This is a genomic window from Sphingomonas sp. DG1-23 (genome assembly GCF_030730875.1).
Taxonomy (GTDB): Bacteria; Pseudomonadota; Alphaproteobacteria; order Sphingomonadales; family Sphingomonadaceae; genus Sphingomonas.
This window is the reverse complement of record NZ_JAVAMA010000013.1, coordinates 1-188,748: the sequence shown is the minus strand read 5'-3', so window position 1 is coordinate 188,748 and position 188,748 is coordinate 1. Positions and strand designations below refer to the sequence as shown.

Genomic DNA, 188,748 nt, shown 5'->3' with positions numbered 1-188,748 from the left:
TCTCGCCGGCCTCGCCCTCGCAGTGATCGGCGTGCTCACATGGGGCGAGACCGGCGCGACGGCGATGCTCGCCGGCGGCGCGATCTACGTGATCGGCATGTTCGGCGTGACCATGGCGTGCAACGTGCCGCTCAACAATGCACTGACCCAGGGCGTCGAGGCTCTATGGCCGCATTATCTCCAGCGCTGGAGCTTGTGGAATCATGTGCGCACTCTCGCCTCGGCAGCCGCGAGCGCATTGTTCATTCTGGCGATCGCGGCGCGCTAGCTTTGCCGATGATCAACGCGATCGGAATGCCGACCAGCAGGATGTGGATCGCGAGCGGGATCAGGATCCCCGCGAGCCCGGAAGCGCCTCCCGCGCCCGGAAAGCGCAGCGGCAGCACGACCCAGTACATGATCAGGTAGAGCAGCGCGCCATAGCCGATGCCATAGACCGGCCACCGCTCGCGCAGCCGCGGCAGCCGGCGCGCCGCCACGGCGAAAGCCGCGGCCATTACCGTCATGATCGCGAAATGCACCGCGAGTCCGGCCGCGGCACCGAACCAGCCGTTCGCGTGCGGCCATGCTCCGAACGGCCCCGAGGCGACGCCCTGCAACATCCCCGTCACCGATTTGCCGTGGAGCAAGGTGAGGACGATCGCAGACGCGATATCGAGTGTGCCCGCGACCAAGGTCGCTATGGCGATCGGCTTTCCCCGCATGCCCCCTCCTGCTGTTCGCGGCATCGTGCCCCTTCGGGATGCGGCGCACCAGACATTTTGTCCAGGCGCGGCGGGATTGAAGATCGGCTATCGGCGACCATCTTGGGCGCGCGCCGGCAGGGGGTGCGCCCCGAAGACACGAGACCGCCCACCATGACTCCGCCCGCGCTCACCGAAGAAGATCTCAACCGGGTGGTAGACGCCTTTTACGCCCGCGTCCGCATGGACGATGTGCTGGGGCCGATCTTCAATAATGCGATCCACGACTGGCCCGGCCATCTCGTGACGCTGCGGGCCTTCTGGTCTTCGGTGATGCTCACCACCGGAAGGTACAAGGGGCAGCCGATGGTGGCCCATGCGCGGCATGCGACCGACATGACCCCCGCCGCGTTCGAACGCTGGCTGATGCTGTGGCGCGAGACGACCGACGCGCTCCTGCCCGTCGATGCCGCCGCTGCGATGCAGGAAAAGGCCGCGAGGATCGCCGAAAGCCTGATGCTGGGCGTGGATTTCTATCGAAACCGCGCGCTGGGCCTCAGCGGCTAGAGTGACACGGCGCCGGGATCACCCGGCGCCGTGCCTTGCGGCTCAGAAGCGGAACCGCGCGTCGACGACCGCACGATCGTCGCGATAGAGCGCACGGCCGATCCGGCGCTCGACTCCGGCGCCGAACTCGACCGGACCGTTGACGAGGCGGAAGCCGCCGCGGACTTCGCCATAGCCGGCATCGCCGTTCATCAGCGGGAGCAGCATCGCCGCATCGGGCGCCGCCGCGAAGCGCACCAGCATCGATCCGCGATCGCCGGCCAAGGTCTGGACATAATCCGCGGTCATTTGCGGAACCAGGGTCCAGCTGCCCATCTTCGCCGATCCGGCAAACTGCACGCCCGCCCGACCGTCGAAGGTCGAAGCGCTCATCCGATCGACCTGCAGCGCCAGCTCGCCGCCGCCTTCGCGGAACGGCGTATAGGCGAAGGACGAATAGCCGAACGACACGCGCGGTGTGACGGTGAGCGACTGCGCGACCGGCAGATTGACACCCGCTTCGGCGCGCGCGGCATAGCGGCTGATGTTTGCGCTGCCGGCAAGCCGATACGCCAGATCGCCCGTGCTCGCCTCGCGACGCAGCCCGGTGCGGGTCTGCTCGGCCATGCCGAGCCCGGCGAGATAGGCGCCGCCGCCGAGCCGATGCGACCCGTAGACGGTGATCTGCGAGACGCGGGTATCCGCCTCGTCGCCACCACCCGGACGGCTATTGCCCTCCGAGAAGCCCACCGCAGTGCCGAACGTGGTATAGTCCGCCACTTCCATCTCGAGGCCCATGCCGACATACCAGCTCTGCTGGCCGTTCATTTGGCCACGCGCGCCATAGCCCGCGCCGCCATTGGCGAAGCCGCCCGAAATGAACCCCGAGACCTTCTCCGGCAGATTGCCGATGCTCGTCGTGCTCGGCAGCAATGCGCGCACCGTGCTCGACCGCGCCGCGGTTTCGCCGCGATCCATGCTGGTCAGCCCGCCCAGCGCGTCGGGCGTGCCGACGATGCTCAGCTGACCGGCCGTCCGTCCGGTGCCGAGCATCGACAGGCGATCGGTCACCGCATTGAGCATCACCGTCGACTGACGTTGCTGGAGCGCGCGCGACTCGCCCATGATCGCCGGATTGAGCCCGCGCAGCGTCGATGCCATCTGCTCGGGCGCCATCAGATCGACTGCACCATAGAGGTTGTAGAGGTTGGTGTAGTTCTTGGCACGGAGCGAATCGAGGGCGCTGGCGAACACGCCTGCGGTGCCGCTTTTCTTGCCGAGGAAAGCGGCCATCGAGCCGGCCTGCAGCTTCACCGTCACCGAATTGGCGGCATAGGTCAGCTGCGGCTGGAGCAGGCCGAGGCTGCTCGCCGTCACATTGGCGAAGGTGCCGTTGACCCCGCCGGTCGCGGTCAGGAAGACGAAGCTCTGGCCGTCGCGCGGCGCGCTCGACATCAGTCCGCGGGTGAACGCCACGGTGCCGCCGAGCGCGGCGATGCCGGTGTTGAGCGTGTCGCCCTGGACGATGAGCTGGTCCCATTGCGACTGGCCGAGATCGATCGCCAGCGTCGCCGCCGAGGACAGGACCAGATCGCCCTTCACCGTCAGCGCGCCCGCGATCATCGCGCCGGGCGACACCGTGGCGTTGCCCACGGTCAGATAGGTCGGGTCGATCGTCCCATTGCCGCTGAGCGTGCCGGTGGCGATCAGCGCCTCGCGCGAGCGCAGCAAGCCGTCGACATTGGTCCAGCCCGACCATTGGGTGAAGTCGGTCAGCACGTTGAGCTGGCCGGTGCCGCGCACGTCGAGCAGATGCGCGCCATTTACCGTCAGCCGGTCGATCGTACGATTGCTGCCGAGGCTGGTGATGCCGTTGGAAGCCAGCGTCACGTCGTAATAGCGCGCCTTTACGCCCAGAGTCGGGTTGGCGACGACGTTGTTGGGAACGAAGTTGGTCGAACCCGGGCCGCCGACGATGTAGATCGGCGTGCCGTTGCCGGTCGGGAACGGCGTCGCCTCGGGATCGTCGGCAAGATCGGTGCAATCGTCGAGGAAGCAGACCGAACCGAACTTGACCGTGCTGCCGCTCACGCCGAGCGCCGGCGTGTCGGGCAGACCGTTGACCAGCTGGCCGTTGACCGTGATCGCGTAGTTCGGATCCATGTCCTGCACCCAGTGGCTGGCATCGTCCCAATCGGCGACGCCCGCTTTGGCGCTGGCATAGACATAGCTGTTGTTGGCGACGATCGCGTCCCAGAACAGGAACAGCGGCTGATAGAAGCTATGGGTGCCGTAGGTCGAGAATTTCTGGTTGGCGAAGAAACGCGAGCCGCCCGAAAGCACTCCGATCACCACCGGCTTGTTGAAGGCCTGATCGGCGATCAGCGGTCCGCCCGAATCGCCGCCGCCCGTGGTGCCTTCGCGGGGCAGCGCGCCGCCATCGAAGAGATCGAAATCATAGTTGCCGGCGGCAGGATTGTATGCCGCCTGTCCCGCCGGGCTGTCGAAATCGAGCATGTAGAGGCTCTGCGGATTGCTTGCCGGCGCCGGGCCGAACAGCCAGTCGTCGCGGTCGTCGAGCGAGCCGAGCACCGAGACCATGTTCTCGGCGACGCGGCGGCGGAAATCGATCCCGGCCTCACCGGTCGCACTCGTGCCGCGATTGCCATAGCCGGTGATCACCGCATGGGTCTCTTCGGTCAGCGGCGAGAACAGCATCGTCCAGGTCGGGATACCGGTGGCCGGCGCGTCGAGTGTCGCCAGTGCGATATCGCCTTCGAGGAACTGGTCGGCGCTCGGCGCCAGCGAGCGCTGGTCGTACCAGACCTGCTCGACATTGTAGAGCGCATTGGCAGTGTTGGTCGCGTAATTGCCCGCGCCGAGCCATTGCTGGATCGCAGGCAAATTGTTCATCTTGAAGCCGACGCTGATCGCGGTGCCGCCGGTCGCCTTGCCATAGCTGTCGGCCGCCGCGTCGTTGACGCAGTGCGCCGCGAAGATCACGGTCCGCGGGTTGATCAGCGTACCGGTGCACAGGCCGACAAAGCCGCCGCCCTGATCCACCGTCACTTGCCCGACGCCGGTGATGTCGACCGGATCGAGGACCCCGGTCGGCGGCAGTGTGTTCGGATTGAGATCGTTGCGGATGATGATGTCGGGGGAGTTTATGACCCCGCTGGGCCGTTCCTGCGCATATGCTTGCGCAGCCAATGTAATCGCGCCGAGCGCGGCAGTTCCGTGGAGCACGCGCCGAAGCGCCGTGCGAGCCGGTGTCGAAGCCATAGTCATTAACTCCCCTGTTGGGAGCGACTGCCCTCGGCGCGAGCCACCGTCGCCCCCAAATCGGGACCGACGAACCCCAAACGGGATTCGACAATCCCGGCGACTCGCAACCGACACGTTAACAGCGATATTTTACCTTGAAAGCGCTTTTGTAATTTTCGTTCGTTGCGGATGTTTCATTCCGATATCCTGCAGATACGTGCAGTAATCTGCTCGTGTTGTTCCGCCACGGCGGCTTCATCTTGCCGCGCGTGCCGGCACATCGCCCGGTCTCGCCGATGGTCTTTATGTGACGCGGAAATGAAGCTAGAGAGCGCACCCGGTCGCCGGTTGATCCCGGCCGCCACATGTCAGCCAGGAGCCGATGGCCAGCCCCCAGCCCAAGCCGAAGCCGGAAAAGCCCAAGCGCGTGCGACGTCGCCCGCCGCGGCCGCGTTCGCTGCGGCTGCACGGCACGGTGGCGCGCGAACTGGGCATCCGCATCGTCTCGGGCGTGCTCAAACCCGGCGAGATTCTCGAGGGCGAAATCGCCGCGAGCGGCCAGTTCAACGTTTCGCGAACGGCCTATCGCGAGGCGATCCGCATCCTCGCCGCCAAAGGCCTCGTCAATTCGCGGCCCAAGATCGGCACGCAGGTTTCGCCCCGCAAGGAATGGCATCTGCTCGATCCCGACGTGCTCGGCTGGATCTTCGTCGGCGAGCCCGACGAAGGGCTGATCGCCAATCTGTTCGAACTGCGCCGGATCGTCGAGCCCGATGCCGCCCGGCTCGCGGCGATCCGCCGCACCCCCGAGCAACTCGCCCGGATGAAGGCGGGGCTCGACGGCGTGGCGCAGCACGGCTTCGCCACCGAGATCGGCCGGCGCTGCGACGAGGAATTCCACTCGGCTCTGCTCGAAGCCTCGGCGAACGACTTCATCGTCTCGCTGACCAGCGGAGTCGCCGCGGCGATCGCGATCACCACCGCGTTCAAGCAGCACCGCCTGCCCGCGCCGCACGATGCGCTTCCGGTCCACCTCGCCGTGTTCGAGGCGATCGAGGCGCAGGATGCCGAGGGTGCGCACGATGCGATGGCCCGGCTGGTCCAGCGCGGTCTCACCGACACGATGGAGGCGCGCGATCCGGGCGCCGCGCATGCGCCGATCGCGATTTGCTGCTGAGGCGCGGGTTGCACCGGAGCGCCGCGATGCTTAAATCCTTCGGTATACATTGTTACCGCTAACTTCATTTTGTCGCATCGGAGAGTTTGCATGGCGCTGACCGGGGAATTGTTTGTCGCATCGAAGCGCGTGGCGCGCGACGGCCCGGGCTTCAAGGCAGTCGCCGCGGCGACCGGTGCCGAGATCGAGCCGAGCTTCAGCGTCGCCACCACCGACGATGTCGAAGCCGCCGCCGCCGCCGCCGAGGCCGCCTTTCCGGTCTATGCCAATCTGCCCCGCGAGGACCGCGCCAAATTCCTCGAGGCGATCGCCGACGAGATCGAGGCGCTGGGTGACGAGCTGGTCGAGCGCGCGATGCAGGAAAGCGGCCTGCCCCAGGCGCGGCTGACCGGCGAGCGCGGCCGCACCGCCGGCCAGCTCCGCCTGTTCGCCAGGGAATTGCGGCTCGGCGACTATCTCCGCGCGCGCATCGACCATGCCATTCCGGATCGCGCCCCCGCCCCCAAGCCCGACCTGCGGCTGCGCATGGTCCCGCTCGGCCCCGTCACCGTGTTCGGCGCGAGCAACTTCCCGCTCGCTTTCTCGGTCGCCGGCGGCGACACCGCCGCGGCGCTCGCCGCCGGCTGTCCCGTGATCGTCAAGGGCCATTCGGCGCATCCCGGCACTTCCGAGCTCGTCGCCGGCGCGATCACCCGCGCTGCCGCCAAGACCGGCATGCCCGAAGGCGTGTTCTCGCTGATCAACGGTGCGGGCAATTCGGTCGGCTCGGCGCTCGTCACCGATCCCCGCATCAAGGCCGTCGGCTTCACCGGCTCGCGCGGCGGCGGCACTGCGCTGATGAAGCTCGCCCAGAACCGCCCGGTGCCGATCCCGGTCTATGCCGAGATGAGCAGCATCAACCCGGTCTTCCTGCTCCCCGGCGCGCTCGCCGCACGGGCCGAGGCTCTGGGCAAGGGCTTCGTCGCGTCGCTGACGATGGGCGCGGGCCAGTTCTGCACCAATCCCGGCCTGGTCCTCGCGCTCGAAGGCCCCGACCTCGACCGCTTCCTGACCTCGGCTTCGGAGGCGATGTGCGGCGCGCCGTCGCAGGTCATGCTGACTCCGGGCATCCACAAGGCCTATACCAGCGGCGTCGCCCGCTGGGCCTCGGCGCCCGCGCTCAAGCTGGTCGCCGAGGGCCAGGAGCCGGCCGGCCCGACCTCGGGCCGTGGCGCGCTCTTCACGATGACCGGCGCCGACTTCCTTGCCGATCCGAGCCATGCCGAGGAAGTGTTCGGCGCCGCCTCGCTGCTGGTGCGCTGCGCCGACATGGACGAGCTCAAGCAGGTCGTCACTTTGCTCGAGGGCCAGCTCACCGCAACGCTGCACCTCGAGGAATCGGACACCGATACCGCGCGCGCGCTGCTGCCGGTGCTCGAGCGGCTCGCGGGCCGCATCCTCGCCAATGGCTGGCCGACCGGCGTCGAAGTGACCGACGCGCAGGTCCATGGCGGGCCGTTCCCGTCGACCTCGGACGGGCGCAGCACCTCGGTGGGCACCCTCGCGATCGAGCGCTTCCTGCGCCCGGTCGCGTATCAGGACCTGCCCGCGGCTTTGCTCCCTGCCGAACTGCGCGACGGCGAGGCCGGCATACCGCGCCGCGTCGACGGCAAGCCGACGCTCTGACTGAAACAATGCCGGGCCGGACTCCTCGATCGGGGGAGTCCGGCCTCAGCGCCGATGCTGCGCGAAGAAGCGCCACATCGCGTCATTGTCCGCGGTCCAGACGTGCCCTGCGTCCGGAGTGATGCGCGCGACGATCCCGGCGCCGGAGCGGCAATCGGCATAGCCGCGCTCGATCACCCCGCCTTCCAGCACGCGCCCGGCAAGCGGGCGGCGACAGGCGTTGAGATCGGCCCAGCGCGCCTCGGCGGCGCGCATCGGATATTGCCAATAGCCGGCGCCGCCACCTTCGATCGGATTGGTCCGGTCCTTGCCGCCGGCGAAGGCGATCACCGGCATCGGCCTTGACGGCGTGCAGGTCGCCGGATCGGGGAAGCGCGGGTCGGCCGCCGAGGGATTGCCCGCGCGCAGCCCCACCACGGGGGCGATCGCGGCGAAGCGATCGGCGGCGACGCAGCCCAGCCACGACGACATCCGGCCGCCGCCCGACAGGCCGGTGGCATAGACCCGGCGGCGATCGACGCAACCCTGCGCCGCGAGCCAGTCGATCGCTTTGCCGAGATATGCGACGTCGTCGGCATCGTCCGGCCCCGGCACCTTGCCGGTGACGGTGGGAACACCGGGGATGTTCCAGACATAGCCCTTGTCCGCGGCAATGCCGGCATCGGGCGCGGCGAGGACGAAGCCGTGGCGGTCGCTGGTCGCTTCGAGCCCCGACTGGGCGAGGATCCCCGCGCCGTCGCCGGTACTGCCATGGAGCACGAAGACCAAAGGTGCCCTGCCCCGCACTTTCGCCGGCACATGGAGCAGCATCGAACGGCCGGTGTCGCCGATCGTCACACGCCGGGTGGCGCCCGGCGCGCCGGGCGTGCAGGCCCCGGCGGCGGGCACCCAGCCGGCTGCGAACATGAGTGCGGCGAAACCCAGGCTTTGGCGGCGCATATCTCTCTCCATTTGCCAGCGCTGCCGCTTAGCGCCTAGTCGGAGGCCGAACCAGCGGAAGAGGCTCCTGCAGAACATCATGGCCGGCGATCCTCATACCAGCGACATCCTCGTCATCGGCTCGGGCGCGGCGGGGCTGACCGCGGCGCTCAATCTCGCGGCGCGATTCAAGGTCACCGTGCTCGCCAAGGGCGCGCTCAACGAAGGCTCGACCGCATGGGCGCAGGGCGGGATCGCGGCGGTGCTCGAGCCCGGCGATACGTTCGAGAACCATGTCGAGGACACGATGGTCGCCGGCGCGGGGCTCAACGACCGCGCCACCGTGGAGATGGTGGTCGAGAACGCACCCGCCGCGATCGAGCGGCTCGCCAGGCTCGGCGTGCCGTTCAACACCGACAAGGGTTCGCTGCACCTCACCCGCGAGGGCGGGCACAGCCATCGCCGCATCGTCCATGTCGACGACGCCACCGGCTGGGCGGTGCAGGAGGCCCTGCTCAAGGCGGCGCGCGAAAACCCCAACATCACGCTGGTGCCCGACATGGTGGTGATCGATCTCGCCACCAGCCGCCACGAGCAACGCTATTCGGGCGCGGGCAATGTCTGGGGCGTCTATGCCTTCAACCGCGCGACCAACCGCGTCGAATTGTTCACCGCCAATGCGACGGTGCTGGCGACCGGCGGCGCGGGGCGAACCTATCTGTTCTCGACCGCGCCGAAGGGCGCGACCGGAGACGGCATCGCGATGGCGTGGCGCGCGGGGTGCCGGATCTCCAACATGGAGTTCATGCAGTTCCACCCGACCTGCCTGTACAATCTCGAGGTCAAGAACTTCCTGATCACCGAGGCGGTGCGCGGCGAGGGCGGGCAATTGATCAACCCGCAGACCGGCAAGCGCTTCATGCCGTATTACGACAAGAGGCTCGAACTGGCGCCGCGCGACATCGTCGCCCGCGCGATCGATGCCGAGATCAAGCGCTTCGGGCTCGATTATGTCCATCTCGACATCAGCCATATGGGCGCGGCGTTCGTGAAGCAGCACTTCCCGACCATCTATGCCCGGCTGATCGATCTCGACATCGACATGACCACCGGGCCGATTCCGGTGGTGCCCGCGCAGCATTATACCTGCGGCGGCGTGGTGGTCGATCGCGACGGGCGCACCGACCTCCCCAACCTCTATGCCGCGGGCGAAGTCAGCCAATCGGGGCTGCACGGCGCCAATCGCCTCGCCTCGAACTCGCTGCTCGAATGCTTCGTGTTCGGCGAGGCGGTGGCCAGTCACATCGCCGCCCATTGGGGCGACCTCGCCCCGCCCCCGCCGATCCGGCCATGGGACGAGAGCCGGGTCACCGATTCGGACGAGGAAGTGGTGATCAAGCAGAATTGGACCGAGATCCGCCGGTTCATGTGGAATTATGTCGGCATCGTCCGATCGACCAAGCGGCTCGAACGCGCCCAGCACCGCATCCAGATGCTGCGCGGCGAAGTGAACGACTATTACGGCCATTTCCGCGTCACCGCCGATCTGATCGAATTGCGCAACCTGCTCGAGAGCGCCGATCTGATCGTCCGCTCGGCGCTCCACCGCAAGGAGAGCCGCGGCCTGCACTACACGATCGATTTCCCCGAGACGCTCGACGTGGCGGTGGATACGATCCTCGTGCCTTAGGCGGGGGTCTCGATCGGTCATTCCGTCATCCCGGCGAAAGCCGGGATGACGGTTGGCTGATCCGGGCAGTCGAAGTTGCGAAAATTGCGGGTCTGGCGGCGTTTTCGCCGGCTTCCCCTCGTGGGTTAGCCGCGGCCGAGGCTCGATGCCGCCGCGGCTGTTTTGACGAGCCGTACGAAAGTCTTTTTAGGCGCGCAGACGCGCGCACCCACCCCAACCCCCTCCCTGCAAGCAGGGAGGGGGGAATTGACGGCCTTAAGGGTTTGACCGGAGCGCGAAACCTTGGCCGAGCCCCCACGTTGGAAGCGAATGGCGGCGCAGGTTTCCTCTCCTTTCACCATTCGTCGCTATCGTTACCGGATTCGTCGCATCCAGATGCGGTCGGGCTTTGATGCGAGTCGCGACCGCCGCATGTTGGAAGAGGCGCAAGGGGCTGCATTTGTGAGTAAATTTAAGAGTTTCTCGAAAGTGGAGCGGGCATTGACCCTCGCAGGGCTCGGCCCCGCGATATTGCTCGGCTGCGCAGTCCATGAGGACACCCAGCTCGCCGCCTATCTGCCGGCACCCAGCTACAGCGTGCTGATGCCCTTCCCCGCCGCGGTCGCCGCGCCGGCAAAGCCGCGACCGCCGGCGCCGCTCGGCCTCGTCACCTCGATCGACAATATCACCCGCAACTTCCACGGGCTGGTCGGGGTCGCGGTGACCAGCATCGACGATGGCTGGGTCGCCAGCAACCTCACCGCCAGCCGTCCGCTGCCGCAGCAGAGCGTGAGCAAATTGTGGGTGGCGATGACCGTGCTCGACGCAGTCGACCGCGGCACCGTTCGGCTCGACGATCCGCTGACCATCACCCGCGCCGATTTCACTTTGTTCCACCAGCCGGTCGCCTATCTGGTCAAGGGCGATGCCGGCTATACCTCCACCGTGGGCGAGATCATGCGCCGCGCGATGCAGATGAGCGACAATACCTGCAACGACAAGTTGCTGCGTCTCGTCGGCGGCCCGCAGGCAGTGCGCGACTTCATCGCACGCAAGCAGCTGGGCACGATCCGCTTCGGTCCGGGCGAGAAACTGCTCCAGGCGGGCACGGCGGGGCTCGAATGGAAGCCCCAATATTCCATGGGCAACGCCTTTGCCGTGGCGCGTTCGAAGCTTTCGCCCGAAGTGCGGCGTGCGGCCTTTCAGGCCTATGTCAACGATCCGCCCGACGGCGCGGCGGCGGCGTCGATCGCCGACGCGCTCGCCCGGCTGCATCGCGGCGAATTGCTCTCGGCCGGCTCGACCGACTGGCTGCTCGCGACGATGGGCGGCGCCAAGACCGGCAAGGCCCGGGTGCGCGGCGCGGTTCCTTCCGGCTGGCTCTATGGTCACAAAACGGGGACGGGACAGGATCTCGGCGGCCGCACCGCGGGCTTCAACGATGTCGGCATCCTGACCGCACCCGATGGGCGTTCCTATGCCGTCGCGGTGATGATCGGCGACACGTCGCGCCCGATCCGCGAGCGCCAGCTGCTGATGCAGGCGGTGGCGAGCGCGATCGTCGCGCATCACCAGCCTTCTTCGTTCATGGCCGGCGGTCGCCCTTCGCGCTGAGCGGCATCGCCTGAAGGCCGATCCATTCCTCCCTCGCAAAGCGGGGGAGGTGGCATGCGCAGCATGACGGAGGGGGCTTCTCCCCAAATCAATTGCTTGCGGCCTGGCCCCCTCCACCACTTCGTGGTCCCCCGTCCCCCGCTTCGCGAGGGAGGATTTAGCGCAGCGAGCGGGAATTCGAGCGCAAGCAGCGGGGCGTGTGGCGCGCGGCCCGCGGCTAGACGCCCGTCATGACAACCATCGACTGGACCGCCGCCGCCGAGGCGCTCGACGCCAATGGCTGGGCCGTGTTGCCCAACCTGCTCGACGCAGACGCCTGCCTGCATCTCGCCGCACTCTACGACGAACCCGGGCATTTCCGCAGCCATGTGATCATGGCGCGGCATGGCTTCGGGCGCGGCGAATATCGCTATTTCGCCTATCCACTGCCCGACCCGGTGCAGGATCTGCGCACCCGGCTCTATCCGCCGCTCGCCGGGATCGCCAATCGCTGGCATGCGCGGATGGGACTCGCGCGGCGCTTCCCTGCGACGCATGCCGAATGGCGCGCCGAATGCCATGCCGCGGGGCAGACCCGCCCGACGCCTTTGCTGCTCCGCTACGGGCCGGGCGATTATAACTGCCTCCATCAGGACCTGTATGGCGACCATGTCTTCCCGCTGCAGGCGGCAGTTCTGCTGTCCGAACCGGCGCGCGACTTTGCCGGCGGCGAATTCGTGCTGACCGAACAGCGCCCGCGAATGCAGTCGCGCGCCGCGGTGGTGCCGCTCGGGCAAGGCGATGCCGTGGTCTTCGCCGTCAACCAGCGGCCGGTGCGCGGCAGCAAGGGCGATTATCGGGTGACGATGCGTCACGGGGTGAGCGCGGTGCATATCGGGCGGCGGCATACGCTGGGGATCATCTTCCACGACGCCGCCTGAGGCGAGGCTGGACCGACCCGCGAATAGATGCGGCAATTATCCTCCCCCGCAAAGGGGGAGGTGTCGCCGCAGGCGACGGAGGGGGAGGAGCCACTGCATTCAGTGATTCCTCCCCCTCCGTCATGCTGCGCATGCCACCTCCCCCTGGCGGGGGAGGACTTCTCCTGTCGATGCGCTCCTCGCTTGCAGCGCCGGGAATTCGACGGGCGATACAGCCAAGGCTTTGCCCCGCCCCGCGGCTCGGCTATCCCCGCACCGATGCCTCATCTCTATCTCGTCGACGGCTCCGGCTATATCTTCCGCGCCTATCACCGGCTGCCGCCGCTCACCAACAAACATGGCGAGCCGGTCGGCGCGGTCTATGGCTATACGACGATGCTGTGGAAGCTCGTCGACGAGCTGAACAAGGCCGACGGCCCGACCCATATGGCGGTGATCCTCGACAAGAGCGAGCACACCTTCCGCAACGAGATGTACGACCAGTACAAGGCGCATCGCCCGCCCGCGCCCGAGGATCTGGTTCCCCAATTCCCGATGATCCGCGATGCCACCCGCGCTTTCTCGCTGCCGTGCATCGAGGAAGCGGGCTGGGAAGCCGACGATCTGATCGCGAGCTATACCAAGGCGGCGCTGGCGCAGGGCTGGTCGGTCACCATCGTCAGCTCGGACAAGGATCTGATGCAGCTGATGACCGATCCGTCGGTCGACATGCTCGATACGATGAACAATCGCCGGCTGGGGCCGAAGGACACCGAGGAGAAGTTCGGCGTCGGACCGGAGAAGCTCGGCGAAGTGCTCGCTTTGATGGGCGACAGCGTCGACAATGTGCCCGGCGTCAAGGGGATCGGCCCCAAGACCGCGGCCAAATTGATCCTCGAATTCGGCACCGTCGAGGGCGTGCTGGCCGCCGCGCCGGACATGAAGCCGAGCAAGATGCGCGACAATCTGATCGAGCATGCCGAGATGGCGCGGCTATCGCGCAAACTGGTCGAACTGAGCTGCGACGTGCCGCTTCCCGATCCGCTCGACGAGCTGGAGCTGAAGGGCATTCCCGACGCGCCGCTGCGCGCGTTCCTCGAGCATCACGGCTTCCGCACCTTGCTCAACCGGCTGTCGGCGGTGGCCGATGCGCCGGTCGAGACGCACGAGGTGCCGGGGCTCGAGGAAGATCCGCCGTGCAACCACGACGGCTACGAGACCGTGGTCAGCGAGGCCGATCTCGACCGCTGGATCGCCGAGGCCACGCATCAGGGCTGGATCGCGGTCGACACCGAGACCACCGAGCTCGACGCGACGCGGGCGGGCATCTGCGGGATCAGCCTCGCGCTCGCGCCGAACAAGGCGTGCTATATTCCGATCGCGCATGGCGGCAGCGACATGTTCGCCGAGAAGCCGGTCCAGCTCGACGCGGAACTGGTGCTCGCGAAATTGAAGCCGCTGCTCGAGGACCCGGCGGTGCTCAAGATCGGGCACAATCTGAAGTACGACATGATCGTGTTCGCGCGGCGCGGGATCGCGGTGGCGCCGTACGACGACACGATCGTGATGAGCTTCGATCTCGATGCGGGGCTGCACGGGCACGGCATGGACGAGCTCGCCGCGACTCACCTGTCGCACAGCTGCATCGCGTTCAAGGACGTGGTCGGCACCGGCAAGAAGCAGCTCGGCTTCCACGAAGTCGATCTGCGCGCGGCGACGCGCTACGCCGCCGAGGATGCCGACGTCACGCTGCGGCTGTGGCGACGGTTCAAGCCGCGGCTGGCCTATGAAAGCGTGACCGGCGTCTACGAGATGGTCGACCGGCCGCTGGTTTCGGTGATCGCGGGGATGGAGCGTGCGGGCGTCAAGGTCGATGCCGGAGTGCTGTCGCGGCTGTCCGAGGATTTCTCGAAGCAGATCACCGCGCTGGAGACCGAGATCCATGCGATCGCCGGCTTCCCCTTCACCATCGGCAGCCCCAAGCAATTGGGCGACGTGCTGTTCGACAAGATGGGGATCAAGGGCGGGCGCAAGGGCAAATCGGGCGTCTATTCGACCGACGTCAACGAGCTCGAGCGGATCGCCGCGGACAAGGATTCGCCGGGGCGCGAGATGGTGGTCAAGGTGCTCGACTGGCGCCAGCTGTCCAAGCTCAAATCGACCTATACCGATGCGCTGCAGGCGCAGATCAACCCCGAGACCGGGCGCGTCCATACCAGCTACAGCCTCACCGGCGCGCAGACCGGGCGGCTTTCCTCGACCGACCCCAATCTCCAGAACATCCCGATCCGCACCGAAGTGGGCAGACAAATCCGGGACGCATTCGTCGCCGAACCGGGCAACGTGATCCTCGCCGCCGACTATTCGCAGATCGAATTGCGCCTCGCCGCGCACATCGCCGACGTGCCGGCGCTGCGCGCCGCGTTCGAGAATAATGACGACATCCACAACATGACCGCGATGGAGCTGTTCGGCGAAGTCAATCGCGACACCCGCGGGCGGGCGAAGACGATCAACTTCGCGATCCTCTACGGCATCTCGCGCTGGGGGCTGGCCGGCCGGCTCGACGTCACGCCCGACGAGGCGCAGGCGATGATCAGCCGCTATTTCGAGCGCTTCCCGGGGATCAACCGCTACATCGCCGACACGCTCAACGAGGCCAAGGCGCGCGGCTACACCACCACCTTGTTCGGCCGGAAGACGCATTTCCCGCGGCTCAAGGCGTCCAATCCCAACGAACGCGCCGGCAGCGAGCGCGCGGCGATCAACGCGCCGATCCAGGGCACCAGCGCCGACATCATCAAGCGCGCCATGGCGCGGATGGGCCCGGCCTTGCGCGAGGCAGGGCTGCCGAACGTGCGCATGCTGATGCAGGTCCATGACGAACTGGTGTTCGAGCTGCCCGAAGGCGATGTGGAGAAGGCGAAGCCGGTGATCGAACGGGTGATGGCGACCGCGGCCGAGCCGGCGATCAAGCTGACCGTGCCGCTGGGCGTCGAGATCGGGGTGGGCCCGAGCTGGGGCGCGGCGCATTGACCCCGCATCTCGTTCGCCCTGAGCTTGTCGAAGGGCGCCTTGCCAAAGGCGGCGCATTTGCGGATGGCCGTGCTTCGACAAGCTCAGCACGCACGGATTGGTTGGCCCGCGCCTTTCGACAAGGTCAGGGCGAGCGGAATGGCTGAAGCCGCCTCCACCGACGACATCAACGCTCTCGCCAAGGGCGGGCGGACCAATATTCTCGGCTTCCTCCTCCGCCTCGCCGCGCGGCTGCCTTTCCTGTTCATCGCCGGCCGCGCTTATGGCCCCGACATCGTCGGGCGCTATGCGATCGCGGTGCTGGTGATCGAGGTCGCGGCATTGCTCGCCACGCTCGGGCTCAAGCGCGGGCTGGCGCAGGCACTGGCATCCACCGAGCGGCCGCATGCGCATGTCGTATGGGACGGGGTGCTGGTCGCGTGCGGCGCTTCGGCGATCGCCAGCGCGGTGCTCATCGCCTTTCCGCAGGTCATGTATCCGAACAGCGCGGTAATGGGGCTCGAGCGGCTGCTGCCGCTGGTCGTGTTCGCCGTGGCGGTGTCCGACGTCACGCTCGCCGCGCTCGCCTATCGCCACAATATCCGTGCCTCGGTGACCGCGCGCGCGATCGTCGAGCCATGGACGATCAGCATTGCGGCGTGGATCTTCTCCTATGTCTCGTCGCGCGACGGGCTGATGTATGCCTATGTGTTGTCGATGCTCGCCGCGCTCGCCGCTTCCGTGGTGCCGTTCGTCCGCGAATACGGCATGCCGCGCGGCTGGCATCCGCGGCTGACCGACATCCTCGCGCTCGCCCGGCGCAACGCGCCGCTGGCCGGCGCCGACGCGCTCGAATGGGGGACCCGCAACGTCGATCGCTTCATCCTCGCTTTGCTGTTCAGCCCGGCGGTGGTCGGAATCTATTACATGGCGCAGCAGGTCGCCTCGATCCCGCAGCGGCTGAAATCGAGCTTCGATCCGATCCTCGCCCCCGTCGTCACCAACAGCCTCGCCGAGAACGACCGCGTCTCGGTCGCGAAGCAGGTCCGCCAGGTCGGCTTCTGGATCGTCAGCGCGCAGGCCGCCTGCCTCGTCGTGTTCGGCATCCCGGCCGAGGGGGTGATGGGGCTGATCGGCCCCGAATTCGTCGTCGGCGCCGGCGCGATGTGCATCCTGCTCGTCGCCGAGGTGCTCGCCTCGACCGGGGCGGTGTGCGAGACCGGGCTGATCTATATCGCGCGCCACCGCAATTTGATGATCTCGCTCGCGGTGCTGCTGCTCCAGATCGCCCTGAGCTTCGCCTTCGTGTTCGTCGCGCGGGCGCAGGGCTGGTCCGAGCCGGTGCAGGCGGCCGGGCCGGCGGCGGCGCTCGCCGTGTCGCTGACCATCGGTTCGGCGGCCAAGGCGATCATGCTGCGGCGCATGCTCGGCGCACCGGTGGTCAGCATCCGGCCGAGCTTCTTCGTCGCGATCGGCGCCGCGGCGCTGGTCGGCTCGGCCTTCACCTCGCTGCCCCGGCATTACGAATGGGCCGAGCTCAGCATCGGCATGCCGGCGATCCTCGTCACTTTCCTGTTCGTGATGATCAAGTTCGGGTTCGGGCCCGAGGATCGTTCGCTGTTCCGCAAGCTGCCCAAGGAGGAAGCGGGGCTGCCGGCGGAGGAGAGGCTTTAGCCTTACCACGCGTCACCCCGGACTTGTTCCGGGGTCCACTTAGCGGCTTGATGAGACGCGGGAGCCTCCAGCCCTGCCTTGCGCGGCACGGTGGACCCCGGAACAAGTCCGGGGTGACGGCGAGCGGGGCGCATAGTCCCGCCCGCCAAACGGATTACTCCACCGGAAACCCGCGGCGCCTGAACAAGGCCTTCACGTCGGGATCGCGGCCGCGGAACGCCTTGTAGGCCGCCTTGCGGTCGGTCTCGTTGCCGGTCATCAGCAGGATCGTCCGGAACCTGTCGGCGGTCGCCTTGTCCCAGACATTGCCGGTCTCCTCGAACGCCGCCCAGGTGTCGGCGTCCATCGTCTCCGACCAGAGATACGAATAATAGCCCGCCGAATAGGCGTCGCTCGAGAACAGGTGATTGAACTGCGGCAGCCGGTGCCGCATCGCCATCTCCTTCGGCATGTCCAATGCGGCCAGGGTCTCGCGCTCGAACGCGTCCGGATCGGTCACCGGCGTCTCGCGGTCGTGCAACTTCATGTCGACGATCGCCGACGACAGATATTCGACCGTGCTGAAGCCCTGGTTGAAGGTCTGCGCCTTCTCGATCTTCGCGACCAGCTCGGCGGGGATCGTCGCGCCGGTCTGATAATGTTTGGCGTAGCGATTGAGCACGTCGGGCGTCAGCAGCCAATTCTCGTTCACCTGGCTGGGATATTCGACGAAGTCGCGCGGCGTGCCCCCGAGCCCGGGATAATAGACATTGCCGAGCAGGCTGTGCAGCGCATGGCCGAATTCGTGGAACAAGGTCGTCGCGTCGTCGACGCTGATCAGGGTCGGCGCGCCCGCCGCGCCCTTGGTGAAATTATTGTTGTTCGAGGCGAGCACGATCTTCGATCCGCGCAGGCCCGAACGGCCGCGATAGCTGGTCGCCCACGCGCCCGAACGCTTTCCGGCGCGCGCGAAATTATCGAGATAGAAAATGCCGACTTCCGCACCGCTGGTGCGATTGGTCACGCGGAAGGTGCGCACGTCGGGATGGAAGACCGGAATGCTCCCGGTATTTTCCTTGAAGTCGAGATCGTAGAGCCGCCCCGCGGCATAAAAGGCGGCCTGCACCATCTGGTCGAGCTGGAGGTACGGCTTCACTTCATTCTCGTCGAGATCGTACTTCGCCTTGCGGACCTTCTCGGCGTAGAAGCGATAATCCCACGGCGCGATCACGATCTTCGCGCCTTCTTTATCGGCGAGCGCCTGCATGTCGGCGACTTCCTCGCGCACCCGTGCCCGCGCCGCCGGCCACACCGCCATCATCAGCTTCGTCGCATTTTCGGGCGTCTCGGCCATGGTGTCGTCCATCCGATACCAGGCGTGGTTCTTAAAGCCGAGCAGCCTGGCGCGTTCCTGCCGCAACTTGAGGATCTCGGCGATCGTCGCGTTGGTGTCGTTGGCGTCTCCATTGTCGCCGCGGTCGACGAACGCCTTGTAGACCTTTTCGCGCAAGGCCCGGTCGGTCGAATAGGTCAGGAAGGGCTGGACCGACGAGCGGGTGTTCTTGATCGCCCATTTGCCGGCCGCGCCGCGTGCCTTTGCTTCTTCGGCAAGGCTCGCCTTGAAGCTGTCGGCAAGCCCGGCGAGATCGATCTCCTTGTCGAGCAGGATCGCGGTTTCCTCGTCGGCGAGCACCTTGCGGCTGAACTCGGTATAAGCGGTGGCGAGCGCCTGGTTGATCCTTTTGACCTCGGCCTTGCCGGCTTCGTCGAGCAAGGCCCCCGAAGTCACGTAGTCGCGATAGGAACGCTCGAGCAGCCGCGTCTGCTGGGCGTTGAGCCCGGCATGCGCGCGATGCTCGTAGACCGCCTTGACCCGCGCGAACATCTTGGGATCGAGGTTCATCTCGGTGAAGAAGGCCGAGAGCTTCGGGCTCCATTCCTTCGCGATCGCCTGCACCTCGGGAGTGGCGAGGTTGCTCTGATAGACGCCCCAGACGGCGAACAGCCGGCCCAGCTCCTCGCCCGAGCGCTCGCTGGCCTCGATCGTGTTCTGGAAAGTCGGCGCGGCGGGATTGTCGCGGATCCTGGCCATGTCCGCGCGCGCATTGGCCATCGCGCGTTCGAACGCAGGCGGGAACATCGCCGGCACCACCTTGTCCCACTGCGGCACCCCTTCGTGCGGCCCGGGCCATTTGGCGAGCAAAGGCGTGGGATCGGGCGTGGTGGCAGGGGCAGGCGATGTCTGGGTCTGGGTCTGGGACATGAAGGATCCGAAGGCAGGCGTGGCGGCGATGAGCGCAGTGGACGCGATCAACGCGAGCCGAAGCGAATGGGTCATGAAGCGGGTTCCCGAGTGCTCTGGAATGACAGGACACTGGGGCGAGGCGCGGCGTAACGCAAGCGCCGGACAAACAAAGGATTGACTCACGGGCTCCGCGGAACAGAATAGGAACATTCTCGTTCCCGAGTCGTGAGTGTCCGCTGCCGCCTTATGGCCGATCCTGCCGTTCTTGACCAGCTTCGCGCGCAATTGCGCGCGATGGAAACCAAGGATTTCCGTCGCCGGCCGGCGCTGCCGTTCGGGATCGCAGCGCTCGACTCGCGGCTTGCCGACAATGGCCTCCGGCTCGACGCGCTGCACGAAGTGGCCGCCGCTTCGGGCGACATGGCCGAGGATTGCGCCGCGACTCTGTTCCTCGCCGGGATCGCCGCGCGCGCCTGGGGCCCGATATTGTGGGTGGTGCGGCGGCGCGACCTGTTCGCGCCGGGGCTCGCCCAGGTGGGGCTCGACCATAAGCGGCTGATCTATGCCGAAGCGCGCGACGATCAGGAATTGCTCGCGGTGATGGAGGAAGGGCTGCGGCATCGCGGCCTGGGTGCGGTGATCGGCGAAGTGAAGCGTGCCGACATGACCGCGAGCCGCCGGCTCCAGCTCGCCGCCGAGGGCGGACGCACGATCGCTTTGCTGATGCGCCGGCATGCGCGCGAGGGCAGCGATCCGCTGGCTGCGCCTTCGGCGGCGGTGACGCGCTGGCGAGTCGGCTGCGCGCCGTCGACGCCGCTGCCGGTGGAAGGCGTGGGGCGCGCGCGCTGGCAACTGGCGCTGGTGCGCCAGAAGGGCGGCGACTCTTTCGAAATGCAAGTGGAGGCATGCGATGCAACGGGTCGCTGCGCTCTTCCTGCCAATGTGGCCGATCGAAAGGCTGTGGCAGGCGGAGCGGCGCGCCGCGCCGCCTGAGCCGCGCGCGCCAGAACCGGCCTCGCTCGATCCGTTGCGCGCGGCTGCCGCCCGGGAGCAGGAGCATGCCTGTTCGGTGCCGCGTGGCGGCGGCTGGCGGCCGGGCGCGCGCTGGGCGCGCGAGGACCAGCTCGGCAAGGTCGCGCTGCCGCCGGTGACGCGGCAGCCGGCGAGGCACGAGGTGGGGCGACGCGACGAAGCCGCGATGAACCCGTTCCGCGCGATGCCGCCGGATGAAGGGGCTAATTCCTCCCCGAGCTTGTCTCGGGGAGGGGGACCATCGCGCAGCGATGGTGGAGGGGCCGCCGCGGCACGCGGCGGTAAACCGCCGCGCCCCTCCACCGCCTTCGGCGGTCCCCCTCCCCGTTCCGGGGAGGAATTGGAGCCCCTCGTCACCAGCATCCGCAACGGCAACCGCGTCGAGATCGCCGCCGCCTGCCCTGCCGCGCGCGCGCTGGGGCTGGCGCCCGGCATGGCGCTCGCCCAGGCCCGCGCGCAGATCGCCGGGCTCGATATCCGGCCGGCCGATCCCGAAGGCGACCGCGCGCATCTCGCCGGCCTCGCGATCGCGCTGGCGCGGCGCTGGACTCCGACGGTGGCGATCCACGGCGAGGATACCCTGTTCCTCGATTTGACCGGGGTCGCGCATCTGCACGGCGGCGAAGCGGCGATGGCGATGCGGCTGCGGCGGATGCTGGCCCGGCTGGGCTATTCCGCGCGGATCGCGATCGCCGACACGCCGGGCGCGGCCTGGGCATTGGCGCATTATCCGCCCCCTCGTCATTCCCGCTCAGGCGGGAATCCAGAGTCGGAAAGGGCATCGCTCGGGGCTCTGGATCCCCGCCTGCGCGGGGATGACGGCTTGCTTTGTCGCAAGGGCCGGCAAGCCGAAGCCGTCGCCCCCCTGCCGATCGAGGCGCTGCGCATCGATGCCGCCGCGGTGGAATTGCTCCACCGGTTCGGCGTCAGGCGGATCGCGCAGCTCGCCGCGATGCCGCGCGCGCCCCTGGTCCGGCGGTTCGGCGCGGCGATCGCCACCCGGCTCGAACAGGCATTGGGCCGGCTGCCCGAGCCGCTGCATCCGGTGACGCCGCCCGAGCCGATCGCGATCGTCCAGCGCTTCGCCGAGCCGATCGCCACTGCCGAGGCGATTGCGCATTGGCTGGGAACGCTCGTCCCGCGCCTCACCGCCGCGCTGGCAGAAAAAGGGCTGGGCGCGAGCCGGATCGAATTGGTCGCCGACCGGGTCGACGGCGTGCCGCAGCGCATCCGCATCGGCCTTGCCCGCCCCAGCCGCGACGGCGCGCATCTGCTGCGCCTGCTCGCCCGCCGCATCGAGCAGATCGAGCCGGGCTACGGCGTGGACGCGCTGACGTTGCACGTCCGCCGCGCGATGCCGCTGGGGCCCGAGCCTTTCGCCGAACGGCTCGACGAAGAAGCGGCACCCGATCTCGCGACTCTGGTCGACACGCTGGCCACGCGGATCGGCTTGGGTGCGATGTGGCGCAATCGCCCGGTAGAGAGCGACGTGCCCGAACGATCGGTGGCGAGCATGGCGGTGCTCGATCCGCCCGAACGCGCCGGCATGCGCGGCAAGATCGACGCTGTCGGCCAGCTCGACCGCAATCCCGCGCTCCATCCCTGGCATCCCGAATGGCCCAAGCCGGCGCGGCTGCTGCGCCGGCCCGAACGGCTCGACCATGTCGTCGCCGAACTGCCCGATCATGCCCCGCGCCGCTTCACCTGGCGTGGGCAATCGCATCGCGTGGTGCGCGCCGACGGACCCGAGCGCGTGCATGGCGAATGGTGGAAGCGCGCCGCGGAGATGCATCACATCCGCGACTATTTCCGCGTCGAGGACGATGCCGGGCGGCGCTATTGGCTGTTCCGCAAGGGCGATGGCGAGCGCCCGGCGACCGGGGATCTCAGCTGGTACCTGCACGGGGTGTTCGGATGAGTTATGCCGAACTCCAGGTGACGACGCATTTCTCGTTCCTGCGCGGGGCTTCCGCGCCCGAGGAATTGTTTCGTCAGGCGGCATTGCTCGGCCTCCCTGCTCTCGGCATCGTCGACCGCAATTCGGTGGGCGGAGTGGTCCGCGCGCTGGTCGCCGCCGAGCAATTCTCGGCGCTCGGCGTCGACATAAGGATGATCGCCGGGTGCCGGCTCGATCTGGTCGACGGCAGCGCGGTGCTGGTGTGGCCCGAGGATAAAGCGGCATGGTCGCGGCTCACCCGGCTGCTCACGCTCGGCAAGTCGCGCGCCGATCCGCAGCACGGCGAAAAGGGCAAATGCTTCCTGCATTGGGAGGATGTCGCGGCGCACGCCGAGGGACTGGTCGGCGCGCTGGTGCCCGGGCTCGCCGATCCGGGCGATCCGCTGTCGCTGCGCTGGATGGCGGATGTGTTCGGGGATCGCGGGCATGTCTGCCTGACCCAGCATCGCCGGCCGGGCGACGCGATGCGGCTGCACCAGCTGAACCAGAACGCCCGGCGCTTCGGGCTGACATCGCTCGCGACCGGCGACGTGCTCTACGACACGCCCGATCGGCGGATGCTGCAGGACGTGGTCACGGCGATCCGCGAGAAATGCACGATCGACCAACTCGGCTTCCGCCGCGAGCGCAATGCCGACCGGCATTTGAAGTCGCCCGAGGACATGGCGCGGCGCTTCCGCGACTATCCCGAGGCGCTGCGCGCGACCGAAGCGATCGTCGAGCGCTGCACCTTCTCGCTGCGCCAGCTCGAGCACCAATATCCCGAGGAGACCGTCATCCACGGACGCACCGCGCAGGAAGCGCTGCGCGCGCTGGCGTGGAACGGGCTCAAGCATCGGTTCGCCGGCAAGCCTTCCAAGGCGCATCAGGACCTGCTCACGCACGAGCTCGGGCTGGTCGAGCAGATGGGCTATGCGCCCTATTTCCTCACGGTCAATTCGATCGTCCAGTTCGCGCTCAGCCAGCAGATCCTCTGCCAGGGGCGCGGCAGCGCGGCCAATTCGGTGATCTGCTTCGCGCTGGGGATCACTTCGATCGATCCGATCAAGCACCAATTGCTGTTCGAGCGATTCATCTCGACCGAGCGCAAGGAGCCGCCCGACATCGACGTGGATTTCGAGCATGAGCGTCGCGAGGAAGTGATCCAGTGGATCTACGAAACCTATGGCCATGACCATGCCGCGCTGACCGCCGTGGTCAGCCGTTTCCGCTCGCGCGGCGCATTGCGCGAAGTCGGCAAGGCGCTCGGCCTGCCCGAGGATCTGACCGCGGCGCTGTCGAGTCAGGTCTGGGGCTGGTCGAACGAAGTCGACGACCGCCACGCCGACGCGCTCAACCTCGACCGCAAGGACCCGCGGCTCGCGCTGACGCTCGAGCTGGCGCGGCAACTGATCGGCACGCCGCGCCATCTGTCGCAGCACCCGGGCGGCTTCGTGCTGACCCGCGACAAGTTGCACGACCTGATCCCGATCGAGCCCGCCGCGATGATCGATCGCCGCGTGGTCGAATGGGAGAAACTCGATATCGAGGAGCTCGGCTTCATGAAGGTCGACATTCTCGGCCTCGGCATGCTCGGCTGCATGCGGCGTGCCTTCGACCTGCTCGCCGATCACAAGGCCACGCACCTCACCCTCGCCTCGCCGCTGATGCAGGAGGATGACGACCTAACGTTCGAGATGATCCGTCAGGCCGACACGCTGGGCGTGTTCCAGATCGAGAGCCGCGCGCAGATGTCGATGCTGCCGCGGATGAAGCCGGTCAATTTCTACGACATCGCGATTCAGGTCGCGATCGTCCGGCCCGGGCCGATCCAGGGCAATATGGTCCACCCCTATCTCAAGCGCCGGCAGAATCCGGAGCTGGTCGACTATCCCTCCCTTGCGCTCAAGAAAGTACTCAGGAAGACGCTGGGCGTTCCGCTGTTTCAGGAACAGGCGATGCAGGTCGCGATCATCGGCGCCGGCTTCGCGCCCAGCGAAGCCGACCGGCTGCGGCGCGCGATGGCGACCTTCAAATCGACCGGCGGCATCGGCGAGTTCGGACCCAAGCTGCTCGCCGGCATGCGCGCCAACCATATCAGCGACGATTTCGCCGAACGGCTGGTCGCGCAGATCGAGGGGTTCAGCAATTACGGCTTCCCCGAGAGCCACGCCGCCAGCTTCGCCAAGATCGCCTATGCCTCGTCATGGATGAAATGCCATCATCCGGACGTGTTCTGCACGGCGTTGCTCAACGCGCAGCCGATGGGATTCTACGCGCCGGCGCAACTGGTCCGCGATGCGCGAGCGCACGGCGTCGAGGCGCGACCGGTGTGCATCAACCAAAGCGACTGGGACACGCGGATGGTGCCCGACGGACCCAATACGCGTCCCCGGCATGCGGCATTCTGCGGGACCGACAAAGGCTGGGCGGGCATGCAGCCGATCCGGCTTGGGATGCGGATCGTGCAGGGGCTCGCTGAGACAGATGCCAACAAAATCCTCGAGGCCCGCGCGCGGGCGCCGTTCGTCTCGATCGAGGATGTCTGGCGGCGCTCGGGGGTGAAGCCGGCGGCGCTCGAACGGCTGGCGCGCGCCGATGCCTTCCATGCGCTGGGATTCAACCGGCGCCAGGCCTTGTGGGCGATCAAAGGGCTCGGCCAGAAGCCGCTCGATCTGTTCAGCGCCGCCGATGCGCGCGAAGGCGTCACCGTGCCCGAGAGCGTCGAGACACCGGTTGGGCTGGTGCCGCTCACCGAGGGCCGCGAAGTGGTCGAGGATTATCGCGCGACCCAATTGTCGCTGCGCGCGCATCCGGTGACCTTCCTGCGCGATCAGCTGGCGGCGCGGCGGATCGCGAAATGCGCGGATCTGATGAAAATGAAAGACGGCGCGCGAGTCGAGGTGGCCGGGCTGATTCTCGTTCGCCAGCGGCCGGGCAGCGCCAACGGCGTGGTGTTCGTGACGCTCGAGGACGAGACCGGCATCGCCAATGCCGTGTTCTGGGCCGACCGGTTCGAGGCCAATCGGCGCACGGTGATGACCGCGACGATGCTGGCGATCCGCGGCAAGGTGCAGAAGGAAGGCATCGTGATCCACCTCGTCGCCGAGACGATCATCGATCTGACCCCGTGGCTGCGCGAAGTCGGCGAACTCGAATTGCCGCGCTTCACCGCCCCCGGCGACGGCGCGACGCATGGCGGCACGATCGATCCGCGCGATCGGCTCAAGCTGCCGCCGCAACGCGCGCTGGAGAGCTGGCCGCCGCGGCGCAGCCTCAAGGCGCCGGACCTGATCCCGGTCAAATCGCGCGACTTTCACTGAGGAGAATGACGATGATGTTTCCGACCACCGGGGAAAACGTGTCCGGCCGGCAGCTGCGCCGCGACGACCAGATGCTCTATCTGATGATCAAGCCCGATCCGGACGCCGCCGCGGCGATGGACGGTCTGCGGCGCCAATATGAACTGGCGCGCAAATATGCCTTGGAGCGCTTCCACTTCACGCTCGTCCCGTTCGGCGACATCCGGCTGCTCTCGCCGGAAAACCTCGAACGGATTCGCCGGGCCGCGGCATCGCTGCAAGCCGAACCTTTCGAGGTGAGTCTCAATCGGATCAGCGGCAATGCGCTGGTCGGCAGCCGAATGCGGGCGCTACGCGATTTCCAGCGCGCGCTCGTCGCCCGGCTCGACGCGTTCGAAATCGACCGCCCGGACCATGCTTTCGATCCCCACGTATCGCTGACTTACGAGGAATGGCAGCAACGCAACATCGAAGTGTCGCCGATACGCTGGCATGTCCGGCAGCTCCTGTTGGTCAAGAGCGTCCACGGCAAGGGTCATGAGCTGCTCGACAGCTGGACGCTCGAAGCGCGCCAGGGATTGCTTCCGTTCTAGTGCCAAGGTCGCACTTCCACCGGCGCGCAGGGATGCTAGGCTCGGCAAAAAGGAAGAGGATTCGAATGCTTCTGCGCACTTCACTGTACGCTGCCCTGCTTTTCCCGCTCGCCACACCGGCGCTCGCACAGGACAAGCCCGCGCCGGTCGCCCGGCTCGACCATGTCGCGATCTGGGTCGTCGACCAGCAGAAGAGCATCGACTTCTATCGCGAGATGTTCGGCCTCGGCGAGATCCCCGCGCCTTTCCCGGCGGGCGGGCCGCGCTGGATGCGCTTTGCCAATGGGATCGAGTTGCACATCCAGCCCGGCCGCACCGCGCCGGTCGAGCAACCGCGGCGCGTGCACATGGCGATCGGCGTGGCCAGCCTCGATCCGATCCTCGCCAAGCTCAAGGCCCGTGGCCAAGGCTGGAGCGACGTCGCCGGCAAGCCCGGCGCGATCCAGAACATGCGCACCGACGGCATTCGCCAGATCTTCCTCCAGGACCCCGACGGCTATTGGATCGAAGTCAACGACGCGGGCAAGCTTTAGGGGACTCCTGCTCCTCTCCCTGTGGGAGAGGTAGCGAAGCTTGGCAGCTTGCTGCCTAGCGTAGCTAGGTGAGGGTGTCCTGCTATCGACAGGGCGATCCCCTCACCCAGCTCCGACTAGGCCCCGCTGAAGAAGCGGGACCAAGTCTGCGCAACCCTCTCCCGACGGGAGAGGGAGATCAGCCCCCGACGACCTGCTCGATCACCCCGAAGATCGGGTGGTGCCGGTCGTCCTCGGCCCAGATCCGGACGGTGTCGCCGGCCTTGAGGAACGGCGTCTCGGGCTTGCCGCTTTTGATCGTCTCGATCGTGCGGAGTTCGGCGAGGCACGAATAGCCGACGCCGCCTTCGCCGATCGGCTTGCCCGGGCCGCCATCGCTGTCGCGGTTCGAGACGGTGCCCGAGCCGATGATCGTGCCGGCGCCGAGCGCGCGGGTCTTCGCGGCATGCGCGATCAACGTGCCGAAATCGAAGGTCATGTCCTCGCCCGCTTCGGCGCGGCCGAACGGCTTGCCGTTGAGGTCGACCATCAGCCTGCGATGCAGCTTGCCGTCCTTCCACCAGTCGCCGAGCGCCTCGGGGGTGACGAACACCGGCGAGAAGGCGCTGGCCGGCTTGGACTGGAAGAAGCCGAAGCCCTTGGCGAGCTCGCCCGGAATGAGATTGCGCAAGCTCACGTCGTTGGTGAGCCCGACCAGCCGGACCGCCGCCAGCGCGTCCTCACGCGAGGCGCCGAGCGGCACGTCGCCGGTGACCACCACCACTTCGGCCTCGAGATCGCAGCCCCACGCCTCGTCGGCGAGCGGGATCGGATCGCGCGGGCCGAGAAAGGCGTCCGAGCCGCCCTGATACATCAACGGATCCTGCCAGAAGCTCTCGGGCATCTCGGCGCCACGCGCCTGGCGGACCAGGGCGACATGGTTCACATAGGCCGAGCCGTCGGCCCATTGATAGGCGCGCGGCAGCGGCGATGCCGCCTGCCGCTCGTGGAAGCGCAGCATCGGAATCGTCTCGTGCTCGAGGTCGGTCGCGAGATTGCGCAGGTCGGTTTCGACCTGTTCCCAATTGTCGAGCGCCGCCTGCAAGGTGGGTGCGATCGCACTGGCATCGGCGCACCATGCCAGATCGTTCGACACCACGACGAGCTTGCCGTCACGACCCTGCTTCAGGCTGGCGAGTTTCATGCAATTCTCTCCTGTTTCGTTCAGCATAGGGCCGCGCGCGCCCAAGTCGAGCGGTTGACACCAAGCACCTGTATCTTCATCGCTTTCCCCGATGTCCTCGTCGCTTCGATTTCTGGATCACGGCGGCGAGATGGCTGACCGGATTCGCGCGCATCCCTGGGCTGCCACGCCACTCGGCGAAATCGCAAGCTGGCCGCAGGCACTGCGCTTCGCGATCAACATCGCGCTCGGATCGAGCTTCCCCACTGCGATCTATTGGGGCCGCGAGCTTCGCCTGCTCTACAACGACGCATGGGCGCCGATCCCCGCCGATCGCCACCCTTGGGCGCTGGGAAGGCCGGGTGCCGAGGTCTGGGCCGATATCTGGCATCTGGTGGGGCCCGAGATGGAGCGGGTGCTCGCTACCGGCGAGGGCTTCTCGACCTATGACCAGATGCTGCCGATGGAGCGGAACGGCGCGCGCCAGGAAACGTGGTGGAACTATAGCTTCACTCCGATCCGCGACGAGCACAACGCAGTGGTCGGCATCCTCAATCAGGGCAGCGAGACCACCCGCACCGTACTCGCCGAGCGCGCCCGCCTCGCCGAGGTCGAGCGGCTGCGCGATCTGTTCGCCCAAGCCCCCGGCGCGGTCGCCCTGCTGCATGGACCCGGCCATGTCTTCGAGCTCGCCAATCCCGCCTATCGCAACCTGATCGGCGGGCGCGACGTGCTCGGCATGCCCGTTGCCGAAGCGCTTCCGGAAGTCGTCGAGCAAGGCTTTGTCGGGCTGCTCGATCAGGTGTTTCGCAGCGGCGTCACCTATCGCGCCGACGCAGTTCCGGTGCGTCTGCAGCGCACTCCAGGCGAGGATGCCGAGGAGCGCATGCTCGACTTCGTCTACCAGCCGATCAAGGACGCGAACGGCGAGACCACGGACATCTTCGTGCTGGCCAACGACGTCACCGAACGCGCGACTGCCGAGGCGGCGCTGCGCGCCAGCGAGGAAAGGCTGCAGCTCGCGCTCGATTCGTCGGTAGGCGTCGGCACCTGGTTCTGGGACATTCCCAGCGGCCGCGTGACCGCGGATCTGCGCTTCCTGCGGCTCTACGGAGTCGAGGAGGCGCTCGAAGGCGTCGGCGCGCCGCTCGCGGCCTTCTTCGTCAACGTGCATCCCGACGATCGTCCGGCGCTCGAGGAAGCGATTGCGACCTCGCTCGCCACCGGCGCGCCTTTCTCGCAGGAATATCGCCTGGTCCAGCCCGACGGCGCGATCCGCTGGGTCGCGGCGCAGGGCAAGCCGTTCCTCGATTCCGAAGGCAAGCCGCTCCGCTTCCCCGGCGTCAGCTTCGACATCACCGTGCGCCGGGAGGCCGAAGAGGCCGCGCGCGCCGCCGCCGAGGAATTGCGCGAGGCGAACGCCGCGCAATCCTTCGTCTATGCGCTGGCCGAGACCCAACGGATGCTCGACACGCCCGACGCGATCATGGCTGCCACTTCGGAGGCCCTGGTCGACCAGCTCGCCGCGAGCCGCGTCGGCTTCTATCGGGTGACCGACGAGACGATCGCCTTCGGCGCCTCGGCCACGCGCGGACGATTGCCGCTGCTCGATGGTGGCGTCATCCCGCTCCACGGCATCGGCGCGGCCGCGATCGAGAGCTATCGTGCGGGGCGGACATTGGTGCTGCACGACGCGATCCGCGAGCTCCCGGTCGACAGCGACATTTCGCAGCGCGCCGCGGCGGCGATCGGCGTGCCGCTGCTGCGCGGCGGCGACTGGGTCGCGACGATGTTCGTCAATCAGGCCGAGCCCCGCCGATGGATGCCCGACGAAGTCGCGTTCATCGAGGCGATCGCCGAGATGTCGTGGGACGCAGTCGAGCGCGCCGGCGCGCTGGTGGCGCTGCGCACGAGCGAGGAGAAGTTCCGGGCGATCGCCAATTCGATCGATCCGATGGTGTGGTCGACGCTGCCCGACGGCTATCACGATTATTACAATGATCGCTGGTACGAATTCACCGGTGTGCCCCACGGCTCGACCGACGGCGAGGGCTGGGCGAATGTCTTCCACCCCGAGGATCAGGACCGGACCTGGGCGCTGTGGCGACACTGCCTCGCCACCGGCGAGCCCTATCACATCGAATATCGGCTGCGGCATCATTCGGGCCGGTATCGCTGGGTGCTCGGCCGCGCCCAGCCGGTGCGCGACGATCTCGGGAGCATAATCCGCTGGTTCGGCACCTGCACCGACATTCAGGAGATCGTCGACGCCCGCGAAGTGCTGGCGCGCTCGCGCGAGGAACTCGAGGCGGCAGTGCTCGAACGCACCGAGCAATTGATGCAGGCCGAGCAGCAATTGCGCCAGGCCCAGAAGATGGAGGCGGTGGGCCAGCTCACCGGCGGCATCGCGCACGATTTCAACAATATGCTCGCGGTGGTGATCGGCGCGCTCGACTTGCTCGAGCGGCGGATCGCGCAGGGACGCACCGATGTCGACCGCTATCTCGTCGCCGCGCGCGACGGCGCCACCCGCGCCGCGGCGCTCACCCAGCGGCTGCTCGCTTTCTCGCGCCAGCAGCCGCTCGCCCCGACCCCGGTCGACGCCAACGCGATGATCGAGGGGATGATCGAATTGCTCGCGCGCACGCTGGGCGAGGCAGTGATGGTCGAGACGCGGCTGGCGGACGGGTTGCGGCCGGCGCTGGCGGATCCGAACCAGCTCGAAAATGCGATCCTCAATTTGTGCGTCAACGGGCGCGACGCGATGCCGGGCGGCGGCAGGCTGACGATCGAGACCGACAATGTCGCAGCCGGGGCGAGCGAGGCGCAGGCGCTCGGCGTCGAGCCCGGCAATTATGTCGCGATCACCGTCGACGACACCGGCGCGGGCATGCCCCCTGAAGTCGCCGCGCGCGCCTTCGATCCGTTCTTCACCACCAAGGGCGTCGGCAAGGGCACCGGGCTCGGCCTCAGCCAGGTGTTCGGCTTCGCCCGGCAATCGGGCGGGACCGTGCGAATCCATACCGAGCAGGGCCACGGCACGCGCGTCAGCCTGTATCTCCCGGTCTATGACGGCGAGATCGACACCGCGGCGCAGGCGGCCGAGATCGACGAGGCAGGGCGCGCGCGGCCGGGCGAAGTGGTGATGGTCGTCGAGGATGAGGAGCGCGTGCGCAGCTATTCGGTCGAGGCGCTGCGCGAACTCGGCTATGTCGTGGTGTCCGCGGCCGACGGCGCCGAGGCGCTGCGGATGATCGCGCGCGGCCAGCGCGTCTCCTTGCTGTTCACCGACGTGGTGATGCCCGAGATGAGCGGCCGCGACCTCGCCCGTCGCGCGCGCAGCGCGTTGCCCGAACTCAAGGTGCTGCTGACCAGCGGCTATACTCCCGACATTGCCGGGCTCGGCGATTCGATCCTGACCAAGCCCTTCGACATCGACCGGCTGGCGCGGCGGGTGCGCGCGGCGCTCGACGATTGAACCCATAGGCACTTGACGCGGCCCGCCCCGGGCGCCATTGGCCCCGCGGCTTCGGGCGCTGCCCTGCCCCCGCACCGCCCGGCCGCCGAGTCCTGTCGAAGGGTGGCCAGGGTCCGCCCGGCAGGCGGAGACGTGTATTCATGGCAAATGTTGCAGTGATCGGCGCCCAATGGGGCGACGAAGGCAAGGGAAAGATCGTCGACTGGCTCGCCGAGCGCGCCGATGTCGTCGTGCGCTTCCAGGGCGGGCACAATGCCGGACACACCCTCGTCGTCGGCGACAAGGTCTACAAGCTCTCGCTGCTCCCCTCGGGAATCGTTCGCGGCACGCCGAGCGTGATCGGCAACGGCGTGGTGCTCGATCCGTGGCACCTCAAGGCCGAAGTCGAGAAGCTCCGCGAGCAGGGAATCGAGATCACCCCCGACACGCTCAAGATCGCCGACACCTGCCCTCTGATCCTGCCCTTCCACCGCGATCTCGACGCGCTGCGCGAGGATGCCAGCGGCGCCGGCAAGATCGGCACCACCCGCCGCGGCATCGGCCCGGCTTATGAGGACAAGGTCGGCCGCCGCGCGATCCGGGTGTGCGACCTCGCCCATCTCGACGAGCTCGGCCCGCAGCTCGACCGCCTGCTTGCGCATCACGACGCGCTGCGCGCCGGCTTCAGCGAGCCCGCGATCGATCGCGATGCGCTGATCGCCGAGCTGCGCGACATCGCCGGCTTCGTGCTCCCCTTCGCCCAGCCGGTGTGGCGGATGCTCAACGAGGCGCGTGGGCGCGGTCGCCGCATCCTGTTCGAAGGCGCGCAGGGCGTGCTGCTCGACATCGATCACGGCACCTATCCGTTCGTCACGTCGTCGAATACCGTCGCCGGAACCGCGGCGGCCGGTTCGGGGCTCGGGCCGGGCGCAGTCGGGTTCGTGCTGGGGATCGCCAAGGCCTATACCACGCGCGTCGGCTCGGGGCCGTTCCCGAGCGAGCAGGACAATGACGTGGGCGAGCGGCTCGGCACCCGCGGCCACGAGTTCGGCACCGTGACCGGGCGCAAGCGCCGCTGCGGCTGGCTCGACGCGGTGCTGCTCCGCCAGTCCGCGGCAGTATCGGGGATCACCGGCATCGCGCTGACCAAGATCGACGTGCTCGACGGCTTCGACGAGGTCTCGATCTGCACCGGCTACACCTTGCGCGGCGAGACGCTGGATTACTATCCGGCGAATGCGCAGGATCAGGCGGCGATCGAGCCGGTCTACGAGACGATGCCCGGCTGGTCCGAATCGACCGCAGGCGCGCGCAGCTGGGCAGAGCTGCCCGCCGCGGCGATCAAATATATCCGCCGGATCGAGGAATTGATCCAGTGCCCGGTGGCGTTGGTGTCGACCAGCCCCGAGCGCGAGGACACCATTCTCGTCCGCGATCCGTTCGCGGATTAAGGTCGAGCCCCGGCGGCGCTGCCGCCGGGGCGTCACTGTCGTTTAGCGCTGCGGCGTCGGAGCAGGGGCTTCCGGCGGCGTGGTCGGGGCCGTGGTGTCGGCGCTCGGATCGGTCGTCGGAGCCGAGGCGTCGGGCGCCGGCGCGGTCGTGCCGCTGCCGGTGGTGCCGCTGTCGGGCGTCGGCGCGGTCGTGTCCGCGCTCGCATCGTCCTTCTTGTCCTTCTTGTGCTTCTGATGCTCCTGGCTGGTGCTGTCGCTCGACTGCGGCGTCGACTGCGCGATCGCGACGGTCGGAATCAGCATGGCACCGGCAAGGAACAAGGTGAGCTTACGCATGTTTAATACTCCTGCATTTGACCGAAATGGCAGGAAACGAACGGCCTCACCGCGTGCATAGTTGCGTGCGGCGGGGTCGCTTCGCCGCTGCAACGAAACCGATCGACCGCGAGCCGACGCTATCGCGGGATCAGCCGCACTGCGCCCGATGCAATAATTTCTGATCGGCGAGCACCAGCGCCATCATCGCCTCGACCACCGGTGCGCCGCGAATGCCGACGCACGGATCGTGGCGGCCTTTGGTGCGGATATCGGTGGCTTCGCCGTCGCGGGTGATCGTCTCGACCGGGGTGAGGATCGAGCTGGTCGGCTTGAACGCGACGCGGACCAGCACCGGCTGACCGGTCGAGATTCCCCCGGCGATCCCGCCGGCATGGTTGGCGAGGAAGTGGACGCCGTCGCTGCCCGGGCGCATCGCGTCGGCATTCTGCTCGCCGGTGAGCGTCGCCGCGGCGAAACCGTCGCCGATCTCGACGCCCTTGACCGCATTGATCGACATGCAGGCGGCGGCGAGCTCGCTGTCGAGCTTGGCATAGAGCGGCGCGCCCCAGCCCGGCGGAACCCCGGTCGCCTCGCAGGCGATCACCGCGCCGAGCGACGAACCCGCCTTGCGCGCGTCATCGACCAATTTCTCCCAGCGCACCGCCGCGGCGGCGTCGGGACAGAAGAACGGATTGTTGTCGATCTCGGCAGCGTCGAAATTGGCCGGATCGATCGCGTCGCCGCCGATCGCCTCGACCCAGGCGCGAATCTTCACCTCGGGGATGGCCAGCCGCGCCACCGCGCCGGCCGCGACCCGCGCGGCGGTCTCGCGCGCCGAGGAGCGTCCGCCGCCGCGATAGTCGCGAAAGCCGTATTTCTGGTCGTAGGCGTAATCGGCATGGCCGGGACGATAGGCGACCGCGACTTCGGAATAATCCTTCGAGCGCTGGTCGACATTCTCGATCATCAGGCTGATCGGCGTGCCGGTGGTGCGGCCTTCGAACACGCCCGAGAGAATGCGGACCTGATCGGGTTCCTGGCGCTGGGTGGTGAAGCGCGACTGGCCCGGGCGGCGCTTGTCGAGGAACGGCTGGAGATCGGCCTCGGACAGTTCGAGCCCCGGCGGACAGCCGTCGACCACCGCGCCGAGCGCGGGCCCATGGCTCTCGCCCCAGGTGGTGAAGCGGAACACGCGTCCGAAGGTGTTGAAGCTCAAATGTCCCCGCCCAATTGTGCGAACGCCTTTGCGTGCGTCGCCGCGCCGCGCTCGCCGCACGGCATGGCACCGCCCTGAAGCGGCAGCGCCATCAGATAGTCACCCGCATAAGGCGAGGCAAATCCGCGCGCCCAATCGGCCGAAAAGCCGAAGCGCGCATAATAAGCGGGGTCGCCGAGCACGAAGACCAGCATCGCCCCGGCATCGGTCAGTTGCGCGAGGCCGGCGCGGACCAAAGCCTCGGCGACGCCCTGTCCGCGCTGCCCGGCGTCGACCGCGAGCGGGGCGAGCGCCACCGCCGCGATCGGCTTTCCTGCGATCTCCACGGCCATCCGGCTATAGACGATCACCCCGGCGAGGCTGCCGGTCTCCGCGTCGTCGGCGAGCAGGGTCAGCACCATGTCGCCGTCGACGCACAACCGCGGGACCAGCATCGCCTCCCCCGCATTGGGGAAGGCCCTGCGAAGCAAGGCATCGATCGCGGCCACGTCCCCGCCGGTCGCGGGGCGGATCGCGATGGTCACGCGGCGCGGGGCCGCGCCCGAGTCATATCACCCCGTCCGGCGATCAGGCCTTCGATGGAAATATCTTCGTCGAGCGCATCCCAATGCAGACCGCTCGGACTAAGCTCCACGGCGCGACGATCGTCGGGCGAACCATGCAGCAGCCGGGGGAACCATGCGAGCGGCACCCCGAGCGTGCGACCGTCCTCCAGCCGCACCCACATCTGGTCGTCATCGAAATCGACGCCGATGGGCCTAGGCGAAGTGGTCATTCCAAACTTCCTCGATCTCATCCCGCCGGGCTTCAACGACGGACAAGATCCACCGCTGCGTCCGCGCATCGAAGCCGCGATTGTAGGCGAACTCGATCAACGGATAAAGCCAGACCTTCGCGTCGGCGCCATCCTTGGTCACGTGCACGTGCGCCGGCTCACGCGGATCGCCTTCATTCGAAAAGAAGTGAAAGCGGTACCCTGCTTCGCGAAATACGACCGGCATCACGCTTTCCTCAGCGCGTCGGCGGCTACCAATCGGCCTTCTGAATCCCGCAGGAACCAGAATAGCCAGCCATTTATCTGATGCTTGGTAATGGCGGCCCCCGCCGGCGACAGACCGGAGTATACGGCACCGTTGGCCTCCACACCGCGCTCAGTGATGAGAGCCTCGACGACGCGGCCGTCTCGGAAACGATGTTCGAGACGGGTACCCACAGGGAATTTGACGCCTTCGCTTTCCCAGTATCTGGTCTCGTCGCGACCGACGGTCGTCGCCCCTCCGATTAGCCCGAGAGCTTCCTTTACGACATCCCCCTCAGAGACTTTCTCGCTGGGTCGCCGACGCGTAATCTCCTTGAACGTTTCGAAGTCCACTTCGATCATAGGCATAAATCGCCTCCATTAGATTAGAGGCGACACCCTATCAGAGAGAAACTCTCTCTACCACAGAGAGATTTCCTCTCTGCGTTCCGTCACACCAACGCGATGTCGGGGGCGTCCTCGGCCTTCATGCCGATGACGTTGTAGCCGGCGTCGACATGATGGGTCTCGCCGGTGACGCCGCTCGCGAGATCGCTGAGCAGGTACAGCCCGGCGCCGCCGACATCCTCGATCGTGACGTTGCGCTTGAGCGGCGAATTGAGCTCGTTCCATTTGAGGATCAGGCGGAAGTCGCCGATCCCCGAAGCGGCGAGCGTCTTGATCGGGCCGGCCGAGATCGCATTGACCCGGATATTGTCGCGGCCGAGATCGACCGCGAGATACTGAACGCTGGTCTCGAGCGCGGCCTTGGCGACGCCCATCACATTGTAATGCGGGATCACCTTCTCGGCGCCATAATAGCTGAGCGTGAGCAGCGAGCCGCCGTTCGGCATCATCGCCGCGGCGCGCTTGCACACTGCGACGAACGAATAGACGCTGATGTTCATCGTCATCAGGAAATTATCGAGGCTGGTATCGACATAGCCGCCGCGCAGTTCGTTCTTGTCGGAAAAGCCGATCGCATGGACGACGAAGTCGATCGTCGGCCAGCGCTCGGCCAAGGTCGCGAAGGTCTTGTCGAGATCGGCCATGTCCGAGACGTCGCAATCGATCAGGAAGTCGCTGCCGAGCTGCTCGGCGAGCGGGCGCACTCGCTTTTCGAGCGCATCGCCCTGATAGCTGAACGCCAGTTCGGCGCCCTGCTCGCGCAATTTCTGGGCGATCCCCCATGCCAGCGAACGATCGTTCGCCAGGCCCATGATCAGCCCGCGCTTGCCCTGCATCAATCCCGTCACGACGCACTTTCCTCCCTTTGCGGCGCCCCCTCTACTCCGTTCGGAGGCGTTTCGGCTAGCGCGGCGTTGAGCTCGGCGCCCGCAACCATGCCGAGCCCGATCAGGTAGAAGAAGATAAGCGCGATCATCACGCCGGCAAGACTGCCATAAGTGAGGTCGTAGCTGCCCAGCGTGCTCAGCATCTTCGGCAGCATCGCAGTGACGAACAGCCACCACAAGGTGGTGAAGGCGGCGCCGGGCCATTTCGGGCATTTCGAGTGGCGGAAGCGGCTCGGCGTCAGCGAATAGAACAGGATGTAGAGCGCCCCGAACAGCGCCAGTGCCGGCGCGAATTTGGTGAAGGACACGATCGTCTGGGCGTTCGAAGCCCAGGGAAGCAATTTATAGAGGAACTGCTCGATTCCGGTGAGGATCACCTGGAAGCTGAATGCCGCCATCGCGAGGATCACCGAGGCGACGATCATCCCGATCGCGCCGAGGCGATAGCGCCAGAACGGCGTGCTCGACTGGACGCCATAGGCCTGGCGCAGGATGCCGCGCAGCGTCTCGATGAAGCCGGCAGTGGTCCACAGCCCGACGATCGCGCCGAACCAGAGCAGATTGCCGGTGCGTGCCTGAAGCACGTCGGACGCCGGCTTGCGCAGGACTTCGGCGACGTCGGGCGGCACCGTCTGGAGGAAGGCCTCGAGCGTGCGGATGCCTTCGCTGCTCCGCCCGACCAATTGCGCGATCGCCGCGGCGACGATCACGAACGGAAAGAGCGTGACCAGCGACAGATAGGCAAGGTTGCCGGCATAGGTGAACCCTTCGTTGAAGGTGTCCACCGCGACGCGTTTGACGACATAGAAGAAGCGGGGGCCGGCACCGATTTTGCCCATCGCGGCGCGGATGCGGACGCCGAGCCCGGGTGCCGCCTCGTCGGCGTCTGAACTTTCCCCTTTTTTCACAAGGGCTCAGACGCCCATGCGGCCACGCGGGTTCCCCTTGTTCTGCCAGCCCTGTACGAACTCGACGAGCGCGTCGTCGTCGACCGGCAGATCGACCATCAAGGTGACGAGCAGATCGCCCCGCCCCCCGGACTTCTTGTGGAAGCCCCGACCCTTCAGCCGCAGGACCTTGCCCGAGGTCGAGCCCTTGGGAACCTTGAGCATCACCGCACCGTCGGGAGTCGGCACGCGGACTTCGGCACCGAGCACCGCTTCCGAAAGGCTCACCGGCAAATCGAGCCGGATATCGTCGCCGACGCGTTCGTAGAAACGGTGCGGCTGGACGTCGATCGTCACGATCGCGTCGCCGAAGCCGCCCGGGCCTTCCTCGCCCTTGCCGGCGAGCCGCATCTGGGTGCCGGTCTCGACGCCGGCGGGGAGCTTGAGGTCGATCGACTTGCCGTCGCGCAAGATGATCCGCTGCGGCGCCAGCCTCGCCGCGTCCTCGAACGCCACTGCGAGCCGATAGGCGACATTGGCGCCCTTCGCCGCGGATTTGCGGCCGAACCCGCCGAAGCCGCCGCTGAACCCGCCGCCGCCGCGCTTGGCGCCGCCGCCGAACAGCCCTTCGAAGATATCGCCGATATCGCTGGATTCGCCGCCGAAATCGAAGCCGCCGCTGCCGCCGGGGCGAAAGCCGGCTTGCTGCCCGCCGCCGCCGAACCCGAACGGCGCGGTCGGATTGCCGTCGCCGTCGATCTCGCCGCGATCGAAACGCGCGCGCTTGTCCTTGTCGCTCAGCAGGTCATAGGCCGAAGTCACCTGGCTGAACTTCTCGGACGCTTTGGGATTGTCCTTGTTGCGGTCGGGGTGCAGCTCCTTGGCGAGCTTGCGATAGGCCTTTTTGATATCGGCCTCGCTCGCGCCCCGCGCCACGCCCAGAGTTGCATACGGATCGGCCACTAAATTCCCCGTTCGAAATCACCAATGTCGAGCGCCCCTTACAGGAGCTTTTCGCCCGCGAACATCGGCGCGACATGCGCTTTTCGCAAGCCCGGCTCAGGCGGGGGCATGTTCCAGCGGTTCGACATCGACCGAAACGTGCATCTCCTGCGCCCCCCAGCCGAGCACGATGCCGTCGATCGGCGCGACATCGGCATAGTCGCGGCCGATCGCGACGACGATGTGATCGCCCGCCATCCAGATGCCGTTGGTCGGATCGACGCCGACCCAGCCGAGCGCCGGCCCCGCCCAGACCAGGACCCAGGCATGCGTCGCATCGGCCCCGACCAGCCGCGGCTTTCCAGGCGGCGGCAAGGTGCGGATATAGCCCGATACATAGGCCGCCGGCAGTCCGGCGGCGCGCAGCCCCGAGATCATGATCTGCGCGAAATCCTGGCAGACCCCGCCACGCTTGCGAAAGGCCTCGCCGGGCGCGGTATCGACGAGGGTGGCGGTGGGATCGAAGGCGAATTCGCGCTGGATGCGTAGCGCCAGCGCGAGCGCGGCGTCGAGCACGCCGCGGCGCGGATCGAGAGCGGCGGCGCACCATTCGGCAATCGCACGGTCGAGCGGGATTCGCGGCGACGGAAAGAGATAGGCGGCAGGGCCGGCGGGCGAGGCATCGCGGCTGGCGCGCGCCCATGAGGCGATCTCGGCGAGGTTCGGGTCAGTGGCGGCGGGGACCGGGATCGGGCGATCGACGCGGACGCGGGCGCGACTCTCGATGGTCAGGTTGCGGGCCGGTTGCTCGACCACGAGGCGAACGACATTGGCGAGCCCTGCTTCGGCGCGCGTCGGGAAGACGCGGCCTTGCGGCTCGATCACCAGAGCATGATCCTCGAGCTGCTGGCCCGACCAATGGATCGGCTTGAGACGGAGATTGTTGCGCGCGAAGGCGACCGGCTCGGCATAAGCGAAGCGGGTGACGTGACGGATCTGGTAGAGCATCCGGTTCAGGCCAGCACCAGTCCGGCGGCGCGCAGCGGCTCGGCACCCTGGAGGAAATACCGCCGCGCGATCGCCTGCGAAAGCCGCGTCAGCCGGGCCTCCAGATCGGCGAGCAATGCGTCATCGACGCGCGTCGCATTGGTGGTGACCAGCAGCGCGGCGATTCCACGCGCCTGTTCCTGTTGCGGCTCGGCGAGGCCGTCGTCGGAAAGCACCGGCAATTTGTTGAGGTGCGCCGAGATCGCCGCGACCTGGAAGGCCAGCGCGCGGGGGTTGTTGGCATCGAGCGTGACGAGGTCGAGGACCGGAATCCGCGCCATTCCGGTCAGATAGCGCTGGCGATAGCTGATCTGGCTGTCCATCAGATCGAGCAGGGTCGACAGATCGTCGCTGGTCGCCTCGGGCCCGCAAAAGCACCGGATGAAACGGATCGCGCCCAATGCGCGCTCGATCCGGCGTCCGATATCGTGGAAACGCCACGCGTCGGTGCGGGTCATATGCTCGCTCGCCAGCCCGTTGAGCGCCGAATAGCGGCGCTGGAGCGAGCCGGCGCGATCGAGCAGCCCGCCGCGCTGCGGGAAAGGCGCGTCGAGCAGGCGGATCATGTCGGCGGAGAGCCGTTCGCGGGATACGCCGCCGATCCGCCGGGCCTGGCGGTTGATGGCGAGGACGCTGTTCCACCCTTCGTCTTCGAGCGCGGTGCGGGTGAGCTGGGTCAGGTCGGCGCGCTTGAGGCCGCGCGGCTCGGGCGCAGCCCCCGCGGCGACCACCAGCCGAATCAGCCGCGCGACGGTATCGGCGGCAAGCGCCGCGCCGGTGTCGGCGCTGATCGAATGGCCGAGCAGCACGCGGAGCAGCCCGAGCAACGCCTCGCCACGCTCGAGATAGCGACCCAGCCAGAACAGATTGTCGGCGACGCGGCTGGGCAAGGTGCCCGGATTGCGGCGGAGCTGGGTGGTGTCGTCCGAAGGCAATAACGAGACCGGCGCGACCGGATCGGCGCCGTGGATGCAGACATCGGCGGACCATATCCCCTCGCCCATCACCGCGGCGCGCGGATCGGGATGCTCGCCGATCCGCGCAAAGCCGCCGGGGAGCACGGTCCAGCCCCCGTCGGCGCCGCGCGCCGCGAAGACACGCAGCGTGAAGGGACGCGCGGCGAGCGCATCGTCGGCGACGGCGGGCATGGTCGACAGGCGGACCACTTCCTGCCCGACATAATCCTGCGGCCGGCGCGCCATGTCGTCGCGCAACGCCGCACGTGCGTCGGGATCCAGCGCCGCGCCGATGGTGGCCTTGCCCCGGGGGAGCCCGAGCGGGGCGGCGCCGAAGGCCGGCGTGATCAACAGCGAATCCATATTGGCGATGACGTGGTCGCGCTCGGCATCCTGCCCGCACCACCAGCTGGCGATGTTGGGAAGCGCGAGCGGCGCCCCGGTCAGCACTTCGGAGAGCCGCGGCAGGAAGGCCGCAAAGGCCGGCGATTCGAGCAACCCCGCACCCGGCGCATTGGCAATGACGACATTGCCCGCGGCCATCGCATCGACGACCCCGGCCACGCCGATGGTAGAATGCGAATCGAGCGCGAGCGGATCGAGCAGCCGCGGATCGAGCCGGTGCCACAACGCATCGATGCGCTTTAGCCCGGCGATGGTGCGGACATAGAGCTTGTCGTCGAGCGCCGCGAGATCGGCGCCCTCGACGAGCAGGAAGCCAAGATAGCGCGCGAGATGCGCCTGCTCGGCATAGCTCGGATTGAGCCGCCCCGGGGTGAGCAAGGCGATGCGCGGCTCGGCACGCCGACAGGCCGCGGCAAGGCCTTCGCGAAACGCGGCGAAGAAGGGCGCGTGGCGTTCGATGTTGAGCCGCGCCGGAAGCTCGCCGAGCGTCCGCGCCATCGCCAGCCGGTTTTCGAGCGCATAGCCGGCACCGGCCGGCGCGCGCAGATGATCGGCGAGCACCCGCCATTCGCCGGAGGGTCCGCGGCACAGATCGGCCGCGACGAACTGGAGATGATGCCCGCCGGGCGGCGCGAGGCGCGCGAGCGGGCGGAGGAAGAAGGGGCTGCCGGTGATGAGCGCGGCAGGGACATGGCCGTCGGCGACGAGCCGCGCTTCGCCATAGAGATCGTCGAGCACGGCTTCGAGGAGCCCGGCGCGCTGGACGATCCCGGCGGCTATATGGTCCCATTCGCCCTTCTCGATCAGCAGCGGGACGGGCGAGAGCGGCCAGGGACGCTCCTCGCCTTCGTCGACGATGCGGAAGCCGGTGCCGATATCCTCGGCGTGGCGCTGCGCGCGTTCACGGGCGATCGCGAGGCCATCGCCGGAAAGCGCGGCGAGTTCCTCGAACAAGGCCGTCCACGCCGGATCGCGTCCGCGCGCGCAAAGGACGTCGCTCTCCGGAACATGCCCGCAATAGTCGGCGATCCACCGGTCGGCGATGGTGGCGGCGTCGAACAACGATGTCGCGGCGCGGCTGGCCAAAATGGGCTTCCTCCGATCGCGGGCCGTGATGGGGGAAAGCATGTTGCGTGGCAACAAGGGAGATGTGCGGAATGGTCCGCCAACACGCGGTATCCGGGCAAAGTGGGACCCAGAGTGGCAATGAACAGAAAAGTGCAGTTCTGGATTCTCCGCCTTCGAGGGACGACAAAGTGGAGCGGCTTTATTCCTCCAGCGGATCAAAACCGAAATCCTCCGCAAGGTCACGCCATGTGGGATTAGCCTCCTCGATCAGGCGAAGTTTCCAGCTACGATTCCATTTCTTGATTCGCTTCTCGCGGAGGATGGCGGGTTCCATCTCGGCGTGAACCTCGAACCAGACGAGGCGATTGCATCCATAGTCTGCGGTAAAGCCGGGGACGGCCTTGGCCCGATGTTCGTAAATGCGCTTCGGAAGGTCCGAGGTGACGCCGGTGTAGAGCGTGCCATTGCGGCCGCTGCCCATGATGTAAACGACCGGAATGCGTTCCATTGTCTTCATCGTAACGCAACCCGTCATCCCCGCGAAGGCGGGGATCCAGAGTGAAGAGGGACGGCCCGCAGCTCTGGATCCCCGCCTTCGCGGGGATGACAGTGGAGGTGCGAGATGCCCGGGGCTTACAGATCCGGCAGCGTCTGACCGGCCTCGCCCCAGCCCTGCAGCGCGCGGCTGGTGGCACGGTCGAGCAAGGTCGCGGCGTCGCGGATGGTGTACCGCTTGGCGGAATCGAGATCGCGCAGCTCGGTCCAGGTGATCGGCGCGGCGACCGGCGCATTCTCACGGGCACGCGCCACATAAGGGAGCACCGCGGTCGCGCCGCGCTGGTTGCGCAGATAATCGATGAAGATCTTGCCCTTGCGCGTCACCTTTTTGAGGTTCGCGGTGAACCGGTCGGGTTCTGCCTGCGCCAGCGCGCGCGCGAAGCGTTCGGCGAAGGAGCGGACCGCCGGCCAATCGACCTGCGGGATCAGCGGCACGACGACATGGACCCCCTTGCCGCCCGACAGCAAGGGCCAGCTGGTGAGGCCGATATCGGCGAGATGGCCCTTGAGATCCTCGGCCGCCTTCTTGACCTCGCCGAAATCGAGCCCTTCGTCGGGATCGAGATCGAACACCATCCGATCGGGTTTCTCGATATCGGCGACGAGGCTGCCCCAGCCGTGAAATTCGATCGTGCCCATCTGGACGCAGGCCATGATCCCGTCGAGGTCGCCCACATAGAGATAGGGCTGCACGCTGCCGTCCTTCTCGCGGACGTCGACGTGATGGACATTGTCGCCGAAGCTGCCGGCGTCGTGCTTCTGGAAGAAGCAATGCTTGGCGCGCCCCTGCGGACAGCGGACGAGGCTGATCGGGCGATCGGCGAGCCAGCGCAAAGCGATCGGCGCGACTGCGGCGTAATAATCGGCAAGCTCGCCCTTGGTGAGCCCGGATTCGGGATAGATCACCCGATCCCGGCTGCTGATCTTGATGCTCGACTGCGTGGCCGCGGGGGTCTCGGGAAGCGGCGCGGGCTTCTCGGCGACGATTTCGCCGGGCTTCTTGTCCTCGCGCAACGCGATGAAGCTGCCATGGCGCACGACATTCTCGGCGGTGAATTCGCTGAAGGCGATCTCGGCGACGAGCTTCGGCTTGATCCAGCGGGCGCCGCGGGCCTCGGGGCGCGGGACCTTCACCGGCGCCTTGTCGACTGCGATCTTGTCGAACCGCTCGCGCAGATCCAGCAGTGTCGCCTGGTTGAACCCCGTCCCCACCTTTCCGGCATAAACCAGCCCGTCGGGGCCGTTGACCGCGAGCAGCAGCGAACGGAAGCCGCGGCCCTTGGCCGCGCTCGGCGTCCAGCCGACGATCACGAACTCCTGCCGCCGGATGCATTTGACCTTGAGCCAGGATTTGGTGCGCGCGCCGCGATAGGGCGCGTCGGCGCGCTTGGAGATAATCCCTTCAAAGCCCTCGCGGCACATCGTCTCGAACAGTTTCTCGCCGGCGCCGACGATATGCTCGGAGAACAGGATGCGCTCATCCATCTTGGCGGCGGCGCCCCCGAGCAGCGCGCGCAGCCGCTCCTTCCGTGCGAGCTGGGGGAGCTTCGTGATGTCCTCGCCGCGATCGGAGAGCAGGTCGAACGCGAAAAAAATCAGCCCCTCGCCGCCGGCCGAGATCGCTTCCTGCAATGTCGAGAAATCGGGCTTGCCGTTCTTGTAGGCGATGATCTCGCCGTCGAGCAGCGCGGGGGCGGGGAGCGTCTTCGCGGCTTCGGCGATGCCGGGGAATTTGTCGGTCCAGTCGAGCCCCGAACGGGTATAGATCTTGGGACCCTTGGCGCCGGTGGCGATCAGCGCGCGATAGCCGTCATATTTGACTTCGTGGAGCCATTGATTGCCGGCGGGAACGCTGTCGACGAGCGTGGCGAGCTGGGGTTGCTGGAAGTCGGGGAGCTTCCCGTCCGCCCTCTTTCCGTCATTCCGGCGAACGCCGGGATCTCGGGCCACGGGCGAGCGGCTTGCTGCCTGAGGTCCCGGCTTCCGCCGGGATGACGCGGCTTTCCCTTCGGCGATCTCCAGCATGGTGCGGCCGGTCTTGATGCTGGTGAGGCCGGTCTCGACGAGGAAATCGGTGGCGCCGGCATATGCGTCGTCGATCTTGCGGAGCAGCCAGTTCTCGTTCTTCTCCTTGCCGCGCGGCTTCAATCGGATCAGCAGCCATTCGCCCTTCATCCGCTCGCCTTCGAGACGGAAATGGAGATGGCCTTTCTCGAGATCCTTGGCGCTCTTGCCTTCGACCGGTTCCCAGACGCCGTCGTCCCACAGCATCACCGTGCCGCCGCCATATTGGCCCTTGGGAATCGTGCCTTCGAAATCGGCATAGGAAAGCGGATGATCCTCGGTGCGGACGGCGAGGCGCTTGGCGTCGGGGTCGAGGCTCGGTCCGCGGGTGACCGCCCAGCTCTTGAGCACGCCATCGACCTCGATGCGGAAATCCCAGTGAAGCCGGGTCGCGTCGTGCTTCTGGACCATGAAGCGATTGCCGCCGGTACGCGCGATCTTGCCCGAGGGCTCGGCGGTCTGGGTGAAATCGCGCTTGGCATTGTATCTGGCGAGGGGATCGGATTTGGCCATCATCTTCTCCGCGAAATCATGCACGCTTCCTCGCAGGGGCCTTCTTCGCCGGTGCCTTTGCCGGAGCCTTGGCGGGCCTGGTCTTCACCGCCGCGCTCGATTTGGCCTCGGGCTTCTCCAGCGATTTCTTGAGCGCCGCCATCAGATCGACGACGTTCGAGCCGCGGCTGGGAGCACCGTCGTCCTTCTCCTCGAGGATTTTCTTGCCCTTGGCCTTCTTCTTGCGCTCGATCAGCTCCTTGAGCGCGTCGACATAGCGGTCGTGGAATTCCTTGGGATCGAACTTCGCGACCTTCTTGTCGATCAGCGTTTCGGCGAGGCCGAGCAGTTCGGGATCGGGCTCGCTGTCGGGGATGTCGCGGAAATAGCCCTGCGCCTTGTTGACCTCGTCGGCGTAACGCAAAGTCTCGAGCACCATGCCGCGGCCGCAGGGCTTGAGGCTGACGACATATTCGCGGCCGCGCATCGCGAGCTGGCCGAGCCCGACTTTCCGGGAGCGGCGGAGCGCCTCGCGCAGCACGATGAACGCCTCTTCGGCGAGATCGTCGGCGGGAACGACGAAATAGGGCTTCTCGTAATAGAGCACGTCGATCTCGTCGGCATCGACGAACTGGGTGAGCTCGAGCGTCTTCTTGGACTCGAGCTTGACCGCATCGATCTCGTCCTGTTCGAGCAGGACGTACGAGCCCTTCTCATATTCGAAGCCCTTGACGATCTCGTCGACGTCGACCGGACCGACGCCGGGGGCGACCTTTTCATATTTGATCCGTTTGCCGCTGGGCTCGTGGATCTGATGGAAGCTGATCTGCGCACCCGATTTGGTCGCGGAATAGATCTCGACGGGAATCGAAACCAGCGCCAGCCGGATCTGTCCCTGCCAATAGGCGCGCGCGGCCATCGTCTTGCTCCTCGTTGCGAGGCCGATTCAATTCGCCAGACGGGAGTCCGTTCCTCGACATGATTTTGACACCGGCGTAGGAGGCGGGACATCATGACCGCCGACCCCTTCGCCCTGTTCGACACCTGGTTCGCCGAAGCGCGGGCGCACGAGCCCAACGACTCCAACGCAATGGCGCTGGCGACGGTGGATGAGGACGGACAGCCTTCGGTGCGGATGGTGCTGCTCAAGGGGCATGGCCGCGACGGCTTCGTGTTCTACACCAATCGCGAGAGCCGCAAGGCGGGCGAGCTGGCGGCGGTCCCGAAAGCGGCATTGCTGTTTCACTGGAAATCGCTGCGCCGGCAGATCCGGATCGAAGGCTCGGTCAGCCATGTCACCGACGCCGAGAGCGATGCCTATTTCGCCAGCCGCAGCCGCGATTCGCAGCTCGGCGCCTGGGCGTCCGAGCAATCACGGCCGCTCGATGTGCGCGCGACCTTCGAGACGCGCTACGAGGAAGTGCGCGCGCGCTTCGAGGGGGGCGACGTGCCGCGGCCGCCGCATTGGGGCGGGTATCGGGTGACGCCTGAGCGAATAGAATTCTGGCAGGACCGCGAACATCGGCTCCACGAGCGCCGGCGCTTCGTGCGCGCGGGCAAAGGCTGGGCCGAAGGCCTGCTCTACCCGTGAGCAATCTCGCGCGACGGGCAGCGCTGGCGAGCGTCGCCTGCGCCTTGTTGCTCGGCGGTCTCAAGGCGTGGGCAGCGTGGCGGACCGGATCGGTCGCGGTGCTGGCGAGCCTCGCCGACAGCCTGCTCGATCTGGTCGCATCGCTGGTGACCTTGGGCGGAGTCCATTGGGCGGCGCAACCCGCCGACGATGATCACCGCTTCGGGCATGGCAAGGCCGAGGCGTTGGCGGCATTGTTCCAGGTCGCGGTGATCGCCTTCTCGGCTTTCGCGATCCTGCTGCGCGCCGGCGAGCGGCTGATGGCGCAGCAGCCGAGCACCGACGCGGAATACGGCATCGGCGTGTCGCTGGTCGCGATCGTCGTGACGCTCGCGCTGACCCGGTATCAGCAATCGGTGGTTCGCCGGACCGCATCGATCGCGATCGGCACCGACCGGATTCATTATCAGTCGGACCTGTTCCTCAACGCCGCGGTGATCGCCGCGCTGGCGCTGGAAAGCTATGCCGGCCTCGCCGGCGCCGATGCAGTGTTCGGCATCGCGATCGGGCTGTGGCTGCTGTTCGGCGCGTGGCGCGCCTCGGTCGACGCGATCGACCAGCTGATGGACAAGGAATGGCCCGAAGCGAAGCGCCAGCGCTTCGTCGAAGTGGCGGCGCGGCATCCCGAATTGATCGGGCTCCACGATCTGCGCACCCGGACCAGCGGCGCAAAGGACTTCGTCCAGTTCCACATCTGGATGGACCCGCACATGACCATCCTCGAATCGCACGACGTGGTCGAGCGGCTCGAGATCGAGCTGGCGCAGGAATTTCCCGGCACCGAAGTGCTGATCCATGTCGATCCCGAGGGTCAGGTAGACGAGCCGGGCAATCCGCTCGCCGAGACCGATTTGCTCAAGGACACGAGATGAAACTGCCCTTCGCCCAGATCGATGCGTTCGCCGACCGGCCGTTCACCGGCAATCCGGCGGCAGTGATCCCGCTCGATGCGTGGCTCGACGATGCGGTGCTGCAGGCGATCGCCGAAGAGAATAACCTGTCCGAAACCGCATTCATCGTCCCCGATGCGAGCGGCGCGGCGGATTACGAGTTGCGCTGGTTCACGCCCGCGGTCGAAGTCGCATTGTGCGGACATGCGACGCTGGCGAGCGGGCATCGCGTGCTGACCGCCGAGCAGGACCGTGATCTGGTCCGCTTCCGGACCCGCCGGTCAGGCGTGCTCGAAGTGGCGCGGCACGGCGACGGCTATCTGATGGCGCTCCCCGCTTATGCGCCGGCGCCGGCCGCCGTACCGCGGCTGCTGGAAGCGCTCGGCGTACAAGGCGAGACGCTGCGCCACCCGCGCGGCTACGACCTGACCGTGCTCGACAGCGCCGAAGCGGTGCTGGCTGTCGCTCCCGACTTCCGCGCGCTGGCGGCGATCGGCGACACGCTCAACATCGTGACGGCGCCCGGACGCGACACCGACGTGATCAGCCGGGTGTTCGCGCCGGCGGCCGGCATCGACGAGGACCCGGTGACCGGATCGGCGCATTCGGTGCTCGCGCCCTATTGGGCGAAAAGGCTCGGGCGGGATCGCTTCACTGCGTTTCAGGCGAGCCGGCGCGGCGGGCATGTCGGCTGCGAGCTGGCGGGGGAACGCGTGATATTGAGCGGCAAATGCGCGACGGTGGTGGAGGGGAGCTTCGCGCTCTAATCCCTCTCCCGACGGGAGAGGAAGTCCTCAGGCAATCGCCAGTTCGGCCCGCTCGGTTTCCTTGATCCAGCCGCCGCCCAGCACCCGATCACCGGCGTAGAGCACTGCAGCCTGCCCCGGCGCGACGCCGTATTCGGGCGTCTCGAACACCAGGCGCGCGCCGTCGAAGCGCGCCGGTACCGGCCTGGCCATCGAGCGGACCTTGACCATCATCGGCCCTTCATGGTCGCCGCCGAGCCAGTTCACATTCTCGATCCGCGCAGTGCGAACCGCGAGCGCGCGTTTGGGGCCGACCACCACCTCGCGCGTCGCCGCATCGAGCCGCAGCACATAATAAGGTTCGGGCGCGCCGCCGATCTCGAGCCCGCGGCGCTGGCCGACGGTGAAATGGATCAGCCCCTTGTGCTCGCCGAGCTTGCGGCCGGCCTCGTCGACGATGGCGCCATGCGTCTCGGCATGGGGGCGCAGCTTCTTGACGAGGCTGGCATAGTCGCCGTCGGGGACGAAGCAGATATCCTGGCTGTCGGGCTTGCCGGCGACGCCGAGGCCCAGTTCAGCCGCGAGTTCGCGCACCCGCGGCTTGGGCAGCCCGCCCAGCGGGAAGCGCAGGAAATCGAGCTGGGCCTGCGTCGTCGCGAACAGGAAATAGCTCTGGTCGCGCGCCGGATCCATGGCGCGGTGGAGCTCGGCGCCGCCGGCGCCTTCGACGCGGCGGACATAATGGCCGGTGGCGAGGCAATCGGCGCCGAGATCGCGCGCGAGCGCGAACAGATCGGTGAACTTGGGCCCCATATTGCACTTCACGCACGGGATCGGGGTGCGGCCGGCGAGATATTCGTCGGCAAAATCGTCGATCACCGTCTCGCGGAAGCTCGAGGCATGATCGAAGACATAATGCGCGATGCCGAGCTTGTCGCAGACGGCGCGGGCGTCGCGGATGTCGCGGCCGGCGCAGCAGCTGCCCGCACGTCCCACCGCTTCGCCATGATCATAGAGCTGGAGCGTGACGCCGATCGTCTCGGCACCGCTTTGCGCCGCGAGCGCCGCCACGACCGAGGAATCGACCCCGCCCGACATCGCGACGACGATCCGCCGCATGCCGGGCGGCGCAGCCAGTTGAAAATCTGCAGAATTCACGAGCGCGCACATAAGCGCTTGTCGTCGTCCGATCCAGCCCGGCGCCGGAAACCTCTCGGAAACGCAGGTTAAGCGAGCGTTCCCATCGGCTTTACGGCCCCTTCATCCTGATTGGCTAAAGCTGGCCGACCAAGAGAGTCGAGACTGGATTCGTATCCGTGGATTTGAGCTTTGCCAGACTGGATCGCGACGTGGCGGTCACCGCCATGCCGACCGAGCTGGCGGTTCTGCTCGTCGGCATCGCCGCGCGGCAGGCGGCGAGCCCCACGGCGTGCGCCCAGACCAGGCTCGCGATGACGGCGCCGGTCGACGCGCTGCTCGCACCCGCTCACGGCGCGTTCCACCGCGCCGCGGCGGCGAAGCTAAGGCGATGGAAAGAGGAATGAAGCCGGCGTTTACCGTGGCGTTTTAGCCGTTGTTCAAGCGCCGGGAATAAAGGTGGTTGTGTTGAGTAACGGGGGCCCCCGCCCCGATGAGGCATGTAGATGATTGAAAACCAGAAGATCCGTCCTGCGAAAGTGATCGGGCCGCTCGGCGAGCCGCTGACGCTCGACACGCTGCCGCCGCCGAGCACGACCCGCTGGGTCGTGCGCCGCAAGGCCGAAGTGGTCGCCGCGGTGAATGGCGGGCTGCTGAGCGTGGACGAGGTCTGCGAACGCTATGGCCTCACCGTCGAGGAATTCGCCGGCTGGCAGCGCGCGATCGACCGCTCGGGCATGCCCGGGCTGCGGGTGACCCGCATCCAGCATTATCGCTCGCTCTACGAGCGCCAGCAGAAATACTGAGCCAGCCCCTCCCATCGGGCCAGAGCGGCGCGCTTCCGTAACCGGAGGCGCGCCGTTTTCGTCTCGGCCACGGCCGAAGAGCTGGAAAGTTCCACGAGCGCATCGAAAAATCGATACGGAACCAACATAAGTGTTTGCGGATTTTTCCCTACGTCGCCCGGCTCGCCGGGCTAGCAACGGAGGGACTTGTCATGGGTCTTATTGTTTGGCTCGTCATTGGCGGCGTCGTCGGCTGGCTGGCGAGCATTGTCATGCGTACCGATGCCCAGCAGGGCATCTTCCTGAACGTCGTGGTCGGCATTGTCGGCGCGTTCATCGGCGGCCTGCTCTTCGGCGGCTCGATCAACAACGGCGCGATCACCCCGATGACCTTCATGGTCTCGCTGCTGGGTGCGATCATCCTGCTGGCGATCGTCAATCTGGTGCGTCGCGGCGCAGTCCGCTAAACACCAGGCATCGACAAAAAGGGGCTGCCCGAAAGGGCGGCCCCTTTTTCATGCGCGTCACTTGAGCAGGAAGCGCACCGAGAGCGAAACCCGCAATTCCTGCTCGCCCGCGACCACCGGAGTGGCGGCCGCATCGGCGCTGAAGCGTTCGGCGCGTGCCGCCATCATCGGCATCGGCGGCGGCATCGCCCCGCCTTCGGAGATCGACAGGATGCGATCGACGCGCAGTCCCGCGGCCTTGGCATAGAGATCCGCCCGCGCCCGGGCGGCCGCCACCGCCGCCGCGCGCGCTTCGTCGAGCGCCCCCTCGGGCTTGTCGATCGTCAGGTTGGGCCCCGAAATATTGTTGGCGCCCTCGCGCACCAGCGCATCGAGGATCGTGCCGCTTTTCGCAATGTCGCGAAAGCGCACCGTCACCTGATTGCTCGCCTGATAGCCGGTGATCACCGGCGGCTCGTTCTGCGCGTAGCGATATTGCGGGCTGAGCGCGATGTTCGACGTCTGCACGTCGCGTTCGGCCACGCCTGCCTTGCGCAGCGCCGCGAGCACCGCCGCCATCCGCGTGCCGTTCTGCCGCATCGCCTCGCCGGCGGTGGCATGCTGGGTGACCACGCCGGCCTGAATGACGGCGAGATCGGGGGTCCGCGCGCTGACGCCGTCGGCCGACACTTCGAGCAGCGTGCCGTCCGCCGGCAGCAGCATCGGCCGGACCTCCTGCGCGGAAGCCGACAGGGTGGCGAGCGTCAATCCCGCAGCAGTGGCGGACAATAGCAGGCGAATCATCGATACTCTCCCGAAACAAGGTTGTGGCGCTGCCTTGCTGCACGCAGCCCGCATCGAAGCTGAACGACGCCGAAGGCTCTCGTTCAGATTCGGCGGACCATGACCATGCGATAGAATAGCAACAGCACCACTGCGCCTGCCGTCGCCGCGGCATAGGCCTGCCACGTGCTGTCATGGACCTCGAGTCCGAGCAGCGGGGTCAAATAAAATGCCAGCAGCGCGCCGACGATCCCGAACAGGATCGTGACGATGATCCCTCCAGGGTCGCGCCCGGGCATGATCAACTTGCCGAGCGCACCGGCGACAAGACCGATCAAAAGCCATCCAAGGATACCGTTGGGCATGCGATCCCTCCCGTTGCGGCCGGCCCTCGGGCCGAAAATGAACGTCGCGCCATGGCTGTGCCATTGCAACCGTTTCTTGCCGGCAACGATGCCGATCTTGCGAAAAAGGTCCAGAACGGGCATTGCGCGCCGCACAAAGCGAAACGGCTCTTGTGGTCGGTGCTTTATTCATCTAATACAGTGCGATCAAGGGGGCATCGGCCGCGTCGGCCGAATTCGAAAGCTCGCACATGAACTATGAGGCAGGGATGTTCGGACGGCAGGAGCGGCTGGAGTTCACCGGCGAGGAAACGACGCGCAAGAGCCGTCGCTGGCTGTGGATTTCCGCCGTAGCGATCCTCGTGGTAGGCGCGCTCGCCTTCTTCATGATGAGCGGCTCGAAGCCCGCGGAGCCCAAGGGCGCCGCGGCGGGCAAGGCTGCGCCGGGCGGCGCGGGCCAGACGCAGATGCCGACGGTCACCGTCGCCGTTCCCGGACGCCAGACCGTGCAGACGATCATCAGCGGCACCGGCACCCTCGCGGCACGCCGCGAGATGCCGGTCGGCGTGGCAGGCGAAGGCGGCGTGGTCACCCGCGTGCTCGTCGAGCCAGGCAGCTGGGTGGGCAAGGGCCAGGTGCTCGCGGTCGTCGATCGCAGCGTGCAGGCGCAGACCGCCGAATCGCTCGCCGCATCGGTCCGCGTCGCGCAGGCCGAGGCGCGCCTCGCCCAGGCCGAGCTCGATCGTGCCCACAAGCTCGTCGCCAATGGCTTCATCTCCAAGGCCGATATCGACCGCAGGACCGCGACGCGCGATCAGGCGCAGGCCCGCGTCCGCGTCGCGCAGGCGCAACTTTCCGAGACCCAGGCGCGCAACCGCCGGCTCGACATCCGCGCACCCGAGGCCGGGCTGGTGCTGACGCGCCAGGTCGAGCCGGGCCAGATCGTCAGCGCAGGTTCGGGCGTGCTGTTCCGCATGGCGATGGGGGGCCAGATGGAGCTCCGCGCGCAGCTCGCCGAGGCCGATCTCCAGAAGCTGCGGCCCGGCGCGCGCGCCGAAGTGATCCCCACGGGCACCACCCGCGTCTTCACCGGCGAGGTGTGGCAGGTCTCGCCGGTGATCGATCCGCAGACGCGCCAGGGCATCGCCCGCGTCGCGCTCGCCTACGATCCGGCGCTGCGTCCGGGCGGCTTCGCCAGCGCGCGCGTCGTCGCCGGCGGGGTGACCGCGGTGATGCTGCCCCAGTCCGCGGTGCAGAGCGACAATGACGGCAATTTCGTCTATATCCTCGACGACAAGAACCAGGCGGCGCGCCGCGGCGTGACCACCGGCGACGTCACCGAGGCGGGCGTGGCGATCACCAGCGGGCTCAGCGGCAGCGAGCGCGTCGTGCTCACCGCGGGTGCCTTCCTCAACCCCGGTCAGAAGGTCATCCCGAACCTTCAAAAGTCGAAGTAAAGGCGAACAAAGATGGGCTTCCGGAACATCTCGGCCTGGGCGATCCGCAATCCGGTTCCGCCGATCGTCCTCTTCCTGTTCCTGACGATCGCCGGGTTCGTCAGCTTCGGCAGGATGGACGTCAACAACGATCCGGACATCGACTTCCCGATCGTGTGGATCGCGATCAGCCAGCCCGGCGCCGCGCCGAGCGAGCTCGAGAACCAGATCACCCAGAAGGTCGAATCGGCGGTCCGCAGCCTCCAGGGCATCGACGAGATCACCTCGACCGTTTCCGAAGGCAGCAGCCAGACCGTCGTCCAGCTCACGCTCGGCATGCCGATCGATCGCGCGGTCGAGGACGTGCGCAGCGCGATCCAGCAGATTCGCGGCGACCTGCCCGACGGCATCCTCGAGCCGCAGATCGGCCGGGTCGACACGTCGAGCGACAACGAGATCGCCAGCTTCACCGCAGTCGCCACCGACATGACCGTGTCGGACCTGAGCTGGTACATCGACAACAGCGTCGCCAAGGAATTGCTGGCGATTTCGGGCATGTCCGCGGTCGAGCGCAACGGCGGCGTCGATCGCGAGATCCGCGTGATCCTCGATCCCGCGCGGCTCCAGTCGGTCGGGCTCACCGCGAGCCAGGTCAACCAGCAGCTCCGCCAGGTCAATCTGAACGCCGCGGGCGGCCGTGCCGAGATTTCAGGCTTCGAGCAGTCGGTGCGCGTGATCGGCAATGCCGACAGCGCCTATCGTCTCGGCCAGACCCAGATCTCCACCGGCAGCGGACGGACGGTGCGGCTCGCCGACATCGCCAACGTCAAGGACGCCTATGCCGAACAGCGCAGCATGGCCAAGTATAACGGCCATCAGGTAATCTCGTTCGACATCAAGCGCGCCAAGGGCGCTTCGGACGTGATGGTGTTCCATGACGCCGAAAAGGCGCTGAAGAAGCTCGAGGAACGCAACCCCAAGGTCAAGTTCGAGCTGCTCAACAACAATTCGAAATATGCCGAGCAGCAATATCACACTGCGATGGAGGCGATGATCGAGGGCGCGGTGCTCGCCGTCATCGTCGTGTTCATCTTCCTGCGCGACTGGCGCGCCACCGCGATCTCGGCGCTGGCCATCCCGCTCTCGGCGATTCCCAGCTTCTGGTTCATGGACATGCTGGGCTTCACGCTCAACCAGATGACCCTGCTCGGGCTGAGCCTCGTGGCGGGCGTGCTGGTCGACGACGCGATCGTCGAGATCGAGAATATCGTGCGGCACATGCGGATGGGCAAATCGGCCTATCAGGCATCGATCGACGCTGCCGACGAGATCGGCGTCGCGGTGCTCGCCACCACCATGTCGATCGTCGCGGTTTTCCTCCCGGTCAGCCTGATGCCGGGCATCTCGGGCGAATATTTCAAGAATTTCGGAATGACCGTGGTCGCCTCCGTGCTGATGTCGCTGGCGGTCGCGCGAATGCTGACTCCGATGATCGCGGCCTATTTCCTCAAGGCCAAGGGCCATGCCAATCACGGCGAGGGCCGGATCATGGACGCCTATACCGGCATGCTGCGCTGGACGCTGCGGCATCGCTGGTCGGCAGTGGCCGGCTATGTGCTCTCGCTGGCGGCGACGCTGGTCATGTTCGCGACGATGCCGTCGACCTTCCAGCCCGCGCAGGACCAGGACAGCGTCACCGCGACGATCGAGATGGTCCCCGGCACGCCGCTCGCGGATACCGAACGCGTCGTCGCCCATGTCGCCGAGATCCTTCGCCAGGAGCCTTTGGTCACCGACATCTACAGCCGCAGCTTCGTCGGCAACGGCCGGGTGACTGCCCAGTTGCGCGAAGACCATGAAGAGCCGAGCACGGCGTTCGAGAAGCGCGTCGCGCCGAAATTGCTCGCGATCGCCGATGCGCGGGTCAATTTCCGCTCGCAATTCGGCTGGGGCTCGAGCGGGCGCGACCTGACGATCACGCTCGGCGGCGAGGATCCGGCGCTGCTCAACCAGACCGCCAACACGCTGGTCAAGCAGATGGAGGGGATGAAGGAAGTCGTCGCGCCGCGCGTCGCCGGCGACCTCAACCGTCCGGAGATCGTAATCAAGCCGCGGCTCGATCTCGCCGCCAATCTGGGGGTGACCACCGCCGCGCTGTCCAGCGCGATCCGCATCGCGACGCTTGGCGACATCGATCAGAACAGTGCGAAATTCTCGCTCTCCGACCGTCAGATCCCGATCCGGGTGGCGCTCGACGAGGATGCCCGCGCCAAGCTGTCGACGATCCAGAACATGCCGGTGCAGACCCAGAATGGCGGATCGGTGCCGCTGTCGGTGGTCGCCGATATCGGCTTCGGCGCCGGCCCGACCCGCATCCAGCGGCTCAATCTGCAGCGCCGCCTCGTCGTCGGTGCCGACCTCGCAATGGATCCGGCCACGGGCAAGCCCTTCGTCAACAACGAAGTGATGAAGAAGATCAATGCGCTTCCGATCATGAAGAACCTCCCGCAGGGCGTGGGCCAGATGACCGTCGGCCAGGCCAAGTGGCAGGCCGAGATGCTCAGCAACTTCTTCGTCGCGCTGGCATCGGGCGTCTTCCTCGTCTTCGCGGTGCTGGTGCTGCTCTATCGCCGCTTCATGTCGCCGTTGGTGAACATGGGATCGCTGCTCAACGCGCCGCTGGGCGGGCTGATCGCGCTGATGCTGTTCGGCATGCCGCTGTCGCTGCCGGTGTTCATCGGCATCCTGATGCTGTTCGGCATCGTCGCGAAGAACTCGATCCTGCTGGTCGATTTCGCGCTCGAGGAAATGGCGAAAGGGGTCGACAAGTTCACGGCGATCGTCGACGCCGGGCACAAGCGCGCCCAGCCGATCGTCATGACCACCATTGCGATGGTCGCGGGCATGATACCGACCGCCTTGTCGTTGCAGGGCGACTCGTCGTGGCGCGCGCCGATGGGCGTGGTCGTCATCGGCGGCCTGATCCTCTCGACCATCCTCACCCTGGTGATCGTGCCGGCATTGTTCAGCCTCGCGGTCGGCCTCGAAACCTGGCTCGGGCCGCGGCTGTCGCGGCGCCTGCTCACCTTCAAGCCCGGCGACGACGGCAGCCGCGTGCTGGGCAAGGCCGATGGCGGCGGGATGATCGACCACAAGCCCGACGACGGGCCGCAACCCGCCGAGTGAACTTCCGCGCGGTTCGAGTATTGGGGAGCGTGTGACGAGGTCGCGCGCTCCCCTTTCGGTTGAGGCCGTCCCCGCGGGCCTCCGGCGCATGCGGCTGGTCGCGACCGGGCTGCTCGTGCTGATGGCCGCGATCTTCCTCGCGGCGCGTCACTTCGACTCCGTCCATCCCGCGATCGGCTATATCCGCGCCTTTTCGGAGGCGGCGATGGTCGGCGGGCTGGCCGACTGGTTCGCAGTGACGGCTTTGTTCCGCCACCCGCTTCATCTGCCGATCCCGCACACCGCGATCATTCCGCGCAACAAGGACCGGATCGCCGGCACGCTGGCAGCCTTTCTGCGCGACAATTTCCTGATCCCCCGCGTCGTCGCGCGGCGGATGCAGCGAGTCGACGTCGCGCGCGCCGCCGGCCGCTGGCTAGCCGATCCGGGCGCGGGCCGCGGGCGGCTGCGCGCGGGCATTGGCCGGCTGGCGGCCGACATACTCGAAGCGCTCGACCAGGAGCGGCTCGGCGGGATGGCGCGGCGCGCGCTGGCCGAGCGACTGCGCGGTCTCGAGATCGCGCCCTTGCTGGGACGGGCGCTCGCCACCGCGATGCAGGAGGACCGGCACCGGCCCTTGCTCGACGGCATCGTCCATTGGGCGGCCAAGGTGCTCGACGCGAACGAGCATATGATCCGCCAGATGGTCCACGAGCGTTCGGGTTCGGTGATGCGCTGGACCGGGCTCGACGAGACGCTCGCCAACAAGATCATCGCCGGGCTCGCTAGGCTGATCGGCGACATGGCCGAGGATCCCGGCCATCCGCTGCGCGCCAAGGCCGAAGAGGGCTTGGCCAAGCTCGCCCACGATCTCGAGCACGATGCCGACCGGCGCGCGCAGGTCGAGGCGTTCAAGAACGAATTGCTCGACAATCCCGCGCTCGGCGATTGGTGGATGGGCGTATGGGAATCGGGCCGCGCGGCGCTGCTGCGGCTCGCGCGCAATCCCGATCGCGTGCTGGCCGGCGATCTCGGCGGCGCGCTTCGCCAGCTCGGCGAGACGCTGCAGGGCGACGCCCGGCTGGCCGACACGATCAACCGCTTCGTCCGCCGCGCCGCGGTGGGCGCCGCATCGGATTATGGCGACGGGATCGTCCGATTGGTCTCGGACACGATCCGCGGCTGGGACGCGCAGACGATCACCGGGCGGCTGGAAAATGCCGTGGGACGCGACCTGCAATATATCCGCATCAACGGGACCCTGGTCGGCGGATTGGTCGGCGTGGCGATCCACGCCGCGGACGCAGCGCTCTAGCCCATCGCTCCGGCCGCATCGCTCGCAATCCGAAACCGGAACGCCATGTCGTGGCGATATTCCTGCCCCGGATCGAGCCGCGCCGTCGGAAAGTTCGGCTTGTTGGGGCTGTCGGGGAATTTCTGCGGCTCGAGGCAAAGCCCGCCACGCGCCGGATAGCTCCCGCCGCCGGTCCCGGGCGCGCCGCCTGCGAGGTGGTTGCCGGTGTAGAGCTGCACTCCCGGCTCGGTCGAATGCACCTCCATCACCCGGCCCGATCCCGGATCGAACAGAGTCGCGATCCGCCGGATCGTCCCCGCGGCGCCGACCAATACGAAATTATGGTCATAGCCATGGCCGAGCCCGAGCTGGGGATCGGCCGCATCCATGTCACGGCCGATCGTCTTGGGCGTGCGGAAATCGAACGGCGTGCCGTCGACCGATCTGAGCTCGCCGGTCGGGATCAGCGCCGCATCGACCGGCGTGATCTGGCTCGCCGGAATCTGCAGCACATGGTCGAGCACCGTCGCGCCGCTGCTTTCGCCCGCAAGGTTGAAATATGCGTGGTTGGTCAGGTTGACGACCGTCGCGCGGTCGGTCGTCGCCCGCAGGCTGATCGACAGGCCGTCGGCCTCGATCGCATAGCGCGCCCGCACGTGAAGATTGCCGGGAAAGCCATTGTCACCATCCGGGCTCATCAGCGCGAAGGTCACCGAATGCGCATCGCGCGCCGCGACCGTCCAGTTCTGCACGTCGAAGCCGCCGGGTCCCGAATGCAGGCTGTTGGCGCCGTTGTTGGCCGGCAGCCGATATTCCATGCCGTCGAGGCTGAACCGCGCGCCGCCGATGCGATTGGCATAGCGGCCGGCGATCACTCCGTAGAAGCGCGGATGCGCGCGATATTCGTCGAGCTCGCGATAGCCGAGCACGACATTGGCGCTTTTGCCGTCGCGCCCCGGCACTTCCAGCTTGCGCAGCGCCGCGCCGAGCGTGAGCAGCTCGGCGCGATAGCCGCCGCGGGCAATCTCGATCGTCCCGATCGCCGCGGCTCCGCTCAAGGCTTCGCTCCGGGGCAGATCGACGCGTTCGGGTCGGAGACGATCCGCACATCGGCGATGCTGAGCCCGAACGGTCCCGATGCCTGCAGCACCAGGGGCGCGCTGACCCTGGTCAGGTCCACGCCGTTCTGCTGATAGCATTTGAGGAAGATCTTGGCGGTGCGCCATGTGCCCGTCTGGCCGGTGAACAGGCTGGTCGCGTCGATCGCGCCCTTGTTGGCGCCGCCTTCCATCGACAGCCGCACCTTGCCCGCGGGCGCGCGATCGACCCGGTAGCTGATCTGCAGCGACAGATCGCCATTGGCCTCGCGGCTGAGATCGAGGTCGCCGCCGCCGATCCGCAAGGTCGCCGGGCCAGCGGGCCAGACGAGCTGCTGCGCGCCTTCCTGCGTCTGCGGACCGTCGACGGTCTTCCGCGTGATCCGGCTGTCGGTCGCGAAGGAGAAGGGAGCCGGAGTCACGCCCTTGGCGAAATAGGTGCTGGTGTTGCCGAGCGACGGGTCGATCCCCGCTTCCTCGCTCAGCGCCGCGACGTCGGCACCCTTGGCATAGCTCAGGCCATAGCCGAGCGCGAACAGCGGATCGTAGCCCGGCTTGCCCTTGTTGAGCGCGAACTGGCCCGCGGTCTTGGGCCAGCTGAACGACAGCCGGCCCTTGAAGTCGCTGCGCGGCTTGCCCTGGGCGTCGCCGACCAGGACATCGGCGACCGCGCCGCCCTCGCTGCCCGGCAGCCATGCCGCGACGAAGGCATCCGATGCGTTGATCTCGGGATTGGTCCAGAGCGGGCGCCCCGAGAGGAACACCGAAACCACCGGCACGCCGGCATTCTTGAGCCGCTTGAGCAGCCCCAGCGCCTGCTTGTCGCCGGGCTGGAATTCGAGCGTGCGCACGTCGCCGCGCATCTCGGCATAAGGCTGCTCGCCGAACACCACGATCGCGACGTCGGGCTGCGACGTGAAGGTGCCGTCGGGCGAGAGCGTCGCGGTGCCGCCGGCAGTCTCGACGGCCTTTTTCACCCCTGCGAAGATCGTCTCGCCATTGGGGAACAGCTCGTTGCCGTTGCCGTCGCCCTGCCAGCTCAACGTCCAGCCGCCGGTCTGCATTCCCATCGAGTCCGCGCCCGGCCCCGCGACCAGCACCCTGGCGCCGGCCCTCACCGGCAGCACGCCATTGTTCTTGAGCAGGACGAGCGATTTGGCGGCGGCCTCGCGCGCAATGGCGCGGTGCTCGGGGCTGCCCAGCACATCGGTCTTGCCCTCGATCGGCCGCGCCGGCTCGAACAGGCCCAGCCTGGCCTTGACGCGCAGGATGCGGCGTACCGCATCGTCGACCCGTGCCATCGGGATCGTGCCGTCCTTGACGTGCCGCACGGTCGATTCGAACAGCCCTTTCCAGCTGTCGGGCGCCATCGCCATGTCGAGCCCGGCGTTGAAGGTCGCGGCGCAATCGGTGGGCGTGCAGCCGGGGATCTGGCCATGGCCGTTCCAGTCGCCGACGACGAAGCCATCGAACCCCATCCGGCCCTTGAGCACGTCGGTGAGCAGAGACTTGTTGCCGTGCATCTTGGCGCCGTTCCAGCTGTTGTACGATGCCATCACGGTCAAAGCGCCGGCCTCGATCGCCTTGGGATAGCCGGCACCGTGGATCGCGATCAGCTCGTCCTCGCTGACCCGCGTATCGCCCTGGTCCACGCCGTTGAAGGTGCCGCCGTCGCCGAGGAAATGCTTGGCCGATGCGGCGACCTTGCCCTTCTGGATCCGGCCGGTGGTGCCGGGTTCGCCCTGCAGCCCGCGGACCATCTCGCCGGCAAAGGCGCGGACGATCGCCGGATCCTCCGAATAGCCTTCATAGCTGCGGCCCCAGCGATCGTCCTGCGGCACCGCGAGCGTCGGGCCGAACGCCCAATCGGGGCCGGCGGCGGCGGTCTCGGCGGCGGTGGCCTCGCCGATGCGGCGAATCAGCGAAGGGTCGTTGGCGGCGCCGAGCCCGATATTGTGCGGGAAGATCACCGCGCCGACGACATTGTTGTTGCCGTGGACCGCGTCCACGCCGAAGATCAGCGGGATGGTGACGCCGCCGGGATGCGGCTCCATCGCGACCGCGCGGAAGGCGCGTGCGGTGGCGACCCAATCGGCCTGGCCCGAGCGGTCATTGCCCGAAAGCGGCGGCGAATTGCCCCCGGCGAGGATCGAGCCGAGCGGATATCGGCGCAATTCCTCGGGCTTGATGCTGGCGATATCGCCCTGGATCATCTGCCCGACCTTCTGCTCCAGCGTCATCTTCGCCAGCAAGCCGGAGACGAATTTCTCGGTCTCGGGATCGACCAGTCCTTCGCTTGCGGTCCTCGGCCATTTGGCGGGATCGGCGACGGTCGGCCCGCCCGACAGCGCTGTCGGCGCCTGCTGCGCCAAAGCCGGCGCGGCCCATAGAATCGTGCTCGCAAGCAACAGCTTGGTTCCAGACCGCATCTCAGCTCCTCCCTCTGTTCTTTGTGTTAGCGATAACGCGAATTCAGCGCCCGAGTCCATCTGCGAGCCACCGGGCTGCCTGATCGGGGCTTTGCTTGTCCATATCGCGGTCGACCAGATAGTTCGCCTCGCGCATCTTCTCCACTCGAATCGCGCCGATCAGCGGGCGCAACGCCGCCTGAAACCGGCTGTCCTCCGCACGCCGCGGGGCGAGCAGCAGTACCGCGTCATAGCCGGGGATCGCCCCCTCGGGGTCTTGCAGGATGGCGAGCCGATCGGCCGCAATCCGCCCGTCGGACGAGAATGCGGGAATCACATCGGCCTCTCCGCTGGCGAGGGCGCGGTACATGAAGGTCGGCTGATAGGGGTGCGCCGATTTGAAGCGCAGGCCATAGGCACGGCGCACCGCCGCCCATTCGGGGCGTTCGAGGAACTCGACATCGGTGGCGAAGTCGAGTTCGCCCGCCTGGCGCGCGAGGTCGCTCAGACTGGCGATGCCCCGCCGCTTCGCGTCTTCGCCGCGCATCGCAAAGGCATAGGCGTTCTCGAACCCCAGCGACCCGAGCAGCGTCACGCCGTGCGTCGCCTTGGCCCATTGGGCGACGCCGGCGACGATCGCCGCGCGCGGCGGAACGTCGCTGCGCTGCATCTGGTTGGTCCAGATCGTCCCCGAATAATCGACATAGACGTCGACATCCCCCGCCGCGAGCGCGCCGAACGCGACTGCCGAACCGAGCCCTTCACGGTAGCGCACCTCATAGCCTGCCGCCTCGAGCCGATGCCCGATCAGCCGGGCGAGGATATATTGCTCGGAGAAACCCTTGGCGCCGATCGTCACAATGCCCCGCGCCGCCGGCCATGCCGGCGCCAGTGCGACCACCGCGATCGTCAGCAACGCGGCGAGGCTGCCCCAGACCAGCCCACGCCGCCGTCGCGCGATGCCGAACTCGGCCAGCCCGAGCAGCGCATCGACTCCGAGCGCCAGCCCCGCAGCGGCGGCGCAGCCGGCGAGCACCAGCGCCCAGTTCTGCGTCTGCAGCCCGGCGAAGATCAGGTCGCCGAGGCTCGGCTGGCCCACCGTGGTCGACAAGGTCGCCGCGCCGATCGTCCAGACCGCGGCGGTGCGGATCCCCGCCATCAGCACCGGCGCGACCAAAGGTGCCTCGACCAGCCGCAATCTTTGATTGCGCGTCATTCCCATGCCGTCGGCGGCCTCGATCACCGCGGGATCCAGATTGGCGAGGCCCGTCACGGCGTTTCTGAGGATCGGCAGCAGGGCGTAGAGCGACAGCGCGAGCAGCGACGGCAGGAAGCCGAGCGCCGGAATGCCGCCGCCGACCAGCGCCGAGAGCCACAGCAGGATCGGATAGAAGAGCGCGAGCAAGGCGAGGCTCGGAATGGTCTGGACGAGGCCGGCAAAGCCGAGCGCGATGCGGCCGACGGTCTTGTTACGCGACGACAGCACCGCCAGCGGCAGGCTCACCACCAGCCCGAGCAGCAGCGCCGAGAGCGCCAGCAGCAGATGCTCGGCGAGCAATTCGGGCACCCGGGAGAAGGCGGCGCTCACAATTCCTCCCCCAGCTCGCTGGGGGAGGGGGACCAGCCGCAGGCTGGTGGAGGGGCGGCGGCGTAGCCGCCGTCTTCGACGGCGCCCCTCCACCACCGCTGCGCGGCAGTCCCCCTCCCCGAGACAAGCTCGGGGAGGAACTGGATTGTCCCCCTCACTTCTCCAGCTCCGCCAGCCGCCGCGCCTGTTCGCGCGGCACTCCGATCAGCGCTTCGGCCGCGGTCCCGGCCTTTCCCGACAGCAACGCGCGCGGGCTGCCGTCGGCGACGATCCGCCCGGCTTCCATCACCAGCACACGATCGGCGAGGAGCAGCGCCTCGGCCATGTCGTGGGTGACGAGGATGGTGGTGAGTGCCATTCTGTCGTGCAGCGCGCGGATCGCCTTGCCGAGTCCGTCGCGGGTCACCGGGTCGAGCGCGCCGAACGGTTCGTCCATCAGCAACAGCCGGGGCCGACAGGCAAGCGCACGCGCCACGCCGACGCGCTGGCGCTGGCCGCCTGACAGCGCATCGGGCAGGCGCCGCGCGAGTTCGGCGGGGAGTTCGACGAGATCGAGCAATTCGGCGACGCGCGCGGCGCTATCGCGTTCCCCGGCGAGCCGCAGCCCGATCGCGACATTCTCGCCGACGGTCATATGCGGGAACAGCCCGATATTCTGGAACACATAGCCGATCCGCCGGCGCAGCAGATGCGGCGCTTCGGCGTGTACCGGTTCGCCGCCGATCAGCACTTCGCCCGCGCTCGGCTCGATCAGCCGGTTGACCATCTTGAGCAGGGTCGATTTGCCCGATCCCGAGGCGCCGACCAAGGCGACGAAGCTGCCGCCGGCAATCTCGAGCGACACATGGTCCACCGCCGTCACGCCGCCCGCATAGACATTACTGACATTTTTGTAGGTAACGCTGCGGCTTTGCTCTGGCATCGCCGGCTTTTGTGCGGGATGAAGCGCAAAAGGTCAAAAACAGGGGGGCGGAATGGCAGGCGAGAAAGCGATATTCATCACCGGCGGCGCGTCGGGCATCGGCCAGGCGGTCGCGAAGCTGTTCGCCGCACGCGGCTGGCGGGTCGGGCTCGCCGACGTCAACGCCGCCGGGCTCGCGGCGACGCAGGCGATGCTCCCCGCCGGCATGGCGACCATTCATGTCATGGATGTCCGCGATCGCGACCAGTGGCGCGATGCCCTCGCCGCTTTCGCCGCGGCGAGCGGCGGACGGCTCGACGTGCTGTTCAACAATGCCGGCATCGCCGTGGGCGGACAGCTCGCCGGCGCGACCGACGACGAGATCGACCGCATCGTCGGGATCAATCTGGTCGGCGTCATCAACGGCGCCCGCGCGGCATATCCCCTGCTCAAGGCGACGCCGGGCGCGACCCTGGTCAACACCGCCTCCGCCGCGGCGATCTATGGGTCGAGCGGGCTGGCGCTCTATGCCGCGGTCAAGTTCGGGGTGCGCGGACTGTCCGAAGCGCTCGACGCCGAATGGGCCGCCGAGGGGATCAAGGTCCGCGTGGTGATGCCGAGCTTCATCGACACGCCTCTGCTCGACTCGAACGTCTCGGGCACCAATCGCACCGCACGCGATTCGGTGCGCGCCGCGGGCCTCGAATTCACGCCGGTCGATCAGGCGGCCGAGGAGATCTGGAACGGCATCCAGCGCGACAAGGTCCATATCCTGATCGGCAAGACCGCGCGCCGCCTCGCCTTTGCGGCGCGCTGGATGCCGGGCGCGCTGCGCAAGCAGATGCGGCGCGGCGCGATCGCCTAGAGCAATCCGTCGATCGCGTGCGCCATCGCAATGTCGCGTTGCGACAGCCCACCGGCATCGTGCGTGGTGAGCAATATGTCGACCCGGTTCCAGACATTGGACCATTCGGGATGATGGTCGGATTTCTCGGCGAGCAACGCCACCCGCGTCATGAACGCGAAAGCCTCGCTGAAATCCCGGAAGGTCAGCCGCCGCGTGATCGCGTCGCGGGCTTCGTCCCAGCTCCAGTCGGGAATAGCGGCAAGCGACTCGCGCCTGTGTCCCTCGGTCAACCGCGCCACCATGATCGCCCTCCTTGCCCAGCCTTCACCCCTCCGCCTATGGGTTCGCGGATGAGCGGGCAAGCGGCTTCCCACGCGCCGGACGCGGCAATGATCGAGGGCCTCGCCCGCGAGGCGCTTGCCCGCATCCCCTCGCCTTTTGCCGAGCATCTCGCCGACGTGGTGCTGCTCGTCGAGGAATTCGCCGACGACGAGACGCTCGACGCGATGGGGATCGAGGATCCGTTCGAGCTCACCGGCCTCTATCACGGCCGCCCGCTCGGCGAGAAATCCGCCTTCGATTCGGGGGGGCTGCCCGATCGCATCCACCTTTATCGCCGCGCGATCCTCGACGAATGGGCCGATACCGGCGTGTCGCTGCAGGCACTGGTCGCGCATATCGTGGTGCACGAGGTCGGGCATCATTTCGGCCTGTCCGACAAGGATATGCATGCGCTGGAAGACATGGCCGGGTGAGCGCCGGCCTGTCCTTCGCCGATGTGACGTGCGCGCGCGGTGGACGATTGTTGTTCGAACGGCTGAGCTTTGCGCTCGCCCCCGGCGGCGCGGCGCTGATCAGCGGGCCCAACGGCACCGGAAAATCGAGTCTGATCCGGATCGCCGCCGGGCTGCTGCCGGCAGCGGCGGGGCGCGTGACCGGCGAAGGCGCGCGGGCATTGCTCGCCGAGACCGCCGCGCTCGATCCCGAGCTCGGCCTCGCCGCGGCTCTGCGTTTCTGGGCGCGGATCGACGGGCATGCGAACGCGGTCGAAGGCGCACTGGCCGCGGTCGGGCTCGCCCGACTGGCGCAGGTGCCGGTGCGATTGCTGTCGACCGGCCAGCGGCGCCGCGCCGCATTCGCGCGGGTGCTGGCGAGCGGCGCGCCGGTGTGGCTGCTCGACGAACCCGCCAACGGGCTCGATTCGCATGCGGTGGAGATCCTCGAACAGCGGATTGCCGATCACCGCGACGATGGCGGGATCGCCTTGGTAGCGACGCACTTGCCGATCGCACTGCCCGATGCGCTGGAAGTACGGCTGTGAGCCCGTTCGTCGCAATCGCCCGGCGCGAGTTGCGCCGCGCGTGGAGCACCGGCGGGCTGCTGATGCCGATCGCCTTCTTCCTGCTCGTCGCGATCCTGTTTCCCTTCGCGATCGGCCCCGATGGCAGGCTGCTGGCGCGGGTCGGCGGTGGCGTGATCTGGGCAGCGGCACTGCTCGCGGCATTGCTCCCGGTCGAGCGGCTGGTGACGCCCGATGCCGAGAGCGGAATGCTCGACCAGTTCGCCGCACGCGGGCTTTCCGACACCGGCGTGGCGGCCGCGAAGATGGTCGGCCATTGGCTCGGCTTCGCGCCGGCCCTGCTCGCGGCGACGATGGTGGCCGCGGCGCTGCTGCATTTGCCGGGCAGCGCAGTGCTGCCGCTGCTGACAGGCCTTGCGATCGGCACGCCGGGCCTGGCCGCGCTCGGCGTGGCCACCGCCGCTCTGGTCGCCGGACTGCGCGGCGCGGGTGCGCTGGCGGGGCTGGTGATGCTGCCCTTCGCCGTGCCGCTGCTGATCTTCGGCGCCGGCGCCACGGCCGACCAGCCGGGCGCGTTCAAGCTGCTCGCGGCGGTGAGCCTGTTGCTGGTCGCAGGCTGCCCGTTCGTCGCGGGGGCGGCAATCCGGATGGGACGGAGCTAGCGGCTCCAGCGTGCGAAGATCGCGGTGGGCAGTTCGAGCCCGCGGGCTTCCTCGCGCACGGTCAATTCGCCGGCCTCGACCTTGCCGCCCAGATCGCCGAACGACTGGCGGACCAGCTCGCCGATCGCCAGCGCCGACATCCGCACCGCATAGACGGTGAGGAACAGGAAGCGCGATTCCATATCGAGCAGTTTGCGCGTGTCGGCGATCAGCCCGGGCAGCCCTTCCTCGAGCTTCCACACCTCGCCATTGGGCCCGCGTCCCCATTTGGGCGGATCGAGGATGATTCCGTCATAGCGCCGGCCGCGGCGGACCTCACGCGCGACGAACTTGCCGGCATCGTCGATCATCCAGCGGATCGGCAGATCCTCCATGCCGGACAGCGCGGCATTTGCCTTGCCCTCGGCGACCGACTTTTTCGACGCGTCGACATGGGTCATCCGCGCGCCCGTGGCCGCCATCGCCAGCGTGCCGACCCCGGTATAGCCGAACAGGTTCATCACCTCGGGCGCGGGCAGATCGGCGGTCTGCGCGCGCATCCAGCTCCACACCGGCGCCATGTCGGGGAAGAAGCCGAGATGGCGGAACGGCGTGGTCTGCGCGGTAAAGGTCACTTCGTTCCACTCGAGCGGCCAGCCTTCGCGCGGGGTCGGCGTGGAGAAATGCCAGCGGCCGCCGCCTTCGTCATCGGGGGCGGGCAGGAACTCGCCATGCGCATCCCAATCCTCCGACGCGGGTGCCCACATCGCCTGCGGTTCGGGGCGGATGAAGCGGTATTTGCCGTAGCGCTCGAGCTTGCGGCCATGGCCGGAATCGATCAGCCCGTAATCGGCCCAGGGCTCGCCGGTGAGAGTGATGAGGTTCATGCGCCTCCCTTATCCAGCCTTGTGCTCCTGCGAAAGCAGGAGCCCAGAGCCACAGGCCCGATTCGCGCGTGACCTTGGGCTCCTGCTTTCGCAGGAGCACCGCTCGTCAGGCCTTCGGCGTCGCGCGTTCGGCGATATAGGCGGTCACGGCCTCGAAGGTGGCGGGGAGCACGTCGTAGCGCTCCTGGCGCTCGTGCAGATCGCCCACCCGCGCCGGCACCGGCGGACGCAGCCCGGTGGCGCGTTCGACCGCTTCGGCGAACTTCGCCGGATGCGCGGTGGCGAGCGTCACCACGGGAACCTCCGCCGGCAGATCGGCGCGGCGCGCCGCGGCGAGGCCGATCGCGCTGTGCGGGTCGAGCACTTCGCCCGCCTCGGCATGCGCCCAGCGGATCGCCTCGTTCATCGCGTCCGAATCGATCCGGTCGCTGGCGAACAGCGCCGCCGCGCCGTCACGCTGGGCATTGGTGAGCTGCATCGCACGGCTCGCCTCGAAGCTGCGCATCTGATCGGCGACCGGGCCTCCGGCGAGATCGGCGAGCAGCCGCTCGAAGTTCGAGCTGACCTGGATGTCCATCGACGGCGCCGCAGTGGGCGTCACCGTGCCGGTCGAGTAATCGCCCGAAGACAGGGCGCGATGGAGGATGTCGTTGACGTTGGTGGCGACCACCAGCTTCGCGATCGGCAGCCCCATCTTCGCCGCGACATAGCCCGCGAACACATCGCCGAAATTGCCGGTGGGCACCGCGAACGCAACTTCGCGCTCCGGAGCGCCGAGCCGGACCGCGGCGTAGAAATAATAGACCACCTGCGCCATCAGCCGCGCCCAGTTGATCGAATTGACCGCGGTCACCTGGAAGCGCCCGGCGAACGCGGCATCGTTGAACATCGCCTTCACCAGCGCCTGCGCATCGTCGAAGCTGCCTTCGATCGCGATATTGTGGACGTTGGGCGCGAGCACCGTGGTCATCTGGCGGCGCTGGACTTCCGAGACGCGACCCTTGGGGTGAAGCATGAAGATGTCGATGCCGACGCGGCCGGCGACTGCGTCGATTGCGGCGCTGCCGGTGTCGCCCGAAGTCGCGCCGACGATGGTCAGATGCTTGTCGGTGCCGGTCAGGAACTTCTCGAACAGCAGTCCGAGCAGCTGGAGCGCGACGTCCTTGAAAGCGAGCGTCGGGCCGTGGAACAGCTCGAGCAGCCAATGCTGGTGGTCGAGCTGGACGAGCGGCGTCACCGCGGCGTGCGCAAAGCGGCCATAGGCCTGGCTGCAGAGCGCGCGCAATTCGTCTTCGGACAGATCCGGACCAACGAACGGCAGCATCACCCGGACGGCGGTCTCGACATAAGACAGCCCGGCAAGTCCGGCGATCTCCGCACGCGTGAGGCTCGGCCATGTCTCGGGGACATACAGCCCGCCATCGCTGGCCAGGCCGGCCAGCGTGACGTCTCGAAAGCCGAGCAAGGGTGCGGTGCCGCGGGTGCTTTGGTAGCGCATGGCGGCGGAGTTAGCGGCCGACACGGCACGGAGCAAGGAAGCCAAACTTTAGCCGGCTTCGTCATCCCGGCCGAAGTGCCGGGGTCGACCGGAAGGATGGACAAGAACCTCGAAACTGAGGGTCTCGCATTCGGGCACAGTGGACCCCGGCACTTCGGCCGGGGTGACCGACATTATCTGGCGCGCCCACGCCAGCGCAGGGCGAGAACGTAGATCACGCTCGCCACCAGCGCGAACAGGAACCACTGGACGCCATACGCCAGATGGTTGTTGGGCACCGAGGAAAGATCGGGGGTGCCGTTGGGCGCCAGCCCCGCCGCAGGCGTGTCCGCGACCAGCAGCAGCCGCTTCGGCGTGCGATCGAACAGCGAGGCGAGCATCGAGCGGCCGTCGGGGGCATGGCTGATCGTGCCGCGGACCGCGCCGCCCTTCCACACCGGTTTCGCCATCGGATCGCGGGTGGTTCCGAGCTGGACCAGCATCCCCGGCCCTTCGGCGCCGCCGGTCCGGCATTCGACGATGTAGCGGAAGCCGGCATTGCCCGCGCCGGTGAGCCTGCCCGATACCGGCTCGACGCACATGCCGTGCGCCCGGCGGAACAGCAGCGCGTCGTCGGGCAGCCGCGGAAACGCGATCTCGGGCCGCGACGGGTTGGCCGCCAGCTGCGCCAGCGCCGCTTCCTTCTGCGGCTTGCGGATCACCAGCTGCCACAGCCCCAGCCCGATCATCGTCGCGACCGCGAGCGCGACGATCAGGGTGGGAATGAGGGGGATGCGCCGGGTCATTCGCCCGCGATCCGGCCTTCGCGCGCGCGGTTGCGATATTCCAGCGCGAGCAGCCAGCCCTTGGCGACGCGGAGCGCCAGCACGGTGAGCGTCAAAGTGAAGGGGATCCACAGCACGGCATGGACGAGCAGGCCGGGCGCGAAAGTGAATTCCACCCACAAGGCCAGCGCGGTGACCAGCGCGCCGATGCCGAGTGTCAGAAAGACGACCGGGCCGTCGCCGACGTTGAACGTGTCGTAATCGAGGCCGCAGCCGCTGCAGCGATCGGCGAAGGCGACGAAGCTGCGGAACAGGGTCGTGGCGCCGCAGCGCGGGCAGCAGCCGCGGAGCCCCGAATCAACAGGGGGAGGCAGCGTGGCGCTGCCTCCCCCCGATGGGTTCGACGGTTCGGGCATTTCAGCCGTGCACCGGTGCACCCCAGCCGCCCCAGACATAGATCGAGGCGAAGAGGAACAGCCACACCACGTCGACGAAGTGCCAGTACCAGGCCGCCGCCTCGAAGCCGAAATGCTGGCGCGGCGTGAAGTGGCCCTTATAGACGCGCACCAGGTTGACGATCAGGAAGATCGTGCCGACCAGCACGTGGAAGCCGTGGAAGCCGGTCGCCATGAAGAAGGCGCCGCCATAGCTGCTGCCATGCTCGCTCGCCGCCTTGAACGGGAACGGCGCCTCGCTGTATTCGAGCGCCTGCAGCGCAGTGAAGCTGATGCCGAGCAGCACGGTGAGCCACAGGCCCTTCTTCACCGAATCATTCTCGCCGACGCCGATCAGGCCCCACAGGCCCTTCATCGCGCCGCCGCGCTGATTGTGGAGCAGGCCGTGATGCGCCCAGGTGACGGTGCAGCCCGAGCAGAGCAGGATCAGCGTGTTGAGCAAAGGCAGCTGGAACGCGTCGAACACGTGCATGCCCTTGGGCGGCCACGTCCCGCCGACCGCGTCGACCGTCGAGGGGAACAGGGCGAAATCGAACCACGCCCAGAACCAGCCGACGAAGAACATCACTTCGGAAGCGATGAACAGGATCATGCCGTAGCGCAGATGAAGCTGGACGATCGGGGTGTGATCGCCGGCATGCGCTTCGCGGATCACGTCCGACCACCAGCCGAAAAAGGTGATCAGGATCGCCGCCACCCCGGCGAAGAACACGAGGTTCGCGCTCGGCATGCTGTGCATCCACATGATGCCGCCCGCGGCGAGCACCAACGCCGCCATCGCGCCGAACAACGGCCAGATGCTCGGCGGAAGGATATGATATTGATGGTTCTTGGCACCCGCCATCGGCTCGTCCCTGTCTCTTCGGTTTGGCGCTGCTTTAGGGCTCGAATCCGCTTCCCGCAACGGTCGTGATCGTCCGTCGCAGGTCATCGGCAAGGCAGGCGGCGCCGACCGGGCTGGAATGCCCGGGCAAGCCGACTGACGCCGTCCGGTGGCCTGCGACGGACGACCGCGAAGCGGCGGGGCGAATTTGCCCGCTGAAGCGCGTCGCTCGTCGATCACGATGCTCTGGCATCGCGCACTCGTCGCTCCGTCCCAGCGGGCAAACTCGCCTCCGTCCCGACCATTGCGGGAAGCGGATTCGAGCCCTCAGCTTGCAGTCTTGCCGGAATCTACCGGGTAAAATGTGTAGGAAAGCGTGATTTCCTGAATGTCGCGCGCGTCGGGATCCTTCTCGATCGCCGGGTCGACATAGAAGATCACCGGCATGCGGACCTCCTCGCCCGGCTGAAGCGTCTGCTGGGTGAAGCAGAAGCACTGGATCTTGGTGAAATATTTGCCCGCCGCGGCAGGGGTGACGTTGAACGTCGCGGTGCCGGTGACCGGCTTGTCCGAAAGATTCTTCGCCTTGAAGAACGCCATGTCGCGCCCGCCCACGTCGATCGTGTCGGCACGGCGCTCGGGGGTGAAGGTCCAGGGCAGCTTCGGGCTGACATTGCTGTCGAACGCCACCGTGATCTTGTCGCCGGTGGTGCCCGGCGCGCGCAGCCCGCGCTGGGTGGTGCCGTTCAGCCCGGTCACTTCGCAGAACATCCGGTAGAGCGGCACGCTGGCGAAGCCCACGCCGGTCATCGTGCAGACGCCGAGCCCGGCGAGCAGCGCAGTGCGCAGGTTGCGGGTCATCCCGAATGGCCGATCTGCATCTTCACGATCGAGATCGCGAAGACGAGGATGACGAAGGCCGCGAGCAGCAGCCCCATGATCCGCGCGCGCGAACGCTGGCGGGCGCGGATCAGATCGGTCGAATCGGAATCGGTCATGCAAGCCACCTATCGACGACGAGCGCGCCGAACATCAGGAACAGATAGAAGATCGAATATTTGAACAGCCGCTTCTCGGGCACCATCGCATCGCCTTCGGTCGAACGGCGCAGCGCGACCTGCACGACCAAAGCGAGGAAGATCGCGTTGAGCAGCACCGCCGACCAGCCATAGATCGCCCCGGTCAGCCCGAGCGGCCATGGCGCGATCGCCGCGGCGACCATCGGCAAGGTGTAGAGCCCGATCTGGCTGCGGGTGGTCTTCTCGCCCGCCACCACCGGCAGCATTGGCACCCCGGCATTGGCGTAATCGGTCTTCACGAACAGCGCCAGCGCCCAGAAATGCGGCGGGGTCCACAGGAAGATCAGCGCGAACAGCAGCGCCGGCAGCAACGCGACGTCGCCGGTCGCCGCCGCCCAGCCGATCAGCGGCGGAAACGCCCCCGCCGCCCCGCCGATGACGATGTTCTGCGGCGTCCGACGCTTGAGCCAGATCGTGTAGACGAAGACGTAGAACAGGATCGAAACCGCGAGGATCAGGGTCGCCGCCAGATTGATCGCGAAATACATCAAGGCGAGGCTGAAACAGGCGAGCCCCACCCCGAAATGCAGCGCCGACTGGCGGTCCATCCGCCCCGCCGGCAGCGGCCGCCCCTGCGTCCGCTTCATCTTGGCGTCGAGATCGGCCTCATACCATTGGTTGAGCGCCCCCGCCGCGCCCGCGCCCAAGGCGATGCACAGGATCGCGGTGAAGCCGAGGATCGGATGTATCGGCACCGGCGCCGCGAGCATCCCGCACAATCCGGTGAACACGACGAGCGTCATCACCCGCGGCTTGGTGAGCGCAAGGAAATCGCGCCATTCGGCGGGAAGGGTGACAGTGGCGGCGGACGTGCTCATGACTCGTCGGGCGCTATAGGCTGGCAGGCGAGGTCGGGAAAGGTCCCTTTCAGCCCAGCCGCTTGCGATTGGCCTTCACCTTGCGGCGATAGTGCCGCAGCACCTTGCGGGTGCCGACCAACGGATCTCCGCCGAGTCCGCCGCTGACCATCGCCGCCTGGAGTTCGAATGCGGCGAGCATCTTCTCCGAGACCATCAGCTGCGCTTCTTCCGCAGCGTCGATTCCCCCGGCAGCCATCTTCGCCGCGCGCAGGCCGATCACTTCCGAAGCTTCCATCCCCAGCGTCCAGGCATCGATCCCCGCGCTGGCCCAGCCGCCATATGCCCATTTGTACATTGTCGACCTTTCACGCGCGCCGGCCGAATCCGCCGTTTCGCCTCAACGAACCAATGTCGCGCCCGGGCCCGTTCTGGCAAACGAAAACGCCCCGAAGTTTCCTCCGGGGCGCTTGCGTGCGTCTTTCGGCCGAGGGCTTAGTGGTGGCTGCCCTCGTCGATCACCGGCAGCGTCTCGAACTGGTGGAACGGCGGCGGGCTCGACAGCGTCCATTCGAGCGTCGTCGCGCCTTCGCCCCACGGGTTGGCGCCCGCCTTCCTGCCCGCGAACAGCGACCAGAAGACATTGACGAAGAAGATCGCCACGCCGGCCGCCATGATCATGTAGCCGACGGTCGCGACCTGGTTCCAGTGCGCATAGGCATCGGGATAGTCCGGGTAACGGCGCGGCATGCCCTGCAGACCGAGGAAGTGCATCGGGAAGAACATCACGTTCACGCCGATGAAGAATACCCAGAAGTGCAGCTGGCCGAGCAGTTCGCTGTACATCCGGCCCGAGATTTTGGGGAACCAGTAATAGAAGCCGGCGAACAGCGAGAATACCGCGCCGAGCGACAGCACATAGTGGAAATGCGCCACCACGTAATAGGTGTCCTGCATGTAGTCGTCGACGCCGCCATTGGCGAGCACGACGCCGGTCACGCCGCCGACGGTGAACATGAAGATGAAGCCGAGCGACCAGACCATCGGAGTCTTGAAGGTCAGCGAGCCGCCCCACATCGTCGCGATCCACGAGAAGATCTTCACGCCGGTGGGCACCGCGATCACCATCGTCGCTGCGGTGAAGTACATCTTCACCGTGACGCTGAGGCCGGTGGTGAACATATGGTGCGCCCAGACGACGAAGCCGACCAGCCCGATCGCGACCATGGCATAGGCCATGCCGAGATAGCCGAACACCGGCTTGCGGCTGAAGGTCGCGACGATCTGGCTGACGATGCCGAAGCCCGGCAGGATCATGATGTAGACTTCGGGATGGCCGAAGAACCAGAACAGATGCTGATAGAGGATCGGATCGCCGCCATAAGCGGGATCGTAGAACGCCGTGCCGAAATTGCGGTCGGTCAGCAGCATGGTGATTGCGGCAGCCAGCACCGGCAGCGCCAGCAGCAGCAGGAAGGCAGTGATCAGCACCGACCAGACGAACAGCGGCATCTTGTGCAGGGTCATGCCCGGCGCGCGCATGTTGAAGATGGTGGTGATGAAGTTGATCGCGCCGAGGATCGAACTGGCGCCGGCGAGATGGAGCGACAGGATCGCCATGTCGACCGAGGGCCCGGGCTCGCCATAGGTCGACAGCGGCGCATAGACCGTCCAGCCGGTGCCTGCGCCGTTGCCGACGAAAGGCGAGGCGAGCAGCAGCGCGAAGGCCGGGATCAGCAGCCAGAACGAGATGTTGTTCATCCGCGGGAACGCCATGTCGGGCGCCCCGATCATGATCGGCACGAACCAGTTGCCGAAGCCGCCGATCATCGCCGGCATGACCATGAAGAACACCATGATCAGGCCGTGCGCGGTGATCAGCACGTTCCAGAAGTGGAGCGATTCGTCGAACGTCGCCGAGCCGTGGAGATATTCGAGCCAGGTCGGCAGATACTGGATGCCCGGATGCATCAGTTCGGCGCGCATCAGGCCCGAGATCCCGCCGCCGATGATGCCGGCGACGATCGCGAAGATCAGATAGAGCGTGCCGATGTCCTTGTGATTGGTGGACATGAACCAGCGCTGGAAGAAGCCCGGCTTGTGATCGGCATCGTGATGGTCGTGCGCATGGGCATGGGCGTCATGCGCGTGGAGAGCGGTGTCGGTCATGATCTCAGTTGCCCGTCTGTCCGAGGCCCGCCGGGTTCTGCGTCGCGGGCTGATTGGTAACCGTGGGAGCGGCGGTCGCGTTGACGACCGGCCCGGCCTCGGCGGCGTTGTCCGGCTCGGCGGAAGCGTCGTTGCCCGCCGCGGTCGCCGCTTGCGGCGCGTCCTTCGCGCCCGGCATCTTGCCGCCCTTCGAGGCGACCCATTGCGCAAACACTTCGGGGCTCACCGCCTCGACCGCGATCGGCATATATGCGTGGCGCGCGCCGCACAGTTCGGAGCATTGGCCGAAATAAAGGCCGGGCTTCTCGATGATGAAGCTGGTCTCGTTGAGGCGGCCGGGAACGGCGTCGAGCTTGATCCAGAACGCCGGGACCGCCCAGCTGTGAATCACGTCCTGCGCGGTGGTGACGAGGCGGATCGGCACGCCCACCGGGAGCACCACGCGGGTGTCGGTGGCGAGCAGGCGCGGGCCGTCGGCATCGGTGCGGAAGCGCTGGCCGGGAGCGACCTCGGTCTGCTCCTTGAGCATGTTCGCGGTCAGCTTGATGTCGCCGTGATCGGGATATTCGTAAGACCAGAACCACTGGTTGCCGATCGCCTTCAAGGTCACGGCATTGTCGGGCGCGGGCTTGAACTGCGCGGCGAGCAGCCGGATCGAGGGGACCGCGATCGCGATCAGGATCAGCACCGGCAGCAGCGTCCAGACGATCTCGATCGCCGTGTTGTGGCTGGTGCGCGACGGCGTCGGGTTGGCGGCGCGGCGATAGCGGATGATGACCCAGATCAGCAGGATCAGCACGAAGATCGAGATGACCGTGATCAGCGGCATCAGCACATAATTGTGGAACCAGTGCGCCTCGCGGCCATTGGGCGTGACCTGCTCCTGCAGGCCGTAGACCGCGTTCTGCGGCTGGCCCATGCCGGGCGCCGCCTTGAGCAGCGGCTTGCCCGCGGCGTCGAGCGTCGGATCGGCGACGGCGGGAGTCGGCGCGGCGGCGGGAGCCGGCGCTGCTACGGGCGTCGCGGCCGGCGCCGCGGCGGCGGCCTCCGGCGTGGCGGCGGCGGGCGCCGCACTATTCTGGGCGTGGACGGGCGCCCCCAGCGCCAGCCCCGCAGCCAGGACAATCGAAGTCAATCCAAGCATGCGCATCGTCTATTTTCACCCTGTTGGCGTGGCTGCGCCGTCGGCAAGAAAGGAAAAGGAACCGAGTCAGCGGCCTATACGCGGCTCATGCCCATTCTCAACCCTTTTTGCATGGCCGTTGCGGCGGCGGGGTGCCCCGCCTAAGAGTTGCGCCGCCCGGAGCAGAAGGAGTGCGTGCGTTGACCCGAGACGAGATTCTGGCGGAGTTCCGCGCCGCGGACGCACTGCTCGAGGGTCATTTCATCCTTTCCTCGGGGCTCCGGAGTTCGCGTTATCTCCAATGCGCGCGCGTGCTGATGGACCCGGCGCGGGGCGCGCGGCTCGCCGAAGCGCTCGTGGCGCAGATTCCGGCCGGTCTGCGCACACAGATCTCGGCAGTGGTGTCGCCGGCGATGGGCGGAGTGATCGCCGGGCACGAAATGGCGCGCGCGCTGGGCGTCGCGGCGATGTTCGTGGAGCGCCCGACCGGGACCTTCGAGCTCCGCCGCGGCTTCCGCCTCGAATCGGGCCAAAAGGTGCTGATGATGGAGGACGTCGTCACTACCGGACTCTCGTCACGCGAGGCGATCAAGGCGATCGAGGAAGCCGGCGGCGAAGTGATCGCGATGGCGGCTTTGGTCGATCGCTCGGGCGGCAAGGCGACGTTCGACATTCCCTTCTTCGCGCTGCTCGAGCTCGATGTCCCCGTTTACGCCCCCGACGCGCTGCCGCCCGAGCTCGCGGCGATCCCGGCGATCAAGCCCGGAAGCAGGGCGGCGGCATGAGCTGTAGCCGCCCCTTCCCCGTTCGTTTCGAGCGAAGTCGAGAAACGGGATCTCGGGATGCGTTTCTCGACTTCGCTCGAAACGAACGGATGGGCGGATGACCGGCAAGCTGCGCCTCGGCCTCAACATCGATCATGTCGCGACGGTGCGGAACGCGCGCGGGTCGGGCTATCCCGATCCGGTGCGCGCGGCCCTGCTCGCCGCCGAGGCGGGCGCCGACGGAATCACCGCGCATCTGCGCGAGGATCGCCGCCATATCACCGACGACGACATTGCCCGGCTCTCCGCCGAGCTGACGATCCCGCTCAACCTCGAAATGGCGGCGACCGAGGAAATGCTCGCGATCGCGCTCCGCCATCGCCCGCACGCCGTGTGCATCGTTCCCGAAAAGCGTGAGGAGCGCACCACCGAGGGCGGGCTAGATGCGGCGGGCCAGCATAACCATCTCGCGCCGATGGTGGCCAAATTGCGCGATGCCGGCTGCCGGGTGTCGCTATTCGTCGAGCCCGACGAGCGCCAGATCGACGCCGCGCTGCGCCTCGGCGCGCCGGTGATCGAGCTGCACACCGGCCGCTATTGCGAGCTGGCCGAGGCCGAACGCGCCGAAGAATTGCGCCGCATCGCCGATGCCGCGGCGCTCGCGGTCAAGGCCGGGCTCGAGCCGCATGCCGGGCACGGCCTGACCTTCGACAATGTCGTCCCCATCGCCGCGATCCCGCAGGTGGCCGAACTCAACATCGGCCATTTCCTGATCGGCGAGGCGATCTTCGACGGCCTCGCCCCGGTGGTCCGGCGGATGCGCGCGCTGATGGATTCGGCGCGTTGACCGCGGCGCCCGGATTTGCGGTCGCGGCGACCTACACGATCCTCCGCTGGGCCAACATTCTCTGGCTGGCATATGCCGGATTGCTCACATTTTACGCGATCGTGGCAAGCCGGTTCGACCTTTTGCTATGGCCGGCGCTGCAAATCGTAGGCCTGGCGGGCACTGCGCTTTTGCGGGGCGAGGGGAAAATGATGCCTGCGATCCTGCTTCTGATGCTGCTTTTCGCATTCAATCTCGCCGTCCTGAACTCTAATCTTCTCCTGCTCGCATGATCCTCGGCCTCGGCTCCGACCTGTGCAACATCGAGCGGATCCAGTCCTCGCTCGACCGTTTCGGCGCGCGCTTCGAGCAGCGCGCCTTCACCGAGATCGAGCTCAAAAAGGCGGCCCGGCGTCCGCACAATTACGCCGCGACACTCGCCAAGCGCTTCGCCGCCAAGGAAGCCTTTTCGAAGGCGGTCGGAACCGGGTTCAAGCAGGGAGTGTTCCTCAAGGACATCGGTGTCGTCAACGCGCCTTCGGGAGCGCCGACGCTGGCGCTGACCGGGGGAGCGAAAGCGAGGCTTGACGCCCTCACTCCCGACGGCCACGTCGCGAAGGTGCATCTCACCCTGACCGACGATCATCCCTGGGCGTTCGCCATGGTGATGATCGAGGCGATCGCGGTCGGGAAGGACGATTGATGGCCATGGCCGCGGACGAGTTGGCGTTGACGCACGAAGACGATTTCAAGGAACAGGGTAAGGACGCGCGGCGCGGCACCGACTGGTGGGCCGAATTGCGCGGAATCTTCTGGCTGATCCTCGCGGTGCTCGGCTTCCACAGCCTCGTCGCCAAGCCCTTCTACATCCCGTCCGAATCGATGATGCCGGGGCTGCTGGTCGGCGACCGGCTGGTCGTCACCAAATATCCCTATGGCTACAGCTTCGTCACACCGACCTTCCATCTGCTGCCGTTCATGCCGGGCCGGCTGTTCGGCAGCCTGCCGAAGCGCGGCGACGTGGTGATCGTCACCCCGCCGGGCACCGAGACCGATTACATCAAGCGCGTCATCGGGCTTCCGGGCGACCGCATCGCAGTGCGCGAAGGCGTGGTCTGGCTCAACGGCAAGCCGATCCCGCGCCGCGCCGCGGGCACCCGCGACATTCCGGTCGACGCCAACACCCGCTGCGACCCCGACCATTATCGCGACCGCCTCGTCCGCACGGCCGAGGGCAAGGCGGTCTGCCGGCTGCCGATCTTCCGCGAGACCCTGCCCGAAGGCCGATCCTACGACACCGTCGATCTCGGCTGGAGCCCCGGCGACAATTATCCCGAGATCAAGGTGCCGCAGGGCCGGGTGTTCCTGATGGGCGACAATCGCGACAACAGCGCCGACAGCCGCTTCACCATCGCGCAGAACGGGCTCGGCGGGCCGGTGCCGTGGGAGAATATCGGCGGCCGCGCCGAATTCCTCACTTTCTCACTGGACGGCAGCGCGAGCTGGAACCCGCTGAGCTGGCCCGCTTCGTTCCGCGGCGGCCGCGCCGGCACGTCGCTCCACCCGACGCAGGAGGCCCGATGAGCGCCGATTCTCCGCAAAGCGAAGGCGTCCAGGTCGTCCACCAGCCCGGCCCCAACGAATTGCGCGATCCGCTCGTGCGCGCCGAGCTCAAGCGCGCCTCGGTATGGTTCGGGCTGGCGATCGCCACCGCGTTGGTGGTGCTGCTGATCCAGCCTTTGCTGATCATCTTCGGCGGACTGGTCTTCGCTTCGATGCTCGACGGCGGCGCGCGATTGCTCGGCCGGGTCGCGCCGATCCCGCGCGGCCTGCGCATCCTGATCGTGGTTTTGTTCGCGCTCGGCTTCATCGGCGGGGTCTTCTATCTCACCGGCGTCCAGATCGCCCAGCAGGCCGAGCAGCTCCGCACCACGCTCGAGGTGCAGGGCAATCGGGTGGTCGAATGGATCTCGGGCCTCGGGCTGATGCCCGGCCGCGCCGATCTCAGCGGCATGGCGCAACAGGCGCTGGGTTCGATCGGCCGGCTGACCTCGGCGGTGGGCACCGTTCTCGGCGCCGGCGCCAGCCTGTTGATGGTGATGTCGATCGGGCTGTTCGTCGCTTTGGAGCCGCGGATCTACGAGCGCGGGCTGCAATGGATGGTGCCGGTCGGCGCGCGCGACGATTTCTCGGTGACGATCGCGCGGATGGCGCGGATGCTGCGCGTGCTGCTCGCCGGGCGTCTGCTCGGCATGCTGTTCGAAGGCGTGCTGACCTGGATCCTGCTGTCGATCGCCGGCGTGCCGATGGCGCTTTTGCTCGGCATCATCACCGGCATCCTCGCCTTCATCCCCAATATCGGCGCGTTCATCAGCGGCGTGCTGATGGTCTCGGTCGGGTTCAGCGCCGGCGTCGACCAGGGGCTATGGGCGATCGCGATCTATTTCGGGGTGCAGACCTTCGACGGCTATGTGCTGATCCCGATCGTCGCCAAGCGCACCGTCGACTTGCCGCCGGCGCTGACCCTGTCGGCGCAGATCCTCGCCAGCACCCTGTTCGGGGTGATGGGGCTGGCGCTCGCCGACCCGATCGTCGCGATGATCAAGGTCGCGCTCGAAAGCGAGGCCGAACGCGCCGCCAAGGCTGTGGAAAATGCGCCGCGCGGCTTCCACTGGCGCATCCGCCACCGCGATACCGTCGCCGGCACGGCGACGATCGCGGAACCGCCGGGGCAGCCCCCCGTTACCTGAGCCAAGGGGAGGCACCATGCTGCTTCACGATTATTTCCGCTCGTCCGCAGCCTTTCGCGTCCGCATAGCGCTCAATCTGAAGGGCCTCGCCTATGAACGCCGCGACGTGATGCTGCTCGAGAACCAGCAGCGCTCGCCCGAGCATCTCGCGCTGAACCCGCAGGGCTTCGTTCCCGCGCTCGAAATCGACGGCAAGGTGCTGACCCAGAGCCTCGCGATCATCGACTGGCTCGACGCGCGATACCCCGAACCGCGGCTGATCCCCGCCGATCCCGACGAACGCGCCGCAGCCCTCGCCCGTGCCCTGGTGATCGCCGCCGACACCCATCCGCTCAACAATCTGCGCGTGATGCGCCGGCTCAAGGCGATGGGGGTCGACGACGAGGCGCGCGACGAATGGACCCGCCACTGGATCGCCGAAGGCTTTGCCGCGCTCGAGGCGATGGCCGGCGACGGGCCCTTCCTCGGCGGCGATGCGCCGGGCGTGGCCGACATCTTCCTCGTCCCCCAGATGTTCAACGCCCGCCGCTTCGGCACCCCGCTCGACGCCTTCCCGAGGCTGGTCGCCGCCGATTCCGCGGCGATGGCGCTCGAAGCCTTCGCCGCCGCGCACCCCGATCGCGTCGCGCCTCGGTGACCGACATTATCGTCACCCCGGCCGAAGTGCCGGGGTCCGCCAGGCGGCCAGGGATGCGCTTCCGGCATGCAGCGTCTTGCTATCTGCGCAGTGGGCCCCGGCACTTCGGCCGGGGTGACGGACTGTGGATGGCGATCGGCTCGCTCCTTGTCGCCGCCCCCGCTTTTGCCCAGACCGACCCCAACGAAATCATCGTCACCGGCCGCGGGCTCGACGCGCCGCCGGGGGAGGCTGCGTACGACGTGGTCGTGATTCCCCGCGAGCGCCTGACCGCCACTGCGAGCAACCGGCTCGAAGACGCGCTGCGCGACGCCGCCGGCGTCGCGCAGTTTCGCCGCTCCGATTCGCGCTCGGCGCATCCGACCAGCCAGGGGGTGACTCTGCGCGGCCTCGGCGGCAACGCATCGAGCCGCGCTCTGGTCATGCTCGACGGCGTACCGCAGACCGACCCGTTCGGCGGCTGGGTGGCGTTTCCGGCCTATCTGCCCGAACGCCTCGCCGCGGTCCGCATCACCCGTGGCGGCGGCAGCGGCTATGCCGGGCCCGGCGCGCTCGCCGGCACGATCGACCTGACCAGCGGGTCGCCCGAAAATCTCGGTCCGCTCCAGTTGCGCGCCGCCTATGGCAGCCGCGACAGCATGGACGCCACTGCCCTCGCCTCGGCCAAACTCGGCGGCGGCTTCGTCACGGTCGCCGGCCAATATGCCCGCGGCGACGGTTTCATTCCCGTGGTCGCAGAGGATCGCGGTCCCGCCGATCGTGCCGCGCCCTATGAGCAAGCTAGCCTTGCGTTGCGTGGCGTCGTGGATCTTGGCGGCGGCGCCGAGCTCCAGACCAATGTTTCCGGCTTCACCGACCTGCGCGATCGCGGCGTGGATTTCACCCGCGTCGCCAGCGACGGCGCCGATGCCAGTATCCGGATCGTCAAGAACGGTGGCTGGGGCTGGTCGGCGCTGGCCTATCTGCAGACCCGCCAGTTCGCGAGCGGCTTCGCCAGCGTCAATGATACGCGGACCGCCGCATCGCCGACGCTCGACCAATATAATGTTCCCGCCACCGGCATGGGCGGCCGCGTCGAGATCGCTCCCCCGATCGGCGGCGGCATCACGCTTCGGCTGGGCAGCGATGTGCGACACGTCTCGGGACGAACCCGGGAACTGTACACCTTCGTCGCCGGCACCCCGACACGCCGCCGCGTCGCCGGCGGCGAGAGCGCCACCTTGGGCGGTTTCTTCGATGCGAGCTACGAAGCCGGCGCGCTGACCCTCAACGCCGGCGGGCGGCTCGATCGCTGGACGATCACCGATGGCTCGCTGGTCGAGCGGCCGCTTGCCGGCGGTGCCGCGCTCACCGACCTTGCTTTCGCCGACCGCAGCGGCACCGAGGCGACCGGTCGGGTCGGCCTTGCCTTCGCCGCAGGCCAAGTCACCTTGCGGACGGCGGCCTATCGCGGCTGGCGGCTGCCGACGCTCAACGAACTCTACCGACCGTTCCGCGTCGGCGCCGATGCCACCGCCGCCAACGCCGCGCTCGATCCCGAGCGGCTGACCGGCGCCGAGATCGGGCTCGACTGGCGCCTCGCCCCGGCGCTGACCCTGCGCGCCACTGGCTATTGGAACCGGCTCGACGATGCGATCGCCAATGTGACGCTCGCCAACGGCCCCGGGGCCTTCCCCGGCGTCGGCTTCGTCTCGGCGGCGGGAGTCTATCGCCAGCGTCAAAATCTCGATGCAGTCGAGGCGCGCGGAGTCGAGCTCGACGGCAGGTTCGAGGCGGGACCGGTCAGCCTGTCGGCGTCTTATGCCTTTGCCGATTCGCGGGTGCACGCATCGGGCGTGGCGGCAGCGCTCGACGGGCTTCGCCCCGCACAGACCGCACAGCACCAGGCCTCGGCGACGCTGGCATGGCATCGCGGCGATCGCGGCGCATCGCTCACCGCGCGCTACGCCTCGCCGCAGTTCGAGGACGACCAGAACAGCCGCGAACTCGCCGACGCGCTTACCTTCGACGCCGTGGCGGCCCTGCCGCTGACCCGCAGCCTCGTCGCCGAAGCGCGGGCCGAGAACCTCACCGATGCGCGCGTCGAAGCGGGGATCAGCGGGCCCGGCGTGGTGGAGCGCGCCACCCCGCGCACGCTCTGGCTGGGATTGCGGTATCGATTGCGCTGAGGCGGGAGAGCCGCAGTGCTCCTGCGAAAGCAGGAGCCCCAGGCGCGCAAGCGCACCGCCCGTGACTCGGGGCTCCTGCTTCCGCAGGAGCACAACGCCTTCAAGGTTGGCGCTCGGCAAGCAGCCGGTCGAACAACGCCAGATACTCCGCGATCGGATCGCCCGTCGCCCCCACCGGCGCCGGCCGGGCGCGTCCGGGCGCGAGCCAATGGTCGAGTGCCGCGACCAGCGCATCCGCATCCTCGCGCGCGATCACCGTGCCCAGCGCAGGCCCCGTCACGATCTCGCGCACCGCGACGCTCGATTCGGTCGAAACCACCGGCGTCCCCACCGACAACGCCTCGCGCAGCACCCCCGGCACCCCTTCATAGTCCGAAGTCAGCACCGCCAGCGCCGCCCCCGCCAGCGCCGGCAGCGGGTCGCCGGCATGGCCCGGCATCGACACGCGCGCGCCGAGCCCCCGCGCTGCCACCTGCGCCTCCAGCGCACCGCGCACGCTGCCCTCGCCAAGGATCAGCAGCTTGATCTCCTGGTCGGCCAGCCGCGGCAGCGCGGCGATCAGTCGATCCCAGCGCTTCTGCGGCTCGAGCCGGCCCACCCCGACGATATAGCGCCCCTCGGGTAGCGGCACCGGCGCCGCGTCGAGGCGCGGCAAGGCGGGCGGGTTGGCGATCACGCTCACCCGCTCGGCCGGCACGTGCATCTCGGCGATCGCTTCGGCCGCCATCGCGGGGGTCATCGCGACGACATGATCGAGAAAGTGCGGGTGGAGCCGCAGCCAGCGGCGATAGGCCCAGGCTTCCAGGCCGCCCTGCTCGGGACGGACCAAAGCGTTCGACACCTTGGCGACGATCGGCGGAGCGGCGCGCCCCAGCCGCAGCCGGGTCAGCGCCGCGATCGCGCTATAATGATTGCCCGGGCAGAAGATCAGGTCGGGCGCCGCCTGCCGAACTTGTCCGGCGAGCCCGAACAGCGCCGAATAGCGCGCATCGCCGAGATGGATCAGCTCCGCGCCTTGCGGGATTTCCGCGGCCAGCGGGCCCGCGTCACTGCCGAGCACCAGCGTCACCCGCCGGCCGGCGCGCAGCCAGCCCTCGGTCATGCGCAGCAACGCACGTTCCACCCCGCCGCCCTGCATCGTCTGGGCGTAGCTGAGGATGTGTCGTGCGGTTTCGGAATAGGTGCGGTGCAACATCTGCCCTTGCGGTTTGCCATCCTTAGGCCCAAATCGCCCCCGCAATAAACCGCATTCTGCTGTCAATCCGCCATCTCCGCACGGGCGCGCATTTCGGGGAGGCGATGCAAGACGCGGAAACAAAGTGATATTTGTTTTACGTGTCTGCAGCGGAACATGACCCAGTGAATGAACCAGCAGTGGAGGCTTCGGTGAACACCAGCGCTGTCGAAGCCCCGTTGTCGGGCGCGCCCGACCTTGCCGGGCTCGAACCCGTCGAAAAGATCCGCCGCCGCTGGCCGATGCTGCTCGGCGGCGCGCTCACCTTGCTGATGATCGGCGCGCTCGCGCACGAATTGTTCGATTCGGGGCTCGCCGGGCTGTCGCGGCGGCTGCCGACCAGCCCGTTCTTTTATCTCGCCTTCGCGCTTTATTATCTCGGCCCGCCGACTTTCGACTACATCATCTTCAAGCGGCTGTGGAACATCCCGCTGGCGGGAATGGCCGCGCTGCATAAGAAGCGCATCTCGAACGAAGTCCTGATCGGCTATTCGGGCGAGGCCTATTTCTACGCCTGGGCGCGCCAGCGCACCCAGATGGTCGCGGCCCCGTTCGGCGCGGTCAAGGACGTGACGATCTTGTCGGCGATCGCCGGCAACATGGTCACCCTGGCGATGATCCTGCTCGCCGCGCCGTTCGGCATGGGCCTGCTCACCCATGTCCAGCAGAATTGGGTGTGGGGCTCGATCGCGATCATCGTCGCCACCTCCTTGCCGTTCATGATCTTCTCGCGGCGGGTGTTCTCGCTGCCGCGCGGCACCTTGTGGTGGATCTTCGGCGTCCATTGCGCGCGCATCCTGACCGGCTCGTTCCTGATCGCGGTCGCGTGGCATTTCGCGCTTCCGCAGGTCTCGGTCGGCTTCTGGCTGTTGATGGCCGCCGGCCGCCTGCTCGTCTGGCGCCTGCCTCTGGTCCCCAACAAGGAAGTCGCCTTCGCGACGATCGCCGGCGTGGTGATCGGGCAAGGCGAAGCCCTTTCCGAATTGATGGCGCTGATCGCGGCGCTGACCCTGCTCGCCCATGTCGCACTGATCGCGGGCTTCAGCGCGCACGCATTGATCACGAGGAACAAGCAATGATCCGCCCCGCTCTTCTCTCCCTCGCGCTCGCCGCGCTGGCGCTGCCCGGCGCCGCCCGCGCGCAGGACCCGCTCGACGGCTCGTGCGCGCACGGCGTCGGCCCCAAGCTCTACGTCAACGTCACCGGGCTCAAGGATCGCGGCGGCCGGCTCAAGCTTGAAATCTATCCGGGCAACGAAGCCGATTTCCTCAAGGACGATCGCACGATCAAGGCCGAGGGCAAGCAGATGCGCCGCATCTGGGCGCCCACCCCCGCCTCGGGCCCGGTCACCTTGTGCATCCGCGCGCCGAGCGCCGGGCAATGGGCGTTGCTGTTCACCCATGACCGCGACGGCAAGAACAAGTTCAATTTCTGGCAGGACGGCGCCGGCTTTCCGAGCAACCAGCGGCTCGGCCGCAGCCGCCCCAAGGTGCGTCAGGCTCTGGTCAACGTTCCCGCCAATGGCGGCCAGATCACCGTGCGCGCGCAGTATCTGAAGGGTCTCGGCGGCTTCGGCCCATTGGACTGAGGAGGCGGAGCATGCGCATCGTCGACGTCAACGAATTCTATTCGCCCACCGGCGGCGGGGTGCGCACCTATATCGATCGCAAGATCGGCATCATGGCCGATATGGGCCATGAGCTGACCGTCATCGCTCCCGCGCTCGAGGACGGTGTCGAGGATCGCCCGGGCGGCGGCCGTATCCTCTGGGTCAAGTCGCCGGCCCTGGTGCTCGACCGCAATTACTGCATCTTCGTCAAGGACGAGCCGGTGTGGAAGCTGCTCGACCAGCTCCAGCCCGACATCCTCGAATGCAGCTCGCCCTGGCTCCCCGCCTGGACCGTGGCGAGGTGGAAGGGCCCATCGCTCAAGGTGTTCTTCGCGCATGGCGACCAGATCGGCGCCTATCCGCAGCGCTGGCTCGACAGCGTCGCCTCGCCCATCCAGGTCGAGAACGCCTTCGCCTGGTACACGCGCTACATGAACCGCTTCCTCGGCCATTACGACGCGCTCGTCACCAACGGCCCCGCGCTCGCCAAGCGCTTCCGCCGTCGCGGCATGACCGTCGATGCGTCGATGCCGCTCGGGATCGAGCGCAGCTGGTTCTCGCCCGATCTGCGCGACGAGAAATTGCGCGTCGCCCTGCTCGAGCAATGCGGCCTGCCGCCCGAGGGGCATCTGCTGCTCGGGCTCGGCCGCCACCACAAGGAAAAGCGCTGGCCTTTGGTGATCGACGCGGTCGAGGCGGCGGCGACCGATCTGCCGGTCGGGCTGATCCTGATCGGCGACGGCCCCGAGCGCCGCAAGCTCGAGGACCGCATCGCCGGCAGCCCGCACATCCGCATCTTCCGCCCGGTCTATGACCGCGTCCGCCTGTCGCGGATCATGGCGAGCTGCGACGCCCTGATCCACGGCTCGGATGCCGAGCCGTTCGGGCTGGTCGCGTCGGAGGCATTGGCCTCGGGGCTGCCGCTGGTCGGCCCCGACGAAGGCGGTTTCGCCGAGATCGCCGATCCCCTGTTCGCCGAGACCTATACCGCGCGCGATGCGCTGTCGGCCGCCGATGCGATCCGCCGGATGTTCGCGCGCGAGCCGGCGATCCTGCGCGCCGCCGCCAGGGTCGCCGCAGGCAAGGTGCGCAGCGACCGCGACCACACGGTCGAGCTGATGCGCTATTATGAAGGGCTTCTCGCGGCGCGGCGCGGCGACGCGACGCCGGCCGTGCTGCCCGGCGCGGCGTAGACCTCCAGCAGCGTCTTGCCGAGCGGGTAGCGTCCGCGCGAGGCATAGCCGCCCGCGGTCAGCCGATCCGCCACCAGCCGCCGCGATTCCATGCGCTCGCCGGAAAATGCAGGCCCCATCACGACGATCTCCGGCCGCTGGTCGAAGATCCGGCCGATCTCGGTCAACTGATCGACTCCGACCGCACCATTCTCGCGCTCGCGCGTCAGATGGCTGGGATAGACCCACGGGCTCAGCGCGCAGCGCCCGGTGTGCGAATAGAGGCTCGAATTGCCCGAATAGACGTACAGGCATCCCGGACCGCGGCCGATCGCCTCGGCCAGGGTCTCGAGCTGCTCCGCGTCGCCGCGATGCCACTTCGCGCTCCATACGGTGATCTCGCCGCCCACGCCGGCGACCAGCAATAGCAGCGGCGCGACGATCCTCCGGCCCGCTGCCACGCTGCCGAGATACCCGGCGCAGCACAGGCAGGCCGGCAGCATCACCGGCAGCGCATAATGGTTGAACCACGTCCCGAACACGATCAGCCCGAACACCGATGCGATCAGCCAGCCGAAATAGAGCGCACGGATCGGCCGCTCGCCTTCGTCGCTGGTCGGAACGTGCCGCGAAAGCCCGCTGACGACCAGCAGCGGGGCGAGGATCAGCGCCACCTTGAGGAAGTTGCCGAGCAGCTCCAGCGCCGGATCGCTGTTGCGGTCGAGGATCGAGCCGAGATTGGCGTAGAACCACGCATAGCCGTGCCCGATCGCGGCATAGACTCCCCAGGCGAGGAAGGTCGGCACCATCGCCACCGCGATCAGCTCGACTCCGAACCACCCGATCCGCACCTTCGCGCGCCCGAGCCGATGCTCGCGCCAGAGCAGCCACAGCCCGAGGAACATGCCCTCGAACAGCACCGAATATTTGACCTGCAGCGCCACGCCGATCAGCGCCATCGCGCCGATCGCGCGCGCCCTGCGCAGCCGGGTGTTCGCTGCCGAGGCGCCGCACGGCACCGCGAGAATCATCGCCGCGGCGGTAAGCAGATTGTAGAATACCGGCGCCTGCCCGCTCTGGCCGTCGCCGAAGCCGAGCATGAACAGATAGAGCAGCCCCGCGACCAGCCCGCCTTTGCCCCAGCCGCCGCGCTCGGCCAGCCGCGCGATCAGCAGCGCCGTGACCACCACGCTGGCCAGCGCCATCGTCTGATAGGCCCAGAGCCCGATTACCGGCCCGAACGCCGCCGCCGGCAGATAGATCAGGAACAGCCCGATCGGCTTGCGGTCCCAGATGTCGACATAAGGCAGCGCGCCCTCGAGCATCCGTTGCGCGGTCAGGAAATAGAATTCCTCGTCGACATGCACCACCGGATTGCCGAACGCGACCGCGCGCACGGCGATCGCGGCGACCAGCAGGATCGACCAATGCGGCAGCGCCTCGAGGGCAGCGGCAAGTGAAGGCAGCCGCGGTTCGCGTGCCATCGCCACGGCGCGCTCCTCTGCCATCAGCTAAGAATGACCCGCCCGGCTGCGGTTGCACACACGTGCATGCGAAATTCCAGTTATTTGCGAACGACCTCGCCGCTGCTTAGCCGCGCACCGGCGCGCTGTCACGAACCCGCCAAGTTTCGCGTACAGGCTTTGCGACGAAGGGGACCCTCCACGCCATGAACATCGATCGCCGCCACCTGCTGCTGACCGGCACCTTCGGGCTCGCCGCACTGTCGATCCCCGGCTTCGCGCTGGGCCAGCCGAGCAGCGGCTTCACCCATTCGGTCGCCAGCGGCGAGCCCGGCCCCGACACGATGTTGCTGTGGACGCGCTACGTGCCAAAGGAAGGCGGCCCCGCGAAACTGCGCGCCGAAGTCTCGTCCACCGAGGATTTCGCGCGCATCCTGAGCGGCGGCGAGCTGACCACCGGCCCCTGGCGCGACCATACCGCCAAGATCACCGTGCAGGGTCTCGCCCCCGGAACGCGCTATTTCTACCGCTTCGTCGCCCCCGACGGCAGTTTTTCGCCCGTCGGCCGGACGCAAACCCTGCCCGAAGGCGATGTCCGCCGCTTCGGCATCGCGATCTTCTCCTGCTCGAACCTGCCCTTCGGCTATTTCAACGCCTATGCCCATGCCGCCGCGCGCAGCGACATCGACCTGTGGGTCCATCTCGGCGACTATCTCTACGAATATGCCAAAGGCGGCTACGCGCCCGAAAGCGGTGCGGTCGACGGGCGCTGGCCTGAGCCGGTGAGCGAAATGGTCCATCTCGCCGATTATCGCCTGCGCTATGCCAGCTATCGCGCCGATCTCGATCTGCAGGCGCTCCACCGCCTCAAGCCGATGCTCGTCCAGATGGACGATCACGAATCGACCAACAATTCGCGCGAGGCCGGCGCGCAGAACCATCAGCCCGAATTCGAAGGCCTGTGGAGCACCCGCAAGGCCGCGGCGCTGCAGGCGTTCAAGGAATGGATGCCGGTTTCGGAAACGCCTTGGGGCAGCTACGACATCGGCGGACTGGCGACCTTGTTCCGCACCGAGACCCGGCTGATCGCGCGCAGCGAGGAGCTCGGGGTCGGGGCGCTCTTCCGCACGGCGAACCCCGCCGCCGCGCTCGCCGAATTCCGCGACGGGGCATTGCAGGATCCGACCCGGACGATGCTCGGCAGCGAGCAGGAAGTGTGGCTCGCCCATGCGATGGCGCGTTCGGTGCGCAGCGGCCGCAAATGGCAGGTCGCGCAATTCGGCACGATCATGGGCAAATTGCGCCGGCCCGAACAATCTCTGGAATGGCTCAAACCCGATGCGTCCGACAGCGCACGTCAATCGGCGCGCAACAGCGTGCTCGCCAGCAAGATCGGCATCCCCGCCGATCTCGACGGCTGGGGCGGCTTCCCCGCCAGCCGCACGCGCTTCCTCGGCGCGGCGCAGGCGGCCGGCGCCAATCTGCTCGTCCTGTGCGGCGACAGCCACAATGCCTGGGCATTCGATCTCGCCCGGGACGGCAAGCCCGCCGGAGTCGAGTTTGCCGGGCACAGCGTCACTTCGCCGGGTCAGGAAGGCGGCAACGCGACCGATCCCAAAGTGATCGCCGCCGCGTTGATCGCGACCAACCCCGAGCTCAAATGGTGCGACACCAGCCGCCGCGGCTATATGGCGCTGACCCTGACTCCCGAGCGCGCCTCGAACGACTGGGTGTTCATGGACACGATCCTGACGCGGAATCCCGCAGCGCGGGTGGGCCATACCGCGGTGGTGCAGCGCGGTCGGAATGTGATGGCCTAGCCGTCATCCCGGCGAAAGCCGGGATCTCAAGCGAAGGCGCAATCCGAAACCAATCAATCCGTCACCCCGGACTTGTTCCGGGGTCCACCGGGCCAAGCCGGGCTGTCGGAGAGGTCAGGGTAAGAGTCGAGTCGAATGGACCCGTGGAGGAGTGGACCCCGGAACAAGTCCGGGGTGACGACGGGTGCAGTGCGCCCTTCTTACTTCTTGTGGGGATGCGCCTTCCAACCAAACGCTCAATCCAGCGACTTCGACGCCTGTTCGAACATGTCCTTGCTCAACCCCGGCGTCGCCACGATCCGCTCGAGTTCGGCGCGCATCTTCGCGGCGCGACCCTCGTCGAAGCGCTTCCAGCGGCCGAGCGGCGGGACCAGCTTGGCGGCGGTCTGCGGGTTCAACTTGTCGAGCGCGATCAACTGGTCCGCGACGAAGCGATAGCCGCGCCCCGACACATGGTGAAAGGCGCGCTGGTTGACGCTGAACGCGCCGATCAGCGAACGCGCGCGATTGGGGTTGGAGAGCGTGAAGTCCGGATGCGCGGCCAGCCGCTCGACGGCCTCGGCGGTATCCTCGCGGGTCGACAGCGCCTGCGCCTGGAACCATTTGTCGAGCACGAGGCCATTGCCCTGATAGCGCCGGTAGAATGCCTCGAGCGCCGCCTCGCGCAGCGGCGAGGCGCCGTTGACCAAGGTGGTCATCCCACCCTGCCGGTCGGTCATATTGTCGGCATTGCTGAACTGGTCGAACGCCAGCTGATCGGCGTCCGCGGCCCCGCTCGCGGCGATATAGCCGAGCGAAACCGTCTTGAGCCGCCGCGCACCCTTGGCGGCGGGCGAATATTCGAAACGGTTGGCGAGGCTGCCTTCATAGGCCGCGCGCCATTCGGTCGCGAGCGCCTTGCCCAGATCCTGCCGCAGCGCCTCGCGGGCGCGGAAGATCGCCTCGGGCTCGACCACCGCCATCTGGTCGCCGATGAAGCTGTCCGACGGCAGCAGCACCGCCTCGGCGACGAACGCCCGGTCGAGCGCCGCGTCGCGCAGCGTGTTGCGTACCGCCTCGATCGCCGCCGCGTGATCGGCGGTGCCGTTGGTGACCGATGCCACCAACGTGTCGAGCATCAATTGCTGCATCGCCTCGTAGCGCGCGAACGGATCGTCGTCGTGCGCCGACAGGAAAGCGAGGTCCTTCGCGGTGCGATTGGTCTCGACCACGATCGGCGCGGAAAAGCCGCGATTGATCGACAGAACCGGCGTCTCGGACAAATTCTCGAACAGCAGCTCCTGCGTCTCGTCCTTGAGCAGGATGAGTTGCTCTTCGCACATCGCCCGTCCGGTGAACCCGCCGAACAGCTTGAGCTTCAACGGCAGGACCATCGGCTCCTTGACCGGCTGGCCCGGAGTCGGCGGAACCAGCTGGCGCATCGTCAGCCGGGCGCGGCCGCCTTCCTGCGCGAGCGTCGCCGAGACCCGCGGGGTGCCGGCCTGGCTGTACCAGCGGCGGAACTGGGTCAGATCGACTCCGCCGGCCTGCTCCATGCACTGGACGAAATCTTCGCAGGTCGCGGCGGTGCCGTCGAAGCGATCGAAATAGAGGTCGGTCGCGGCGCGGAATTTCTGCGGCCCGAGGATCGTCGCCATCATCCTTATGACTTCGGCGCCCTTGTTGTAGATCGTCGCGGTATAGAAGTTCGAGATCTCGATATATTCGTCGGGGCGCACCGGATGCGCGAGCGGGCCGGCATCCTCGGGGAATTGCGACGCGCGCAGCCCGCGCACGTCCTCGATCCGCTTCACCGCGGCGCTGCCCTGGTCGGCCGAGAAGCTCTGATCGCGAAAGACGGTGAAGCCCTCTTTCAGCGAGAGCTGGAACCAGTCGCGGCAAGTGACGCGGTTGCCCGACCAATTATGGAAATATTCGTGCGCGACCACCGCGGCGATCGCGTCGTAATCATAATCGGTCGCGGTATCGGGGTCCGCCAGGATGTAGCGGCTGTTGAAGACGTTGAGGCCCTTATTCTCCATCGCCCCGAAATTGAAATCGTCGACCGCGACGATGTTGAAAACGTCGAGATCATATTCGCGGCCATAGACCTTCTCGTCCCACGCCATGCTCAGCCTGAGCGCGTGGAGCGCGTGATCGGTCTTGGCCAGATCGGGGGCGCGGACCCAGATGCCGAGCTGCACGTCGCGCCCCGACATGGTCGTGAAATTGCCCCGGTTGGCGACGAGGTCGCCCGCGACGAGCGCGAACAGATAGCTCGGCTTGGGGAAGGGATCGTGCCATTCGGCCCAGTGCCGCCCGCCTTCGAGATCGCCCTTGGCGATCGGGTCGCCGTTCGCCAGCAGCACCGGGAAGCGAACCTTGTCGGCGGTCAGCTTGACCTTGTAGCGGCTGAGCACGTCGGGCCGATCGGGGAAGAAGGTGATCCGGCGGAAGCCCTCGGCCTCGCACTGGGTGCACAGCATGCCGCCCGACGCATAGAGCCCCTGCAACTGGGTGTTGCGCTCGGGCGCGATCTCGACCTCGGTCTCGATCGTGTGCGCCGCACCGCTCAGCGGCACGACGAGGTTGGGGCCGTCCATCGTCCAGCCCGCCACCTCGACACCGTCGACCTTGACGCTGAGCGCAGTCAGCCCGTCGCCGTCCAGCCGCAGCGGACGATCGTGCGTCCCGTTGCGCTCGACCCACAAGGTCGTGCGCACCCGCGTCGCGGCGGGATCGAGATCGAAGTCGAGCGCAATCTCGGGAACGCGCCAATCGGGTTCGCGGTAATCGTCGCGGCGCGTCACATGGGGCGCCTGGGTTGCGGTCTGAGCGTCTGCCATCATGCTCCGCGATATAGGATCGGCCCCCATGGCCGCCACAACAAACTGTCCGCTTGCCTATCGGTTGCGCGCTGCTACCGATAAGCCATTCCAGACTTTCAGGGATTTTGCATGTTTCGACTGATTGCGCCGCTCGGCCTGATCGCGCTGACCGCCGCTCCGGCGCCGGCGCAGCAGGCTCCGGCCCCCACGCCCGCGCCGACTCCCGCCCAGACCAACGCCCTGCTCAACGCCGAGCTCCCCGCCGATCAGGCGGCGCTCAAGAGCCATATCCTGTTCCTCGCCTCGGATCAGCTGCGCGGGCGCGAGGCGGGCAGCCCCGAATATGACATCGCCGCGCAATATGTCGCGTCGCAATTCTATGCGCAGGGTCTGCGCCCCGCCGGGGATGACGGTTCGTATCTCCAGAAGGTGCCGCTGATCAGCTACAAGCCTGCCGACAAGGGCAGCATGACGCTCACCCGCAAGGGCGGTCAGCCGGTCAGCCTCGTCTTCGGCACCGACTATGTTCCCGCCGGCAACCCCGACAAGACCGCCTTTCAGCTCAGTGCGCCGCTGGTGTTCGTCGGCTATGGCATCGCCGGGCTCGGCCGCGACGATTACAAGGGCGTCGACGTCAGGGGCAAGATCGTCGCCTTTTTCGGCGGCGCACCGTCCAAATTCCCCGCCGAGGAACGCGCGCATTTCAGCAGCGCCGCCACCAAGGCCGAGATCGCGATGCGGAAGGGCGCAATCGGCTACATCACCCTCGAATCGCCGCGCACCGGGCGGGGCAATTATCCCTTCGGTTCGTTCGCGGCCAATTGGGACCGTCCGCGCGTCACCTGGGCCGAGGCCGATGGCAGCGGCCATCTCCCGACGCCGACCGCCCCCGGGCTCGGCATGCTGAGCACCGCCACCGCGGCGAAACTGTTCGACGGCGCCAGGGTCAGATGGGCGACCGTCGCCAGGCTCGCCGAGGACGACAACGCGACCTTCAAGGCGATCCAGCTGCCGGTCACGCTGTCGGTGACGCTCAACACCGCCAACACCGCGATCACCAGCTACAATGTCGCCGGCATGCTGCCCGGCAGCGACCCGGCGATCGGCAAGGAAGTCGTCGTGCTCTCGGCGCATCTCGACCATGTCGGCGTCGGCAAGGCCGATGCGAAGGGCGACACGATCTATAACGGCGCGATGGACAATGCCGTCGGGATCGCCTCGCTGATCGAGGAGGCGAAGCGCTTCAAGACCTCGGGCAAGCCGCCGCGCCGCTCGATCCTTTTCCTCGCGGTCACTGCCGAGGAGAAGGGCCTGGTCGGCGCCGACTATTTCGCGCACAACCCGACCGTGCCGAAGGAAAACCTCGTCGCCGACGTCAATCTCGACATGCCGATCCTCACCTACAAGTTCGAGGACGTCACCCCGTTCGGCGCGGCGCATTCTACTCTCGGCGAGATCGTCCAGCGCGCCGCGGCGCAGATCGGCGTCGGCATGGGCGGCGATCCGCGCCCCGACGAGGCGTTCTTCGTCCGCTCGGACCATTATCGCTTCGTCCAGCAGGGCATCCCCTCGGTGTTCCTGTGGCCGGGCGAGAAGGGCCCCGGCAAGGCGGCGACCGAGGCGTTCCTCCGCACCCATTATCACCAGCCGTCGGACGATCTGGTCCAGCAGCCCATGATCGACTGGGAATCGGGTGCGCGCTTCGTCGACGTCAATTATCGCATCGCCCGCGAGATCGCCGATGCCGATCAGCAGCCGATGTGGAAGAAAGGCGATTTCTTCGGCACCCTGTTCGGCGGACCGATGGAGAAGTGACCTGAAATAAGCCCCTCCTTGCAAGGGAGGGGTTCGGGGTGGGTGCGCGGCGCAGCCGCGCTCCTTGCTCCGCAATCGGGCGGCAGCCGGGGCATCGAGCCCCGGCTGCCGCGACCCCACCCCAGCCCCTCCCTTGCAGGGAGGGGAGCTCGGAGCCACCGCGTTGCGCAAGTCCTCGATCCTCCTCCCTCTCCTCTTCGCCACCCCCGCGATCGCGCAGGAGCTGACGCCGCCGGAAGCCGCGCTAAAGGCGCATGTCGCCTTCCTCGCCTCGGACGCGATGCGCGGCCGCGATACCGGCTCGCCCGAGCTGGCGATCGCCGAGCAATATGTCGCCGCGCAGATGCTCGCCGCGGGGCTCGCGCCCGGCGCGCCCAATGGCGCGTGGCTCCAGCCGGTGCCTTTGGTCTCGTTCAAGGGCGCCGATCACGGTACGTTGACGCTCGCTCGCGGCGCGACGGCGACTCCGCTCGAATGGGGCAAGGACTTCGTCGCCCGCTCGAACGCCCGCGAGGCGAAGCTCGCGCTGTCGGCACCGGTGGTGTTCGCCGGCTATGGCGTCACCGATCGCGCCACCGGCCATGACGATTACAAGGGCCTCGACGTGAAGGGGAAGATCGTCGCGATCCTGCGCGACGCCCCGCATGCGCTCCAGAGCGAAGTCCGTGCGCATCTCGGCCAGCCCGAGGAGCAGGCGAAGAATGCCGCCGAACATGGCGCGATCGGGGTGATCCTGATCGAAGGGACCACCCGCCACGCGATCTTCCCGTTCGAGGCGAGCATCGGCTATTGGAACAGTTCGGCAATGACCTGGGCCGATCCCGATGGGCGCGCGCATCTGGAGGGGCCGAGCGCCCCCGCTTTCGCGTATCTGAGCATGGCCGGCGCCGAGAAGCTGTTCGCTGGCGCGAAGCTCAAATGGTCCGAAATCCTCGCCGCCGACAAGGCCGGCAAGAAGCTCCCCACCGGCCCGCTCGGCGTCACCGCGCAAGGCACCGCCAACACCGAGATCAAGACGCTCGGCGCCAACAATGTCGTCGGCCTGCTCGAAGGCTCGAATCCCGCGCTCAAGAACGAATATGTCGTGATCTCCGCCCATCTCGACCATGTCGGCGTGGGCAAGCCCGACGCGAGGGGCGACACGATCTACAACGGCGCGATGGACAATGCCGTCGGCACCGCGGCGATGCTCGAAGTCGCCAGGGCGTTCGTCGCATCCGGCAAGCGCCCGCGCCGTTCGATCCTGTTCGTCGCGGTCACCGCCGAGGAAAAGGGGCTCGTCGGCTCGGACTATTTCGCCGCCAACCCGACCGTGCCCAAGGGCAGCATCGTCGCCGACGTCAATCTCGACATGCCGGTGCTGACCTACAGGTTCGAGGATCTGGTGGTCTACGGCGCCGATCGCACCAGCATCGGGCCGACGGTCGCGGCGGTCGCCAGGGCCGAAGGGCTCGCGCTCACTCCCGATCCCGCGCCCGAGCAGGCCAGCTTCGTGCGTTCGGACCATTACAGCTTCGTCCGCGCCGGCATTCCCGCGGTGTCGCTCGAGCCCGGCCCCGCCGGCCCGGGCAAGGCGGCGATCGACGCCTTCGGCGAGAAGCATTACCACCAGCCTTCGGACGAAATCGGCTTGATCGATTTCGGCCAGGGCGTTCGCTTCGTGAAGCTCAATTATGCCATCGCCCGCGCGCTGGCGGATGCCGATCAGCGTCCGTTATGGAACAAGGGCGATTTCTTCGGAACGCTGTACGGCGGTCCGGGCGCGAAATGACCCGCGGACGCGCCTCCTCCTTCGTCTCCCCCTCCCTGAAAGGGAGGGGGATCATGCTTGCCGCCCTGCTGTGCGCCTCCCCCGCAGGTGCGCAGCAACTCCCGCCCGAACAGGCGGCGCTCAAGGCGCATGTCCAGTTCCTTGCCGACGATTCGCTGCGCGGACGCGAGGCGGGAACGCATGCCTATGACGTGGCCGCAGAATATGTCGCGGCGCAGATGCTCGCGACGGGGCTGAAGCCCGGCGCCCAGGGCAATTGGTTCCAGCCGGTCGGGCTCGCCACCTACAAGCCCGCCGAAAAGGCGAAATGGACGCTCATTCGCGGCGGTGCGATCCCGCTCCAGTTCGGGATCGATTTCGTCAATCTGGGCGTGCCGGCGACGCCGGAATTCCGGGCCTCGGGCGGGGTGGTTTTCGCCGGCTACGGCCTCGTCTATCCCGAGGGCAAGCGCGACGATTATCGCGGGCTCGACGTGCGCGGCAAGATCGTCGCACTCTATGCCGGGGTCCCCGCCGGGCTTCCCGACGAAGTCGCCGCGCATCTCGGCGACGACGACCAAAAGGCCCGGCTTGCCGAGGCGCGCGGCGCCAAGGCCGTGATCATCCTCGAATCGCTCGAGCGCCGCGGCGAATTCCCGCTCGAGGCGATGGCGCCCTATTACGATTATGAGCGCACCACATGGATCGGCCACGACGGCAAGGCGCACATGATCGCCCCGGGCGCGCCGGTGGTCGGCTATGTCGGGCAGGCCGGCGCCGAGAAATTGTTCGCCGGATCGCGGATCAAGTGGCGTGACGTGCTCGCCGCCGAACGCCGCGGCACCCGTCTCCCCACCGGCCCCCTGGTCGGCACGCTCGCGCTCGCGGCGAAGACCGAGGTCCGCGCCAGCCGCAGCAGCAACGTCGTCGGGCTGCTCGAGGGGTCCGATCCGGCGCTGCGCGGCGAGTATCTCGTGCTCACTGCGCATCTCGATCATGTCGGCATCGGCGAACCCGAGAAAGGCGACGCCATCTATAACGGCGCGATGGACAATGCCGTCGGCGTCGGAACCATGCTCGAGGTCGCGCGCGCTTTTCGGGCATCGGGCAAGCCGCCGCGCCGGTCGATCCTGTTCGTCGCGGTCACCGCCGAGGAAAAGGGGCTGGTCGGATCGAGCTATTTCGCCGCGCATCCCGGGGTACCGCGGGGCAGCCTGATCGCCGACATCAATCTCGACATGCCGATCCTCACTTTCGCGATGCAGGATATCGTCGTGCTCGGCGGCGAGCGCTCGAGCCTCGGCGCGGTCTATGCCACTGCGGCGGCCGCCGAGGGATTGAAGGTCGTGCCCGATCCCGCGCCCGAGGAGATGTTCTTCGTCCGCTCGGATCATTACAGCTTCGTCCAGGCGGGGATCCCCGCGGTATCGATCGACACCGGCCCAGGCGGCCCGGGCGCGGCGGCGCAGCAGGCCTTCCTCGCCAATCACTACCACAAGCCCTCGGACGATCTGGCGTTGCCGATCGACTGGGCCGCCGCCGTGAAGTTCACCCGCGTGAACTATGCCGCCGCGCGCGCGATCGCCGACGCCGATGCGCGGCCGGGCTGGATGAAGGGCGATTTCTTCGGGACGCGCTTCGGTGGCACCGGCGCGCGCTAGGCTTCAGCAAGCGAGCGAGCAGTGCGCCTGCGAAAGCAGGAGCCCAGGGCCCAAAGGGATTTGCTCGCGATCCTGGGCTCCTGCTCTCGCAGGAGCACGAGCACGAGCAGCCATATGCACCTGCTGATCTTCGGCCTCGGCTATACCGGCAGCGCGCTGGCCCGGCACCTCGCCCCCGGCGGCTGGCGGATCGCCGCAGTGACTCGCGACGGCCGCGGCGACAGCATCGCCTTCGCCGACAGGGAGCGGGTCGGCTTCGAGATCGCCCACGCCAGCCATATCGTCTCGACGGTCGCGCCCGACGGAGTGGATCCGGTCCTCGCCGCCTTCGGTGGGCAGCTCGCCGCGGCGCGCGGCTGGCTCGGCTATCTCTCCTCGACCGGCGTCTATGGCGACGCAAACGGCGCGTGGGTCGACGAAGCCGCGCCGACCGGCACCGGCCGCCGCACCGCGCGCGCCGAAGCCGATGCGGCGTGGCTGGCGCTCGGCGCCCGCGTCTTCCGGCTGCCGGGCATCTACGGCCCCGGCCGCTCGCCGCTCGACAGGGCGTTGCACGGCGCGGCGCGGCGGATCCACGTCCCCGGGCAGGTGTTCAGTCGCATCCATCTCGACGACATCGTTGCCGGCGTGACCGCAGGGTTCGATGCCCCCAGGGGCGCGTACAACCTCGCCGACGATCTGCCCGCGCCGCAGAGCGACGTGGTCGCTTATGCCTGCGCATTGCTCGGCATCGCCCCGCCGCCGCTGGTACCGCTGGAGCAGGCCGATCTCGGCCCGCAGGCACGGGCTTTCTATTCGGAGAATCGCCGTGTCGCGAATTTGAAGGCAAAGCGCGTGCTGCGCTGGCGCCCGCTTTTCCCCGATTACCGGTTGGGCCTGCGCGCCTTGAGTGCCAGCACCAGCCCGATCAGCACCAGCACCGCCCCCGCCACCGCCAGCAGCGACCAGCGATAGCCCTCGTAGAGCGTCGAGAGCAGCATCGCGATCACCGGGATCAGCACGCTGGTATAGGCCGCCTTGGCCGGGCCGATCGTGCGGATCAGCTGGAAATAGATGGTGAAGGCCAGCGCCGATCCGAGCGCCCCGAGATACAGCGTCCCCAACACATAGCCCCAGCGCATCTCGATCACCGGCGGGCCGACGGTCGTCCAGGCGAAAACGGCGTCGATCGCCGCGCCGCTCAGCATCGCCCAGCCGAGGATCGTCGCCATCGGATATGCCTTGGCGGTCTTCGTCGCCTGCATGACATTGGCGACCGAGGCCGAGAGCACGCCGAGCAAGGCGATCCCGATCCCGATCAATGCCGCTTCGGGCCCGGCGTCGCTCAGCCGCGCCTCGTGGAGGAACAGCAACGCCACGCCGGCCATCGCCACCGCCGATCCGATCAGCAGCTGGCGTCCCATCAATTGCCCGAGAAACACCCGCGCGAGGATCGCGTTGGGCACCAGCAGCAGCGCATAGACGATTGCCACCACGCCCGACGTGATGTGCTGCTCGGCGCGGTAGACGAAGTTGAAGTTGAGCACGAACTGCGCGAATCCGAGCGCGACGGCAAAGCCCCAGCCGCGCGCATCGAGCTTGAGCGAATCGCCCCGGACCAGCCCCCAGCCGAGGATCACGATTCCTGCAACGACGAAGCGGTAGCTCACCGACCAGCTCGGCGGCACCACCGAGAGCTGGTCGCGGATCACGATCCACGTCGATCCCCAGATCAGCGTGACGACGAGGAAGGGGATCAGGATCGAGAGGCGGGCGGATTGCGGCGGTGGCTGGTCCGACATCAATTCCTCCCCGAGCTGGTCTCGGGAAGGAATTGGGTGACACCCATCCTCACAACCGTCCGATCGCATCGGCAAGCGGCCGGATCGCTTCCGCGCTCTGGTCCCACGACGTCACCAGCCGCACTTCGCCCGGCGCCCAGTCGTAGAAATCGAAGCCGAGCGCGCGCAGCGAAGCGGCCTCTTCCGGGCTGACCTTGAGGAACACCTCGTTCGCCTCGACCGGATGGACCAGCCGATCGCCCGCCGCCTCCGCCAACAGCGCTGCGCCCGCATTCGCCGCATGCGCATTGGCCAGCCACAAATCGCCCTCCAGCATCGCGAGCAGCTGCGCCGCGAGGTATCGGCCCTTCGACAGCAGCAGCCCCGCACGCTTGCGCCGATACGATGTCGCCTCGGCGAGCTCGGGCCTGAAGAAGACCAATGCCTCGGCGCTCATCCCGCCATTCTTGACGAAGCCGAAGCTCAGTACATCGACTCCGGCGCGCCACGTCACTTCGCCAGGCGTGCAGCCGAGATGCGCGACCGCATTTGCAAAGCGCGCGCCGTCCATATGCAGAGCCAGTCCGCGCGCCTTGGCCGCGTCGCCGATCGCGGCGACCTGATCGGGGGTATAGACCAGCCCATATTCGGTGGCGTTGGTGATCGAGATCGCGTGCGGCTGGACCCAGTGGACGCCCGTCTGGACGCGATCGAGCACCGCCGTCACGCTCTCGGGAGTCAGCTTCGCGCCCGGCCCCTCGGCGAGGGCGAGCTTGGCGCCATGGGTGTAGAATTCGGGCGCGCCGCATTCGTCGTTCTGGATGTGCGCGTCGCGGTGGCAGACCACGCTGCCGTGCGGGGGGCACAAGGCCGCCAGCGCCAATGCGTTCGCCGCCGTCCCCGAAGGCACCCACAATGCCCGCACCGGGGTTTCGAAGAGGTCCGAGAAGGCGCCGTCGAGCTGCTGCGACCAGCGATCGCCGTCATAAGCGGTGTCGAGCACGTTCACGCGCGCCAGCGCCTCGAGCACCTGGCTGCAGACCGGGGCGGCATTGTCCGAGAAGAAGCGCATGCCCCGACCCTTGCGAGGCCGCGCCGCCAAGGTCAACCGGCCGCAGCGCTAGCGCAGATACAGGCCCACCAGATCGTGTTGGCCGGAAGCGGTGCAGGCCACGCCGTTCGCGGCATAGCGCACGGTGATCGGGCGCGACGCGAGCAGCGCCGACATCGCGAAGGATGTCGTCGTCTCGAAGTCCGGATCGGCCCTGGTGATCACGCCGGAACCGCCATTGGTGTAGATGATCCATAGCGAGCCGTCGTCGCCGGTGAACAGGGACTGGACGTTCACCGGGCATTCGGTGACCGCCAGCGCGTGCTGCGGATACAGCAATGCGCTCAACGTCGTTGCCATCAAAGCTTTGGTCGCCTGCTTCATATGCCCCCCTTTGTTTCAGCCGCTACGCCTTACTCCAGTCGCCCGCGGCGCGGCGGCGGTGGCGGCGCGTCGCCGGGGAACTCCTCGTCCCCTTCCGGTGGAGCTTCCTCGTCGCGCATGCGGCGGCCCTCGTCGACTTCGGTCTCGATCGGCATGCCCTCGACGAACTCGCCGACGCTGTTGAACACGTCGTCGAGGGTCATTTCGTTGTCGGCCTCCGCCTCGACCACCGGCGCCGGCGGCAGCGACACGCCGAGCGCGCGGACCATGAAGTCGCGCCACACCCGTGCCGGGATGCCGCCGCCCGACAGGCCCGGAATCGGCGAATTGTCGTCGTTGCCGATCCACACAGCGGCGACCAGATCGCCGGCATAGCCGATGAACCACGCGTCGCGCGCGTCCTGCGTCGTCCCGGTCTTGCCGAAAGCGGGGATCGACAGCGCCGCGCTGCGTCCGGTGCCCGCGCTCACCACGCTGCCGAGCATCGAGCGCAGATCCTCGAGTTCGCCCCCCGGGATCCGCGTCGCCGAGCCCAGCCGCGCCGCCAGCCAGTCGTCGGCGGACTCGGCATCGTCGAGCCCGCGCGGGCGCACCGGATAGCTTCCGTTCGCCACCGCGACATAGGCTGCGGTCAGTTCGAGCAGCGACACCGTCGAGGTGCCCAGCGCGATCGACGCCTCGTTGGCGATCGGAGTCGAGATGCCGAGATCGCGCGCGGCGCGGATCACCTTGCCGACGCCGATCTCGTTGGTCAGCCGCGCCGCGACGACGTTGCTCGATTTGGCGAAGGCCTGGCGCAGGGTGATCTTGCCGGCATAGCGTCCGTCGTTGTTGGCCGGCGACCATTCGCCAATCGTCACCGGCGAATCGTCGACGATGCTGTCGGGAGTCATCCCCGCGCGCAGGGCCGCGAGATAGACGAACAGCTTGAAGGTCGATCCCGGCTGCCGCCGCGCCTGCGTCGCGCGGTTGAACGGGCTGTCCCGATAGCTCTTGCCGCCGACCATCGCGACCACCCGCCCGTCGGGGCGCATCGCGACCAGCGCGATCTGGGTCTTCTTCAGCCCCGCCCCGCGCACCGCGCGCTCGGCCGCCGCCTGGATGTTCGCCTCCAGCGTAGTCTTCACGGTCTGCTCGGTCGCCACCCCGCCGGCGCGGTCGCGCGCCTCGGGCAGCACCCAATCGGCGAAATAGGTGCCGTTGGGCAATTCCTTGTCCTTGCTCACCCTGAGCACTGCCGGGCGCACCCGCGCCGCCTCCGCCTCGCTCAGCGCGCCGCTGGCGACCATCGCGCCGATCACCAGTTTCTGCCGGTCGCGCGCGCCCTTGAGATTGCCGGTCGGCGCCAGCCGGCTCGGCGCCTTGACCAGACCGGCGAGCAGGCTCGCCTGACTGACCGTCAGCTTCTCGGGCGCCACGCTGAAATAATGCTGCGCGGCGGCGCGCAGGCCATAGACATTGTCGCCGAAATAGACGTTCGAGAGATAGCGCGAGAGGATCTCCTCCTTCGACAGCCACGCCTCGAGCCAGAAGGCGATCATCACTTCGCGCATCTTCCGGGTGACCGTCCGGTCGGAGGTCAGGAAGGCGTTCTTGGCGAGCTGCTGGGTGATCGTGCTGCCGCCCTGCGAGCGGCCGTCGCTCGTCGAATTGTGCAGGAAAGCGCGGAGGATGCCGCGCGGATCGATACCCATATGCCCGAAGAAGCGCCGGTCCTCGATCGCGACGAATGCCGCGGCGACATGTTTGGGCAATTTGGTCACGTCGACCGGTGCCGCGATCACCGCGCCGCGCCGCGCGATCGGCTTGCCCTCGGCCGAGAGCAAGGTGATCGAAGGCGGCGCCGGCGGCTGGAGCGACTTGGAGAGCGGCGCGGTCAGCGCCAGCCACGCCACCGCGAGCACGAACAACAGGATGAATCCGGCAATGCCCCAGCTCAGCCAACGCCAGCGAAAGCGGAACCGCCTGGGTATCGCCGGCAGGTTGGCGCCGCCCTCGCCCGAAGGCGGCAGTCCCTCGGGGGGCACGGGCGGCGGCGGGGCCGGGGGCGGCGCGGGGCGCCAGAACGGATCGGTGAGGCTGGGGCGCAATGCTTCGGGCGCCGGCTTGCCGACCGCCACCAGCGGCGCGGGATCGGCGTTCTTCGGGCGCCAGGCGCGCACCGGCGCCCCCGACGAATCCTCGCCCGAATCGCTCTGCCGCCGGAGCGGGAAGCGGATGTCGCCGGAGCCGGGTTCACGGGCCATCAGCGCCTCTTATCCACCTCTGGCCCTTGGGAAAAGCGATACGCCATAGTGTGTTGTTATTATAAGACAGCTCGCGCGGCAAGCTGCCCGGCGCCGCAGCTCTACTTCGTGCACCGCAGCAGGTCGGGCGCCGGGCTGTTCGGACCGTCGGCATAGCCCGCCGCGATCAGGCGCTTGCCGTCGGCCGACAGCCGCAAGGTCGCCGACACGGGCTCCTCGCCGTCATAGTTCGACAGGATGCCTTCGTAGCGGACGCTGTCGCGGCCGAGCAAAGTGACGCGTTTGATCGCCACGCTCTCCTCATACCAGCCGATCGTTTTGGCGCTGATCGTCATGCCGCCGGTATTGTCGCCGCTCTTCGAGCCGCACGCGCTCGGCCGGACCGCCCATTCGCCGTGGAAACGCGCCGGCATATCGTTCTCGGAAGCCGCAACCGGGCCGGCAACGCCGGCGAGAATCAGAACAGGGAACAGGATACGCATCTTCACTCCTCGTCGGCCGCACGCCCTATAGGCGCCACGCCGCGATTGCCCAGTCGGAACGGGGATCAGGCTTCGAGCTCGACGTCCCAATAGAGCCAGTCGCGCCAGGTCTGGTGGAGATAGTGCGGCGGGAAGCGCCGGCCATGCTCCTGCAGCTGCCAGCTGGTCGGGCGGATCGGCTCGATATGGAGCGGCATCGCCGCCTCTCTGGGTGTGCGTCCGCCCTTTTTGAGGTTGCACGGCGCGCAGGCAGTCGCGACATTTTCCCAGGTGGTGCGCCCGCCCTGGGCGCGGGGAACGACGTGATCGAAGGTGAGGTCGCGCTGGGTCCCGCAATATTGGCAGGAGAATTTGTCGCGGAGAAACAGGTTGAAGCGCGTGAAGGCAGGAAATTGGGAAGGTCTGACATATTGTTTGAGCGCGATGACCGAAGGAAGCTTCAGCCTCGCGCTGGGACTTCGGACCTCGCGTTCGTAATAGGAGACCACGTCGACCCGATCGAGGAACAGGGCTTTTATCGCGGTCTGCCATGGCCAGACGCTGAGCGGATAATAGCTGAGCGGCGTGTAATCGGCATTGAGGACGAGCGCGGGGCAACCATCGGGATGGCGGATCAGATCGGGATGATACATGCGCTCCCTCACCTGTTGCGGCCCCCGCTCCCTGGCCGGGAATGGTGACGGGCGCATGACAGCATATGCCGCGACTCGCGGTCAAGGGCCGGTTTGATGGTTGTGCACACCCGATTCGCGCCGAGCCCGACCGGGCGGCTCCATCTCGGCCACGCCTTTTCGGCGATCCGGGCGCATGATTTCGCGCGCGCCACCAGCGGCCGCTTCAGCCTGCGCATCGAGGATATCGACGGCACACGCAGCCGCCCCGAACATGTCGCGGCGATCCAGCGCGATCTGGAATGGCTCGGGCTCGGCTGGGACGGCCCGGTGACCTTCCAGTCGCAGCGGCTCGACCGCTATCAGGCGGCGCTCGATCGGCTGCGCGGCATGGGCCTGCTCTATCCCTGCTTCTGCACCCGCGCCGACATCGCCGCCAGCCTCTCCGCCCCGCACGGGCCGGAGGGGACGCTCTATCCGGGCACTTGCCGGGGGCTCGACGCGCCGGACCTGTCCCGCCCTCACAGCTGGCGGCTGGATGTGGAGGCCGCTCTGCAATTCCTCCCCGAGCTCGCTCGGGGAGGGGGACCAGCCGCAGGCTGGTGGAGGGGCGGCGGGCGAAGCTCGCCGGCTACGCCGGCAGCCCCTCCACCATCACTTCGCGATGGTCCCCCTCCCCGAGACAAGCTCGGGGAGGAGCTAATCTGGAACGACGCCCTCGCCGGCAAGATCCGCGCCGATCCCCTCTCGCACGGCGACGTCGTCCTCGCCCGCAAGGACGCCCCCGCCTCCTACCATCTCGCCGTCACCGTCGACGACGCCGCGCAGGGCATCACCCATGTCGTCCGCGGCAAGGATCTGTTCGCGGCGACCCATGTCCACCGCCTGCTCCAGGCGCTGCTCGATCTGCCGATCCCCGAATATCGCCACCATGACCTGCTGCTCGGCCCCGACGGCCGGCGCCTCGCCAAGCGCCACGGCGCACCGACGCTCGAGGCGATGCGGCTTGCCGGCGAAGACGGCCCCGCGCTCGCCGACCGGCTCCGCCAGGGTCTGCTTCCGGTTGGCTTCGCGTCGGCAAAGGCGTAGAGAGTCGCGATGACCTTCTTCCTCGCCGCCTTGCTCCTCGCCGCGATGCTCGCGGTGGTCTTCGTGCTCATCAAGGGTCTGGTCAACATGGCCCAGACCACCACCAGCGATCTCGAAGGCGAAGGCCCGAGCGAACGCGCGCTGCGCTCGAACAAATTGATGCAGCAGCGCATCCTGCTCCAGGCCGTGGCGATCGGGATCATCGCGCTGCTCTTGCTGATCCTCTCCGCCAAGGGCTGACCAGGGCCCAACGCTGAACCAAATTATCGTCATCCCGGAAGCCGATTTTCTTCAAATCTATGATTTGATCAGAAAAACGAGCTTTCCGGGATCCACCGGGAGGCATGTACCAGCGGCGGACTGAAGGCTTTCCAGCGTAAGACCTGCGGTTTTCCGGGAAAGCCTAAACATCCGGGATGACAAAGGGCTTGGGCGCGAACCCGCCCCCCTCAGCGGATCAGCATGACCACGCACCAGATCAGCGCGATCACCATCACGCCGATCAGCACCGCCAGTTCGAGATCGAGCAGGGGCGGACGGCGCATCGTCTCACCCCTTCAGGCTCACAAAAAGCCGAGATGCGTCACCAGCGACTGGTGGAGCGTGCCCTTGAACTTGAGCCCGACCACGCCCTCGCCCGCCCAGGCGACCCGCGCCGGCATCGGCGCGAGATGCGCGATCGCGATCCACACTTCGTCGCCTTCGTGCAGACCCCAGGTGTAGATCTTGCACCCCTCCACCGAGACGTCGGCGACCTCGCCCTTGATCCGGCGCACCTCGCCGCTGGCGCGGATCGTCGCGGTCAGCGCAGTGGGCGTGCGTGGATTGGTGCGGCGATCGGCCTCGGCCAATCGGCTTATCAGCGCGTCGTTTCGGTTGTCGTCGGTCGGGTTCATGGCGGACTCCCCTGCCTTCCCGATAGCAAGGCAGCGTTTACGCTCCGTCGCGCGACAAGCTTAGCGCGGGATAAACCGTGTTTCGCGCAGGCCATGGCGCGCGAGCAGCATCGCGCCGGCGATGCAGCCGCCGAACAGCGCGCCTTCGAGCCCCGCGGTCACGCTCTGGCTGACCGGTCCGAACCCGGTTTCGCCGAGCAGGCGCCCGATCGCGTCGAGCCGCAGCCGCGAGCCCGGCAGGGCCCGGGCGAGCAGATCGAGGCTCCCCGCCATCAGCCGCCCGCCCAGCAAGACCGTGGTCACGCCCCCTGCCCCGCCGGCCAATGCCGCGATCGCCACGCCGCGCCGCGTGGAGCGCGCGCGTACCGCCAGCCAGTTCGCGAGGCCGACGGCGCCGCCGAGCAGCGCCCCCTCGCCCGCGCCGGTGATGTCGCCGGGCGACTGGCCGAGCAACAGGCTGAACGCGTCGAGCCCGAGCAGCTTGACGATCGCGCCGACGAGCAATCCCCCGCCCGCGCCTCCGGCAATGCGCCATAGCCAGCTCCGCGGCGCGGCGGCTTCCGCAGCCGCGATCCCGAACGCGACCCCCGCGCCGCCGAGCAAAGCGACGAGCGTCGTCGCGCACAGCAACACCAGCAGCACCGAAATCGTCCCTATGCCCGGCTGAAGCGGCTGCGACGCGGCGATGAAGCCATAGATCAGCCCGCCGATCACGCCGGCGCCGCCCGCTCCGAGCGTGCCCGCACCGCCGACCAGCAGCAGCGCGCGCCCGAATCCCGGCGCCGCGGCCGCCTGCGGTGTCGCGGCACCCGGTCCCTCGACAGGCTCGACCGGGGCGATGAAGCGATAGCCGTGCTTGGGGACGGTCTCGATGAAGCGCGGGCTGACCGCGCTGTCGCCGAGCTGACGGCGCAAGGTGCGGATGCATTGGGTCAGCGCCTCGTCGGTCACCGGCACGCCGCGCCAGACCTCGCCGAAGAAGCGGTCCTTCGAGACCAGAGTGCCGGCCTCGCGCACCAGCAGCACCAGTGCGTCGAAATAGCGGCCGTTGAGCTCGACCGGCGCGTCGTCGCAGCGGAGCTGGCGGTCGCCGGTGTCGAGCCGGAAGCGATCGAAGCGGAAGCTGGCTGCGGTCATTGCCTCGGCATAGCCGCCACCGCCCCGATGGCCAATCGCGCGCGGGCGGCGTAGGACGGCGCCGATGGTCAAGCTCAACAAGATCTACACGCGTACCGGCGACGATGGCAGCACCGGGCTGGTCGACGGATCGCGCGTGTCCAAGGCAGATCCGCGCATGGCGGCGATCGGCGACGTCGACGAGGCGAACAGCGCGATCGGCGTGGCGCGCGCCGCGATCGGCCCGGGCGTCTTCAGCGAGATGCTCGCGCGCATCCAGAACGACCTGTTCGATCTCGGCGCCGATCTCGCCACCCCGCTCGCGATCGAGGGCGCGCTGCGCATCATGCCGGGCCAGGTCGAATGGCTCGAGGCGCGGATCGATCATCTCAATGCCGCGCTCGATCCGCTGACCAGCTTCATCCTGCCCGCCGGCGATCCCGCCGCCGCCGCGCTCCACCTCGCGCGCGCCGTAGTCCGCCGTGCCGAGCGGACCACCGTCGCCGCCGCCGCGCAGGTCCCGCTCGGCGCCGAGGCACTTGCATATCTCAACCGCCTTTCCGATCTCCTGTTCGTCGCGGCGCGCGCGATGAACCGGAACGGTGCCGGCGACGTTCTGTGGGTGCCCGGCGCTTCGCGTTAATCTGGGTTGATTTTCCTTGACGCTACGGCGGCCGCGCCGTAAAGGAACATAATGAGAACGGAGCGCGACGTACCCCCGGCTTCCTCCGCCCTCGCGTCGCGTTTCGCCGCGGTGCGCGCGCTCAGCGTGGATCTCATTGGATCGCTCTCGGATGCCGATGCGACGATTCAGTCGATGGACGATGCCTCGCCGGCCAAATGGCATCTCGCGCATACCACCTGGTTTTTCGAGACGTTCGTGCTGCGCGATCACGTTGTCGGCTACCGGCTATATGACGAACGCTGGCCGTTCCTGTTCAACAGCTATTACGAAGCCGAAGGACAGCGCCACGCTCGTCCGCGCCGCGGCATGCTGTCGCGTCCGTCGCTCGACGAAATCCTGCAGTATCGTGAAGCGGTCGACGCGGCGCTGATCGCCGCGCTCCCGCGACTTGCCGAGCCCGTTCAGGCGCTGATCCTGCTCGGCTGTAATCATGAGGAGCAGCATCAGGAGCTGCTGCTCACCGACGTGCTCCATCATTTTTCGGTCAATCCGCTCGCGCCTGCCTTGTGGCCGGGAGACCCCAAGGTCCCGGTCGCGATGCCCGGCCCGCTCGACTGGATCGCGTGCGTCGGCGGGCTCGTCGATATAGGCGACGCCGGCGTGTCAACCGCGCCGGACGAACCGCGTATCGTGTCAAGCGTGTCAACCGGCACCGGCCTGCATTTCGCGTTCGATTGCGAAGGCCCGCGGCATCAGGCGCTGTTGACGCCGCATGCGATTGCCAACCGGACGGTTACCAATGGCGAATGGGCGGCATTCATCGCGGATGGCGGCTATCGCGACGCGCGCCACTGGTTGTCCGACGGCTGGGCCTGGGTAAAAGCCGAGGCGATCGAAGCGCCGCTTTATTGGGAGCGGCGCGACGGCGGCTGGACTCGCTTCGGGCTCGACGGCCGCCGCCCGGTCGATCCTGCCGCGCCGGTCACCCATGTCAGCTTCTTCGAGGCCGATGCCTATGCCAGCTGGGCCGGCGCGCGGCTGCCGACCGAGTTCGAATGGGAAGCCGCGGCATCCGGCCATGATCCGAACCTCGGCAACCAGCTCGACCGCGCCGGTGCCGTCGAACCCCGCCCCTCGCCCGGCGGCCCCGCTTTCTTCGGCGATGTCTGGGAATGGACCGGCAGCGCCTATCGTCCCTATCCCGGCTTCCGCACTGCAGAGGGCGCGGTCGGCGAGTATAACGGCAAGTTCATGAGCGGGCAGTTCGTGCTGCGCGGCGGCAGCTGCGCGACGCCGCGCGGTCATGTCCGGGCGAGCTACCGCAACTTCTTCTATCCGCACCAGCGCTGGCAGTTCACCGGCGTGCGTCTGGCCAAGGATCTGTAACGATGCTCAAGCAGGAACTGGAGGATGGCGAGCGCGGGCTCGCCGATCCCAATTTCCGCGCCGATGTGCTGACCGGCCTCGCCGCGCAGCCGCGCGCGATCCCGGCGCGCTGGTTCTACGATCGCCGCGGTTCGGAATTGTTCGAGGCGATCACCGATCTGCCCGAATATTATCCGACCCGCACCGAGACGGCGCTGCTGATGCAGATCGGCCCGCAGCTCGGCGCGCTCGCGGCGAGCAACGCCGCGGTGGTCGAGTTCGGCTCGGGCTCGTCGGCCAAGACGCCGATCCTGCTGCGCGCCATCCACCCCGCGGCCTATGTGCCGATCGATATTTCGGGCGAGTTCCTCCGCCATTCGGCGCGCGAGCTGGCCAAGGGCTTCCCGGGGCTTCCGGTGCTCCCGGTCGAGGCCGATTTCCTGCGCCCGGTGCCGCTTCCGCACGAAGTCGCGGGGCTGCCCAAGCTCGGCTTCTTCCCCGGCTCGACGATCGGCAACATGCAGGCTTTTCACGCGGTCAATCTGCTCCGCGCGATGCGCGAATGGCTGGGCGAGGGTGCGCGGCTGCTGATCGGGATGGACCGGGTCAAGTCGCCCGACGTGCTGATCCCCGCTTATGACGATGCGCAGGGCGTCACCGCCGCGTTCAACCGCAATCTGCTCGAGCGGATCAACCGCGAGCTCGACGGGACGATCCCGGTCGAGGCCTTTCGTCACCGTGCGATCTGGAATGCCGACGCCGCCAGGATCGAGATGCATCTCGAGGCGCAGCGCGACGTGGCCTTCTCGGTCGATGGCCGGCCGTTCGAGATCGCGGCGGGCGAGACGATCCACACCGAGAACAGCCACAAATATGGGCCCAATGGCGGCCGGATGCTGCTGCGCGCCGGCGGCTGGACCCCGATCCGCGAATGGACTGATCCGCAGGACTGGTTCGGCCTGATCTTGTGCGAGGCGCAGCCGCTGCGGATGGCGCCCTAGCGCGCCGGCACCGCCTCGGCCTTCCAGGTCCGCAGCCAATTGGCCGAGCCGCGGCATTCGCCCATCGCCCGCGCCTCGACCAGCCGGAACATCGCCCCGTCCCAGACATAGGTTTCGGAAGCGCCGCAATCGCCGATCCCCCGCGCCTTGAGATGGCTCGAAAGCTCGGCCTTGGCCGGATCCCAGCCGGCATTGACCAAAGTCGCGATGCCCTCGGCCTCGGTCCAGCCCGGCACCTGATCGAAACGTGCGACCACTGCCTTGCCGCCGTCGATCACGAAGGGGACGCTCGAGAAATTATACGCGCCGCTGCCGCACGGGACCAACGCGAGTGTCTTGCCGCCGCCAAGCGCATAGGTCTCGGTCTGCGGGGGATCGCCCTCGCCGCCGGCATAGACGCTGTCGCAATCGGATTGCTTGCCCATCGCCGCACGCAGCGCCGCCGAGATCGCCGCCGGCTTGCCCACGGGGCGCACGAAAGCCACGCGCGGCGCCGCGGGCACGCCGGGCACCGTGCCCGCGGACGCCGTGCCTTTGGCGACGAGCGCGGTCGTGGTGCCGACCCGGCCCTGCTGCGCGTCGAAATAGCGCAAGGCCGCCGAAATGCCCTTCAGCGACGCCTGGCTCAGCGCCTTGTCGTCGCCGCGCAAAACGATTGCCTGCCCCTTGAGCATCGCCTCGGCCAGTTGCGTCGCCTGCGTGCCGGTGACGACGAGGCTCTTGCCGGCAAGCGTCCCGACCAGCATGGTCCGGCCGTCGATCTCGAGCCGATAGCCGCCGCGATATTCGGCGTCGGGCCAGATATCGATCGCCAGCGCCCCCGCCGCGCCGCCCTCCCGCGTGATCGCGATCTGCGGCACGGTGTCGAGAGTCTCGTCGGCCATCAGCGACGCCGCCTCGCAATATCGCAGATTGTCGCAGGCCACGGCCCAATCGCCGAACGATTTGACTTCGGTGGGGCCGGTCGCGGCCTGTGCCGCGGCGAGGAGCGCGAGGATCAGCATCGTCCAACTCTAGCCGAACCCGTCTCGCGGCGGTAGGTGGCGCGAAAGCGACGGAGACGGACGATGCAGACGATAGGCGTGATCGGTGCGGGACAGATGGGTGCGGGAATCGCGCAGGTCGCGGCGCAGGCGGGCTATACCGTATTGCTGTCCGATGTGGACCTCGCCCGCGCCGAAGCGGGCAAGGCCGGGATCGGCAAGCAGCTCGCCCGGCAGGTCGAGAAGGAAAAGATCGGCGTTGCCGAGGCCGAGGCCGCGCTCGCCCGCATCCAGCCGCTCGACAATGTATCGCGCATGGCCTCCTGCGAACTGGTGATCGAGGCGGCGACCGAGCGCGAGGCGATCAAGCGGACGATCTTCGAGACCGTCGGCAAGGCGTTGGGGCCCGACGCCATCCTCGCCAGCAACACGTCGTCGATCCCGATCACGCGCCTCGCCCAGGCCGCGCCCGATGCCAGCCGGTTCATGGGCGTGCACTTCTTCAATCCGGTGCCGGTGATGGGGCTGATCGAACTGATCCGCGGCCTCGCCACATCGGATGCGACCGTTGCCGCGGTCGAGAAGTTCGGCCAGTCGCTCGGCAAAAGGATCGTCCATGCCAACGACGCCCCCGGCTTCATCGTCAATCGCGTGCTGATGCCGATGCTCAACGAAGCCTGTTTCGCGTTGGGCGAGGGCGTCGCGACGATCCCCGATGTCGACGCCGCCTGCCAGCTCGGGCTCAATCATCCGATGGGACCGTTCACCCTCGCCGACTTTATCGGACTCGACACCTGTCTCGAGATCACCCGGGTGCTGTTCGAAGGCACCGGCGACCCGAAGTTCCGCCCTGCGCCGTTGCTGGTCAAATATGTCGAGGCCGGCTGGTACGGCCGCAAGACCAAGCGCGGCTTCTACGATTATTCGGGCGCCGAGCCCGTGCCGACGCGCTGAGGCCGGCGGTCGCGCGGGCCCGGCGCGATCCATTTGTCGGCGATCATCCGGTCGACCAGCGCGGCCGGAACGAAGTCGATCTGCGGCTCGGTGGTGAAGGCGAGCACGCCATGTCCGCCCTTGCGCGGCGGCGGCGGAGTCGGCGCTCCGCAGGGCATCGGGGCATGGTATCGGACATCGAGGACCGCACCGCGCCGAAGCGTGCCCTTATAGACGTGCCGGATCTCGAACCGGGCGCTCGCGTCGGCGCGGACCGCGATCACCACGCCCTCGACGATCTCGCGCGCCCCGCGGAAGGTCAGTTCGGCAAGCTGCGGCTCGCCGGGCGGCGGCGGTGTCGGCGTGCCGGGCGGCGGCGGCAGACAGGCCAGGGCCGGCGCCGCGGCGAACGCAGTCAGCCCCGCGCCGATCACGCGCATCATCTTCACGGAAGCAGCAATCCCGCCAGCGCCGCCGACATCAGATTCGCGAGGCTCCCCGCGATCAGCGCGCGGACCCCCAGCCTGGCGATCATCGGCCGCTGGTTGGGCGCGAGGCTGCCGGTCGCGGCCATCTGGATCGCGATCGAGCTGAAATTTGCGAAACCGCATAGCGCAAAGGTGACGATCGCCACGGTGCGCGGGGCGAGATCCTTCATGGTGCCGAGATCGATGAACGCGACGAACTCGTTGAGCACGACCTTGGTGCCGAAGAGCCCGCCCGCCTCGACCGCATCGTGCCACGAGATGCCGAGCAGATACATCACCGGCGCAAACACAGTGCCGATGATGCGCTGGAAGCTGAGATCCTTGAACCATTGCGCCCATTCGGCATTACCGCTGGCATAGACGATCCAGTTGCCCGCGCCGCCGAGCAACCCGTTGGCGAGCGCGACCAGTGCGACGAAAGCCAGCACCATCGCGCCCACCGCGACGGCGATCTTGACGCCGGTCGACGCGCCGGTCGCCGCGGCCATGATCAGATTGGCGGCGCGCTCCTCCTCCAGATCGTGCTCGGCGACCTTGATCGCTTCGTCCTCGGGATCGTCGCCGAGCGGCAGTTCGCCGTTCGCCGACGCGAGGTCGTCGGGCATGATGATCTTGGCCATCAGCAGGCCGCCAGGCGCCGCCATGAACGAAGCGGCGAGCAGATAGGGGAGCGCCTGCGGACCGAGCAGGCTGGCATAGGCCGCGAGGATGGTGCCGGCCACGCCGGCCATGCCGACGGTCATCACCGCGAACAGCTGCGAGGGCGTCAGCCGTGCCAGATAGGGACGGATGACCAAAGGCGATTCGCTCTGCCCGACGAAGATGTTGGCGGCGGCGCACAAGGATTCGACCTTGGTCGTCCCCACCACTTTCTCGATTCCCCCGCCGATCCAGCGGATGACGAACTGCATCACGCCGAGATGGTAGAGGATCGACACCAGGGCCGCGAAGAAGATGATCACCGGCAGCGCGGCGATCGCGAAGCTCTGACCGCCCAATTCGGGTTTGGCGAGCGGGCCGAACAGGAAGCTGGTGCCGGCGCCGGCATAGCCGAGCAATGCGGAGACGCCGTTCGACAGGCTGTGCAGCGCCGCCTGGCCCCAGCTGGTACGCAGCACGAGCACGGCGACTCCGGCCTGCAGCGCGAATGCCGCCCCGACCACGCGCAGGCGGATCGCGCGCCGGTTGCTCGAAAGCAGCCAGGCGATGGCGAGAATCGCCATGATGCCGAAAATCCCGATCGGAAACTGAGTCATCCGCTGGTCCGCGCCCCCGAGCCGGCTCCCCGATTTGGCCAGCAAAACCGCGAGCATACACGCTGCGTGCGATCAGACCAGAGGGACCGCGGCATCTTTCCCGCCGCCCGGTTTGCCGCTAGCGTCCGCCGATGGAAATCCGGCCCAACATCACGCGCTCGCTGTTCTTTCTCTCGATTTTCTACGGCGGCATGGTCTGCATCGCCGGCGTGCTCGGCAACAAGCAGGTGTCGCTCGGGCCGATTTCGCAGATCGGCAATTGGGTCGGAATCGGCCCGCTCGCAGTCGAGGCCGGGATATTCGCCTTCCTCTTGCTGGTCGCGGTGTCGAGTGCGGTTGCCGAGCTCAACGGACCGGAAACCGCACGAAGGCTGGTGCTGTGGGGTTTCGTCCCGCTGGTCACGTCGGTTTTGCTCTCGCTGCTGGTGCTCGCTCTGCCGGCTTCGCCGAGCATGGAACCCGATCGGCTGCATGCCTTCGAGCTGATGATGTCGGGCACGCCGCGGATCTGGCTGGGCGGAATCGTCGCCTATGGCATCTCGCAGATCCTCAACGTCACGATCTTCAGCGCGCTCAAGAGCGGCGGCGGACGGATGCTGTGGCTGCGCGCGGCGATCGCGAGCATGCTCAGCCAGATCGCCGACACATTGATCTTCATCACCATCGCTTTTTACGGCGTGTTTCCGATCTCCGAATTGCTCGTCGGCCAGATGCTCACCAAGGTGGTGCTCAGCCTCGTGCTGGTACCGCCGTTGATCTATTTCTTCGTCGGCCTCGGCCGCTCGCTCGATCGCCGGCGTTCGCTCTGAAGGACCGGGCGCTCCGACGGGCTTGGGGCAACGGCAACTTTGCCCTAAGGGCGCGCGATGACCGATAACGCACCCGATCCCGCGCTGCTCGCCAAGGCCGAAACGCTCACCGAGGCCTTGCCCTATCTGCAGCGCTACGCCGGCGCGACCTTCGTCGTGAAATATGGCGGCCACGCGATGGGCGATCCCGAACTCGCGCGCGATTTTGCCGAGGATGTCGTTTTGCTCCAGGCCGTCGGGATCAATCCGATCGTCGTCCATGGCGGCGGGCCGCAGATCGGCGCAATGCTCAAGCGGCTCGGCGTCGAATCGCAGTTCGTCGGCGGCCTGCGCGTCACCGATGCCGAAACCGCGCGGATCGCCGAGATGGTCCTCGCCGGATCGATCAACAAGGAAATCGTCGGCTGGATCGGCCAGGCCGGCGGCAAGGCGGTCGGCATTTCGGGCAAGGACGCCGCGCTCGTCACTGCCGAGAAGGTGCGGGGCCGCGATCCCAATCCGCTCAGCGGAATCGAGCGTCATGTCGATCTCGGCTTTGTCGGCGAGCCGGTCGCGGTCGATGCCTCGATCCTGAAGTCGCTCGCGGCGCAGGGCTTCATCCCGGTCGTCGCGCCGATCGCGCTCGGCACCGACGGCCACACCTACAACATCAACGCCGACACCATGGCCGGAGCGATCGCCGGGGCATGCGGCGCCAAACGCTTCTTCCTGCTCACCGACGTGGCGGGCGTGCTCGACAAATCGGGCGAGCTGATGACCGACCTCGATCCCGCGGGCATCGCCGCGCTCAAGGCCGACGGCACCATCTCGGGGGGCATGATCCCCAAGGTCGAGACCTGCGTCGCCGCGGTCGAGGCGGGAGTCGATGCGGCGGTGATCCTCGATGGACGCGTGCCGCATGCGATGCTGCTCGAAATCTTCACGCGGCGCGGCGCCGGCACGCTGGTCCACGCCTGATCCACGCGCTATCTAGGCACCAATCACTTCTTTCGGAGCACCGGGTTTGATCCTGATCCTCGACATCCTCCAGATCATCCTGACGGTCATCTGGTGGATCATCATCGTCCAGGCTATCCTGTCCTGGCTGATCGCCTTCAACGTGATCAACACCCACAACGAATATGTCGGTGCGATCTGGCGCGCGCTGAAAACGATGACCGATCCGATCTACCGTCCGATCCGGCGGGTGTTGCCCGACTTCGGCGGGCTCGATCTCTCGCCGATGGTGGTGCTGGTGATCCTGCTGATCCTGCAGCAGGCAGTGATGCCCGCGCTCTACCGCATCGCGATCGGCGCGCCGCTCTGAGCCGCGCGGGCGCGGCCTGGACGCTGCGCCCCGACGGGATCGAAATCGCCGTGCGGGTGACGCCGCGCGCGTCCCGCGACAATTTCGCCGCTGGCACCGCGGAGCATTTCGCCGCGCGGCTGGCGGCGGCGCCCGTCGAAGGCGCGGCGAACGCGGCGCTGGCGCCTTTGGTGGCCAAGGCTTTCGGCGTTCCGAAGCGCGCAGTGACCTTGATCGCCGGCGACACTGCCCGGCTCAAGCGGCTCGCGATCGCCGGCGACGCGCATGCGCTGGCGAAGATCGCCGCCAGCCTCTATGGACGCGAGCCATGAGCGCAGCATTGATCGACGGCAAGGCATTCGCGGCGGGGCTTCGCGCCCGGCTTGCCGAACGGGTTCCCGCATTCCGGCAGACGACGGGCCGCGCGCCCGGGCTGGCGGTGGTGCTGGTCGGCGAGGATCCCGCATCGGCGGTCTATGTCCGCTCCAAGGGCAAGCAGACCCGCGAAGCGGGAATGGAGAGCTTCGAGCACAGGCTCCCCGCCGACACCGATCAGGCGACGTTGCTGGCCTTGGTCGACCAGCTCAATGCCGATCCCGTCGTCGACGGCATCCTCGTCCAATTGCCGTTGCCCGCGCATCTCGATGCCGACGAAGTGCTGCTGCGCATCGACCCCGACAAGGATGTCGACGGCTTCCACCCGGTCAATGCCGGCCGCCTCGCCACCGGACTGCCCGGCTTCGTCCCCTGCACCCCGCTCGGCTGCCTGATGCTGCTCGAAGACCGGCTGGGCGATCTTTCGGGGCTCGACGCCGTGGTGGTCGGTCGTTCGAACATCGTCGGCAAGCCGATGGCGGCGCTGCTGACTGCGAAGAGCTGCACCGTCACCGTCGCCCATTCGCGCACGAAGAACCTGCCGCACTATCTCAAGCACGCCGACATCGTCGTCGCCGCGGTCGGGCGCGCCCACTTCGTCAAGGGCGAGTGGCTCAAGCCCGGCGCCGCCGTGATCGACGTCGGCATCAATCGAACCGAGAACGGCCTCACCGGCGACGTCGATTTCGACAGCGCCGCGAGCGTGGCGGGGGCGATCACCCCGGTGCCCGGCGGGGTCGGCCCGATGACCATCGCGGTGCTGCTGCGCAATACCCTGGTGGCCGCGCACCGCCGCGAGGGAGTCGCGCTCGACGAGAAGGAGATCTGATGCTGGCCCTGCTCCTCCTGCAAGCCGCCGCGCCGCAGACCGCGATGGACGCCGAACGCGCCTTCAACGCCATGGCGCAGGAAAAGGGGCAATGGACCGCGTTTCGCGCATTCGCAGCCGACACCGCCACGATGTTCGTGCCCGAGCCGGTCAAGGCGCAGGAGTGGTTGAAGGACCGCAAGGATCCGCCGCGGTCGGTGGAATGGTGGCCGACGGAGATCTACGAATCGTGCGACGGCAAGGCAGCGGTCAGCACCGGCGGCTGGAACCGGCCCGACGGGTCGGTCGGCTATTTCACCACCGTCTGGCAAAAGCAGACCGATGGCGGCTGGAAATGGTTGGTTGACGCGGGCGACACGCTCGACAAGCCGCGGCCCCGGCCGTCCGAGCCGCGGCGCACCAGGGCGTCGTGCGAGCAGATGCTGATGTCCTCCACCCCGGCCTTCCCGGAGCCTGGCGTCAAAACCGGAGGCGATCAATCGCCCGACGGCTCGCTCAGCTGGGGCTGGAAAGTCACCTCTGCCGGCGCGCGAACCTTCAGCGCATCGACCTGGGATGGCCGCGATTTCGTCCGGGTCGTCTCCGACGAAGTCGCGGCCCCCAAATGATCGAGCTCTACATCTCCGCCTTCATCACCTTTTTCGTGGTGATCGATCCGCCGGGCTGCGCGCCGATCTTTGCCGGGCTCACTACCGGCGCGAGCGCGGCGCACCGCCGTGCCATGGCGGTGCGCGCGGTGCTCGTCGCCTCGGCGATCCTGTTCGGCTTCGCTCTGTTCGGCGAGGCGTTGCTGCGCGCGCTCGGCATCAGCCTCAATGCCTTCCGCATCGCCGGCGGGATCATGCTGTTCCTGATCGCGCTCGAAATGGTGTTCGAGAAGCGCACCGAACGTCGCGAGGACCGCGCCGAGAAGATCAAGGCCGACGAGATCGCCGACATCTCGATCTTCCCGATGGCGATGCCGATGATCGCCGGGCCGGGGTCGATCGCCTCGGTGATGCTGTTGATGTCGCAGTCGAACGGGCTCGCCAGCTCGGCGGTGGTGCTCGCGGCGATGGCGTCGATCCTCGCGCTGACCTTGCTCGCCTTGCTGATCGCCGGCCCGATCATGCGCGTCGTCGGCGCCAAGATCGAGGCGGTGGTGTCGCGGCTGCTCGGCGTCCTCCTCGCCGCGCTCGCCGCGCAATTCGTCATCGACGGGATCCGCGCGAGTTTCAGCGCCGGGGCGGCGCTTTCGGGGCACTGACCGGTACGTCGGGCAGGTCGTAGCGGATCCGCCACAGCCGGAACGGCGACTTTGCCGGCAGCGCGACCGGCTCGAGCCAGTTGGGCACCTCGCCGCGATGCAGCTGCCCATAGAAGCCGTTCGGGCTGCGCGAGCGATAGACCGTCGTCTCGGCCATGTTCGGGCAGATCAGCAGATAGCGCGCCTTGTGCCGCGCCGCGATCGGCCGAAAGCCGCTCGCCGGGCCGGTAAAGGCATGGTGCACCGCGAGGATCGCGTCGCCGTTGCGATGATAGGGGCCGGCAATTCCGTCGTGATGGGTGATCGTGATCAGCCGCGGCCCCATGTCGACATGGCTGAACAGGATCGCCCTGGGGATCGCGTCGAGCGGCCGCAGCGACGTTACCCGCGCGCAGGCGGCATTGGCTTGCGCGACCTTGTCGGGGCCGGTCTTGCCCGGCTTGCCCTTGTCCGCCGGCAGCCAGGGCAAGACGAGACCCGCGAACAGCCCCGAGACGATCAGGAACGCGATCGCCGATCCGAACACGCGGACCAGCATCGACGAGCGGCTCAGGAACCACGGCACCACCAGCCATGCCAGCGCGGTCGCGCCCGGCACGCTGAGCATCTGCGCGGCGGGTCCGGCGCGGATCTGCCAGAGCAGCATCGCCGCGGCGAACGCAGTGAACAGGGCGATCGCCGCCCACGCCACCGCCGCTTCGCTGCGCCGCGCCCGCCATGTCGCGACCAAGGCGCCGAGGATGCCGATCACCGGCAGAGCGGCGATCGGGAAGCCGGTCTTGAACGGGTGGCGGTAGATCGGCCGCGCCTCGCGGACATTGTTGAGCCAGGTCCGCGCCAGTTCGTCCGAGACCATTTCGGGGCGGCCGAGACATTGCGGGAAGAGCAAAACGAACCCCGCGACGATCGCGCCGCCTGCCGCCGCGGCCAGCGCAAGACGGATCCAGCGGTTTCCGAGGCTCGGCAGCGACAATGCGAACAGCAAGGTCCCCGCCGCGACCATCACGGTCAGCCACACCGGCGTCAGCGCGTCGCAGCGCAGCGCCTGATTGGCGTTCGACGCGAACAGCGCGAAGCCGAGCGCCGAACCGCCCGCGAGGCTGAGGCCATAGACCTGCATCCGCCGGGCATCGCCCGCATCCCATACCCAGCGCAGCGCGATGATCGCCCCCGCCATCGCGCAATAAGGCAGCATCTCGAGCCCGATGGTGAGCGACAGCGCGCTCGACAGCCCGACGGTCGCGCCGCCGCGCGCGCGCCGCGTGTCGGCGAGGCCCGCGACGGTCAGCGCGAGACAGGCGAGCTGCCAGCCATGATGATCGACGCGCAGCGGCGCATACATCAGCATGGTCGAGGTGCAGCCCATCAGGATGATCAGCGCCAGCGCCCAGGCCTGCGGCGCGACCAGCCGGCGGACAGTGAGGCTGAGCCCGGTCATCGTCACCGCCAGCGGCAGCAACGGCGCCAGTCCGCACGCCCATTTCTCTGCAGCCGCGGTGCCGAGGAACGGCTTGAGCGCCAGGATCAGCCCGGCGATCGGCAAATCGATGATGCGCGACCAGTGGATGTCGAACCCGCCCATCGCCGGATCGAGCCGATATTGGCGCAGATCGTACCAGCCCTGCCCGGCGAGCAAGGCGCGGACCTGCATCAGCCGCATATTGTCGTCGGTGTCGCCGAGCGCGAGCCAGTGGATATTGCCCTGGCGCTGCCACAGATACCAGGCGACCACGCCCAGCCAGAAGATCAGCATCCCCGCCAGCCAACGCCGGTCGAGCTCTTCCTTCGGGCGTAACCCGCTTAATCCGCTCAGCTTCAAAATGACTTCCCTCGCTCCGCGCTCCGCATTAGGGCGGCGCCCTGCGCGAGGGCAAGCTAGACTAGTGACCGCATTCCTGCATCGAATGGAATCTCTGATGGCCAGCGGCGTGCTCGGCCAGCTGATCCGTTTCGGCATCGCCGGCGGAATCACCACCGCGCTCTACACGCTCGTCTATTCGCCGCTCGCCGCGTTCAAGATCACCTCGGAGCAGGTCGCCAATATCTGCGGCTATCTGGTCGCGATGCTGTCGGGCTATCTGCTCCACAGCAAATGGAGCTTCCGCGGCCATAATGCCGAGGCGGCGCAGACGAGCTGGCGCTTCTTCCTCGTCTCGCTGGTGAGCTATGGACTCAACACCTTCTTCGTCTGGCTGCTGACCGACGATGCGGTGCTCGCCGGACCGTGGTGGTGGCCGCTGATCCCGATCCTGTTCGTCACGCCGCTGATCACTTTCGCGCTCAATCGCATCTGGGTATTCGGGTAACATGGACCGCATCGTCTACGAACGCATGGCCGCGCACGACACCACCCATTGGTGGTACCGCGCGCGCCGCGACATCCTCGCCGATTATCTGACGCGCTGGGGCGATCTGCCGAAAGATGCGCGGATCCTCGAGATCGGCTGCGGCACCGGGCACAATCTGCCGATGCTCGCGCGGTTCGGCGAGATCGATGCGATCGAGATCGACGAGACCGCCGGCGCCAAGGCCAGCGAGCGTCTCGGCAAGCCGGTCGGCACCGCGCCGCTTCCCGAGCTCCACGGCGTCGCTCCGGGCAGCTATGATCTGGTCGCGGTGCTCGACGTGATCGAGCATGTCGAAGACGATGTCGCGGCATTGAAGGCGATCGCTGCGGCGCTCAAGCCGGGCGGCAAGATCCTTATCACGGTTCCGGCACACCAATGGATGTGGAGCGCGCACGACGTGGTGAATCACCACAAGCGCCGCTATTCGAAATCGGGGTTCGCCGCCTTGCTCGCGAAATCGGGACTGCAGGGTCGCAAGCTCGGCTATTTCAACTCGCTGCTCTTCCCGGTCGCGGTCGCGGCGCGCTTCGCCGGCAAATTGATGGGCAAGGACGACAGCGACGATTCGCCGCCGCCCAGGCCGCTCAACACCTTGTTCGAAGGCATTTTCCGGCTCGAGCGGCATATGGTCGGGCGGATGCCGCTGCCGCCCGGACTGTCGCTGATCGCGCTGGCTTCGAAGAAGTAACGCGAAACGTGCCCCACGCGCTCCCCTTCCGCTTGCGGGAGGGGTCGGGGAAGGACGTGCCAATATTACGAAGTATCGTGAAGAGGCCAGCCCCTCCCTTAACCCCTCCCGCAAGCGGAAGGGGAATTACTCCGCCTCGCTCCGCACGGTCTGCGGCGAAACACTGACTTCGCCCGAATCCTCGAAGCGATACCCCAGCGACGCATGCCCGCGCACCGGTCCGGCGACGTCGGCAACCAGATAGAGCGGCCGCCGCTTCGACTCGACATAGAGCCGGCCGAGATATTCGCCGATCATCCCGAGCACGAACATCTGCACCGCGCCGAGCACGACGACGACGAGCATCAGCGAGGTCCAGCCGGGGATCGCCGCGCCGAACAGCCAGCCGACCAGAATGTAGAGCACGAGCAAGGCCGAGGCGCCGGTGAGCAGCAGCCCGACATGGCTGGCGAAGCGCAGCGGCGCGGTCGAGAAGCCGGTGATCGCGTCCAGCGCGAAGCGGATCATCTTGGCGAGCGGATATTTGCTCTCGCCGGCGTGGCGCTCGTGCCGGTCATAGGGGAAGGGCACCTGCTTGAATCCGATCCATGCGACCATCCCGCGGATGAAGCGCGCCTGTTCGGGAAGCGAGAGGAACGCATCGAGCGCGCGCCGGGTCATCAGCCGGAAATCGCCGGTGTCGAGCGGGATCGGCGTGTCGGTGATCCGATCGAGCATCCGATAGAAGAAGGCCGCGGTGATCTTCTTGAAGATCGTCTCGCCGTCGCGTTTGCGGCGCACCGCATAGACGACGTCGGCACCTTGGCTCTTCATCGCCGCGCGCATGTCGGTCAGCAATTCGGGCGGGTCCTGCAGATCGGCGTCGATGATCAATATCTCCTCGCCGGCGCACAGATCGAGCCCCGCAGTGAGCGCGAGCTGATGACCATGGTTGCGCGAGAGATTGATCGCCACGAGGTGCGGATCGCCTTCCGACAGCCGCTGCATCACTTTCCAGCTCGCGTCGCGCGAGCCGTCATTGATCAGGACGATCTCGTAATCCTGCCCGACACTGGCCTGCGCCGCTGCCGAAATGCGGCCGTGCAGCATCTCGAGGCACGCCTCTTCATTGTAGCAGGGGACGACGATGGAAAGCTTGGGCCTCTTCATGATCGGCCGCTGTAACGCGCTGTTGCTCTGGCGTCACATGAAAATCGGCTGCGCCCCGGACCGCGATCTACGCTCGTTACGGGGTTGACCCCGAACGGCAACCTTCCTACCCCGCAGATAATGCGAGTCAGTCGCAGTAGCGAAAGGGCGGAAATGAAGCGGTGGGCAACGGGGATCAGCGTTCTGGCGTGCGCCATGGCGGCGCCGGCGTTCGCCCAAGACGGGACGCAAGGCGGGTCGGCGCAGGGCGAGGAAGTGGTCGATCCGCGCCCGATCACCGTCACCGCGACGCGCCAGCCGCTCGCCACCGTCGACGCGCCGGCGACCGTCACCGTGATCGACGAACGCCGCATCGCCGACGAGCTGGCGACCGACATCAAGGATCTGGTTCGCTTCGAACCCGGCATCACCGTGCCGCGCGGCCCGGCGCGCTTCGGCGCCGCGCTCGGCGCCACCGGGCGCGCCGGCAATGAAGGCTTCGTCATCCGTGGTATTGGCGGCAATCGCGTGCTGATGCAGGTCGACGGCGTGCGCATGCCCGACGGCTTCGCCTTCGGCGCGCAGGCGGCGGGGCGCGGCGACTATGTCGATCTCGGGCTGGTCAAATCGGTCGAGATCCTGCGCGGCCCCGCCTCGGCGCTGTATGGCAGCGATGGTCTGGCGGGCGCAGTGAGCTTCGTCACCAGCGATCCGATCGACTTCCTGCCGGGCGGCAAGGCGATCGGCGGGCTGGCGCGCGCCGCGTGGAGTTCGGCCGACAACGAGTTCAGCGAGACCGCGATCCTCGCCGGCCGCAGCGGCGACCTGTCGGCGATGCTCGCGTACACCCGTCGCGACTGGTCCGAACTCGACAACAAGGGAACCGTCGGCGGCACCGGCGGACTGCGCACCGAGCCCAATCCGCAGGACGGCCGCTCGAACGCCCTGCTCGGCCGGATCGTCTATGCGCTCGGCAGTCATAAATTCCGCCTGACCGGCGAATATCTCGACACGCTCCTGACCAGCGACGTGCTGAGCGGGCTGACCCCCTCGGTCGAATTGCTCCGCGGCCGCGACACCGGCAAGCGCAAGCGGTTCTCGGGCGACTGGACGTGGCAGGGCGATGGCGCGATCGATTATGCCCATGTCGCCGCCTATTGGCAGGATTCCGAGGATCGCCAGTTCACCGACGAGGACCGCACCCCCGCGGCCGACCGCGAACGGCTCAACACCTTCGAGAATCGCGTCTACGGCGCGGCCGCCGAAATCCGCGGCGGCGTGGGCGGGGTGCGGCTGGTCGCCGGCGGCGACATCAGCTTCACCCGTCAAAAGGGGCTGCGCGACGGCGTGGTTCCGCCCGCAGGCGAGACCTTTCCCACCCGCGCCTTTCCCGAGACCGATTTCATGTTGGCGGGCCTGTTCGTGTCGGGCGAAGTCGCGCTCGGGCCGCTCACGCTCTACCCGGCGCTGCGCTTCGACGCCTATGATCTCGAGCCCGAGAACGACCCGCTGCTGCCGACCTTCCATGGCGCCGCGCAGGACGGATCGCGTGTCTCGCCCAAGCTCGGCGCGGTGCTGCGGCTCGGCGAGGCGTTCCGGCTGTTCGCCAATTATGCCGAGGGCTTCAAGGCGCCCTCGCCCTCCCAGGTGAACAATTTCTTCGAGAATCCGCCGGTCGGCTATATCAGCATCCCCAACCCCGATCTGCGCCCCGAGACCAGCCGCAGCATCGAAGGCGGGCTGCGCTTCGCCGGCAAATGGGCCTCGCTCGACCTGACCGGTTTCCATTCGGAATATCAGGATTTCATCGAGCAGGTCGAAACCACCGGCCTTCCCTTCCCGACACCCGGCAATCCGTGGATCTATCAATGGGTGAATTTGACCGGCGCCGAAGTGAGCGGGTTCGAGGCGCGCGGCGAAGTGCGCCCGACACCCGGCGTCAGCGCGACGCTGGCGCTCGCTTATGCCGATGGCTCGGCGGTGTCGGGAACCGGCGCCAGGTCTCCGCTCCAGTCGATCGATTCGTTCCGCGCCGTGCTGGGGCTCGGCTATGACGCTCCGGGCCGCGCCTTTGGCGGGCGGCTGGCCGCCACTTATGGCGGGCAAAAGAAGAATAAGGAGACGCAGGGATCGTCCTGCTATCCGCTGCCGACCGCCACGATTCCGGCGCCGCTGCCCAATTGCTTCCGCGGCGGCGACTATCTGGTCTTCGACGTCACGGCATATTGGCGGGTGCTGCCCGACGTGACGCTGCGCGCGGGCGTCTTCAACCTGACCGACCGCAAATATTGGCAATGGGCCGATATCCGCGGCCTCGCCAACAGTTCGCCGATCAAGGATGCCTATAGCCAGCCGGGCCGCAATGGCAGCGTCTCGCTGAGCGTCCGTTTCTGAGGGGAATGACGATGAAACGCCTTTGCTTCGCCGCCGCGCTGGCAGTGCTCGCGCCGCTTCCGGCCTTCGCGCAAGCCGTGCCCCTGGCCGCCCCGGCCGGATCGTTCGAGGCCGATCGCGCCGACATCCTCGGCATGGCGGGCAATTACAAGGTCAAGTTCGACATGCAGGAGGCGACCCCGTGGCGCGCCGACTACACCCCGATTCCGTCCAAGGTCTCGGGCGGGTTCGAGGCGGTGCGGGTGATCGAGGACAATGGCCGGGTGATCCGGCTCCAGCATCTGCTCGTCGTCGATGCCGGCGGCAAGCCGATGGTGATCAAGCATTGGCGGCAGGATTGGGAATATGAGCCCGCTCGCGTGTTGACCTATGCCGGGCCGGATGCGTGGCGCTGGACCGCGCTCTCGCCCGAGGCGCGCAAGGGCGTCTGGTCGCAGACCGTCTATCAGGTCGACGACAGCCCGCGCTACGGCGGCTGGGGCAAATGGGAAAGCGTCGGCGGGGTGCGCCGCTGGCAGTCGGGGCAGAGCTGGCGCCCGCTCGCCCGTCGCGACGCGATCCGCGGGCCGGTCTATGACCGCTATCTCGGGATCAACCGCCATGCCTTGTCCCCCGCCGGCTGGATCCACTGGCAGGACAATCTCAAGATGGGCGAAGTGAGCGGCGCGCTGACGCCGATCGTCCAGGAATATGTCCTCAACAGCTACACCAGGAATGACGGGTTCGAGGTGAAGGCGGCCGAGGACTATTGGGCCGCGACCAAGGGCTATTGGGCCGCGATCCGCGCCGAATGGGACCGCATCGCCGCGGCCAAGGGCGGCGTGCGCATCACCGAGGAGGCCGATCACGGCACGGTGATCAGCGGCCGGGTGCTCGAGATCGCCGACGAGATCCAGGCGGGCAAGACCAGCGAAGCCGATGCGATCCGCACCGCCAAAGCGCTGATGGATCAGGCGACCAGGGCGGCCGGGGGCTGAGCGATGCTTATCCCCTCCCTGCAAGGCTGGGGCGGGGGTGGGTCGAGCGTCGGACGGGGCTCGATGTCCCGGCCGCCGCTTGATGCCGGGCGATCGACTCTTTAGGCGCGCAGACGCGCGCACCCACTCCCAACCCCTCCCTGCGAGCCGGGTGGGGAGTCTCCAGCCCTAAACCCGCTCGACCGAATTCACCACGTCGGCGGCGCGCAGCGCGGCGAGCAGGCGCATCAGATGGGTGGCGTTGCGGACCTCGAGGTCGATCGCGTTGGTGTGGAAGGTGGTGTCGCGATTGTCCATGCGCAGGCCGAGGATATTGGCCTTCTGCCCACCGATCAGCGTCGCTACCGCGCCGAGCGCGCCGGGCTCGTTCTTGAGCGTGACCGCGATCCGCGCGATCCCGCCCTCGGCCTTGTCGCCCCAGGTGAGATCGACCCAATCCTCGTCGTCGGTGTCGGCCAGCCCGGCGCAATCGATGCGATGGACCTCGATCGGCTCGCCCGCGCGGCGCACCCCGACGATGCGGTCGCCGGGGACGGGGCGGCAATCCTCGGCGAAGTTGAACGCCACTCCGGCAGTGAGCCCCTTGATGTCGATCGCCCGCGCCTGGCTCGGCATTTCATGTTCGACCCCGTCGGTCGAGCCGGGCATCACCGCTTCCATCACCTGCGCGTCGGTGAGCTGGCGGCGGGCGATCGCCTCCATCAACGCGGTCTCGTCGGCCAGCTTGAGCCGCTTGAGCGCGTCCTTGAGCGCGCCTTCGCCGGCCGGGGTGGGCAGTCGCGCGACGATCTCGTCATAGAGCTTGTGGCCGAGCGCCACGGTCTCGTCGCGCTCCTTGTGACGGATGTGACGGCGGATCGCCGCGCGCGCCTTGCCGGTGATCGCGAAGTTGAGCCAATTGGCCTGGGGCTGCTGCGCCTTCGACCGGAGGATCGCGACCTGATCGCCTTGCTCGATCTCGGTACGCAGCGGCACCACCTTGCCGTTGACCTTGGCGCCGACCGCCTGATCGCCGAGATCGGTATGGACGGCATAAGCGAAGTCGATCGGCGTCGCGCCCTTGGGCAGCTGGATCAGTTCGCCCTTGGGAGTGAAGGCGAAGATCCGGTCCTGGTACATCGCCATCCGGGTATGCTCGAGCAGTTCCTCGGGGCTTTCGGCATGTTCGAGGATCTCGATCAGGTCGCGGATCCAGCTGACCTGGGTGTCGGGGCGCACCGCATCCTGCTTGTACGCCCAATGCGCGGCGAGTCCGAACTCGGCGCGGGCGTGCATGTCGCGGGTGCGGATCTGGATCTCGACCCGCGTGTCGCCGGCATGCATGATCGTGGTGTGGAGCGAGCGATAGCCGTTGCGCTTGGGCGTCGAGATGTAATCCTTGAACCGCCCCGGCACCATCGGCCAGCGGCGGTGGATCACTCCGAGCGCACGGTAGCATTCCTCCTCGGACTCGACGATCGCGCGAAAGGCCATCACGTCGCTAAGCTGCTCGAGCGACACGTGCCGCTCGGACATCTTCTTCCAGATCGAATAGGGATGCTTCTCGCGCCCCGACAACTCGGCGTCCACTCCGCCGCGCGCGAGCAGCAGCTTCAGTCCCGACGCGATCTTGGCGATGCGGTCCTCGCCTTCCACCGACAGGCTTTCGAGCCGCTTGGTGATGCTCTCATATGCCTCGGGCTCGAGCTCCTTGAAAGCGAGCGTCTGCATCTCCTTCATGAACTCGTACATGCCGATCCGCTCGGCGAGCGGGGCATAGATGTCCATCGTCTCGCGGGCGATGCGCTTGCGCTTGTCCGGATTCTTGATGTGATGGAGCGTGCGCATATTGTGAAGCCGGTCGGCCAGCTTGACCAGCAGCACGCGGATGTCGTCGGACATCGCCAGCAGGAATTTCCGCAGATTCTCCGCAGCGCGCTCGCTCTCGGTCTGCGCCTCGATCTTGGAGAGCTTGGTCACTCCGTCGACCATCCGCGCGACATTGTCGCCGAACAGTCGCTGGATCTCCTCGGGCGTCGCGACGGTATCCTCGATCGTGTCGTGAAGGATCGCCGTCGCGATCGTCTCGTCGTCGAGGTGCAGGTCGGTCAGGATGCCGGCGACTTCGATCGGGTGGCTGAAATAGGGATCGCCGCTCGCGCGCTTCTGGCTGCCATGGGCATTGACCGAGAACACATAAGCGCGGTTGAGCAGCGCCTCATCGGCCTGGGGATCGTAGGAAAGGACCCGATCTACGAGTTCATATTGACGCAGCACGGGGCCTAGATGGCGCCCCGTGCTGCTGCATTGCAATGTTTTTCGCGGCCTAGCGCGCCTTTGCGTTGCACTTGGCGAGCGCGTCCGCATCGAAATCGGCGCCGTTGGCGCGGAACGACTGGAGCTGGCCCACTTCGCGGGCGACGAGTTCGCAGACGATGTTGTCGCGGGCATTGGCCTTGGACGCGACGCACACGCCCTCGCCGCACTTCCAGATCGTCGAACGCGTGACGAGGCTGTTCTTTTCGGGCGAAGTCACCGGCGTGGCGGCATAATAACCGCGCGCGGTCTGGGCGAAGCCGGTCGCGGGGGTGAGCGCCAGCGTGGCCGCGGCAGCTGCCGCGACGGCAAGATAACGGGTCATGTCGTCCTCCTGGGGAACTTCTGCTTGCAACATCAGTTGCGAATCAATACCTAATTGACAAGAAGGTAAGTTGCAACAAGAAACTATTGCTGCGTTGCAATGTGTTATGCTGTTTCTTGCACCGGCGAATTGGAGTAAGGTTTTCAGTCATGGGTGGTGCGGTCCGAGAGACGCTGCGCGAGCTGGCGAAAGAGTGCAGCCTTCCGGCCGCGCTGGAAGCGATGGGCGAGCGCTGGTCTTTCCTGATCCTGCGGGGCTCGTTCAACGGCCTCCATCATTTCGAGGAATTCCAGTCCGAGCTCGGCATCGCGCGGAACATCCTCGCCAATCGGCTCGCGCGGCTGGTCGACAAGGACATTCTCGAGCGGCGCCCCTGCCCCGAGGACCGGCGCAAGATCGAATATCGCCTCACCGACAAAGGCCATGCATTGCTCCCGACGATGATCGCGCTGCGGCAATGGGGCGAGCGCTGGGCCACCTGCGTCCCCGCCTTTCCAGTGCTGGTCGACGCGCGGGACCGTCGCCCGATCGCACCGGTGACCGTGCAGGCGCATGACGGCCGCATACTCCAGAAGGGCGACCTGGTCTGGGCGCTGCCCGAGGACATCGCCGAAGACGAGCCCGAGGCGCGCGCCGCCGAATAAGCTTTTCGCGCCGTCGCCTGCTCGAAAAGCGCGGAGAGCGATCGCATCCCCATTTCTTGCTGCAGCGCAATATGGTACGTGCCGTTTACGGTTCGTTAACGTATCGCGTTCATCTTTCGGCAAGAGTTTTCGACAATTCGGATGTTGATCGGAGGGTGGCCAATGTACCGGCGCATCGCCACGCTTATCATGTGTGCAACACTCGGCGCCTGCGCGGCCAAGACCCCGCCGCAGGTGGTACTGGTCAGCACCGTCACGATCGAAGAGACTCCCGCATGGCGGGCCTCCATCACCCCTGAGGACGAGGCGCGGCTCGACGGCCTGCGCGCGAGCTGGAACGGCCTGCACGCGAAGCTGCCGCCCCGCGTCCGGACCGCGCAGGGCAAATTGGTCGATCCCGACGCCGGCCTCGACCTGCCCAGCCTCACCCCCGGCTCGTATCGCTGCCGCGTCGTGCGGCTGCGCACGCCGCCGCGCGGCTCCGCGACCGCGCGCAGCTCGACGAGCGACTATTGCTTCATCTCGGGGACGGCCGACGGGATCGCCTTCGTCAAGCAGACCGGCAGCGATCCGGCTGCCGGCTATTTCTACCCGGACGGCAAGCGCTATGTGTTTCTGGGCGCCCGCCAGCGCCGGGCCGGCGACAATTCGCTCGGCTATGGCAACGAGCCTGCGCGCGACATGGTCGGCGTGGTCGAGCGCGTCGGCGGCTTCCGCTGGCGGCTGGCCGTCGCCGGAACCAATGACCGGCAGATGGACATTTACGAGCTCACGCCGGTTCCCGCCGATCAGCAGCCGCGCGGCTGATCTTCAGCACCAGGGCAGGCGGCGTCCGGTCCAGCGCCGCGCCAGGCCTTCGTCGACCAGCTGCGCGCCTAGCGACCGGCCGTCTCGGGAGATGATGCGCAGCTTGCGGCCGTAACGGTCGGTATCGCGGTCGGCGATCTCCAGCGTCACCGGGCCCTGATTGAGCAGCGCCTGCAGCCGTTCGGTCGCCGCGCTGCCGAGCTTCGCCTCCTCGGCGCAGCGTGGGGGATGGGTCTCGGGCGCGTCGATATCGGCGATGCGGATGCGCTCGCCCTGCATCCAGACGGTGTCGCCGTCGACCACGCAATTGGTGCCCCCGCCGCTGTGGCAGAAGCCGAACCGCGCCGAGACGCGCCCGGATGCGGAAGCCCCGCCCCGCCCTTCGGTAATTTCGATCCGCGGCGGCGGACCTTCCTGGCCCTTGAGCAATTCGGCTGATCTGCGCGATTCGGCCCAGGGGTCGACCGATTCGGGAAGCGCCGGCGCCGCATCGGTCGGCCGGCGCCATTCGCCGCCCAGCCGCAGCCCGGCCACGCCGCCGACGAAGATCACCGCCACCAGGGCCATCCGGAAGTCGAAACGGGCGCGGCGGCGCCAGCGCGTGCGGCGTATCTGCCGGTGGAAATCGGGAGAGTGCCGCATTCCGCTAGGCTAGGCGCGGCACGGTAACCAAAAGGTATCCGCGGTCGGCCGGACAGACACCTCCATTACGGATACAGTTCGCTCCGAAGCGGACGCGAACCGTGCCACGATGCGCCCGTGGCAGAAGGCGGCACTCCTCGGGTAGAATATGCGTGCGAACGCTGCGGCAGCGTGGCGGTGACGCGCGACGCCTGGGCGGAATGGAACCTGGAAAGCCAGGCCTGGGCGCTCAGCGAGATATTCGACTTCGCTTTCTGTCACACCTGCCACCGCGAAACCCGGCTGGCCGAGCGCGCGCGGCGTTAGGGGCATCGATATGCAGCCCAACCTTCCCTCGCCCCCTGCAAGGGGTAGAGGGTCGCGCAGACTTGGGTCCGGCCTAGCTGGGCCTTAGTCGGAGTTGGGTGAGGGGGTGCGGCCGCAAAGCGGCCGCGCGGAGCGGAGCTCCGCTCTACCCATCTCTAGGCGAAGCTGGCCAACAAGAGCCCACAAGCTGGCAAGTTTCCCTCTCCTCCCCGGATCAAGAGGAAAGGGAGATTCCAGAACAAGTCTCGGCCCAATCCGAGATGGTCCGCGCCCCAACCAAAGCACCACCCCGCCCTTGTAAACCAGGATTTCATCTGCTTGCCTCCGGGCCGCCCTTGCCGTTCGTTCTTTGAAATCGTCGGATCCTCTCTGCGCAGCCGGGGAAAGCGCGCACCGTGACCTTGGCGACGCATGACGGCCGCACCACTGTGCCCCTGGTGTCGCGCGGCCGTCGCGTGCGTGTGCCCCGATGTCGCACGACCGTCGCCCCAGTGTGACCCTGGTGTCGCCAGACCGGCGCGTCGGTGGCGCGTCATGGACGCCAGCGCGTCGCATCGCTCCCGAAAGGCGCGCGCGCAGCCGGTGCTTTTCCCAATGAATCAGCATGTTGCGAAGTTGCGACGCGGGCCCATTGCGCGCAGACCCGATACTTTGACAACTTCGGCGCAACTTCCGGTGCGGCACTACCTCTCCACGCCCAGCTGCCACAGCACGAACGCCATCTCGTCGGCAGATTCCTTCAGGCTCTCCCAGCGGCCCGATTTGCCGCCATGCCCGGCGCCCATATTGGTCTTGAGCACCAGCACATTCTGGTCGGTCTTGGTGGCGCGCAGCTTCGCCGCCCATTTGGCCGGCTCCCAATAGGTCACCCGCGGATCGTTGAGCCCGCCCGAGATGAACAGAGGCGGGTAATCCTGCGCCCGGACATTGTCGTAGGGCGAATAGGAACGGATCAGTTCGAAGGCCCTGGGATCCTCGATCGGATTGCCCCATTCGGGCCATTCGCCCGGCGTCAGCGGCAGGCTCTCGTCGAGCATCGTGTTGAGCACGTCGACGAACGGCACGTCGGCGACCACCGCCCCCCATAGGTCGGGGTCGGAATTGATCACTGCGCCCATCAGCTCGCCACCGGCCGAACGCCCGGCGATCGCGATGCCGCCCCGGTGCGTGAAGCCGCGTGCGACGAGCCCCTTCGCGACATCGACGAAATCGTTGAAGGTGTTGGTCCGCTTTTCGAGCTTGCCGTCGTGATACCAGGTCTGGCCGAGATCGTCGCCGCCGCGGATATGCGCGATGGCGAAGGCCATGCCGCGATCGAGGAACGACATCCGGCTGGTCGAGAAACCCGGCGGGATCGCATAGCCATAGGCGCCATAGGCATAGAGATAGAGCTTGCCGCTGCCGTCGCGCGGAAAGTCCTTCGGATAGACGATCGACACCGGAACCTCGGTCCCGTCGCGCGCCGCGATCTTCAGCCGTTCGGTGCGATATTTCGCCCCGTCATAGCCGCTCGGGATCTCCTGCACCTTGAGCGTCGTGATCGCGCCGGTGGCGACGTCATATTCCTGCACCGTGCCCGGCGTGACCATCGATTCGTAGCTCAGCCGCAGTTTGTCGACGGCATATTCGGGATTGTCGCCGAGCCCCGCGACGTAGCTCGCCTCGGGGAATTTCAGCCGCACCGGCGCGACCGCGGGATCGTAGCGGTGCAATTCGACCTGATCGAGCCCGTCCTCGCGCCCCTCGACGATGAAGAAATCGGCGAAGCATGCCACGCCGGTCATGTAGAAATGCGGCGAAGCGCCGATCCGCTCGGCCCATTCGCCGGGATTGTCCAGGCGCGCAGTCGCCAGCCGGAACTGCGGATCGGTGTCGTTGGTGTGGATGAACAGCGTGTCGCCGTGCAGATCGACGTCATATTCGCGGCCCTGCTTGCGCGGGCTGACCATGATCGGTTCGGCCAAGGGGTTATCGGCCGGATACAGCCGGATCTCGCTGGTCTCGTGATCGCTGGTGGTGAGCAGGATCCATTTTCGGTCGCTGCTCAATTCGACCCCGACCGAGAAGCCGAGCTCCTCCTCGAAATAGACCGTGACGTCGTCCGCCGGGCTGGTACCCAGCCGGTGCAGCTTGATCGTCCGGGTCCGCCAATTCTCGTCGGTCACGCCGTAGAGGATGGCGTCGCCCTTGGCGGTGAACACGATGTTGCCGATCGTGCCTTCGATCGAGACGTCGCCCCATTTGCCGGCGGCGCCCTCGATCTTCTCGCCGATCGTCTCGCCGCCGCCGAGATCCTTGAAGCGGATCGTGTAGCGTTCCGAACCGTCATCGTCGCTCGACCACGCCATCAGCGTGCCGTCCTCGCTGGTGGTGACCGCGCCGACCCGGAAATATTCCTTGCCCGCGGCGAGTGCCGGCTCGTCGAGGATCAACTGGTCGTCCCCGCCGGCGACGGGCTTGCGCCACAGCCGCGGATATTCGCCGCCGGTCTCGTAGTCGGTCCAGTAGAGCCAGTCGCCGTCCTTTTGCGGAACGGTCGATTCGTCCTCCTTGATCCGCCCGCGCATCTCCTCGAACAGCCGTTCGCTGAGCGGCTTGATCGGCGCGATCACCGCCTCGAAATAGGCGTTCTCCTCCTCGAGATAGGCGAGCACGTCCTTGTCGGTGACGTCGGGATAGCCGGGGTCGCGCAGCCATGCCCAGGGATCGTCGAGCGTGACGCCATGTGCGGAGAAACTGTGCGGACGCGTGGCGGCTTTGGGGGGCTTGGGAAGATCGGTCATCCCTTGCCCTTATCCCAGCTTGGCCCCGTGTCGAAGCCCCGTGTCGACGCTTTGCTCAGCCGAGCGGCAGCGCCGGCTGGCCGCTCCGATTGGCGCGGACGATGCGGTTGCGGCCGGTTTCCTTGGCTTCGTAGAGCGCCTTGTCGGCGCAGAGGAGCACGTCGTCGAGCGCCTCGCCGCCGAAGCGGCAGATGCCGGCCGAGAAAGTCAGCGCCTGCCCGTCGCGCACGATGACCGGCGTCGCGATCAGGCGCTGGCCGACGCGCGCGAGCACCCGTCCTGCTTCCTCCTCGGTCGCGCCGCGGAACAGCACCGCGAATTCCTCGCCGCCCCAGCGGGCGACGAGATCGCCGCGGCGCAGCTCGGACGAGAGCCGCGCGGCGAAATCGCGGAGCACCCGATCGCCCTCGTCATGGCCGAAGCGATCGTTGACCGCCTTGAACTGGTCGAGGTCGATCAGCGCGATCGTGCCGCGCCGTTCCTCGGGGAGGAAATCGGCAATGTCGGCGATGAAGCCGCGCCGGTTGCGGACGCCGGTGAGCATATCCTCCTTCGACGCCAGATCGAGCGCGCGCATCCGCGCCTCGGCGGCGCTCGCCGCGCGGTTGACGCTGCCGAGCAGGCTGCCGATCACATCCTCGCCGCCCTCGGGGAGCGGCGCGACGGCGTTGCCCTGCTCGAGCGTGGCGAGCGCGCCTTGCGCGACATGGAGCGGACCCAGCATCGCGCCGATCCCGAACAAGGCCACCGTCATCCCGATCACGGTCGCGACCAGCAGAAGCAGGAATTCGGCGAGGGTCAACCGCCCGGTCGCCGCACCCCAGCCGACATAAGCGAGCAAAGGCACATGCGTGGCCACGAAGCAGATCGCGAAAAGGCGCAGCCGGAAGCTGCGCGGAAACAGAAAAGAGCTGGCGAGATAGAAGCGCATGATCCCTCGCAGGTTTGCGGCGCCCCGATGTGCCCCGACGATCGCCTCGATAAATCCGAAAGGGTAAAGATACCGCAGCGATGCGATCGTTCAGGTCGATCGGCCGCGCGCGGTCACCGGCCAGGTACCGGAGATCGTGTCGCCGTCGAGCAGGTGATAGCGATCGTAGAGGTTGACCGTCGGGTCGCAATGCGGCGGCATCAGCGTGACGCGCGCGCCCAATCCGGGCAGGTTCTCGCCGAGCAAGGCGCCATGCTCGTCGCCGGTAAAGGCGTAGCGGCTCGCAACCGGGGCGCCGGCATGCACCGCCGGCACGCCGGCATCGGTGGCGAAGGCCTTGAGCCCCGAATCGATCGTCACCATGCCGGGCGTGTTGGCGCTGACCACCGTCGCGTCGACGAACAGGGCCGGCTCGAAGCGCGGACCGGCGAGCTCGCAATCCATATATTCGCGGTCGAGGAAGACGTACGAGCCGACCTGCAGCTCGGTGAACACGCCCAGCGCAGCGTCGATCGCGAAGGTGCCGGTGCCGCCGCCGGTCACGGTCGGCGCGTCGAACCCCGCGTCGCGCAGCGCCGCCAGCACGGTGCCGAGATAGTCGGTGCGTTCGACGATCGCCGCGCGCCGCTCGGCGAGGCTCGGGATATGCTGGTGCGAGCCGCAATAATATTGGACTCCGCCCAGCCGCAGCGTGCCGGTCGCGGCGATGGCCTTGGCGAGCGCGACCGCCGCCGCCGGCGAGGTCACCCCGGTGCGGTGGCTGCCCGGGTCGACATCGATGAACACCGTCAGCCCGTTCGTGCTGGCGCCCAGCGCCCGCGCATTGTCGGGGTGGTCAACCACCACCGACAGCGCGATTCGCGCATGGAGCGCCGCCAGCCGTGCGATCGCCCCGGGCGCCACCACGGGCGAGGTCAGATGGATGCTTGCGACCCCCGCTTCGGCCAGCGCCTCGGCTTCGGCGAGTTTGGCGCAACAGATGCCCGCGGCGCCCGCAGCGATCTGCCGCAGCGCGATGTCCGCGCTCTTGTGAGTCTTGGCGTGCGGCCGCAGCGCGACGCCCTGCGCCGCGGCGAAGGCAGCCATCGCGGCGATGTTGCGCTCCAGCGCGGGGCGATCGAGGATCAGCGCCGGCGTCGGCACTTCGGAACGGGGGAGCGGGCCAGTCATCGCCACGGCATAGCGCTTCCCAATTCCAATTCCATCGGCCAAACGGTCGGCAATCCAGCCGCCGACTCGCGCGTCGATCCCGCGGTCCGCGGCATCCCGATGTCCGAGGAACCGCCATGTCCAGCTACGCCGATCGCCTCCACGCTCTTCGCGAACAATTGAAGCGCGACCGGCTCGACGGCTTCGTCGTGCCGCTCACCGACGAGCACATGTCCGAATATGTCGGCGCCTATGCCCAGCGGCTCGCCTGGCTGACCGGCTTTCAGGGCAGCGCCGGCAGCGCCGTGGTGCTGTCGAGCGAGGCGGCGATCTTTACCGACGGGCGTTACACGCTGCAGGTCCGCCAGCAGGTCTCGGCCGACGACTGGCAATATGTCCCGGTGCCGCAGGTGAGCATCGCGGGCTGGCTCGGCGAGCACGCGCCCGAGGGCGGCCGAATCGGCTATGATCCGTGGCTGCACACCCGCGCGTGGGTCGAGGAAGCGCGCAAGGCGCTGGCCGAGAAGGGCGCCGAACTGGTCGCGGTCGACACCAATCCGGTCGACTCGGTGTGGCCCGACCGCCCTGCTCCTTCCGACTCGACCTTGCGCGTGCAGGATGATGCCGCCGCCGGCCGCACCTCCGCGGCAAAGCGCGCCGAGATCGCCGAGTGGCTCAGTGCGCGCAAGGCCGACGCAGTGGTGCTGTCGGCGCTCGACTCGATCGCCTGGGCATTCAACGTCCGCGGCGACGACGTCAGCCATACCCCGGTCGCGCTGGCTTATGCGATCGTCAACGCCGACGGCACCGCCGACCTGTTCGTCGCGCCCGAGAAAATCACCGACGCCATCCGCCAGCATCTCGGCAATGCGATTCGCGTCCATGATCGCGCCGCCTTCGCGCCCGCGCTCAAGGGCTTTGCCGGCAAGCGCGTCGCAGCCGATCCCGAGCGTGCGGTCGCCGCGATCTTCGATTCGCTCGATGCCGGCGGCGCGAAGATCCTCGGCCTGCGCGACCCGGTGGTGCTCGCCAAGGCGCTCAAGAACCCCGCCGAGATCGCCGGACACAAGGCCGCGCAGGCTCGCGACGGCGCGGCTCTGGTCCGCTTCCTCAAATGGTTCGAGGAAACCGCACCTGCCGGCGGGCTCACCGAGATGTCGGCGGCGGACAAGCTCCGCGAATTCCGCGACCAGACCGGCGTGCTCAAGGATCTGAGCTTCGACACCATCTCCGCGACCGGACCGAACGGCGCGATCCCGCACTACAAGGTCACCGACGAATCGAGCCTGCCGATCGAGCTCGGCCAGCTCTACCTCGTCGATTCGGGCGGCCAATATGCCGATGGCACCACCGACGTGACCCGGGTGATGCCGGTGGGCGAGCCCAGCCCCGAGATGAAGGATCGCTTCACCCGCGTGCTCAAGGGTCATATCGGCATCGCCACCACGATCTTCCCCGACGGCACCACCGGCGCGCAACTCGATAGCTTCGCCCGCGCCCCGCTCTGGGAAGTCGGGCTCGATTTCGGCCATGGCACCGGCCACGGCGTCGGCGCCTATCTTTCGGTGCACGAGGGGCCGCAGCGAATCGCCCAGCCTTTCTATCCTGGCGGCCAGAGCCTCGAGCCGTTGCGCGCCGGCATGTTCCTGTCGAACGAGCCCGGCTATTACAAAGCCGGGGAATACGGCATCCGCATCGAGAATCTGGTGCTGATCGTCGAGGCGGAGATCGCAGGCGCCGAGCAGCCGATGCTGACCTTCGAGACGCTCACCTTCGCACCGATCGAGCGCCGGCTGATCGATCCGGCGCTGTTAACCCCAAAGGAACTTCAGTGGGTTAATGCGTATCACGCGCGGGTGCTCGAAGTGGTCGGCCCGCAACTGGGCGAGGAAGAACGGCAATGGTTGGAAGCGAAGGTCGCGCCAATCGGGTGATGTGGTTTCTGGCGGGTGCCGTCACCATGGCGATGTATCTGATGGGGCCGCACGTCATCATCGACAAAGGCTACGCCTTGGGGTCGTCCGCCGCGGGCTGGGTGCAGTCGCGCTGAGGCTCGGCCTCGCTCGCCTGCGCGCGCGCCTGCGCTTTTCGTTTTCTCAGATTCGCCCGCAGCGCTTCGGCGCGCCGGGCGTGTTTTTCCGCATCGTTCATGCGGAGCGTGGATAAACCGGCCGGCTTCGGGTTGACAATCGGTCACCCCCAAGCACATAGGCCCCTCCCGCCCGGTCCCTGACCGGCGAGTGCTGCCGTAGCTCAGTGGTAGAGCGCATCCTTGGTAAGGCTGAGGTCGTGAGTTCAATCCTCACCGGCAGCACCATTTTCCCTCCTTGCAAGCCGCCCTCGGTTCCCCGATCAGGCGGCTGAGCAAGGAGACGTTCCATGAAGACCAGAGCCGCCGTCGCATTCGAGGCGAAGCAACCGCTCGAGATCGTCGAACTCGATCTCGAAGGGCCCAGGGCCGGCGAAGTGCTGGTCGAGATCATGGCGACCGGCATCTGCCATACCGATGCCTATACGCTCGACGGCCTCGATTCGGAGGGGCTGTTCCCCTCGGTGCTCGGGCATGAAGGCGCCGGAATCGTCCGCGAGGTGGGCGCCGGAGTGACCAGCGTGGCGCCGGGCGATCATGTCATCCCGCTCTACACCCCCGAATGCCGCCAGTGTAAGTCGTGCCTATCGGGCAAGACCAACCTGTGCACCGCGATCCGGGCGACGCAGGGCAAGGGGCTGATGCCCGACGGCACGTCGCGGTTCAGTCACAAGGGCCAGGCCATCTTCCATTATATGGGCTGCTCGACCTTCTCGAACTTCACCGTGCTGCCCGAGATCGCGGTGGCGAAGATTCGCGCGGACGCGCCATTCCAGACCAGCTGCTATATCGGCTGCGGGGTAACCACCGGAGTCGGCGCGGTGGTCAACACCGCCAAGGTCCAGGTCGGCGACAATGTGGTGGTGTTCGGGCTGGGCGGGATCGGGCTCAACGTGCTCCAGGGCGCGAAGATGGCAGGGGCCGACAAGATCATCGGCGTCGACATCAACCCCGACCGCGAGGAATGGGGCCGCCGCTTCGGCATGACCGACTTCGTCGACGGCCGCGGCAAATCGCGCGAGCAGGTGATCGCGGAGATCCTGACGCTCACCGACGGCGGCGCCGACTTCACCTTCGATTGCACCGGCAACACCGAAGTGATGCGCACCGCGCTGGAGGCGTGCCATCGCGGCTGGGGCACGTCGATCATCATCGGTGTCGCCGAGGCGGGCAAGGAGATCGCGACGCGGCCGTTCCAGCTGGTCACCGGGCGCAACTGGCGCGGCACCGCGTTCGGCGGGGCCAAGGGCCGAACCGACGTTCCCAAGATCGTCGACTGGTACATGAACGGCAAGATCCAGATCGACCCGATGATCACCCATGTCCTGACGCTGGAAGAGATCAACAAGGGCTTCGACCTGATGCATGCCGGCGAGAGCATCCGCAGCGTCGTGGTCTATTGAGGAAGGCACATGTTCAATCACATCGTGATCGGATCGAACGACATCGAGCGATCGAAGCAATTCTATGACGCGGTGCTCGGCACACTCGGCTTTTCGGGCGAACCGCTCCGCCACGTCGCGGCGAGCGGGCACAAGCGCCTGTTCTACCGGCACGACGGCGGGACGCTGGGCATCTCCGAGCCGATCAACGACGAGCCGGCGCATTGCGCCAATGGCGGCACGATCGCGTTCAAATGCACATCGGCCGAGCAGGTGAAGGAATTCCATGACGTCGCCGTCGCCCATGGCGGCAAGTCGATCGAGGATCCGCCCGGCGAACGCGATGGCGGCCTTCTGGGCAAGATGCATCTGAGCTATGTCCGCGATCCCGACGGCAACAAGCTCTGTGCGGTCTGGCGCGTGGCGGCGTGAACGACGCCGTCAATCTCGCGGAGAAGTTCGCCAGCTTCACCGAGCATTGGGCGCCGCGCCGCGTCGCCTCCTACAACGGCAACGACGTGCGCATCGTGAAGGTGGAAGGCGAGTTCGTCTGGCATGTCCATGACGACACCGACGACTTCTTCCTCGTTGTGGACGGCGTGCTCGACATCGAGCTGCGCGACCGCATCGTCACGCTCGGCCCGGGCGAGCTTTTCGTCGTCCCGCGCGGCGTCGAGCATCGCCCGGTCGCGCGCCATGGCGAAGTCCGGCTGATCAATATCGAGCCGGGCGGCACGCACAATCTGGGCGAAGGCTCGCCGCAGCGTCCGATCGTCGAGGCCTGATGCCGCCCTCGTGGATCCTGACGCTCGATTGCGAGGATCGCCCCGGCATCGTCGCCGCAGTCAGCGGCTTCCTGGCGGAGCGCGGCGGATTCATCCTCGACAGCCAGCAATATGCCGATCTCGACGCCGGGCGCTTCTTCATGCGAGTCGAGTTCAAGGCGGTGGACGCGCCGCTGGAGACCGAAGCGCTGCGCGATGCCTTCGCCCCGGTTGCCGAAAACCTCGCGCTGAACTGGGAGCTTTCGGACGCCGGCGAGCGCCCGCGCGTGCTGATCGCGGTGTCGCAGGGATCGCATTGCCTCAACGACCTGCTCCATCGCTGGCAGACGCGGTCGCTGGGGGTCGAGATCGTCGGCGTGGTCTCGAATCACGACACGCTGCGCGCGCTCACCGAATGGCACGGGCTGCCCTTCACGTTGCTTCCCGCCGGGAAGCAGGCACAGGAAGCGGCGATCATCGACCGGTACGAGGGGCTGAACGCCGAGTATCTGATCCTCGCGCGCTACATGCAGATCCTGTCGCCGGCGCTGGTCGAACGGCTGGCCGGGCGCTGCATCAACATCCATCACAGCTTCCTGCCGAGCTTCAAGGGCGCGCGGCCCTATCACCGCGCGCACGAGCGCGGGGTCAAGCTGATCGGTGCGACCGCGCACTTCGTCACCAGCGAACTCGACGAGGGGCCGATCATCGAACAGGCGGTCGAGCGGATCGACCACCGCGCCTCGGTCGACGACATGATCCGCATCGGCCGCGACATCGAGGCGCAGGTGCTCGCCCGTGCAGTGCAATGGGCCGGCGCGCGGCGGGTGTTCCTCAACGGCATCCGCACGATCGTCTTCCGGTAAGGAGTCGCATGGAAACCCTCTCGACCAACAAATCCCATGGCGGCGTGCAGGGCGTGTATCGCCACGCCTCGACGGCGACCGGCACCGACATGACCTTCTCGGTCTATGTCCCGCCGCACGCGGACGGCGCGAAGCTGCCGGTGCTCTGGTATCTCTCGGGACTGACCTGCACCCACGCCAACGTCACCGACAAAGGCGAATATCGCCGGGCCTGCGCCGAGCACGGGGTGATCTTCGTCGCACCCGACACCTCGCCGCGCGGCGAGGGAGTGGCGGATGACGACGCCTATGATTTCGGCCAGGGCGCGGGCTTCTATGTCGATGCGACCGAGGCGCCCTGGGCGCCGCACTTTCGCATGCGCACCTATGTCGAGCAGGAGCTGCCCGCACTGATCGCCGCCGAGTTCCCGGCCGACATGGGCGCCCAGGGGATTACCGGCCATTCGATGGGCGGGCACGGCGCGCTGACCGTCGCGCTGCGCAATCCCGCGCGCTTCCGCAGCGTCTCGGCCTTCGCGCCGATCGTCGCGCCGAGCGTGGTGCCATGGGGCGAGAAGGCGTTGGCCGGCTATCTCGGCACGGATCGCGCTGCATGGCGCGCCTATGACACCTGCGCACTGATCCTCGACGGCGCGCGCGTCGGCGAGTTGCTGATCGACGTCGGCGATGCCGACCAATTCCTCCACGAGCAATTGCGCCCCGAGCTGCTGCGCGCCGCGTGCGATGCCGCGGGCATCGCGCTGACTCTGCGGCTGCAACCGGGCTACGATCACAGCTATTATTTCGTCTCGAGCTTCCTCGCCGAGCATGTCGCCTGGCATGCCGAACGGCTGCGGGCATGATGCGTTGCGACGTCCTGATCGTCGGTGCGGGCCATGCCGGCGCGCAGGCGGCGATCGCGCTGCGCCAGCACAAGTTCGAAGGTTCGATCGGTCTGCTCGGCGACGAGCCCGACCTGCCCTATGAGCGGCCGCCGCTCTCCAAGGAATATCTCGCCGGCGACAAGCCGTTCGAACGGCTGCTGATCCGCAATGCGGCATTCTGGGACGAACGCGCGGTGACGCTGCTGCCCGGCCGCACCGCGCTGCGCGTCGATCCGGCCGGCCATGCGATCGTCACCGCGGTGGGCGAGACGATCGGCTACGGCACGCTGATCTGGGCGACCGGGGGCAAACCGCGCCGGCTCGCCTGCGCCGGGGGCGATCTCGCCGGCATCCACACCGTCCGCACACGCGCCGATGTCGACCGGATGATCGCCGAGCTGCCCGAGGTGCGCCGCGTGGCGGTGATCGGCGGCGGCTATATCGGGCTCGAGGCGGCGGCGGTACTCGCCAAGCTCGGGCGGCAGGTCACCGTGCTCGAAGCGCAGGACCGGGTGCTCGCGCGCGTCGCAGGCGAACCGCTGTCGCGCTTCTTCGAGGAGGAGCATCGCGCGCACGGCGTCGAAGTGCGGCTCGGCGTGACGGTCGAAGCGATTCTCGGCGAAGATCGCGTCACCGGCGTTCGGCTGGCCGATGGCGAGACGCTGTCCGCCGAAATGGCGATCGTCGGGATCGGAATCGATCCCGCAGTGGCGCCCTTGCTCGATGCCGGCGCGAACGGCGGCAATGGCGTGCTGGTCGACGCGCAATGCCGCACCTCGCTCCCCGACATATTCGCGGTCGGCGATTGCGCGCTCCACGCCAATCGCTTCGCCGAGGATCGCTGCGTCCGCCTCGAATCGGTGCAGAACGCCAACGACCAGGCCACCGTCGCCGCGAAGACCATCCTCGGGATCGACGCCGCCTATGATGCAGTGCCGTGGTTCTGGTCGAACCAGTACGATCTCAAGCTGCAGACCGTCGGCATCTCGGCCGGGCATGACGAAATGGTGCTGCGCGGCGATCCGGCGGGCCGCAGCTTCTCGCTGCTCTATTTGCGGGCAGGCCGGGTGATCGCGCTCGACTGCGTCAATGCGATCAAGGACTATGTCCAGGGTCGCAAGCTCGTGGTCGAGGCCGCAGCGGTCGATCCCGCACGGCTGGCCGACGCCGCCACGCCGCTCAAGGACCTCGCCTGAGCCCGTACGGGCTGCTACGAATCGAAGATATTTTCCGCCCCGGAGTGCATTCCAGATGCTCAAGTTCCTGCCGCGCGTCCTGACCGCTTTCGTACTGCTCGCCGCTCCACCGGCGCTTGCGCAGGAGACGAAGGACGCGGATCCGGCGCTCTGGGTCGTCAAGGATGCGGACACGACGATCTATCTGTTCGGCACGGTCCATGTCCTGAAGCCGGGCCTCAGCTGGTTCGACGAAGGCGTCAAGGCGGCCTTCGACAAGAGCGACGAGCTGGTTCTCGAAATGATCGAGCCCGACGCGGCGACGATGCAGGGCCTGATCCTGAAGACCGCGGTCAACCCGACCGGCCCGACGCTCACCGAAAAGCTGCCGGCGGACAAGCGCGACGCCTTCGGCAAGGCGCTGGCGGATGTCGGGGTTCCGGCCGCGGCGCTCGATCGCGTCGATCCGTGGTTCGCGGCGGTCACGCTCACCATGGCCGGCCTGCCCAAGCTCGGCTACGATCCCGCGAGCGGCGCCGAACGCGCGCTCGCGACTGCCGCCAAGACGGCCAACAAGCAGCTGATCGGTCTCGAGACGGTCGAGGAGCAGCTCGGCTTTTTCGACACGCTGCCCGAACCCCTCCAGGTCAAGTTCCTCATCTCGACGATCGATGATTATGCGAAGATGGGCGATCAGCTCGACAAGATGGTCGCGAGCTGGTCGGCAGGCGATCCCGAGGCGCTGGGCCGGGTGATGAACGAGGAGCTTGCCGACACGCCGGAGATCGCCAAGGTGCTGCTCGCCGATCGCAATGCGCGCTGGGCCGAGTGGATCGGCAAGCGTCTCGCACAGCCGGGAACGGTCTTCGTCGCCGTGGGTGCCGGGCATCTCGCCGGCGCAGGCAGCGTCCAGGAGCAGCTCGCGAAGCACAAGCTCGCGGTAACCCGCGTCGCCTATTGACCGGCGCGCGCCGCGCCGCCGCTGGCCCAGCTGAACCAGACGGCCGCGCGGGCGTTCGGGACAGTCCAGCATCGGAGCAGCGCATGGCACAGCAACCGCGTCCCTTTCTCGGGCTTCTCGTCGGCGTCACGGCGGGGCTCGTCGCATCGGCGGCAATGGCCGCCTTCCAGGCGCAGACGCAAAAGCTGCTTCCCGATAGCGACGAGGATCCCGCGACCGTCAAGGCGGCCGACGCGGCGAGCGAGGCAGTGATCGGCGATCCCGTGCCCGAGCCTTATCGCGCGCCGGCAGGGCAGGCGGTCCATTATATCGCCGGGGCCGTGATTGGCGGCATCTATGGGGTGCTCACCGAATACAGGCCCGAGGCGAGCGCGGGCTTCGGCAGCGCCTATGGCGTGGCCACTGCGGCGTTGCTCGACGAAGCAGTGGTCCCTGCCGCCGGATTCGCCCCCGCGCCCGACGAGACGCCGCTCGCCGGCCACGCTTATGGCGCGGCCTCGCATCTGGTGTACGGCTGGGTGCTCGAAGGGGTACGCGCGCTGATCGCCGGGCGGCGCTAGAGCAGCAGATCCTGGGTTGCCGAATTGCGGCCCACCGTCCCGCCGCCGGTGCGCCGGATATGTTCCTGCTGCGCAGTGTGGCGAACATCCACATCGCGATCGTTCAGGAAGCCGGCGAGCGACTCGTCGTCGATCTCGCTCCATTCCTTGCCGCGATCGGGGCCGTAGCGGACCCGCGGCAGCAGACCCGGCTCGTTCGACCATTGGATCAATTGCTCGACGCTGGCTTCGTTGAGCATGTCGCGCAGATGGAAGGCGGTCACATAGGCGTCGGGGAAGGCGCGATGCGCGGGAAGCCCGCGTTCATGCACCAGTCCCTCCGGCTTGCGCCAATAGCGCAGCATCTGGTTCGAGAAGCCCGGCGAGCTCGGCCATAGTCGCATCGCGCACTTCCACGTGCAGATCCAGTCGGCGCCGCGGGTCAGCGAGGCAGTACAGAATTGCTGCTCGAAATCGGCACGGTGCGCAGCCAGCGCGACCCGGCGCGGCCATGGATCGAGCACCGGGCGCGCGACATCGTGCCACCAGGGCGCGTCGGCCACGTCCTCGTCGCGGATATGGTGGATCGCCATGGTCAGCGGCGGGATCTGGCGCCCCGGATTGACCATCCGATTGCCACCTTCGCCGTAAATCTCCCAGCGCCCGTCGGGCTGGAGCGCGACGTCCTGCCAGCCGATCTCGCAGACGCCATGCGTCGGCGGGGCCTGGCCGGTGGTTTCGAGATCGACGACGCGGATGAGAGAGGGGGCGCGGGAGGCCATGCCGGCTAGGTGGGGCGTGACGTCATGAAATACCAGCCGAAACTTGCGGGCGCCGGCTCGACAGCCTCAACAATCGCCGGCGAGATTCTCGCGCCCGGCGCGCGCTTTGCACTTCTGCAGCAAATCCTCGGCGCGCTCGGCCAGTTCCTTGGTCGCCTCGATGCATTCGCGAAGCCCGGCCTGCGCGTCCTCGATCTCGGCGATGTCGCTTGGTGTCTTGTCGTTCACGGTCATTTCCCACTCGAACGGAAGAACCCTTGATGCAGATCAAGGTTCCTGCCGTCCGAGCGGTTCGTCGGGTTTAGTGACCGGCTTGCGGACCACGCTCCAGCCCGCTCGCGGCGAGCTGGGCGTCGATCTGCGCCATCAGCCGATCGAGTCCTTCCTGGCTCTTCGCCTCGGCACGCGCAACGAGTACGTCCTGCGTGTTCGAAGCACGCAGCAGCCACCAGCCGTCGGGCGTGTTGACGCGTGCGCCATCGGTGCGATTGACGTCGGCGCCCTCGGCTTCGAGCCGTTCGAGCACCTCGTCGATCACCGCGAACTTGCGGCTCTCATCGACCTGGAAGCGCATTTCGGGCGTGTTGATCATCGGCGGCATCGCATCCTTGAGCGCAGTCAGCGACTTGCCCGTCGAATGCACCGCGCGGATGAGCTGGACCGCGGCGAACTGCGCGTCGTCATAACCGTAATAATCGTAGAAGGTGTCGGCGAAGAAGATGTGGCCGCTCATCTCGCCGGCGAGCGGCGCATGGGTTTCCTTCATCTTGGTCTTGATCAGGCTGTGGCCGGTCTTCCACATCACCGGATTGCCGCCGAGTTCGGCGACGCGGTCATAGAGCGCCTGGCTGGCCTTGACGTCGGCGATCACCGTCGCGCCCGGTACGGCCTTGAGCAGAGGCTCGGCCAGAATGGACAGAATCTGGTCGCCCCAGACCACCCTGCCCTGCCCGTCGATCGCGCCGAGCCGATCGCCGTCGCCGTCAAAGGCCAGTCCGAAATCGAGCTGCTTCTCCGCGACAAGCCGCTTCAGGTCGGCGAGGTTCTTTTCCTCGGTGGGATCGGGATGATGATTGGGGAAATTGCCGTCCACTTCGGTGAAGAGCGTATGATGCTCACCCGGCAGCTGCTTGACCAGTTTCTCGACCACCGGGCCGGCGGCGCCGTTGCCCGTATCCCATCCGACGCGATAGGCGCCGCCGGCATAGCCCGCCACCAGCCGCCCGACATAGGCGTCGACAATGTCGTAGTCGGTGACGGTGCCGACGGTGTCAGCTTCCTCCCAATCGCCTTCGGCGGCCATCCGGCCCAAAGTCTGGATGTCTTCGCCGAAGAACGGACGGTGCTGGAGCACCATCTTGAAGCCGTTATAGTTTCCGGGATTATGACTGCCGGTTATCTGGATGCCGCCATCCACTTCAAGCGTGGCTTCGGCATAATATAGCATCGGCGTGGGGCCGAGCCCGACGCGCACCACGTCGCAGCCGGACGCGGTGAGCCCCTCGACCAGTGCCGCTTCGAGTTCGAGCGAGGAGACGCGGCCGTCGCGGCCGACCGCGACGCGGGTCCCGCCCGCGCGGCGAAGCAGGGTTGCGAAGCCGCGGCCGATCGCGCGCGCGTCATCGGGTCCAAGCGCTTCCCCCACGATTCCGCGAATGTCGTATTCGCGCAGGGATGTGGGGTCGAAACGGTGCGTCATGATGCCTCCGGAGAAGGGGTTTGCCGGCGTAAATCGCGAGCGCCGCGAAAGTTCAATTACGCAGGTGCAACAAGACCGAAGCGGCGGCCCGTGGCGCCTATGGGTTACGGCGAAGCAACGTGTCGCGCGCGGCATTGATCCGCCGGGTCAATTCCTCGGATCCGCCCTTGTCGGGATGCACCGCGCTGACCAATCGGCGGTGGGCGTTGCGAATCGTCTCCTCGTCGGCGTCGGCAGTGATTCCAAGTATCGCGCGGGCTTCGTCCTGCGGCATCCGCGGCGCCCTGGGCCTCGGCTTTGGCCGCGGCTTGAGGAACAGATAATAGAGCGCGGCGAGGATCAGTGCCGCGAGGACCGCCTTGGCCATCAGGCGAACAGCGGCATGGCGACTTCGGGGAGCGCGAGGCCGGCCATCATCTCGCGCAGTTCCTGCCGCGCGGCGACATGGCTGAGGCCCATCTCGCCGAATTCGCGGCTGTCGAGCATCGTCAGCCCCTGCGGGAACAATTCGCGATAGATCACGCGCTCCGACAGGCCCGAGATCACCCGGAAGCCGACGCGCTTGGAGAGCTGGTCGATCGCTTCGGAGACGCGGCGCATGTTGCGCGCCTCGATATGCTGCATGCGGTTGCGCAGGACGACCCAGTCGATCGTTTCGCCGTCCGCCTTGGCGCGGCGCTTGCGCGACTCCCAGATCAGCTCCGAATAGAAGCTCGGGCGCGTGACCTTGTAGGTGTCCGGGTCGACATGGCCGATCAGGTCGAAATCGACGAAGCTGTCGTTCATCGGCGTGACGAGGGTGTCGGCATTGGTCACCGCGATCCGGGCGAACTTGTCGTCGCGGCCGGGCGTGTCGATCACGAGAAAATCCGCGCTCGCCCCGAGCCGCTCGAGCGTCTCGCCAAAGAAATCCATGCTCTCGCCGTCATGCGTTTCATATTCGGGCGTCGGCAGGTCGCGCCCCATGCGCTTGATCGTGGCGCGGCGATTGTCGAGATAGCGGCCCATCGTGCGCTGGCGATGATCGAGATCGAAGCACGCCACCCGCGCGCCCTTGGCGGAGAGCGCGATCGCCGCGTGAATCGCGGTCGTCGACTTGCCGGTGCCGCCCTTCTCATTGGCAAAAACGAGCACGTGCAAGCGCTTAGCTCCGTCGGTCAAGCCCACAACATCCTTTATTGATCCCGCCGCCCGCGCCCCATAGAAGGCCGCGCTCCTGTCTTATCGAAAGTGGTCAAGCGTGCAAACCGTCCGTCAGCTCGATGCCCTTCGCGGTGCCGTCGCCACATGGCGCGCGGCAGGCGAGCGTGTCGCTCTGGTGCCGACGATGGGCGCGCTGCATGACGGGCACATGGCGCTGGTCGAGGCGGCACGGCGCGCGGCGCAGCGCGTGGTGGTGTCGATCTTCGTCAATCCGAAGCAGTTCGGCCCGAACGAGGACCTCGCCAAATATCCACGCAAGGAGCTTGCCGACACGCGAATGCTCACCGCAGCCGGTGTCGATCTATTGTGGCTGCCGCCGGTCGAGGTGATCTATCCCGAGGGCTTCGCCACCAACATCTCGATCAGCGGGATCAGCGAAGTGCTCGATGGCGCGCATCGCCCGGGCCATTTCGACGGCGTCGCGACGGTGGTCGCCAAATTGTTCAACCAGGTCCGGCCGGATATCGCCTTGTTCGGCGAAAAGGATTGGCAGCAGCTCGCCGTGATCCGCCGGCTGACGACGGATCTCGACCTGGATATCGAGATCCAGGGCGTGCCCACCCAGCGCGAGGATGACGGCCTCGCGCTGTCGTCGCGCAACGCCTATCTGATCCCCGAGGAACGCGCCCAGGCCGTGGCGCTGCCGCGCGCGTTGGGGCTCGCCGAGCGGACGATCGCCAAGGGCGGCGATCCCGAAGCCGCGCTGGCACAGGCGCGCGAGACGTTGATCGCCGCGGGTTTCGAGGTGGATTATGTCGTGCTCGCCGATGCCGAGACGCTGTCCGAGCCGATCGAAGGCCGGGCGATGCGGCTTCTCGCCGCGGCGCGGCTCGGCGGCACCCGGCTGATCGACAATATCCCGGTGGCGATGGCGGAGTAATCCGCTACGAACGAATACGGTTAACTGCATTAACCTTTTGTTTCCCGCTTACCTGCCAATCCTTGCAACATTGAGGATAAGCAATCGGGTGAGCGGTGATGGGCAACAGTCTCAAGAGCGCACGTTTTCTGGTCGAGAGCCGGCTCCGCGACGCAGCGCGCGGCGACGCCAAGGCCTGTTTCGATCTGGGCATCGTCTATTCGAGCGGCGCCGAGGGCGTCGACGTCGATCTCGTCGAAGCGCATAAATGGTTCAACATCGCCGCCGTCTCGGGCAGCGAGCGCGCCGCGGAATGCCGCGCCGAGATTTCCGAGGACATGACCGCGCGCGAGATCATCGACGCGCAGAAGTCGGCCCGCGCCTGGTTGCGCGGGCTCGAGATGCGCGCGGCCTGATATCCGGCGCCCCTGCGAAAGCAGGAGCCCAGAGTTCGGATCGAACCGCTTGTGACCTTGGGCTCCTGCTTTCGCAGGAGCACAAGTCACTTCTTCGCTGCGGCTTTCTTGGCCGGCGCCTTCTTCGCGGCCCCCTTTTTCGGGGCGGCTTTTTTCTTGCCTTTGCCCTTTGCCGGCCCGGCCGCAGCGCGCGCGTCGATCAGCTGGGCGGCCTCCTCGAGCGTCAGCTGGTCCTTGTCGATCGACTTGGGCAAGGTCGCATTGGTCTCGCCATCGGTGACATAGGCGCCATAGCGGCCCTCCATCAGCTTGATCTCGGCTTCGGTCCGGGGGTGCTTGCCGAGCATCTTCAAAGGCTCGCGCGCGGCGCCGCGCGCCGGACGGCCGCCACTCGCCGCCGCCTCGGCGAGCTTGACCACCGCAGCGTTCATGCCGGTCTCGAACACCTCCGCGGTCGACTGGAGCCGGGCATATTTGCCGTCATGGGCCAGATAGGGCCCGTAGCGGCCGATCGACGCCGTGATCGGATTTCCGGTCTCGGGATGATTGCCCACCGTCCGCGGCAGCTTGAGCAGCTTCAATGCCCATTCGAGATCGAGATCGACATCCTTGGGAATCGAGGCGCGCGCGGCATCCTTGCCCTCGCCGAGCTGGATATACGGCCCGAAGCGCCCCGATTTGCGCTCGACGTTGAGCCCGGAGTCGGGATCGACCCCCAGCACTTCGGGACCGGTCGATTCGCTACCCGAACCGCCCGGCTCGCCGAACCGGCGGGTGAATTTGCACTCGGGATAGTTGGAGCATGCCACGAACGCACCGAACTTGCCGCCACGCAGCGCGAGCCGGCCGTTGCCGCAATTCGGGCATAGCCGCGGATCGCTGCCGTCCGCCTTGGCCGGAAACAGATAGGGCTCGAGGAACAGATCGAGCGCGGCGGTGACCTCGCTCGGCTTCTGCTCCATCACTTCGGTCGTACGCGGCTTGAAGTCCTTCCAGAAGGATTCGAGCACCGCCTGCCATTCGGCGCGCCCGCCCGAGACGTCGTCGAGCTCTTCCTCGAGCTCGGCAGTGAAATCATAGCCGACATATTTTTCGAAGAAGCGTTCGAGGAACGCCGTCACCAGCCGCCCGCTCTCCTCGGCGAAGAAGCGGTTCTTCTCGATCCGCACATAGGAACGGTCCTTGAGCGTCTGGATGATCGAGGCATAGGTCGAGGGCCGGCCGATGCCGAGCTCCTCGAGCCGCTTGACCAGCGAGGCCTCGGAGAAGCGCGGCGGCGGCTGAGTGAAATGCTGCTCGGCATTGACCGCCTTCTTGGCCGGCGCGTCGCCCGCGGACAGGCGCGGCAGGCGCCGGCTGTCCTCGTCGCCCTCGTCGTCGCGGCCTTCCTCGTAGAGCGCGAGATAGCCGGGGAAGAGCACGACCTGGCCGGTGGCGCGCAGCCCGTGCTGGCCGGTGCCGTCCTCGAGATCGATCGTGGTGCGCTCCATTCGTGCCGAGGCCATCTGGCTGGCGAGCGCGCGCTTCCAGATCAGCTCGTAGAGCCGGCCATGATCGCCGCTGCCGGCCCTGTCCTTCGAGAAGTCGGTCGGGCGGATCGCCTCGTGCGCTTCCTGCGCATTCTTGGCCTTGGTCTGATATTGGCGCGGCTTGTCCGGCACATAGCCGCCGTCATAGCGCGTCGCGATCGCCTTGCGCGCTTCCTGGATCGCGCTGCCGTCCATCTGGACGCCGTCGGTCCGCATATAGGTGATCGCGCCGTCCTCGTAGAGCCCCTGCGCGATCCGCATCGTGTGGCTTGCCGAGAAGCCGAGCTTGCGCGCCGCTTCCTGCTGGAGGGTCGAGGTGGTGAAAGGCGGCGGCGGATTGCGCATCGCCGGCTTGGTCTCGACCGCGGCGACCGAGAAACGCCCTTCCTCGACGGCCTTTTTCGCGGCGAGCGCCGTGCCCTCGTCGCCGATCGAGAGGCGGTCGAGCTTGTCGCCCTTATATTTGACCAGCCGCGTGACGAACGGGGTGCCGTCCTGCTCCATCTCGGCAGTGACCGACCAATATTCCTGGGGCTTGAAACCCTCGATCTCGCGCTCGCGCTCGACGATCAGCCGCAGCGCGACCGACTGGACGCGCCCCGCCGATTTGGCGCCGGGCAGCTTGCGCCACAACACCGGGGAGAGCGTGAAGCCGACGAGGTAGTCGAGCGCACGGCGGGCGCGATAGGCGTCGATCAGGTCGGTATCGAGCTCGCGAGGCGCCTTCATCGCCTCGAGGATCGCGGGCTTGGTGATCGCGTTGAAGGTGACGCGCTCGACCTCCTTCGGCAGCGCCTTCTTGTTGCGGAGCACTTCCCGGACGTGCCAGCTGATCGCCTCGCCTTCGCGATCGGGGTCGGTCGCGAGGATCAGGCGGTCGGCCTTCTTGGCCTCGTCGGCGATCGCCTTGAGCTGCTTCGACTTGTCGGCATAGGTCTCCCATTCCATCGCGAAGGCGTCGTCGGGATTCACCGATCCGTCGCGTGCGGGCAGGTCGCGGACATGGCCGTAGGAAGCGAGGACGCGATAATCCTTGCCGAGATATTTTTCGATGGTCTTCGCCTTGGCGGGCGATTCGACGATGACGAGCTGCATGGAGTGTTCTGATCCTTACGCGTACGCGTACGAGGGTGATGAGTCGCTGCGGCCCGTCAAGTAGGATGCCCGGCGCCCGCGCCAAGTCCGGAGACCCGATTCATCGTCGCTCGGGCCACCTGCCGGTATCATGCGAATATCTCTTCGAATGGCTCCACCGCTGGCGTGACCGCCGCATAGATCGCGATCGACAGAAACCATGTCATGGCGAGAAACGCATTGCCGGAGAGATTGCCGATGATCGAGGTCATAAGCGGAATCTGCGCCGATTCCGGATCGCCCAGCGCATAGGCCGCGAACGATCCCAGAAGCGGTCCCAGCGGCACGAGGTAGGCGATCAGGATGGGAAACGCGTGCCCTTTGGTGCGCGCCCAGCTTTCGCTCAGGCTTTCCGCGGCGCCCCGCTCCTCGGCGAGCAAGATCGGCGCTGCGATCGACCAGCGGATCGCCAGCACTATCCCCGGGATCACCAGCAGGAGCGTACCGAGGATGATGCCGATATTGGTCAATATCGATACGCCGATATAGGCCCCGACGGCACCCGCCGGCCGCTGCACCAGCCCCAGCCGCTCCAGCGCCTTCAGGGTGACGACGAACTGCGCCGCTACGCATGCGAGGCTGATCGGCAGCGAAGTGAGCGCTTCCGGATTATACAGGTCGTTGGCGATTCCCAGCGCGGACAGGGCGAGGATCGACACGCCGACCGTGACCGCATTGTCGTGCATCAGCGCGAACATCGCTGCTATCAGCCGGCCCGCGCTGACCTCGGTTTCCTGCATCCCGCCTCCTATGCCCAGCTGACGCGACCGCCCGCGTGCCGCTCGAGCCGCCCCGCCAGCTCGAGCTCGAGCAATATCGTCTGCACCACCGCAGCACCCACGCCCGACTGGCGGATCAGCTCGTCGATCGCAACAGGAACCGGCCCGAGCAATGCCGCGATCTGCCGCCGTTCGGCGTCGCTGGCGTCTTCGGGAGGCGGGCCTTCGAAGCTGCATACCGGCGCGCGCACCGCGCGTGCGTCGATCGGGCGAATCGCCTCGAGGATGTCGTCCACCGACTGCACGAGAGTCGCGCCTTCGCGGATCAGCAGGTTGCAACCCTGCGCACGCGGATCGAGCGGCGAGCCGGGTACCGCCATGACCTCGCGGCCCGCTTCCGCCGCGATGCGCGCGGTGATCAGCGAGCCAGAGCGCGGCGCCGCCTCGACCACCACCGTGCCGATCGCGAGCCCGGCGATGATGCGGTTGCGCGAAGGGAAGAAACGGGCGAGCGGCTCGGTGCCTGGCGGTTGCTCGGCGAGCAATAGACCTTCGCGGGCGACGCGTTCCTGGAGTTCGGCATTCTCCGGGGGGAATGCGATGTCGATCCCGCTGGCGATGACCCCGATCGTGCCGCCCGCCAGCGCGCCGTTATGCGCCGCGGTGTCGATGCCGCGCGCGAGCCCCGACACCACCGTGGCGCCTGCGTCGACCAGTCCCAGCGCGAGCTGACGCGCGAAGCGGCACGCGGCCGCGGAAGCGTTGCGCGCACCGACCATCGCGACGCAATTGCGCCGGGCGAGCGCAACGCTGCCGCGCACGATCAGCGCGGGCGGCGCACTCTCCAGCTCGGCGAGGAGCGGCGGATAATCGGGATCGTCGAGGAACAGATAGCGCGCACCGAGCTTCTCGACCTGCGCGATCTCGCGCCGGACGACGCCGGCATCGGCGATCCGCGGCGCATTGCCGCCGCCGCGCGCAGCCAGCATCGGAAGCGCATCGAGCGCCGCCTCGGCCGTGCCGAAGCGCCCGATCAGCTGGCGCCAGCTGATCGGACCGATATTCGCCGAGCGCAACAGCCGCAGCCGCGACTCGCGCCGATCGCTCACGCTATCGGCCCGCGCGCGTCATTCGCGCTTCTTGCCGATGCGCGGCTCGGTGCCGCTCAGCAGCCGATCGATATTCTCGCGATGCTTCCACAGCACGATCAGCGCCAGCGCGAGCAGCAACAGGACGAGATCGATCCGCCCCCAGAAAGCGGCGCTCACCGGCGCGCTGATCGCGGCGGTGATCCCGGCGAGCGACGAGATGCGCAACGCCGCGAGCAGGCCGAGCCACACCGCGGCATAAACCAGACCCGAGGGCCAATGCAGCGCGACGACGATGCCCATCAAGGTCGCCACCCCCTTGCCGCCGCGAAAGCGCAGCCAGACCGGGTAGCAATGGCCGAGAAAGGCACCCATGCCGGCGAGCACCGCGGTGCCCGGGAACAGCCAGTCGGCGAGCAGCACCGCCGCCGCGCCCTTGGCCAGATCGAGCAGCAATGTCGCCGCGGCAAGCCCTTTGCGGCCGGTGCGCAGCACATTGGTGGCGCCGATATTGCCCGAGCCGATCTGACGCAGATCGCCGGCACCGCCGAGACGCGTGAGCAGCACGCCGAACGGGATCGAGCCCAGCAGATAGCCGAGCAGGATCGCTGCGGCGGGAGGCATCCAGACGATTTCGGTTGGCAATTCTACCCCCTGTCGCCCATCAGCATAAGCCATGTCGGGCCGGGCGCAACCGCGGCTTGCCGCACCGGTTGACGGCGTGCCGGCGGCGAGCCATGCGCCCGCCATGACCGACCGCCGCCCGATCCTGTTCTTCGATTCCGGAATGGGCGGACTATCGGTGCTCGCGCCGACGGCAAAGCTGCTGCCCCGGGCGCCGCTCGTCTATGTCGCCGATTCGGCCGGCTTTCCTTATGGCACGCGCAGCGAGGCCGAGATCGCGGCGCGCGTCCCCGCTTTGCTTGGCCGGCTGGCCGAGCGCTACGACCCGCGGCTGATCGTGATCGCCTGCAACACTGCGTCGACCATCGCCCTGCAGCATGTCCGCGCGGCGCTCGACGTCCCGATCGTCGGCACGGTTCCCGCGATCAAGCCGGCGGCCGAATTGAGCCGGACCCGGGTGATCGGCGTGCTCGGCACCGAAGCGACCGTCCGCCAGCCTTATGTCGCCGATCTGGCCGCGCGCTTCGCGGGCGACTGCACGGTGATTCGGCACGGATCGGCGGAATTGGTCGAACTGGCCGAAGCGGCGTTGGGCGGCGCGCGCCCTTCGATCGCGTCGGTTCGGGATGCGTTGGCGGGTCTCATGGCACAGGATCGCGCCGGCGAGATCGACGTGATCGTCAATGCCTGCACTCATTTCCCGCTGCTCGAGGACGAACTCGTTTCGGCCACCGACGGCAAGATCCGCTTCATCGACGGAGGCGCAGGCATCGCCCGGCGCGTCGCTTATCTGACCGAAGGCCAGGAATGGCCTGCGGCCCTGCCCGGCCGCGCCGTGTTCACGGAGCGGAATGCACGCACCGAAAGTCTCGCCGCCGCACTGGCCCGATTCGGCCTGAACGAGATCGAAACGCTCTAGGCTCCCGCCCCCGCGCTTGTCGCCGGATGCTGCAGCATCGCCGAATAGCGCTCAGCCAGTTCGAGATGGACGCGCCGCGCGATCGAATCGTCGGTCCGCGCGGCATATTCGCGTTCCTGCCGCTCGCGCCGCTGATAATATTCGAGGTCCCGACTATCGAGTTTGCCGCTCATCGTGCCGCTCCGCCAGCCAAGCGGGAGCACAAAGCGTCTCCCGGCCGCAGACTCGCTTGGGCGCCGAGTCGTCCGCGATATGGGCACCATAGCATTTCGCACGATTGCGCATCATGATCAGGATCAGGATTTCGCCTCTACCGCATGGTCTCGAAGCTTTTCTGTCGCTCGAGCCTCGAATGCGCCATTCCGGCTGCGCATATTCCATGCGATATTCGCTCGGGCCGAACGGCTGGAATTCCACGGATTTTGGGGGTAGGGAGCGGGCCCATGTATACGAAGGACAGCCCCGCGCCCGCCGTCGATTATTCGCGGGTCTTCAGTCAGGCGATCGACCGCCTCCACGCCGAGGGCCGGTACCGCGTATTCATCGATATCCTGCGCAACAAGGGCGCCTATCCCAACGCGCGCTGCTTCGCGGGGCATAACGGTCCAAAGCCGATCACGGTGTGGTGCTCGAACGATTATCTCGCGATGGGCCAGCATCCCAAAGTTATCGCGGCGATGGAGGAAGCACTCCACGACGTCGGCGCCGGCTCGGGCGGCACCCGCAACATCGGCGGCAACACCCATTATCATATCGAACTCGAGCACGAACTCGCCGACCTGCACGGCAAGGAAGGCGCCTTGCTGTTCACCTCGGGCTATGTCTCGAACGAGGCGACGCTGTCGACGCTCGCCAAATTGATGCCGGGCTGCATCGTCTATTCGGACGAGCTCAATCACGCCTCGATGATCGCCGGCATCCGCAATTCCGGCTGCGAAAAGCGCGTGTTCCGCCACAATGATCTCGCCCATCTCGAGGAGCTGCTCGCCGCCGATGATCCCTCGGCGCCCAAGCTGATCGCGTTCGAAAGCGTCTATTCGATGGACGCCGATGTGGCGCCGATCGCCGAGATCTGCGACCTTGCCGACAAATATAACGCGCTGACCTATCTCGACGAAGTCCATGCCGTCGGCATGTACGGCGCGCGCGGCGGCGGCATCTCCGAACGCGACGCGGTCGCGGATCGCATCACGATCATCGAAGGGACGCTGGGCAAGGCGTTCGGGGTGATGGGGGGCTATATCGCCGCCGATCAAGTGATCATCGACGTGATCCGCAGCTATGCGCCGGGCTTCATCTTCACCACTTCGCTGTCGCCGGTGCTGGTCGCGGGAGCGCTCGCCAGCGTGAAGCATCTCAAGGCCTCGACCGTCGAGCGCGACGGCCAGCATGCCGCCGCGACGCAGCTCAAGGCGCTGATGGCCGAGGCGGGGCTGCCGGTGCTGCCCTCGACCACCCATATCGTGCCGCTGATGGTCGGCGATCCGGTCAAGGCCAAGAAGATCAGCGACGTGCTGCTCGCCGAATATGGCGTCTACGTCCAGCCGATCAATTATCCGACGGTGCCGCGCGGCACCGAACGGCTGCGCTTCACCCCCGGCCCGGCGCACGACGAAGCGATGATGCGCGAACTGGTGAGCGCGCTCGTCGAAATCTGGGGCAGGCTCGAGCTTAGACTGGCCGCCTGACTTCAGCCGACGCTTCTGGCAAGCACTACATCGTCATATTCGCGCGCGCCGACGCGGAAGCGCCGATCGCCTATCGGTTCGAAACCGTGCTTGCGATAAAATGCCAACGCGCGGGCGTTGCCGGCATAGACGCCCAGCAGCAGCCGCTCCGCACGCCCCGCGACCGCGGCGACCACGGTCTGCATCAACGCCGGGCCAAGACCCGTGCCGTGAAAACGCGACAGGCTGTATATGCGTTTGAGTTCGAGATCGGCCGCAGGATCGCCGCCCGGAATATCCGCTTTGGCGAGCAAGGCGAAACCGATCGGCGCAGCACCTTCAGCCTCGGCGAGCCAAGCCTCGGCGCCGGCCGCGAGATAGCGTCGATAGGCGCCGGCGCTGTGTTCTTTCATGCAATGCGCGACGATTGCCGGACCATCGAGAATGCCGGCGAAGGTTTCGAGGAACGTCGCGGCGCCGACCAGCGCGAGCGCGTCGAGGTCTTCGGCCTGCGCCGCCCTGATATGCCAATGCATCGCTTCCACGCCCCCGCTAACGCCTGCGGAGCACCCCGCTCCACGCATAGCCGCGATAGAGGGGCGTGAAATCGAGCGCCAGATCCTGCGCCTCGGCCACCCGTTTGAGCACCGCGGGCAATTCGCGGCGCGGATAGACGTGGAAATCGTTGAGCGACTTGAAATGCAGCCGCTTCAACAGAGCCGGCAGCCGCTCATATTGGCCGAAATCGACGACGTGCAGGCTGCCGCGCGGCGCAAGCGACGCGGCGCCGCGCTCGATCGCTTCCTGCCAGGGCGGGATCATCGACAAGGTGTAGCTCATGAAGATCCGGTCGACCTTCTCGATCCCGAACAAGGCGTTCGTATCGAAATTGCCGGCGTCGCCCTGCGCCAGTGTGATCTTGTCCGCCAGTCCCTGCCTGGCGACCGACTTGCGCGCGGTATCGAGCATCGCCTCGCTGATGTCGAAGCCATGGAAGCGCGCATCGGGCCAGCGCTTCGCTGCGACGATCAGGTTGCGCGCGGTGCCGCAGCCGATTTCGAGCACCGTCCCGCCCGGCGGCGGCGCGAGGCTGCGGATCAGCCGGTCGCGCCCGAGCAGATAGAATTTGCGGGTGAAGTCGTAGAAATGACGATGGAGCGCATAGACGTCGTCCATCAACGCCTTCTGCCCGGCCGCGACGCTGGTCATGCGTGCGGCTTCAGCGTCCAGAGATGGGTCGCGCCATAGACCGAGGATCGATCGCGCCGGGTCCAGTCCGCGAGCTGCGCCGGATCCATATATTGCCACTGATCGAGGATCGTCGGGGGGACATGGCCGGCCACGACGTCTGGCGCTGCCGCAGTGCGATAGAGCACCCGCGCACCGGGCCTGGCAGTGCGGGTGATCTCGCTCCAGATCCGGGTGAGCTGCGCGTCGGTCATCCAGTCCTGCGCGTCGAGCAGCACGTAGCGATCGAGCGACTGCGCCGGCATGCTCTCGAGATAATCGGCCATGTTCTGGTGGCGGACCTCGACCCGGCCGGCGCGCGACTGCACCTCGCCATAATGCGCGGCCTGCAGATAGGGCGGCAACGGCGCGTCGGCGTGCTTGCCATAGCCGCGGCCGAACGCCTGCCACGCGTAGAAATTGTCCTTGAGGTCGAAGTCGCAGGCGAGCTTGCGCAGCCGGCTCTTCAGCGCGCCGGTGATGCCCTGCGCATCGTCGGCCTTGAGCAGGTCGTATTGCACCGGCGGGATGCCGAAGCCGAACAAGGCCGCAGGCTGATCCACCAGCCAGCGCAGGAACTTCTTCTCGAAGAACGGCGCATAGCGCGTTTCGAAAATCGCCCGCTGCTCCTCGCGCGACTGCGCCTTGAGGATCTCGCCGGGATCGATGCGGTACATCCGCCCGAGAAAGTGCGCGAAGCCGATCAGGCGGCCGAGCAGCCCGCGACGATAGAATCCCGTCGCGAAGCCCGAGATGCGGCGGCGTCCGCTCCAGTCGCGGGCGTCCCAATAAGCGCGCGTCGTCGCGTCGAGATGGTCGCGCAAATGATGCTTGTAGAGATCGACATTCTCCGCCCGATCGGCATCGGCGAAGAAGGAGCGGAAGCTGGCATAGTCGGGCAGGCGCTGCGCCGCGGTCTGCTTGAGCTTGTTGAGCGCGATATGCGCGGGATTGAGATCGACCGCCGTGATCGCCTTCGGGTTCGCCGCGAGATAGGAAAAGACGTTGCAGCCGCCCGACGCGATGGTGACGACATGGCTGTCGGGGGCGATCGCCAGCGCTTCCATGTCGATCTCGGGATCTTCCCAGATCTGGGCGTAGACGAGGCCGCGAAACGCAAAGGTGAAGGCACGTTCGAGCAGGCCCTCCTTGCTGAGATGCTCGTGCCGGTGCACCGCACCCCGCACGGCGCCGTTCTTGGGCGCCTTGGCAATAGTCCGCATGGCCAACTCCTGAAGAGGGCGCCCGCAACATGCGCCGGATCAAGCACATCGTGCACTAATCGCGGCGTGTGACAGAATCTTGTCAGATGGCGGGGCGCCCTCCGGAGAGTCAGCGAGTGGAGTTGTCGATCGCGTTGCCCGCGTCGCGGGTGCCGTGGGCGACGGTATCCCCGACATCGTCGGCAGTGTTCTCGATCACCCGGCCGGCGCGGTCCGCGCCGTTCTCGATCATGTCTCCGGTCTTGGCGGCGGCATTTTCGAGGCTGTCGCCGGTATCTTCAATGGCACTGGCGAGATTGTCCTGCGCGCTCTCGGAGCAGCCGGCGAGGGCGAGGCCAAGCGCGAACGCGGGCGCCACGACGAGAATTGATTTGCGCATTTTGGTCTCCAGAGATTGTCTCGGTCTAGCCAGCACAGGCCCGAGGGCGTAGGGAGCGCGGCATGTCGCGCCGTATCGCCATCGCCTCGGATCATGCCGCCTTCGTCATGAAATCGGAACTCGCCGAATGGTTGCGTGGCGAGGGCCATCAGGTGTCCGATCTCGGTCCCGACAGTGCGGCGAGCGTCGACTATCCCGATTATGGCTACGTGCTGGCCCGCGCGATCGAACAGGGCGATGCCGATATCGGCGTGGCGCTGTGCGGGTCGGGCATCGGCATCTCGATCGCGGTCAATCGGAATCCGGCCGCCCGCTGCGCGCTGGTGTCCGAGCCGCTTTCCGCGCGCCTCGCGCGGCAGCACAACGACGCCAATGTCGTCGCGCTTGGCGCCCGGCTGATCGGCGTGGAAATGGCCAAGGCCTGCGTCACTGCCTTCCTCGACACCGACTTTCTCGGCGACCGCCACCAGCGCCGCGTCGACAAACTGAGCCACCCCGAAAGGAGCCCCGCATGAGCACCAACCCCCAGATGGCAGGGCTCCAGCCCGACGGCTTCTTCACCAAGGGTCTTGCCGACGTCGATCCGCAAGTCTTTACCGGGGTTCGCCACGAGCTCGATCGCGAGCAGCACCAGATCGAGCTGATCGCCAGCGAGAACATCGTCTCCAAGGCCGTGCTCGAGGCGCAGGGCAGTGTCTTCACCAACAAATATGCCGAGGGCTATCCCGGCAAGCGCTACTATCAGGGCTGCCACCCGTCCGACGAAGTCGAGACGCTGGCGATCGAGCGGGCGAAGCAGCTGTTCGGCTGCGGCTTCGTCAATGTCCAGCCGCATTCGGGCGCGCAGGCCAATGGCGCGGTGATGCTGGCGCTGACCAAGCCAGGCGACACCATCATGGGCCTGAGCCTCGATGCCGGCGGCCACCTGACCCACGGCGCCAAGGCGGCGATGTCGGGCAAATGGTTCAACGCGGTCCCCTATGGCGTCGACCCCGGGACGCATCTGATCGACTTCGATCAGGTCGAGGCGCTCGCCAGGGAGCATCGCCCCAGGCTGATTATCGCCGGCGGCTCGGCCTATCCGCGGATCATCGACTTCGCCCGCTTCCGCACGATTGCCGATGAAGTCGGCGCGATCTTCATGGTCGACATGGCGCATTTCGCCGGCCTCGTCGCCGGCGGCGCGCATCCGACCCCGTTCGGCCATGCCCATGTCGTCACCACGACCACGCACAAGACGCTGCGCGGACCGCGCGGCGGCATGGTGCTGACCGACGACGAAGCCATCGCCAAAAAGATCAACAGCGCGGTCTTCCCCGGCCTCCAGGGCGGCCCGTTGATGCACGTGATCGCCGCCAAGGCCGTCGCGTTCGGCGAGGCGTTGCGGCCCGATTACAAGAGCTACATCACCGCGGTGGTCGAGAACGCCAAGGTGCTCGCGGCGACACTCAAGGAGCGTGGCGCCGACCTCGTTTCGGGCGGCACCGACACGCATCTCGCGCTGGTCGACCTGACCCCGCTGGGCGTCACCGGCCGCGATGCCGACGAAGCGCTCGAGCGCGCCGCGATCACCTGCAACAAGAACGGCATCCCCAACGATCCGCTGCCGCCGGTCAAGACCAGCGGCATCCGCGTGGGCAGCCCCGCCGGCACCACCCGCGGCTTCGGCGCCGGCGAATTCCGCGAGATCGGCAACATGGTCGCCGACGTGCTCGACGGGCTGCGCAAGAATGGCGAGCAGGGCGACGCGCAGGTGGAAGCCAATGTCCGCGAGCGCGTTCGTGCGCTCTGCGAACGCTTTCCGATCTACCCCGAGGCCTGATGCGCTGCCCGTTCTGCGGAAATGAAGACAGCCAGGTGAAGGACAGCCGCCCCACCGAAGACGGGGCGGCGATCCGGCGGCGGCGGCAATGCGAGGCATGCGCCGCGCGCTTCACCACCTTCGAGCGCATCCAGCTGCGCGACCTGATCGTGGTCAAGAACCAGGCCAATTCGCCCGAGCTGCGCCGCGAGCCGTTCGAGCGCGACAAACTGATCCGGTCGGTGACCTTGGCCGCACGCAAGCGGCCGGTGACCTCGGCGCAGATCGAGCGGCTGGTCTCGGGAATCCAGCGTCAGCTCGAGACCCAGGGCGACAGCGAGATCCCGTCGCAACGGATCGGCGAGATGGTGATGGACGGGCTCAAGGGGCTCGATTCGGTCGCCTATATCCGCTTCGCTTCGGTCTATAAGGATTTTCGCGAGGCCAAGGACTTCGAGGAATTCGCCGGCAATGTGAGCGAGGTCGGCAAGGGGTGAACCCGGTCATCGTTCTGGTCCGCCCGCAACTCGGCGAGAATATCGGCAAGGCAGCACGCGCGATGCTCAATTTCGGGCTCGCCGAGATGCGCCTCGTGGCGCCCCGCGACGGCTGGCCCAATCCCTCGGCGGGCCCGGCGGCGAGCGGGGCCGACATAGTGTTGGAGAAGGCCCAGCTGTTCGACAGCGTCGCCGACGCAGTCGCCGATTGCACCCATGTCTATGCCACCACGGTGCGCAAGCGCGGCGTGACCAAGCCGGTGATGACGCCCGAGCAAGCGGCGCCCGCGATCCGCGCCGCCGAAGGACGTAGCGCGATCCTGTTCGGACCCGAGCGTTCGGGGCTGGACACCGACGACGTCGCGCTTGCCCGCACGATCCTGACGGTTCCGATAAATCCCGAATTCGGTTCGCTCAATCTCGCCCAGGCCGTGATCCTCGTCGCCTATGAATGGTCGAAGGGCACGGCGCTCGAAATGCCGCCGGTCACCCAACTGGACCCGCCCGCGCCGCAGGAGGAGCTCGAGGGAATGATCGGGCAGCTCGACGCCATGCTCGTCGACAGCGGCTATTATTTCCCGCCGAATCGCGTGCCGACGATCCGGCGTACGCTGCGGGTGCTGCTGAGCCGACCCGGCTGGACATCGCAGGAATTGCGGACGCTGCGCGGCGTGCTTTCCGCGCTCGCGGGCAGAAAGGCACATCGCCGCAGCTGAGCGCGCAGCGATATTGTTTCCCGGCGCGCGATAGGGTTTAATCGCGCATATGAACCGGGAGATATCGATGCGTTTCTTGCCCCTGCTCGCGATCCTCGCACTGGCCACGCCGTCGGCCGCGCTCGCACAGGACGAAGCGCCGCCCGTCGAAACCGTCAAACCCGAGAAGCCGGTGTGCAAAACGACCTCCACCACCGGCTCGCGGCTGCGCAAGACGCGCTATTGCATGACCAAATGGGAAGCGAAGCTCGACGAGGAAAAGGCGCGACGCGACGCAGATCAGATGCGCAGGCTCAACACCGCGCCGCCTCCCGGTACGCCGTTCTGACGCGCCGGCGACCGCATCAGCGCCGGTCGAACGCCTCGAACTCATAGGCGATCGACGCCTCGACCAGCCCTTCCCAGAGAAAGGCTATCGCCTCCTCCGGGATCCGGGCGGCACGCGCATGCGCGCGCGCATTGGCGATTACCTGCGCCTTGCGCGCCTCGTCGCGGACCAATCCGCGCTCGGGCTTGATCCGGGCGGCGGCATCCATATAGCCGAAGCGGCGTGCGAGCAGCGCGACCAGCGCGCGGTCCACCGCGTCCACCCCGGCGCGGACCTCGGCCATCGTCGTGCAGGCTTCGGGATCGATCGTATCTTGCATGGCCAGCCCCTTGGCGGGTGGCCGCGCGCCTGTCCAGCTTGACTCGGCGCCGGGCTGCCGCTACCCGCGCGCCTTCGCAATGGCCCCGCACCCCGGTGAAGCGGTGGCCCTGCCTTCCCGCAAAGGATTCAGCAGGCGGATACCGGGACCAACCCCGCCTTCCCGACAGGGAGAGCGGATTACGTCATTCAGCGATTGCATAAGGATAAGACATGTCGAAGCGCCAGAGCGCCAAGCACAAACTCGACCGCCGGATGGGCGAGAATATCTGGGGTCGTCCGAAGAGCCCGGTCAACAAGCGTGAGTACGGCCCCGGCCAGCACGGCCAGCGCCGCAAGGGCAAGATGTCGGACTTCGGCATCCAGCTGCGCGCCAAGCAGAAGCTCAAGGGCTATTACGGCGACATCACCGAAAAGCAGTTCAAGAAGTCGTACGAGGACGCGTCGCGCATGAAGGGCGATACCGGTCAGAACCTGATCGGCCTGCTCGAGATGCGTCTCGACATGATCGTCTATCGCGCCAAGTTCGCGCCGACGATCTTCGCGGCCCGCCAGCTCGTCAACCACGGCCATGTCCGCGTCGACGGCGACAAGTGCAACATCGGCTCGCGCCGCATCAAGCCGGGCCAGATCGTCTCGCTCTCGTCCAAGGCGCAGGAAATGGCGCTGGTGATGGAGGCGCAGAGCCTGTCCGAGCGCGACATCCCCGATTATGTCGTTCCCGAAGGCGCCTCGAAGATCACCTTCACGCGCGTGCCGACGCTCGACGAAGTGCCCTATCCGGTGCGCATGGAGCCGAACCTGGTCGTCGAGTTCTACTCGCGCTAAAAACCGGCCCCGGCCGAGCAGAAACAAGGGCGGTCGCGCTGCGGCCGCCCTTTTTCGTGTCAGGGTTCGAGCTTGAACGCGACTCGCAGGAACTGATCCGCGCGCGACAACAGAGTGGCGCGCGCTGCGCTGTCGTCGAGCTGATGGTCGAGCCCGTCGAACTCGACGAACTCTGCCTTCCCGCCGGCCTCGCGCAGCTTGCCGGCCATCAGTCGCGATTCGCCGACGCCGACATTGAGATCCTGATCGCCGTGGAACAGCAACACCGGCGCCTTGATCCGGTTCGCATTGCGCGCAGGGGAGCCCTCGCGGACATGGTCGCCGCGCCCGATGAACGCGTCGACCTGGGGGAAGTTGACATAGCTGCGCGCTTCCTCGCGCAGCGTCTCCAGATCGGTCACGGGCGCGATGGCGACGATCGCCTTGAAGAGGTCGGGATCGAGCACCGACGATTGCAGCGCAGCATAGCCGCCATAGGACCAGCCCATGATCGCCAGTCGATCGGCGCGCGCGATTCCCTGGCCGATCAGCCATCGTCCGCCATCGTTGACGTCGCCGATCGCGGTTCGCCACGACTGGAAGCCGTTCTTCCGGAACCAGGCGTCGCCATAGCCGCTCGAGCCGCGGAAGTTCGGCTGTAGCACCGCGAAGCCGCGCGCCGCGAAGAATTGGGCGAGCCAGTCGAAGCCCCATTCGTCGCGCGACCCCGGGCCGCCATGCGGCATCACGATCGCGGGGAGGTTCTTGCCGTCGCTTCCGGCGGGCAACGTCAGATATCCGGGAATCGGCGTCCCGTCGGCCGCGGGGAAGGTGACGGGCTTGACGCTGGCGAGTGCCAGATTGGCGAGTTGCGGCCGGCTCGTCAGCACTTCCTCGAGCTTCTTGTTCGCTTTGTCGTAGAGATAGTAGGTGCCCGGATCATTGTCGCTGCCCGCGAACATCAGCAGCTTGCCCTCGTCCGCGCTCGCATCGACGAAGGTGACCAGGGGCTTGCCCGGCAGCGCCTTGCCAAGCGCGTTGCGCAGCCGCTGCAGTTCGGGATCGAAGAACTCTACCTGCCTTTTTTCGGTGGCGAAGCTTGCCCCGACCACGCGCTGCTGCCGCCCCACCCGGATCAGCCGATCGACATCGACCTGGGGGTGCGACAGCACCATCGTCCGCTTCAGCGACCCGTCGAGCGCGATGCTGAACAGCGCTCTCCTCCCGTCGACCCGATCGAAACCATAGACAAGGTTCGCCGTCTTATCGACGGCATAGGGATTGAACCCCGCGCTGAGGCCTCCGCCGACCTTGAGGGCGCCCAGATCCTTCCAGTCGCGCTCGCCGGCGAGGCGATAGAAATAGTTGATCGTGTCGCCGCTATATCCCGACGTGCGTTCGGGGCGGAGCCCCATCACCCTGACATTGCCATGGCCGTCGCTGATATACTCGACCGCCGACCCTTTGGGTTGCTCGAGGGTCTTTCGCCGCAACGTCGTCGCATCGACGAGCTCGACGCCGAGGCCCTCGCGCGAACTGGCGAGGTGCGTGCCGGTCGTGTTCTCGGGAATGAAGTCGCGCGTCATCACCAGCGAGCCGTTCGATCCCTCGGGTCCCCAATCGATGATCTCGCCGCCCGACTGCGCCACGCCGAGCGACCGCGGCGAATTCGCGGCGGTCAGTATCTTCAGGTCCGACCCATCGAGGTTGAGCGAGACCATACGCGTGAAGGCGAGCTTCACGGCGTCTTGCTGGATCATGAAGATGTCGCAGACGATCCGGCTGTTGCTCGCCCAATGGCACCCGGTCAGGCGATCCGGCTTTCCGCTGGAGCGGAGTATCCCCTTCATCGCGCCGCCTTTTACGAGGTCGGCAATCATCAGCACCGCGCCGCGCCCCGCATCCGGCTGCACCACTGCGAGATGGTTGCCGTCGGGAGAAAGGCTGATCTGCTGCACGGATTCGCGCGCGCCGAACCGCGCCGCCTGCGCCGTACCGGCCGTTTGGGACGCCGCAGGCGCAGCGAGACACAGCGGCAAGCCCAATGCCGCAAAACTTCTGATCACCAATTCCCCCTCGAACAGCTTTGGAACGCGAGCGTAGAGCGAAAAGAGCGCGTTGCAAGCGGGGGCTTGCGAGCCAGGTACCGGACTGTCACAGTCTCGCCGCCCTCTCGTCGCAGGATTTCGCTATGCGCAGCGCCTCGTTTCTGACTTCGTCATCGCCGGGTGGGACGGCGTGACTGCGCTGCATCTCTCCGATTTCCCGGCGGGCACGGTCTATACTGTTTCCGCCGGCGGTCAGGCCTACCCGCTGGCGCTCGACAAGGCACAGCCGCTCTCAGATTCGGGGCGCGAGGGCGGTTCGTTCCGACTCGAGTTCCTCGGACCGGGCGAACCGATCCTCCCGCAAGCGACCTATAGCTTCAGCAGCGGCGCCGCGGCGCACGACATCTTCATCGTGCCCGTTTCGCGCGACTCCGGCGGCGTGCGCTACGAGGCCGTATTCTACTAGTCCGCGGGACGCCATTCCCACAGATCATAGGCGCCGCGGTCTTCGTCGACGATCGTGAAACCGAGCCGGGTGTAGAGCGTGCGCGCCGGATTGTTCTTCTCGACATGGATGGTGACGATCTTGCCCTGCGGGCCGGCACCGGCCAGCAGATCGCGCAACAATGCCGCGCCGATCCCCTGCCCCCGCGCCTCCGGCATCAGCGAGATGTCGACGATCCGGATCTCCGCCGGCATCTCGTACAGATATAACCGCCCGATCGCCGCGCCCCGGCGTTCGATGATGGCCGCGTCCATGCCCCGGTAATGCTGCTGGTAATGGGCGTGCTGCGCCGCGTGCTGCTGCGCGAGGAACGCCTGCTTGACTTCGGGCGGCCAAGGCACCGGCGCCAGCTCTTCGGTGCGGGTCGAGGCATAGAGCGCCGCAGTGAAGGCGAAATCCGCGTCCGACATCGGGCGCAGATCCACCTCCAGCCTTGCGGCTTCGATAAGGGACAAGGACACGATGCGTGCTAGCCTCGCGGCGGGAACACGCCTTGCAGAGCGATGCAGAAATAGAAGGTCAGATACGGCATCATGTTGTTGTGCGGCTGGGTGCCACCGGCAGGCGTGAGCGCCTCGAACGCCAGCGGCGTGACGGTGGTGTTGGGCGAATAGATGTTCAGTTTGGCCCGGGCGAGCGCATTGTTGGTCGGCACGTTGGTTTCCGCGTCGTCCGACGTCGATACGTTGAGCGCGTGGGTGTGCGCCGGAATTTCCGAGAGCAGAAGAGTCACGGTTTCCGAGCCGGCGGTCTCGCCGAGATCGTGGAGCGACAGGCCCGGCCCCTGCCCCGGATGCATCGGCGCGCGCCCCTGCAGATCGGGGAGCGCGAAATTGCTCTTGCCGTTGCCGCCATAGGTGGTGCCCAGCAGCGAGAACAAAGCCGTGTTCTGCGACAAAGGCAGCAATTGCCCGTCGCACCACGCCCAGCCCTTGGGCGCGAAGTTGAACGGGAAGACCCGGATTTCGGCGACGAAGGGATCGGCCACGGAGCGGCTCCTCAGGTTGGGCTCGGGAAGATCCCGAACAGCGAGATGATGAAGTCGACGCAGAGATAGGGCTGCATGTTGGTATGCGGCTGGCTGCCGCCGACCGAGGCTATCGAGAGCGCATTCAGCGGATCGGTCGGCTGGGCGTTGATGAACGCATCGATCGAACCCGATTTGCCGACCACCAGATTGGTCGGCGTCGGCCCGCTCGCTACGTTGAGCGAGGCGAGCAACGGATGGCTGTGCGACGGCAGCTGACTGACCGTCAGCGTGACTTCCTCGACGCCGCCGGTTTCGGCGAGGATGAAGCCGTTGCCCTGATGAATGGGAAGCCGGCCGCGCAGATCGGGCAATCCGAAAGTGGATTCGCCGTCCCCGCCATACGTGGTTCCGATCAGCTGGAAGAGCGTCTCGTTCTCCGAGATCGGCAAAAGCTGACCTTCGCAGAACATCCAGCCGGCGGGGGCGAAATTGCCCGCGAACATTCGGATTTCACCGACATAAGGTTGCGCCATGGGTCGGGTTCCTCAGTTGGGCGAGGGGAAGATGCCTTGTAGGGCGATGCACCAGGACAAGGTCAGGAACGGCTGCATGTTGAGATGGGCCTGGCTGCCGCCGACACTGGTCACCGAAGTCGGCGCGCATGCGGTCAGCGCCGCCGCCCCCGTATAGAAATCGTTCGGAGCGGTCGCCGAGAGAAGCATGGTGGCGTTTGGAATGTTGGTGGTCGCAGCCGCCGCCGTCCCTTGCAGCACGTGCGTGTGCTGGGGCATTTCCGCGATCGAGAGCGTGTGCGCCTGCTCGCCGCCCTTCTCGCCGAGCGTGTGTCCGTTGCCGACGTGCATCGGCGTGCGTCCGCGCAGGTCGGGCAGCGCGAAATTGACCCGGCCGTCACCACCAAAAGTGGTGCCGAGCAACGAGAACAGTGCCTGATTCTGGTTGATCGGCAGCAGCTGGCCGTTGCACAACGCCCAACCTTTCGGCGCGAAGACAAAGGAAAATACCCTAAGCTCCGACAAAAACGGCTCAGCCATGCCTGAATCCCCCCCGTTGACGCACAGCTTACTCGCGAAACGAACTTGGGCAAGTCTTATTCTTCATTGCCAGTCGGCGGCGCCCGTAATTGGGACGCAAGTCAATGTTCTTTCCCGGAAAGATGGCCCGCCGCGAATGCGATGAAGACCGGCCAGTTGTCGCGGTTGTTGTGCCCGCCCCTGTGCTGACGGAAGCCGATATTGCCCGCCGTCACCGCGGTCAGCACTTCGGGGAATGCCGTCGCGTCCAGTCCCGGGCGCCCGAGCAGCGGCCAGACCGGCGAGGCCGCGGCCGCGGCGAGGAAGCTGCCCTTGGGATCGACCCAGCCGTCGCCGGTCTGAACCGTACCCGCGCCGATGAAGATCGGGCGCGGCGCGGCGAGCGCGATCAGCATGTGCGCGTCGATCGGCAAAGCGTCCGGAGACAGCAGGCCGGCATATCTGAGGAAATTGCCGGCGAACCAATGATATTCGCCACTCGCCGCCAGATTGCCGATCCGCTCGCCGAAATCGCGCCGATAGAGCGCTGCGCCGCCGGCGCCCGACGAGCCGATGAAGCCGATCGCGAAGCGCCGGTCATAGGCCATGGCGACGAGCGCCGCCTTGCCATAACGCGACAGGCCCTCGATGCCGACTCGCTTCGAATCTACCCGCGGATCGCGCGCGAGGACGTCGAGGGCGCGGCTCGCGCCCCACGCCCAGGCGCGCAGCACGCCCCAATCGCCGGGCGCGCGGCGGCGGCCCCGCAAGGAGATGCCGATCACGCCGTCGCCGAGCCCACCGCCATTGTCCGCCTGAACCGAATTGGCGACCAGCACTGCATAGCCGAAGCCGCGCCGGAGCAATTGCTCGGTGTAAGGCGGCCCGGGATCGGGCGCGCGCGGCGGACCGGGGAAGCGGAAGCCTTCGGGAAATCCGAAGGAGAGGATCAGCGGGGCGCGGCGCGGGCCAACCGGGACGGTGTAGCGCAACGCGATCTCGGCTTTGGCGGCCGGCCATGCCCGGTTGTCGGCGACGCCGGTCAGCCAGCGCCTGACCACTTCGATGCCGGCTTCCTCGGCGCGCTCCTCCCGGTCGATGCGCCAGCGGATCGCCGGCGCGGCCGCCGGAACCCGGCCATAGACCTCGCGATCGAACAGCGCGACGATCTCGGGTCGTCGCTGCCGCCACCACATTGCCGCGCCGGCGACCCGCCGACCGTCGCGCATGCGCAATACCTCCGGAAGCTTCGGCTCCCCGGCCCTCGCCTCGTCGTAATTTGCCGCATTGGGCGCTTTCGGGTCGAAGCCGTCCGCACCCGGCAGCGTGGCGGCGATGCCCAACCGATCGAGCATGATTCGCCGATCGGCCTCGGCGGCGCGGTAGTCGTGCTGCGCGTGCGCCGGCGCAGCGAGCATCACCAGCGCCACCAGCCCCGTCACGCGCCGCATCGACCCTCTCCCCCGAGTATCGCTACCAAGGCTGCACCGACCTGCGCATGACTGCAATGCTTGCCCGTCCCGGATGGCGCTGCCACACTCGCATCATTCCCATTCGCAGGAGTTTCCATGCGCCTCCTATCCGCCGCCGCCCTCCTCCTCACGAGCACCGCCGCAGTCGCGCAGACCGCGCCGCAGCTCTCGGTCGATACGCTCAAGCAAGTCACCGAGCGGCTTTCGTCCGACGAATTCGAAGGCCGCGCGCCGGCGACCGCGGGCGAGGAGAAGACGCTGGCCTATCTGGTCGAGCGATTCCGGAAGGCCGGGCTCAAGCCGGGGAACAAGGGCAGCTGGTTCCAGGAGGTGCCGCTGGTCGAGATCACGTCGCAGAACGTCACCCCGCTCGTCTTCAAGGGCGGCAAGACCCCGGTCAGCCTCGAATATCGCAAGGATTTGGTGGTCTCGACCTATCAGGTGACGCCGAAGATCGCGGTCGAGGACAGCGACGTGGTGTTCGTCGGCTATGGCATCAATGCGCCCGAGCGCGGCTGGAACGACTATGCCGGGACGGACGTGAAGGGGAAGACCGTGGTCATCCTGATCAACGACCCCGATTGGCAGACACAGGGGCTGCAGGGCGAGTTCGGCGGGCGGGCGATGACCTATTATGGCCGCTGGACCTACAAATATGAGGAAGCCGCGCGGCAGGGCGCTGCGGCGGCGATCATCGTCCACGACACCGAGCCCGCCGCTTATGGCTGGGGCGTGGTGCAATCGTCGTGGACCGGGCCGCAGCTCGAGCAGGACACGCCGGGCGATCATATGGACCAGTCCAAAGCGATCGGCTGGATCCAGCAGGACGGCGCCAGGGCGCTCTTCGCCAGCGCCGGCAAGGACTATGCCGCGTTGATCGAGGCGGCGAAGCACAAGGGCTTCAAGGCGGTTCCACTCGGCGTGACGGCGAGCATATCGTTCGACAACGCGATCCGGCGCCAGGCGTCGAAGAACGTCATCGGCATATTGCCCGGCAGCGAACGGCCCGACGAAGTCGTGCTCTATTCGGCGCATTGGGACCATCTCGGTCGCTGCGACGCCGTGAACGGCGACGACATCTGCAACGGCGCGCTCGACAATGCCTCGGGCACCGCCGGACTGGTCGCACTCGCCGAGGCGCATGTGAAGGCGGGGCCGGCGAAACGCAGCCTCGTCTTCCTCGCCGTGACGGCCGAGGAATCGGGGCTGCTCGGCTCGAAATTCTACGCCGAGAACCCGGTCTATCCGCTCGCCAGCACGGTGGGCGGGGTCAATATGGACGGAGTCAACAATGTCGGCCGCGCGAAGGATTTCGTGCTGGTCGGGGTCGGCAAGTCGGAGCTCGAGGATCTGGTGAAGCCGTTCGTGACGGCGCAGGATCGGGTGATCGTTCCCGAACCCACCCCCGAGCGCGGCTATTATTATCGCTCCGACCATTTCAGCATGGCCAAGCTCGGCGTGCCGATGCTGTATGGCGAGAGCGGCGAGGATCTGCGCGTCGGCGGCAAGGCGGCGGGCAAGAAGGCGTCGGACGACTATACCGCCAACCGCTATCACAAGCCGCAGGACCAATATGATCCGAGCTGGAACTGGGACGGCGCCCTCGAGGATCTGGGCATCTTCTACGGCCTCGGCCGCCAGCTCGCCGAAGGATCGAACTGGCCCAATTGGTATCCGACCGCCGAATTCCGCGCAGTCCGAGACAAGAGCCGCGCGGGGAAGTAATAGCGCGGCATGATTCTGCCTCCTCCCCCCGAATGGGCGCCGCATGAAGCCGTGTGGATCGGCTTTCCGAGCCATGCCGAACTGTGGCTCGAAGACCTCGAACCGGCGCGGGAGGAGGTGGCCGCCTTCGCCCGCGCGGTGCATGCCGGCGGGCGCGGCGAGACGGTGATCCTCGTCGCCGCCGATACCGAGGCGGCGGGCGCCGCCGAGCGCATCGTCGGCGATTCGGCGCAGGTGGTGGTCGAGCCGTTCGGCGACATCTGGCTGCGCGATACCGGCCCGATCATGGACGGCGGCGGCCGCGCGCACGATTTCCGCTTCAACGGCTGGGGCGGGAAATACGATCTCGCGGGCGATTCGGACGTCGGGGCGCGGCTCGCGCGCAACCGGAAGCTGACGGTCGAGGCGCATGACTGGATCCTCGAAGGCGGCGCGATCGACGGCGACGGCACCGGACGGTGCGTCACCACCGAGCAATGCCTGCTCAACCCCAATCGCAATCCCAATCTGACCAGGGCCGATGTCGAAGCCCTGCTCGAAACCAGTCTTGGCTATTCGCGGGTGCTGTGGCTCGGCGACGGGCTGCTCAACGACCATACCGACGGTCATGTCGACAATCTCGCGCGTTTCGTCGGCGAGAACCGCCTGCTGATCCCCGAAGCCACCGACAACGACCCCAATTGGCGCGTCTATCAGGATGCCGCGCAGCGCGCCGCGCGCTTCGGCGTCGAGGTGGTCCGCTTCCCTTCGCCGGGCCGGGTGCTGAGCCCCGAGGAGGAGATCATCCCGGCGAGCTATATGAACTTCTATATCGGCAACGCTGCGGTGGTCGTGCCCGTCTATGGCCAGGAGAATGACGACGCGGCGGTCGCCGCGCTGGAGGCGCTTTTCCCGGGCCGGCAGGTTGTCGGCCAGCGCGCCGACCATATCTTGACCGGCGGCGGCAGCTTCCATTGCATCAGCCAGCAGCTACCGCGGCTCTGAGGAAATTATGACCGAGATCACCGTCGCGGCGCTCCAGCTCGCCTTCACCAACGATATCGACGCCAACATCAAGGCCGTGTCCGAGCTCGTCCGCGAGGCGGCGGGCAGGGGCGCGCAGGTCGTGCTGCCGCCCGAATTGTTCGAAGGCGAATATTTCTGCCGGGTCGAGGACGAGGGGCTGTTCGCCAATGCCAGGCCGGCGAACGAGCACAAGGCGGTGCTGGCAATGCAGCATCTCGCCGCCGATCTGGGCATTCACATCCCGACCAGCTTCTTCGAGGCCGACGGGCCGCATTTCTATAACAGCCTCGCGATGATCGGCCCGGACGGACGAGTCGAAGGCGTCTATCGCAAGAGCCATATCCCCGACGGCCCGGGCTATGAGGAGAAATTCTATTTCCGGCCGGGCAATACCGGGTTCAAGGTGTGGAACGGTCCGGGCGCCAAGATCGGCGTCGGGGTGTGCTGGGACCAATGGTATCCCGAGACCGCGCGCGCGATGATGCTGATGGGCGCCGAGATATTGTTCTACCCGACGGCGATCGGATCCGAGCCGCACGACGACAGCCTCGATACCGCGCGGCTGTGGCGCCGAGCGATGGTCGGGCATGCGGTGTCGAACGTCGTCCCCGTGATCGCCGCCAACCGCGTCGGCACCGAGCATGGCCAGACCTTTTACGGCACCAGCTTCATCACCGACGAGCGCGGCGACATCCTCGCCGAGCTCGACCGCGAGGAGACCGGGGTGATCACCGCGCGGCTCGACCTCGATCGGGTCAAGCGCCACCGCGCCGCGTTCGGCTTCTTCCGCGACCGGCGGCCCGAGCTTTACGGGCGGCTGGTGCAGGACGTCTAAATTGACAAAGTTCAGCGTTTCCGCGTGAATCTCGAACGAAAATCACGCGCATGGGAAACGATGTTACGCAATCGCCACTAGCTGGCTTCACCGGTTCAAAGAGCCGGCGAAGCACAGCACGGCAATTCCTATTTTGAAAGCCCGCGTGCCGACATTTCTCTACGCGATCGCATTGGGCTCCAACCGCCGGGGCCGCCACGGCAGTCCCGAAGCCGAAGTCGTCGCGGCGCTCGCCGTGTTGGGGGGCGTGCTCGCAGTCTCGCCGGTGCTGCGCACCCCGCCGCTGGGCCCGTCGAAGCGACGGTTCGCCAATGCCGTCGCGCTGATCGAGACCGAAGAGACGCCGCCGGCGTTGCTCGCGCGGCTCAAGGCGATCGAACGCGGTTTCGGCCGGCGTCGCGGACGCAATTGGGCCGCGCGGGTGATCGATCTCGACATCATCCTGTGGTCCGGGGGCATGTGGGGGACGCCGGGGCTGACGATCCCGCACGCGCGCTTCCGCGAGCGCGATTTCGTGCTGCGGCCGTTGCGCGCCGTGGCGCCCGACTGGCGCGATCCGCTGAGCGGTCTCAGCGTTCGCCAGATCGCCCACCGCCTCGCCAGGCGCTGACCCGGCGCGTCGCTTTACGCCGCGGCCGAAAGACGCCAGAGCGCTGCGATGCCCGCGCCCGACGACATGCTGACCTTCGAAGCCGAGCTCTGGCGCTGGACGCCCCAGCCCCCGGCCAAGGGCAGCTGGCATTTCGTGACGATCACCGGCGAACCGGCCGATGCGATCCGGGCGCGCGCCTTCGAGCTGCGCGCGATGGGCGCCGGCCGCGGCTTCGGGTCGGTACGGGTCGAGGCGCGCGTCAACGGGGTGGCGTTCGCTTCCTCGGCGTTCCCGCACAAGGACAGCGACGGCTATCTGCTGCCGGTAAAGGCCGAGGTCCGCCGCGCGGCCGGCGTTGCGGCGGGCGAGCGGGTGGAAGTCGCGATCCGCGCCTGAGGTTCGCCCGTCAGGACCGGGCGAGCAGCGTCCCGCCGAGCAGAAGCAGCAATTTGACGTCGATCGCCAAGCCCTCCGCGCGCTTCTGCGCGACGAAGCCGGGCAGATCACTGCGCGGCACGCGGTGCACGACGATGTCCTCGTCGGCGGTGCCGCCGCCCTCGCTTACCTTGGTCAGCCCGGTGGCGCGGACCAGAGTGAAGCCTTCGCTGACCATGCCCGGCGAGGAATGGAAATAGCCGAGATCCTCGACATGGCCGCAATGATAGCCGGTTTCCTCCGCGAGCTCGCGGCGGGCGGCGTCGAGCGCGGTATCGCCGTCATGCTCGTCGCCGATCAGCCCGGCGGGAAGCTCGAGACAGCGCTTGCCGAGCGGGACTCGATACTGATCGACGAGCAGGACATGATCCTGATCGTCGATCGCGACGATCGCCGCGGCCTGGATGTCGCGGGCGCGCGACACATATTCCCATTTGCCCTGCCGCTTCGCGACAATCCACTTGCCCTGCCAGGCGATCTCTGTCGGTTCGTCCGTCATGCGGACGTCCCTAGAGTTCGATCAGCCGATCGGGAAGCTCGTTCGTGTCGCCTTCGCTGCGCGGGAAATGCGCGGCGAGCACCGTGCCGATCTGCGCGACGGCTTCGGCTAGCCCGTCGCCGGGGCGGCCCTGCTTCACCGCGGCGATCAGCACCGCCATCGCTTCGCCCCACACGTCGGCCGAGACTTTGGAGTGGATCGATTCGTCGGCGATGATCTCGGCGCGATGCTCGGCGAGGCTGAGATAGAGCAAAACCCCGGTGGACGCTTTGGTGCGCTTCTCGGCAGCGGTGCGGAACAGCGCCAGCGCGCGGGCATGAACCCGCCGCGTCTTGGTCGCGCCCGGAGTCAGCGCCATCCGCAGCGCATCGAGCGCGAGGACCACCCGCGCCACGAGGAAGGTGAGTGCCATCAGGACCAGGGCGAAGGTGAGATACCAGCGCGGCGGAGTTTCCGACCACGCATCGATCAGCAGGGCATGGAGCCATTCGACCGGCGCCGGCTGCCACGCCAGCAGCGCCAGCACCAACAGCATCGCCAGCACCGTCCAGTGGAGCGCGACGTCGTGATAGGCATCCGAACGGCCGGCGACGACGGTGACGATCTCGCCATCGGTCGACAGCTCGGCTGCGGAGACCGCAGCGGTGACCCGTGCATGATCGGCTTCGGTCAATCGCATCACCAGCTCCCCGAGGCGCCACCGCCCCCGAACGATCCACCGCCGCCGGAGAAGCCGCCGCCGCCACCGCCGCCCCAGCCTCCGCCGTCACCGCCACCGCCACCCCAGCCTGACGACCCGCCCGAGCTGCGGCCGATCTCGTTGGCGATGCTCCACAGGATGATCGGCAGCGCGCCGCCGTCGTCGCGCCGATAGGCGCGGGCACCCCAAGGTCCTTTGCGCCGCCGGCCGCCGAACCCGCGCGCGAACATCGGCAGCAGGACGAAGACGAAGATGATTCCCCAGAAGATCAGGCCCCAGGGAAGCCCGCCATTGTTGTTCGCCCGGCGTGGGCGCTGCTGGACCTGCTTGTCGGCGGTCGCTTTGGCGCGCGCCTCGGCGGCTTCGAGCGGAAGCCTCATCTGCGCGCCGATCGCCTGCGCGCCGGCGACGATCCCGCCGGACATGTCGCCCGCCTTGAAGCGCGGGAGGATCGTTTCCTGGATGATGCTGCTCGACATCGCGTCGGTCATGATCGGCTCGAGCCCGTAGCCGACCTCGATCCGCACCTTGCGTTCCTTGGGCGCGACGATGAGGAGGATGCCGTTATTGGCGTCCTTCTGCCCGATCCCCCATGCCCGGCCGAGCTGGTAGCCATAATCGGCGATGTCATAGCCCTGCAGATCGGGAATGGTGGCGACGACGAACTGGCGGGTGCTCGCCTTGTCGATGTCCTCCGCAAGGGTCGTGATCTCGGCCTTTTGCGCCGCGTTCAGCAGATTCGCCGCGTCGACCACAGGTTCGCGGTCGCGCTTGGGAAAATTGGGCTGTGCCTGCGCCGCGAGTGGCACGAGCAGGAGCAGGGCCAGCAGAAACCGTAAGATACCCATCACCTGCTCTCACGAAAATGGGGATCGCGGCCGACGATGCCGCCGGCCGCGCAAGCAACGCGCCGAAGGATCAGCTGCCGTTCCCGAAATCGACCGTCGGCGCCTTGTCGGCGCCGGCCTGGGCCTGAAACGGCGTCATCGGCTTGGAGCCGTAGAAGATCTTGGCGCCGACCGCGTCGGGGAAGGTGCGGATGCGGGTGTTATACGCCTGCACGGCCGTGTTGTAGTCGCGGATCGAGATCGCGATGCGATTCTCGGTGCCCTCGAGCTGATCCATCAGCGTCTTGAAATTGCCTTGGCTCTGGAGCTGCGGATAGGCCTCCTGCAGCCGCTGCAGCGACAGCGACAGGCCGTTCTGCGCCCGGTTGAACGCCGAGACCTTGGCCGGATCGGTGAGATCGTCGCCGCTCACCTGGATCTGAGTCGCCTGCGCGCGAGCGCTGACCACGTCGTTGAGGATCTTGCCCTCGGAGCCCGCGGCGCCTTTCACGGTGGCGACGAGATTGGGAATCAGATCGGCGCGGCGCTGATAATTGGTCTGGACGTCGGCCCAGCGCGCCTTGGCGTTCTCCTCGGCAGTGGGCACGCTGTTGAGCCCGCAGGCGGAGAGCAGAACGGCGCCGGCGAGGGCGAATGCGGCACGAAACTTGATCACGTGATCCTCCGGATCTTGGTCGAGGAGTGTCTTATACGATGGCAACACTGGAGCCTGAAAGCGAAATCGGACATGGTCGACGCCGAACGACCAGAGCAGGAGGTTTGTGCCCATGTGGAAGGAATTCAGGACCTTCATCGCCCGCGGCAATGTGCTCGATCTCGCGGTCGGCGTGATCATCGGCGCCGCGTTCGGCACGATCACCAAATCGCTGACCGACGATCTGATCATGCCGGTGGTGGGCTGGCTGTTCGGCGGGTTCGATTTCTCGAGCTATTTCGTCCGGCTGGGCGAGATTCCGGCGGAGTATAAGGGGTCGCTGACCGATTATGCGGCGCTCAAGGCCGCCGGCGTGCCCTTGTTCGGCTTCGGCCAGTTCGTCACGGTGGTGATCAATTTCCTGATCCTCGCCTTCATGATCTTCCTGCTGGTGCGCTTCGCCAACCGGGTGCTGCGGCATGAAGATCCTGCGCCCGCCGATGCGCCCGAGCCCGCCGACATCGCCTTGCTGCGCGAGATTCGCGACGAACTGAAGAGCCGCAACGGCGCTGCCTAAGCAGCGGCGAGTTCCTCCGCGACGGCATCGGCGAGGCTGGTGCCGTCGAGGATGCGCGCGGTCTCGTCGCGCACCCGCGCCATCGCGTGGCGGATCGCGCAGCTGGCTTCGTCCTTGCAATCGTTGCACGGGCGATAGGCGGTCCGGCTGACGCAGGGGACGAGCGCGAGCGGGCCTTCGATCACCCGGATGATCTCGCCCAGCGAGATCAGGTGCGGCGGCCGGGCGAGGCGATAGCCGCCCATCTTGCCGCGAGTGGACAGCAGGAACCCCGCCTCGCGCAGATCGGCGAGGATCAATTCGAGGAACTTGCGCGGTACGTTGGCCTCGGCGGCGATGCGGTTCATCGGCACGGGACCGGTAGCAGCCTGCTGCTGGGTGAGGAAAAGCATCGCGCGAAGCGCGTAGCGGGACCGCTGCGTCAACATGATGCACTCTCCATGCCAAGTGATCGGGCTGGTGGAAAGGCCCTTAACGGTCCCAACCTGACCTTTTCATTAAGCGATGGGCGTCCTATATGGGTTTTGCCGGCCTCGGCCGGCTATGGGGATAAACGAAGGCGTGCAATAGGCGCAGCGGACCCGGGGGCAGTACCCGGCGGCTCCACCACAAGTGGTGGTGTATCTGGACACCGTTTCTGACGGGGCCGAACCAGGATCGACGTGTGTTGAAAAGCGCTATCTATCTCTCAGCGTGGGCCACTGTGACGGTCCATTACACAAGTGCCAACGATAACGAAGCACTCGCTATTGCGGCCTGACCCAACGGCCTAACGGCCCAAGGTTAGACTAAAATGCGCGGTTGGACCGCACCGGGCAACAGAAGCGGATTCCAGCGGTACGGGGGACACCGGGCAACAGAAGTCCCCCACTTTCCCGGTCGATCGCGCGAGCACCGGTGCGCGTAAAGGAAGACCGGACGGCGATCAGGGAATCGCCGCCCGGCCAAGACCCCGGAAAGCAACGCCCTCGGAACCTCGCCGATCGCTATAGTCGCAGGTCGACAACGGATCGCTAGCGCGACCTTCCGGGAAAATGCCGTACGGGTTCACCGCATTCGCGCACGAGGCGCAGCCGCGGCGGTGCTGGCTTCGGGCGCGTTTCGGGCGCACGGCAGCCCTCCGGCCCGGCCGGAGGTAGCTCGTCGCGCGCGAGCATGCGCACGAGGCGCTTCAGCGAACACATGGATCCCACCCCTTTGCGACCTTTGCGGCACAGCGCGGATGGGCCGCGCGCGTTCCGCCGCATTCGCGGTTAATGCGGCGAGGGGTGAGGAGGACGCGGTCGTCCCGAAAGAAAAAGGGGCCCGGTTTCCCGGACCCCTCCCGACGCAAGCCGGTCGATCCGCTCAGAAGCGGAAACCGACGCCCCCGACGACCTGACGGCGCTGGAGGTTGAGGCCGTAGAAATCGCCATAATCGGCATAGCTGCCTTCGAGGAAGCCATAGGCATTGCGGCCGAAGCCGAACTCGAAGCCGAGCGAACCCTGGACGCCGCCTTTGCTCTCCGAGCCGCTTTCGCCCTCGGCCTCGGCCTCGATCTCGATGCTGGCATAACCGATCTTGCCATAGATCAGGCCCTTGCTGCCAACGATCGCGCCGATCCGCGCGCCGACGCTGAGATTCCCCTTCTCGCCGAGGCAGGTGCCACCATCGCACAGATCGACGCCCGAGAATTCATAATTGACGTACGGCCCGAGCACGACCTTGTCCGCGCGGATGTCGAACCCGATCTCGCCGCCATAGGACACTGCGCTGCCGATCTTGTAGACATCGTCGTCGCCGTCGACGGTGACGGTCGGCGTTTCGTAGCCGATCCGTGCCTCGACGCGCGCGCCGCTGAACTTGTGCGTCACTTCGTTCTGTTCGTCCTGCGCCGCGGCGATGCCGGGCACGCACAGGGCCGCGAACGCGACCGCCAGAAGCTTCTTCATCGATACCCCCCAAAGTGGAATGTTGCAGTGCGACCCGACTTCCACTTGCCGCCCCGCGGACACGTCCGCGATCGGCAGGCGCGCACTAATCGCAGCCGATTCAGAGGTCTATCGTTATTTTTTCAGAATTTAATGCGCCGATCAGAATGCGCCCATGCAAAAAGGGGCCCGGTTTCCCGGGCCCCTCTTGGTTCAGCATTGGGCTGAAGCTCAGTCCTTGTCGCCGGTGAGGAACGACGGCAGGCCGATATCCTCGCCGCCCTTGTCCTCGCCGCCGTCGCGCTCGCGACGCGGGCCACGGTCGCCACGGCCTTCGCCGCGCGGACCGCGATCGCCGCCGCCTTCGCGACGCGGACCGCGATCGCCGCCACGGCCACCGCGCTGACGATCGCCGCGGTCGCCGCGCGGGCCACGATCGCCGCCTTCGCGGGGCTCGCGCGCCGGACGGGTGTCCTCGAGCTCGGCGCCGGTCTCCTGATCGACGACGCGCATCGACAGGCGGACCTTGCCGCGCGGATCGATCTCGAGGACCTTGACCTTGACTTCCTGGCCTTCGCTGAGGACGTCCGAGACCTTCTCGACGCGCTCGTTGCGAATCTCCGAGACGTGGACGAGGCCGTCCTTGCCGCCCATGAAGTTCACGAACGCGCCGAAATCGACGAGATTGACGACCTTGCCGTTGTAGATCTTGCCGACCTCGGCCTCTTCGACGAGGCCCTTGATCCACTTGATCGCAGCTTCGATCTGCGCCGGATCCGACGAGCTGACCTTGATCACGCCTTCGTCGTCGATGTCTACCTTGGCGCCGGTGGTGGCGACGATCTCGCGGATCACCTTGCCGCCGGTGCCGATCACTTCGCGGATCTTCGACTTGTCGATCGTGAAGGTCTCGATACGCGGTGCGTGTGCCGACAGCTCCTCACGGGTGTGATCGAGCGCCTTGGCCATCTCGCCGAGGATGTGCGCACGGCCTTCCTTGGCCTGCATCAGCGCGGTGGTGAAGATCTCCTCGGTGATGCCGGCGATCTTGATGTCCATCTGCATCGTGGTGATGCCTTCGGACGTGCCCGCCACCTTGAAGTCCATGTCGCCGAGATGATCCTCGTCTCCGAGGATGTCGCTGAGGACCGCGAATTCCTTGCCCTCGAGGATCAGGCCCATCGCGATGCCCGAGACCGGACGCTTGATCGGCACGCCGGCGTCCATGAGCGACAGCGAGCCGCCGCAGACCGACGCCATCGACGACGAGCCGTTCGACTCGGTGATGTCGCTGGTCAGGCGGATCGTGTAGGGGAACTCTTCCTTCGACGGCAGCACCGGGTGCAGCGCACGCCATGCCAGCTTGCCATGGCCGACTTCGCGGCGCCCCGGCGCGCCGAAGCGGCCGACTTCGCCGACCGAATAAGGCGGGAAGTTATAGTGCAGCATGAAGTGCTGGTAGCTGAGGCCGCCGAGACCATCGATCATCTGCTCGGCGTCGCGGGTGCCGAGCGTGCAGGTCGCGATCGTCTGGGTCTCGCCGCGCGTGAACAATGCCGAGCCGTGCGCGCGCGGCAGGAAGTGCGCCTCCGCCTCGATCGGACGGATCTGGGTGGTCGAGCGGCCGTCGATGCGCTTGCCGGTCTTGAGGATCGCCGAACGGACGATGTCGGCCTCGAGCTTCTTCACCAGCTTGAGCGCGGCGAGATAGGCCTGGGGATCGCTTTCCTTGAGGTCGGCCATGCCGTCGCGGGCTTTGGTCCGCGCCTCGTTGATCGCGGTCTGGCGGGCCTGCTTGTCGGTCAGCTTATAGGCCGATTCGAGGTCCTTGCCGATCAGCTTCTTGAGCTTGGCCTTCACTTCGGCCTTGTCGTCCTGGACCTTGAGCTCCCAGGGCTCCTTCGCCGCCTGCTCGGCGAGCTTGATGATCGCGCCGATCACCTTCTGGCTCTCGCGATGCGCGAACATCACGGCGCCGAGCATGACCTCTTCCGAAAGCTCCCTGGCTTCGGATTCGACCATCATCACTGCGTCGTGGGTGGCGGCGACGACGAGGTCGAGCTCGCCCGCCGCGACCTGCTCGTCGGTCGGGTTGAGGATGTACTCGCCGTCCTGATAGCCGACGCGCGCCGCACCGATCGGGCCCATGAAGGGCACGCCCGACAAGGTCATCGCGGCCGAGGCGGCGACCATCGCGAGGATGTCCGGCTCGTTCTCGCCGTCATAGGAGAGGACCTGCGCGATGCAGTTGATCTCGTTGTAGAACCCTTCCGGGAACAGCGGGCGGAGCGGGCGATCGATGAGGCGGGAAACCAGCGTTTCCTTCTCGGTCGCGCCGCGCTCGCGCTTGAAGAAGCCGCCGGGGATGCGACCCGCGGCCGAGAACTTCTCCTGATAATGGACGGTCAGCGGGAAGAAGTCCTGGCCTTCCTTCACGCTCTTCGCCGCGGTCACTGCGCACAGCACCACGGTTTCGCCGAGCGTCGCGATCACCGCGCCGTCGGCCTGACGGGCAACCTTGCCCGTTTCGAGAGTCAGCGTCTTGCCGCCCCACTCGATCGATACAGTCTTCTTGTCGAACATTGGATTTCCTTCACTCCCGCTGCCCGATGCGGCGGGGGCCTATGTCCGGGCTATCCGGCCCGGGCGGTTCGGGATGGTCTTCACCCCTGCCAGAGCCGCGGGCCGGATCGCCTGCGGCTCGAATGTCAAAAGGGCGCCGCAAGGGCGCCCTTTCCGGTTATTTGCGAAGCCCGAGCTTCGCGATGAGATCTGCGTAGCGGCCCTGATCCTTCTTCTTCAGATAATCGAGAAGGCTGCGGCGCTTGTTGACCATCAGCAGCAGACCGCGGCGCGAGTGATTGTCCTTCGCGTGGGTCTTGAAGTGCTCGGTCAGGTTGGTGATGCGCTCGGTGAGGATCGCAACCTGGACTTCGGGGCTGCCGGTGTCGCCGCTCTCGCGGCCATGTTCCTTGACGAGCGCGTCCTTGCGCTCCTGCGTGATCGACATGTGTTTCGTTCCTACGACATCATCTTACAAATTGAACCCGCGGACGACCCGGACAAATCCGGCCTGAGCCTCCACCAGCGCGACCGGCACGGCGTCCAGCATCGCGAAGTATTGGCCATCCTCAACGGCGATCCCGGCCAGAACCTGCCCCCTGCGGAGCAGTCCCGCCTGGTCGGGAGCGAGGGCGAGAGCCGGGATGTCGTCCAGCCCCGCCCTCAGCGGCAGGAGATAGTGTTCAAGCGAGCGGGCCTTAGCGGCATCGGCCAATTTGTCCAGCGAAATCGCGGGATCGAGGCTGAATGGACCCGCCTTGACGCGGCGGAGCATGGTGACGTGGCCGACGGTGCCGAGGGCGAGGGCGATGTCGCGCGCGAGGCTGCGGATATAGGTGCCCTTCGAGACGTGCGCAGTGAGGGTGATCTCTTCGATTCTCTCCTCCCCTGCCAGGGGGAGCGGGACCGTCGAAGGCGGGGGAGGGGGAGGAATCACGTCGCGCACCTGCGTGCTTCCTCCCCCTCCGTCAGGCTGCGGCTGCCACCTCCCCTTGGCGGGGGAGGATAAAGTGAGTGAATGGATCGTCACGTCGCGGCTCGGCAGCACGACCTCTTCGCCGGCGCGCGCCAGATCATAAGCCCGTTCGCCGCCGATCTTGAGCGCCGAATAAGCCGGGGGCACCTGCGCGATCGGACCGGTGAAGCGCGGCAATACTGCCTCGACCCGCTCGATCGTCGGGCGAACCTCCGACGTGGCGATGACCTTGCCCTCGAGGTCGAGCGTGTCGGTCTGCGTGCCAAAGCGGATCGTGAACGCGTACACCTTGTCGCTGTCGAGCATCCGCCCGGCGAGCTTGGTCGCCTCGCCGATCGCGATCGGCAGCACCCCGGTGGCGAGCGGATCGAGCGTGCCGCCATGCCCGACCTTGAACTTGCCATAGCCGCCGTCGCGGAGCGCGCGCTTGACCGCGCTGACGCCTTGGGTCGAGCCGAGACCAAGGGGTTTGTCGAGGATGATCCAGCCGTGCATCGCTTCAGCCCGCTGCGCCGGTGCGCTGCATGAAGTGCCGCCGGCACAGCGCGACGTAGCGTTCATTGCCGCCGATCTGCTTTTGCTCGCCTTGGCGCACCGCCTTGCCGAATGCGTCGACGCGCAGGTTCATCGTCGCCTTGCGCCCGCATTCGCAGACCGACTTAATCTCGACCAGCGAATCGGCGAGCGCAAGCAGTTCGGCCGAGCCGGCGAACAGCTTTCCCTGGAAGTCGGTGCGCAGGCCATAGGCTAGCACCGGCACGTCGTCCTCGTCGCACAAGGCGGCGAGCTGGCGAACCTGTGCCGGCGAGAGAAATTGCGCCTCGTCGACCAGCACGCAGGCGAGGGGCGATTCGAAATGGGCGTCCTGCGCGATCTGCTGAAGATCGGTCTCGCCATCGAAGGGGATCGCCGTCGCGCTGATCCCCAACCGCGAATCGATCACGCCCTTGCCGCCGCGATCGTGCACGCCGGCAGTGAACAGCAACGTGCGCATGCCGCGTTCGCGATAATTGAAATCGGCCTGGAGCAGGGTGGTCGATTTGCCCGCATTCATCGAGGCGTAGTAAAAATAGAGCTTGGCCATCCGTCTCCCTTAGGGTTGCGCGGCGGCGAAGTCAGTCCTCCGATTCGCCCAGATCCCGCGCCACCTTGGGGGCGCGCAACAATTGATCGATATGGCTGCCTTCGTCGAAGCTCTCGTCGGCGAGGAATTTGAGCTTGGCGGCGTATTTCATCTTCACCCTGTGGGCGACCTCGCGCTGGAGATAGGCAGTGTTGGTCCTGAGCGCCTTGAGCACCGCTTCCTCGTCCTTGCCGAGCAGCGGTTTCACGAACACCGTGGCGTGGCGCAGATCGGGGGACATGCGGACTTCGGTGATCGAGACCATGTGGCTCGCCAGAGTCTCGTCATGGACGTCGCCGCGCTGGAGAATCTCGCTCAGGATATGGCGTACCTGCTCGCCGACGCGGAGCGTGCGAACCGAGCGTTCTTCAGATTGATTGTGCTTCATGCTTGATCCCGCCGCGCCATCGCGCCTTCCATGACACGGCCCGTGAAGGTGCCGCGGGCGACCAGGAGGCCGCCTTCGTCGAACAATTCCGCCTCGGTCACTGCGATCGTCTTGCCGAGGCTGACCACCCGTCCCTTGCCGGTGAAGCGCCCGGGACGGGCGGGCTTCAGGCAGACGACGTGGAAGTCGATCGTCGGGGCGTAGACTGCGCCGCTGGTGGCGGAGAACAATGCCGGGCCCTGCGTGTCGTCGAGCATCGCGGCGAGGAATCCGCCCTGCACCGTGCCCGCCGGATTGAGAAAGCGGTCATCGGCGACGAAGCCGGTCTCGATCGTCTGCGCCTCGATATCGACCGCCTTCACTTCCCAGCCCAGCAAGCGGGCCGAGGAGGGGACCGGGAAATCGTCGAAGATCGAAGCCAAACTCTCTCTCCCCTCCGGAAGAGGGCCGGGGAGAGGGGAAGTGCGGCGCACTCACCCCTCCTGCCCCTCTCCCAACCCTCTCCCCGGAGGAGAGAGGGCCAGTTATTACAGCGTGCGTTCGCGCAGCTCGACCTCGAAGGTTTCGAGATAGTCGCCCGACTTGATGTCGGTGAAGTTCTGCGTGAACGTGACGCCGCATTCGAGGCCTGCGCGCACTTCGGCGACATCGTCCTTGAAGCGCCGCAGCGACGCGATCTCGCCCGTATAGATGATGACGTCGTCGCGGGTGATGCGTGCCTTGAGCGCCTTGCGGATGACGCCTTCGGTGACGAGCAAACCCGCCGCCTTGCCGTGCTTGCCCGCGCTGAACACTTCCTTGATCTCGGCGCGGCCGACGACCGTCTCGAACGCTTCCGGCCCGAGCTCGCCCGCCATGCCGGCGCGGATCTCGTCGGTGAGATCGTAGATCACGTCGTAATATTTGAGCGCGACCTTGTTGCGTTCGGCGATCTCGCGCGCCTTGGCGTTGGGACGGACGTTGAAGCCGATGATCGGGGCGCCCGAAGCCGCGCCGACATTGACGTCGCTCTCGGTGATGCCGCCGACGCCCGAGTGCAGGATGCGCACCTTGATGTCGTCGGTCGAGATCTTGTTGAGCGCACCGACGATCGCCTCGACCGACCCTTGCGTGTCGGCCTTGACCACCAGCGGATATTCGATCGCCTGCTTGTCCTTGAGCGCCGAGAACATGCTCTCGAGGCTGGCGGGCGCATTGGTCGTGCGCTTCTGGAGCGCGACGCCCGAACGATATTCGGCGACTTCGCGGGCACGCGCCTCGTTCTCGACGACCTGGAGCGGATCGCCCGACATCGGCACGCCCGACAGGCCGAGGATCTCGACCGGCATCGACGGGCCGGCTTCCTTCACCTGACGGCCCTTGTCGTCGATCAGCGCGCGGACCTTGCCGCTCTCGGCGCCGACGACGAACACGTCGCCGACCTTCAGCGTGCCGCGGCTGACCAGCACGGTCGCGACCGGCCCGCGGCCCTTGTCGAGCTTGGCCTCGATCACCGAACCTTCGGCCTGACGATCGGGATTGGCCCTCAGATCGAGCAATTCGGCCTGGAGCTGAATCTTCTCGATCAGATCGTCGAGGCCGATCTTCTTGAGCGCCGAGACTTCGACGTCCTGCGTCTCGCCGCCCATCTGCTCGACCATCACCTCATGCTCGAGCAGACGCTCGCGCACGCGCTGCGGATTGGCGCTGTCGAGGTCGATCTTGTTGATCGCCACGATCATCGGCACGCCGGCCGCCTTGGTGTGATTGATCGCCTCGATCGTCTGCGGCATCAGCCCGTCATTCGCCGCCACCACCAGCACGACGATGTCGGTGACGTTGGCGCCGCGGGCGCGCATCTCGGTGAACGCTTCGTGGCCCGGCGTGTCGAGGAAGGTGATCTTCGACTTGTCCTTCAGCGTGACCTGATAGGCGCCGATATGCTGGGTGATGCCGCCGGCCTCGCCCTTGACCACGTCGGTGCCGCGCAGGGCGTCGAGCAGCGAGGTCTTGCCGTGATCGACATGGCCCATGATCGTGACGACCGGCGCGCGCGGCTGCAGCGTCTCGATGGCATCGGCCTCGGTCTCGACCAGATCGACGTCGCTCTCGCTGACGCGCAGGATATTGTGGCCGAACTCGGTGACCAGCAGTTCGGCAGTGTCCTGATCGATCGTCTGGGTGATCGTGACGGGCATGCCCATCTTGAACAATGCCTTGACCAGATCGCTGCCCTTTTCGGCCATGCGATTGGCGAGTTCCTGGACGGTGATCGCCTCGGGAACGACGACGTCGCGAACCTGCTTGGCCTGCGGCTCGCGCGAACCGCCATAGGAGCGGCGATGCTCCTTCTCACGCGCGCGCTTGAGCGCCGCGAGCGAGCGGGCACGCGCGCCGTCATCGCCGCCAAGCGCGCGATTGACGGTGAGCTTGCCGGCCTGGCGGCGATCGTCCCCCTTGCGGTCGCGCTGCTGCGGGCGCGCCGGCTCGGCGGGCCGCCGCGGCGCGAGGCCGCCGCCCGAC

Annotated in this window: 186 protein-coding genes, 1 tRNA gene and 1 other RNA gene; 94 read left to right on the top strand and 94 right to left on the bottom strand. The window is 67.1% G+C overall.

Annotated elements, in window-relative coordinates:
* On the top strand, window positions 1-268 hold a 268-nt coding region (locus Q9Q95_RS19120; protein WP_306098747.1), incomplete at its 5' end, for an anthrone oxygenase family protein.
* On the opposite strand, the gene Q9Q95_RS19115 is transcribed toward Q9Q95_RS19120, so the two are convergent.
* A complete protein-coding gene (locus Q9Q95_RS19115) occupies window positions 243-704 on the bottom strand; it encodes a hypothetical protein (protein ID WP_306098746.1) in 462 nt (153 codons plus the stop codon). The two genes, Q9Q95_RS19120 and Q9Q95_RS19115, sit on opposite strands and share 26 nt — an antisense overlap.
* A 153-nt stretch (window positions 705-857) precedes the next feature.
* Here Q9Q95_RS19115 and Q9Q95_RS19110 point away from each other — a divergent pair, with 153 nt between their 5' ends.
* Window positions 858-1,250, top strand: a complete 393-nt coding sequence (locus Q9Q95_RS19110) for a group III truncated hemoglobin (protein ID WP_306098745.1) — start codon at window positions 858-860, stop codon at window positions 1,248-1,250.
* A gap of 42 nt (window positions 1,251-1,292) precedes the next feature.
* Here Q9Q95_RS19110 and Q9Q95_RS19105 read toward each other — a convergent pair whose 3' ends face one another.
* Window positions 1,293-4,475: an autotransporter domain-containing protein gene (locus tag Q9Q95_RS19105; RefSeq protein ID WP_306098744.1), complete on the bottom strand. Its 3,183-nt coding sequence runs from the start codon at window positions 4,473-4,475 to the stop codon at window positions 1,293-1,295.
* Window positions 4,476-4,875: 400 nt separating this feature from the next.
* Between Q9Q95_RS19105 and Q9Q95_RS19100 the strand changes: the two genes are divergently transcribed.
* Both Q9Q95_RS19100 and Q9Q95_RS19095 read left to right on the top strand, forming a co-directional pair.
* Window positions 4,876-5,670, top strand: a complete 795-nt coding sequence (locus Q9Q95_RS19100) for a FadR/GntR family transcriptional regulator (RefSeq protein WP_306098743.1) — start codon at window positions 4,876-4,878, stop codon at window positions 5,668-5,670.
* Window positions 5,671-5,760: 90 nt separating this feature from the next.
* The gene (locus tag Q9Q95_RS19095; protein ID WP_306098742.1) at window positions 5,761-7,335 is read left to right on the top strand and encodes an aldehyde dehydrogenase (NADP(+)); all 1,575 of its coding nucleotides are present in this window, start codon (window positions 5,761-5,763) and stop codon (window positions 7,333-7,335) included.
* 45 nt (window positions 7,336-7,380) lie between these two features.
* On the opposite strand, the gene Q9Q95_RS19090 is transcribed toward Q9Q95_RS19095, so the two are convergent.
* Complete coding sequence (locus tag Q9Q95_RS19090) at window positions 7,381-8,274, bottom strand: PHB depolymerase family esterase (RefSeq protein WP_306098741.1); 894 nt, start codon at window positions 8,272-8,274, stop codon at window positions 7,381-7,383.
* A gap of 79 nt (window positions 8,275-8,353) precedes the next feature.
* Here Q9Q95_RS19090 and nadB point away from each other — a divergent pair, with 79 nt between their 5' ends.
* The 5 genes from nadB (at window position 8,354) to Q9Q95_RS19065 (ending at window position 17,124) form a co-directional block, all read left to right on the top strand.
* A complete protein-coding gene (nadB, locus tag Q9Q95_RS19085) occupies window positions 8,354-9,943 on the top strand; it encodes an L-aspartate oxidase (RefSeq protein WP_306098740.1) in 1,590 nt (529 codons plus the stop codon).
* Between the two features lie 411 nt (window positions 9,944-10,354).
* Window positions 10,355-11,536 (top strand): serine hydrolase, encoded by a 1,182-nt coding sequence (locus Q9Q95_RS19080; RefSeq protein WP_371876812.1) that lies wholly within the window; start codon window positions 10,355-10,357, stop codon window positions 11,534-11,536.
* Between the two features lie 230 nt (window positions 11,537-11,766).
* Window positions 11,767-12,456: a 2OG-Fe(II) oxygenase gene (locus tag Q9Q95_RS19075; RefSeq protein ID WP_306098738.1), complete on the top strand. Its 690-nt coding sequence runs from the start codon at window positions 11,767-11,769 to the stop codon at window positions 12,454-12,456.
* Window positions 12,457-12,714: 258 nt separating this feature from the next.
* Window positions 12,715-15,471 carry a DNA polymerase I gene (gene polA, locus Q9Q95_RS19070; protein ID WP_306098737.1) on the top strand — a complete coding sequence of 919 codons (2,757 nt, stop codon included), beginning with the start codon at window positions 12,715-12,717 and terminating at the stop codon, window positions 15,469-15,471.
* 138 nt (window positions 15,472-15,609) lie between these two features.
* A complete protein-coding gene (locus Q9Q95_RS19065; protein ID WP_306098736.1) occupies window positions 15,610-17,124 on the top strand; it encodes a lipopolysaccharide biosynthesis protein in 1,515 nt (504 codons plus the stop codon).
* Between the two features lie 154 nt (window positions 17,125-17,278).
* On the opposite strand, the gene Q9Q95_RS19060 is transcribed toward Q9Q95_RS19065, so the two are convergent.
* Complete coding sequence (locus Q9Q95_RS19060) at window positions 17,279-19,441, bottom strand: M3 family metallopeptidase (protein ID WP_306098735.1); 2,163 nt, start codon at window positions 19,439-19,441, stop codon at window positions 17,279-17,281.
* 153 nt (window positions 19,442-19,594) lie between these two features.
* Here Q9Q95_RS19060 and Q9Q95_RS19055 point away from each other — a divergent pair, with 153 nt between their 5' ends.
* The 5 genes from Q9Q95_RS19055 to Q9Q95_RS19035 all read left to right on the top strand — a co-directional run bounded on the left by Q9Q95_RS19055 (window position 19,595) and on the right by Q9Q95_RS19035 (window position 26,744).
* Complete coding sequence (locus Q9Q95_RS19055) at window positions 19,595-20,341, top strand: ImuA family protein (RefSeq protein WP_306098734.1); 747 nt, start codon at window positions 19,595-19,597, stop codon at window positions 20,339-20,341.
* The gene (locus Q9Q95_RS19050) at window positions 20,259-22,298 is read left to right on the top strand and encodes a DUF6504 family protein (RefSeq protein ID WP_306098733.1); all 2,040 of its coding nucleotides are present in this window, start codon (window positions 20,259-20,261) and stop codon (window positions 22,296-22,298) included. Before Q9Q95_RS19055 ends, Q9Q95_RS19050 begins: the two co-directional genes overlap by 83 nt.
* Window positions 22,295-25,639, top strand: a complete 3,345-nt coding sequence (locus tag Q9Q95_RS19045; RefSeq protein WP_306098732.1) for an error-prone DNA polymerase — start codon at window positions 22,295-22,297, stop codon at window positions 25,637-25,639. Before Q9Q95_RS19050 ends, Q9Q95_RS19045 begins: the two co-directional genes overlap by 4 nt.
* A gap of 11 nt (window positions 25,640-25,650) precedes the next feature.
* Entirely contained in the window at window positions 25,651-26,211 is a 561-nt protein-coding gene (locus Q9Q95_RS19040) for a 2'-5' RNA ligase family protein (RefSeq protein ID WP_306098731.1), read from the top strand.
* A 65-nt stretch (window positions 26,212-26,276) separates the two neighbouring features.
* Window positions 26,277-26,744 carry a VOC family protein gene (locus Q9Q95_RS19035; protein WP_306098730.1) on the top strand — a complete coding sequence of 156 codons (468 nt, stop codon included), beginning with the start codon at window positions 26,277-26,279 and terminating at the stop codon, window positions 26,742-26,744.
* Between the two features lie 178 nt (window positions 26,745-26,922).
* Here the strand turns inward: Q9Q95_RS19035 and Q9Q95_RS19030 are convergent, their stop codons facing one another.
* Window positions 26,923-27,927 carry a fumarylacetoacetate hydrolase family protein gene (locus tag Q9Q95_RS19030; protein WP_306098729.1) on the bottom strand — a complete coding sequence of 335 codons (1,005 nt, stop codon included), beginning with the start codon at window positions 27,925-27,927 and terminating at the stop codon, window positions 26,923-26,925.
* A 130-nt stretch (window positions 27,928-28,057) separates the two neighbouring features.
* Between Q9Q95_RS19030 and Q9Q95_RS19025 the strand changes: the two genes are divergently transcribed.
* Together Q9Q95_RS19025 and Q9Q95_RS19020 are read left to right on the top strand one after the other, a co-directional pair.
* On the top strand, window positions 28,058-31,384 hold the full coding sequence (locus Q9Q95_RS19025; protein WP_306098728.1) for a PAS domain-containing protein: 3,327 nt from the start codon (window positions 28,058-28,060) through the stop codon (window positions 31,382-31,384).
* 140 nt (window positions 31,385-31,524) lie between these two features.
* Window positions 31,525-32,814, top strand: a complete 1,290-nt coding sequence (locus Q9Q95_RS19020; protein ID WP_306098727.1) for an adenylosuccinate synthase — start codon at window positions 31,525-31,527, stop codon at window positions 32,812-32,814.
* A 42-nt stretch (window positions 32,815-32,856) separates the two neighbouring features.
* On the opposite strand, the gene Q9Q95_RS19015 is transcribed toward Q9Q95_RS19020, so the two are convergent.
* From Q9Q95_RS19015 to Q9Q95_RS18950, 14 genes are all read right to left on the bottom strand, one after another.
* Window positions 32,857-33,150 carry a hypothetical protein gene (locus tag Q9Q95_RS19015; RefSeq protein ID WP_306098726.1) on the bottom strand — a complete coding sequence of 98 codons (294 nt, stop codon included), beginning with the start codon at window positions 33,148-33,150 and terminating at the stop codon, window positions 32,857-32,859.
* Between the two features lie 130 nt (window positions 33,151-33,280).
* The gene (gene aroC / locus Q9Q95_RS19010; protein ID WP_306098725.1) at window positions 33,281-34,348 is read right to left on the bottom strand and encodes a chorismate synthase; all 1,068 of its coding nucleotides are present in this window, start codon (window positions 34,346-34,348) and stop codon (window positions 33,281-33,283) included.
* Window positions 34,345-34,872, bottom strand: coding sequence for a GNAT family N-acetyltransferase (locus tag Q9Q95_RS19005; RefSeq protein ID WP_306098724.1), 528 nt, complete (start codon window positions 34,870-34,872; stop codon window positions 34,345-34,347). Before Q9Q95_RS19005 ends, aroC begins: the two co-directional genes overlap by 4 nt.
* Window positions 34,869-35,123: a DUF2442 domain-containing protein gene (locus tag Q9Q95_RS19000; RefSeq protein WP_306098723.1), complete on the bottom strand. Its 255-nt coding sequence runs from the start codon at window positions 35,121-35,123 to the stop codon at window positions 34,869-34,871. The genes Q9Q95_RS19005 and Q9Q95_RS19000 overlap by 4 nt, the downstream gene beginning before the upstream one ends.
* A complete protein-coding gene (locus tag Q9Q95_RS18995; RefSeq protein ID WP_306098722.1) occupies window positions 35,107-35,349 on the bottom strand; it encodes a DUF4160 domain-containing protein in 243 nt (80 codons plus the stop codon). Before Q9Q95_RS18995 ends, Q9Q95_RS19000 begins: the two co-directional genes overlap by 17 nt.
* A complete protein-coding gene (locus tag Q9Q95_RS18990) occupies window positions 35,349-35,735 on the bottom strand; it encodes a hypothetical protein (protein WP_306098721.1) in 387 nt (128 codons plus the stop codon). The genes Q9Q95_RS18995 and Q9Q95_RS18990 overlap by 1 nt, the downstream gene beginning before the upstream one ends.
* Window positions 35,736-35,818: 83 nt before the next feature.
* Window positions 35,819-36,622, bottom strand: a complete 804-nt coding sequence (gene fabI, locus Q9Q95_RS18985; RefSeq protein ID WP_306098720.1) for an enoyl-ACP reductase FabI — start codon at window positions 36,620-36,622, stop codon at window positions 35,819-35,821.
* Window positions 36,619-37,569: a YihY/virulence factor BrkB family protein gene (locus tag Q9Q95_RS18980; protein ID WP_306098719.1), complete on the bottom strand. Its 951-nt coding sequence runs from the start codon at window positions 37,567-37,569 to the stop codon at window positions 36,619-36,621. Before Q9Q95_RS18980 ends, fabI begins: the two co-directional genes overlap by 4 nt.
* A gap of 6 nt (window positions 37,570-37,575) precedes the next feature.
* Window positions 37,576-38,511, bottom strand: coding sequence for a DnaJ C-terminal domain-containing protein (locus Q9Q95_RS18975; RefSeq protein WP_306098718.1), 936 nt, complete (start codon window positions 38,509-38,511; stop codon window positions 37,576-37,578).
* 96 nt (window positions 38,512-38,607) lie between these two features.
* Window positions 38,608-39,498, bottom strand: coding sequence for a transglutaminase family protein (locus tag Q9Q95_RS18970; RefSeq protein WP_306098717.1), 891 nt, complete (start codon window positions 39,496-39,498; stop codon window positions 38,608-38,610).
* A gap of 5 nt (window positions 39,499-39,503) precedes the next feature.
* On the bottom strand, window positions 39,504-41,984 hold the full coding sequence (locus Q9Q95_RS18965) for a circularly permuted type 2 ATP-grasp protein (protein ID WP_306098716.1): 2,481 nt from the start codon (window positions 41,982-41,984) through the stop codon (window positions 39,504-39,506).
* A gap of 181 nt (window positions 41,985-42,165) precedes the next feature.
* A complete protein-coding gene (locus Q9Q95_RS18960) occupies window positions 42,166-42,474 on the bottom strand; it encodes a GIY-YIG nuclease family protein (RefSeq protein WP_371876811.1) in 309 nt (102 codons plus the stop codon).
* Between the two features lie 125 nt (window positions 42,475-42,599).
* Entirely contained in the window at window positions 42,600-45,101 is a 2,502-nt protein-coding gene (gene ligD, locus Q9Q95_RS18955; protein WP_306098756.1) for a DNA ligase D, read from the bottom strand.
* 16 nt (window positions 45,102-45,117) lie between these two features.
* The gene (locus Q9Q95_RS18950; protein ID WP_306098714.1) at window positions 45,118-45,999 is read right to left on the bottom strand and encodes a Ku protein; all 882 of its coding nucleotides are present in this window, start codon (window positions 45,997-45,999) and stop codon (window positions 45,118-45,120) included.
* Window positions 46,000-46,092: 93 nt separating this feature from the next.
* Here Q9Q95_RS18950 and pdxH point away from each other — a divergent pair, with 93 nt between their 5' ends.
* From pdxH to Q9Q95_RS18935, 3 genes are read left to right on the top strand one after another with little or no spacing between them, the layout of a single operon-like run.
* On the top strand, window positions 46,093-46,671 hold the full coding sequence (pdxH, locus tag Q9Q95_RS18945) for a pyridoxamine 5'-phosphate oxidase (RefSeq protein WP_306098713.1): 579 nt from the start codon (window positions 46,093-46,095) through the stop codon (window positions 46,669-46,671).
* Complete coding sequence (locus Q9Q95_RS18940) at window positions 46,668-47,582, top strand: cation diffusion facilitator family transporter (RefSeq protein ID WP_306098712.1); 915 nt, start codon at window positions 46,668-46,670, stop codon at window positions 47,580-47,582. Before pdxH ends, Q9Q95_RS18940 begins: the two co-directional genes overlap by 4 nt.
* A complete protein-coding gene (locus Q9Q95_RS18935; RefSeq protein WP_306098711.1) occupies window positions 47,579-48,367 on the top strand; it encodes a PhzF family phenazine biosynthesis protein in 789 nt (262 codons plus the stop codon). The genes Q9Q95_RS18940 and Q9Q95_RS18935 overlap by 4 nt, the downstream gene beginning before the upstream one ends.
* 27 nt (window positions 48,368-48,394) lie before the next feature.
* Here the strand turns inward: Q9Q95_RS18935 and mnmA are convergent, their stop codons facing one another.
* Window positions 48,395-49,504, bottom strand: a complete 1,110-nt coding sequence (mnmA, locus tag Q9Q95_RS18930) for a tRNA 2-thiouridine(34) synthase MnmA (protein ID WP_371876810.1) — start codon at window positions 49,502-49,504, stop codon at window positions 48,395-48,397.
* A 158-nt stretch (window positions 49,505-49,662) separates the two neighbouring features.
* Here mnmA and Q9Q95_RS18925 point away from each other — a divergent pair, with 158 nt between their 5' ends.
* From Q9Q95_RS18925 to Q9Q95_RS18915, 3 genes are all read left to right on the top strand, one after another.
* The gene (locus tag Q9Q95_RS18925) at window positions 49,663-49,890 is read left to right on the top strand and encodes a hypothetical protein (RefSeq protein WP_306098709.1); all 228 of its coding nucleotides are present in this window, start codon (window positions 49,663-49,665) and stop codon (window positions 49,888-49,890) included.
* Window positions 49,891-49,989: 99 nt separating this feature from the next.
* Entirely contained in the window at window positions 49,990-50,289 is a 300-nt protein-coding gene (locus tag Q9Q95_RS18920; protein ID WP_029937039.1) for a DUF1153 domain-containing protein, read from the top strand.
* Between the two features lie 191 nt (window positions 50,290-50,480).
* On the top strand, window positions 50,481-50,735 hold the full coding sequence (locus tag Q9Q95_RS18915) for a GlsB/YeaQ/YmgE family stress response membrane protein (protein ID WP_306098708.1): 255 nt from the start codon (window positions 50,481-50,483) through the stop codon (window positions 50,733-50,735).
* 57 nt (window positions 50,736-50,792) lie between these two features.
* Here Q9Q95_RS18915 and Q9Q95_RS18910 read toward each other — a convergent pair whose 3' ends face one another.
* Both Q9Q95_RS18910 and Q9Q95_RS18905 read right to left on the bottom strand, forming a co-directional pair.
* Window positions 50,793-51,518: an SIMPL domain-containing protein gene (locus Q9Q95_RS18910; protein ID WP_306098707.1), complete on the bottom strand. Its 726-nt coding sequence runs from the start codon at window positions 51,516-51,518 to the stop codon at window positions 50,793-50,795.
* Window positions 51,519-51,601: 83 nt separating this feature from the next.
* Window positions 51,602-51,997, bottom strand: coding sequence for a GlsB/YeaQ/YmgE family stress response membrane protein (locus Q9Q95_RS18905; RefSeq protein ID WP_371876809.1), 396 nt, complete (start codon window positions 51,995-51,997; stop codon window positions 51,602-51,604).
* Window positions 51,998-52,092: 95 nt separating this feature from the next.
* On the opposite strand from Q9Q95_RS18905, the gene Q9Q95_RS18900 reads away from it, so the two are divergent.
* The 3 genes from Q9Q95_RS18900 (at window position 52,093) to Q9Q95_RS18890 (ending at window position 57,757) form a co-directional block, all read left to right on the top strand.
* A complete protein-coding gene (locus Q9Q95_RS18900) occupies window positions 52,093-53,298 on the top strand; it encodes an efflux RND transporter periplasmic adaptor subunit (RefSeq protein ID WP_306098706.1) in 1,206 nt (401 codons plus the stop codon).
* A gap of 12 nt (window positions 53,299-53,310) precedes the next feature.
* A complete protein-coding gene (locus Q9Q95_RS18895; protein WP_306098705.1) occupies window positions 53,311-56,463 on the top strand; it encodes an efflux RND transporter permease subunit in 3,153 nt (1,050 codons plus the stop codon).
* 88 nt (window positions 56,464-56,551) lie between these two features.
* Window positions 56,552-57,757 (top strand): DUF445 domain-containing protein, encoded by a 1,206-nt coding sequence (locus Q9Q95_RS18890; protein WP_306098704.1) that lies wholly within the window; start codon window positions 56,552-56,554, stop codon window positions 57,755-57,757.
* Here Q9Q95_RS18890 and Q9Q95_RS18885 read toward each other — a convergent pair.
* From Q9Q95_RS18885 to Q9Q95_RS18870, 4 genes are all read right to left on the bottom strand, one after another.
* Window positions 57,754-58,794 (bottom strand): aldose epimerase family protein, encoded by a 1,041-nt coding sequence (locus Q9Q95_RS18885; RefSeq protein WP_306098703.1) that lies wholly within the window; start codon window positions 58,792-58,794, stop codon window positions 57,754-57,756. The genes Q9Q95_RS18890 and Q9Q95_RS18885 overlap by 4 nt on opposite strands.
* Window positions 58,791-61,262, bottom strand: a complete 2,472-nt coding sequence (locus tag Q9Q95_RS18880; RefSeq protein ID WP_306098702.1) for a glycoside hydrolase family 3 protein — start codon at window positions 61,260-61,262, stop codon at window positions 58,791-58,793. The genes Q9Q95_RS18885 and Q9Q95_RS18880 overlap by 4 nt, the downstream gene beginning before the upstream one ends.
* Before the next feature lie 43 nt (window positions 61,263-61,305).
* The gene (locus Q9Q95_RS18875) at window positions 61,306-62,829 is read right to left on the bottom strand and encodes an ABC transporter permease/substrate-binding protein (RefSeq protein WP_306098701.1); all 1,524 of its coding nucleotides are present in this window, start codon (window positions 62,827-62,829) and stop codon (window positions 61,306-61,308) included.
* Between the two features lie 154 nt (window positions 62,830-62,983).
* Window positions 62,984-63,751 (bottom strand): ATP-binding cassette domain-containing protein, encoded by a 768-nt coding sequence (locus Q9Q95_RS18870; protein WP_306098700.1) that lies wholly within the window; start codon window positions 63,749-63,751, stop codon window positions 62,984-62,986.
* A gap of 52 nt (window positions 63,752-63,803) precedes the next feature.
* On the opposite strand from Q9Q95_RS18870, the gene Q9Q95_RS18865 reads away from it, so the two are divergent.
* The gene (locus Q9Q95_RS18865; RefSeq protein ID WP_306098699.1) at window positions 63,804-64,595 is read left to right on the top strand and encodes an SDR family oxidoreductase; all 792 of its coding nucleotides are present in this window, start codon (window positions 63,804-63,806) and stop codon (window positions 64,593-64,595) included.
* On the opposite strand, the gene Q9Q95_RS18860 is transcribed toward Q9Q95_RS18865, so the two are convergent.
* Complete coding sequence (locus Q9Q95_RS18860; protein WP_371876808.1) at window positions 64,592-64,879, bottom strand: 4a-hydroxytetrahydrobiopterin dehydratase; 288 nt, start codon at window positions 64,877-64,879, stop codon at window positions 64,592-64,594. The genes Q9Q95_RS18865 and Q9Q95_RS18860 overlap by 4 nt on opposite strands.
* Window positions 64,880-64,915: 36 nt before the next feature.
* Between Q9Q95_RS18860 and Q9Q95_RS18855 the strand changes: the two genes are divergently transcribed.
* Genes Q9Q95_RS18855 through Q9Q95_RS18845 form a run of 3 tightly spaced genes read left to right on the top strand, consistent with a single transcriptional unit; the run spans window position 64,916 to window position 66,539 of the window.
* Window positions 64,916-65,332 carry a metallopeptidase family protein gene (locus Q9Q95_RS18855; RefSeq protein ID WP_371876807.1) on the top strand — a complete coding sequence of 139 codons (417 nt, stop codon included), beginning with the start codon at window positions 64,916-64,918 and terminating at the stop codon, window positions 65,330-65,332.
* Window positions 65,329-65,898, top strand: coding sequence for a heme ABC exporter ATP-binding protein CcmA (ccmA, locus tag Q9Q95_RS18850; protein ID WP_306098696.1), 570 nt, complete (start codon window positions 65,329-65,331; stop codon window positions 65,896-65,898). Before Q9Q95_RS18855 ends, ccmA begins: the two co-directional genes overlap by 4 nt.
* Window positions 65,895-66,539 carry a heme exporter protein CcmB gene (locus Q9Q95_RS18845; RefSeq protein WP_306098695.1) on the top strand — a complete coding sequence of 215 codons (645 nt, stop codon included), beginning with the start codon at window positions 65,895-65,897 and terminating at the stop codon, window positions 66,537-66,539. Before ccmA ends, Q9Q95_RS18845 begins: the two co-directional genes overlap by 4 nt.
* Here Q9Q95_RS18845 and Q9Q95_RS18840 read toward each other — a convergent pair.
* From Q9Q95_RS18840 to coxB, 11 genes are all read right to left on the bottom strand, one after another.
* Window positions 66,536-67,405 carry a class I SAM-dependent methyltransferase gene (locus tag Q9Q95_RS18840; protein ID WP_306098694.1) on the bottom strand — a complete coding sequence of 290 codons (870 nt, stop codon included), beginning with the start codon at window positions 67,403-67,405 and terminating at the stop codon, window positions 66,536-66,538. The two genes, Q9Q95_RS18845 and Q9Q95_RS18840, sit on opposite strands and share 4 nt — an antisense overlap.
* A 106-nt stretch (window positions 67,406-67,511) precedes the next feature.
* A complete protein-coding gene (gene thrC, locus Q9Q95_RS18835) occupies window positions 67,512-68,903 on the bottom strand; it encodes a threonine synthase (protein ID WP_306098693.1) in 1,392 nt (463 codons plus the stop codon).
* Between the two features lie 173 nt (window positions 68,904-69,076).
* On the bottom strand, window positions 69,077-69,688 hold the full coding sequence (locus Q9Q95_RS18830; RefSeq protein ID WP_306098692.1) for an SURF1 family cytochrome oxidase biogenesis protein: 612 nt from the start codon (window positions 69,686-69,688) through the stop codon (window positions 69,077-69,079).
* Complete coding sequence (locus Q9Q95_RS18825) at window positions 69,685-70,083, bottom strand: DUF983 domain-containing protein (RefSeq protein WP_306098691.1); 399 nt, start codon at window positions 70,081-70,083, stop codon at window positions 69,685-69,687. The genes Q9Q95_RS18830 and Q9Q95_RS18825 overlap by 4 nt, the downstream gene beginning before the upstream one ends.
* A gap of 1 nt (window position 70,084) precedes the next feature.
* Entirely contained in the window at window positions 70,085-70,966 is an 882-nt protein-coding gene (locus Q9Q95_RS18820) for a cytochrome c oxidase subunit 3 (RefSeq protein WP_306098690.1), read from the bottom strand.
* A 306-nt stretch (window positions 70,967-71,272) separates the two neighbouring features.
* Window positions 71,273-71,806, bottom strand: coding sequence for a cytochrome c oxidase assembly protein (locus tag Q9Q95_RS18815; RefSeq protein WP_306098689.1), 534 nt, complete (start codon window positions 71,804-71,806; stop codon window positions 71,273-71,275).
* On the bottom strand, window positions 71,803-71,943 hold the full coding sequence (locus tag Q9Q95_RS18810; RefSeq protein WP_306098688.1) for a hypothetical protein: 141 nt from the start codon (window positions 71,941-71,943) through the stop codon (window positions 71,803-71,805). The genes Q9Q95_RS18815 and Q9Q95_RS18810 overlap by 4 nt, the downstream gene beginning before the upstream one ends.
* The gene (locus Q9Q95_RS18805; protein WP_306098687.1) at window positions 71,940-72,842 is read right to left on the bottom strand and encodes a heme o synthase; all 903 of its coding nucleotides are present in this window, start codon (window positions 72,840-72,842) and stop codon (window positions 71,940-71,942) included. Before Q9Q95_RS18805 ends, Q9Q95_RS18810 begins: the two co-directional genes overlap by 4 nt.
* Before the next feature lie 49 nt (window positions 72,843-72,891).
* Complete coding sequence (locus tag Q9Q95_RS18800; RefSeq protein ID WP_306098686.1) at window positions 72,892-73,179, bottom strand: hypothetical protein; 288 nt, start codon at window positions 73,177-73,179, stop codon at window positions 72,892-72,894.
* A gap of 137 nt (window positions 73,180-73,316) precedes the next feature.
* Window positions 73,317-74,990 (bottom strand): cytochrome c oxidase subunit I, encoded by a 1,674-nt coding sequence (ctaD, locus tag Q9Q95_RS18795; RefSeq protein WP_306098685.1) that lies wholly within the window; start codon window positions 74,988-74,990, stop codon window positions 73,317-73,319.
* Between the two features lie 4 nt (window positions 74,991-74,994).
* Complete coding sequence (gene coxB, locus Q9Q95_RS18790; RefSeq protein WP_306098684.1) at window positions 74,995-76,134, bottom strand: cytochrome c oxidase subunit II; 1,140 nt, start codon at window positions 76,132-76,134, stop codon at window positions 74,995-74,997.
* A 179-nt stretch (window positions 76,135-76,313) separates the two neighbouring features.
* Between coxB and pyrE the strand changes: the two genes are divergently transcribed.
* From pyrE to Q9Q95_RS18750, 8 genes are all read left to right on the top strand, one after another.
* Window positions 76,314-76,898 carry an orotate phosphoribosyltransferase gene (gene pyrE / locus Q9Q95_RS18785; RefSeq protein ID WP_306098683.1) on the top strand — a complete coding sequence of 195 codons (585 nt, stop codon included), beginning with the start codon at window positions 76,314-76,316 and terminating at the stop codon, window positions 76,896-76,898.
* Between the two features lie 97 nt (window positions 76,899-76,995).
* The gene (locus Q9Q95_RS18780) at window positions 76,996-77,724 is read left to right on the top strand and encodes a pyridoxine 5'-phosphate synthase (protein ID WP_306098682.1); all 729 of its coding nucleotides are present in this window, start codon (window positions 76,996-76,998) and stop codon (window positions 77,722-77,724) included.
* Complete coding sequence (locus tag Q9Q95_RS18775; protein WP_306098681.1) at window positions 77,721-77,996, top strand: hypothetical protein; 276 nt, start codon at window positions 77,721-77,723, stop codon at window positions 77,994-77,996. The genes Q9Q95_RS18780 and Q9Q95_RS18775 overlap by 4 nt, the downstream gene beginning before the upstream one ends.
* Window positions 77,993-78,406, top strand: a complete 414-nt coding sequence (gene acpS, locus Q9Q95_RS18770) for a holo-ACP synthase (RefSeq protein WP_306098680.1) — start codon at window positions 77,993-77,995, stop codon at window positions 78,404-78,406. Before Q9Q95_RS18775 ends, acpS begins: the two co-directional genes overlap by 4 nt.
* Window positions 78,407-78,411: 5 nt before the next feature.
* Window positions 78,412-79,287 carry a signal peptidase I gene (gene lepB, locus Q9Q95_RS18765; protein WP_306098753.1) on the top strand — a complete coding sequence of 292 codons (876 nt, stop codon included), beginning with the start codon at window positions 78,412-78,414 and terminating at the stop codon, window positions 79,285-79,287.
* Window positions 79,284-80,453, top strand: a complete 1,170-nt coding sequence (locus Q9Q95_RS18760; RefSeq protein ID WP_306098679.1) for an AI-2E family transporter — start codon at window positions 79,284-79,286, stop codon at window positions 80,451-80,453. The genes lepB and Q9Q95_RS18760 overlap by 4 nt, the downstream gene beginning before the upstream one ends.
* Window positions 80,454-80,469: 16 nt before the next feature.
* Entirely contained in the window at window positions 80,470-81,090 is a 621-nt protein-coding gene (gene maiA / locus Q9Q95_RS18755; protein ID WP_306098678.1) for a maleylacetoacetate isomerase, read from the top strand.
* Between the two features lie 128 nt (window positions 81,091-81,218).
* Entirely contained in the window at window positions 81,219-83,258 is a 2,040-nt protein-coding gene (locus tag Q9Q95_RS18750) for a TonB-dependent receptor (protein WP_306098677.1), read from the top strand.
* Between the two features lie 100 nt (window positions 83,259-83,358).
* On the opposite strand, the gene Q9Q95_RS18745 is transcribed toward Q9Q95_RS18750, so the two are convergent.
* The gene (locus tag Q9Q95_RS18745; protein ID WP_306098676.1) at window positions 83,359-84,453 is read right to left on the bottom strand and encodes a glycosyltransferase; all 1,095 of its coding nucleotides are present in this window, start codon (window positions 84,451-84,453) and stop codon (window positions 83,359-83,361) included.
* Window positions 84,454-84,644: 191 nt separating this feature from the next.
* On the opposite strand from Q9Q95_RS18745, the gene Q9Q95_RS18740 reads away from it, so the two are divergent.
* Genes Q9Q95_RS18740 through Q9Q95_RS18730 form a run of 3 tightly spaced genes read left to right on the top strand, consistent with a single transcriptional unit; the run spans window position 84,645 to window position 87,294 of the window.
* Complete coding sequence (locus tag Q9Q95_RS18740) at window positions 84,645-85,571, top strand: hypothetical protein (protein WP_306098675.1); 927 nt, start codon at window positions 84,645-84,647, stop codon at window positions 85,569-85,571.
* On the top strand, window positions 85,568-86,080 hold the full coding sequence (locus Q9Q95_RS18735; protein ID WP_306098674.1) for a DUF2141 domain-containing protein: 513 nt from the start codon (window positions 85,568-85,570) through the stop codon (window positions 86,078-86,080). Before Q9Q95_RS18740 ends, Q9Q95_RS18735 begins: the two co-directional genes overlap by 4 nt.
* 11 nt (window positions 86,081-86,091) lie before the next feature.
* Window positions 86,092-87,294 (top strand): glycosyltransferase, encoded by a 1,203-nt coding sequence (locus Q9Q95_RS18730; RefSeq protein WP_306098673.1) that lies wholly within the window; start codon window positions 86,092-86,094, stop codon window positions 87,292-87,294.
* On the opposite strand, the gene Q9Q95_RS18725 is transcribed toward Q9Q95_RS18730, so the two are convergent.
* A complete protein-coding gene (locus Q9Q95_RS18725) occupies window positions 87,228-88,757 on the bottom strand; it encodes a glycosyltransferase family 39 protein (protein ID WP_306098672.1) in 1,530 nt (509 codons plus the stop codon). The two genes, Q9Q95_RS18730 and Q9Q95_RS18725, sit on opposite strands and share 67 nt — an antisense overlap.
* A gap of 185 nt (window positions 88,758-88,942) precedes the next feature.
* On the opposite strand from Q9Q95_RS18725, the gene Q9Q95_RS18720 reads away from it, so the two are divergent.
* The gene (locus tag Q9Q95_RS18720; protein ID WP_306098671.1) at window positions 88,943-90,556 is read left to right on the top strand and encodes an alkaline phosphatase; all 1,614 of its coding nucleotides are present in this window, start codon (window positions 88,943-88,945) and stop codon (window positions 90,554-90,556) included.
* Between the two features lie 236 nt (window positions 90,557-90,792).
* Here Q9Q95_RS18720 and pepN read toward each other — a convergent pair whose 3' ends face one another.
* Complete coding sequence (pepN, locus tag Q9Q95_RS18715; protein ID WP_306098752.1) at window positions 90,793-93,381, bottom strand: aminopeptidase N; 2,589 nt, start codon at window positions 93,379-93,381, stop codon at window positions 90,793-90,795.
* A 111-nt stretch (window positions 93,382-93,492) separates the two neighbouring features.
* On the opposite strand from pepN, the gene Q9Q95_RS18710 reads away from it, so the two are divergent.
* The 4 genes from Q9Q95_RS18710 to Q9Q95_RS18695 all read left to right on the top strand — a co-directional run bounded on the left by Q9Q95_RS18710 (window position 93,493) and on the right by Q9Q95_RS18695 (window position 99,543).
* Complete coding sequence (locus Q9Q95_RS18710) at window positions 93,493-95,178, top strand: M28 family metallopeptidase (RefSeq protein WP_306098670.1); 1,686 nt, start codon at window positions 93,493-93,495, stop codon at window positions 95,176-95,178.
* Window positions 95,179-95,341: 163 nt separating this feature from the next.
* On the top strand, window positions 95,342-96,949 hold the full coding sequence (locus Q9Q95_RS18705) for a M28 family metallopeptidase (protein WP_306098669.1): 1,608 nt from the start codon (window positions 95,342-95,344) through the stop codon (window positions 96,947-96,949).
* Window positions 96,950-97,002: 53 nt separating this feature from the next.
* The gene (locus Q9Q95_RS18700) at window positions 97,003-98,589 is read left to right on the top strand and encodes a M20/M25/M40 family metallo-hydrolase (protein WP_306098668.1); all 1,587 of its coding nucleotides are present in this window, start codon (window positions 97,003-97,005) and stop codon (window positions 98,587-98,589) included.
* 114 nt (window positions 98,590-98,703) lie between these two features.
* Window positions 98,704-99,543: an NAD(P)-dependent oxidoreductase gene (locus Q9Q95_RS18695; RefSeq protein WP_306098667.1), complete on the top strand. Its 840-nt coding sequence runs from the start codon at window positions 98,704-98,706 to the stop codon at window positions 99,541-99,543.
* Here Q9Q95_RS18695 and Q9Q95_RS18690 read toward each other — a convergent pair.
* From Q9Q95_RS18690 to Q9Q95_RS18665, 6 genes are all read right to left on the bottom strand, one after another.
* A complete protein-coding gene (locus tag Q9Q95_RS18690; protein ID WP_306098666.1) occupies window positions 99,453-100,370 on the bottom strand; it encodes a DMT family transporter in 918 nt (305 codons plus the stop codon). The genes Q9Q95_RS18695 and Q9Q95_RS18690 overlap by 91 nt on opposite strands.
* 49 nt (window positions 100,371-100,419) lie before the next feature.
* The gene (locus Q9Q95_RS18685; protein ID WP_306098665.1) at window positions 100,420-101,421 is read right to left on the bottom strand and encodes a low specificity L-threonine aldolase; all 1,002 of its coding nucleotides are present in this window, start codon (window positions 101,419-101,421) and stop codon (window positions 100,420-100,422) included.
* A gap of 48 nt (window positions 101,422-101,469) precedes the next feature.
* The gene (locus Q9Q95_RS18680) at window positions 101,470-101,784 is read right to left on the bottom strand and encodes a hypothetical protein (protein WP_306098664.1); all 315 of its coding nucleotides are present in this window, start codon (window positions 101,782-101,784) and stop codon (window positions 101,470-101,472) included.
* Between the two features lie 29 nt (window positions 101,785-101,813).
* Complete coding sequence (locus Q9Q95_RS18675) at window positions 101,814-104,030, bottom strand: transglycosylase domain-containing protein (protein WP_306098663.1); 2,217 nt, start codon at window positions 104,028-104,030, stop codon at window positions 101,814-101,816.
* 101 nt (window positions 104,031-104,131) lie between these two features.
* Window positions 104,132-104,512, bottom strand: coding sequence for a hypothetical protein (locus Q9Q95_RS18670; RefSeq protein WP_306098662.1), 381 nt, complete (start codon window positions 104,510-104,512; stop codon window positions 104,132-104,134).
* A gap of 65 nt (window positions 104,513-104,577) precedes the next feature.
* Window positions 104,578-105,144 (bottom strand): HNH endonuclease, encoded by a 567-nt coding sequence (locus tag Q9Q95_RS18665; RefSeq protein WP_306098661.1) that lies wholly within the window; start codon window positions 105,142-105,144, stop codon window positions 104,578-104,580.
* 96 nt (window positions 105,145-105,240) lie between these two features.
* Here Q9Q95_RS18665 and Q9Q95_RS18660 point away from each other — a divergent pair, with 96 nt between their 5' ends.
* The gene (locus Q9Q95_RS18660; protein ID WP_306098660.1) at window positions 105,241-106,212 is read left to right on the top strand and encodes a glutamyl-Q tRNA(Asp) synthetase; all 972 of its coding nucleotides are present in this window, start codon (window positions 105,241-105,243) and stop codon (window positions 106,210-106,212) included.
* A 9-nt stretch (window positions 106,213-106,221) separates the two neighbouring features.
* Window positions 106,222-106,452 carry a twin transmembrane helix small protein gene (locus tag Q9Q95_RS18655; RefSeq protein WP_306098659.1) on the top strand — a complete coding sequence of 77 codons (231 nt, stop codon included), beginning with the start codon at window positions 106,222-106,224 and terminating at the stop codon, window positions 106,450-106,452.
* A gap of 323 nt (window positions 106,453-106,775) precedes the next feature.
* Here Q9Q95_RS18655 and Q9Q95_RS18650 read toward each other — a convergent pair whose 3' ends face one another.
* Both Q9Q95_RS18650 and Q9Q95_RS18645 read right to left on the bottom strand, forming a co-directional pair.
* Window positions 106,776-107,108, bottom strand: coding sequence for a PilZ domain-containing protein (locus tag Q9Q95_RS18650; RefSeq protein ID WP_306098658.1), 333 nt, complete (start codon window positions 107,106-107,108; stop codon window positions 106,776-106,778).
* Between the two features lie 60 nt (window positions 107,109-107,168).
* Window positions 107,169-108,245 (bottom strand): winged helix-turn-helix domain-containing protein, encoded by a 1,077-nt coding sequence (locus Q9Q95_RS18645; RefSeq protein WP_306098657.1) that lies wholly within the window; start codon window positions 108,243-108,245, stop codon window positions 107,169-107,171.
* Between the two features lie 64 nt (window positions 108,246-108,309).
* On the opposite strand from Q9Q95_RS18645, the gene Q9Q95_RS18640 reads away from it, so the two are divergent.
* Genes Q9Q95_RS18640 through egtD form a run of 3 tightly spaced genes read left to right on the top strand, consistent with a single transcriptional unit; the run spans window position 108,310 to window position 111,215 of the window.
* On the top strand, window positions 108,310-108,867 hold the full coding sequence (locus tag Q9Q95_RS18640) for a cob(I)yrinic acid a,c-diamide adenosyltransferase (protein ID WP_306098656.1): 558 nt from the start codon (window positions 108,310-108,312) through the stop codon (window positions 108,865-108,867).
* A 51-nt stretch (window positions 108,868-108,918) separates the two neighbouring features.
* On the top strand, window positions 108,919-110,235 hold the full coding sequence (gene egtB / locus Q9Q95_RS18635; protein WP_306098655.1) for an ergothioneine biosynthesis protein EgtB: 1,317 nt from the start codon (window positions 108,919-108,921) through the stop codon (window positions 110,233-110,235).
* Window positions 110,236-110,237: 2 nt separating this feature from the next.
* Window positions 110,238-111,215: an L-histidine N(alpha)-methyltransferase gene (gene egtD / locus Q9Q95_RS18630; RefSeq protein WP_306098654.1), complete on the top strand. Its 978-nt coding sequence runs from the start codon at window positions 110,238-110,240 to the stop codon at window positions 111,213-111,215.
* Here egtD and Q9Q95_RS18625 read toward each other — a convergent pair.
* On the bottom strand, window positions 111,212-112,219 hold the full coding sequence (locus tag Q9Q95_RS18625) for a DUF1176 domain-containing protein (protein WP_306098653.1): 1,008 nt from the start codon (window positions 112,217-112,219) through the stop codon (window positions 111,212-111,214). The two genes, egtD and Q9Q95_RS18625, sit on opposite strands and share 4 nt — an antisense overlap.
* A 63-nt stretch (window positions 112,220-112,282) precedes the next feature.
* Here Q9Q95_RS18625 and Q9Q95_RS18620 point away from each other — a divergent pair, with 63 nt between their 5' ends.
* Window positions 112,283-113,152, top strand: a complete 870-nt coding sequence (locus tag Q9Q95_RS18620) for a 3-hydroxyacyl-CoA dehydrogenase NAD-binding domain-containing protein (RefSeq protein ID WP_306098652.1) — start codon at window positions 112,283-112,285, stop codon at window positions 113,150-113,152.
* Here Q9Q95_RS18620 and Q9Q95_RS18615 read toward each other — a convergent pair.
* Together Q9Q95_RS18615 and Q9Q95_RS18610 are read right to left on the bottom strand one after the other, a co-directional pair.
* Window positions 113,119-113,580 carry a hypothetical protein gene (locus Q9Q95_RS18615; RefSeq protein WP_306098651.1) on the bottom strand — a complete coding sequence of 154 codons (462 nt, stop codon included), beginning with the start codon at window positions 113,578-113,580 and terminating at the stop codon, window positions 113,119-113,121. The two genes, Q9Q95_RS18620 and Q9Q95_RS18615, sit on opposite strands and share 34 nt — an antisense overlap.
* Entirely contained in the window at window positions 113,577-114,875 is a 1,299-nt protein-coding gene (locus tag Q9Q95_RS18610) for a NupC/NupG family nucleoside CNT transporter (protein ID WP_306098650.1), read from the bottom strand. Before Q9Q95_RS18610 ends, Q9Q95_RS18615 begins: the two co-directional genes overlap by 4 nt.
* Before the next feature lie 131 nt (window positions 114,876-115,006).
* Between Q9Q95_RS18610 and Q9Q95_RS18605 the strand changes: the two genes are divergently transcribed.
* From Q9Q95_RS18605 to Q9Q95_RS18575, 7 genes are read left to right on the top strand one after another with little or no spacing between them, the layout of a single operon-like run.
* Window positions 115,007-115,684, top strand: coding sequence for a queuosine precursor transporter (locus Q9Q95_RS18605; protein ID WP_306098649.1), 678 nt, complete (start codon window positions 115,007-115,009; stop codon window positions 115,682-115,684).
* A gap of 57 nt (window positions 115,685-115,741) precedes the next feature.
* Complete coding sequence (gene argB / locus Q9Q95_RS18600) at window positions 115,742-116,641, top strand: acetylglutamate kinase (protein ID WP_306098648.1); 900 nt, start codon at window positions 115,742-115,744, stop codon at window positions 116,639-116,641.
* Window positions 116,642-116,687: 46 nt separating this feature from the next.
* Window positions 116,688-116,990 carry a YggT family protein gene (locus Q9Q95_RS18595; RefSeq protein WP_306098647.1) on the top strand — a complete coding sequence of 101 codons (303 nt, stop codon included), beginning with the start codon at window positions 116,688-116,690 and terminating at the stop codon, window positions 116,988-116,990.
* The gene (locus Q9Q95_RS18590) at window positions 116,987-117,301 is read left to right on the top strand and encodes a DUF167 family protein (protein ID WP_306098751.1); all 315 of its coding nucleotides are present in this window, start codon (window positions 116,987-116,989) and stop codon (window positions 117,299-117,301) included. The genes Q9Q95_RS18595 and Q9Q95_RS18590 overlap by 4 nt, the downstream gene beginning before the upstream one ends.
* Window positions 117,298-118,173 (top strand): bifunctional methylenetetrahydrofolate dehydrogenase/methenyltetrahydrofolate cyclohydrolase FolD, encoded by an 876-nt coding sequence (gene folD / locus Q9Q95_RS18585; protein ID WP_306098646.1) that lies wholly within the window; start codon window positions 117,298-117,300, stop codon window positions 118,171-118,173. Before Q9Q95_RS18590 ends, folD begins: the two co-directional genes overlap by 4 nt.
* On the top strand, window positions 118,173-118,781 hold the full coding sequence (locus Q9Q95_RS18580) for a hypothetical protein (protein WP_306098645.1): 609 nt from the start codon (window positions 118,173-118,175) through the stop codon (window positions 118,779-118,781). Before folD ends, Q9Q95_RS18580 begins: the two co-directional genes overlap by 1 nt.
* Window positions 118,778-119,419 (top strand): MarC family protein, encoded by a 642-nt coding sequence (locus tag Q9Q95_RS18575; protein ID WP_306098644.1) that lies wholly within the window; start codon window positions 118,778-118,780, stop codon window positions 119,417-119,419. Before Q9Q95_RS18580 ends, Q9Q95_RS18575 begins: the two co-directional genes overlap by 4 nt.
* Here the strand turns inward: Q9Q95_RS18575 and Q9Q95_RS18570 are convergent.
* Window positions 119,388-121,172: an AcrB/AcrD/AcrF family protein gene (locus Q9Q95_RS18570; RefSeq protein ID WP_306098750.1), complete on the bottom strand. Its 1,785-nt coding sequence runs from the start codon at window positions 121,170-121,172 to the stop codon at window positions 119,388-119,390. The genes Q9Q95_RS18575 and Q9Q95_RS18570 overlap by 32 nt on opposite strands.
* A gap of 163 nt (window positions 121,173-121,335) precedes the next feature.
* On the opposite strand from Q9Q95_RS18570, the gene Q9Q95_RS18565 reads away from it, so the two are divergent.
* Both Q9Q95_RS18565 and Q9Q95_RS18560 read left to right on the top strand, forming a co-directional pair.
* Window positions 121,336-121,725, top strand: a complete 390-nt coding sequence (locus Q9Q95_RS18565; RefSeq protein ID WP_306098643.1) for a GtrA family protein — start codon at window positions 121,336-121,338, stop codon at window positions 121,723-121,725.
* Between the two features lies 1 nt (window position 121,726).
* Entirely contained in the window at window positions 121,727-122,455 is a 729-nt protein-coding gene (locus tag Q9Q95_RS18560; protein WP_306098642.1) for a bifunctional 2-polyprenyl-6-hydroxyphenol methylase/3-demethylubiquinol 3-O-methyltransferase UbiG, read from the top strand.
* A gap of 126 nt (window positions 122,456-122,581) precedes the next feature.
* Here Q9Q95_RS18560 and Q9Q95_RS18555 read toward each other — a convergent pair whose 3' ends face one another.
* Window positions 122,582-123,604: a glycosyltransferase family 2 protein gene (locus tag Q9Q95_RS18555; RefSeq protein ID WP_306098641.1), complete on the bottom strand. Its 1,023-nt coding sequence runs from the start codon at window positions 123,602-123,604 to the stop codon at window positions 122,582-122,584.
* 153 nt (window positions 123,605-123,757) lie between these two features.
* Between Q9Q95_RS18555 and Q9Q95_RS18550 the strand changes: the two genes are divergently transcribed.
* Window positions 123,758-125,977, top strand: a complete 2,220-nt coding sequence (locus tag Q9Q95_RS18550) for a TonB-dependent receptor domain-containing protein (RefSeq protein WP_306098640.1) — start codon at window positions 123,758-123,760, stop codon at window positions 125,975-125,977.
* A 5-nt stretch (window positions 125,978-125,982) separates the two neighbouring features.
* Window positions 125,983-126,954, top strand: coding sequence for a DUF6607 family protein (locus Q9Q95_RS18545; RefSeq protein WP_306098639.1), 972 nt, complete (start codon window positions 125,983-125,985; stop codon window positions 126,952-126,954).
* A 168-nt stretch (window positions 126,955-127,122) separates the two neighbouring features.
* Here the strand turns inward: Q9Q95_RS18545 and Q9Q95_RS18540 are convergent, their stop codons facing one another.
* Together Q9Q95_RS18540 and Q9Q95_RS18535 are read right to left on the bottom strand one after the other, a co-directional pair.
* Complete coding sequence (locus tag Q9Q95_RS18540; protein ID WP_306098638.1) at window positions 127,123-129,210, bottom strand: bifunctional (p)ppGpp synthetase/guanosine-3',5'-bis(diphosphate) 3'-pyrophosphohydrolase; 2,088 nt, start codon at window positions 129,208-129,210, stop codon at window positions 127,123-127,125.
* Between the two features lie 49 nt (window positions 129,211-129,259).
* Complete coding sequence (locus Q9Q95_RS18535) at window positions 129,260-129,574, bottom strand: hypothetical protein (RefSeq protein WP_306098637.1); 315 nt, start codon at window positions 129,572-129,574, stop codon at window positions 129,260-129,262.
* 149 nt (window positions 129,575-129,723) lie between these two features.
* On the opposite strand from Q9Q95_RS18535, the gene Q9Q95_RS18530 reads away from it, so the two are divergent.
* Window positions 129,724-130,218, top strand: a complete 495-nt coding sequence (locus Q9Q95_RS18530) for a helix-turn-helix domain-containing protein (protein ID WP_306098636.1) — start codon at window positions 129,724-129,726, stop codon at window positions 130,216-130,218.
* 162 nt (window positions 130,219-130,380) lie between these two features.
* On the top strand, window positions 130,381-131,025 hold the full coding sequence (locus tag Q9Q95_RS18525; protein WP_306098635.1) for a DUF4893 domain-containing protein: 645 nt from the start codon (window positions 130,381-130,383) through the stop codon (window positions 131,023-131,025).
* Window positions 131,026-131,028: 3 nt separating this feature from the next.
* Here Q9Q95_RS18525 and Q9Q95_RS18520 read toward each other — a convergent pair whose 3' ends face one another.
* Window positions 131,029-131,667 carry a thermonuclease family protein gene (locus Q9Q95_RS18520; protein ID WP_306098634.1) on the bottom strand — a complete coding sequence of 213 codons (639 nt, stop codon included), beginning with the start codon at window positions 131,665-131,667 and terminating at the stop codon, window positions 131,029-131,031.
* A gap of 177 nt (window positions 131,668-131,844) precedes the next feature.
* Between Q9Q95_RS18520 and Q9Q95_RS18515 the strand changes: the two genes are divergently transcribed.
* Complete coding sequence (locus Q9Q95_RS18515; RefSeq protein WP_276469522.1) at window positions 131,845-131,973, top strand: hypothetical protein; 129 nt, start codon at window positions 131,845-131,847, stop codon at window positions 131,971-131,973.
* A 683-nt stretch (window positions 131,974-132,656) separates the two neighbouring features.
* Here Q9Q95_RS18515 and Q9Q95_RS18510 read toward each other — a convergent pair.
* From Q9Q95_RS18510 to Q9Q95_RS18500, 3 genes are all read right to left on the bottom strand, one after another.
* Window positions 132,657-134,756: a S9 family peptidase gene (locus tag Q9Q95_RS18510; protein ID WP_306098633.1), complete on the bottom strand. Its 2,100-nt coding sequence runs from the start codon at window positions 134,754-134,756 to the stop codon at window positions 132,657-132,659.
* 55 nt (window positions 134,757-134,811) lie between these two features.
* On the bottom strand, window positions 134,812-135,687 hold the full coding sequence (locus Q9Q95_RS18505) for a GGDEF domain-containing protein (protein ID WP_306098632.1): 876 nt from the start codon (window positions 135,685-135,687) through the stop codon (window positions 134,812-134,814).
* 90 nt (window positions 135,688-135,777) lie between these two features.
* Window positions 135,778-136,857 carry an alanine racemase gene (locus tag Q9Q95_RS18500; protein ID WP_306098631.1) on the bottom strand — a complete coding sequence of 360 codons (1,080 nt, stop codon included), beginning with the start codon at window positions 136,855-136,857 and terminating at the stop codon, window positions 135,778-135,780.
* 116 nt (window positions 136,858-136,973) lie between these two features.
* Between Q9Q95_RS18500 and Q9Q95_RS18495 the strand changes: the two genes are divergently transcribed.
* From Q9Q95_RS18495 to Q9Q95_RS18445, 11 genes are all read left to right on the top strand, one after another.
* Window positions 136,974-138,770, top strand: coding sequence for an aminopeptidase P family protein (locus tag Q9Q95_RS18495; RefSeq protein WP_306098630.1), 1,797 nt, complete (start codon window positions 136,974-136,976; stop codon window positions 138,768-138,770).
* Window positions 138,737-138,886 (top strand): hypothetical protein, encoded by a 150-nt coding sequence (locus tag Q9Q95_RS18490; RefSeq protein WP_306098629.1) that lies wholly within the window; start codon window positions 138,737-138,739, stop codon window positions 138,884-138,886. The genes Q9Q95_RS18495 and Q9Q95_RS18490 overlap by 34 nt, the downstream gene beginning before the upstream one ends.
* Before the next feature lie 192 nt (window positions 138,887-139,078).
* Window positions 139,079-139,153, top strand: a tRNA-Thr gene (locus Q9Q95_RS18485).
* Window positions 139,154-139,215: 62 nt separating this feature from the next.
* Window positions 139,216-140,328 carry an S-(hydroxymethyl)glutathione dehydrogenase/class III alcohol dehydrogenase gene (locus tag Q9Q95_RS18480; RefSeq protein ID WP_306098628.1) on the top strand — a complete coding sequence of 371 codons (1,113 nt, stop codon included), beginning with the start codon at window positions 139,216-139,218 and terminating at the stop codon, window positions 140,326-140,328.
* 9 nt (window positions 140,329-140,337) lie between these two features.
* Window positions 140,338-140,739, top strand: coding sequence for a VOC family protein (locus tag Q9Q95_RS18475; protein ID WP_306098627.1), 402 nt, complete (start codon window positions 140,338-140,340; stop codon window positions 140,737-140,739).
* The gene (locus tag Q9Q95_RS18470) at window positions 140,736-141,092 is read left to right on the top strand and encodes a cupin domain-containing protein (RefSeq protein WP_306098626.1); all 357 of its coding nucleotides are present in this window, start codon (window positions 140,736-140,738) and stop codon (window positions 141,090-141,092) included. The genes Q9Q95_RS18475 and Q9Q95_RS18470 overlap by 4 nt, the downstream gene beginning before the upstream one ends.
* Entirely contained in the window at window positions 141,092-141,937 is an 846-nt protein-coding gene (gene purU / locus Q9Q95_RS18465; protein ID WP_306098625.1) for a formyltetrahydrofolate deformylase, read from the top strand. The genes Q9Q95_RS18470 and purU overlap by 1 nt, the downstream gene beginning before the upstream one ends.
* An 8-nt stretch (window positions 141,938-141,945) precedes the next feature.
* The gene (fghA, locus tag Q9Q95_RS18460; RefSeq protein WP_306098624.1) at window positions 141,946-142,779 is read left to right on the top strand and encodes an S-formylglutathione hydrolase; all 834 of its coding nucleotides are present in this window, start codon (window positions 141,946-141,948) and stop codon (window positions 142,777-142,779) included.
* The gene (locus Q9Q95_RS18455) at window positions 142,776-143,996 is read left to right on the top strand and encodes an NAD(P)/FAD-dependent oxidoreductase (RefSeq protein WP_306098623.1); all 1,221 of its coding nucleotides are present in this window, start codon (window positions 142,776-142,778) and stop codon (window positions 143,994-143,996) included. The genes fghA and Q9Q95_RS18455 overlap by 4 nt, the downstream gene beginning before the upstream one ends.
* 55 nt (window positions 143,997-144,051) lie before the next feature.
* Complete coding sequence (locus Q9Q95_RS18450; RefSeq protein ID WP_306098622.1) at window positions 144,052-144,936, top strand: TraB/GumN family protein; 885 nt, start codon at window positions 144,052-144,054, stop codon at window positions 144,934-144,936.
* A gap of 83 nt (window positions 144,937-145,019) precedes the next feature.
* Window positions 145,020-145,496, top strand: a complete 477-nt coding sequence (locus Q9Q95_RS18445) for a DUF1440 domain-containing protein (RefSeq protein ID WP_306098621.1) — start codon at window positions 145,020-145,022, stop codon at window positions 145,494-145,496.
* Here Q9Q95_RS18445 and Q9Q95_RS18440 read toward each other — a convergent pair.
* From Q9Q95_RS18440 to Q9Q95_RS18420, 5 genes are all read right to left on the bottom strand, one after another.
* Window positions 145,493-146,257, bottom strand: coding sequence for an exonuclease domain-containing protein (locus tag Q9Q95_RS18440; RefSeq protein WP_306098620.1), 765 nt, complete (start codon window positions 146,255-146,257; stop codon window positions 145,493-145,495). The two genes, Q9Q95_RS18445 and Q9Q95_RS18440, sit on opposite strands and share 4 nt — an antisense overlap.
* A 66-nt stretch (window positions 146,258-146,323) precedes the next feature.
* On the bottom strand, window positions 146,324-146,491 hold the full coding sequence (locus tag Q9Q95_RS18435; RefSeq protein WP_306098619.1) for a hypothetical protein: 168 nt from the start codon (window positions 146,489-146,491) through the stop codon (window positions 146,324-146,326).
* Between the two features lie 67 nt (window positions 146,492-146,558).
* The gene (pgmG, locus tag Q9Q95_RS18430) at window positions 146,559-147,956 is read right to left on the bottom strand and encodes a phosphoglucomutase/phosphomannomutase PgmG (protein WP_306098618.1); all 1,398 of its coding nucleotides are present in this window, start codon (window positions 147,954-147,956) and stop codon (window positions 146,559-146,561) included.
* 97 nt (window positions 147,957-148,053) lie between these two features.
* Window positions 148,054-148,323 carry a J domain-containing protein gene (locus tag Q9Q95_RS18425; protein WP_306098617.1) on the bottom strand — a complete coding sequence of 90 codons (270 nt, stop codon included), beginning with the start codon at window positions 148,321-148,323 and terminating at the stop codon, window positions 148,054-148,056.
* Complete coding sequence (locus Q9Q95_RS18420; protein ID WP_371876806.1) at window positions 148,323-149,096, bottom strand: division plane positioning ATPase MipZ; 774 nt, start codon at window positions 149,094-149,096, stop codon at window positions 148,323-148,325. The genes Q9Q95_RS18425 and Q9Q95_RS18420 overlap by 1 nt, the downstream gene beginning before the upstream one ends.
* A 100-nt stretch (window positions 149,097-149,196) precedes the next feature.
* On the opposite strand from Q9Q95_RS18420, the gene panC reads away from it, so the two are divergent.
* Window positions 149,197-150,039 carry a pantoate--beta-alanine ligase gene (gene panC / locus Q9Q95_RS18415; protein WP_306098615.1) on the top strand — a complete coding sequence of 281 codons (843 nt, stop codon included), beginning with the start codon at window positions 149,197-149,199 and terminating at the stop codon, window positions 150,037-150,039.
* Between the two features lie 98 nt (window positions 150,040-150,137).
* Window positions 150,138-150,434: a hypothetical protein gene (locus tag Q9Q95_RS18410; RefSeq protein WP_306098614.1), complete on the top strand. Its 297-nt coding sequence runs from the start codon at window positions 150,138-150,140 to the stop codon at window positions 150,432-150,434.
* Between the two features lie 86 nt (window positions 150,435-150,520).
* Here the strand turns inward: Q9Q95_RS18410 and topA are convergent, their stop codons facing one another.
* From topA to plsY, 4 genes are all read right to left on the bottom strand, one after another.
* Complete coding sequence (gene topA / locus Q9Q95_RS18405) at window positions 150,521-153,058, bottom strand: type I DNA topoisomerase (RefSeq protein ID WP_306098613.1); 2,538 nt, start codon at window positions 153,056-153,058, stop codon at window positions 150,521-150,523.
* A gap of 128 nt (window positions 153,059-153,186) precedes the next feature.
* A complete protein-coding gene (locus Q9Q95_RS18400; protein WP_306098612.1) occupies window positions 153,187-153,837 on the bottom strand; it encodes a glycerophosphoryl diester phosphodiesterase membrane domain-containing protein in 651 nt (216 codons plus the stop codon).
* A gap of 8 nt (window positions 153,838-153,845) precedes the next feature.
* Window positions 153,846-154,925, bottom strand: a complete 1,080-nt coding sequence (gene dprA / locus Q9Q95_RS18395) for a DNA-processing protein DprA (RefSeq protein ID WP_306098611.1) — start codon at window positions 154,923-154,925, stop codon at window positions 153,846-153,848.
* An 18-nt stretch (window positions 154,926-154,943) separates the two neighbouring features.
* Window positions 154,944-155,528, bottom strand: coding sequence for a glycerol-3-phosphate 1-O-acyltransferase PlsY (gene plsY, locus Q9Q95_RS18390; RefSeq protein ID WP_306098749.1), 585 nt, complete (start codon window positions 155,526-155,528; stop codon window positions 154,944-154,946).
* A 124-nt stretch (window positions 155,529-155,652) separates the two neighbouring features.
* Between plsY and murI the strand changes: the two genes are divergently transcribed.
* A complete protein-coding gene (gene murI / locus Q9Q95_RS18385; protein WP_306098610.1) occupies window positions 155,653-156,447 on the top strand; it encodes a glutamate racemase in 795 nt (264 codons plus the stop codon).
* Here murI and Q9Q95_RS18380 read toward each other — a convergent pair.
* On the bottom strand, window positions 156,444-156,620 hold the full coding sequence (locus Q9Q95_RS18380) for a hypothetical protein (protein ID WP_306098609.1): 177 nt from the start codon (window positions 156,618-156,620) through the stop codon (window positions 156,444-156,446). The two genes, murI and Q9Q95_RS18380, sit on opposite strands and share 4 nt — an antisense overlap.
* 270 nt (window positions 156,621-156,890) lie before the next feature.
* On the opposite strand from Q9Q95_RS18380, the gene hemA reads away from it, so the two are divergent.
* Entirely contained in the window at window positions 156,891-158,135 is a 1,245-nt protein-coding gene (gene hemA, locus Q9Q95_RS18375) for a 5-aminolevulinate synthase (protein ID WP_306098608.1), read from the top strand.
* Between the two features lie 2 nt (window positions 158,136-158,137).
* Here hemA and Q9Q95_RS18370 read toward each other — a convergent pair whose 3' ends face one another.
* The 4 genes from Q9Q95_RS18370 to Q9Q95_RS18355 all read right to left on the bottom strand — a co-directional run bounded on the left by Q9Q95_RS18370 (window position 158,138) and on the right by Q9Q95_RS18355 (window position 160,943).
* Window positions 158,138-158,650, bottom strand: coding sequence for a GNAT family N-acetyltransferase (locus Q9Q95_RS18370; protein ID WP_306098607.1), 513 nt, complete (start codon window positions 158,648-158,650; stop codon window positions 158,138-158,140).
* 16 nt (window positions 158,651-158,666) lie between these two features.
* Window positions 158,667-159,323: a class I SAM-dependent methyltransferase gene (locus tag Q9Q95_RS18365; protein WP_306098606.1), complete on the bottom strand. Its 657-nt coding sequence runs from the start codon at window positions 159,321-159,323 to the stop codon at window positions 158,667-158,669.
* Entirely contained in the window at window positions 159,320-160,564 is a 1,245-nt protein-coding gene (locus tag Q9Q95_RS18360) for a DUF3419 family protein (protein ID WP_306098605.1), read from the bottom strand. The genes Q9Q95_RS18365 and Q9Q95_RS18360 overlap by 4 nt, the downstream gene beginning before the upstream one ends.
* A 109-nt stretch (window positions 160,565-160,673) precedes the next feature.
* Window positions 160,674-160,943, bottom strand: a complete 270-nt coding sequence (locus tag Q9Q95_RS18355; protein ID WP_306098604.1) for a hypothetical protein — start codon at window positions 160,941-160,943, stop codon at window positions 160,674-160,676.
* A gap of 62 nt (window positions 160,944-161,005) precedes the next feature.
* Between Q9Q95_RS18355 and rpiB the strand changes: the two genes are divergently transcribed.
* The 5 genes from rpiB (at window position 161,006) to Q9Q95_RS18330 (ending at window position 164,285) form a co-directional block, all read left to right on the top strand.
* Window positions 161,006-161,458 carry a ribose 5-phosphate isomerase B gene (rpiB, locus tag Q9Q95_RS18350; RefSeq protein ID WP_306098603.1) on the top strand — a complete coding sequence of 151 codons (453 nt, stop codon included), beginning with the start codon at window positions 161,006-161,008 and terminating at the stop codon, window positions 161,456-161,458.
* Window positions 161,455-162,765, top strand: coding sequence for a serine hydroxymethyltransferase (glyA, locus tag Q9Q95_RS18345; protein WP_306098602.1), 1,311 nt, complete (start codon window positions 161,455-161,457; stop codon window positions 162,763-162,765). The genes rpiB and glyA overlap by 4 nt, the downstream gene beginning before the upstream one ends.
* On the top strand, window positions 162,765-163,241 hold the full coding sequence (nrdR, locus tag Q9Q95_RS18340) for a transcriptional regulator NrdR (RefSeq protein WP_306098601.1): 477 nt from the start codon (window positions 162,765-162,767) through the stop codon (window positions 163,239-163,241). The genes glyA and nrdR overlap by 1 nt, the downstream gene beginning before the upstream one ends.
* A complete protein-coding gene (locus Q9Q95_RS18335) occupies window positions 163,238-163,957 on the top strand; it encodes an RNA methyltransferase (protein WP_306098600.1) in 720 nt (239 codons plus the stop codon). Before nrdR ends, Q9Q95_RS18335 begins: the two co-directional genes overlap by 4 nt.
* A 67-nt stretch (window positions 163,958-164,024) precedes the next feature.
* Entirely contained in the window at window positions 164,025-164,285 is a 261-nt protein-coding gene (locus Q9Q95_RS18330; RefSeq protein ID WP_306098599.1) for a hypothetical protein, read from the top strand.
* 16 nt (window positions 164,286-164,301) lie between these two features.
* Here the strand turns inward: Q9Q95_RS18330 and Q9Q95_RS18325 are convergent, their stop codons facing one another.
* Window positions 164,302-164,604, bottom strand: a complete 303-nt coding sequence (locus tag Q9Q95_RS18325) for a chorismate mutase (protein ID WP_306098598.1) — start codon at window positions 164,602-164,604, stop codon at window positions 164,302-164,304.
* Window positions 164,605-164,816: 212 nt separating this feature from the next.
* Between Q9Q95_RS18325 and rpsD the strand changes: the two genes are divergently transcribed.
* Entirely contained in the window at window positions 164,817-165,431 is a 615-nt protein-coding gene (gene rpsD / locus Q9Q95_RS18320; RefSeq protein WP_306098597.1) for a 30S ribosomal protein S4, read from the top strand.
* 59 nt (window positions 165,432-165,490) lie between these two features.
* Here the strand turns inward: rpsD and Q9Q95_RS18315 are convergent, their stop codons facing one another.
* Complete coding sequence (locus Q9Q95_RS18315; protein ID WP_306098596.1) at window positions 165,491-167,476, bottom strand: S9 family peptidase; 1,986 nt, start codon at window positions 167,474-167,476, stop codon at window positions 165,491-165,493.
* A gap of 172 nt (window positions 167,477-167,648) precedes the next feature.
* On the opposite strand from Q9Q95_RS18315, the gene Q9Q95_RS18310 reads away from it, so the two are divergent.
* Window positions 167,649-167,924, top strand: a complete 276-nt coding sequence (locus Q9Q95_RS18310) for a hypothetical protein (protein ID WP_306098595.1) — start codon at window positions 167,649-167,651, stop codon at window positions 167,922-167,924.
* On the opposite strand, the gene Q9Q95_RS18305 is transcribed toward Q9Q95_RS18310, so the two are convergent.
* The 5 genes from Q9Q95_RS18305 to Q9Q95_RS18285 form a co-directional block, all read right to left on the bottom strand.
* Entirely contained in the window at window positions 167,921-168,424 is a 504-nt protein-coding gene (locus Q9Q95_RS18305; RefSeq protein WP_306098594.1) for a GNAT family N-acetyltransferase, read from the bottom strand. The two genes, Q9Q95_RS18310 and Q9Q95_RS18305, sit on opposite strands and share 4 nt — an antisense overlap.
* A gap of 8 nt (window positions 168,425-168,432) precedes the next feature.
* Window positions 168,433-168,951 (bottom strand): phage tail protein, encoded by a 519-nt coding sequence (locus Q9Q95_RS18300; protein WP_306098593.1) that lies wholly within the window; start codon window positions 168,949-168,951, stop codon window positions 168,433-168,435.
* Between the two features lie 11 nt (window positions 168,952-168,962).
* Window positions 168,963-169,466: a phage tail protein gene (locus tag Q9Q95_RS18295; RefSeq protein ID WP_306098592.1), complete on the bottom strand. Its 504-nt coding sequence runs from the start codon at window positions 169,464-169,466 to the stop codon at window positions 168,963-168,965.
* Between the two features lie 12 nt (window positions 169,467-169,478).
* Window positions 169,479-169,985 carry a phage tail protein gene (locus tag Q9Q95_RS18290; protein ID WP_306098591.1) on the bottom strand — a complete coding sequence of 169 codons (507 nt, stop codon included), beginning with the start codon at window positions 169,983-169,985 and terminating at the stop codon, window positions 169,479-169,481.
* Window positions 169,986-170,086: 101 nt separating this feature from the next.
* Complete coding sequence (locus tag Q9Q95_RS18285; RefSeq protein WP_306098590.1) at window positions 170,087-171,415, bottom strand: S9 family peptidase; 1,329 nt, start codon at window positions 171,413-171,415, stop codon at window positions 170,087-170,089.
* A gap of 117 nt (window positions 171,416-171,532) precedes the next feature.
* Here Q9Q95_RS18285 and Q9Q95_RS18280 point away from each other — a divergent pair, with 117 nt between their 5' ends.
* The 5 genes from Q9Q95_RS18280 to Q9Q95_RS18260 all read left to right on the top strand — a co-directional run bounded on the left by Q9Q95_RS18280 (window position 171,533) and on the right by Q9Q95_RS18260 (window position 175,989).
* Window positions 171,533-173,161: a M28 family peptidase gene (locus tag Q9Q95_RS18280; RefSeq protein ID WP_306098589.1), complete on the top strand. Its 1,629-nt coding sequence runs from the start codon at window positions 171,533-171,535 to the stop codon at window positions 173,159-173,161.
* 9 nt (window positions 173,162-173,170) lie between these two features.
* Window positions 173,171-174,145 carry an agmatine deiminase family protein gene (locus tag Q9Q95_RS18275; protein WP_306098588.1) on the top strand — a complete coding sequence of 325 codons (975 nt, stop codon included), beginning with the start codon at window positions 173,171-173,173 and terminating at the stop codon, window positions 174,143-174,145.
* A 7-nt stretch (window positions 174,146-174,152) separates the two neighbouring features.
* On the top strand, window positions 174,153-175,001 hold the full coding sequence (gene aguB / locus Q9Q95_RS18270; RefSeq protein WP_306098587.1) for an N-carbamoylputrescine amidase: 849 nt from the start codon (window positions 174,153-174,155) through the stop codon (window positions 174,999-175,001).
* Window positions 175,002-175,146: 145 nt separating this feature from the next.
* Window positions 175,147-175,611, top strand: coding sequence for a 2-amino-4-hydroxy-6-hydroxymethyldihydropteridine diphosphokinase (gene folK / locus Q9Q95_RS18265; protein ID WP_306098586.1), 465 nt, complete (start codon window positions 175,147-175,149; stop codon window positions 175,609-175,611).
* Between the two features lie 48 nt (window positions 175,612-175,659).
* Window positions 175,660-175,989: a DUF1905 domain-containing protein gene (locus Q9Q95_RS18260; protein ID WP_306098585.1), complete on the top strand. Its 330-nt coding sequence runs from the start codon at window positions 175,660-175,662 to the stop codon at window positions 175,987-175,989.
* A gap of 10 nt (window positions 175,990-175,999) precedes the next feature.
* Here the strand turns inward: Q9Q95_RS18260 and Q9Q95_RS18255 are convergent, their stop codons facing one another.
* The 4 genes from Q9Q95_RS18255 to Q9Q95_RS18240 form a co-directional block, all read right to left on the bottom strand.
* A complete protein-coding gene (locus tag Q9Q95_RS18255) occupies window positions 176,000-176,527 on the bottom strand; it encodes an NUDIX hydrolase (RefSeq protein WP_306098584.1) in 528 nt (175 codons plus the stop codon).
* Between the two features lie 10 nt (window positions 176,528-176,537).
* On the bottom strand, window positions 176,538-177,206 hold the full coding sequence (locus tag Q9Q95_RS18250) for a TPM domain-containing protein (protein ID WP_306098583.1): 669 nt from the start codon (window positions 177,204-177,206) through the stop codon (window positions 176,538-176,540).
* Complete coding sequence (locus Q9Q95_RS18245) at window positions 177,206-178,075, bottom strand: YgcG family protein (protein ID WP_306098582.1); 870 nt, start codon at window positions 178,073-178,075, stop codon at window positions 177,206-177,208. Before Q9Q95_RS18245 ends, Q9Q95_RS18250 begins: the two co-directional genes overlap by 1 nt.
* Before the next feature lie 70 nt (window positions 178,076-178,145).
* Window positions 178,146-178,727, bottom strand: a complete 582-nt coding sequence (locus Q9Q95_RS18240) for a LemA family protein (protein WP_306098748.1) — start codon at window positions 178,725-178,727, stop codon at window positions 178,146-178,148.
* A 115-nt stretch (window positions 178,728-178,842) separates the two neighbouring features.
* On the opposite strand from Q9Q95_RS18240, the gene mscL reads away from it, so the two are divergent.
* Window positions 178,843-179,286, top strand: a complete 444-nt coding sequence (gene mscL, locus Q9Q95_RS18235) for a large conductance mechanosensitive channel protein MscL (protein ID WP_306098581.1) — start codon at window positions 178,843-178,845, stop codon at window positions 179,284-179,286.
* On the opposite strand, the gene Q9Q95_RS18230 is transcribed toward mscL, so the two are convergent.
* Window positions 179,283-179,714 carry an Rrf2 family transcriptional regulator gene (locus tag Q9Q95_RS18230; RefSeq protein WP_306098580.1) on the bottom strand — a complete coding sequence of 144 codons (432 nt, stop codon included), beginning with the start codon at window positions 179,712-179,714 and terminating at the stop codon, window positions 179,283-179,285. The genes mscL and Q9Q95_RS18230 overlap by 4 nt on opposite strands.
* Before the next feature lie 59 nt (window positions 179,715-179,773).
* Here Q9Q95_RS18230 and ssrA point away from each other — a divergent pair.
* Window positions 179,774-180,158: a transfer-messenger RNA gene (gene ssrA / locus Q9Q95_RS18225) on the top strand.
* A 475-nt stretch (window positions 180,159-180,633) separates the two neighbouring features.
* Here the strand turns inward: ssrA and Q9Q95_RS18220 are convergent.
* The 8 genes from Q9Q95_RS18220 to infB form a co-directional block, all read right to left on the bottom strand.
* Complete coding sequence (locus Q9Q95_RS18220) at window positions 180,634-181,218, bottom strand: outer membrane protein (protein WP_306098579.1); 585 nt, start codon at window positions 181,216-181,218, stop codon at window positions 180,634-180,636.
* A gap of 210 nt (window positions 181,219-181,428) precedes the next feature.
* Window positions 181,429-183,780, bottom strand: a complete 2,352-nt coding sequence (gene pnp / locus Q9Q95_RS18215) for a polyribonucleotide nucleotidyltransferase (RefSeq protein WP_306098578.1) — start codon at window positions 183,778-183,780, stop codon at window positions 181,429-181,431.
* Window positions 183,781-183,937: 157 nt separating this feature from the next.
* A complete protein-coding gene (gene rpsO / locus Q9Q95_RS18210; RefSeq protein WP_306098577.1) occupies window positions 183,938-184,207 on the bottom strand; it encodes a 30S ribosomal protein S15 in 270 nt (89 codons plus the stop codon).
* A gap of 24 nt (window positions 184,208-184,231) precedes the next feature.
* On the bottom strand, window positions 184,232-185,230 hold the full coding sequence (gene truB / locus Q9Q95_RS18205; protein ID WP_306098576.1) for a tRNA pseudouridine(55) synthase TruB: 999 nt from the start codon (window positions 185,228-185,230) through the stop codon (window positions 184,232-184,234).
* Window positions 185,231-185,234: 4 nt separating this feature from the next.
* Window positions 185,235-185,819, bottom strand: a complete 585-nt coding sequence (locus Q9Q95_RS18200) for a thymidine kinase (protein ID WP_306098575.1) — start codon at window positions 185,817-185,819, stop codon at window positions 185,235-185,237.
* A 31-nt stretch (window positions 185,820-185,850) separates the two neighbouring features.
* Window positions 185,851-186,246, bottom strand: a complete 396-nt coding sequence (gene rbfA / locus Q9Q95_RS18195; protein WP_306098574.1) for a 30S ribosome-binding factor RbfA — start codon at window positions 186,244-186,246, stop codon at window positions 185,851-185,853.
* Entirely contained in the window at window positions 186,243-186,668 is a 426-nt protein-coding gene (locus Q9Q95_RS18190; RefSeq protein WP_306098573.1) for a PaaI family thioesterase, read from the bottom strand. Before Q9Q95_RS18190 ends, rbfA begins: the two co-directional genes overlap by 4 nt.
* A 105-nt stretch (window positions 186,669-186,773) precedes the next feature.
* Window positions 186,774-188,748, bottom strand: a 1,975-nt coding sequence (infB, locus tag Q9Q95_RS18185; protein WP_306098572.1) for a translation initiation factor IF-2, incomplete at its 5' end; no start/stop codon positions are given.

Excerpts from the sequence above, each read along its gene's own strand:
- Q9Q95_RS18880 (WP_306098702.1), bottom strand. The coding sequence starts at position 61,262 with ATGCGGTCTGGAACCAAGCTGTTGCTTGCGAGCACGATTCTATGGGCC.
- Q9Q95_RS18840 (WP_306098694.1), bottom strand. The coding sequence starts at position 67,405 with ATGAACCTCATCACTCTCACCGGCGAGCCCTGGGCCGATTACGGGCTG.
- Q9Q95_RS18830 (WP_306098692.1), bottom strand. The coding sequence starts at position 69,688 with ATGACCCGGCGCATCCCCCTCATTCCCACCCTGATCGTCGCGCTCGCG.
- Q9Q95_RS19045 (WP_306098732.1), top strand. The coding sequence starts at position 22,295 with ATGAGTTATGCCGAACTCCAGGTGACGACGCATTTCTCGTTCCTGCGC.
- Q9Q95_RS18720 (WP_306098671.1), top strand. The coding sequence starts at position 88,943 with ATGAACATCGATCGCCGCCACCTGCTGCTGACCGGCACCTTCGGGCTC.
- truB (WP_306098576.1), bottom strand. The coding sequence starts at position 185,230 with ATGCACGGCTGGATCATCCTCGACAAACCCCTTGGTCTCGGCTCGACC.
- Q9Q95_RS19075 (WP_306098738.1), top strand. The coding sequence starts at position 11,767 with ATGACAACCATCGACTGGACCGCCGCCGCCGAGGCGCTCGACGCCAAT.
- Q9Q95_RS19095 (WP_306098742.1), top strand. The coding sequence starts at position 5,761 with ATGGCGCTGACCGGGGAATTGTTTGTCGCATCGAAGCGCGTGGCGCGC.
- Q9Q95_RS18490 (WP_306098629.1), top strand. The coding sequence starts at position 138,737 with ATGGTTGGAAGCGAAGGTCGCGCCAATCGGGTGATGTGGTTTCTGGCG.
- Q9Q95_RS18860 (WP_371876808.1), bottom strand. The coding sequence starts at position 64,879 with ATGGTGGCGCGGTTGACCGAGGGACACAGGCGCGAGTCGCTTGCCGCT.
- polA (WP_306098737.1), top strand. The coding sequence starts at position 12,715 with ATGCCTCATCTCTATCTCGTCGACGGCTCCGGCTATATCTTCCGCGCC.
- Q9Q95_RS18920 (WP_029937039.1), top strand. The coding sequence starts at position 49,990 with ATGATTGAAAACCAGAAGATCCGTCCTGCGAAAGTGATCGGGCCGCTC.
- Q9Q95_RS18545 (WP_306098639.1), top strand. The coding sequence starts at position 125,983 with ATGACGATGAAACGCCTTTGCTTCGCCGCCGCGCTGGCAGTGCTCGCG.
- Q9Q95_RS18610 (WP_306098650.1), bottom strand. The coding sequence starts at position 114,875 with ATGACTCAGTTTCCGATCGGGATTTTCGGCATCATGGCGATTCTCGCC.
- Q9Q95_RS18245 (WP_306098582.1), bottom strand. The coding sequence starts at position 178,075 with ATGGGTATCTTACGGTTTCTGCTGGCCCTGCTCCTGCTCGTGCCACTC.
- coxB (WP_306098684.1), bottom strand. The coding sequence starts at position 76,134 with ATGCTTGGATTGACTTCGATTGTCCTGGCTGCGGGGCTGGCGCTGGGG.
- Q9Q95_RS18800 (WP_306098686.1), bottom strand. The coding sequence starts at position 73,179 with ATGTACAAATGGGCATATGGCGGCTGGGCCAGCGCGGGGATCGATGCC.
- Q9Q95_RS18890 (WP_306098704.1), top strand. The coding sequence starts at position 56,552 with ATGCGGCTGGTCGCGACCGGGCTGCTCGTGCTGATGGCCGCGATCTTC.
- Q9Q95_RS19065 (WP_306098736.1), top strand. The coding sequence starts at position 15,610 with ATGGCTGAAGCCGCCTCCACCGACGACATCAACGCTCTCGCCAAGGGC.
- Q9Q95_RS18365 (WP_306098606.1), bottom strand. The coding sequence starts at position 159,323 with ATGACCAGCGTCGCGGCCGGGCAGAAGGCGTTGATGGACGACGTCTAT.
- Q9Q95_RS18380 (WP_306098609.1), bottom strand. The coding sequence starts at position 156,620 with ATGAGCGGCAAACTCGATAGTCGGGACCTCGAATATTATCAGCGGCGC.
- Q9Q95_RS18565 (WP_306098643.1), top strand. The coding sequence starts at position 121,336 with ATGGCCAGCGGCGTGCTCGGCCAGCTGATCCGTTTCGGCATCGCCGGC.
- rpiB (WP_306098603.1), top strand. The coding sequence starts at position 161,006 with ATGTCGCGCCGTATCGCCATCGCCTCGGATCATGCCGCCTTCGTCATG.
- Q9Q95_RS18435 (WP_306098619.1), bottom strand. The coding sequence starts at position 146,491 with ATGACCGTGAACGACAAGACACCAAGCGACATCGCCGAGATCGAGGAC.
- Q9Q95_RS19025 (WP_306098728.1), top strand. The coding sequence starts at position 28,058 with ATGGCTGACCGGATTCGCGCGCATCCCTGGGCTGCCACGCCACTCGGC.
- Q9Q95_RS18360 (WP_306098605.1), bottom strand. The coding sequence starts at position 160,564 with ATGCGGACTATTGCCAAGGCGCCCAAGAACGGCGCCGTGCGGGGTGCG.
- Q9Q95_RS18550 (WP_306098640.1), top strand. The coding sequence starts at position 123,758 with ATGAAGCGGTGGGCAACGGGGATCAGCGTTCTGGCGTGCGCCATGGCG.
- pdxH (WP_306098713.1), top strand. The coding sequence starts at position 46,093 with ATGACCGCCGACCCCTTCGCCCTGTTCGACACCTGGTTCGCCGAAGCG.
- rbfA (WP_306098574.1), bottom strand. The coding sequence starts at position 186,246 with ATGAAGCACAATCAATCTGAAGAACGCTCGGTTCGCACGCTCCGCGTC.
- rpsO (WP_306098577.1), bottom strand. The coding sequence starts at position 184,207 with ATGTCGATCACGCAGGAGCGCAAGGACGCGCTCGTCAAGGAACATGGC.
- Q9Q95_RS18780 (WP_306098682.1), top strand. The coding sequence starts at position 76,996 with ATGACCGGCAAGCTGCGCCTCGGCCTCAACATCGATCATGTCGCGACG.
- Q9Q95_RS18530 (WP_306098636.1), top strand. The coding sequence starts at position 129,724 with ATGGGTGGTGCGGTCCGAGAGACGCTGCGCGAGCTGGCGAAAGAGTGC.
- Q9Q95_RS18370 (WP_306098607.1), bottom strand. The coding sequence starts at position 158,650 with ATGCATTGGCATATCAGGGCGGCGCAGGCCGAAGACCTCGACGCGCTC.
- pnp (WP_306098578.1), bottom strand. The coding sequence starts at position 183,780 with ATGTTCGACAAGAAGACTGTATCGATCGAGTGGGGCGGCAAGACGCTG.
- Q9Q95_RS18400 (WP_306098612.1), bottom strand. The coding sequence starts at position 153,837 with ATGCAGGAAACCGAGGTCAGCGCGGGCCGGCTGATAGCAGCGATGTTC.
- Q9Q95_RS19090 (WP_306098741.1), bottom strand. The coding sequence starts at position 8,274 with ATGCGCCGCCAAAGCCTGGGTTTCGCCGCACTCATGTTCGCAGCCGGC.
- Q9Q95_RS18560 (WP_306098642.1), top strand. The coding sequence starts at position 121,727 with ATGGACCGCATCGTCTACGAACGCATGGCCGCGCACGACACCACCCAT.
- Q9Q95_RS19040 (WP_306098731.1), top strand. The coding sequence starts at position 25,651 with ATGATGTTTCCGACCACCGGGGAAAACGTGTCCGGCCGGCAGCTGCGC.
- Q9Q95_RS18410 (WP_306098614.1), top strand. The coding sequence starts at position 150,138 with ATGGGCAACAGTCTCAAGAGCGCACGTTTTCTGGTCGAGAGCCGGCTC.
- Q9Q95_RS18640 (WP_306098656.1), top strand. The coding sequence starts at position 108,310 with ATGGTCAAGCTCAACAAGATCTACACGCGTACCGGCGACGATGGCAGC.
- Q9Q95_RS18575 (WP_306098644.1), top strand. The coding sequence starts at position 118,778 with ATGATCGAGCTCTACATCTCCGCCTTCATCACCTTTTTCGTGGTGATC.
- nadB (WP_306098740.1), top strand. The coding sequence starts at position 8,354 with ATGGCCGGCGATCCTCATACCAGCGACATCCTCGTCATCGGCTCGGGC.
- Q9Q95_RS18735 (WP_306098674.1), top strand. The coding sequence starts at position 85,568 with ATGATCCGCCCCGCTCTTCTCTCCCTCGCGCTCGCCGCGCTGGCGCTG.
- mscL (WP_306098581.1), top strand. The coding sequence starts at position 178,843 with ATGTGGAAGGAATTCAGGACCTTCATCGCCCGCGGCAATGTGCTCGAT.
- Q9Q95_RS18710 (WP_306098670.1), top strand. The coding sequence starts at position 93,493 with ATGTTTCGACTGATTGCGCCGCTCGGCCTGATCGCGCTGACCGCCGCT.
- Q9Q95_RS18330 (WP_306098599.1), top strand. The coding sequence starts at position 164,025 with ATGCGTTTCTTGCCCCTGCTCGCGATCCTCGCACTGGCCACGCCGTCG.
- Q9Q95_RS19015 (WP_306098726.1), bottom strand. The coding sequence starts at position 33,150 with ATGCGTAAGCTCACCTTGTTCCTTGCCGGTGCCATGCTGATTCCGACC.
- Q9Q95_RS18655 (WP_306098659.1), top strand. The coding sequence starts at position 106,222 with ATGACCTTCTTCCTCGCCGCCTTGCTCCTCGCCGCGATGCTCGCGGTG.
- Q9Q95_RS18950 (WP_306098714.1), bottom strand. The coding sequence starts at position 45,999 with ATGGCCGCGCGCGCCTATTGGCAGGGACAGATCCGGCTGGCGCTGGTT.
- Q9Q95_RS18865 (WP_306098699.1), top strand. The coding sequence starts at position 63,804 with ATGGCAGGCGAGAAAGCGATATTCATCACCGGCGGCGCGTCGGGCATC.
- egtD (WP_306098654.1), top strand. The coding sequence starts at position 110,238 with ATGCTCAAGCAGGAACTGGAGGATGGCGAGCGCGGGCTCGCCGATCCC.
- Q9Q95_RS19000 (WP_306098723.1), bottom strand. The coding sequence starts at position 35,123 with ATGACCACTTCGCCTAGGCCCATCGGCGTCGATTTCGATGACGACCAG.
- thrC (WP_306098693.1), bottom strand. The coding sequence starts at position 68,903 with ATGCGCTACCAAAGCACCCGCGGCACCGCACCCTTGCTCGGCTTTCGA.
- Q9Q95_RS18525 (WP_306098635.1), top strand. The coding sequence starts at position 130,381 with ATGTACCGGCGCATCGCCACGCTTATCATGTGTGCAACACTCGGCGCC.
- hemA (WP_306098608.1), top strand. The coding sequence starts at position 156,891 with ATGTATACGAAGGACAGCCCCGCGCCCGCCGTCGATTATTCGCGGGTC.
- Q9Q95_RS18495 (WP_306098630.1), top strand. The coding sequence starts at position 136,974 with ATGTCCAGCTACGCCGATCGCCTCCACGCTCTTCGCGAACAATTGAAG.
- Q9Q95_RS18995 (WP_306098722.1), bottom strand. The coding sequence starts at position 35,349 with ATGCCGGTCGTATTTCGCGAAGCAGGGTACCGCTTTCACTTCTTTTCG.
- Q9Q95_RS18745 (WP_306098676.1), bottom strand. The coding sequence starts at position 84,453 with ATGTTGCACCGCACCTATTCCGAAACCGCACGACACATCCTCAGCTAC.
- Q9Q95_RS18500 (WP_306098631.1), bottom strand. The coding sequence starts at position 136,857 with ATGACTGGCCCGCTCCCCCGTTCCGAAGTGCCGACGCCGGCGCTGATC.
- Q9Q95_RS19055 (WP_306098734.1), top strand. The coding sequence starts at position 19,595 with ATGGCCGATCCTGCCGTTCTTGACCAGCTTCGCGCGCAATTGCGCGCG.
- Q9Q95_RS19050 (WP_306098733.1), top strand. The coding sequence starts at position 20,259 with ATGCAACGGGTCGCTGCGCTCTTCCTGCCAATGTGGCCGATCGAAAGG.
- ligD (WP_306098756.1), bottom strand. The coding sequence starts at position 45,101 with ATGGCCAAATCCGATCCCCTCGCCAGATACAATGCCAAGCGCGATTTC.
- Q9Q95_RS18520 (WP_306098634.1), bottom strand. The coding sequence starts at position 131,667 with ATGCGGCACTCTCCCGATTTCCACCGGCAGATACGCCGCACGCGCTGG.
- nrdR (WP_306098601.1), top strand. The coding sequence starts at position 162,765 with ATGCGCTGCCCGTTCTGCGGAAATGAAGACAGCCAGGTGAAGGACAGC.
- egtB (WP_306098655.1), top strand. The coding sequence starts at position 108,919 with ATGAGAACGGAGCGCGACGTACCCCCGGCTTCCTCCGCCCTCGCGTCG.
- Q9Q95_RS18690 (WP_306098666.1), bottom strand. The coding sequence starts at position 100,370 with ATGTCGGACCAGCCACCGCCGCAATCCGCCCGCCTCTCGATCCTGATC.
- Q9Q95_RS18650 (WP_306098658.1), bottom strand. The coding sequence starts at position 107,108 with ATGAACCCGACCGACGACAACCGAAACGACGCGCTGATAAGCCGATTG.
- Q9Q95_RS18475 (WP_306098627.1), top strand. The coding sequence starts at position 140,338 with ATGTTCAATCACATCGTGATCGGATCGAACGACATCGAGCGATCGAAG.
- Q9Q95_RS18935 (WP_306098711.1), top strand. The coding sequence starts at position 47,579 with ATGAAACTGCCCTTCGCCCAGATCGATGCGTTCGCCGACCGGCCGTTC.
- Q9Q95_RS18820 (WP_306098690.1), bottom strand. The coding sequence starts at position 70,966 with ATGGCGGGTGCCAAGAACCATCAATATCATATCCTTCCGCCGAGCATC.
- Q9Q95_RS18915 (WP_306098708.1), top strand. The coding sequence starts at position 50,481 with ATGGGTCTTATTGTTTGGCTCGTCATTGGCGGCGTCGTCGGCTGGCTG.
- Q9Q95_RS18750 (WP_306098677.1), top strand. The coding sequence starts at position 81,219 with ATGGCGATCGGCTCGCTCCTTGTCGCCGCCCCCGCTTTTGCCCAGACC.
- Q9Q95_RS18895 (WP_306098705.1), top strand. The coding sequence starts at position 53,311 with ATGGGCTTCCGGAACATCTCGGCCTGGGCGATCCGCAATCCGGTTCCG.
- pepN (WP_306098752.1), bottom strand. The coding sequence starts at position 93,381 with ATGGCAGACGCTCAGACCGCAACCCAGGCGCCCCATGTGACGCGCCGC.
- Q9Q95_RS18290 (WP_306098591.1), bottom strand. The coding sequence starts at position 169,985 with ATGGCTGAGCCGTTTTTGTCGGAGCTTAGGGTATTTTCCTTTGTCTTC.
- Q9Q95_RS18855 (WP_371876807.1), top strand. The coding sequence starts at position 64,916 with ATGGGTTCGCGGATGAGCGGGCAAGCGGCTTCCCACGCGCCGGACGCG.
- Q9Q95_RS18445 (WP_306098621.1), top strand. The coding sequence starts at position 145,020 with ATGGCACAGCAACCGCGTCCCTTTCTCGGGCTTCTCGTCGGCGTCACG.
- maiA (WP_306098678.1), top strand. The coding sequence starts at position 80,470 with ATGCTGCTTCACGATTATTTCCGCTCGTCCGCAGCCTTTCGCGTCCGC.
- Q9Q95_RS18250 (WP_306098583.1), bottom strand. The coding sequence starts at position 177,206 with ATGCGATTGACCGAAGCCGATCATGCACGGGTCACCGCTGCGGTCTCC.
- Q9Q95_RS18440 (WP_306098620.1), bottom strand. The coding sequence starts at position 146,257 with ATGGCCTCCCGCGCCCCCTCTCTCATCCGCGTCGTCGATCTCGAAACC.
- Q9Q95_RS18450 (WP_306098622.1), top strand. The coding sequence starts at position 144,052 with ATGCTCAAGTTCCTGCCGCGCGTCCTGACCGCTTTCGTACTGCTCGCC.
- Q9Q95_RS18555 (WP_306098641.1), bottom strand. The coding sequence starts at position 123,604 with ATGAAGAGGCCCAAGCTTTCCATCGTCGTCCCCTGCTACAATGAAGAG.
- Q9Q95_RS18625 (WP_306098653.1), bottom strand. The coding sequence starts at position 112,219 with ATGCTGATCCTCGCGCTCCTCGCCGCGGCACAGGCCGCGACCGGCCCC.
- Q9Q95_RS18285 (WP_306098590.1), bottom strand. The coding sequence starts at position 171,415 with ATGCGGCGCGTGACGGGGCTGGTGGCGCTGGTGATGCTCGCTGCGCCG.
- Q9Q95_RS18325 (WP_306098598.1), bottom strand. The coding sequence starts at position 164,604 with ATGCAAGATACGATCGATCCCGAAGCCTGCACGACGATGGCCGAGGTC.
- Q9Q95_RS18695 (WP_306098667.1), top strand. The coding sequence starts at position 98,704 with ATGCACCTGCTGATCTTCGGCCTCGGCTATACCGGCAGCGCGCTGGCC.
- Q9Q95_RS19030 (WP_306098729.1), bottom strand. The coding sequence starts at position 27,927 with ATGAAACTCGCCAGCCTGAAGCAGGGTCGTGACGGCAAGCTCGTCGTG.
- Q9Q95_RS18260 (WP_306098585.1), top strand. The coding sequence starts at position 175,660 with ATGCCCGCGCCCGACGACATGCTGACCTTCGAAGCCGAGCTCTGGCGC.
- Q9Q95_RS18620 (WP_306098652.1), top strand. The coding sequence starts at position 112,283 with ATGCAGACGATAGGCGTGATCGGTGCGGGACAGATGGGTGCGGGAATC.
- Q9Q95_RS18605 (WP_306098649.1), top strand. The coding sequence starts at position 115,007 with ATGGAAATCCGGCCCAACATCACGCGCTCGCTGTTCTTTCTCTCGATT.
- Q9Q95_RS19020 (WP_306098727.1), top strand. The coding sequence starts at position 31,525 with ATGGCAAATGTTGCAGTGATCGGCGCCCAATGGGGCGACGAAGGCAAG.
- Q9Q95_RS18685 (WP_306098665.1), bottom strand. The coding sequence starts at position 101,421 with ATGCGCTTCTTCTCGGACAATGCCGCCCCGGTCTGCAGCCAGGTGCTC.
- Q9Q95_RS18805 (WP_306098687.1), bottom strand. The coding sequence starts at position 72,842 with ATGAGCACGTCCGCCGCCACTGTCACCCTTCCCGCCGAATGGCGCGAT.
- Q9Q95_RS18660 (WP_306098660.1), top strand. The coding sequence starts at position 105,241 with ATGGTTGTGCACACCCGATTCGCGCCGAGCCCGACCGGGCGGCTCCAT.
- ctaD (WP_306098685.1), bottom strand. The coding sequence starts at position 74,990 with ATGACCGACACCGCTCTCCACGCGCATGACGCCCATGCCCATGCGCAC.
- Q9Q95_RS18700 (WP_306098668.1), top strand. The coding sequence starts at position 97,003 with ATGCTTGCCGCCCTGCTGTGCGCCTCCCCCGCAGGTGCGCAGCAACTC.
- aguB (WP_306098587.1), top strand. The coding sequence starts at position 174,153 with ATGACCGAGATCACCGTCGCGGCGCTCCAGCTCGCCTTCACCAACGAT.
- Q9Q95_RS18810 (WP_306098688.1), bottom strand. The coding sequence starts at position 71,943 with ATGACCGATTCCGATTCGACCGATCTGATCCGCGCCCGCCAGCGTTCG.
- Q9Q95_RS18960 (WP_371876811.1), bottom strand. The coding sequence starts at position 42,474 with ATGGAACGCATTCCGGTCGTTTACATCATGGGCAGCGGCCGCAATGGC.
- topA (WP_306098613.1), bottom strand. The coding sequence starts at position 153,058 with ATGCAGCTCGTCATCGTCGAATCGCCCGCCAAGGCGAAGACCATCGAA.
- Q9Q95_RS18870 (WP_306098700.1), bottom strand. The coding sequence starts at position 63,751 with ATGCCAGAGCAAAGCCGCAGCGTTACCTACAAAAATGTCAGTAATGTC.
- Q9Q95_RS18570 (WP_306098750.1), bottom strand. The coding sequence starts at position 121,172 with ATGCTGATCTTCTGGCTGGGCGTGGTCGCCTGGTATCTGTGGCAGCGC.
- Q9Q95_RS18535 (WP_306098637.1), bottom strand. The coding sequence starts at position 129,574 with ATGACCCGTTATCTTGCCGTCGCGGCAGCTGCCGCGGCCACGCTGGCG.
- Q9Q95_RS18970 (WP_306098717.1), bottom strand. The coding sequence starts at position 39,498 with ATGCTCTACCAGATCCGTCACGTCACCCGCTTCGCTTATGCCGAGCCG.
- Q9Q95_RS18275 (WP_306098588.1), top strand. The coding sequence starts at position 173,171 with ATGATTCTGCCTCCTCCCCCCGAATGGGCGCCGCATGAAGCCGTGTGG.
- acpS (WP_306098680.1), top strand. The coding sequence starts at position 77,993 with ATGATCCTCGGCCTCGGCTCCGACCTGTGCAACATCGAGCGGATCCAG.
- Q9Q95_RS18295 (WP_306098592.1), bottom strand. The coding sequence starts at position 169,466 with ATGGCGCAACCTTATGTCGGTGAAATCCGAATGTTCGCGGGCAATTTC.
- Q9Q95_RS19110 (WP_306098745.1), top strand. The coding sequence starts at position 858 with ATGACTCCGCCCGCGCTCACCGAAGAAGATCTCAACCGGGTGGTAGAC.
- Q9Q95_RS19115 (WP_306098746.1), bottom strand. The coding sequence starts at position 704 with ATGCGGGGAAAGCCGATCGCCATAGCGACCTTGGTCGCGGGCACACTC.
- Q9Q95_RS18455 (WP_306098623.1), top strand. The coding sequence starts at position 142,776 with ATGATGCGTTGCGACGTCCTGATCGTCGGTGCGGGCCATGCCGGCGCG.
- Q9Q95_RS18665 (WP_306098661.1), bottom strand. The coding sequence starts at position 105,144 with ATGTATCATCCCGATCTGATCCGCCATCCCGATGGTTGCCCCGCGCTC.
- Q9Q95_RS18670 (WP_306098662.1), bottom strand. The coding sequence starts at position 104,512 with ATGCGTATCCTGTTCCCTGTTCTGATTCTCGCCGGCGTTGCCGGCCCG.
- Q9Q95_RS18355 (WP_306098604.1), bottom strand. The coding sequence starts at position 160,943 with ATGCGCAAATCAATTCTCGTCGTGGCGCCCGCGTTCGCGCTTGGCCTC.
- Q9Q95_RS18990 (WP_306098721.1), bottom strand. The coding sequence starts at position 35,735 with ATGCCTATGATCGAAGTGGACTTCGAAACGTTCAAGGAGATTACGCGT.
- Q9Q95_RS18280 (WP_306098589.1), top strand. The coding sequence starts at position 171,533 with ATGCGCCTCCTATCCGCCGCCGCCCTCCTCCTCACGAGCACCGCCGCA.
- fghA (WP_306098624.1), top strand. The coding sequence starts at position 141,946 with ATGGAAACCCTCTCGACCAACAAATCCCATGGCGGCGTGCAGGGCGTG.
- argB (WP_306098648.1), top strand. The coding sequence starts at position 115,742 with ATGACCGATAACGCACCCGATCCCGCGCTGCTCGCCAAGGCCGAAACG.
- Q9Q95_RS18910 (WP_306098707.1), bottom strand. The coding sequence starts at position 51,518 with ATGATTCGCCTGCTATTGTCCGCCACTGCTGCGGGATTGACGCTCGCC.
- Q9Q95_RS19035 (WP_306098730.1), top strand. The coding sequence starts at position 26,277 with ATGCTTCTGCGCACTTCACTGTACGCTGCCCTGCTTTTCCCGCTCGCC.
- Q9Q95_RS18580 (WP_306098645.1), top strand. The coding sequence starts at position 118,173 with ATGCTGGCCCTGCTCCTCCTGCAAGCCGCCGCGCCGCAGACCGCGATG.
- Q9Q95_RS18725 (WP_306098672.1), bottom strand. The coding sequence starts at position 88,757 with ATGGCACGCGAACCGCGGCTGCCTTCACTTGCCGCTGCCCTCGAGGCG.
- Q9Q95_RS19080 (WP_371876812.1), top strand. The coding sequence starts at position 10,355 with ATGTTGGAAGAGGCGCAAGGGGCTGCATTTGTGAGTAAATTTAAGAGT.
- Q9Q95_RS18825 (WP_306098691.1), bottom strand. The coding sequence starts at position 70,083 with ATGCCCGAACCGTCGAACCCATCGGGGGGAGGCAGCGCCACGCTGCCT.
- Q9Q95_RS18680 (WP_306098664.1), bottom strand. The coding sequence starts at position 101,784 with ATGAAGCAGGCGACCAAAGCTTTGATGGCAACGACGTTGAGCGCATTG.
- folD (WP_306098646.1), top strand. The coding sequence starts at position 117,298 with ATGAGCGCAGCATTGATCGACGGCAAGGCATTCGCGGCGGGGCTTCGC.
- Q9Q95_RS18230 (WP_306098580.1), bottom strand. The coding sequence starts at position 179,714 with ATGTTGACGCAGCGGTCCCGCTACGCGCTTCGCGCGATGCTTTTCCTC.
- lepB (WP_306098753.1), top strand. The coding sequence starts at position 78,412 with ATGGCCGCGGACGAGTTGGCGTTGACGCACGAAGACGATTTCAAGGAA.
- plsY (WP_306098749.1), bottom strand. The coding sequence starts at position 155,528 with ATGCCTCCCGCCGCAGCGATCCTGCTCGGCTATCTGCTGGGCTCGATC.
- Q9Q95_RS18200 (WP_306098575.1), bottom strand. The coding sequence starts at position 185,819 with ATGGCCAAGCTCTATTTTTACTACGCCTCGATGAATGCGGGCAAATCG.
- Q9Q95_RS19060 (WP_306098735.1), bottom strand. The coding sequence starts at position 19,441 with ATGACCCATTCGCTTCGGCTCGCGTTGATCGCGTCCACTGCGCTCATC.
- Q9Q95_RS18510 (WP_306098633.1), bottom strand. The coding sequence starts at position 134,756 with ATGACCGATCTTCCCAAGCCCCCCAAAGCCGCCACGCGTCCGCACAGT.
- Q9Q95_RS18815 (WP_306098689.1), bottom strand. The coding sequence starts at position 71,806 with ATGACCCGCAACCTGCGCACTGCGCTGCTCGCCGGGCTCGGCGTCTGC.
- Q9Q95_RS18255 (WP_306098584.1), bottom strand. The coding sequence starts at position 176,527 with ATGACGGACGAACCGACAGAGATCGCCTGGCAGGGCAAGTGGATTGTC.
- pgmG (WP_306098618.1), bottom strand. The coding sequence starts at position 147,956 with ATGACGCACCGTTTCGACCCCACATCCCTGCGCGAATACGACATTCGC.
- Q9Q95_RS18220 (WP_306098579.1), bottom strand. The coding sequence starts at position 181,218 with ATGAAGAAGCTTCTGGCGGTCGCGTTCGCGGCCCTGTGCGTGCCCGGC.
- Q9Q95_RS19100 (WP_306098743.1), top strand. The coding sequence starts at position 4,876 with ATGGCCAGCCCCCAGCCCAAGCCGAAGCCGGAAAAGCCCAAGCGCGTG.
- Q9Q95_RS18900 (WP_306098706.1), top strand. The coding sequence starts at position 52,093 with ATGAACTATGAGGCAGGGATGTTCGGACGGCAGGAGCGGCTGGAGTTC.
- Q9Q95_RS18645 (WP_306098657.1), bottom strand. The coding sequence starts at position 108,245 with ATGACCGCAGCCAGCTTCCGCTTCGATCGCTTCCGGCTCGACACCGGC.
- Q9Q95_RS18675 (WP_306098663.1), bottom strand. The coding sequence starts at position 104,030 with ATGGCCCGTGAACCCGGCTCCGGCGACATCCGCTTCCCGCTCCGGCGG.
- glyA (WP_306098602.1), top strand. The coding sequence starts at position 161,455 with ATGAGCACCAACCCCCAGATGGCAGGGCTCCAGCCCGACGGCTTCTTC.
- murI (WP_306098610.1), top strand. The coding sequence starts at position 155,653 with ATGACCGACCGCCGCCCGATCCTGTTCTTCGATTCCGGAATGGGCGGA.
- Q9Q95_RS18505 (WP_306098632.1), bottom strand. The coding sequence starts at position 135,687 with ATGCGCTTCTATCTCGCCAGCTCTTTTCTGTTTCCGCGCAGCTTCCGG.
- Q9Q95_RS18480 (WP_306098628.1), top strand. The coding sequence starts at position 139,216 with ATGAAGACCAGAGCCGCCGTCGCATTCGAGGCGAAGCAACCGCTCGAG.
- rpsD (WP_306098597.1), top strand. The coding sequence starts at position 164,817 with ATGTCGAAGCGCCAGAGCGCCAAGCACAAACTCGACCGCCGGATGGGC.
- Q9Q95_RS18760 (WP_306098679.1), top strand. The coding sequence starts at position 79,284 with ATGAGCGCCGATTCTCCGCAAAGCGAAGGCGTCCAGGTCGTCCACCAG.
- Q9Q95_RS18730 (WP_306098673.1), top strand. The coding sequence starts at position 86,092 with ATGCGCATCGTCGACGTCAACGAATTCTATTCGCCCACCGGCGGCGGG.
- Q9Q95_RS18425 (WP_306098617.1), bottom strand. The coding sequence starts at position 148,323 with ATGGCCAAGGCGGTCCTCGCGGCACTGATCCTCGCCGCGCTCTATTAT.
- purU (WP_306098625.1), top strand. The coding sequence starts at position 141,092 with ATGCCGCCCTCGTGGATCCTGACGCTCGATTGCGAGGATCGCCCCGGC.